Origin of the sequence: Paenibacillus thiaminolyticus (assembly GCF_007066085.1) — a bacterium.
Taxonomy (GTDB): Bacteria; Bacillota; Bacilli; order Paenibacillales; family Paenibacillaceae; genus Paenibacillus_B; species Paenibacillus_B thiaminolyticus.
Window position 1 is genome coordinate 1,614,254 of record NZ_CP041405.1, and the last position, 230,686, is coordinate 1,844,939.

General features: G+C 52.2%; 221 protein-coding genes, 2 tRNA genes, 1 other RNA gene, 6 pseudogenes, 1 CRISPR repeat array and 2 riboswitches (2 of these 233 cut by a window edge). Of the genes and pseudogenes, 75 read left to right on the plus strand and 155 right to left on the minus strand.

Annotated elements, in window-relative coordinates:
* Positions 1–242, minus strand: the 5' end (the start) of a protein-coding gene (locus FLT43_RS07200; protein WP_087442350.1) for a phosphotransferase enzyme family protein. It extends 799 nt beyond the left edge of the window; 242 of the gene's 1,041 nt are visible here — the first part of the coding sequence; it begins with the start codon at positions 240–242; its stop codon lies beyond the left edge, outside the window.
* Position 243: 1 nt separating this feature from the next.
* Positions 244–783 carry a protein kinase family protein gene (locus tag FLT43_RS07205; RefSeq protein WP_115057854.1) on the minus strand — a complete coding sequence of 180 codons (540 nt, stop codon included), beginning with the start codon at positions 781–783 and terminating at the stop codon, positions 244–246.
* A gap of 180 nt (positions 784–963) precedes the next feature.
* Here FLT43_RS07205 and FLT43_RS07210 point away from each other — a divergent pair, with 180 nt between their 5' ends.
* The 3 genes from FLT43_RS07210 to FLT43_RS07220 are packed head-to-tail and all read left to right on the plus strand — an operon-like array spanning position 964 to position 5,091.
* Positions 964–2,256, plus strand: a complete 1,293-nt coding sequence (locus FLT43_RS07210; protein ID WP_087442348.1) for a glycosyltransferase — start codon at positions 964–966, stop codon at positions 2,254–2,256.
* 28 nt (positions 2,257–2,284) lie between these two features.
* The gene (locus tag FLT43_RS07215) at positions 2,285–3,928 is read left to right on the plus strand and encodes a CotS family spore coat protein (protein ID WP_087442347.1); all 1,644 of its coding nucleotides are present in this window, start codon (positions 2,285–2,287) and stop codon (positions 3,926–3,928) included.
* A 20-nt stretch (positions 3,929–3,948) separates the two neighbouring features.
* Positions 3,949–5,091: a glycosyltransferase family 4 protein gene (locus FLT43_RS07220; protein ID WP_087442346.1), complete on the plus strand. Its 1,143-nt coding sequence runs from the start codon at positions 3,949–3,951 to the stop codon at positions 5,089–5,091.
* Positions 5,092–5,129: 38 nt separating this feature from the next.
* Here FLT43_RS07220 and FLT43_RS07225 read toward each other — a convergent pair whose 3' ends face one another.
* The 3 genes from FLT43_RS07225 to FLT43_RS07235 are packed head-to-tail and all read right to left on the minus strand — an operon-like array spanning position 5,130 to position 8,394.
* Complete coding sequence (locus tag FLT43_RS07225; protein WP_087442345.1) at positions 5,130–6,077, minus strand: NAD-dependent epimerase/dehydratase family protein; 948 nt, start codon at positions 6,075–6,077, stop codon at positions 5,130–5,132.
* 44 nt (positions 6,078–6,121) lie between these two features.
* Positions 6,122–7,423: a UDP-glucose dehydrogenase family protein gene (locus FLT43_RS07230; protein WP_087442344.1), complete on the minus strand. Its 1,302-nt coding sequence runs from the start codon at positions 7,421–7,423 to the stop codon at positions 6,122–6,124.
* Positions 7,420–8,394, minus strand: coding sequence for a sugar phosphate nucleotidyltransferase (locus tag FLT43_RS07235; RefSeq protein WP_087442343.1), 975 nt, complete (start codon positions 8,392–8,394; stop codon positions 7,420–7,422). The genes FLT43_RS07230 and FLT43_RS07235 overlap by 4 nt, the downstream gene beginning before the upstream one ends.
* A 238-nt stretch (positions 8,395–8,632) precedes the next feature.
* Between FLT43_RS07235 and FLT43_RS29265 the strand changes: the two genes are divergently transcribed.
* Entirely contained in the window at positions 8,633–9,040 is a 408-nt protein-coding gene (locus tag FLT43_RS29265; protein ID WP_164776585.1) for a hypothetical protein, read from the plus strand.
* A gap of 74 nt (positions 9,041–9,114) precedes the next feature.
* On the opposite strand, the gene FLT43_RS29270 is transcribed toward FLT43_RS29265, so the two are convergent.
* Both FLT43_RS29270 and FLT43_RS30475 read right to left on the minus strand, forming a co-directional pair.
* Entirely contained in the window at positions 9,115–9,306 is a 192-nt protein-coding gene (locus FLT43_RS29270; RefSeq protein WP_174818217.1) for a hypothetical protein, read from the minus strand.
* A 340-nt stretch (positions 9,307–9,646) separates the two neighbouring features.
* Positions 9,647–9,976, minus strand: coding sequence for a DUF3973 domain-containing protein (locus FLT43_RS30475; protein ID WP_240927222.1), 330 nt, complete (start codon positions 9,974–9,976; stop codon positions 9,647–9,649).
* 523 nt (positions 9,977–10,499) lie between these two features.
* Here FLT43_RS30475 and FLT43_RS07255 point away from each other — a divergent pair.
* A complete protein-coding gene (locus FLT43_RS07255; RefSeq protein WP_087442341.1) occupies positions 10,500–13,625 on the plus strand; it encodes a collagenase in 3,126 nt (1,041 codons plus the stop codon).
* Positions 13,626–14,610: 985 nt separating this feature from the next.
* Here the strand turns inward: FLT43_RS07255 and FLT43_RS07260 are convergent.
* The 7 genes from FLT43_RS07260 to FLT43_RS29275 form a co-directional block, all read right to left on the minus strand.
* Positions 14,611–15,483: a carbohydrate ABC transporter permease gene (locus FLT43_RS07260; protein WP_087442340.1), complete on the minus strand. Its 873-nt coding sequence runs from the start codon at positions 15,481–15,483 to the stop codon at positions 14,611–14,613.
* 21 nt (positions 15,484–15,504) lie between these two features.
* Positions 15,505–16,362, minus strand: a complete 858-nt coding sequence (locus FLT43_RS07265; RefSeq protein WP_087442339.1) for a carbohydrate ABC transporter permease — start codon at positions 16,360–16,362, stop codon at positions 15,505–15,507.
* A 116-nt stretch (positions 16,363–16,478) separates the two neighbouring features.
* A complete protein-coding gene (locus tag FLT43_RS07270) occupies positions 16,479–17,816 on the minus strand; it encodes an ABC transporter substrate-binding protein (RefSeq protein ID WP_087442338.1) in 1,338 nt (445 codons plus the stop codon).
* Between the two features lie 321 nt (positions 17,817–18,137).
* The gene (locus FLT43_RS07275; protein ID WP_087442337.1) at positions 18,138–19,433 is read right to left on the minus strand and encodes a sensor histidine kinase; all 1,296 of its coding nucleotides are present in this window, start codon (positions 19,431–19,433) and stop codon (positions 18,138–18,140) included.
* A complete protein-coding gene (locus tag FLT43_RS07280; protein ID WP_244194176.1) occupies positions 19,414–20,109 on the minus strand; it encodes a response regulator transcription factor in 696 nt (231 codons plus the stop codon). The genes FLT43_RS07275 and FLT43_RS07280 overlap by 20 nt, the downstream gene beginning before the upstream one ends.
* A 159-nt stretch (positions 20,110–20,268) precedes the next feature.
* A complete protein-coding gene (locus tag FLT43_RS07285; RefSeq protein WP_087442335.1) occupies positions 20,269–21,132 on the minus strand; it encodes a sialidase family protein in 864 nt (287 codons plus the stop codon).
* Between the two features lie 149 nt (positions 21,133–21,281).
* Positions 21,282–21,530, minus strand: a complete 249-nt coding sequence (locus FLT43_RS29275; protein ID WP_164776613.1) for a hypothetical protein — start codon at positions 21,528–21,530, stop codon at positions 21,282–21,284.
* Between the two features lie 395 nt (positions 21,531–21,925).
* On the opposite strand from FLT43_RS29275, the gene FLT43_RS30025 reads away from it, so the two are divergent.
* A complete protein-coding gene (locus FLT43_RS30025) occupies positions 21,926–22,207 on the plus strand; it encodes a glycosyltransferase family protein (protein WP_244194175.1) in 282 nt (93 codons plus the stop codon).
* A gap of 107 nt (positions 22,208–22,314) precedes the next feature.
* Here the strand turns inward: FLT43_RS30025 and FLT43_RS07300 are convergent, their stop codons facing one another.
* The 4 genes from FLT43_RS07300 to ahpC all read right to left on the minus strand — a co-directional run bounded on the left by FLT43_RS07300 (position 22,315) and on the right by ahpC (position 26,417).
* Positions 22,315–23,046: a 4'-phosphopantetheinyl transferase family protein gene (locus tag FLT43_RS07300; RefSeq protein WP_087442334.1), complete on the minus strand. Its 732-nt coding sequence runs from the start codon at positions 23,044–23,046 to the stop codon at positions 22,315–22,317.
* Positions 23,036–23,644 carry a MarR family winged helix-turn-helix transcriptional regulator gene (locus tag FLT43_RS07305; RefSeq protein WP_087442333.1) on the minus strand — a complete coding sequence of 203 codons (609 nt, stop codon included), beginning with the start codon at positions 23,642–23,644 and terminating at the stop codon, positions 23,036–23,038. The genes FLT43_RS07300 and FLT43_RS07305 overlap by 11 nt, the downstream gene beginning before the upstream one ends.
* A 668-nt stretch (positions 23,645–24,312) precedes the next feature.
* Positions 24,313–25,842 (minus strand): alkyl hydroperoxide reductase subunit F, encoded by a 1,530-nt coding sequence (ahpF, locus tag FLT43_RS07310; protein WP_087442332.1) that lies wholly within the window; start codon positions 25,840–25,842, stop codon positions 24,313–24,315.
* Between the two features lie 11 nt (positions 25,843–25,853).
* Positions 25,854–26,417 carry an alkyl hydroperoxide reductase subunit C gene (ahpC, locus tag FLT43_RS07315; protein WP_006675783.1) on the minus strand — a complete coding sequence of 188 codons (564 nt, stop codon included), beginning with the start codon at positions 26,415–26,417 and terminating at the stop codon, positions 25,854–25,856.
* A gap of 325 nt (positions 26,418–26,742) precedes the next feature.
* On the opposite strand from ahpC, the gene FLT43_RS07320 reads away from it, so the two are divergent.
* From FLT43_RS07320 to FLT43_RS07330, 3 genes are all read left to right on the plus strand, one after another.
* Complete coding sequence (locus FLT43_RS07320; protein WP_087442331.1) at positions 26,743–27,453, plus strand: LytR/AlgR family response regulator transcription factor; 711 nt, start codon at positions 26,743–26,745, stop codon at positions 27,451–27,453.
* Positions 27,450–28,751: a sensor histidine kinase gene (locus FLT43_RS07325; protein ID WP_164776612.1), complete on the plus strand. Its 1,302-nt coding sequence runs from the start codon at positions 27,450–27,452 to the stop codon at positions 28,749–28,751. The genes FLT43_RS07320 and FLT43_RS07325 overlap by 4 nt, the downstream gene beginning before the upstream one ends.
* Before the next feature lie 150 nt (positions 28,752–28,901).
* Complete coding sequence (locus FLT43_RS07330) at positions 28,902–29,558, plus strand: hypothetical protein (RefSeq protein ID WP_087442329.1); 657 nt, start codon at positions 28,902–28,904, stop codon at positions 29,556–29,558.
* 179 nt (positions 29,559–29,737) lie between these two features.
* Here FLT43_RS07330 and FLT43_RS07335 read toward each other — a convergent pair whose 3' ends face one another.
* From FLT43_RS07335 to FLT43_RS07380, 10 genes are all read right to left on the minus strand, one after another.
* Positions 29,738–30,451, minus strand: a complete 714-nt coding sequence (locus tag FLT43_RS07335; RefSeq protein ID WP_087442328.1) for a hypothetical protein — start codon at positions 30,449–30,451, stop codon at positions 29,738–29,740.
* Positions 30,448–31,305: an ATP-binding cassette domain-containing protein gene (locus FLT43_RS07340; protein WP_087442327.1), complete on the minus strand. Its 858-nt coding sequence runs from the start codon at positions 31,303–31,305 to the stop codon at positions 30,448–30,450. The genes FLT43_RS07335 and FLT43_RS07340 overlap by 4 nt, the downstream gene beginning before the upstream one ends.
* Before the next feature lie 287 nt (positions 31,306–31,592).
* Complete coding sequence (locus FLT43_RS07345) at positions 31,593–32,360, minus strand: DUF1266 domain-containing protein (RefSeq protein ID WP_087442326.1); 768 nt, start codon at positions 32,358–32,360, stop codon at positions 31,593–31,595.
* 390 nt (positions 32,361–32,750) lie between these two features.
* Complete coding sequence (locus tag FLT43_RS07350) at positions 32,751–33,266, minus strand: hypothetical protein (RefSeq protein ID WP_244194174.1); 516 nt, start codon at positions 33,264–33,266, stop codon at positions 32,751–32,753.
* 235 nt (positions 33,267–33,501) lie between these two features.
* On the minus strand, positions 33,502–34,254 hold the full coding sequence (locus FLT43_RS07355; RefSeq protein WP_087442324.1) for an iron ABC transporter ATP-binding protein: 753 nt from the start codon (positions 34,252–34,254) through the stop codon (positions 33,502–33,504).
* Positions 34,251–35,315: an iron chelate uptake ABC transporter family permease subunit gene (locus FLT43_RS07360; protein WP_087442323.1), complete on the minus strand. Its 1,065-nt coding sequence runs from the start codon at positions 35,313–35,315 to the stop codon at positions 34,251–34,253. Before FLT43_RS07360 ends, FLT43_RS07355 begins: the two co-directional genes overlap by 4 nt.
* A complete protein-coding gene (locus FLT43_RS07365) occupies positions 35,312–36,322 on the minus strand; it encodes an ABC transporter permease (protein WP_087442653.1) in 1,011 nt (336 codons plus the stop codon). The genes FLT43_RS07360 and FLT43_RS07365 overlap by 4 nt, the downstream gene beginning before the upstream one ends.
* Positions 36,323–36,356: 34 nt before the next feature.
* Positions 36,357–37,370: a siderophore ABC transporter substrate-binding protein gene (locus FLT43_RS07370; protein ID WP_087442322.1), complete on the minus strand. Its 1,014-nt coding sequence runs from the start codon at positions 37,368–37,370 to the stop codon at positions 36,357–36,359.
* 247 nt (positions 37,371–37,617) lie between these two features.
* Entirely contained in the window at positions 37,618–37,779 is a 162-nt protein-coding gene (locus FLT43_RS07375; protein WP_087442321.1) for an IS3 family transposase, read from the minus strand.
* A 303-nt stretch (positions 37,780–38,082) separates the two neighbouring features.
* Positions 38,083–40,671: an adenosylcobalamin-dependent ribonucleoside-diphosphate reductase gene (locus tag FLT43_RS07380; protein ID WP_087442320.1), complete on the minus strand. Its 2,589-nt coding sequence runs from the start codon at positions 40,669–40,671 to the stop codon at positions 38,083–38,085.
* A gap of 357 nt (positions 40,672–41,028) precedes the next feature.
* On the opposite strand from FLT43_RS07380, the gene FLT43_RS07385 reads away from it, so the two are divergent.
* From FLT43_RS07385 to FLT43_RS07395, 3 genes are all read left to right on the plus strand, one after another.
* Entirely contained in the window at positions 41,029–42,909 is a 1,881-nt protein-coding gene (locus FLT43_RS07385) for a DEAD/DEAH box helicase (RefSeq protein ID WP_087442319.1), read from the plus strand.
* A gap of 1 nt (position 42,910) precedes the next feature.
* Positions 42,911–44,014, plus strand: a complete 1,104-nt coding sequence (locus FLT43_RS07390) for a YqhG family protein (protein WP_390621961.1) — start codon at positions 42,911–42,913, stop codon at positions 44,012–44,014.
* Positions 44,015–44,438: 424 nt separating this feature from the next.
* Positions 44,439–45,638 (plus strand): phospholipid phosphatase, encoded by a 1,200-nt coding sequence (locus FLT43_RS07395; protein ID WP_087442318.1) that lies wholly within the window; start codon positions 44,439–44,441, stop codon positions 45,636–45,638.
* 38 nt (positions 45,639–45,676) lie between these two features.
* Here FLT43_RS07395 and FLT43_RS07400 read toward each other — a convergent pair whose 3' ends face one another.
* Positions 45,677–45,958: a YqzE family protein gene (locus FLT43_RS07400; protein WP_087442317.1), complete on the minus strand. Its 282-nt coding sequence runs from the start codon at positions 45,956–45,958 to the stop codon at positions 45,677–45,679.
* A gap of 217 nt (positions 45,959–46,175) precedes the next feature.
* Here FLT43_RS07400 and FLT43_RS07405 point away from each other — a divergent pair, with 217 nt between their 5' ends.
* On the plus strand, positions 46,176–46,877 hold the full coding sequence (locus FLT43_RS07405; protein ID WP_373994941.1) for an N-acetylmuramoyl-L-alanine amidase: 702 nt from the start codon (positions 46,176–46,178) through the stop codon (positions 46,875–46,877).
* 101 nt (positions 46,878–46,978) lie between these two features.
* On the opposite strand, the gene FLT43_RS07410 is transcribed toward FLT43_RS07405, so the two are convergent.
* Both FLT43_RS07410 and FLT43_RS07415 read right to left on the minus strand, forming a co-directional pair.
* Positions 46,979–47,146, minus strand: a complete 168-nt coding sequence (locus FLT43_RS07410) for an ATPase (protein WP_244951373.1) — start codon at positions 47,144–47,146, stop codon at positions 46,979–46,981.
* A gap of 394 nt (positions 47,147–47,540) precedes the next feature.
* Positions 47,541–47,942 carry a DNA-directed RNA polymerase gene (locus tag FLT43_RS07415; protein ID WP_087442314.1) on the minus strand — a complete coding sequence of 134 codons (402 nt, stop codon included), beginning with the start codon at positions 47,940–47,942 and terminating at the stop codon, positions 47,541–47,543.
* A gap of 728 nt (positions 47,943–48,670) precedes the next feature.
* Here FLT43_RS07415 and FLT43_RS07420 point away from each other — a divergent pair.
* The 4 genes from FLT43_RS07420 to FLT43_RS07435 all read left to right on the plus strand — a co-directional run bounded on the left by FLT43_RS07420 (position 48,671) and on the right by FLT43_RS07435 (position 53,143).
* Positions 48,671–49,141 (plus strand): MarR family winged helix-turn-helix transcriptional regulator, encoded by a 471-nt coding sequence (locus FLT43_RS07420; RefSeq protein ID WP_087442313.1) that lies wholly within the window; start codon positions 48,671–48,673, stop codon positions 49,139–49,141.
* A gap of 6 nt (positions 49,142–49,147) precedes the next feature.
* Positions 49,148–52,312 (plus strand): MMPL family transporter, encoded by a 3,165-nt coding sequence (locus tag FLT43_RS07425; protein WP_087442312.1) that lies wholly within the window; start codon positions 49,148–49,150, stop codon positions 52,310–52,312.
* A gap of 110 nt (positions 52,313–52,422) precedes the next feature.
* A complete protein-coding gene (locus tag FLT43_RS07430; protein WP_115057851.1) occupies positions 52,423–52,734 on the plus strand; it encodes a hypothetical protein in 312 nt (103 codons plus the stop codon).
* A 160-nt stretch (positions 52,735–52,894) separates the two neighbouring features.
* Positions 52,895–53,143 carry a PDZ domain-containing protein gene (locus FLT43_RS07435; protein ID WP_255321614.1) on the plus strand — a complete coding sequence of 83 codons (249 nt, stop codon included), beginning with the start codon at positions 52,895–52,897 and terminating at the stop codon, positions 53,141–53,143.
* 79 nt (positions 53,144–53,222) lie between these two features.
* On the opposite strand, the gene FLT43_RS07440 is transcribed toward FLT43_RS07435, so the two are convergent.
* Positions 53,223–53,525, minus strand: coding sequence for a hypothetical protein (locus FLT43_RS07440; RefSeq protein WP_087442309.1), 303 nt, complete (start codon positions 53,523–53,525; stop codon positions 53,223–53,225).
* 142 nt (positions 53,526–53,667) lie between these two features.
* Between FLT43_RS07440 and FLT43_RS07445 the strand changes: the two genes are divergently transcribed.
* From FLT43_RS07445 to FLT43_RS07455, 3 genes are read left to right on the plus strand one after another with little or no spacing between them, the layout of a single operon-like run.
* Complete coding sequence (locus tag FLT43_RS07445) at positions 53,668–55,143, plus strand: spore germination protein (RefSeq protein ID WP_087442308.1); 1,476 nt, start codon at positions 53,668–53,670, stop codon at positions 55,141–55,143.
* The gene (locus FLT43_RS07450; protein ID WP_244194173.1) at positions 55,140–56,234 is read left to right on the plus strand and encodes a GerAB/ArcD/ProY family transporter; all 1,095 of its coding nucleotides are present in this window, start codon (positions 55,140–55,142) and stop codon (positions 56,232–56,234) included. The genes FLT43_RS07445 and FLT43_RS07450 overlap by 4 nt, the downstream gene beginning before the upstream one ends.
* On the plus strand, positions 56,231–57,355 hold the full coding sequence (locus tag FLT43_RS07455; RefSeq protein ID WP_244194172.1) for a Ger(x)C family spore germination protein: 1,125 nt from the start codon (positions 56,231–56,233) through the stop codon (positions 57,353–57,355). Before FLT43_RS07450 ends, FLT43_RS07455 begins: the two co-directional genes overlap by 4 nt.
* Positions 57,356–57,432: 77 nt before the next feature.
* On the opposite strand, the gene FLT43_RS07460 is transcribed toward FLT43_RS07455, so the two are convergent.
* The 5 genes from FLT43_RS07460 to FLT43_RS07480 form a co-directional block, all read right to left on the minus strand.
* Positions 57,433–58,611 (minus strand): cation:proton antiporter, encoded by a 1,179-nt coding sequence (locus FLT43_RS07460; RefSeq protein ID WP_087442307.1) that lies wholly within the window; start codon positions 58,609–58,611, stop codon positions 57,433–57,435.
* A 243-nt stretch (positions 58,612–58,854) separates the two neighbouring features.
* Positions 58,855–59,082: an RNA chaperone Hfq gene (gene hfq / locus FLT43_RS07465; protein ID WP_087442306.1), complete on the minus strand. Its 228-nt coding sequence runs from the start codon at positions 59,080–59,082 to the stop codon at positions 58,855–58,857.
* 573 nt (positions 59,083–59,655) lie between these two features.
* Positions 59,656–59,964 (minus strand): hypothetical protein, encoded by a 309-nt coding sequence (locus tag FLT43_RS07470; protein WP_087442305.1) that lies wholly within the window; start codon positions 59,962–59,964, stop codon positions 59,656–59,658.
* A 309-nt stretch (positions 59,965–60,273) separates the two neighbouring features.
* A complete protein-coding gene (locus FLT43_RS07475; RefSeq protein WP_087442304.1) occupies positions 60,274–60,600 on the minus strand; it encodes an antibiotic biosynthesis monooxygenase in 327 nt (108 codons plus the stop codon).
* A 185-nt stretch (positions 60,601–60,785) separates the two neighbouring features.
* Complete coding sequence (locus tag FLT43_RS07480) at positions 60,786–61,325, minus strand: ferritin family protein (protein WP_244194171.1); 540 nt, start codon at positions 61,323–61,325, stop codon at positions 60,786–60,788.
* A gap of 798 nt (positions 61,326–62,123) precedes the next feature.
* On the opposite strand from FLT43_RS07480, the gene FLT43_RS07485 reads away from it, so the two are divergent.
* Together FLT43_RS07485 and FLT43_RS07490 are read left to right on the plus strand one after the other, a co-directional pair.
* Positions 62,124–62,636 (plus strand): hypothetical protein, encoded by a 513-nt coding sequence (locus tag FLT43_RS07485; RefSeq protein ID WP_087442303.1) that lies wholly within the window; start codon positions 62,124–62,126, stop codon positions 62,634–62,636.
* A 164-nt stretch (positions 62,637–62,800) separates the two neighbouring features.
* Positions 62,801–63,202 carry a YxeA family protein gene (locus FLT43_RS07490; RefSeq protein WP_087442302.1) on the plus strand — a complete coding sequence of 134 codons (402 nt, stop codon included), beginning with the start codon at positions 62,801–62,803 and terminating at the stop codon, positions 63,200–63,202.
* A gap of 121 nt (positions 63,203–63,323) precedes the next feature.
* Here the strand turns inward: FLT43_RS07490 and FLT43_RS07495 are convergent.
* A pseudogene (locus tag FLT43_RS07495) lies at positions 63,324–63,449 on the minus strand (CatA-like O-acetyltransferase); the annotation flags it as partial.
* A 105-nt stretch (positions 63,450–63,554) separates the two neighbouring features.
* Between FLT43_RS07495 and FLT43_RS07500 the strand changes: the two are divergent.
* Both FLT43_RS07500 and FLT43_RS07505 read left to right on the plus strand, forming a co-directional pair.
* Positions 63,555–65,609 (plus strand): hypothetical protein, encoded by a 2,055-nt coding sequence (locus FLT43_RS07500; RefSeq protein ID WP_087442301.1) that lies wholly within the window; start codon positions 63,555–63,557, stop codon positions 65,607–65,609.
* A 240-nt stretch (positions 65,610–65,849) separates the two neighbouring features.
* Positions 65,850–66,446, plus strand: coding sequence for a class I SAM-dependent methyltransferase (locus tag FLT43_RS07505; protein WP_087442300.1), 597 nt, complete (start codon positions 65,850–65,852; stop codon positions 66,444–66,446).
* A gap of 99 nt (positions 66,447–66,545) precedes the next feature.
* On the opposite strand, the gene FLT43_RS07510 is transcribed toward FLT43_RS07505, so the two are convergent.
* The 16 genes from FLT43_RS07510 to FLT43_RS07585 form a co-directional block, all read right to left on the minus strand.
* Positions 66,546–67,334, minus strand: coding sequence for an ATP-binding cassette domain-containing protein (locus FLT43_RS07510; RefSeq protein WP_087442299.1), 789 nt, complete (start codon positions 67,332–67,334; stop codon positions 66,546–66,548).
* A gap of 85 nt (positions 67,335–67,419) precedes the next feature.
* Positions 67,420–68,097, minus strand: a complete 678-nt coding sequence (gene cbiQ, locus FLT43_RS07515; protein ID WP_087442298.1) for a cobalt ECF transporter T component CbiQ — start codon at positions 68,095–68,097, stop codon at positions 67,420–67,422.
* Complete coding sequence (locus tag FLT43_RS07520) at positions 68,084–68,377, minus strand: energy-coupling factor ABC transporter substrate-binding protein (RefSeq protein ID WP_087442297.1); 294 nt, start codon at positions 68,375–68,377, stop codon at positions 68,084–68,086. Before FLT43_RS07520 ends, cbiQ begins: the two co-directional genes overlap by 14 nt.
* On the minus strand, positions 68,374–69,024 hold the full coding sequence (locus FLT43_RS07525) for an energy-coupling factor ABC transporter permease (RefSeq protein WP_087442648.1): 651 nt from the start codon (positions 69,022–69,024) through the stop codon (positions 68,374–68,376). Before FLT43_RS07525 ends, FLT43_RS07520 begins: the two co-directional genes overlap by 4 nt.
* Before the next feature lie 108 nt (positions 69,025–69,132).
* Positions 69,133–69,831: a cobalt-factor II C(20)-methyltransferase gene (locus FLT43_RS07530; RefSeq protein ID WP_087442296.1), complete on the minus strand. Its 699-nt coding sequence runs from the start codon at positions 69,829–69,831 to the stop codon at positions 69,133–69,135.
* On the minus strand, positions 69,824–70,618 hold the full coding sequence (locus FLT43_RS07535; RefSeq protein ID WP_087442295.1) for a sirohydrochlorin cobaltochelatase: 795 nt from the start codon (positions 70,616–70,618) through the stop codon (positions 69,824–69,826). Before FLT43_RS07535 ends, FLT43_RS07530 begins: the two co-directional genes overlap by 8 nt.
* Complete coding sequence (gene cobA / locus FLT43_RS07540) at positions 70,615–72,114, minus strand: uroporphyrinogen-III C-methyltransferase (protein ID WP_087442294.1); 1,500 nt, start codon at positions 72,112–72,114, stop codon at positions 70,615–70,617. Before cobA ends, FLT43_RS07535 begins: the two co-directional genes overlap by 4 nt.
* 13 nt (positions 72,115–72,127) lie before the next feature.
* Positions 72,128–72,874: a precorrin-6A reductase gene (gene cobK, locus FLT43_RS07545; protein WP_087442293.1), complete on the minus strand. Its 747-nt coding sequence runs from the start codon at positions 72,872–72,874 to the stop codon at positions 72,128–72,130.
* Positions 72,871–73,596 carry a precorrin-3B C(17)-methyltransferase gene (cobJ, locus tag FLT43_RS07550; protein ID WP_087442292.1) on the minus strand — a complete coding sequence of 242 codons (726 nt, stop codon included), beginning with the start codon at positions 73,594–73,596 and terminating at the stop codon, positions 72,871–72,873. The genes cobK and cobJ overlap by 4 nt, the downstream gene beginning before the upstream one ends.
* Positions 73,593–74,654 (minus strand): cobalt-precorrin 5A hydrolase, encoded by a 1,062-nt coding sequence (locus FLT43_RS07555; protein WP_087442291.1) that lies wholly within the window; start codon positions 74,652–74,654, stop codon positions 73,593–73,595. The genes cobJ and FLT43_RS07555 overlap by 4 nt, the downstream gene beginning before the upstream one ends.
* Positions 74,641–75,390, minus strand: coding sequence for a cobalt-precorrin-4 methyltransferase (locus FLT43_RS07560; RefSeq protein ID WP_087442290.1), 750 nt, complete (start codon positions 75,388–75,390; stop codon positions 74,641–74,643). Before FLT43_RS07560 ends, FLT43_RS07555 begins: the two co-directional genes overlap by 14 nt.
* Positions 75,387–75,962, minus strand: coding sequence for a decarboxylating cobalt-precorrin-6B (C(15))-methyltransferase (locus tag FLT43_RS07565; RefSeq protein ID WP_087442289.1), 576 nt, complete (start codon positions 75,960–75,962; stop codon positions 75,387–75,389). The genes FLT43_RS07560 and FLT43_RS07565 overlap by 4 nt, the downstream gene beginning before the upstream one ends.
* Positions 75,952–76,557 (minus strand): cobalt-precorrin-7 (C(5))-methyltransferase, encoded by a 606-nt coding sequence (locus FLT43_RS07570; RefSeq protein ID WP_087442288.1) that lies wholly within the window; start codon positions 76,555–76,557, stop codon positions 75,952–75,954. The genes FLT43_RS07565 and FLT43_RS07570 overlap by 11 nt, the downstream gene beginning before the upstream one ends.
* Positions 76,554–77,675, minus strand: a complete 1,122-nt coding sequence (gene cbiD / locus FLT43_RS07575) for a cobalt-precorrin-5B (C(1))-methyltransferase CbiD (RefSeq protein ID WP_087442287.1) — start codon at positions 77,673–77,675, stop codon at positions 76,554–76,556. The genes FLT43_RS07570 and cbiD overlap by 4 nt, the downstream gene beginning before the upstream one ends.
* A gap of 14 nt (positions 77,676–77,689) precedes the next feature.
* Positions 77,690–78,322, minus strand: a complete 633-nt coding sequence (locus tag FLT43_RS07580; RefSeq protein WP_087442286.1) for a cobalt-precorrin-8 methylmutase — start codon at positions 78,320–78,322, stop codon at positions 77,690–77,692.
* 175 nt (positions 78,323–78,497) lie between these two features.
* Positions 78,498–78,669, minus strand: a riboswitch (cobalamin riboswitch).
* A 191-nt stretch (positions 78,670–78,860) separates the two neighbouring features.
* Positions 78,861–79,781 (minus strand): methyl-accepting chemotaxis protein, encoded by a 921-nt coding sequence (locus FLT43_RS07585; protein ID WP_087442285.1) that lies wholly within the window; start codon positions 79,779–79,781, stop codon positions 78,861–78,863.
* 1,302 nt (positions 79,782–81,083) lie between these two features.
* Positions 81,084–82,443: direct repeats of the CRISPR family, unit length 32 nt; unit sequence ATTTCAATCCACGCATCCGCGTAGGATGCGAC.
* A gap of 448 nt (positions 82,444–82,891) precedes the next feature.
* Here FLT43_RS07585 and FLT43_RS07590 point away from each other — a divergent pair.
* The 5 genes from FLT43_RS07590 to FLT43_RS30480 all read left to right on the plus strand — a co-directional run bounded on the left by FLT43_RS07590 (position 82,892) and on the right by FLT43_RS30480 (position 86,926).
* Entirely contained in the window at positions 82,892–83,887 is a 996-nt protein-coding gene (locus FLT43_RS07590) for an Rpn family recombination-promoting nuclease/putative transposase (protein ID WP_087442284.1), read from the plus strand.
* Between the two features lie 95 nt (positions 83,888–83,982).
* On the plus strand, positions 83,983–84,360 hold the full coding sequence (locus tag FLT43_RS07595; RefSeq protein ID WP_174818186.1) for a hypothetical protein: 378 nt from the start codon (positions 83,983–83,985) through the stop codon (positions 84,358–84,360).
* Positions 84,361–84,531: 171 nt separating this feature from the next.
* Positions 84,532–85,650 carry a DUF4261 domain-containing protein gene (locus tag FLT43_RS07600; protein WP_087442282.1) on the plus strand — a complete coding sequence of 373 codons (1,119 nt, stop codon included), beginning with the start codon at positions 84,532–84,534 and terminating at the stop codon, positions 85,648–85,650.
* Between the two features lie 262 nt (positions 85,651–85,912).
* Positions 85,913–86,368 carry a hypothetical protein gene (locus FLT43_RS07605; protein WP_087442281.1) on the plus strand — a complete coding sequence of 152 codons (456 nt, stop codon included), beginning with the start codon at positions 85,913–85,915 and terminating at the stop codon, positions 86,366–86,368.
* 426 nt (positions 86,369–86,794) lie between these two features.
* Complete coding sequence (locus FLT43_RS30480; RefSeq protein WP_255321585.1) at positions 86,795–86,926, plus strand: hypothetical protein; 132 nt, start codon at positions 86,795–86,797, stop codon at positions 86,924–86,926.
* A gap of 585 nt (positions 86,927–87,511) precedes the next feature.
* Here the strand turns inward: FLT43_RS30480 and FLT43_RS07610 are convergent.
* Positions 87,512–89,605, minus strand: coding sequence for a TerD family protein (locus FLT43_RS07610; protein ID WP_174818185.1), 2,094 nt, complete (start codon positions 89,603–89,605; stop codon positions 87,512–87,514).
* A gap of 373 nt (positions 89,606–89,978) precedes the next feature.
* Between FLT43_RS07610 and FLT43_RS07615 the strand changes: the two genes are divergently transcribed.
* From FLT43_RS07615 to FLT43_RS07635, 5 genes are all read left to right on the plus strand, one after another.
* Positions 89,979–90,914 (plus strand): aldo/keto reductase, encoded by a 936-nt coding sequence (locus tag FLT43_RS07615; RefSeq protein ID WP_087442279.1) that lies wholly within the window; start codon positions 89,979–89,981, stop codon positions 90,912–90,914.
* A gap of 241 nt (positions 90,915–91,155) precedes the next feature.
* Positions 91,156–92,427 (plus strand): helix-turn-helix domain-containing protein, encoded by a 1,272-nt coding sequence (locus FLT43_RS07620; RefSeq protein ID WP_087442278.1) that lies wholly within the window; start codon positions 91,156–91,158, stop codon positions 92,425–92,427.
* Positions 92,428–92,692: 265 nt separating this feature from the next.
* Positions 92,693–92,884 carry an aspartyl-phosphate phosphatase Spo0E family protein gene (locus FLT43_RS07625; protein ID WP_244194170.1) on the plus strand — a complete coding sequence of 64 codons (192 nt, stop codon included), beginning with the start codon at positions 92,693–92,695 and terminating at the stop codon, positions 92,882–92,884.
* A gap of 152 nt (positions 92,885–93,036) precedes the next feature.
* Positions 93,037–94,410, plus strand: a complete 1,374-nt coding sequence (locus FLT43_RS07630; RefSeq protein ID WP_087442277.1) for an XRE family transcriptional regulator — start codon at positions 93,037–93,039, stop codon at positions 94,408–94,410.
* A 44-nt stretch (positions 94,411–94,454) separates the two neighbouring features.
* Positions 94,455–95,198 carry a cyclase family protein gene (locus tag FLT43_RS07635; protein ID WP_087442276.1) on the plus strand — a complete coding sequence of 248 codons (744 nt, stop codon included), beginning with the start codon at positions 94,455–94,457 and terminating at the stop codon, positions 95,196–95,198.
* Between the two features lie 165 nt (positions 95,199–95,363).
* Here the strand turns inward: FLT43_RS07635 and FLT43_RS07640 are convergent, their stop codons facing one another.
* From FLT43_RS07640 to FLT43_RS07650, 4 genes are all read right to left on the minus strand, one after another.
* Entirely contained in the window at positions 95,364–95,882 is a 519-nt protein-coding gene (locus FLT43_RS07640; RefSeq protein ID WP_087442275.1) for a VanZ family protein, read from the minus strand.
* A gap of 59 nt (positions 95,883–95,941) precedes the next feature.
* Positions 95,942–96,298 (minus strand): DUF4180 domain-containing protein, encoded by a 357-nt coding sequence (locus FLT43_RS30030; RefSeq protein ID WP_244194169.1) that lies wholly within the window; start codon positions 96,296–96,298, stop codon positions 95,942–95,944.
* Positions 96,299–96,316: 18 nt separating this feature from the next.
* Positions 96,317–96,856 (minus strand): PadR family transcriptional regulator, encoded by a 540-nt coding sequence (locus tag FLT43_RS30035; protein WP_244194168.1) that lies wholly within the window; start codon positions 96,854–96,856, stop codon positions 96,317–96,319.
* A gap of 106 nt (positions 96,857–96,962) precedes the next feature.
* On the minus strand, positions 96,963–97,907 hold the full coding sequence (locus FLT43_RS07650; protein ID WP_087442274.1) for a nucleoside hydrolase: 945 nt from the start codon (positions 97,905–97,907) through the stop codon (positions 96,963–96,965).
* Between the two features lie 145 nt (positions 97,908–98,052).
* Here FLT43_RS07650 and FLT43_RS07655 point away from each other — a divergent pair, with 145 nt between their 5' ends.
* Positions 98,053–98,490: a GNAT family N-acetyltransferase gene (locus FLT43_RS07655; RefSeq protein WP_087442646.1), complete on the plus strand. Its 438-nt coding sequence runs from the start codon at positions 98,053–98,055 to the stop codon at positions 98,488–98,490.
* A 166-nt stretch (positions 98,491–98,656) separates the two neighbouring features.
* Entirely contained in the window at positions 98,657–99,022 is a 366-nt protein-coding gene (locus tag FLT43_RS07660) for a hypothetical protein (RefSeq protein ID WP_087442273.1), read from the plus strand.
* An 80-nt stretch (positions 99,023–99,102) separates the two neighbouring features.
* On the opposite strand, the gene FLT43_RS07665 is transcribed toward FLT43_RS07660, so the two are convergent.
* On the minus strand, positions 99,103–99,771 hold the full coding sequence (locus tag FLT43_RS07665) for a PTS sugar transporter subunit IIC (RefSeq protein ID WP_244194167.1): 669 nt from the start codon (positions 99,769–99,771) through the stop codon (positions 99,103–99,105).
* A gap of 46 nt (positions 99,772–99,817) precedes the next feature.
* On the opposite strand from FLT43_RS07665, the gene FLT43_RS07670 reads away from it, so the two are divergent.
* The 3 genes from FLT43_RS07670 to FLT43_RS07680 all read left to right on the plus strand — a co-directional run bounded on the left by FLT43_RS07670 (position 99,818) and on the right by FLT43_RS07680 (position 101,951).
* Positions 99,818–100,096: a substrate-binding domain-containing protein gene (locus FLT43_RS07670; RefSeq protein ID WP_244194166.1), complete on the plus strand. Its 279-nt coding sequence runs from the start codon at positions 99,818–99,820 to the stop codon at positions 100,094–100,096.
* Positions 100,097–100,472: 376 nt separating this feature from the next.
* Positions 100,473–101,324, plus strand: a complete 852-nt coding sequence (locus FLT43_RS07675; RefSeq protein ID WP_087442271.1) for a CPBP family intramembrane glutamic endopeptidase — start codon at positions 100,473–100,475, stop codon at positions 101,322–101,324.
* Between the two features lie 18 nt (positions 101,325–101,342).
* Positions 101,343–101,951, plus strand: coding sequence for a TetR/AcrR family transcriptional regulator (locus FLT43_RS07680; RefSeq protein ID WP_087442270.1), 609 nt, complete (start codon positions 101,343–101,345; stop codon positions 101,949–101,951).
* A gap of 359 nt (positions 101,952–102,310) precedes the next feature.
* Here the strand turns inward: FLT43_RS07680 and FLT43_RS07685 are convergent.
* The 35 genes and pseudogenes from FLT43_RS07685 to FLT43_RS07865 form a co-directional block, all read right to left on the minus strand.
* Positions 102,311–102,397 (minus strand) — tRNA-Leu (locus FLT43_RS07685).
* 290 nt (positions 102,398–102,687) lie between these two features.
* Positions 102,688–103,338, minus strand: coding sequence for a DUF4310 family protein (locus FLT43_RS07690; protein WP_087442269.1), 651 nt, complete (start codon positions 103,336–103,338; stop codon positions 102,688–102,690).
* A 1-nt stretch (position 103,339) separates the two neighbouring features.
* A complete protein-coding gene (locus FLT43_RS07695) occupies positions 103,340–104,128 on the minus strand; it encodes a DUF4311 domain-containing protein (RefSeq protein ID WP_087442268.1) in 789 nt (262 codons plus the stop codon).
* 47 nt (positions 104,129–104,175) lie between these two features.
* The gene (locus FLT43_RS07700; RefSeq protein WP_087442267.1) at positions 104,176–104,514 is read right to left on the minus strand and encodes a DUF4312 family protein; all 339 of its coding nucleotides are present in this window, start codon (positions 104,512–104,514) and stop codon (positions 104,176–104,178) included.
* Positions 104,515–104,520: 6 nt separating this feature from the next.
* On the minus strand, positions 104,521–104,886 hold the full coding sequence (locus FLT43_RS07705; protein ID WP_087442266.1) for an SFCGS family glycine-rich protein: 366 nt from the start codon (positions 104,884–104,886) through the stop codon (positions 104,521–104,523).
* Positions 104,887–104,901: 15 nt separating this feature from the next.
* Positions 104,902–105,264, minus strand: a complete 363-nt coding sequence (locus FLT43_RS07710; protein ID WP_164776436.1) for a PRD domain-containing protein — start codon at positions 105,262–105,264, stop codon at positions 104,902–104,904.
* The gene (locus FLT43_RS07715; protein WP_164776435.1) at positions 105,257–107,152 is read right to left on the minus strand and encodes a BglG family transcription antiterminator; all 1,896 of its coding nucleotides are present in this window, start codon (positions 107,150–107,152) and stop codon (positions 105,257–105,259) included. Before FLT43_RS07715 ends, FLT43_RS07710 begins: the two co-directional genes overlap by 8 nt.
* An 88-nt stretch (positions 107,153–107,240) precedes the next feature.
* Positions 107,241–107,501, minus strand: coding sequence for an HPr family phosphocarrier protein (locus FLT43_RS07720; RefSeq protein WP_087442263.1), 261 nt, complete (start codon positions 107,499–107,501; stop codon positions 107,241–107,243).
* Positions 107,502–107,817: 316 nt separating this feature from the next.
* Complete coding sequence (locus FLT43_RS07725; RefSeq protein WP_087442262.1) at positions 107,818–108,531, minus strand: GntR family transcriptional regulator; 714 nt, start codon at positions 108,529–108,531, stop codon at positions 107,818–107,820.
* Between the two features lie 39 nt (positions 108,532–108,570).
* Positions 108,571–109,599: a sugar kinase gene (locus tag FLT43_RS07730; protein WP_087442261.1), complete on the minus strand. Its 1,029-nt coding sequence runs from the start codon at positions 109,597–109,599 to the stop codon at positions 108,571–108,573.
* A complete protein-coding gene (dagF, locus tag FLT43_RS07735) occupies positions 109,592–110,347 on the minus strand; it encodes a 2-dehydro-3-deoxy-phosphogluconate aldolase (RefSeq protein ID WP_087442260.1) in 756 nt (251 codons plus the stop codon). Before dagF ends, FLT43_RS07730 begins: the two co-directional genes overlap by 8 nt.
* Positions 110,340–111,452, minus strand: coding sequence for a DgaE family pyridoxal phosphate-dependent ammonia lyase (locus tag FLT43_RS07740; RefSeq protein ID WP_087442259.1), 1,113 nt, complete (start codon positions 111,450–111,452; stop codon positions 110,340–110,342). The genes dagF and FLT43_RS07740 overlap by 8 nt, the downstream gene beginning before the upstream one ends.
* Positions 111,406–112,536, minus strand: coding sequence for an amidohydrolase/deacetylase family metallohydrolase (locus tag FLT43_RS07745; RefSeq protein ID WP_087442258.1), 1,131 nt, complete (start codon positions 112,534–112,536; stop codon positions 111,406–111,408). The genes FLT43_RS07740 and FLT43_RS07745 overlap by 47 nt, the downstream gene beginning before the upstream one ends.
* A gap of 217 nt (positions 112,537–112,753) precedes the next feature.
* A pseudogene (locus FLT43_RS07750) lies at positions 112,754–112,900 on the minus strand (VOC family protein); the annotation flags it as partial.
* A 206-nt stretch (positions 112,901–113,106) separates the two neighbouring features.
* Positions 113,107–113,574 carry a UPF0158 family protein gene (locus FLT43_RS07755; RefSeq protein WP_087442257.1) on the minus strand — a complete coding sequence of 156 codons (468 nt, stop codon included), beginning with the start codon at positions 113,572–113,574 and terminating at the stop codon, positions 113,107–113,109.
* Between the two features lie 131 nt (positions 113,575–113,705).
* A complete protein-coding gene (locus FLT43_RS07760) occupies positions 113,706–114,011 on the minus strand; it encodes a P-loop NTPase family protein (protein WP_244194165.1) in 306 nt (101 codons plus the stop codon).
* Positions 114,012–114,166: 155 nt separating this feature from the next.
* Positions 114,167–114,712, minus strand: coding sequence for a GNAT family N-acetyltransferase (locus FLT43_RS07765; protein WP_087442256.1), 546 nt, complete (start codon positions 114,710–114,712; stop codon positions 114,167–114,169).
* 33 nt (positions 114,713–114,745) lie between these two features.
* On the minus strand, positions 114,746–115,021 hold the full coding sequence (locus FLT43_RS07770; RefSeq protein ID WP_087442255.1) for a hypothetical protein: 276 nt from the start codon (positions 115,019–115,021) through the stop codon (positions 114,746–114,748).
* Positions 115,022–115,056: 35 nt separating this feature from the next.
* Complete coding sequence (locus tag FLT43_RS07775; protein WP_087442254.1) at positions 115,057–115,809, minus strand: Gfo/Idh/MocA family protein; 753 nt, start codon at positions 115,807–115,809, stop codon at positions 115,057–115,059.
* Between the two features lie 57 nt (positions 115,810–115,866).
* Positions 115,867–116,162, minus strand: a pseudogene (locus tag FLT43_RS07780) (Gfo/Idh/MocA family protein); the annotation flags it as partial.
* Between the two features lie 51 nt (positions 116,163–116,213).
* Positions 116,214–116,978 carry a hypothetical protein gene (locus FLT43_RS07785; RefSeq protein ID WP_087442252.1) on the minus strand — a complete coding sequence of 255 codons (765 nt, stop codon included), beginning with the start codon at positions 116,976–116,978 and terminating at the stop codon, positions 116,214–116,216.
* A 163-nt stretch (positions 116,979–117,141) separates the two neighbouring features.
* Positions 117,142–117,771, minus strand: a complete 630-nt coding sequence (locus FLT43_RS07790) for an S-layer homology domain-containing protein (RefSeq protein WP_087442251.1) — start codon at positions 117,769–117,771, stop codon at positions 117,142–117,144.
* Positions 117,772–117,871: 100 nt separating this feature from the next.
* On the minus strand, positions 117,872–118,486 hold the full coding sequence (locus FLT43_RS07795; protein ID WP_087442250.1) for a DJ-1/PfpI family protein: 615 nt from the start codon (positions 118,484–118,486) through the stop codon (positions 117,872–117,874).
* A 783-nt stretch (positions 118,487–119,269) separates the two neighbouring features.
* Positions 119,270–119,758 (minus strand): DUF4358 domain-containing protein, encoded by a 489-nt coding sequence (locus FLT43_RS07805; protein ID WP_087442249.1) that lies wholly within the window; start codon positions 119,756–119,758, stop codon positions 119,270–119,272.
* On the minus strand, positions 119,755–120,906 hold the full coding sequence (locus FLT43_RS07810; RefSeq protein ID WP_087442248.1) for a DHHW family protein: 1,152 nt from the start codon (positions 120,904–120,906) through the stop codon (positions 119,755–119,757). Before FLT43_RS07810 ends, FLT43_RS07805 begins: the two co-directional genes overlap by 4 nt.
* A gap of 14 nt (positions 120,907–120,920) precedes the next feature.
* On the minus strand, positions 120,921–122,327 hold the full coding sequence (locus tag FLT43_RS07815; RefSeq protein WP_087442247.1) for an MBOAT family O-acyltransferase: 1,407 nt from the start codon (positions 122,325–122,327) through the stop codon (positions 120,921–120,923).
* 35 nt (positions 122,328–122,362) lie between these two features.
* The gene (locus tag FLT43_RS07820) at positions 122,363–123,040 is read right to left on the minus strand and encodes a GDSL-type esterase/lipase family protein (protein WP_087442246.1); all 678 of its coding nucleotides are present in this window, start codon (positions 123,038–123,040) and stop codon (positions 122,363–122,365) included.
* A 17-nt stretch (positions 123,041–123,057) separates the two neighbouring features.
* Positions 123,058–123,597: a polysaccharide deacetylase family protein gene (locus FLT43_RS07825; RefSeq protein ID WP_373994962.1), complete on the minus strand. Its 540-nt coding sequence runs from the start codon at positions 123,595–123,597 to the stop codon at positions 123,058–123,060.
* A gap of 196 nt (positions 123,598–123,793) precedes the next feature.
* The gene (locus FLT43_RS07830; RefSeq protein ID WP_087442244.1) at positions 123,794–125,620 is read right to left on the minus strand and encodes a sensor histidine kinase; all 1,827 of its coding nucleotides are present in this window, start codon (positions 125,618–125,620) and stop codon (positions 123,794–123,796) included.
* Positions 125,617–126,294: a response regulator transcription factor gene (locus FLT43_RS07835; RefSeq protein WP_087442243.1), complete on the minus strand. Its 678-nt coding sequence runs from the start codon at positions 126,292–126,294 to the stop codon at positions 125,617–125,619. The genes FLT43_RS07830 and FLT43_RS07835 overlap by 4 nt, the downstream gene beginning before the upstream one ends.
* A gap of 143 nt (positions 126,295–126,437) precedes the next feature.
* The gene (locus FLT43_RS07840; protein WP_244194164.1) at positions 126,438–126,617 is read right to left on the minus strand and encodes a hypothetical protein; all 180 of its coding nucleotides are present in this window, start codon (positions 126,615–126,617) and stop codon (positions 126,438–126,440) included.
* Between the two features lie 131 nt (positions 126,618–126,748).
* A complete protein-coding gene (locus tag FLT43_RS07845) occupies positions 126,749–127,321 on the minus strand; it encodes a TetR/AcrR family transcriptional regulator (protein WP_087442242.1) in 573 nt (190 codons plus the stop codon).
* A 110-nt stretch (positions 127,322–127,431) separates the two neighbouring features.
* Positions 127,432–128,199 (minus strand): aminoglycoside phosphotransferase family protein, encoded by a 768-nt coding sequence (locus FLT43_RS07850; protein WP_244194163.1) that lies wholly within the window; start codon positions 128,197–128,199, stop codon positions 127,432–127,434.
* Between the two features lie 186 nt (positions 128,200–128,385).
* Positions 128,386–128,637, minus strand: a complete 252-nt coding sequence (locus FLT43_RS07855; protein WP_087442240.1) for a DUF7660 family protein — start codon at positions 128,635–128,637, stop codon at positions 128,386–128,388.
* Positions 128,638–128,989: 352 nt separating this feature from the next.
* Entirely contained in the window at positions 128,990–129,349 is a 360-nt protein-coding gene (locus FLT43_RS07865; protein ID WP_087442239.1) for a hypothetical protein, read from the minus strand.
* Positions 129,350–129,687: 338 nt separating this feature from the next.
* Between FLT43_RS07865 and FLT43_RS07870 the strand changes: the two genes are divergently transcribed.
* Positions 129,688–130,050, plus strand: coding sequence for an SH3 domain-containing protein (locus FLT43_RS07870; RefSeq protein ID WP_087442238.1), 363 nt, complete (start codon positions 129,688–129,690; stop codon positions 130,048–130,050).
* Positions 130,051–130,134: 84 nt separating this feature from the next.
* Here the strand turns inward: FLT43_RS07870 and FLT43_RS07875 are convergent, their stop codons facing one another.
* Together FLT43_RS07875 and FLT43_RS07880 are read right to left on the minus strand one after the other, a co-directional pair.
* Entirely contained in the window at positions 130,135–130,701 is a 567-nt protein-coding gene (locus FLT43_RS07875; protein WP_244194162.1) for an RNA polymerase sigma factor, read from the minus strand.
* Between the two features lie 210 nt (positions 130,702–130,911).
* Complete coding sequence (locus FLT43_RS07880) at positions 130,912–131,589, minus strand: helix-turn-helix transcriptional regulator (RefSeq protein WP_087442237.1); 678 nt, start codon at positions 131,587–131,589, stop codon at positions 130,912–130,914.
* 411 nt (positions 131,590–132,000) lie between these two features.
* On the opposite strand from FLT43_RS07880, the gene FLT43_RS07885 reads away from it, so the two are divergent.
* The 3 genes from FLT43_RS07885 (at position 132,001) to sdaAA (ending at position 134,684) form a co-directional block, all read left to right on the plus strand.
* On the plus strand, positions 132,001–133,044 hold the full coding sequence (locus tag FLT43_RS07885) for a PTS sugar transporter subunit IIC (RefSeq protein ID WP_087442236.1): 1,044 nt from the start codon (positions 132,001–132,003) through the stop codon (positions 133,042–133,044).
* A gap of 72 nt (positions 133,045–133,116) precedes the next feature.
* Entirely contained in the window at positions 133,117–133,824 is a 708-nt protein-coding gene (gene sdaAB / locus FLT43_RS07890; protein ID WP_087442235.1) for an L-serine ammonia-lyase, iron-sulfur-dependent subunit beta, read from the plus strand.
* Positions 133,809–134,684, plus strand: coding sequence for an L-serine ammonia-lyase, iron-sulfur-dependent, subunit alpha (gene sdaAA / locus FLT43_RS07895; RefSeq protein ID WP_087442234.1), 876 nt, complete (start codon positions 133,809–133,811; stop codon positions 134,682–134,684). Before sdaAB ends, sdaAA begins: the two co-directional genes overlap by 16 nt.
* Before the next feature lie 89 nt (positions 134,685–134,773).
* Here the strand turns inward: sdaAA and FLT43_RS07900 are convergent, their stop codons facing one another.
* The 7 genes from FLT43_RS07900 to FLT43_RS07930 all read right to left on the minus strand — a co-directional run bounded on the left by FLT43_RS07900 (position 134,774) and on the right by FLT43_RS07930 (position 138,894).
* Positions 134,774–135,124 carry a carboxymuconolactone decarboxylase family protein gene (locus tag FLT43_RS07900; RefSeq protein ID WP_087442643.1) on the minus strand — a complete coding sequence of 117 codons (351 nt, stop codon included), beginning with the start codon at positions 135,122–135,124 and terminating at the stop codon, positions 134,774–134,776.
* Between the two features lie 97 nt (positions 135,125–135,221).
* Positions 135,222–135,557 carry a hypothetical protein gene (locus tag FLT43_RS07905; RefSeq protein ID WP_087442233.1) on the minus strand — a complete coding sequence of 112 codons (336 nt, stop codon included), beginning with the start codon at positions 135,555–135,557 and terminating at the stop codon, positions 135,222–135,224.
* Between the two features lie 188 nt (positions 135,558–135,745).
* On the minus strand, positions 135,746–136,774 hold the full coding sequence (locus FLT43_RS07910; RefSeq protein WP_087442232.1) for an NAD(P)H-dependent amine dehydrogenase family protein: 1,029 nt from the start codon (positions 136,772–136,774) through the stop codon (positions 135,746–135,748).
* Between the two features lie 106 nt (positions 136,775–136,880).
* Positions 136,881–137,006 carry a hypothetical protein gene (locus FLT43_RS30485; protein WP_258558855.1) on the minus strand — a complete coding sequence of 42 codons (126 nt, stop codon included), beginning with the start codon at positions 137,004–137,006 and terminating at the stop codon, positions 136,881–136,883.
* A 374-nt stretch (positions 137,007–137,380) separates the two neighbouring features.
* Positions 137,381–137,824, minus strand: coding sequence for a MerR family transcriptional regulator (locus FLT43_RS07920; RefSeq protein ID WP_244194161.1), 444 nt, complete (start codon positions 137,822–137,824; stop codon positions 137,381–137,383).
* A gap of 36 nt (positions 137,825–137,860) precedes the next feature.
* On the minus strand, positions 137,861–138,151 hold the full coding sequence (locus tag FLT43_RS07925) for a hypothetical protein (RefSeq protein ID WP_087442231.1): 291 nt from the start codon (positions 138,149–138,151) through the stop codon (positions 137,861–137,863).
* 26 nt (positions 138,152–138,177) lie between these two features.
* Complete coding sequence (locus FLT43_RS07930) at positions 138,178–138,894, minus strand: MgtC/SapB family protein (RefSeq protein ID WP_087442230.1); 717 nt, start codon at positions 138,892–138,894, stop codon at positions 138,178–138,180.
* 333 nt (positions 138,895–139,227) lie between these two features.
* A riboswitch (M-box (ykoK) riboswitch) is annotated at positions 139,228–139,404 on the minus strand.
* Between the two features lie 132 nt (positions 139,405–139,536).
* Between FLT43_RS07930 and FLT43_RS30800 the strand changes: the two are divergent.
* Both FLT43_RS30800 and FLT43_RS07940 read left to right on the plus strand, forming a co-directional pair.
* Positions 139,537–139,673, plus strand: a pseudogene (locus FLT43_RS30800) (ISNCY family transposase); the annotation flags it as partial.
* 555 nt (positions 139,674–140,228) lie between these two features.
* Positions 140,229–141,260 carry an alpha-helical endospore appendage domain-containing protein gene (locus FLT43_RS07940; RefSeq protein WP_087442229.1) on the plus strand — a complete coding sequence of 344 codons (1,032 nt, stop codon included), beginning with the start codon at positions 140,229–140,231 and terminating at the stop codon, positions 141,258–141,260.
* Between the two features lie 54 nt (positions 141,261–141,314).
* Here the strand turns inward: FLT43_RS07940 and FLT43_RS07945 are convergent, their stop codons facing one another.
* Entirely contained in the window at positions 141,315–141,614 is a 300-nt protein-coding gene (locus tag FLT43_RS07945; protein ID WP_164776703.1) for a transposase, read from the minus strand.
* 890 nt (positions 141,615–142,504) lie between these two features.
* Between FLT43_RS07945 and FLT43_RS07950 the strand changes: the two genes are divergently transcribed.
* A complete protein-coding gene (locus FLT43_RS07950) occupies positions 142,505–143,710 on the plus strand; it encodes an exosporium glycoprotein BclB-related protein (RefSeq protein ID WP_087442227.1) in 1,206 nt (401 codons plus the stop codon).
* Between the two features lie 82 nt (positions 143,711–143,792).
* Here FLT43_RS07950 and FLT43_RS07955 read toward each other — a convergent pair.
* Positions 143,793–144,026: pseudogene (locus tag FLT43_RS07955) on the minus strand (transposase); the annotation flags it as partial.
* 370 nt (positions 144,027–144,396) lie between these two features.
* On the opposite strand from FLT43_RS07955, the gene FLT43_RS07960 reads away from it, so the two are divergent.
* Positions 144,397–145,005 carry a prolyl hydroxylase family protein gene (locus FLT43_RS07960; protein WP_087442226.1) on the plus strand — a complete coding sequence of 203 codons (609 nt, stop codon included), beginning with the start codon at positions 144,397–144,399 and terminating at the stop codon, positions 145,003–145,005.
* 84 nt (positions 145,006–145,089) lie between these two features.
* Positions 145,090–145,344 (plus strand): ISAzo13-like element transposase-related protein, encoded by a 255-nt coding sequence (locus FLT43_RS30805; protein WP_087442642.1) that lies wholly within the window; start codon positions 145,090–145,092, stop codon positions 145,342–145,344.
* Between the two features lie 70 nt (positions 145,345–145,414).
* Here the strand turns inward: FLT43_RS30805 and FLT43_RS07970 are convergent.
* The 3 genes from FLT43_RS07970 to FLT43_RS07980 all read right to left on the minus strand — a co-directional run bounded on the left by FLT43_RS07970 (position 145,415) and on the right by FLT43_RS07980 (position 146,408).
* Positions 145,415–145,501, minus strand: a tRNA-Leu gene (locus FLT43_RS07970).
* Positions 145,502–145,708: 207 nt separating this feature from the next.
* Positions 145,709–145,966, minus strand: a complete 258-nt coding sequence (locus FLT43_RS07975; protein ID WP_087442225.1) for a hypothetical protein — start codon at positions 145,964–145,966, stop codon at positions 145,709–145,711.
* A 115-nt stretch (positions 145,967–146,081) separates the two neighbouring features.
* Complete coding sequence (locus FLT43_RS07980) at positions 146,082–146,408, minus strand: hypothetical protein (protein ID WP_087442224.1); 327 nt, start codon at positions 146,406–146,408, stop codon at positions 146,082–146,084.
* Positions 146,409–146,641: 233 nt separating this feature from the next.
* Here FLT43_RS07980 and FLT43_RS07985 point away from each other — a divergent pair, with 233 nt between their 5' ends.
* Entirely contained in the window at positions 146,642–147,295 is a 654-nt protein-coding gene (locus FLT43_RS07985; RefSeq protein WP_087442223.1) for a DNA uptake lipoprotein, read from the plus strand.
* A 40-nt stretch (positions 147,296–147,335) separates the two neighbouring features.
* Here the strand turns inward: FLT43_RS07985 and FLT43_RS07990 are convergent, their stop codons facing one another.
* Positions 147,336–147,950, minus strand: coding sequence for a DedA family protein (locus tag FLT43_RS07990; RefSeq protein ID WP_087442222.1), 615 nt, complete (start codon positions 147,948–147,950; stop codon positions 147,336–147,338).
* Between the two features lie 146 nt (positions 147,951–148,096).
* Between FLT43_RS07990 and FLT43_RS07995 the strand changes: the two genes are divergently transcribed.
* The gene (locus FLT43_RS07995; protein WP_087442221.1) at positions 148,097–149,209 is read left to right on the plus strand and encodes a YkvI family membrane protein; all 1,113 of its coding nucleotides are present in this window, start codon (positions 148,097–148,099) and stop codon (positions 149,207–149,209) included.
* A gap of 1,632 nt (positions 149,210–150,841) precedes the next feature.
* On the opposite strand, the gene FLT43_RS08000 is transcribed toward FLT43_RS07995, so the two are convergent.
* The 3 genes from FLT43_RS08000 to FLT43_RS08010 form a co-directional block, all read right to left on the minus strand.
* Entirely contained in the window at positions 150,842–152,605 is a 1,764-nt protein-coding gene (locus FLT43_RS08000; protein WP_143797151.1) for an AAA family ATPase, read from the minus strand.
* Positions 152,602–153,936: a metallophosphoesterase family protein gene (locus tag FLT43_RS08005; RefSeq protein ID WP_087445371.1), complete on the minus strand. Its 1,335-nt coding sequence runs from the start codon at positions 153,934–153,936 to the stop codon at positions 152,602–152,604. Before FLT43_RS08005 ends, FLT43_RS08000 begins: the two co-directional genes overlap by 4 nt.
* Before the next feature lie 92 nt (positions 153,937–154,028).
* Positions 154,029–155,210, minus strand: coding sequence for a glycosyltransferase family 4 protein (locus tag FLT43_RS08010; RefSeq protein ID WP_244194419.1), 1,182 nt, complete (start codon positions 155,208–155,210; stop codon positions 154,029–154,031).
* A 60-nt stretch (positions 155,211–155,270) separates the two neighbouring features.
* On the opposite strand from FLT43_RS08010, the gene FLT43_RS08015 reads away from it, so the two are divergent.
* On the plus strand, positions 155,271–156,452 hold the full coding sequence (locus tag FLT43_RS08015) for a GGDEF domain-containing protein (protein ID WP_244194418.1): 1,182 nt from the start codon (positions 155,271–155,273) through the stop codon (positions 156,450–156,452).
* 50 nt (positions 156,453–156,502) lie between these two features.
* On the opposite strand, the gene FLT43_RS08020 is transcribed toward FLT43_RS08015, so the two are convergent.
* Together FLT43_RS08020 and FLT43_RS08025 are read right to left on the minus strand one after the other, a co-directional pair.
* Positions 156,503–157,261 carry an ABC transporter permease gene (locus tag FLT43_RS08020; RefSeq protein ID WP_087445369.1) on the minus strand — a complete coding sequence of 253 codons (759 nt, stop codon included), beginning with the start codon at positions 157,259–157,261 and terminating at the stop codon, positions 156,503–156,505.
* Positions 157,258–158,199 (minus strand): ABC transporter ATP-binding protein, encoded by a 942-nt coding sequence (locus FLT43_RS08025; protein ID WP_087445368.1) that lies wholly within the window; start codon positions 158,197–158,199, stop codon positions 157,258–157,260. The genes FLT43_RS08020 and FLT43_RS08025 overlap by 4 nt, the downstream gene beginning before the upstream one ends.
* A gap of 731 nt (positions 158,200–158,930) precedes the next feature.
* Here FLT43_RS08025 and FLT43_RS08030 point away from each other — a divergent pair.
* Positions 158,931–160,361, plus strand: a complete 1,431-nt coding sequence (locus FLT43_RS08030) for an RsmB/NOP family class I SAM-dependent RNA methyltransferase (RefSeq protein ID WP_087445365.1) — start codon at positions 158,931–158,933, stop codon at positions 160,359–160,361.
* A 157-nt stretch (positions 160,362–160,518) separates the two neighbouring features.
* Here FLT43_RS08030 and FLT43_RS08035 read toward each other — a convergent pair whose 3' ends face one another.
* Positions 160,519–161,217: a hypothetical protein gene (locus tag FLT43_RS08035; protein ID WP_087445364.1), complete on the minus strand. Its 699-nt coding sequence runs from the start codon at positions 161,215–161,217 to the stop codon at positions 160,519–160,521.
* A gap of 216 nt (positions 161,218–161,433) precedes the next feature.
* Between FLT43_RS08035 and FLT43_RS29670 the strand changes: the two genes are divergently transcribed.
* Positions 161,434–161,526: a YjcZ family sporulation protein gene (locus FLT43_RS29670; protein WP_208620104.1), complete on the plus strand. Its 93-nt coding sequence runs from the start codon at positions 161,434–161,436 to the stop codon at positions 161,524–161,526.
* A 72-nt stretch (positions 161,527–161,598) separates the two neighbouring features.
* Here the strand turns inward: FLT43_RS29670 and FLT43_RS08040 are convergent, their stop codons facing one another.
* Both FLT43_RS08040 and FLT43_RS08045 read right to left on the minus strand, forming a co-directional pair.
* Positions 161,599–162,411 (minus strand): Cof-type HAD-IIB family hydrolase, encoded by an 813-nt coding sequence (locus tag FLT43_RS08040; protein ID WP_087445363.1) that lies wholly within the window; start codon positions 162,409–162,411, stop codon positions 161,599–161,601.
* Positions 162,412–162,439: 28 nt separating this feature from the next.
* A complete protein-coding gene (locus tag FLT43_RS08045; RefSeq protein ID WP_087445362.1) occupies positions 162,440–163,192 on the minus strand; it encodes a pseudouridine synthase in 753 nt (250 codons plus the stop codon).
* A 276-nt stretch (positions 163,193–163,468) separates the two neighbouring features.
* On the opposite strand from FLT43_RS08045, the gene FLT43_RS08050 reads away from it, so the two are divergent.
* The 3 genes from FLT43_RS08050 to FLT43_RS08060 are packed head-to-tail and all read left to right on the plus strand — an operon-like array spanning position 163,469 to position 166,696.
* Positions 163,469–164,194 (plus strand): ABC transporter ATP-binding protein, encoded by a 726-nt coding sequence (locus FLT43_RS08050; RefSeq protein ID WP_087445361.1) that lies wholly within the window; start codon positions 163,469–163,471, stop codon positions 164,192–164,194.
* Entirely contained in the window at positions 164,191–165,567 is a 1,377-nt protein-coding gene (locus FLT43_RS08055) for an ABC transporter permease (protein WP_087445360.1), read from the plus strand. The genes FLT43_RS08050 and FLT43_RS08055 overlap by 4 nt, the downstream gene beginning before the upstream one ends.
* A gap of 46 nt (positions 165,568–165,613) precedes the next feature.
* The gene (locus FLT43_RS08060) at positions 165,614–166,696 is read left to right on the plus strand and encodes an efflux RND transporter periplasmic adaptor subunit (protein ID WP_087445359.1); all 1,083 of its coding nucleotides are present in this window, start codon (positions 165,614–165,616) and stop codon (positions 166,694–166,696) included.
* 77 nt (positions 166,697–166,773) lie between these two features.
* Here the strand turns inward: FLT43_RS08060 and FLT43_RS08065 are convergent, their stop codons facing one another.
* The 4 genes from FLT43_RS08065 to FLT43_RS08080 all read right to left on the minus strand — a co-directional run bounded on the left by FLT43_RS08065 (position 166,774) and on the right by FLT43_RS08080 (position 172,354).
* Positions 166,774–167,382, minus strand: a complete 609-nt coding sequence (locus FLT43_RS08065) for an ArsR/SmtB family transcription factor (RefSeq protein ID WP_087445358.1) — start codon at positions 167,380–167,382, stop codon at positions 166,774–166,776.
* Between the two features lie 19 nt (positions 167,383–167,401).
* The gene (locus FLT43_RS08070) at positions 167,402–168,745 is read right to left on the minus strand and encodes an MFS transporter (protein WP_087445357.1); all 1,344 of its coding nucleotides are present in this window, start codon (positions 168,743–168,745) and stop codon (positions 167,402–167,404) included.
* A gap of 1,637 nt (positions 168,746–170,382) precedes the next feature.
* Positions 170,383–171,192: a GTP diphosphokinase gene (yjbM, locus tag FLT43_RS08075; protein ID WP_087445356.1), complete on the minus strand. Its 810-nt coding sequence runs from the start codon at positions 171,190–171,192 to the stop codon at positions 170,383–170,385.
* A 67-nt stretch (positions 171,193–171,259) separates the two neighbouring features.
* Positions 171,260–172,354, minus strand: coding sequence for a quinone-dependent dihydroorotate dehydrogenase (locus FLT43_RS08080; protein WP_174818242.1), 1,095 nt, complete (start codon positions 172,352–172,354; stop codon positions 171,260–171,262).
* Between the two features lie 249 nt (positions 172,355–172,603).
* Here FLT43_RS08080 and FLT43_RS29285 point away from each other — a divergent pair, with 249 nt between their 5' ends.
* Positions 172,604–172,741 (plus strand): hypothetical protein, encoded by a 138-nt coding sequence (locus tag FLT43_RS29285; RefSeq protein WP_164776678.1) that lies wholly within the window; start codon positions 172,604–172,606, stop codon positions 172,739–172,741.
* Positions 172,742–172,825: 84 nt separating this feature from the next.
* Here FLT43_RS29285 and FLT43_RS08085 read toward each other — a convergent pair whose 3' ends face one another.
* The 6 genes from FLT43_RS08085 to FLT43_RS08110 all read right to left on the minus strand — a co-directional run bounded on the left by FLT43_RS08085 (position 172,826) and on the right by FLT43_RS08110 (position 181,901).
* Positions 172,826–174,235 carry a L,D-transpeptidase gene (locus FLT43_RS08085; protein WP_087445354.1) on the minus strand — a complete coding sequence of 470 codons (1,410 nt, stop codon included), beginning with the start codon at positions 174,233–174,235 and terminating at the stop codon, positions 172,826–172,828.
* Positions 174,236–174,284: 49 nt separating this feature from the next.
* Positions 174,285–176,030: a stalk domain-containing protein gene (locus FLT43_RS08090; RefSeq protein ID WP_244194417.1), complete on the minus strand. Its 1,746-nt coding sequence runs from the start codon at positions 176,028–176,030 to the stop codon at positions 174,285–174,287.
* A gap of 18 nt (positions 176,031–176,048) precedes the next feature.
* A complete protein-coding gene (locus FLT43_RS08095; RefSeq protein WP_087445353.1) occupies positions 176,049–177,992 on the minus strand; it encodes a FecR family protein in 1,944 nt (647 codons plus the stop codon).
* 104 nt (positions 177,993–178,096) lie between these two features.
* On the minus strand, positions 178,097–179,950 hold the full coding sequence (locus tag FLT43_RS08100) for a CHASE2 domain-containing protein (RefSeq protein WP_087445352.1): 1,854 nt from the start codon (positions 179,948–179,950) through the stop codon (positions 178,097–178,099).
* A gap of 261 nt (positions 179,951–180,211) precedes the next feature.
* Positions 180,212–180,445, minus strand: a complete 234-nt coding sequence (locus FLT43_RS08105) for a ferredoxin (RefSeq protein WP_087445351.1) — start codon at positions 180,443–180,445, stop codon at positions 180,212–180,214.
* 136 nt (positions 180,446–180,581) lie between these two features.
* Positions 180,582–181,901, minus strand: coding sequence for a DNA polymerase IV (locus FLT43_RS08110; RefSeq protein WP_087445350.1), 1,320 nt, complete (start codon positions 181,899–181,901; stop codon positions 180,582–180,584).
* Between the two features lie 237 nt (positions 181,902–182,138).
* Here FLT43_RS08110 and cimA point away from each other — a divergent pair, with 237 nt between their 5' ends.
* Positions 182,139–183,752: a citramalate synthase gene (gene cimA, locus FLT43_RS08115; RefSeq protein WP_087445349.1), complete on the plus strand. Its 1,614-nt coding sequence runs from the start codon at positions 182,139–182,141 to the stop codon at positions 183,750–183,752.
* Between the two features lie 713 nt (positions 183,753–184,465).
* On the opposite strand, the gene FLT43_RS08120 is transcribed toward cimA, so the two are convergent.
* A complete protein-coding gene (locus FLT43_RS08120; protein ID WP_087445348.1) occupies positions 184,466–185,029 on the minus strand; it encodes a TlpA family protein disulfide reductase in 564 nt (187 codons plus the stop codon).
* A 248-nt stretch (positions 185,030–185,277) separates the two neighbouring features.
* Here FLT43_RS08120 and FLT43_RS08125 point away from each other — a divergent pair, with 248 nt between their 5' ends.
* The 3 genes from FLT43_RS08125 (at position 185,278) to FLT43_RS08135 (ending at position 188,034) form a co-directional block, all read left to right on the plus strand.
* Positions 185,278–186,486, plus strand: a complete 1,209-nt coding sequence (locus FLT43_RS08125; RefSeq protein ID WP_087445347.1) for an MFS transporter — start codon at positions 185,278–185,280, stop codon at positions 186,484–186,486.
* A 381-nt stretch (positions 186,487–186,867) separates the two neighbouring features.
* Entirely contained in the window at positions 186,868–187,296 is a 429-nt protein-coding gene (locus FLT43_RS08130) for a helix-turn-helix domain-containing protein (RefSeq protein WP_087445346.1), read from the plus strand.
* A 54-nt stretch (positions 187,297–187,350) separates the two neighbouring features.
* Positions 187,351–188,034, plus strand: a complete 684-nt coding sequence (locus FLT43_RS08135) for a zinc metallopeptidase (RefSeq protein ID WP_087445345.1) — start codon at positions 187,351–187,353, stop codon at positions 188,032–188,034.
* Between the two features lie 85 nt (positions 188,035–188,119).
* On the opposite strand, the gene gltC is transcribed toward FLT43_RS08135, so the two are convergent.
* Together gltC and FLT43_RS08145 are read right to left on the minus strand one after the other, a co-directional pair.
* Positions 188,120–189,070, minus strand: a complete 951-nt coding sequence (gene gltC, locus FLT43_RS08140; protein WP_087445344.1) for a glutamate biosynthesis transcriptional regulator GltC — start codon at positions 189,068–189,070, stop codon at positions 188,120–188,122.
* 57 nt (positions 189,071–189,127) lie between these two features.
* Positions 189,128–189,727, minus strand: coding sequence for a rhomboid family intramembrane serine protease (locus tag FLT43_RS08145; protein ID WP_087445343.1), 600 nt, complete (start codon positions 189,725–189,727; stop codon positions 189,128–189,130).
* A 222-nt stretch (positions 189,728–189,949) separates the two neighbouring features.
* On the opposite strand from FLT43_RS08145, the gene tpx reads away from it, so the two are divergent.
* On the plus strand, positions 189,950–190,462 hold the full coding sequence (gene tpx, locus FLT43_RS08150) for a thiol peroxidase (protein ID WP_087445342.1): 513 nt from the start codon (positions 189,950–189,952) through the stop codon (positions 190,460–190,462).
* Between the two features lie 98 nt (positions 190,463–190,560).
* On the opposite strand, the gene FLT43_RS08155 is transcribed toward tpx, so the two are convergent.
* The 3 genes from FLT43_RS08155 to FLT43_RS08165 all read right to left on the minus strand — a co-directional run bounded on the left by FLT43_RS08155 (position 190,561) and on the right by FLT43_RS08165 (position 192,219).
* Positions 190,561–190,953: a DUF1499 domain-containing protein gene (locus FLT43_RS08155; protein ID WP_087445341.1), complete on the minus strand. Its 393-nt coding sequence runs from the start codon at positions 190,951–190,953 to the stop codon at positions 190,561–190,563.
* Positions 190,954–191,104: 151 nt separating this feature from the next.
* Positions 191,105–191,286, minus strand: a non-coding RNA gene (ssrS, locus tag FLT43_RS08160) — 6S RNA.
* Positions 191,287–191,388: 102 nt separating this feature from the next.
* A complete protein-coding gene (locus FLT43_RS08165) occupies positions 191,389–192,219 on the minus strand; it encodes a YesL family protein (protein ID WP_087445340.1) in 831 nt (276 codons plus the stop codon).
* A gap of 175 nt (positions 192,220–192,394) precedes the next feature.
* Here FLT43_RS08165 and FLT43_RS08170 point away from each other — a divergent pair, with 175 nt between their 5' ends.
* Positions 192,395–192,496: a hypothetical protein gene (locus FLT43_RS08170; RefSeq protein ID WP_006678040.1), complete on the plus strand. Its 102-nt coding sequence runs from the start codon at positions 192,395–192,397 to the stop codon at positions 192,494–192,496.
* Positions 192,497–192,591: 95 nt separating this feature from the next.
* Here the strand turns inward: FLT43_RS08170 and cshA are convergent, their stop codons facing one another.
* A complete protein-coding gene (gene cshA, locus FLT43_RS08175) occupies positions 192,592–194,142 on the minus strand; it encodes a degradosome RNA helicase CshA (protein ID WP_087445470.1) in 1,551 nt (516 codons plus the stop codon).
* A 270-nt stretch (positions 194,143–194,412) separates the two neighbouring features.
* On the opposite strand from cshA, the gene FLT43_RS08180 reads away from it, so the two are divergent.
* Positions 194,413–195,240 (plus strand): YitT family protein, encoded by an 828-nt coding sequence (locus FLT43_RS08180; protein WP_087445339.1) that lies wholly within the window; start codon positions 194,413–194,415, stop codon positions 195,238–195,240.
* 105 nt (positions 195,241–195,345) lie between these two features.
* Here FLT43_RS08180 and FLT43_RS08185 read toward each other — a convergent pair whose 3' ends face one another.
* From FLT43_RS08185 to FLT43_RS08225, 9 genes are all read right to left on the minus strand, one after another.
* Positions 195,346–195,882, minus strand: a complete 537-nt coding sequence (locus tag FLT43_RS08185) for an NADPH-dependent FMN reductase (protein WP_087445338.1) — start codon at positions 195,880–195,882, stop codon at positions 195,346–195,348.
* A gap of 102 nt (positions 195,883–195,984) precedes the next feature.
* Positions 195,985–196,185 carry a DUF3906 family protein gene (locus tag FLT43_RS08190; protein WP_087445337.1) on the minus strand — a complete coding sequence of 67 codons (201 nt, stop codon included), beginning with the start codon at positions 196,183–196,185 and terminating at the stop codon, positions 195,985–195,987.
* A 209-nt stretch (positions 196,186–196,394) separates the two neighbouring features.
* Positions 196,395–197,348: an ABC transporter ATP-binding protein gene (locus FLT43_RS08195; protein ID WP_087445336.1), complete on the minus strand. Its 954-nt coding sequence runs from the start codon at positions 197,346–197,348 to the stop codon at positions 196,395–196,397.
* Position 197,349: 1 nt separating this feature from the next.
* Positions 197,350–198,405 (minus strand): ABC transporter ATP-binding protein, encoded by a 1,056-nt coding sequence (locus FLT43_RS08200; RefSeq protein ID WP_174818206.1) that lies wholly within the window; start codon positions 198,403–198,405, stop codon positions 197,350–197,352.
* A gap of 17 nt (positions 198,406–198,422) precedes the next feature.
* Entirely contained in the window at positions 198,423–199,559 is a 1,137-nt protein-coding gene (locus FLT43_RS08205; RefSeq protein ID WP_244194415.1) for an ABC transporter permease, read from the minus strand.
* Complete coding sequence (locus tag FLT43_RS08210) at positions 199,556–200,503, minus strand: ABC transporter permease (protein ID WP_087445335.1); 948 nt, start codon at positions 200,501–200,503, stop codon at positions 199,556–199,558. Before FLT43_RS08210 ends, FLT43_RS08205 begins: the two co-directional genes overlap by 4 nt.
* Before the next feature lie 73 nt (positions 200,504–200,576).
* Entirely contained in the window at positions 200,577–202,361 is a 1,785-nt protein-coding gene (locus tag FLT43_RS08215) for a peptide ABC transporter substrate-binding protein (protein WP_087445334.1), read from the minus strand.
* Positions 202,362–202,897: 536 nt separating this feature from the next.
* Positions 202,898–204,187 (minus strand): MFS transporter, encoded by a 1,290-nt coding sequence (locus FLT43_RS08220; protein ID WP_167386832.1) that lies wholly within the window; start codon positions 204,185–204,187, stop codon positions 202,898–202,900.
* 190 nt (positions 204,188–204,377) lie between these two features.
* Positions 204,378–205,757 (minus strand): radical SAM/SPASM domain-containing protein, encoded by a 1,380-nt coding sequence (locus FLT43_RS08225; RefSeq protein WP_087445467.1) that lies wholly within the window; start codon positions 205,755–205,757, stop codon positions 204,378–204,380.
* A 1,245-nt stretch (positions 205,758–207,002) separates the two neighbouring features.
* Between FLT43_RS08225 and FLT43_RS08230 the strand changes: the two genes are divergently transcribed.
* Entirely contained in the window at positions 207,003–208,013 is a 1,011-nt protein-coding gene (locus tag FLT43_RS08230) for a phosphotransferase (RefSeq protein WP_087445332.1), read from the plus strand.
* Positions 208,014–208,119: 106 nt separating this feature from the next.
* Here the strand turns inward: FLT43_RS08230 and FLT43_RS30040 are convergent.
* Positions 208,120–209,079, minus strand: a pseudogene (locus FLT43_RS30040) (IS256 family transposase); the annotation flags it as partial.
* Here FLT43_RS30040 and FLT43_RS08255 point away from each other — a divergent pair.
* Positions 209,078–209,449 (plus strand): DUF3899 domain-containing protein, encoded by a 372-nt coding sequence (locus FLT43_RS08255; RefSeq protein ID WP_087445329.1) that lies wholly within the window; start codon positions 209,078–209,080, stop codon positions 209,447–209,449. The pseudogene FLT43_RS30040 and the gene FLT43_RS08255 sit on opposite strands and share 2 nt — an antisense overlap.
* Before the next feature lie 89 nt (positions 209,450–209,538).
* On the opposite strand, the gene pfkA is transcribed toward FLT43_RS08255, so the two are convergent.
* The 3 genes from pfkA to FLT43_RS08270 form a co-directional block, all read right to left on the minus strand.
* Positions 209,539–210,510 carry a 6-phosphofructokinase gene (pfkA, locus tag FLT43_RS08260; protein ID WP_087445328.1) on the minus strand — a complete coding sequence of 324 codons (972 nt, stop codon included), beginning with the start codon at positions 210,508–210,510 and terminating at the stop codon, positions 209,539–209,541.
* 11 nt (positions 210,511–210,521) lie between these two features.
* Positions 210,522–211,559: a tetraprenyl-beta-curcumene synthase family protein gene (locus tag FLT43_RS08265; RefSeq protein WP_244194414.1), complete on the minus strand. Its 1,038-nt coding sequence runs from the start codon at positions 211,557–211,559 to the stop codon at positions 210,522–210,524.
* Between the two features lie 161 nt (positions 211,560–211,720).
* Positions 211,721–212,038: a hypothetical protein gene (locus FLT43_RS08270; protein ID WP_087445326.1), complete on the minus strand. Its 318-nt coding sequence runs from the start codon at positions 212,036–212,038 to the stop codon at positions 211,721–211,723.
* A 179-nt stretch (positions 212,039–212,217) separates the two neighbouring features.
* Between FLT43_RS08270 and FLT43_RS08275 the strand changes: the two genes are divergently transcribed.
* Together FLT43_RS08275 and FLT43_RS08280 are read left to right on the plus strand one after the other, a co-directional pair.
* On the plus strand, positions 212,218–213,411 hold the full coding sequence (locus FLT43_RS08275; RefSeq protein WP_087445325.1) for an MFS transporter: 1,194 nt from the start codon (positions 212,218–212,220) through the stop codon (positions 213,409–213,411).
* Positions 213,412–213,832: 421 nt separating this feature from the next.
* Positions 213,833–214,483 carry a nitroreductase family protein gene (locus FLT43_RS08280; RefSeq protein WP_087445324.1) on the plus strand — a complete coding sequence of 217 codons (651 nt, stop codon included), beginning with the start codon at positions 213,833–213,835 and terminating at the stop codon, positions 214,481–214,483.
* Positions 214,484–214,591: 108 nt separating this feature from the next.
* Here the strand turns inward: FLT43_RS08280 and FLT43_RS08285 are convergent, their stop codons facing one another.
* The gene (locus FLT43_RS08285; protein ID WP_087445323.1) at positions 214,592–215,506 is read right to left on the minus strand and encodes a helix-turn-helix transcriptional regulator; all 915 of its coding nucleotides are present in this window, start codon (positions 215,504–215,506) and stop codon (positions 214,592–214,594) included.
* Between the two features lie 164 nt (positions 215,507–215,670).
* On the opposite strand from FLT43_RS08285, the gene FLT43_RS08290 reads away from it, so the two are divergent.
* Entirely contained in the window at positions 215,671–218,826 is a 3,156-nt protein-coding gene (locus tag FLT43_RS08290; protein ID WP_244951374.1) for a glycoside hydrolase family 2 TIM barrel-domain containing protein, read from the plus strand.
* Positions 218,827–219,994: 1,168 nt separating this feature from the next.
* Here FLT43_RS08290 and FLT43_RS08295 read toward each other — a convergent pair.
* Entirely contained in the window at positions 219,995–220,192 is a 198-nt protein-coding gene (locus tag FLT43_RS08295; protein WP_042229382.1) for a cold shock domain-containing protein, read from the minus strand.
* Positions 220,193–220,396: 204 nt separating this feature from the next.
* Here FLT43_RS08295 and FLT43_RS08300 point away from each other — a divergent pair, with 204 nt between their 5' ends.
* The 6 genes from FLT43_RS08300 (at position 220,397) to FLT43_RS08325 (ending at position 225,790) form a co-directional block, all read left to right on the plus strand.
* Positions 220,397–220,630: a hypothetical protein gene (locus FLT43_RS08300; protein WP_087445322.1), complete on the plus strand. Its 234-nt coding sequence runs from the start codon at positions 220,397–220,399 to the stop codon at positions 220,628–220,630.
* Positions 220,631–220,681: 51 nt separating this feature from the next.
* A complete protein-coding gene (locus tag FLT43_RS08305; RefSeq protein ID WP_087445321.1) occupies positions 220,682–220,861 on the plus strand; it encodes a hypothetical protein in 180 nt (59 codons plus the stop codon).
* A 297-nt stretch (positions 220,862–221,158) separates the two neighbouring features.
* Positions 221,159–222,955 carry an oligoendopeptidase F gene (pepF, locus tag FLT43_RS08310; protein ID WP_087445320.1) on the plus strand — a complete coding sequence of 599 codons (1,797 nt, stop codon included), beginning with the start codon at positions 221,159–221,161 and terminating at the stop codon, positions 222,953–222,955.
* A 192-nt stretch (positions 222,956–223,147) separates the two neighbouring features.
* Complete coding sequence (locus FLT43_RS08315; protein WP_087445319.1) at positions 223,148–223,495, plus strand: LapA family protein; 348 nt, start codon at positions 223,148–223,150, stop codon at positions 223,493–223,495.
* 60 nt (positions 223,496–223,555) lie between these two features.
* Positions 223,556–224,635 carry a M42 family metallopeptidase gene (locus tag FLT43_RS08320; RefSeq protein WP_087445318.1) on the plus strand — a complete coding sequence of 360 codons (1,080 nt, stop codon included), beginning with the start codon at positions 223,556–223,558 and terminating at the stop codon, positions 224,633–224,635.
* A gap of 144 nt (positions 224,636–224,779) precedes the next feature.
* On the plus strand, positions 224,780–225,790 hold the full coding sequence (locus FLT43_RS08325) for an acrylyl-CoA reductase family protein (RefSeq protein WP_087445317.1): 1,011 nt from the start codon (positions 224,780–224,782) through the stop codon (positions 225,788–225,790).
* A 138-nt stretch (positions 225,791–225,928) separates the two neighbouring features.
* Here FLT43_RS08325 and FLT43_RS08330 read toward each other — a convergent pair whose 3' ends face one another.
* From FLT43_RS08330 to FLT43_RS08350, 5 genes are all read right to left on the minus strand, one after another.
* Positions 225,929–226,462, minus strand: a complete 534-nt coding sequence (locus tag FLT43_RS08330; protein ID WP_087445316.1) for an STM3941 family protein — start codon at positions 226,460–226,462, stop codon at positions 225,929–225,931.
* Positions 226,463–226,679: 217 nt separating this feature from the next.
* The gene (locus FLT43_RS08335) at positions 226,680–228,608 is read right to left on the minus strand and encodes an ABC-F family ATP-binding cassette domain-containing protein (RefSeq protein ID WP_087445465.1); all 1,929 of its coding nucleotides are present in this window, start codon (positions 228,606–228,608) and stop codon (positions 226,680–226,682) included.
* Between the two features lie 253 nt (positions 228,609–228,861).
* Positions 228,862–229,440, minus strand: coding sequence for a TetR/AcrR family transcriptional regulator (locus FLT43_RS08340; RefSeq protein ID WP_087445315.1), 579 nt, complete (start codon positions 229,438–229,440; stop codon positions 228,862–228,864).
* Positions 229,441–229,550: 110 nt separating this feature from the next.
* The gene (locus FLT43_RS08345; protein WP_087445314.1) at positions 229,551–230,414 is read right to left on the minus strand and encodes a DUF92 domain-containing protein; all 864 of its coding nucleotides are present in this window, start codon (positions 230,412–230,414) and stop codon (positions 229,551–229,553) included.
* Between the two features lie 29 nt (positions 230,415–230,443).
* Positions 230,444–230,686: the 3' portion of a fumarylacetoacetate hydrolase family protein gene (locus FLT43_RS08350; protein ID WP_244194413.1), read on the minus strand. The gene runs 420 nt beyond the window's last position; the window shows 243 of its 663 coding nt (coding positions 421–663); its start codon lies beyond the right edge, outside the window; it ends in the stop codon at positions 230,444–230,446.

Below are 230,686 nucleotides of genomic sequence, written 5' to 3' on the forward strand. Positions count from 1 at the left end.
TCTTCTTCTGGCAAGGCATCCAGCAAGCCGGATACATATTGAAGATGTTCCTCACGAACCGAGGAATTGACAAAGCGAATGACGTAGCTTCCCATCGTCGTCCTGATTTTGACATTGACATTAAAAGAGCCCCGAAGTCTGATCGCTTCCCCCAGCAGATCGCCTAACGAAAAGTGACGGCAAACCCGTTCCACAGTGGTTCGGAAAGCATCGTTCACACCGATATCGAGGGATGCTCCCATTTCAACCACTCCTTCTGATCAATTCATCCCAATCGCGCAGCCGTTCCGAGTCGAGGGCCTTGACATGTTCAAGGAACGAGTCCAGCAGATTCATTCTTCTGAGGCCCCTTGCCAGTACGAAGGGAACGGAGCAAGAACGGGTGTAGGCATGTACCAAGTCAATAATTTTCATCCTGCCGTCCCGATAGAAAAATAGGTGGAACAAGGCAAGGTCGATGCGGGTAAACTTCCTCTTTTTCATCTCGTCAAGGGTATCCAGAATCTGTGCCGCATCATCTCTAGTCAGGCGGCCTGTGCGGCGCAGCCGGGACTGCATCGTCTCCCCGTCCAAGTACTCCATAATGATATAATCCGCTCCGGCCTCATAGAGCTCCGGCAGAATCGGCGAGCCCTTTGCCCGGCAGTATGCTTCACGTTCCAGTTCGGCGTACCGCGCCTTAGAATAGATTTTGACGCATCGATCAGCCGCAATCCGGTACACCGTCCCTTGCCGTCCGCTTCCTATTTTTTCAGCATGGTCGGGCAAACGGTACTCCTTCAATGATGTCACCTCTCTGCATGCAGACTCTGATGCAATATATTCATTGGCTCTCGAAAAAGTAGATAGTCAATGGCGGAAAAGGAATATCATTCGTAAAAATCCACGAGTGTACATGTCACTTTTGTTCCTATGACATATGTATGAAATATACGCTAACCCTTCTATAAAGGGCGTGAATCGATGCAAAAAAGCAAACGGGCGCTGACCGTCAAGAAAAAAACGGGAAGACGTGCACATTCCTCGAGGAGTCGAACCCGCAAACGGACAGGAATGGCCAGCCCCGCTGCCCTTCATCCAGTACCTGCCGATATCTCTCCCGTCCCTTCCCCTACATTATGGCCGCTGCGCATCTTGATGGTCATCGATCAATTCAATATCGGAGGAACAGAGACGTATACGCTCTCGTTGACAAGAGAGCTCATCCGTCAGGGTGCGTTCGTGGCTGTTGCCGGCAAGAGAGGGAAGCTATTGGATTCCTTTGTCGGTCTCGGATGTCCGTACTATGAGATTGATTTCGTACAGGATAATTTCGAGCCTGACGCGGTGAACCGGATCGAGCATTTGAACGTGCTGAAAATGGTTATCCATACGGAACGAATCCACGTTGTGCACGCCCATCAGATTCCTTCTGGCGAACTGGCATGGAAGGCGGCCGAGCACATGAACGTCCCTTTTATCTTTACCGTTCATGGTTGCTATTACGATGGCCTTGTCATGGAGAGGATGCAGGCCGGCACGACCTTCATCAGCGTCAGCCCTGTGGTGCAACGCATGCTGCGCCTTCATGGCGTTGAGTCGCAGACCGTCCCCAACGGAGTCGATGTGGCCGAGTACAACGCCTACAATCCAATGTACCGGCAATACTTGCGCAAGAGGCTCGGGATACCGAATCATGCCTTTGTCGTATTATATGCCGGACGTCTGTCCTGGGAGAAGGCGGATATATGCGAGGAATCGATTCGCACGGTGGCAGCACTGCGCAGATCGGGGAGCTCTCCGTTAATGCTCATGATAGTAGGCGGCGGCCGAGACCAGGAAAAGGTAGCGGAGCTCGCGGAGCGAGAGCGGCAGTTGGCCGGAGAACCGTTTATCATTTTTCCGGGAGAAGTATTGAATATGAGAGCCTGCTACGCCATCAGTGATTGTGTAATCGGAACCGGCCGTATCGGGCTGGAGGCTATGGCCTGCCTGCGCCCTCTTATATCCGCCGGAAGCCGAGGGTTCCTCGGTGTCATCGACGCCAGCAAATATGATCAGGCGTGGGATTGCTGGTTCGGAGATCACCATTCAGAGCAGCCCGTATCGAGAGAACTGCTGATGGCTCATATTCAGCAGATTCGGCAGATGGGAAGCGAAGAGCTAAGCGAGCTGGTGCAGTCCGGAAGGTCCTTCGTAACGGAGCGATTCCATGTCTCCCAAGCGGCAAGCCGGATGCTGGATATTTACCGCCAGCTGGTTCTGCCTGTGATATGACTTACTAACGATGATGGAGGGAAAGCCGTTGGAACAATATCAAATTGGCCCCTGGGAACATCTGGTTCATACCGTTCCGCCCGGAACGATACTGGAACAATATGTGCCCCCTGAAGTGGAGGAAGTAGCACGGCATGTCATGAACCAATATGACATGCAGGTCAGCGGCATGGTGCTGATTACATCGAAGCCGGACAAAGGCGGGGCAATCTGGCGAATCGATACCGACAAAGGTCCCCGAAGTCTCAAGGTGCTGCACCGCGTTCCTGCCCGCAGCCTGTTCAGTATCGGCGCACAGCAGTATCTGGTCGATCAAGGCGCGCGCGTGCCTGCCCTGATTCCAACGACGGCGAATGAGAATTACGTGGAAGCCGGGGGCAAGCTCTGGATTGTAACGGACTGGATCGAACAGATGCAGCCTGTATCCAAAATCGATCTGGAAGGCGCCGCCACACTTTGTTATGGACTTGGCGAATTCCACCGTCTGTCCAAGGGGTATGTTCCTCCCGCACGGGCAGGCAAATCCTCCCGATTGTACACATGGCCGAAATACTATGAAAAAATTATTGCCAAGATCGGGTGGTTCCGCGATATTGCCAACGCCTACGATGAATTCCCGGCGAGCCAGCAACTGCTCGGCGTCGTCGATGAATTCGAGAGACAAGCGCGGGATGCGCTGGAACGGCTGCATGCCTCCAAGTATGTCAGCATGACGGCAATGGGAGAGCCGCATTGGGGTCTCGTTCACCAAGACTATGGATGGTCGAACGGCCAAATGGGACCCGGCGGCATCTGGGTCATTGATTTGGACGGCGTCGCCTATGACTTCCCGTTCCGTGACCTGCGGAAGCTGATCACAAGCACGATGGACGATATGGGCATATGGGATATGGCCTGGATTCGGGGAATGATCGGCGCCTACCACGAGGCGAATCCGATGGATCGGGAGATGTTCGAGCTCCTCTGCCTGGATATGGCTTTCCCGAATGAATTCTACAAGCATGTCAAGGAAGTCGTGTTCGATCCGGTGACCTTCCTCTCCATGGAACTGGAACCGATATTGCAGCGGGTGCTTGCGACCGAGAATACGAAGTGGCAAGCCTTGGCGGAACTGGCCGCCGATGCCGATCAGTATGTGCCTGGCGATTATAGCACGCCGGCTCCGGCAGCTTCGTGGCGCATGGCGCTCCCGAATTCCGTCTTGAATGGAGAGGCGCTGCCGCTCATCGAGGTTCCCGCCTTCCCGCATCCGGAGCCTCCTCCAGCGATGACGGACAGCGGGACTGATGCGGTGGAGGCGCATGCGGAGACACAGGAAGCCGTCTCGGGCGAGCCTTCCATCCCTGTGGCAGTGGCTGCCGAACCGGCACCTGCTGCAGCCGAGTCTGCTGCTCATTCTGCCGCCCCCGAACCCGCAGCTAATAAGCCTGACACGGCTCCGGCCCCGATGTGGCCGCGGGAGACCGGAACGACCCGTCGCCGGAGAAGAAGGGGACGCCGTCGTCGCGCTTCCGCCGGCAGGAAGCGCCCGTCCTGGAGGAGGGGCTCGCTTCGCCGCAAGCGGCGGTTCAGCGCTGCGCGTATCCGCCGTAAGAAGATGATCCGGTTAGCGCGCCGGCATCGGATCGCTCGCTATTCTCGCAGGAAGTCCCGTTTCGGCCAGACTGCCTAAGACAGGAGGAAGCATACAGCATGAATGTATTAATGATCTGTACGGAAAAGCTCCCTGTCCCTAATATTAGAGGCGGGGCTATCCAAACTTATATTGGCGGAGTAGCTCCGCAACTGAGCCAGCATCACCGTCTGACCATTCTTGGAAGGGCAGATCCTGAACTGCCGGATGCCGAAGTCGCAGACGGAATACGATATGTCCGCGTTCCGTCTGACGGCATGTTCGAATTGTATGCGGAAGGAGTTATCGGCTTCCTCTCCCAACAAGGGGAGCATTACGATATCATTCATATTTTCAACCGTCCGCGCCTCGTTCTCCCGGTTCGCAGCGCAGCGCCCGCTTCCCGGATTATTCTCAGCATGCACAATGACATGTTCCACCCAGCCAAGATTCATCCGGAGGAAGGCAGCGCCGTCGTCGAACAGACGGAGCGGATCATTACGATCAGCAATTATATCGGACAGGAAATATGCAGATACCAACCGCATGCCGCGCCGAAGCTGCGCACGGTATACTCCGGCGTAGACCTGTCTCTCTTCGCGCCGTGGATGGAATCCAGCTACGCCCGCAACGAGCGGAACAGCCTGCGCTCCCAGAACCAGCTGGAATCGAAGAAAGTCATCCTGTTCGTCGGCAGGCTGTCGCGCAACAAAGGACCGCATGTGCTGGTCAGGGCCATGTCCCATCTCAAGCATTCAGATGCCGCTCTGGTCGTCGTGGGCGGTGCTTGGTACAGCGACAATAAGGTCAGCGATTATATCGCTTATGTCCGCGCTCTGGCCGCCCGCTCTCCTCTTCCCGTTATTACGACCGGATATGTTCAGTCCGGCGACATCCACCGCTGGTTCTGCGCAGCCGACGTATTCGTGTGCACCTCGATCTGGGATGAACCGCTGGCGAGAGTTCATTACGAAGCGATGGCTGCCGGGCTTCCCTTCTTGACGACGGCCCGCGGCGGCAATCCCGAAGTATTGCTGAATGACAACGGCATGCTCATTACCGATCCGGAAAATCCGATCGAGTACGCCGAGAAGCTGAACCATCTCCTCTCCAATATGGATGCCAGCCGGCAGATGGGGCTGCGGGGCCGGCGGATTGCCGAACAACGGTTCATCTGGCCGCGCGTTGCTCAAGAGATACTGGAGGTATGGAACGGTCAATAACGAACAGACAGGCGCCGAAGGAAGCTCGGCGCCTGTCTTTATGGATATAGTTGCCGGAGCGCCTCTATCTCCGCCGCCAATCCCGCTTGGAGACTAACGCGCGGATGATAGCCCAGCAGAGACTCCGCCTTCGCGATGTCGGCCCAAGTATGGCGGGGTTCCCCGTACGTGTCTCCCGCATACTGTATAGCGGCCTTCTGTTGAAGCAGTTCCTCCAGCAGCATGATGCAGGTCTTCACGGATGCCCGCTCCCTGCCGCCAATGTTCAATATCTCGCCGCGAATTCCATCCGCAGAGACCGCGGCGGCAATCCCCTCGACGCAATCCGATACATACGTGAAATCACGGGTCTGGCTTCCGTCGCCATACAACGTAATCGGATCTCCCTGCAGCAGTTGACGGATGAAGCGGTGAAAGGCCATATCCGGCCGCTGTCTCGGCCCATATACGGTAAAGAAGCGAAGCACCGTGACCGGAATGCCGTCATTGTGCAAATAGACGCGGCACAGCTGCTCTCCCGTTAATTTGCTAACGCCATACGGGGATAACGGCTCCGTCTTGGCGCTCTCGTCGACTCGCCCGCTCTGCTCGCCGTAGACGGAAGAGGTCGACGCATAAATAAACTTGCGCACCGGATGCTGCTTGCAACCTTCCAGCAAGCGCTGCGTCGCCACGATGTTATGTGCGGCATAAGCCGAGAATTCGGGGCCCCAGCTTGATCGTACCCCGGGCATCCCCGCCAGATGGCAGACCACATCAACACCATCCAGCAGCTCCATCATCGGCGCATTCAGCAGGTCGATCTCATGGAAGATGAAGCGCGGATGACCCTGCAAGGCCTGAAGATTAAGCTGCCGATTCCGGCGGGGAGTCGATGATTCGATCAGTCCGTCAACGCCGATGACATGTGTCTGCTCGTCCTGGAGCAGCCTCTCGCAGAGATGAGAGCCGATGAATCCGGCAGCTCCCGTAACTAAAATGTTCACAATACGTCCCCCTCCGTTGTGATGAGACAACCATGAGGAAGTCCCTAGTTGGGCGGTTGGACCCCCACGCCTTGGTATTCGTAGCCCCAAGCCGCCATCTGCGCCGCATCCAGCATATTTCTTCCGTCGAACAGGTACGGCGTACTCATCACGTCCCGAAGCTTATCCCATTCCAAGGCCGAATAGGCGGGCCATTCGGTACAGATAACGGCAGCGTCGGCCCCCTGCAGCGCCTCGTCCGCCTCCAGGCATTGGGTCAGCCTCGCCGTTCGGATGGAGTCGGGGACGCGGGCGACAGGATCATGCACCTTCACCTCGGCCCCATGCTTCAGCAGATAGGAGATGACGGCCAATGAAGGCGCTTCTCGGAGATCGTCGGTTCCCGGCTTGAACGCAAGGCCCAACACGGCTATTGTCCGTCCGTTCAGCGTCTGCAGCTTCCGGCTCAGCCGCGTCATCAGGTATAAGTATTGGGTACGATTGATCTGAACGACCTTCTCCAGGAGCGTTAGGCGCACGCCGTAATGGCGGGCCGTATGCAGCAGCGCTTTGACATCTTTCGGGAAGCAGGAGCCGCCATATCCTATGCCGGCCCGCAGGAAGGAGCGGCCAATGCGCGCATCGAGTCCCATCCCTTCGGCGATGTCGGACACTTGCACGCCGCATTGGTCACACAACCGGGCAAGCTCATTCATGAAGGAGATTTTGGCGGCAAGAAATGCGTTCGAGGCATATTTGATCATTTCTGCGGTAGCCGGTTCCGTCTGGAGGACGGGACAAGACATCGTATGGTACAGTTGACGTACGATGCCAGCGGCTTTATCCGACTCACTGCCGATAATGATGCGGTCGGGGTGAAGCGCATCGTGCAGCGCGCTCCCCTCTCTCAGAAATTCCGGGTTCGAGACGACGTCAAACGGCTGCTCGGAGAGCTGGCTGCCCGCAATCCAACCGGCTAGCTTGCGGTTCGTTCCGACAGGCACGGTGCTTTTGACGACGATCACCTTATACTCTTGCATGTGCTCGCCGATCTGTTCCGCCGCCTGCTGAATGTAACTCAAATTCGCGCTCCCGTCGTTCTCTGACGGGGTCCCGACGCATAAAAACAAGATTTGATGATCTTGAATCGCTTGCTGCGCATCGGTATAGAAGCGTACATTTCCCGATTGAACATGCTTCAGCAGCAGCCCGTCCAATCCTGGTTCATAAAAAGGAAGCTGTCCGTTCTGCATCGACTCCAGCTTCCCCCAATCCGTGTCTATCCCCGATACTGTCCAGCCCAGCTCCGCAAAAGCCAAGGCCGTCGTCGCGCCGACATAACCGAGCCCTATAACCAAGATGTTCATTCAATCCACCTTCCGGATGGTGTCGCGATGAAATGCCGGCTCGCGATCACGCTGTTCAGTTCGGAGTGCTCCAGGTTCACATCTTCCAGCACAATACTGTTCTTCACATGACAATCAATAAGACGGGCACGCGGGCCAATCGTGACATACGGACCGATCGTGCAATCGGTTAATTCACAGCTCGGATCCAATAACACCGGCGGGATAATCCGGCATCCCGGATAATCATGTTCCCGGATCGGTTGCCCCGAACTCTCTAGTCCATCCAATACCCAGCGGTTCGCCTCCAGCCAGCGCTCCGTCGTTCCTACGTCAGAATGATGTCCGTCCGTGATGGAATACGCTACGGAATGATGGTGATCGATGAGCCATTGTATCGCATGGGTAATCTCATACTCTCCCCGGGAAGAGGGAGATATGGAGTGAATCGCGTGGAAGAGAGCAGGAGTGAAGACGTACGCCCCCAGGGACGCCAGGTTGGACTTGGGCCGCTCGGGCTTCTCCTCGAGCCCGATGACAAGATCGCCCTTCACTTCGGCAATGCCATAGTCCTGCGGATACGACACCCTGCCCAGCAGCATCCCGGCATCATGGCCCTTGCGCTCTACCAAGTCACACAGTCCGGACAGAGACTGAGCAATCAGATTATCGCCCAGAAGAAGCATGAACCGGTTCGAAGCGATAAAGCTTTCCGCTTGCTTGACTGCATCTGCAATGCCTAGCGGAATATCCTGATAGAGATATGTCACCGTGATTCCCCATGGTTCACCATGTCCCAGCAGCGCTTCGAATAGCGCTTGGTGGCCGCGTTGGATAACGATTCCAATCTCTTGAATGTTCAACTCCACCAGTTTCTCAATGCAATAGAATAGAAGCGGTTTATTCGCTACGGGCAGAAGCGATTTAGGAGTATCCGAAGAGAATGGCCGAACTCTGGATCCTTTGCCAGCACAGAGGATTAATCCCTTCATGGCACTCGCTCCTTTATTCGTTACAGGCATACACCAGCTTATGCGCTCCTATTCTAGCAAGATAGGGCTTCTGTTCATTCATAGGGAAAATATACTTTTGTGGATCTGGGACCCCGCGGCCAGCAAGCATTTTTCCACGTTCCCCCTCTCTTATTCGTCCATACCTTGTCTGCCGCGTGACATAGAATAGAGGGAAAGCTAATTATCATATTCTTTCTAAAGGAGAGGGTTGAGCGCAATGAGCAAGCTTGAAAATGTAAAAAAACAACTCGAAAATCTGGAAGGGTTGGATAGTATCGAGGTTGAGTACAAGGATGGAGAAGTCGTTGAGTTCGAAGCCGATGGCGGAAGCCTCGACTCTTTCCTGGAAGACATCGATTGGGACAAGGTCACGGATATTGAAGTAGAGCTGGATGGCGGGGACAAGGTTGACTTGGATTGGGATGATGAGGACGACGATGACGACGAGGATGAGAAAGTCAAAGACAGCGGCGAGGAAGACGAAGAGGAAGACGATGAAGATAGCGACGAGGAAGACAAGGATGCAGACGACGAGGAAGAAGACGAAGATAGCGACGAAGAAGACAAAGATGTAGACTACGAAGACGAAGATGACGAGGATGACGATGACGAGGATGAGGACTAATCCTTTCTTATGATTGATACACCAGGAGAAAGCCTTTCTGAAGCGAGACAGCTCCAGAAAGGCTTTTTTCGTGTCTAACTACCAACCGATACTTCCCCTGCGTCCGGGACAATGATGACATCATGCGTGTCGAAGTTGAGGAGCCGGCTTCGGACATCGCTGTTCGAGATGAACACATCCTCCCCGCTGCTGTCGATGCAGTACGCGATCGGAAGCGATACCTCGGAGTCGCGAAAAAAGCCGACCTCATGGCTTGTCCCGATCATCTTGGCATGGTTCGCTCAAGCGATCTGGCGCGCCTTCTCCACCCATTCGTCGAATTGCGCTTGACTGAACATGCCGACACCGATCGGGTGAACGATCAGATCCGGGCGTACGGACTCCATGACGATCCCACCTCTTGGAAATAGAGGACTTATCCTTTTGATGGGAAACCGCCAACCAAGCGGAAAAATAGCGAATGGAACGAGCTTGATGCGCCCATAAGACAGTATGGAAGCGGGGGATTCGTCCGCTTCGACTGCCCCGGTCCGGCGAATGCCGGACCGGGACGTTCCTCTCCCATCGGTCATTGGATGCCATTCCGATGCCGACAGCAGCTTCGGTTCACCACAGCTGGAACCGGTCGATATGCTCGTATACAGGAAAATCGCTGTTCACTTTTTTCCATCCCGCTGTGCCATCCTTTATCATGCGCCGCGAATATTTATATTGGCCGCTGCCTCTGCCGACCTTCTTATTGCACATCCCCAGTTGAATTTTCTCGCCGAGCATCGGCTCGATATAAATCGCGTGTTCAAACACCCAATCTTCAGCACCACATTCTTCGTGTAGCTGGGAACATACGATGCAATAAAACACAGCCACTACCTCCTTATCTCCATAGTTACTCTGAGAGTTCCGTTGCTGCCAAGATACGGGCACCGCGCCGTCCATCGTTACGCTGCTGCGCCGCCAACGGCCCCGTCCCGGGCTTGCGACTGTTTCATGTGTTGCTATATATTACAGCAAACGTTGAGAAAGTGTGCATATTTCCCCCTGCCCATTGCAAATAAATCAACAAAACATTCAATTGAAGCGATTCTGTTGAAGTTTGCTCAACACATTAACCATTTCAACTGGCGATGCTGCCGGGTCCAAAATCTTAAAATGACAAAATTCGACAATTCGTTCTTATCGTCATCGGATTGCCTTCGGATACTTCGAATGCACCTGCTAATCAAGGGATAACAGTGGGAAAAGGAGATCTGGCGATCAGCTTCTCATCCGGAAGGAAACCTTTCCTCTCCTTCCTTTTCATCCCGCTTTCGGGAACATTTTAGAGAGTCGATGGCACTACTCCCCAAGAAAAACAGGAATTTGGCTCCATGTTAATCCTTATTCCGGCTGCCGATATTTAACATTGTCGTTCATAACTGGAGAACATGAACGAACATGCATAAGGGGGATGTTGCACAAAATGAGACAACAAGCATGGTTGAAATGGACTTCGATTTTGCTGGCGGCGGCCATCGCTGCTGGAAGTCCGGCGGGCTTCGCCGCCGCAGCCCAATCGAAGCTACCGATGGAAGGAGCAACGGAGACGCGAGTCGCCAACGCACTGGCGATGGAGGAGCTTGCGCCGTCCGTTGCGCCGTTGGGCGCGGAAGTGGACCTGCCAAGCGCGGCGGCAGAGTCTGCCGATGCCGGCATCTCGGAGCCGCAGCCTCGGTCACTGAAGAGCGAGACGCGTACGGACGGCCAGTACAGCATGGCGGAACTGAATTCGCTCTCTTATGAGGAGCTTACGGATCTGCTCGTCAGCATAGAATGGCGGAAGATTCCCGAGCTGTTCAAATACAATGACGATACCCGGCTTTTTTACACGGACGAGAATCGTGTCCAAGCGATTGTGGACCGCCTGCAGGAAAGCGGATCGCGGTTCACGCCTGAGGATGAGCAAGGCATTTTGACGTTAGTGGAGGTGCTCCGTTCCGGTTATTACCTCGGGTATTACAACAAGGAGTTGTCCCAACTTAATGAGCCGGCATACCGGGAAAAGATGCTGCCTGCTATCAAGGCGATCATGGAGAACCCGGCCTTTGCTTGGGGCACCGACGTGCAGAACAAGGTTATCGGAGCGACGGGCAGAATGATCTCCAACTCCACCGTCGATCCGGACATCGTGAACCGATTGACGGGCCTCGTTCGAAGCTTCGTCGATCGTGTGGACGCCTTGTCCGATGACTACGAGGCTTCCAGTGCGTTCCACGAGGTGCTGAAGGGTGTCGGTTATGTGCTCATGTGGCGCATGGATGAACCGGATCGGGAAGCTGCGTTCAAGGGAACGATCGACGCTTATATGGACCAGTTGTTCCGCATGGCGCAGCATGGCCCTACATCGGAAGACAAGCTGTGGCTGACGAACAACGCCATCTACTATGCGGGTTCGCTCGGTCGTTATTACAGCGAGCCGCAGCAGGCGAACCGGGTGCTGACAGATGTCATGCAGACGGTGCCGGCGCTTGGCGAGCTCTATTTCGTAGCTGCCGATCAGATAGCCCAGCATTATGCAGGGATGGATGCTTACGGCCGCCCGGTCGATATAGACGTCTTGAAGCAGCGCGGGAAGGAACAATATTTGCCGCAGCGGACCGAGTTCGATGACGGCAAGTTCGTATTCCAGACGGGGAGCCAATTGAGCGAGGAGCAGCTTCAGCGCTTATATTGGGCTGCCAAGGAGGTTCAAGCCCAATTCCACCGTGTCATCGGCAGCGACCAGCCGCTGGAGCAGGGAAATCCAGATGATGTGCTGACGGTCGTCATTTACAACAATCCGGATGAATACCGGATGAACAAGTATTTATACGGGTATTCGACGGACAACGGCGGCATTTACATTGAACCCGACGGCACGTTCTTTACGTATGATCGGACGATTGATCAGAGCATTTATAGCCTAGAAGAGCTGTTCCGCCATGAATTTACCCATTATCTGCAAGGCCGGTATGAGGTGCCAGGCATGTGGGGCCAAGGTCCGCTGTATAAGACCGGACTCATGCAGTGGTTTGATGAAGGCGGCGCCGAGTTCTTCGCCGGAGCGACGCGGACGGAAGGAATTCAGCCCCGCAAGTCGGTCGTCGGCAATCTGCGTAATGACGGTCCGGGAGAGCGCTTCTCCGTGGCGGATACAGTGAATTCGCAGTACGGGGCATGGAAATTTTATGATTATTCCTTTGCATTGTACAATTACTTGTACCACCAAGATTTTATGACACTGGATCGCATTCATCATGCCATCCGCTTCAATGACGCGAACGCTTATGAAGGACAGCTTGCGGCGATGAGCGGAGAGGCGCATACGAATGATTCCTACCAACACTCCATAGAGGAGCAGGTCGCCCGCTATGACAGCTTGACGGTTCCGCTTGTGTCTGACGATTATTTGCTAACGCTGGAACCGAAGCCGGTAGGCGATATTTACAGTGAAATAGCGGCAGTAGCCGGATTGCAGGATTCGAGCACGCATGAACGGGAATCCCGCTTCTTCCGCTCCTTCGAGCTTCGCGGCACTTACATCGGCGGCACCGCTGAAGGAAAAGAGCAAGATTGGCACACGATGAACAGCTTGACGGACGGTTTCTTGCAAGCTTTGTCGGAACAGCCATGGAACGGATATAAGACCGTCACCGGATATTTTACCAATTACCGCGTGGACCATGAAGGACGATTCGTCTATGATGTCGTGTTCCATGGCAAGCTTCCCGCAGACGGGGATGCTGGCAAGAACCCGGACGACAACGGCGTACAATTGCCGGATGGAGGCACCGGGAATGAAGGCAACGAGGGAGCCGAGGATGGCGGTCATGACGGCGGACAACCAAATGCGGACCATGAACCGAACGATTCCTGGGAACAGGCCGTTCCGTTGGATGGGACGGGCGCTCCGGTATCCGGCAAGCTGAGCGACACGGATCGGGTTGATGTTTACCGATTTGATGCCGCGAAGGCGGAACAATGGAACATCGAGTTGGAAACGGAGCAGGCGCAAAGCGTCGCCTGGGTCGTTCACCACGAGTCCGACCTGAATAACTATGCTGCCTATCCGACGCAAGTGGAGGGAACGAGCGTAGCTGGCTCCGTAGATGCTGTGCCGGGAACCTATTATGTGTATGTATATACTGTGGGGAACGGAGAGCAGTCCTATCGCTTGGTCGTCCAGCCGGGAACAGGCCAAGTACAGGAGCCGGACCTTCCTCCGTTCGAGGAGACCGAGCCGAACGATACGCCTGAGACGGCCAATGGCCCGGTTCCAGCAGGCCGGCCTGTCATTGGGACCCTCAATGGCTGTGATAAGCAGGATGTGTTCATCATTGACGTGGACCAACCGGCGGAGCTTCAGATTGAGTTGGAGCGGCAGCTTGGATCCGGTGTGAATTGGCTCCTGTACCGGGAGGGCGATACCGCTCGTCCGCTCCTGTACCCGTCCGAGATGGAAGGCAACCGAATGAGCGGCGGATTCGCGGCGGAAGCAGGGCGTTACCATCTGTATGTGTACAAATATACCGATGAGGATATTCATTATACGCTTCAGGTTCAGCATTAATTGAGCTGCCGCCCCTCCTTAACGGGGTGGAAGAATGACGTTAAAAAAGCGTGCCTGCTCCAGGCTGTTGGAAAACCCCTGTTTTTTACGAGGGGGTGGTGATGTCCATGTACACAATCAAAACTTGGCACTCAGAATTTTTTCTACTGTGAGACGAGCTCTACTATATAAAAAATGAAGTAGCAAAAATCCCCATAGGATTCTCAACGGCCTGATTTTACGGGATCCAAGAGACCGCATCGGATCCTGGGGGCATCATCGCCTTCAGGGGGCATTATTGCCTTCTGGAGGCATCTTTGCCTCCTGGGGCTTGAACGTGTGGAGGGAATTGCTGCTATTTTACAGGAATTTCGGCTCAATGAGTCCACAGCCCGAGGAATTGCTGCAAATCTACATCATTTGAGGCCCTTTTGCTTCAAGCCGAAGCGAAACGGGTGAAATTCCTGCAGTTTTGCAGGATTCCCTTTCTGGTAAAGTCGCCCATACCGAATTGCTGTATTTGCACAGGATTTCGCTTACCGGATAGGTGTAGAAATCGTGCAGGTTTGCAGATTTCGCTTAACGAATAAGGCGTGTCTGGAGAAATCGTGCAGGTTTACAGATTTCGCCTACCGGGCAGATGTGTCTAGGGAAATGGTGCAGTTTTCAGGCCGTTGGAAAGCCCGTGTTTTTTACGAAGGGGTGGAGATTGTCCATTATTCTGCTCAAAACTTGGCACCCATAGCGTTTTAAATCGAATTTTTTCTACGGAGAGACGAGATTCACCACACAAAAAATGAAGTGCCACAAAATCCCTCGGACTTTCTCAACAGCCTGCTACTCGCAAGAGTGGTGCGCTTTTTTGCTTGAAATGAAGCTTCGGAACGGGCAACAAGCAAAGACTTCACCCCCGGACATGACTTTCCAGCGCCAAGCCAAGAGAGTGAAGCCGCTATGTTATATTCTCCGAGAATTTTTCTTCCATTACATAGGTCAGGCCTGATCGTTATCCTTTGACAGCGCCTTCGGTCAATCCTTTTTGGATAAACTTCGAGATGAACAGATACACAATCAATACCGGAATGACGGTCAGCGACACGGCTGTCGCCATCAGTCCGAAGTCGGTTCCATATTGCGAGCTGATTTCATTCAACAAGGCCACGATTGGCCGGACATTTTCTTTGTTGACAAAAATCATGGCCGAGAACAAATCATTGTACGACCACATAAAGACGAAAATGCTGGCGGAAGCGAATACAGGCTGCGATATCGGCACGAACACTTTCGTGAACATTTGCCAGCGGTTGCAGCCATCAATAAATGCGGCTTCCTCCAAATCCTTCGGAATTGTGGCCATATATCCCGCGATAACCAGCGTGGCGAACGTCAAGTTCCCTGCGGTCTGGGGCAAAATCAGCCCCCAGTAGGTATTGACCAGGCTTGTTTTGATCAAAATCTCATACACCGGTACAACCGTGGCAAATGCCGGAATAAGCAAGGTCGCGTAAAGAATCGAATAAATGGTTCTCTTGCCGCGGAATTGGAAGCGGGATAAGATATAAGCTGCCAAGCCGCCAAAGAGAAGCACAAAAAATACGGTGCCGAAGGACATGATCAAGCTGTTCACATAGCTCTTTCCGATATTGATCCGATCCAGCGCATTGGTGTAGTTCGTCATCACCGGGTTCCAGGCGATTCCGAACGAGTTGTTCATGACATCCCGCGACATCTTGAACGAGTTGTTCACAATCCAGAATAACGGATAGATTGTCGTCAAGGCCCACGCTGTCAATGCTGCATACATCAAGGCGGCGCTTACGCTAAACCGCTTAGACTTCATTCGCCGAGCATTGCGTTCCACGACTAAGGTTGGCTCCATCACTGTACACCCCTATAATGCTTAGTAAGTAATCTCGTCCCTCTTCAGCAGCCGGTTGGCAATGAGCGCCAGCAGAACGCCGAACACGACCATGTAAATGGCTATCGTGGAACCGTAACCGAAGTTTTGATCCACCATGGCCTTTTTGTACATGTACGTTCCGAGCACTTCCGTCCCGTTCTGCCCCTTCGTAATGACCCAGACGAATTCGAATACTTTCAACGTCCCCGTAATCGCCAATGTAATGACAACCTTGATATCGCTCATAATGAGAGGAATGGTCAGCATCGTTGTCTTGCGGATGCCGGATATCCCTTCGAGCTTGGCCGCTTCATAGTAGTCGGAAGGAATTTTGGACATGGCGGTCAGGAACAGGACAAAATAAAAGCCGATGTAGTGCCAAACCGTTGGAATTGCTACGGCTCTCAACGCATTATTCTCATCGAGCCATAATATTTTTTCAATGCCGAAGTTCGCCAGCAGATTGTTCAACAGACCGAAATTATAGTTGTAGAACAGCACGAACAACAAGGAGATCGCCGTGCCGGAAATGACGACAGGGAAAAAGAAGACGGTCCGGTAAAATCCCTTCAACTTTTGAATATTGTCAACCAGCACCGCCAACACTAGCGCAATGCCTACCTGGAACAAAATGACATAAAGCATCAATTCCAAGGTGTGCAGCGTTGCCGCGCCCAGCAGCTCATCCGTGAATAGCCTCTTGTAGTTATCCCAGCCGACAAATTTCTTGTCGAAAAAACCGGAGGTGCGGTAAAAGCTGAGATAGACGCTCTTGAAGAACGGATAATATAGAAAGACCGACATAAACGCCGCTGCAGGCAGTAAAAACATCACAATATACTTTCGGTCGCCCTTCATATTTATCACCTTTGATGTTTATTTTCTTCCTTCATCGAAATGACTACGCCGCCCGAATCATGATTGAGGGGCGGCGTTCGTCATATATTCAACCGATTCCGATACTGCGATTCATGTTATTTTTTGTTGTCATCCTCGGTTTTCTTCGCATCTTCGATCGCTTGGGTCGGCGTTTTCTTGCCCGTTACCACCTGTTGAACGCTGGCGCGAAGATTGGAGAACGTTTCTTGTGCCACTTTGCTGTCGACCGGAGCACTGATGGAAGCTGCCTTCGCCGCCATAGCGAATCCATCCAGCGCAACCTGCGGCAAGCCGGCTACTTCCACGTCAGCAGCAGGCGTACCGCCGTTCGCCGTCGCGATTTTTTGAATGCTGTCCGGAGAAGTCAGATGCTTCAGCAATGCAATTGCGGCATCTTTTTTCGCTGCATCGTCATAGGTCGATTTAGGCAGGTAGAATCCGGAGCCGAAGCCGCCTACGATGTCGTTGCCGCTGCCGGCGCCGCCAGGGACCTGCGGGAATGGGACAACCGTCGAGTTGTCGCGCGTGTCGTCATTCCACCCATTAATGGCCCAGGAGCCTTCGATAATCATCGCGGCCAGACCTTCGCTGTAATAGTTGCCGGCCATGCCGAGATCAATCGTCGCCGCATCTTTCGGGAATGCGCCGAGATCATATAGTTCCTTCAACGCCGCGTAGCCTTTTTCCCAGTTCGGGTCGATGCCGTCGATCAAGCCTTTATCCTGACCTTCCGGCCCTGCTGCGGACAGAATCGCATGCTCGACCACATAGTGGGACTGGTCGAACGGTGCGGACAACGGAATGATGCCTTTTCCAGACAGAGTACTAACCGCTGTTTTCAGCTTCTCCCAGTCGGTCGGGAGCTCCAGGCCGTTATCTTCGAAGATTTTCTTGTTAACGAACAAGCCTTCGTAGAATCCGGTCAACGGCACCGCGTAAATGTTGCCGTCTTTTTGTCTTGCAAGCTCAAGCGCGTTCGGAAGGAATCCATTTTTCCACTCCGCATCCGCATCAAGGATTTCATTCAGCGGAACGACCTTGCCTGCATTGACGAAGCCTTCGGCGTCAGCGCCGATGAAGTAGAACAGCAGGTCCGGCTCGTTGCCGCTATTCATATCGGTGTTGACTTTCGTCCGGAAGCCGTCGTCGTTCGCGGACATCGGATCATTTTCAATCGTGACGTGAGGATTTTTCGCCGTAAAATCATCCAGAAGCGCCTGGAACGCTTCCCGGGACGGGTCCGTTCCTCCGAATGTCGAGAAGACGCGAAGCTTGACCGGATCGGCTGTGGCTTCCGCCGATCCTGTCTCGGCCGGCGGCGTTGTTCCTTCAGCCGGACCGGCGGCGTTGCTGCCGCCCTTATTGCCGCATGCCGCGAGGAACATGGAGAGCAACAGCATAATGCTCATCAGTACCAATGAAGACCTTTTCATTTTGCAAATCCCCCCAAGTATTTTTGTTCACCCTGCAGGTTGTTCTTGGTGTATACCTAAAGTGTAGTCCACGCGACAGCGCATTCAAAGGATACATTCCTCTGATTGAGGGATAAATACTTCCAAAAGGCTTCTGCCTAGCCGCCGCGGCTGACGGCGAAAAAGAGGGATTGTTACCACAAAAAAACTGGCCGGAAGCTGCTGGCCAGTCTTACAAAGCGGAGAGATCGCCGCTTATTCAGTTCCATCGTATCCACAACTTTTCTGTAGACTCCGGACAATGCAGCACCGTCCGGGTACATCAACGTCAGGTCCGCTTCATCACCCAAGCGTGAACGTAAAGGTTGCACCCTCATTCTCCTTGCTGTCGGCATATATTTTACCGCCGAGCCGGTCGATAATCGCTTTGGCAATCGGAAGTCCAAGGCCATAACCGCCGCTTTCCTGGGTTCTGGCCGGATCAGCCCGGTAGAAACGGTCAAACAGCTTGGACAGATGCTGGGGCGGGATGCCTTTGCCGCTATTTTTTATCGAAAAGGCAATCTGATGCCTTGTTTTTTTCAATGTAATATGAATACGGCCTTGTGTCCCCGTATACTTGATCGCGTTATCCACCAGGATCGTAATCACCTGCTTCACTTTTTCGCAATCGCTTTTGACGATCATGTTCGGCTCCACTTCCTGCAGCAGCGTAATCTCCTTCTCGAACGCCACCGCTTCCATCGCCAAAATCACATCGGTTACCATTTCGCTCATATCAAAAGGGGTAACATCGATTTGGTGATTGGTGTCCTCTGTCTTCGCAAGATATAACAGATCGTTCACCAGCCTGCCCATTCTATCAGTTTGGTTCTTGATGTAATCCAGCCATTTGCGCTGGCTCCGAATCGTCTCTCCCTCATTGGCGAGCAGGGCATCGGAATTGGCATTGATAATGGCAAGCGGCGTCTTCAATTCATGAGAGACATCGGCGAAGAATTGCTTCTGCTTCTCCCAGGTCTCGGCAATCGGCGCGATCGATCGGTTGGCGAAGAACAGACTGATGGCAAAGATGACAAAGAGCATCATGAGACCTACAATAAATAACGTCGTCAGAAGCTCCATCAAGGTGTTATAGGACTCCGTTACATCCAGAAATGTAATCTGAAAATAGTCTCCGTTCGCATTGATCATGAAGCTCTTTCCGTTTTCATGAGATATCAGCGTGCCGCCTAGCGGAGAGAGTTGATATTGCCATCGTTTATCGTCGAGCAAGATCGTGCTGCCCTCTTTTTTCCCGCTCCGGACAAGCTCGGCAGCCTTATAGTAGATTTCCTCCGGCATATCAATATGGGAGATGACTTGCAAGATATCTCCATGTGAATTGACAATCATATTGAAAGAAAGAGAAGATTCGGAAGGAGCGATACCGATGACTATCTTCTCTCTTGCGGCGGCGTCCGGCGAGTTAAGATAGGCGGTGTTAGGTTTGGATGTTAACAAATCCAATTTTTTTTGGTTTTCAGTGTGTATGTTGTTAGAGGTCGTTAAATAGATCACGGCAAAGGCGCCGATCATCACGATAGAAATGATGGACATATTCAGCAGCAGCAGCCGGTTACGGAGTTGATTGAACATAGTTTTTCCCATCTTCTGACGTTTTTAATAGATAGCCTGCGCTTCGCACCGTTTGAATCCGAACCTCGGATTGCAAACGGCTCAATTTTTTGCGCAAAAAAGAGATATAGACCTCCACATGATTATCCTCCGCATCGGTGTCGTACCCCCACAGCTTCTCGATGATAGACTCCTTGGATATAATCATCCCTTGGCGGCTGATTAACAGCTCTAGCAATTGACTTTCTTTTAAAGTGAGCTTGAAGTTCTTGTCCCCGCAGCTAAGGTGTAAAGAGAAAGGATCAAGCTCTATGTCTCCATATTGCAGCACGCTATCCTGAATTGGCACATTTTTGCGGCGTCCCAAGGCGCGCAAACGGGCCAGCAATTCCTCCGCCTGAAAAGGCTTGGCCAAGTAATCATCCGCCCCGCTGTCAAGCCCTTCCACCTTATCTTCGGTTGAGCCCTTGGCCGTGAGCAGGATGACCGGAGTTTGAATGCCGTTGTCCCGCAATTCCTTTAGTACCTGGAGGCCGTCCATTTTAGGAAGCATAATATCGAGAATGATAATATCATAAATGTCGGCTAGACCGCAGTCTAAGCCGTACTCGCCGTCAAACGCCAAATCAATGGTGTAATTTCTTTTCTTTAAGACCTGTTCAATGGCTTCAGCCATATACTTTTCATCTTCGACCATTAAAATCCGCACGTGCATCCCCCATTCTAATTCATAAGCGCCGAATGAATCGGCATCTGCAGTTCTTGGCTTGGGGCCGTTCGTAACTCGACGACAATATCCGCAACCTTGGGGTTTTCACCCCGTCAGTTGCGGATTTGTGCGCTGCTTCAAGCCATGTTATTTTTTGATTTTCACGCCTTCAGGAGCTTGTTCACTCCAAGTCTGGCCGCCATCCGTAGAGAACAACTTCTTGCCGTTCTCCTGCTTGACCATAACGTTGCTTTTCATTCCTTCTTCCGAGGTGACCTTATTTTGGATGATGACGTTCCCTTTTTCGCCCTTGTTCAAGGCCGGCAGTCCTTCTGGCGCCGTCTCGCTCCAGGTCTGACCGTCATCGGTAGAGTACAGCTTCGTGCCGTTTTCCTCCTTGACCATCAACTTGGTTTTGATTCCGTCTTCCGAGCCGCCTTGCATTTTGAATGTAACGTTCCCTTCACCGTCCGGGAGTGCCGGCATTCCTTCCGGTGCCGTCTCACTCCAAGTCTGGCCATCATCCGTAGAGTACAGCTTCGTGCCGTTTTCCTCCTTGACCATCACTTTGATTTTGGCTCCGTCTTCCGAGCCGCCGTTCATTTTGAATATGATGTTTCCTTCGCCGCCCATGTCGAAGGCCGGCAGTCCTTCTGGCGCCGTCTCGCTCCAAGTCTGGCCGTCATCCGTAGAGTACAGTTTCGTGCCGTTTTCCTCCTTGACCATCACCTTGGCTTTGATTCCGCCTTCCGAAGCCAATTTATTTTTGATCATCATGTTCCCTTCGCCCATTTTGACGGCCTGCATGTTGGCAGGAGCTTTCTCGCTCCAAGTCTGCCCGCCATCCGTAGAGTAGGTGATGACTCCATTATCATTTTTGGCCATCAGAGCATCCATCTTCCCCTCGGCTGCAAAGGTTGTTGTTGCTCCTGTTCCTAATGTAAGAGCAAGTGCGCCGCACAGGATGGCTGCGCCTGCTTTCTTTTTGGTTGTGTTCATCACGTTAATCATACTCATACCTCCATGTTTTCTTTTTTGTAGGCAGCTGCCTTACGATTTCTAATTATAAGCACCGTACCTTTAACGAACCTTAAATGAAAAAACTGGCCAGAAACCTCTGGCCAGTTTTATGAAATCTCCCACTCTTCTTCTCTATCTGTCTAATCCATATGCCGGCCAACCGCTGTCCATTTCATATCGGCAGGGACTATCATATCACTGTAGAATAGGGCGAGCAGCGTTGCACGCAAGATGGTGGTGTTGATATGAAGAGAAGCCCGTCTCGTACGAGCCTCCCCTGCCGCGTGACAGGCCCTATAATTGCACGCCACTGTGCTGTCAGCCGTCATGCGGCTCCCTTTTATCGCGCTTGGATAACGCTTCAAGGTGTTCGATTTCACCGCTTCCATCGATGCGCTCTCTTATGTCATATCGACCGATAGCTCGACCCTCGATCAGAAGTTACTGCATTTATCAACCCGCATCGAATAGAACTATAGCGATACGGTCGCCGCAATCGATATACAAGTCGCCCAATACCAAAAAATGAATATGTTGGCGGAGCCTTCTTACACCTTGCATCCCGCTTCCCGATACCGGTTCGATTCTTCCCGTTCGGGGTGGATCCCGATTTGTTTTATTCGGACATCCTTTATGCGATGCGCCGTATCGACGTTTCTTTTGTAGGTTCGCGCGGTCATCAGCTGTATCAAAAACGGGACGAAAGCCAGCGCCTCATTGAAACACGCTTGCAAGGACAGGCGAATCTGTCACTGCGGAAAAATATAGAATTAAGGCCTTCAATATGAGAATCTTCGAAGGAATGGGGTGCGGGGCATTAGTCCTGACGGATAATACTCTCGAACAATCGGAATTGTTCGAGAACGGAGTTCATTATGTTCTCTATGATTCACAAGAAGATATGCTTGAGAAGCTGTGGTACTATTTAGTAGACCATCCGGATGAAGCCGCCAAGATCGCGGCCGAGGGGCAACGGCATGTTGTCCGCAATCATACGTATGAACATCGAGCCCGTCACGTGCTTGATTTGATCGCGCCTTTGCGGGACAAGGCGAACCGGAAATAGGAATAACGCGTGCAGCACACCATTTCTTGCTAAAGCTGAGCAAGCCTGCAGACGGACTTAGATGCCGTTGCAGGCTTATTTTTTGATATCAATACCGGACGTACCAATTACATAAAGAAATGGGTGTCTGCCCTTAGCTGTGACAAAAACGCGGGATAGTCACATCTGACAATGTCTGCGGGAAATGCAGGTTCAACCGCGCAAATGGACAGACAATATTGTTCTGCCACATGATATTGTCGGAAAAAGAAGCGGGACGCTGCATCGGCTGGAGTACGGAGAGAGCACTCCCCTTGGTCTGCTTTGTGAACGGAAAAGGAATCGAGCGGGATGGACAGGCCCTGTCCGCGCAGCTTGACGTAGCTTTCCTTCAGTGTCCACAAATCATAGAACAGCTTCAGCTTGCCTTCCGGCGGCTCATTCTCAAGCTGTTCATATTCTTCTGCCGAGAAAAATCGCCTCGCAACGCTCAAATCGATAGGCTTGATCTGCTCCACATCAATGCCCACCTCTGCATCATGCACGGCACAGGCGATCCACTCGCCGGAGTGCGTAATATTAAAATACAACCGAAGCTCCGAAGCGAGCTCCGGCTTGCCGTAGCTATTATAATGAAACTCGATTCGGGAATTGGCCAGCCCTGTTCTCTCGCCAATGATTCGGCGGGCGAGCACCTCCGCCAGCAAGCTTCGATAGGCATCGGCCTTGTAATGGAAGCGGTTGATCTTGTCCTGCCGGTCCGAAGGGAGCAGCTGAAGCAGCTGCTGCCATGCAGCTTGATCGATAAGATCGGGAACTCTCATCGCAAATATGCCGATTTCCCGGCTCTCACACATCATGTTCAACTCCTTCGCGCTTCGCAATTCCGTTCAGCTTGCCGACGGGCGGCTCCGCATCTGCGGCTCGTTGTCTCGAGAATTGTTCCAACGCCCTCTTTGTCATCTCCTCTTCTTCCCTTCCCATAGCAAGAGACACATTTTCTTCAAAGCCATCTTGATCCTCGCCATCAAAGCGGTACAGCTTTTTCAATAAGATCCACAACTGCTCCATTTCTGCCAAAGTGAAATGTTGGGACAGATCGGCAAAAAAGCTTACTGAGCTTTCCCCGGACTTCAGCATTATCTCTTTTCCGGCGTCTGTAATCGAGATATTCACGGCACGTCGATCCGATTTACTCGGCTTCGCGACAATATAGCCTTTCTGTTCAAGGGAGGATATCATCTGCCTTGCGCTCTGCTTGGTCGTGCCAAGCTTATTGGCAATATTGATGATCGTCGCCTCCCCCTCCGGCAGATGAAGAATCGCAAGCATCACCATAAACTGTCTTGATGTGATGCTGCTTAAGTATGCGTCTCCCTTGGTCTGCAGCTTGTTCGCCAGCGCGAATAGCGTTCCGTAAATTTGCTGAATGACATACAGTTCCTTATGCTTATCCAAATGGAATCGTCACCTCATTAATTCTTCCTTCTAGAATAAAACAATCATTTACATTATACCAGTTGCTGGTATCGATGGGTTGGAATAAATCACGTATCATGAAAACAGAGGCTCCCCGCTGCGGGAAGCCTCTTCACTGTGGCAATATGAGCGTGTTCGCGCCCCTAATGATTACGTTACCGACACTTTGCCTTGAAACAACTGGAGCAGCACCATCGTGGCTGCGCCGATGACATAATTACGCTTGCCCAATTCCCCATAAGTCGTTCTCTCAGCAGTGAGACAGCCCCACGCTGCTTCTTGCTGCGCGGCTTGCCGAAAAAAACTGCAGAACTACAGTATTCCCTTGGGCGGATTACTCTGTCACAGGAATTCCTGCAAAACCGCAGGAATTGAAGCCATGCCAGCGGATAGAAAGCAAAAATCGGCGAAAATGATGCACTTTTGCAGGATTCGCATCAGATAGCAGCTAAACTAGTGAAAATTCCTGCATCTGTGCAGGATTCGCCGCCTGCCCCCTCTTCCGCTAGTCGCCCCGCCGCTGTCTCACCTACCTCAATTGTGTCTATATGCAGAAAGGGGTGTTCACCCGATTCGTGTTCTCCCATAAGAAAAGCCCCCACTTTATGAAAAGTGAGGGCTCTTCGTTCGCCTGTGAACAATATCGATTAATTGCGGATGAGATAATCGAACGCGCCCAATGCTGCCGTAGCGCCGGATCCCATCGAAATAATGATCTGCTTATACGGACTATTCGTGCAATCGCCGGCCGCGAACACGCCAGGCACATTGGTTGCGCCATGGCTGTCTACCACGATTTCACCTGTACGCGTGCGTTCGACCGTGTCCGCTAACCAATCGGTATTCGGAACAAGACCGATTTGTACAAACACACCCTGCAGTTCAATGTGCTTCGTTGCTCCTGTATCCCGCTCGACATAGGAGATTCCGTTCACCTTGTCTGTACCGGTAATTTCTTGTGTCTGCACGTTCTTCAGCACGGTAACATTAGGCAGACTGTACAGGCGATCTTGCAGCACGGCATCCGCTTTGAGCTCTGGCGCGAACTCAAGCACGGTTACATGTCTCACAATACCTGCGAGATCAATCGCCGCTTCAATCCCTGAGTTACCGCCGCCAATAACCGCGACATCTTTGCCTGTGAACAAAGGACCGTCACAATGCGGGCAGTAAGCTACCCCTTTGTTCTTGAACTCCGCTTCCCCAGGCACGCCGACATTCCGCCAACGAGCGCCTGTCGATACGATGACCGTCTTGCTCTTCAGAACAGCACCGTTTTCGAGTTCAATCTCGATAAGATCCTTTTTCTCCAACCGCTTGGCACGCTGCAGCTTCATCACATCGATATCGTACTCTTTCACTTGCTGCTCAATATTCGCTACGAGCTGAGGACCTTCCGTGTATTTTACACTGATAAAGTTCTCGATGCCCAAGGTATCATTGACCTGACCGCCAAAGCGTTCAGCAACAAGACCTGTGCGAATCCCTTTGCGTGCCGCGTAGATAGCCGCACTAGCACCTGACGGGCCGCCGCCGACAACAAGCACGTCATACGGAGCCTTATTGTCGAACTCGGATGCATCAGGAGCACTGCCCAGCTTGGCAAGAATTTCTTCAACGGTCATACGGCCGCTTTCGAAAAATTCACCATTGAGGTAAACGCTCGGCACCGACATAATGTCCTTGCTTTCGACCTCTTCCTTGAAGACGGCACCGTCAATCATCGTATGCGTAACGCCAGGATTGAGGACGCTCATCAAGTTCAGTGCTTGCACCACATCAGGACAATTATGGCAGCTCAGGCTGATATAAGTTTCGAACTTATAGTCGCCGCGAATGCTTTTGATTAGGTCAATGACACTTTGCTCCACCTTTGGAGGTCTGCCGCTAACCTGCAGCAGAGCCAATACGAGGGAAGTAAACTCGTGTCCCAAAGGAGTTCCTGCAAAGGTAATGCCCGTATCTTCGCCCGGACGATTGACGCTGAAGCTCGGTGTTCGGGATAATTGCGTTCTCTCCACCGTTATCTTGGAAGACATGCCGGCAAGTTCATTGACCAAGGCCAGCATCTCTTCCGAAGCAGTGTCCTCGCCGGCGCTGACTTTGAGCACCACATCGCCTTCCAGGAGCTGGAGGTATTGTGCGAGTTGATTTTTAATTTCTTGGTCTAGTGTCATTTTTTCACACCTTAAATCTTGCCTACGAGATCGAGGCTTGGCTTAAGTGTTTGCCCGCCTTCTTGCCATTTGGCCGGGCATACTTCACCTGGATGGTTGCGAACATACTGTGCCGCCTTGATTTTGTTAACAAGGATGCTTGCATCGCGGCCGATGCCTCCTGCATTAATCTCGGCTGCTTGGATAATACCATCCGGATCGATGATGAACGTACCGCGGTCAGCAAGACCATCAGCCTCAATCAATACATCGAAATTGCGGGAGACGACATGGGAAGGATCGCCGATCATAATGTACTCAACCTTGCCAATCGCAGGAGAGCTTTCATGCCATGCTTTATGTGTAAAATGCGTGTCCGTGGATACGGAATATACTTCAACACCAAGTTGCTTCAAGGCTTCGTAGTGGTTCTGCAAATCTTCAAGCTCGGTAGGGCACACGAATGTAAAGTCCGCTGGGTAGAAGCAAACGACACTCCATTTCCCTTTGAAATTTTCTTCGGTAACCTCGATAAATTTGCCATTGTGAAATGCGGATGCTTTGAATGGAAGTACTTCTGTTCCGATAAGTGACATGGTCATATCTCCTTTACCTGTGTTTTAATAATTATCGAGCATATTCGGAACATGCACACAACATATTCCAAACACACTTTGTAATTATTATTATTAACTAATTAATTAAATTCGTCAAGCTATTTTATAATAATTATAAAAAGACTCTTGCTGTAATTTCACACAACTTTCATTATGCTGCGAACTGATCCAGAGTATTCACGCCTTGTCCAGATATTACCCACTAACTCCATCATGTAAACCCTCTGCTTCCCCATTCTAAAATTGTAGGCTTCACATAAATATTATAGAATCAAGTTATCTGGTTATTAATGGAGTGGCTGTAATGAACGTAGCGATATGTGATAACGATATAAATGTTGCAAATTTGATTGAGGATCTACTTTCAAACATATCCGGAATGGAATTTTCCAGCGATGTGTTTTATAGTAGCGCTGACTTGCTAAGATGCTTGCAAGCCGGGTCACATTATAATATCTATCTGCTAGACATTGAAATGCCTGGCCAAAATGGAATTGAAATTGCTTCGGTTATCCGGGAGCAGGATCGAAATGCAGTCATTATCTTTATCACAGACCATAAAGAGTATGTATATGAAGTTTTTGAAGTGTTGCCGTTTCGCTTTTTAAGAAAGCCTGTAACCGCGCCAAAGTTGTCCCGCATCTTGCTGGACGCTGCGGAACACATCCAGGTGTCGAAGCAGCAATTCTTTTTTCAGATCGGACATGACAAATACCAGCTTCGCTGCAGTGACATTCTTTATTTTGAAGGGGCAGGAAGAAAAGTAATTATCCATGCCAATCAGAATACCTATGAGTTTTACGGAAAAATCGCGGACATCCTGCCTCGACTGGATACATATTTGTTTTGCCGGATTCACGCCTCATTCCTGGTGAATATGGAGTACATCCGCTCCATTCAAAAAATGGCTATTCTTTTGCAAAACGAGACAAAATTGCCGATCAGCAAGCGCTATCTGAACGGGGTGAAACAGGCCCATCTGGCCTTCATAGAACGGAGATGCGGCAATCCATGACTTATTTTCAGACAACGACCGATGCGATCTCTTTTGGGCTTGAGGTCATTCTTAGCATGATCGAAATTCTCTTTATCCTGCGTCTCTTTAACAAAGTGTTCGGAGAGACTCGAATCAGTCACATCAAGCTGTATGCAGCAGCCGCTGTTGCGATGCTGACGATAACCTGCGGTTTGCGAGCGGTTCTGAATCCCGTCCGCCCTGCGGCGCTTCCACCCGTTACCGTACTATGCAGTATGTTCTTTGTACTATTCTATCCGCCGAATCGTCAAAAAAAGGTATTATATATCGGTATACTTTTAACGGTATCCAGCTTCTGGGTTCTATTATACGATCTCATCGTCACACCAATAGAAGATAAGAATATTTGGCTAACACTTATTCTATGTCACGTGGTATTTTATCTTTTATTGGAGCTTATCCGAAAAACAGACAAAGGGAAACAGTGGTCCATCCCTTTTCATCTTTGGCTTCTACTTATGGCCATTACCGTAGCAAGTACGGCCGCGCTAGTCGTAATGGAATATTATATTGACAAGAGGGACAACCCTTACTTGCTGACCGTGGAAATTCCATTTAGTCTCGTATTCTTGCTAATTAACCTTTCGCTGTTTGTGGTTTTTGACAAATTTTCTACCCTAATGCATACGGAGCGGGAAAACACCATGCTGGAACAGCAAGTGCAATTACAGCATAGGTATTACAAGGAACTGGAGGCCGCCCATCAGCAGGTCCGGGCACTGCATCATGATATGGGGAATTATATCAGAACAGCCGAGCAGCTGGCGGCGAAGCAGGACAGCAACAACGAACTCATTGGTTTTTTACACGCTGCATCCGGCCAGCTCAAAGAAATTGAAACCGTGATTTCAACCGGGAACCAATATCTGGATTCCATATTGAACATCAAAATCGCCGAAATGCTCCACGAGGGCGTAACCGTCGAGACGGATATTCATGTACCTTCCGGCTTAAAGCTGTCATTTGAACAAGCTGTGATTATCGTAGGGAATCTGATGGATAACGCCAGAGAGGCGTGCAGAAAATTGAGGGATGGGGAAAGGTGGGTGCGGTTACGCCTGTCCTACATCAACCATACGCTATTCATCCGCATAGAGAATTCAGCGACTCCCATTCAGATGTGGGATAACGGATTGCCTGTCTCTACGAAAAAAGAACCGCTTTTTCATGGATTAGGATTAAAGAACGTTAAAAAAGCGGTGGATGAACTTGGCACCATGGATGTGGAAAGCACGGCCCATTCTTTTCTGGTCCGAATTGCTTTGTATGACAGGTAACCCAATTTTGACAATAACCCCGTCGATTTTTTACAAGTGCATCATCTCAAAGGGAGCGAGTGCTACAATCCAAATGGTGTAGCACTCTTTTCTGTGCGAACAATTTTGTTGGTGATTGATTATACTTTGGCAAGAAAGGAACTGGTGAGAATGATGCGTAACAAGAAAAACGTGAAAAATGTACTCCTTATTGGCGGAATGGCGTCAGCATTGCTTTTGAGCGGTTGTTCATCAGCCATAACAACACACCATATTTTCAAAAGCCTGCACGGCCTTGAGGAATCCGTAAGGAACGATATAGATGAGTCCTTACGGGATGAAATCGCTGCAGTGATTGAAGAAGCAATGAAGAATGCCGTCTGGGATGAAATCGCAATAGAGATTGAGGATGATTTGCAAAATATAGAATGGGACGATGTCAAGGATAGTATGACAGAAAGAAAACAGAAAATAGAAGTTCGCTCCATGACGGACGACACCTTGCATACGATCACGGACAATAAGCAAATCTTCGAATTTACAAAAAATCTTCATATTGCGCGTTGGAAATACCTTAGTTCCATCCCGAAAGATGCGGAAGACTTGCTTGTATATGTAACTTGGGGGGAAAAGACGAAAACGGTGTTTGGCAAAAATACGAAGAAACTTTACGAAACGAGCCGAAACACTTTATACAAAAATAAGGATGGATACTATCTGGTGATAGAACCGGAACCTTCCCTTTCCCCCGTCCGCAAAGTCTACACTAAAGTGACCGCGAAGACAGCAGAATATCTGCTCTCTCTGGCAGGGGCAAAAAAGAAATAAAGCAGTTGCCCCTGCATAACTGAGCCAATTGATTAAGGCAGACATATACCACAGCGATTAGGTCACGATCCCCATTGAACCAGAACGGGCAGAAGCGGGCGGCTAACCCCCGCCCTCTCCCGCCACCGTCATGCCGGGTGGCCTGGTGCCGGATCTTCAACAGAACTTTTAGATCTTTTTTATGGAGAATCGAGTTTACGTTTGTTAAGCACAAATAAAAATAACGCACCTGCGATGATCCCATAACATACTGGTGCTCCAATCGCCGACATTTTAAAAAAGGGGGTCGCATCATCATAGTAAGATAGAACATTTATGGTTTTGTCTAAGGGTGGGAGTAATAAAATTGCATATTTCAGCCTTTCAGGTAATACATTTTCGAGCGGTGTTACACAAAAAGCAATGACAATGAGAAGACTTAGCATTAGGAAAGACGTTAAACGCGAACGAATGAATTTTGAACTAAACCAACAGGCTAACGATACCCCCAACCAGGATATAGATAAATGATAGAGAAAAGACATAAATAATTCTTCAAAGCTAGGGTTCCTATCAAATTTATGAAAGATTGCCGGATACACTACGGCATAGAGGGCGAGCGGAATGGTAAAGATCCAGCTGTATAATAATTTAGATATATAAAGAATAAATAAACTGCCGGAATGCAGCATAGTCACTGATTCTTGGTTAGGCGTTTCGATATCAATGATCGCATAACATAATACGCATGACACAATAAATAAAAATGATGTGGAAAACGCATAGCTTTCCATTACGGGATTAGGTACCACACTATAAACAAAAATGATTCCAAGGATAAATACAAAGGTAGGCGGTCCATATCGATATGAACGCATAAAACAGGTATGTAAAAATGATAACAAGGATATCATGAAGCCATCTCCTTTCGTTGCAAGGTGATGATCTCTACTCCCCTATGTACTAATTCAATCATAAAACCATGATAATCCTTTTGCATAATGACAAATTTAATTTGGCCATTGTCATCTATTTTCCAAGTGACTTCTGGAAAAAGACTTGTTAGGCGGTAGAGTTCTTCCTGGGTTAAGACACATTCAAGTTCGAACAGGGTCACGCTTGGACTTTGAGAAGCTTCTATATGTTCTTCCCTCAACCTGCCTTGTCGAATCCAATAGGTACGACTTTCTAATTGACTTGCAAGTAAAGGATCATGAACAGCGGCTAAAATAGATGTACCTTTTTCTTTTATTCTCTTCAGGGAGGCCAGTAAATGCTCGATCGATTCCTTGTCTAACCCAGAGAAGGGTTCATCCAAAACAAGCAGATCCGGTGTTTTGATCGTCGCCTGCATTAAGTTGACTTTTTGCAGCATCCCTTTCGAGAAATGAGTCATCTTTAAACTTTTGCTTTGTTCGAGATGAAAAAACGTGTGCAGCTCCTTAATGCGTTCTTGAAGATCATTTCTAGGCACCTTTGCTATTTTACCCATGTGGGTCAGGTACTCCGTTGATGTCATCCTTAACTTCGATAATCGATCAGGCGTATAACCGATCACAAGTTTTGAATGCTTTAGTGCCCTTTGTCCCGTAGTTAATGGAATTAATCCGGTCACAATTCGAAGCAACGTGCTTTTTCCTGATCCATTACTTCCTCTTAATATAATACTTTCTCCTTGCCCAATACTCAGCGAAATTTCCGATAAGACAACTCGATTACCATATTTCTTCGTAACTTCCTTTAAGGTCAAAAGAGCATCCGCTACCATTTTCCCACCACCATAAAAATGTATATACTTATCATGTTAACACAATTATCCATCTCGAAGACAGATCATCATTTTCAATCATCTCATGTGGCATTCCGCCTAATCGGGCCACTGCATCCTTGAATGCCTGTCTCTCTAACTGATGAAGCGGAACTATTCATACAATAGATAGCAGAACAAGCGATCAACCGAGATAAAGGTGTAAGCACCTTCTCGATGATCGCTTGTCTCCATCACACATATTGTGATATTCCATAACACTCTCTCAGACCTTGTCCAATGCTAAATTATCGGCTCCCTGTTCCGGATCGCTTAATGCTAAATTCATTCCAGATCGAGTCCTCTTCACCCAGTAATTTTTTCCCATCCCAAAGGATATCGTAAATGTCACCCTCGTAAGCAATGGCTCGGCCAAATGCAAATGAAATAAAATATTCCTTCCAGGATTGGAAGATATGGCTGGCGGCATCAGCAGCTCTCTCTATATAGCCCCATGCCTGTTCTTCGGTTATATAACCAAGTATGTAGCTCCATCTTGCAATATTTACAGCGCGGTCAAAATCCCAGGCAGCCATGGTGTTCACCTGGTCAAAATCGGATTTCGCAAAGGAAAGCTTCTTCACCATCGCTTCTTGGGCTGATTCATAGCATTCCTGCGATTTCCCCACTTCCCCCTCTGTAAAAGACTGGCCAGCTTTCAACGCCATAAGAAGCTGATCATACTTCGTACGATGTCCTTCCGCAAGCAGCCATTCCAGGGTTTGTACAGCCTCCTCCGTATTACTAACGTCCCAGGCTGAAGAAAGGCCTTCCTTCAAAGTTTCAGAATCTACCTTCACTTGCAGTATCCGTGGCGACTCAGACCGGTAAAGAGAGAGATTGGCACCGTAGGCAAGCAAATGCTGTTTCTCCTTCGGTAAAGAGTTAGCCGTCTCCATTTCTACTTGCGATTTTTTATTCTTTTTCTCAATTCGCTTGCTCGCTGTAATCAAACCAACGATAAGTAAAATCACAATCGCCGCAATAATTCCCACAATAATTAGAAAAGTCTTCAAACCATCACGTTCCTCTCGATGTTGTTATTTGGCCACCATTAATGATTTAACAAAATCCCCCATGATATTGTAGCATAATAGTTTTTGGTTTCAACTACCAACTGAGAAAATATTTTCTTCGATTTCTTAAGATTATAAAATCAAAAAAAGAAATGAGAGTACAGACATAAGAAAAATCCACTATTATAGATCCCACTTTCTAAGACGAGATGAATTAAATGCTGGGATATTTGATTTTTTCCATTGTCAACTTTGTAGTTGATTACTTCTTTATATACGAAGGAGTAGGCTATACTAAACCTTTCTTTCAACCTTGTACAGTTTATACTTATGACAGACTATGTGGACCCATAGCAGAAAGATGCCCTCTTTTCGGGTATCGATGTTCATTTACAGCCCTCTATAGAACCATTGGGTCGGGATCAAGAACGTCCATGGTGTCGTAACAATCGCGATTGCCAAGCATACTTTCAGTCTCTGTGCAGGATTCGCAATATGCTTTTTAAATGTGAACTTGTAATTCAGGATAAATATGATAGAAGAAGAGATGAACATCGCGATAATGACGAGCATCAAGCCGGATATATTGTGAAAAGGATTATAAGCAACCGCTGAGATCGCTTCCCGAGGCAGCACCTGCATTCCTTCCAGCAGCAGCAAGGAAAATAAGAACAGGGCTCCGATAAAATCGGCAAGAAATCCGAAGCCCCACACTTTCCATATGGTCTTTTTATAAATAAGCCCCAATGTTTGATCCGCTGATACGAGACCGAATGCATACGCGGAAGCGAGGAGGACGAGCGAGTCGATGATGAAGTTGCCTGCCAACGTAACGAGAATGATCGGCGGATAAAACATGATGAACCAAATCGGAAATATTACATTGTACAACTTTATATCTCTCATAGCATCACTTCACCCTCCGTGTATGTTACTTTATTTACTTTATTTGCTTCCTTTGCTCTCCGAATCCGACAAGCGTATCGCCATCGAATGCGCCGACAGCCATCCCACCGTTCCTCAGCTCGGATCCGTATCGTTCTTCTATCTCTCTCAGCAAATTTAGATCCCCACTCGGATATTCCTGATTCGCATGAATTTGCGTCATCTTGCCATCCTGCATTTCAAAATAAGATCAATACTAATAAATCGCTATTGGCCCATAAGGACCATCGATAATTTCTATTTTCGTTTCAAAAATATCTGTTAAAACTTCTGGATCCATAACCTCTTCTACTGTTCCAAAAGTGGCAATTTGTCCATCTTTCATGGCACAAATTCGATCAGAATATTTGGCTGCAAAATTTATATCATGCATAACAGTCAGAATTGTTCTTCCGAATTCATTAGCTGCATGCCTCAAATGCTCCATCATTTGAACAGAACGAGCAATATCAAGATTGTTCAAAGGCTCGTCCAAAAGTACATATTCAGTCTCTTGGCACAAAACCATTGCTACATATGCCCTTTGCCTTTGACCACCAGAAAGCTCATCTAAATATCTATTTTCTAGATCAGTCAAGTCTAAAAAATCGATATATTTTGAAATAATAGCCTCATCTTCTTTAGTTAATCTTCCCTTTGAATAAGGAAATCGTCCAAATCCAACGAGTTGTCTAATAGTAAGCCTAGTTACAAAATGATTTTCTTGTCGTAATATAGTCAAAATTTTTGCTAAGTCTTTGGATTTAGATTCAGAAACATCCATATTTGCTACCCGAATTTGGCCTTCGTCCATATTCAAAAGTCTTCCAATCATCAAAAGTGTCGTAGACTTTCCAGCACCATTTGGTCCAATTAAAGAGGTAAGACCAGCTTTTGGTATTTCAATATTCAAAGGTCCTATTTTCACCTTATCAGTATACCATTTTCTAACATTATCGATCTTTATCATAGAGCCCTCTTCCTTAAAACTGCGATTAAAAATATGATTCCACCAAATAATTCAATAATAACGGAAACTACGCCTTGAGCATTGAATACATGATACATTAAAAAATATGCACCCGTTATTATCAAAAACCCTATAGCAAGAGCCATTGGAAAAATATATCTATGATCATAGGTTGGCGCTGCTTGATAACTCAACGTTGCAACTAAAAATCCATAGAAAGTAAGCGGTCCAATCAAAGCTGTTGAAATTGACATCAAAACAGAAACTAATATAAGCGTATAAATGATACTAGATTGATGTTTAACTCCAAAAGAAGTAGAGACATCCTTTCCAAGTGACAATACATTTAAATTTTTAGAATTAGCAAGAAGTAATAATGCTACAATGATTACCAGTGGAATTACAATAGGAAAATATTCAGAATCCGCATTATTGACAGAACCAAACAATCTTGCCTGTAAAATATCAAACTCAGACGGCGCAAGAAGTCTTCTCATAAAAGTTGACACAGAATTCAGCCCTGCTCCAATAATAATTCCAACCAAAAGCATAAGTTGCAAATTTCCATACTTTCCAGAAAGCAACCATCCATAAAGTATCAAACTCATCAAGACCATAACAATAACTTGAAATACAAATGGTCCAGTACCACTAAAATTTATCAATGCACTAGCGCCAAAGAAAAATATGGTACTCGTATGAATTGATGAGTAAAGTGATTCAAAGCCTAAAAGTGAAGGGGTTATAATCCTATTATTCGTAATCGATTGGAAAGCAACAGTCGACAAACTCTGACAAATCGCAGCAATAATCATGGCAACAAGAGCTACCATCCTTCTTTTAACAACTGGGATAAAAGAAGGGGAATCTACCGGAACTGGATTGTTATAAATTAAAAGTCCATATGAAGAAAGAATGCCCAAAACAATCAATGTGATCAGCAAAATCCAATAACGTTTTTCTTCTTTCTTAGAACGAAAAGCTCTAGCTGATCTATTCTCATTATGAAGGCTAGAATCGATTACGACATTTTCATTATTTCTATATTCCAATGCGTTCATCTTAGCCTCCTTGGTTTTCTTTGTCTCAATAAAATAGCAATAAATACGACTGCCCCCACTGTTCCAAGTATTAAAGAAACAGGTACTTCAAAAGGCATTATAATTGTTCGAGAAATGATGTCACAAACCGTTATAGTACCCATTCCTATCACACATACCCAAGGCAAATTACTTCTAAGATCATCTCCCCTAAACATGGAAACAATATTAGGTACTATTAAACCTAGAAAAGGTAAGTTTCCAATGACAGCTGCAACAATTCCAACTGCAAAAGAAATAAGACCCGTACCCAAAAGAACGATCCTATTGTAATTTACTCCAAGACTTGTGGCAACATCTTCCCCTAGTCCAGCTAAAGTCAGTCTATTAGCATAAATAAAAATAAGAAAAGTAACTACAACAATTATCCATAAATATTCATATCTTCCAACTTGAACTGCCGCAAAAGAACCTACAAACCAAGATTCAATATTTTGCGTCATTTGAAAAAGGAGTCCAATAAAAGTGGACACTGCAGAAATGACTGCTCCAAGCATCAGTCCAATAATTGGGACAATTAAAGACGAACGGAGTTTAACTCTTCTTAAAAAGAAAAAGAAAATCATAGTTCCTATAAAAGAAAAAACAATTGCACCAGTCATTCTTAGAACTAACGTTGGTGCAGGAAATAATAAGTAAACAACAAGAAGTCCCAAACCCGCCCATTCAATAGTTCCTGTTGTGGTAGGTTCAACTAAACGATTCTGTGTAATAAGTTGCATTACGAGTCCTGCCATGGCCATGGCAGCTCCAGTAAGCATTAATGCAGCGGTTCTTGGAACACGAGTTATGAAAAACATATCCATTCCATCCTCTTGTCCGCGTATATCATAAACTCCAGTAAATAGGGATATAATTCCTAAAATAATAACAACTATAATCGCTAATATAAATGGTTTTGTCCATAGCTTATTGTGGTTATAAAGCTGGGGTTGAGAATTTTTCTCAACCCCGGAAATTTTTTGTATTGTCTTTTTCAGCACTATGTTATACTCCTTTAGACTACTTAGCTAAAGTATTTGCAAGGTTCTTAAATAACTCTATATAGGTTTGGATTGATTCATTTGTGTAAGTGTCATTTGGTGCATAAACGATCTGTCCTTTAGATACAGCAGTTACGTTTTGAAGAGCAGGTGAATTATCAATAACATCCTGAGCAGGTACTGAATCAGTTGAAGCAGATATTGCAGCATCACGATCCAGTACAAAAATCCAATCAGGATTACTTTGTGCAATGGCTTCAACAGAAACTTCATCCCCTTGATGATCTGAAGAAGAACCGTCAACTTCTAATGCTGGAGTCCATCCGAAAATTTCATACATTGGTCCCCAAACACGTCCAGAATGAGGAGCTGAAAAACCAATATTTCCACCAGAAACTACAACACTCATAACAGTGCCCGTTCCATCATATGCAGACTTAGCATCTTCGACAGCTTTATCAAAATCAGCTACCAATTGTTTAGCTTCTTCATTTTTATCAAAAATTTGTCCTAAAGTAATTGTAGAATTTTTAAGTCCATTTACTAAGTTTTCCCCAGGTTTATCAGTTTTCTCAGAAACGTCAAAATTAAGATCGATAACAGCTGCATTTGGCACTAATTTTTTCATATCTTCATAATAGTTACCAAATCTTTGACCGATAATTACAAGATCAGGGTCTGCAGCTGCTATAATTTCAAGATTTGGTTCGCGGTGATTTCCAATATTTTGAACCGAATCATCCTTTACATATGATGAATCCGCAGGCATTACATCTTTTGGTACAGCCACTAATTCAATTTTCCAATCAGCTAAAGTTTCAAAAGTTCTACTATCCAAAGCAATTACCTTCTTCGGGTTTACAGGAACAGTAACCGTTCCATGAGCATCAGTGATTTCAACCGTTGAAGCTTCAGTAGAATGATTTTCTTGCCCATTCGTTTCAGTTTTACCATTTTCATTACTTGGATTTGAGCAAGCTGCCAACATCAACACAAAAATTGCTAAAAAAACAGTTAACTTAAATTTCCCCATTTCCCATACTCTCCCCTTATATAAGCTTTATAGGCAAACAGATTATTGAATTGATGAAATTATTACCTATGTATGTTTTTATGCGCGACTTAAATAATAATTATCTCTATTTCACTATAGTGCACAGCGACAATACAAAAACAACAACGATAATGATTATCAATTTCAATATTAAATTTAGTATATCAATTCAAAATATATTGTCAACTACTTTTTGACAGCTTAAATAAATTCATGGAACACTAGGCTATATGAGCCCAGTGTTACGTGAATTGTACCCATTCGCATAATCATTCAACTCCAGTTTCAGATGCTGAAGGCTATGAAAGTTCAACTGGTTAATGAACTCCGTTTTCATGATATTAAATGTGGCTTCAGCAACGACGTTGTCGTAAGGACAACCTTTCATGCTTAGAGAACGACCGATTTGGAACGCATTCAACGTTCATCGATCAACTTGTTCTTAAACTCACAAATCTACCCCAATAATCCCGATCATGAAACCAGCCTGTAGCTGCTTAAATGCTGCCGCTACAGGCTGGTTTTACACTTTGAATGTTCATGCACCCACATACATTAATGCGTAAAAATATAACATGCTGTGCAAATCCATTTTTCTCAATATTTATGACGAATTTATTCTCACTTACTGGGCAAAAATCTTTACCTGTTATGCAAAATCACCCCCCCATCCAGGGGGACTATCGTCTATCTACGAGCAGCGGCTGTAACCGCAGTTCGCGCAGGTCTTGCAGCCCTCGACGTTCAGGAGCGAGGCGGTGCCGCAGGATGGGCACAGGTCGCGCGAGGCGGATGCGCTGCCGCTCTCCTTCAGGCCAATGACCGGAGCCTCGATCGTCGCGGCGATCGGAGCCGGGTCCGTCTCGGCGCCGAGTCCGAGCGCTTCCTGCTGGTGAATCTCCAGCGCCTTGGCTACCGCATCGGCAATCGACTCGACGCGGTTGGCGCCGAAGCCGATCGCGCCGGATCCGCCGATGCCCTTCAGATGCTTGATGAGCAGCTCGACCTTGTTGCCATGATCGCCATAGCGAAGGAACAGCGAGCAGACGCGGCCGAGCGCTTCCGCCATCGCGAATACATCGGAACCGGCCTTGCCCACGTTCAAGAAAATCTCGCCCGGAATGCCGTTCATATCGTTAATCGTAATATAAGCCATGCCGAATGGCGTATTCACCTTATAGGTCGCGCCGCGCAGTACTTGCGGACGGCGCTTGTACACATTGCTGCCCGCCGGGTTGTTTGGCGATGCCGTCTGCATGGCCACCGGAACAGCAGGTGCTTCTGCCGCCTCCTCTTCTGCCGGAGTCCCGGCTTCGGTCTGGTCAGCTTGTCCGTCTTCCTTGTTGTCTCCCTTGTCGGTCGACAGAACCTGAACATCGCGGCTGCCGTCGCGGTAGATCGTGACGCCCTTGCAGCCGAGATCGAAGGCCAGCTCGTACAACCGCTTCGTCTCTTCTACCGTGAAGTCGTTCGGACAGTTCGCCGTCTTCGAGATCGAGCTGTCCACCCAGCGCTGGATCGCCGCCTGTGCGCGGATATGATCCTCGGCGGACAGAGCCATCGCCGTAATGAAGTAATCCGGCAGTTCCTGGCCCGGATGCGCGTCCATCCATTCCTGCGCGATCGGCACGAACTGCTCGTCGAAGCCGAGGCGGCTTTGCCGGAAATATTTGAAGGCGAAGTACGGCTCGATGCCGGTCGAGGTGCCGACCATCGTGCCGGTGCTGCCCGTCGGCGCTTGCGTAATGACGGTCACATTGCGCATGCCCTGCTGGCGAATCGCTTCCCCGACTTCCGGGTACACCTCCAGCATGTTCTTCATGAAGCCGCTCTGTAGATACGGCTCCGTCTCGAATGCCGGGAACGCGCCCTTCTCGCCCGCGATCTCCGCCGACGCGAGATACGATTCGCGCGCGATGAAGCCGAACAGCTTATCGAGGAACTCCAGCGATTCCGGGCTGCCGTAGCGGATGCCCAGCTTGATCATCAGCTCGGCTAAGCCCATCGAGCCAAGGCCGACGCGGCGCTCGTTCTGCTGGTTCTCTTTATTTTCCTCGAAATGATACGGGGTCTTGTCGATTACGTTGTCCAGGAAGCGCACCGCATAGCGCGTCACGGTAGACAGTTCGTCCCACGCGACATCATGCTTCTCCTCGTCATAGAACTTGGACAGATTGAGCGCGGACAGATTGCAGACGCCCCATCCCGGTAAGCCCTGCTCCCCGCACGGATTCGTACAGATGATCGGGTTGAAATACCAGCTGTTCGACATCTGGTTGTAGTATTCCATGAACACGACGCCCGGCTCGGCCGATTTCCACGCCGACTCGATAATCGTATGCCAGACCTCGCGTGCCTTGACGGTGCGGTATGGAATGACCGCCTTGCCGGCCTGCTTCCATTTATCAAGGTCTCCATCCCACAGCTCGTCATATTCCGGATCGGAGGTATCCGGGAAGACCAATTCCCAATCCAGATCCTCCTTGACCGCCTTCATGAAGCCGTTGCTCACGCAGACGGACAGATTGGCGTTCGTCACCTGGCCCATTGTCTGCTTCACCGTGATGAAATCGACCACATCCGGATGCCAGTCGTTCATCATCAGCATGAGCGCGCCGCGACGGCTGCCCCCTTGCTCGATCAATCCGGTCGTATAGCTGAACAATCCGCCCCAGGAGACGGCGCCGCTGGAGGAACCGTTGACCCCGCGCACGATCGCGCGGCGCGGACGAAGCGACGACAGGTTGATCCCGACGCCCCCGCCGCGGGCCATGATCTCGGTCATCTCCGACAAAGTCTCCATAATACCGCCGCGGCTATCCTTAGGCGATGGGATAACGTAGCAGTTGAAGAGGGTCAATTCCTCGCTCGCCCCGGCCCCGGCCGCGATGCGGCCCCCTGGAACGAGCTTCCAGTCATCTAAGATATAACGGAATTTTTCCGTCCATTCGTTTTGTTTTTCAGGGGTTGGTTCTACCGATGCCATCGCAGCCGCCAGCCGATCCCACATTTCTTCCGGTGTCTTCTCTATCGTCAAGGTCAGCTTCTCTACCGTGGATTGAACCACCTCTCCGCTTCTCAGCTTGACAGAGACGAAGCGGCCGTTACGCTCTACCACTTCTCCGACTTCCTTCGCCGGGAACTTCGGATCGTCTTTGGTCAGCACCAGGACGACATCTCCTACTTTGGTGTTGTTCGTGTCTGCATCCTTCCAGGCGTACCGATCCAGAAATATTTTTTCGCTCAAGCCTTCCAAGCGCTGCTTATGCCCCGTATTCAAAGAACACAACCTCCTATATATTACTCGCTACTTGAATGATTACCACCGCACACGATAATTGAAGCATTGTACAATGTATGTATTTTCCACAATATATTGTGTGCGAAAATCATTGTACTATACCACATATAGAATTTCTAATAAGAAAAAAGGAATTATAGCGAATGGATGAGAACCGGGGAACTCCATGCTTCGTTTTTCTCTAGCAAGCTCTCTATTTTGTCTCTTGCATTTTCCTGAAGAAGGCATACCTCCCCCTCCCCCTCCCCTCTTGCAGGCTCCTCGATCTCCGTCCTGCAGCCAGTTATGAAAGCATGCAATAACGTCCATACTACCTTTATAGAGGAGGTCGAGAGGATGAACAGACATCAGCAGCCGAATGATGGCCTTCCCGGTACGCAACCATCAGCCCTGACGGCCGGCCCGGTCACCCCGGTTAGCGGCTCGATCATGCGCTCTGCGGCGAATTCCTGGCCGCTCTCGTCGCGTGCCATGCCTGGATCGCTGTCTGTCGTGACCGATCGCGGCTGGCTGGAGGAACTGTCGGCCCGCATCGACAAGAACGGTCCATGGGATGACTGGACGCTGTTCCAGCTTGCCTATGAGGCGGAGCAGGCCAGGCGCATTCACGCGTTCGACGAGTTGCAATGCCTGACCCATATTACGAACGTAGAACCGCTCCCCCATCAAGTAGAGACCGCCAAAAAGGTGCTTCACGAGATGCGCGGCCGCGCGATTCTCGCGGATGAGGTCGGTCTCGGCAAGACGATCGAAGCGGGGCTCGTGCTGAAGGAATATTTGATTCGCGGGCTTGTCAAGCGCGCGCTTATTCTCGTCCCCGCCTCCCTGGTGCTGCAATGGGTGCGCGAGCTGCATCACAAGTTCGGCATCGCGGCGGTGGCTCAGAAGAAAAAATATCAATGGCAATCCGACATCGTCGTCGCCTCGATGGATACCGCCAAGCGCGATCCGCATAAATCGATTCTGATGGAGCAGGAATACGACATGCTTATCGTCGACGAGGCGCATAAGCTCAAAAATCGCAAGACGACCAACTACCAGTTCATTCAGCATTTACGCAAAAAATATTGCCTGCTGCTGACGGCAACGCCGGTCCAGAACGATATGAACGAGCTGTATAATCTGATCACCCTTCTGAAGCCCGGACAGCTCGGGGCCCAGGGCGAATTCAGCAGCAACTTCGTCGCCGACAAGCGCCTTCCGAAGAACGAGGGCCAGCTTCAAGGCGAGCTGTCCAAGGTGATGGTGCGCAATCGGCGAGGAGAGGGCAGCGTGCAATTCACGCGGCGAATCGTCCGCAACGTTCCCTTGACGCTGTCCTCGGACGAGCAGGCCTTGTACGAGGGAGTCACCCGCTTCATCAAGGAGCAGTACCAGATGAACGGCCGCGATATCGGCAGCATGTTCTCGCTCATTACGCTGCAGCGGGAAGTCTGCTCCAGCCGCGACGCGGTCTTCCTGACTCTCGTCAACCTCGCCAAGAAGCTTCCAGAGGACTCGCCGATCCGCGATCATATCTGGGACCTCGTCGATCTGATCAAAGCGATTACGTCCAACACGAAGGCGGAGGCCGCCATGGACATTATCCGGCAATCGAATGAGAAGGTGATCGTGTTCACCGAATACCGGGCGACACAGGAATATTTGATGCAATATTTCCGTAAGGCCGGCATCGTGGCGGTGCCGTACAGCGGCGGCATGAACCGGGGCAAGAAGGACTGGATGATGGACCTGTTCCGCGGACGGGCCCAGGTGATGATCGCGACCGAAGCCGGCGGGGAGGGCATCAATCTGCAATTTTGCCACCATATGATCAATTTCGACCTGCCCTGGAACCCGATGCGCGTCGAGCAGAGAATCGGGCGGGTGCACCGCCTCGGCCAGACGAACGATGTGCGCATTTACAATTTATCGACCTGCGGCACGATCGAGGAGCATATTTTGAACCTGCTGCATGAAAAAATCAATATGTTCGAAATGGTCATCGGCCGGCTGGATATGATCCTGGAACGGTTCGAGAAGCAGGACTCCCTGGAGAAGAGCCTGACCCGCATTCTGCTCGAAGCGGGCAGCGACGACGAGATCCGCCATCATGTCGAGCATCTCGGAGCGTCGCTGAACGCCATCCGCGCGGAAGTGGAAGCCGAAGCGGATGACGAGAAGAAGGCAGCGATCGGCCAACTGCTGGACCAGATCAGTACGGAAGCGGAGGCTTGACATGATGAACACCGAGCAAGTGCGCGACTATGTCTTGCGCTATTTGGAGGCGACGGACTGCCATATTCTCGAGAAGTCGCCCGCCCATGTGACCGTGAAGCTGTCAGAGCGCGCCGATCGCGTGCTGACGAACCGCCCCTATTATTGGGGCTTCATCGATCGCACGGGAGCGGAGGCGGAGACGATGCGCTTCACGTTCGTGTTCGATCCCGCCGCGATGCCGCCGGAGCCGCCGCGCGCCGTCTCCTATGGGTCGGCGCCTGCGCCCGCAGCCCCCGGGCCGGCCGAGCCGGCTGGCGGGACCGGCCCGCTTGCAGCCGCCGGAGCCGCTCCGCAAGCGGCGCCCGGCGAGTCCGTGCTCGGGCGCTACTTCGGCGTGGCGCCTGCCTTCACCGGCGGCGGGGGCGGCCCCGGGCGCATCCCGCGCGACGACGTCACCTACGGGAGCAAGCGCCTTGAACAGATTATGCAGGCGGCCCATACCGAGGGGCGCTTCATTCAGCTCTTCGTGGAGCCGCCGGCCGCCGGCCCCGTTCGCGGAGGGCGCGGCGTGAAGCAATCCGCCCCGTACGAGTCATGGCTGCTGCTGAACTTCAAGCTGGAGTTCGCCTGCGATCTGAAGCGCGAGGAGATCCATTCCTACGGCATCTCGCTCGTCAGCGGGAAGATGCGCCTCGATTACATGGAGGAGGTGCTGCAGATGGACGTGACGCCGAAGCTGCCTCCCCATGTCCATGTTCTGCCATGGCGTCTAACGCTGCACGCGGCCTTATCCTATGTGGAGGAACATCTCGCGGAGGTCATCTCGCGCCATGACGACGCTTGGGCGCGGGAAGCGCGCGTCCGGCTGGAGGAAGAATTGAGCCGCCTCGCCTCCTACTATGAGCCGCTTATCCGCGAGGCGGGCCAACAGCCGGGCCGCATGCGCCAACAAGAGGCTCCCGCTCCGCCTTCGAACGGGGAGGATGGGGAGGAAGAGGCGCGGTCCATGACCATCGAGGAGCAATATGAGGTGCGCCAGCAGGAACTGCGGTGGCAGTTCGAGCCGCGCATCGAGGTAAGTCTTATTAACGCCGGGCTCGTTCATGTGCCCATGCTCCAATAGGGCGGAGCCGGGCGGTTCTGTTGATCGGCCGACAAGTTGCTAATGAGCTGTCGACGAGGTGCTAATGAGCTGTCGACGAGGTGCTAATGAGCTGTCGACGAGGTCCTGACAAGTTATTGACGGGGCAGCGGCAAGGTTCTGCACCTCCCGCTTCCGCCCGGCCTTGTCAGATTGTCGGATCGCGATGTCCGTGACAGTCGGCTATATTGCGCGGCCAATTGCCATTTTGCGGCAAAAATAGAACCAGCTCTGCACGGCGCTTCCCTCCCTGTTCCGACAGCCTTTTTAGAGCTTGTCCCTTACAATGAAATGGTTGAAACATGGAGCCGGATGGGTAGTAACATATATATTACCGGACCGGTGCACGGCAGCAAGAGAAGAAGGCAAGCATGTTGGAATGTCATAGCCAAGAGAGGTGTTGGAGATGCAAAAAACGCCTTGGTGGACAAGGTTCGCCAGTCTGATAACGACGGCGGCGCTGACCTCGCTCGCCGCGGGAGGGGTCACCTTCGCAGTATTGGCAGCCTCGGATTCGCTGTATCCGCTTCGCGGCGAACAGCCCCCAGTGACCTTGCCGAAGGCCCAGTCCGCTTATGTGGAAGCGGAAGGAGCGCTACAAGGTGTCTATTCGCTGATGCTGGCAGCCGTGCGGAGCGGTTCGGATCGGCATCATCCGGAACGCAGCTTCGCCGGGAGCCTGCAGGCACGATCGGTGCAGGACATCGCGGATCGCTTCAAGCAGCAATTGGCGGAGAACGAACCGTTCACCGACTGGAGCGAGGCCCGGATAGAGACGATCCCCCTCGGTCCCGGCATGCACGGGTGGCTTGTTCGCGTCTTATCTGGGCAGGAACAGATTGGATATATGATTCTCGCATCGACCGAGCAGGGTGATATCCGGCTGGCGGAATACGGCCGCGGCAGCGCCATGCCGTACCAGGAGACCACGCTGCATCAAGCGCTCGCCCATCGGCTTCAGGTTGAAGATGCAGCCTCTTCGGCGAGCCATGACATGTTGGCGGATGTTCAGCCGTATTTCATCGACCCGCTGGTAACGGTGTGGCGTCTGGAATGGAGCAGCGGAGCGGTGGAATGGCTTGATGCGCAGAGCGGAGAATGGCTGCCACCTGCCTTCGAGCCGGATCGGCTGGCAGCGCCATGGAGCATGGATGGTCAGGCCGTCATAGTCTCCGCCGCGGCACAACCGAAGGATGCAGCCGTGGCCTCGATCCTGCTGGAGACCGTTCCCGGGCGCGAAGAGAACCACGTCCTGGCGGGCGGGGAAGGAGAAGATGCCGTTCCTGCACCGAGCTCCTACCGTGATCCGTTCGACCCGTATCACAATATTTTGTGGATGGCCCGGCAGCCGCAGCTTCGCAAGCCGGAAGCCGGTGCCCCTGCCGATTACAAGACGAAGCGATGGGTCTATGTGCAGCAGCGCGCCGGACTCGACATGAAGATGCCGTTCGCTTATCTCGGCATGCAGCGGTGGGAGCCCGCCGGAGAAGCGGACGATCAGGGTGTATCCAAGTACGTCATTATTTCCAGCATCGATATGGAAGCGATGCGCTGGATTCCGGCAGATGACGCGCTCGCTCACGGTTACTTCGTTCCGCAATCTTAATCTGATTCCTTAGCATACACAAAAGGCACCCTCCGCCCTCAGGAGTGTGCCTTTTCATCTTGGGGAGGCCGCGGTCTTTTGCGCCAGCGCATCAGCTTCAGGCGAGTCGCTCGGCGAAGGAGCGGCTGCCCCGCTCGTCTCCACTTCCCTGCCCACATCTGCATGCTGAACGGCACCATGCCGAACCATTTGGTCTGCCACGGCTCCTTCATGCGATTGTGGCGCGCCAATCTGCGTTCACGCCGGGCCTCGACGGGTGTGTCGATATAAGTGACGACCCGCTGCGTAATATATTTGATCAGGTCTTGACCTTTGGCCATGACGGCCACCTCCATCCTGTCCCTGATGGATGTTAGTCTGCCCCATTCCCCCTCCGGTCAAACGCGGCCGCCAGGCTCGGAATGAAGCGTTGTCTTATTGCACACGATAAGAACAATCGATTCCATACAATGAAGGTGGTCACGCGATATGCCTAATCTCCTAAGGTCCCGGCGGACAAGGCGATGGCTCCACGCCATCATAGCGGTGCTCATAGGCGTGTCTTTCCTGCCCCTGACCGTCTGCGCGCAGCAGGAAGCCGCCTGGCACACGCATATCCCCGAACCTGCAGGCGGGAGGCCGGCTCCCGAAAGACCCCCGTTCTACAGGAGCGTATTCCCTTCCAAGCACGTGCTGATTGATGCAGGACATGGCGGAATTGACGGCGGAACGAGCTACGGGGATATTTTGGAGAAAAACATCAATCTCGCCATTGCCCGCAAGCTCTATTTATTGCTCAAGGCCCGCGGGGTACCGGTCATTCTCAACCGTACCGGCGATTATGCCCTAAGCGATGACAACCGCTGGTCAGGCGCACGCTCGCGCCATTCTAAGGACCTGGCTCAGCGAAGGCAGTTGAGCAGAGAAGTGCCGGTGTCGATGTTCATCAGCCTTCATGTCAATTGGTCCAGGAGTCCGAGGGCGACCGGTCCGCTTGTCCTGCATCAGAATGAAGGCCGGAGCCGCTTGCTGGCTTCTCTCCTCCAAGATTCCTTGAATCCGCTCTTCTCCACGCGCACGCTTCCCCAGCATGGGAAGACGTATTACCTGCTGAAGCACGTCGATCAACCGGCTGTCATCGTCGAGCTAGCTTATCTGAGCAACGCCAAGGATCGCCGCATGCTGACGGATCCCCGCTCCCAGACAGCGATTGCGGCCCGGCTCTGTGATGCGATCGTGCATTATCACGCCATATATTGACTGCACAACGCCGGAAGGAACGATTTCCTTCCGGCGCTTTGCACATGATATCAACGGCCGCATCCGACCCTCCTCCATTCCCCATTCGCATGTTGATGAGCTCATCGCTGGTGAATCTCCGCCGCATGCTGCGGCGAGCCGGGAATATGTTCCTTAACGGCATCGGCCGACTGCGAACGCGCTTCTTCCCCCGCCGCCCATCCATGGACGTCTCCAACATATCCGGCGACCGGGATGATCAGCGCGAGGCCGATGGCAAGGCGTCTCATTCCTCTGCCCTGAAGCAATTTTCGCAATATTTCTTTAGCCCGTTTACCTATCCCCTTTTTCATCATCATCATCCCTCCATAGCTTAGGCCAGATTCTGCATATCTTTACTATGCGTCATTTGCGCCAAGGCTATCCTGAAGCGGAGGTGAATGACTGGATGCCCATAAAAATAACCCCTGTAGGATGCGTTATCCTAAGGGGTTATCAGTATTCCTGATTCATGATTAAGTTCACCCAATCGTGTAGAATGAAATGCATGAACGGAGGGCTTACCCATCCGTGAGATGACAGGCTTATATCCAATTCTTCGAATTCCATGTACAGTGAATGACGTAAATCGCATCAATGTCCTTGTTATAAAAGACGGTTGTATCACTCCGAGATCAACCGCGGTTACGCCGTTCGTTGATGAACACGATGCATAATGACGTAGCCTTCGACGATACGGTATTGTATCGCACCCGCTTGCTCCATCCCCTGCAAGACGAGGGCCAAAGCGTCAACCGCATCCGAGATGACATCCAGCTCGATGCCGCGCGTATCCTGCAAGTACCGTTTGTTCAATACTTCCCGGTATGGAACAGGGAGTCGAGCGCAGGCTTCCTGGAAAATCATTTCTTGCTCCTTCGCACGGGAGATCGCATGACGAATGCGTTCTTGCTCCCGGCGCGTGCCTGAACGCTTGGCGTCCTGGATGAAGGACATCCGGTAGGTCAAGCGGCGTTCGTTGATCGCGCGGCTTGCCCGGTATCCGCCCAAATGGTTCAACCAATTGTGCACGAGTTGTGTATTCATTTGTATTACCTCCAAACCTTTCAACCTGCCGGACACTCTGCTGCCAGCAGGAAAGCTCAAAATTATTGTCGTTGTGTACAGTCCCCTTTGCGATAGACTATATTCTTGACTTCATTATAGTAACCGTAATCGAACACGTTGAAACAGACTCGCTGATCGTGAGCTTCAAGCGAGCGCAGCGGCGATGCTTACAACATTCTTGGTGGCATGACAGACGGAATAGGCAGCAGATAAGGGTGATTCCGAAGTGAGATGTGGCAAGTGTGTAAGATTCTAAAATGCGTAGGAGAGTGAAATTTACGATTATAAATTGTAATTATATACGTTCATTCATGAAATGTCAATAAATATAAATGAAAAAGAAAAAAAGGAAATCCGCTTCCTATTGCGGGGATTTCCTTGTTCTCCGATCCTGCTTCAGACACATATAAAGGCATATCCCAGCCACGACAAACAGCGCCGCCGTCATGACTTGTTGCACAATAACCATTGGTTCCACCCCGGTTCATTCTGATTTTACGCAAGCATAATTAGAAATGATAATCATTATCACCATTATACAAAGCGATTTCTCTTTTTTCAAGTGGCTTGCTCCGTTTTGATGTATTTTTCCCAGTAAAGAGTTTGACATTCATCAGGCTCCAACATATAGTTTCATTATCGAACTATTTTATTATGAAACAATATAGACAACTCTGCCGTGCATACACTCATGAGGAGGAAAAACATTGAATACCAATACCAATACCAATACCAATGCCAATGCCAATTCCAAGCAATGGATTGATCGTTATATCGCTGCCTACTTCGATGTAACGAAGCATCTGTTCGCCGATATTCGGGAAGCCATTCAGGAAGAATTGACCCCTGAACAATTCCAGATTCTTCTGTTCATCAGCGAATGCCGCCGCTGCAATCCCACCGAGCTGGCGGATGCTTTTCTCGTCGGCAAAAGCTCGATCACCGCGATTATTACGCGGCTTGCCGATCGCGGGATCATCGACCGGACCCGGGATGAATCCGATCGAAGGCAGGTATATCTGTCCCTCACCCCCCGCGGCGAATCCGTGCTGAAGGAAGCGGAGCAGAAAGTGCAGGATATGGTCTCTTCCTACTTGGTTCACTTCGAAGAGCAGGAGGTGGAAGCCTTTATCAGCACCTTCGAAAAATTAGCCTATCTGATAAGGAGAGAGGAGTAGCGTTTCATGAAATTCATACTGAAGGCAAGATGGGCGATTATCACCGTATGGATTATCGCGGCGGCAGGCCTGATGATCGCCGCCCCGTCCCTGAACGATCTGGTCAAGCAAAAAGGGACGATCACCGTCCCTGACGGCTACCCTTCGACGGAAGCGCAGGCTATTCTGGATGAAGCCGCCGCACGGAACGGCATCAAGGAGCAATCTCAGATTGCGCTCGTCTTCCATAACCCGGACGGGCTGCAAGCCAGTGAGATCGCCGAAGTCAAGGAGACGATTCAGCGCCTGGAGCAGCATAAGGCCGATCTGGGCATCGAGTCGATCCTGAATCCGTTCGCGCAGCCGGAGCTGGAGAAGAAGCTGATCTCCCGCGATGGCAAGACCGTCATGACATCCATCGGAGTGGCAGCCGGAGAGAATTCTACCGACGATATCATCAGCCGCGTGAACAAGGATATGGAGTCCGTCAGCGTCGAGCATTATATTACCGGCAGACACTCCATCGACAAGGATACGATTCAGAGCTCCCAAGACGGTCTGAAGAAGTCGGAATATATTACGGTCGCCTTCATTCTTATTATTCTCATTCTCGTCTTCCGTTCCGTTATTGCCCCGCTCATCCCGCTGGTGGCGGTCGGCGTCAGTTATTTGATATCCCAGTCCATCGTTGCCTTCCTGGTTGATTCGGCGGGCTTCCCCGTGTCTACCTTCACGCAGATCTTCATGGTCGCCGTCATGTTCGGGATCGGAACCGATTATTGCATTCTGCTCCTTAGCCGCTTCAAGGAGGAAGTGCCGCGGCATGAACATATCGGCGATGCGATTGCCGCCACATACCGCACCGCCGGGAAGACGGTATTGTTCTCCGGGCTGGCCGTACTGGTCGGCTTCACCGCCATCGGTCTCTCCACATTCATTCTGTACCGGTCCGCGGTCGCCGTCGCCATCGGCATCGCAGTCATACTGATCGCACTGGTCACGATCGTTCCGTTCTTCATGTTCGTATTGGGCACCCGCATCTTCTGGCCGAGCCGGAACAGCTCGCTCGAGCATAAGGAGAGCCGCATCTGGGGGGCGGTCGGTTCCTTCTCGCTGAAGCGTCCATGGGCGGCCCTGCTCATCGTGGCTGCGGTAACCATTCCGTTCCTGGCCACCTATAACGGGCAGCTCTCCTATAACAGTCTGGAAGAGATTGGCGACAAATACGATTCGGTCAAAGCCTTCAATATTATCGCCGACAGCTTCGAGCCGGGCGAATCGCTGCCGACCCAGATTGTCGTTCAGAATGGGAAGCCGCTCGACATTGCCGAGCATATGGCCTTGGCCGAAAAGATCAGCCGGGAGGTAGAGAAGGTTCCCGGAGTCGCGAGCGTACGGAGCCTGAGCCGGCCTTCCGGGGAGGCTATCCCCGATCTGCAGATTACGGAACAGGCCAAGACGCTGGAAAAAGGACTTGGCGAAGGCAGCCAGGGTCTCACTGATATTAAGAGCGGACTATCCCAAGCGAGCAGCGCTTTGTCCGAGAATGCGCCGAAGCTCAAGAAAGCCGCTGAGAGCGCCGGACAGCTCACCGCAGGCACGAAGGCGCTCAAGGAAGGCATCAGTGAGCTGAATGCCGGTCTGAGCCGAATTCAGCAAGGGATTGCGGACGGCTCGTCCGGCGCCGGACAGCTGAAGACCGGCTTGTCGCAGGCCAAGGCCAGTGCCCTGCAATTAGCGAACGCCAACGAGAAGCTGCTCGCTTCGTACAGATCGATTGGCGACGGCATTCAGCAGGCAGACGACGGTCTGAAGCAGATGCACCAGCAGCTCGACGGCGCCGCGAAGGCGCTGCAGGCACTGGACAGCCGCTTCAGCCGCCTGGAAGAGAACTATCCCGATCTGCTGCGCGATGAAGATTACTTGACCCTTCGCGGCACCGTCGCCGAGACTGGCAAGGGAACCGCCCAGCTGGCGGGGGCTCTTGGCGAACTGAGCGGCCGCTTCGGCCCATTGTCCGCCGGATTGAGCCAGGCCAATGAGGGCTACGCCCAAGCCGTTGCCGGGCAAAAGGCGCTCGCCTCGGGGCTGGATGAGCTCATTGCGGGCCTGAACGATCTGGAGAACGGGCTCACCCAGGCCGCTCATGGCCAAGGCCAGATTATTGGCAAGGTCCCTTCGGTTATCGAAGGCTTGACCCGAATCGAGGACGGCCAGCAGCAGATGGGCGATGGCTTCCAGCAATTGACCAGTCAATTGACGGAGCTGACCGGTGGGCTTCAGCAGGGAATCGACGGCCTGGAGCAAGTCTCCGGCGGCCTGAATTCCGCCTCCCGGTATTTAGGCGAGGTCGGCAGTACGGCAGACAGCGAATTCAGCGGCTGGTTCGTGCCGAAGGAAGTGCTGGAGAATCAAGACTTCCAGCAAGCCGTCGATCTGTATGTATCCCCGGATCGCACTGTCATGACGCTCGACGTCGTATTCTCGGTCAACCCGTACGGCATCGAGGCGATCGAACAAGTGCCGAATGTGCAAGCCGCGGCAGAGCGCGCAGCAGCCGGCACCGCTTGGGAACAGACGGATATCGCCATCGGCGGCGTATCAAGCACCTTCGCCGATCTGAAGCAGATCTCAGGGGAAGACTATACCCGCACCGTCATCTTCATGATGGCCGGCATTCTGATCATTCTCATTCTTCTGCTGCGCTCCATCATTATGCCGCTATATTTGATCGCCTCGCTCATCTTGACGTACTACACGTCTCTGGGCGTAACGGAGCTCATATTCGTCGATATGCTCGGTTACTCGGGCATCAGTTGGCCGACGCCGTTCTTCAGCTTCGTCATGCTTGTCGCGCTCGGTGTCGACTACAGCATCTTCTTGATGGACCGCTTCAACGAGAATAAGCATATGGATGCCAGCGCAGCCATTCTGCATGCGATGAAGAATATGGGTACCGTCATTATATCGGCCGTAATTATTCTCGGAGGAACCTTCGCCTCCTTCTATCCGTCCGGCGTGCTCAGCATGCTGCAGATTGCGACCGTCGTTCTGTCCGGTCTGCTGCTCTATGCCATTCTGCTGCTGCCGTTCTTCGTGCCCGTCATGGTCAAATTATTCGGTTCGGCCAACTGGTGGCCGTTCCGGGCAAGCCAGGCGGACGAGGCCAAGCGGGATCGGATCGCGATGTGACACCTGAATACGTTGTTCCCTTCCCCGTCCGGAATCGATTGTTCCGGACGGTTTTTTCATGCATACCCTCTCTTCCATCAGGCAATCGTAGTTCCTAGGAGGCGATATATGTGAAAATCGTACTGGTCGCTGCGTTCATTGCCGTTCCATTCGTAATGGCGGGGCTCGCCCATCGGTATCGTGTGCTTGGCACGGCATTCCATCTATTGGCGGTGCTGGGCTTCTTCGTCGCCGGCTCTATCTTCGTGTCCGTTATCTATGACGTGATTAAGCAGGGCGCCGAGTTAACGACGCAAGTACATGCCGTTTTTTTATATCCGACATTTCGGATTGCAGGAGCTTATGCAGGACTGTATTTTCCCTACCGGCTGCTGCGGGAACTCTTGCTCCATCTGGACAATAAGGGAAGGCGTCCGATCTAGGGAAGCTTGCCGAACCCGGCACGCTTCCTCCGATTACCTTCCGCCTAAATCCATGTTGACAGTAAAGCATCACGCGCACATACTCCACATATAACCTATCCGTTCCTCGATCTGGCTGAGCTGGATTGGAGCGCAACATCGGACGCATGCGGTTGCCGCCCTGCCCGGCTCGGTTATCGTTGAAGTGGTGGCCGGCACGCCAGCTGACGGGCTTCTCTCCATAGGCGACATCATTACTGACATCAATGGGATGCCCGTACACGGCTACGATGACCTCGAATCGGTGGTCACCCGGATCGGCCCGGGACAGGCGGTGAAGCTGGGACTCTTGCGGGACGGCAAGCGGCAGGAGGTGCAGCTGACTACGGTTCCGTTCGGCGCTAAGCGGAACTCCGCCATCCCTTCGTGATCTGCGTCAGGACTCCCCTCGCTGCCGGCTGGAAGATTCGCAAGCTCATCCCTTGCGGATCTTCCCCGGCGTTATGCCTTTATTTTTCCTCCGTAATGACCGTCGCATTGTAAATGACAATCCGCTTCCCGTCCAAATCGAACAGCACTTTATTGCCATATTCCGTATCCTTAATGTCAATCTTGCCCTCATACTCATGAATCAATGTTCCGTCACTGCTGTATACCTTCACCGTTCTCTCCAATCCCCCGGCATTATTCGACTGAAAATTTTTGAGCGACCGCTGTCCAGCCGCCGTGTTGAAGTACCAGACAATCATCAACGCAATAAAACCTACGATCGCTGCCGCTATGCCCAGTCCGATCTTTGTCCCTTTGCTCATCCGCTTCCCTCCTTTTTTTCCTCTTATCTCATACGTGCTTCCCCTCTCCCGGTTTCTCTCCGCTCTTTCCATGGCGCTCGAATAAAATCATTCCCAATGAGCCAGACTTCTCACATATGAACAATCGTGAGGGTGAGCAAGGATGTCAGCACAACAAGGAAAAGTGAATGAACAGATGTCAGCCAATGTGCAGCAGCTGCAATCCATCTTCTCGCAAGCTCCCGACCTGATCTTCCGGAGCGTCGATACGCCGAACGGGCCTGAAGCCATGCTGGTCTATTTCGACGGCTTGGTCGATTTGAATTCCATCAACAATCATGTTCTGTACCCGCTGATTGAAGGACTGTCCAGTACGGAATATTCCCTGCCTGTCACGGTCGGCAACGTGGAATCGACATCCGACATGAGCCAAGTGGAGAAGATGCTGCTTAATGGTAAAAGCGTGCTCTTCCTGCCAGGCTCGACAGAAGCCTATATCTTCGATACGTGCGGATGGCCGCAGCGGTCGATTACCGATCCGTCGATCGAGACGTCCGTCAAAGGCTCCCATCAAGGCTTTGTCGAGACCGCCACGCAGAATATCTCCCTTATCCGGCGCTATATCCCGAATCGGGAGCTCAAAATCAAGCAATTGAAGGTTGGGGCAAGAGGAGAAAACACCTTGTCCATCATGTACCTTCGCGATGTGGCCGATCCGGAAGTGCTGCAGGAGCTCACTAACCGAATCGAGGGACTGGATATTGATAATGTGATCAATACGGGCGAGCTGTCCGAGCTGATCGAAGACGATGCCTACTCGCCTTTTCCACAGCTGTTGATGACGGAACGGCCCGATTCCGCAGCTTCCCATATTTTGCAGGGGCGTTACGTTGTCGTCGTGGATCGTTCCCCGAGCGTGCTTATCGGGCCGGTGACGTTCGTGTCGTTCTTCCAGAGCGTGGATGATTACAGCATACGATGGATCAATGCTTCCTTCATTCGGCTGCTGCGTTTTTTTGCGTTTTTTATCGCCCTGTTTTTGCCTTCGATGTATATCGCGTTCATTACATTCAATTTCGAGGTCATTCCTATTCAGCTTATTTTATCCGTGGCGGAGTCAAGAGAGCGCGTTCCGTTCCATCCGTTTTTGGAGGCGTTCATTATGGAAGTGACCTTGGAGATGATGCGGGAGGCGGGAATCCGGCTGCCGGCGCCTATCGGCCAGACGGTCGGACTTGTAGGCGGCATTATTATCGGGCAGACCGCCGTTCAGGCGGGCATCGTCAGCAATATCATGGTTATCGTCGTCGCCTCCACCGCGATCGCTTCCTTCATCATCCCGAACTTCGATATGGGGACAGCCATCCGCTTTCTACGCTTTCCGATGATGCTGATTGCCTTCCTGTTCGGCTTTGTCGGCATCGTATGCGGAGCCATGCTTCTTATCTCTCACCTCTGCTCGCTGACATCGCTCGGGGCCGCTTACGGAAGCCCGTTGGCTCCGGTCCGCTTTGCCGATATGAAGGATACGTTCCTTCGCTTCCCGCTGTGGTCGATGAAGACGCGTCCTACCGGTCCTGGGCCGCAGCAGCTCAAGCGGCAAGGGGGGAATACACCCGAAGGAGGCGGGTCGAAGTGAACCAGTACCGCATCACCTTCATGCAGTTCGCCTTGTTGATTCACGGTACTCAGGTTGCGACAAGCGTCCTGTCCCTCCCCCGCCAGCTCGCGGAGATTGCTTCGACGGACGGGTGGATTTCGATTATATTGGCGTGGGTGATCAACCTGTTCTTCAGCGTGCTTATGATTATCATCATGAGGCAATATCCGGAAGATACGCTGCCGGAGTTGCTGGAACGGCTGTTCGGGGGCGTGATCAGCAAGCTCGTGCTGGCGCTGGTAGGCTTGCATCTTGCCTTTATGTTCTGGTCGACATTTGTCGCGACGATGCTGTACATTAAATCGTGGTTCCTGGTGATGACACCGGTGGTATACATTTTGCTCCTGTTCAGTATACCGGCCTATGTGACAGCGCGGAAGCATATTACCCATATCGCCAGATATTGTGAAGTCGTGTTTTATTTGACGATCTGGATGGCCCCGGTGCTTTTGCTTCCTTTGCGAGAAGGGTATCTCATCTATTTCCTGCCGATTCTCAAGGAAGGCTGGGGACCCGTCATTCAGGCGATGCCGACCACGACTACGGCTTTTCTTGGGTTCGAGATCGTATTCTTCGTCTATCCATTCTTAACGCGCAAGGATCTGGCCATCCAAGGCGTCGTGCTCGGGAATGCATTGACCATGCTTGTTTATACATTCAGCACGATTGTCTGCTTCGGTTTTTTTAGCCCGGACGAGATCATTCAATACAATCAACCGATTTTGAACCTGTTGAAAGTAATCGAATTCCGGTTCCTGGAACGGTTCGATATCATTTTCCTGGCCCTCTATTTACTCGTCATTTCGACGTCCCTGGTTCCGTTTTTGTACGGAGCTGCCATCAGCGGCGCGAATCTGTTCGGGACGAAGAACCATGGCCCGTATGCGCTCTTGATTTGCGCATGTACGCTATTGATAGCGACTTGGATTAAGCCTTCGTGGCTGGAGTCCCTTCGCTATAAGGAATGGGCCAGTAATTCCGGCATGGTCATCTCGTATCTGTTGCCGCTTCTCTTATATCTGTCTATCAAAGTTTATCAGAAGCTGACACCGAAGGAGGCGAGCCAATGATGCGGCGTGCCGTTACCATCGTCATCCTGCTGCTGGTTGTGCTCCCGCTTCCCGGCTGCGCAACCTACACGACCATTGAAAATATGACGCTGTCGCTGCTCATCGGCCTCGATATGGACGAAGAAGGCAATCTCGAGTTGGCCATATCGAGTCCCGTCTTCTCGAAGGAGGCCAAGGACAATGAAGAAGATTTCAAGGTCCACTCCACCACGATGCGCCATTCCCGGGAAGAGTTCGACAAGCGGTCGCTTGGGCTCACAACGGCAGGCAAGACACAGGTTATTGTCATCGGCAAGCGGCTTGCCGCGAAGGAAAATTGGGCGGCATTGCTTGATCCGTTCTATCGGGACACAAGGAGCACCGTATCTGCTCGGGTTGTCTACTTCGATGGCGCCATTAGCGAGCTGATTCATTTCTCCGCCAAGGACAAGCCGCGTCTGCCCATATATATATCGAAGCTGGTGGAAACGGGGCTAATGCGAAATGAGACAACCAAGACGACCGTTCAGGAATTCCACCGCCATATACATGAGAAAGGAATAACGCCAAGCATAACCAGCCTCGACAAAGATGAAAGATTAGCCTTGACAGGAACCGCGCTGCTGGATAAGTCGTCCCGGTTCAAAATGCTGGCCAATTCCGACGAGACGAAGCTGATATACATATTAAGAAAAAAAACGAAGGGCGAATTTCCCTTTACGCTCCATCTTCCGGTGTCTCCCGGGACAGGACCCGGTAAAGTCGACATGAAGCAGGTCAGCTTCAATCTCCAGCGAATTAAGCCGAAGATTCATGCACGGTACGCCCAAGGGCGCTTCATATTCGATGTGGATGTTCGCTCTGTCGTCTATGTGACGGAACGTCTATTCCCATATGATGTGATGGAGCCGTACGATGAGCTGGAACAGAAAATTGCCGCTGATCTGGAGCAGAAGTTCAACACTCTGATTCGCAAGCTGCAAAAAGCGCGCATCGATCCGGCGGGGTTCGGCATGTACGCAAGGGCCTACGCTTATCCACACTGGAAAAAGGCTCAAGACCATTGGGTGGATTATTTCGAGGACGCCATTGTGAATGTGAAGGTCAAAGTGAAAATCATCGGTATGGGAGCCACAAAGTAAGCGGCGTTGAAGGGATACAGGGCTGATTCGCCGCACCGTCTAACGTCCGGCGGCGGATCAGCCCTGTCTGATATCAACTACATATTTACACTGTTTTTCTGCTCCGCCGCCATAGCATTATCTTTCTTGTTGAACATCATCTTCAACATAGGCGGCGTTACCAGCGTCGTAATAATGACCATGATGATAATCTCGGTGAAATATTCCGGCTGGAGCAACCCGGACTGCAAGCCAGTGGCCGCAATAATGAGCGCCACCTCGCCGCGTGAGATCATGCCTGCGCCAATCGCAAGCGAAGAGCGGCTGTCGAACCCGGTTACGCGCGCGCCCAGCCAGCCCCCGGCCAGCTTCGTTACGATCGCCATGATTGTAATGACAGCGAGCATACCCAGATTGCTCCCGATGCCGTCGAACGACACGTTCAGCCCGATGCTGACGAAGAACACCGGAACGAAGATCGAATATGCGATCGGCTCGACCTTATGCTCGACATCATGCTTGTATGGGGTCAGCGACACCGCGATACCGGCGGCGAAGGCGCCGATAATGCCGGCCATCTGCATCCATTCGGCGAAATAGGCAAAGGCAAAACATATAATTAACGCCGCGCTGATAACCGCTTCGGTAACTTTGAGCGGGGCCAGCCACTTCATGACACGAGGCACGACAAGCCAGCCGGCCACGAAGGTAATGGCGAAGAACAGAAGCTTTTTGCCTACGAGCAACCCTAGGTTCACGTCTCCGCCTTGACCGACGATGCTCATAATGAACGCCAGCAGGATGACGACCAGCACATCGTCGACGACGGCGGCGCCAAGTATCGTCGTCCCTTCTCTCGAATTGAGCTTGTTCATTTCTTTAAGCACCTGGACGGAGATACTGACGGAAGTCGCGCAAAAGATAACGCCGAAGAACAGCGCATAAGTCGGAGAAAAACCAAACGCGATCGCTGCGCCGTATCCTCCAATGAAAGGCAGAATAATGCCGCCTACGGCAACCGCAAACGCCGATTTCCAATTTTTGCGAAGCTGATCGACGTCCGTCTCCAGCCCGGCAATGAACATCAGCAGCAAGACGCCGATTTCCGATACATGGGTGATAAAGCTGTCCTTCTCAATCCAGCCCAGCACAGCCGGACCGATCAGGATGCCGACGAGTAGCTTCCCCAATACGGCAGGTTGTCCCAAGCGGACCGAGATATCACCGGCTACCTTGGTGGACAGCAAAATCAAAGCAAGATACAGAATGAATTCCATTGTTAATCCCACAACCCTTCCAAAATTTAACATTCATGAAAAAAGACAAAGAGGAGCCCTAAATTGGCAGGCTCCTCCAAAATAAAACTTATTTTTTTAGACGAATTACTTCTATTATACTCTACTTTCTCGTAAGTTGCAAACCATTTCACAGTAAACGGGTTTAAAAAGGCTGTCCTTCGTCTATCGACGACAGGACAGCCCCAAAACGAAAGCGGATAAAATGGATGCAAACGAAACTTGTTACTTGAACAAAGAGAGGCGTTGGGACGGGATGATGGTTGAGACAGCCGATTTGTTAATAAGGCTATACTTGGAATCGATTTTGAGCACAATCGTATATACATCGAATGACGTAATCATGCCCTTCATCTGGATTCCATTTTTCGTAATAAGCGTGACGGGCACTTCCTGCTGTATCGCTTCCGTAAGAAACTGCTCTTGCAAGCTTCGATCGGTCGATTTCTTCAAGTGCGATCATCCCCTTCCTTGTAAAGTCAACCTACTGCTAAGTTTACCAGATTTCAGGCGGATAGAAAAATAGTTCACAAGATGTCTTTCTGTTCTACGCCAAAACGTTACCGTATACTATATCGTCAAGATCGTCGAGATTCTTTTGGCATGAACAACATTTTTCGGATTCCTTTTTCGCAATTCCTCCCATCTCTATAATATAGGACCTTCCTTCGTAAGTGAGTTGGTACTCGTTACGATCCGGAATTCGGTATATTCATCCAATTATTATACGAAAAGGCAATGATCGTCAACCTTAACATGATATTTGCAGAGATGGAGATCTCAATTTCTCCTGTCTTGTCCGCACTTGTTGCCGCATAGAATAAGAACAAAGCTTCAAGTGCGTGGAGGTGATGAATGCTATGCTGTCTGCCGCAAGAGGCTGCCTCTTCTTGATGGCCGTAACCTTGTTCATACTCATGCTGGCCATTCTGGCGAGCAGCGCTCTCTTCCTGTCCTTATTCCTCGTGCTTCCACTCTTATTCCTCGCCATCTGGAAAGCGTCCCGTCGAAGATGATAAGGGGACCTTAATTCAACCGAATCAGATCCTGGATTCTGCCCAGGGCTATAAATTGGTGAAAGGCGCCTATCGCCCGAAACTTGTTCTGCTCGGTCACTTTCGTCTCACACAGGCTGAGCACCACATAATTGGCGCAAGACGACGTGCTTCTGATAAGACGCTCCCCCGCCAGCTCGACTCCCCAGTCCATCAGCACATTGTCGGCTTCCCGCTTGATTCGATTTTTCATCCAAGAAGCGTAATCATCCTGCTGCGGCACCGTAAGCACAGCCAGCACCAATACAAGGACAAGTGCAGTTGCTATGTATTTCTTCATTGGCCTCCCCTTCCTTGAACGAGATTCTCAGGAAATTATACCTAGGTATAGATGGGATTGCTATGGAATGTTTCATCATTGAGGGGTTAGGGCTTCTAGGTAGCCGCATCGACAGCGGAATGTACGTTCTGAAAGGGAATGCAACTCCTTCACTTCACCGGAACAGGAACACGGTCTGATGAATCATGTCATCATTATTACGATGAACATAAATAAGAGGCTGGTGAACTCTCCAGCCCCTCTTCATGTAGAAATATGGAAGTATCCGCATAAACGATTCCGAGTGGGAGGAATGATTTGCTGCGGGGATTAAGCTTGTTGGTATGCGCCTTTCACCGCTTTTACATTGTAGACGGCATGCTCCGATTTAATAATATGTTCCGGCTTTGGCTTCCCCCGACTCTGTCGATGCCCTTCCAAATGCACTTCGCTCGTCTCCCAATTTTTCCACGCTTCTTCGGATTCCCAGCGAATCATGACGATGACTTCCTCGTCGCCTCGTCTCACTTTTTTGACGAGAACGCTCAAGTCGATAAATCCTTCAAATTTCTCGATCTCGCCTTCTCCCGAGAATCGCTGCACAACCAAGTCGGACGTGCCTTCTTTCACGGTAATCGTTTTTGTTTCAATAAACATTTATTTTCCTCTCCTTCTAAATAAATCATATCACGCTGCTTCCATTATAATTGATGATGATTATTATTTTCAATTAAGTTTCCTATGCCGACGCTCTCATGACCGTTGGGGATAGCGCGAGAATACAATAAAAGCCCTTTGCATCTAAGCGCAAAAGGCTTCTCAACGAAGGAATCATCTCCTAATTATTCATGGGCATGCTTGATCATTCTTCGCAAATCCAGGTTCAGGATGTAGTTGTATTTGTCGGCATGCTTCAACTCGTCCGTTAAAATCTCGAATACCATGTCACGGTAATAGCGGTTCGGCAAACCGGCACGGATGTCGCGGTAACGCTCCATCGCGGCGAGTTCACCGAACAGCGCCCGCCGCACTCCATCGATATATGATTTTGGTTTCTCGAAGCTCTCGCCTCCATCGGCCTGAATCGTCTGTCCGGTCAGGTCCTTGTATATTTTACGGAACATCCGGTTATGCTTCCGTTCATCCTCCCGGATGCTAGCAATGATCGTCTTATCTTCAGCAGACGGTGCGATGCTGATCAAGTAGCTGTAAAATAATTCATCCTCCCGTTCCCCCGACACAGCTTGCTTAATGAGCTCAAGCGCCTCCTGGAGCGACTTATAAGATGGAATCTGATCCCTCATCTGCCCATAAGGATACAGATTCGGCATGTGCTCAGGGAAATGAGGCAGCAGCGGCATACCAGGCATGATACGGTACAAATTATCCCCTCCGATTCAGTTATTCTCCTGTATCTTATTTCAGAGGGGGTACATTTGTACCATGTCCATAGGCGGCAGCCGTTCCCGCGCCAGAGTTGAATCCCATTCAATAATAAAATATGGCTGGAGGGCCGGGTTCCAGATCCCGATGCTGCTCACGCCCTTTTCCTTAATCAGCAGCAGAGGCAGCCCGTACTGGTATGCCATCGCCGGTTCAATCTGATGAGGAGTGGAATCCTGCGTGAATGCAGCAATTTAGGTTAGTTACGCTTCGATTTGATGAAATTCCTGCGAAAGCACATTATTTTCATCGTTGTTTGTCTTTTATGTATGGAATAGTCTGATAATTGATGCCGTTTTGCAGGATTCCCTGTAAGGGAGTACACGTCATAAAGGAAAGCTGCATATTTGCAGTATTTCGGCGGTTCAAGCTTTGAGAATCAGGGGGACTGTCACATTGTAGCTATATACTACTTTTGAGCCCCCTTCTGCCTACTCTAAAATCGGGCATCAAACGCAGAATGTCGGCTGAATATCCGCCTCGCTGACCAGCGAGATGCCTAGCTTCGCCGGGCCGTTCGGGGAATAAGAGACGTGTCTCCCCATTCGGCTTCGTGGCGGCAAGGGTCAAGCTCATTGCGGGTGATGTCTTTTTTGCGGCAAGGGTATATGAGCCCGTGTTCGGTGAGGCGCTGGACCTGTTGTCTCCCCTGCCCCGACGCGATATACTTTGGGGTTGAGAAGAGACGGACCCCGGTTGATGCGGAACGTCCAGACTAAGGATAAGGGGACACGACGATGAACTACATGTACCTCAAGATCGATGATCCGGACAATGGGTTCACCTATTATTTTGAAGTGGACGGCGATCGCGTCGCCTACCGACAGATCGAGCTGTCGGAGAACAACGGATGCAGACTGTCGATCGCGCCTGACTTCCATTTGAGCGAAGTGCTTATCGATTACGAAGAACAAGACCTTATCGCCAAGGAAGAATTCGAGCGGGCATGGACGGCGGCCGTGCTGCCCTATCAATCCGCCTGGGAGCAGACGAAGCGGGAATACCGCATTGGGGATGCAGTCACCGGCGGAATTGCGATGTTCTATCCGCAGGGGGTCATCATCCAGATAGGCCCGGGACGGTACGGCGCCGCCCGCAGGGAAGAGCTCGCTCCCGCTCCCCTGCCCGAATACTTGTATCCCGGCCACCGGGCCGACGGCATCGTGCTCGGGTACGATGAAGACAACTTCTGGCTCGTACTGGGGGATGTCCGCGTAACGGAAGAAAACATCGCCATCGAATGGGGTTAATCCGAGGAGGCCTACAGCCACCAGCCACTCAGCTGATGATCAGGCCTCGCTCCAGTACCTTGCAAAAACGTAATGTGCTCGTCACCTAATTGCATTCCGCATGAAAGCGGCATGGCTTATGATGAATGTACCGCATAAGCATACAAAATTGAAGGTGAGGCATTATGAAAAAATTTACAATGATCATCGTCTCCATTGCCGTTATGGCATCGATAGTAGTCGCAGGCTTTCTTATTTTCGGAGTCGATGCAGCCAAAATGAAGGCCGAGTGGGGCACAACCAAAATGTATGTGCATATTACCGAAAACGGCAAGGAAGAAACGATCGGCGCGGACAGCAAAGATCCGTTTTCACGTTACTACTACACACTGACCGCCTATGACGAGCATGGCAATGAAGCGACGGTTTCCTTCAGCGCCAACAAAAATTTGCGGCGCGATTCGTTCCTCCTCGTGTATGTCAAGGATGGCGAAGACGGCAATGGGGTTCGGGACATCGGACGATATGACGAAGTAACGAAGGAGGACATTCCGGCCAAGGCCAGAGAGCAACTGGGTGTAAAATAAAAGGAACCAAGCCCTGCCGAACCCGGCAGGGCTTTCATCTTGGCAGACTCCGCTTAGAGCAGAGAATATTCCGCCTGACTCATGCCGTAAATCGCTTGTTCCTCTCCAAGAAGATAAGTCGTCACTCCATGTTCAGCCATTCCCCGCAATGCTGCGCCAAGCCTTCCAATTCATTCAGAAAAACGCTGGCATGATATCCATCACAAACGGCATGATGCACCTGCAATGAAACGGGCAATCGCGTTTGCCCATCCTGCTCACGTGTGCGGATAGATATGGATAGACAACATTTACCTGCGTGTGAGACAATAATGCAGAAAATTCATCTATCGAGACCGGGAGTGAACCACCAGTGATTGAATGTCAAGATTGCGGCACGCAGGTCAGCGAATCCGTCGGCTACTGTCCCCGATGCGGTTCCCGGCTGCCCGACAAAAATAAACGCCGCTCAAACTTCAAGAGACGTAATCTGATCGCCACCCTGCTCAGTCTCGTCATTGTATGCTCCCTCATCCTGCTTGTCGATTACCAGAACACGCCGGACAAATACAACGAATGGTTCTCCACAGATGCCGCCGAATCGACGGAGGAGACTGCCGCCGGCCTCAAGGAAGAAGCCTGGGATAAGCAGCTCGAGGCCTATTTGGCAGACGGGAAGAAAGACCTCGCGCTTGAGCTTCTGCAGCAGCAGATTGCCGCTCAGGGAGCGAGTGCGCAGCTCTATGGCTGGGCGGCGGAACGATTCAGCCAGCACCGCTATCCTGCGGAAGCCGCCGCGATCTGGCTGGAAGGGATAATGGAGACAGGCGCGCCCGAGTTGGCGGAGCAATTGCGGCAGGCCGTGGCGCCCGCGGATATGATAGAGTCGGGCTCGCTCAAGCGCTTCCTGAAGACGGCCTACGGCAAGCCTGCCGAGCAGATTACATGGGAGGATCTGTATCAGCTCAAGTCTTTGAGCATTAGCGATGAGAGAATTTCCTTCCAGTTGGAGGCGAGGGACATCAATCATACGGGCAATGCCGATGATTCCGGATTGTTATCCGAGCCCTTGCGGACCAAATTTACAGAGCGGCCTTGGACAACGGGAGAGCTTGCTTTATTCTGGGGACTGCGCTCGCTGCAATGGGACGTCTCCGCGAAACTCCTGGATGAGCGGGTGCTTCTGACTCTGCCCGATATGCAGCAGTTGCGCCTGGCGTACGGATTCAGGCAGAATCCGTTGACATGGGCCAGCCTTAGCGGACTGGAGGAGCTGTCCCTGCAAGGCACCGGGCTTGCGAGCCTGGAAGGAATCGGCCAGCTACAGAATCTGAGAAAGCTGGAACTGGAGCGGACCAAGGTGGATAATCTCGAACCGCTGGCTGCCTTAAGCGGGCTAGAATCGCTGACGCTGCGGCGCAACGATCTGATCACATCCGTAGAGCAGGTGTCCCAATTGAGCGGCTTGAGAGAGCTGACGCTGGAGGGAGAGGAACTGTTCATGCTCCAGCCGCTGGCGGAGCTGACACAGCTTGAAGCGCTTGCCCTGCACCGCACCGGAACCAAAGATATCTCCTTCGCCGCGCAATTGCCGGCGCTCACATCGCTCACGCTCGAGGGCAACAGCCAGCTAAGCAATCTGGCTCCGCTTGCCCGCTTGACGGGGCTGACGCATTTGGCGCTCGATGCCGGCCATTCGGATAAGCTGGGGGGACTTGCCAAGCTGACGAATCTGGAGTCGCTGCATCTGAGGGGGATCAACGATTTGAGCCCGCTGGCTCATCTGAAGAAGCTGCGCAGTCTGGAGCTGAGAAGATCGTCCGGGACGCACGATCTGCGCTCGCTCGCTGGACTTACCCGATTGGAGGAGCTGTCCCTCGTCGACAACGTCGGCGGAATTGACGAGGCCGGCTCGATCTTCAAGCTGGGCAAGCTCAAGCGGCTGCGGGTCATGGACAGCAACGTATATGGCGACATGTCCGGCATCAGTTCCCTGCGGGAGCTGGAGGAGCTGTACATCCAGAACTCGGAGGTGCAGCTCAAGCTGGCGTCCCTAACCGGGCTTGGCAAGCTGAAGAAGGTGGCCATCAACAACAGCGAACTGATTGATAACGTCTATATCGAGCGGCAAGGGTTCATGACCAGCTATTATTATGATAACCGGGACTGGGACAAGGAGCTCGGCCAATGGAAAGCCCCGCCGCAGCTTGAGGCGCTGGAGCTGACCGGCAACAAGCTGACGACGCTGTCATTCGCGGCCAGACTGGGCAAGCTGACGCACCTGAATCTGGAGGATAACAGCATTACGAGCATCGAGCCGCTATTGAAGCTGCCGCAGCTGCGGCTGATCAATCTGCGGGAGAATCCCGTCCTGGACTGGTCGCCTGCCGATCAGATGCAGGATACCGTGTTTTTGCGCACCATGTAGCCAAGCGCCGATTCGAAGCGCAATTGTGAATTATGCAGGGCCCCATCGCAAGCCGGGGGCCCTATTTGCATCCGCGCGGCAACCCGTTAATTGACACGGCAAAATCTTAGAAGTTATTATAGAGCTGCGAACTCTTTAATTGGGAATGGATTTTACTCCATCCTCTTCCTAACAGATCGCACCGCGCCTGAACGAACCCCGGAACCTTGATATCAAGTGAATGAGAGGAGGCTAGTATGTATGGCAAACCCATGGCATGAACGTTTTCATGCAGAGGACTATTATTATGGAGAAGAAGCGAATCTATTTATTCAACAACAGGCCTTTCGGTTAGAGGCAGGCAAGAAGATCATCGCATTGGCAGAAGGAGAAGGCAGAAATGCGGTGTTTTTGGCAACGAGAGGGCATGATGTGACCGCCCTTGATTACGCGGAAAGCGGTCTGCTCAAAACGAAAAAGCTGGCCCAGAAGCATGCGGTCCAAGTCCATACCGAACAGGTGGATCTCTTGACAGATCGCGTGCCGCACGAGGAATACGATGCAGCCATCATGGTATTTGGACATTTTCATCAAGAGGACCAGAAATCGGTGCTTGCGAAGCTGAAACAAACGGTAAAACCCGGCGGGATGATCATGCTTGAAGTATACTCCAAGGAGCAATTGCATTATGGAACAGGCGGCCCAAGGGATCCGGGCATGCTGTACGAGCCGCATGATCTGCTTGCCTGGTGCGAAGGTCATAAAGTCATCCATTTCTTCTATGGAGAACAAGAGCGGGTGGAAGGAAAGGGGCATACGGGTCTAGCCCATGTCATTCAGCTTGTAGTAAGAAAATAAGGTGCAAACCTGTACCCTATCCTTCCATACCATCATATTGCAAGGCGCAGAAAGGCGGATGATGCTGCCTTTCTTTTTCTATGCGCGTAAGCCAAGAAATCAACACCGGAACAGCTCGTCTTCCGTCTTGCATAACGGCAGTCCCATCCGGGCGTGCAGCTTGACGAGCCAAGGCTGGGTCAGGCCGGCCGCTTGCACCAGGGCTGCGTCGGCGAATACCTCCGTCTCCGCTCCCTCCTGCAGGACACGCCCTTGCTTCAATATATACACGTAATTGCAAATTTCATAAATCAAATCAATATCATGACTCGAAATCAGTATTTTGTTCCCTGCTTCGGCCAATTCCCGGATCAGCTCCATCATCATCTGTCTGCCTTCCGGATCGAGCCCCGCCGTAGGCTCATCAAGCAGCAGCCATTGCGTATCGAGCACCAGCGCCCCGGCAATCGCTACCCGCTTCTTCTGCCCGTAGCTCAAATACTGCACAGGCTTATCGCGGAAGCCCGCTGCGCCAACCGTCGCCAACGCTTGATTGACCCGTTCCGCGATCTCCTCTTCTCCCCTCCCCAGATTCCGGAGAGCAAAAGCGACATCATCCGCCACGCTCGAATAAAAAATTTGCTGATCCGGGTCCTGAAAAACAATTCCCACTTCGGTCCGCAAAGACAACAGATCCTTCTTGCCGTAGCGGAGCGGCCGCCCATGGAACAGCACTTCCCCGCCTGACGGCTTCAGCAGACCGAGCAGCAGCTTGAACAGCGTCGATTTCCCCGAGCCATTGGCGCCGACGAGCCCGATAATATTGCCTTTCGCCAAATCAATCGAGACATCATCCAGCGCCCGCTGGCCGTCTTCATATTCATAGCAGAGATGATTCGTGGATAACATCCGTCCACCCTCTTTCATAATCGAGGCAACTCCAGTGTCCAAAAGGGCCGGTTGTCAGCGCCAAGAAGCTTGCTTGAACTGCCTCTTACACGTGGAAGTCGCCTTGGAACAGCTTCACATCAAGCACAACCGACATGTCGCGATAGCGTAACATCACGCGCTGGAATAACACATTCACCAGCATGGCCAGCGATTTGTAGCTGTTTTTGAGCCCGTGATAGCCGAACCGAAGCTGCTGCGCATGGCGAATGGCCGCCGCTTCTTCGATAAAAATAAAGATAAAACGGTAAATCAGAACCATTAATTCGATGAGAAGAACGGGAATATGGATCGTTCTCATCACCTTGACCAGCTGCTGCACCGGAACCGTTAAGACAAAAAAGAGGGTGCAGGCCAGACAAGCCGTGCTTCTGAACAATACTTGCGCAGCAGCTTGCAGGGTCGCATCTGAAATGCCCAAATACAAGGAACCGGCCTGCACCTTCCATAACAGTCCATCCGCAGACGGCGACACGGATATGAGAATCGAGATGATGCTGAACAGTAAAAAAGAAAACGGAAGCATAAACCATTTTATATAGTAGCCGCACTTCATTTTGGCGACATACATGGTTAGCGGAACAAGCAGCAGACAGATGGCAGCCTGCAACACCGCCGGACCGCTCAAGGACAGGATTAGCAGCAGCATATACCCGGATGTTTTGATGTAGGGAGATACGCCAATCCAGCGGTTGTGATAGGCATATTTATCAATGGTCAGCATGTTCCTGCTTCCGCTTGCCGCGCTGCACTCCGATGACGTAGGCGATAATCCCGGTTCCGATACAGCCCTGCAGCGTGAACAGCAAGCTCTCGATCTCGCCGCTCTTCGGCTCATATACGGGAGTGAACCACGGTTCATAGTCCGGATGGAGTTCCGAGATCGCCGCTTCCGCCTCCCCGTCCGATCCTTCATACGCGGCATCTCGATTCAGGATAAAAGGACTTACGATTAAAATAACGACCAGCAGCAAGAGAACGAGATTGATATTGATTTTTTTCATTGCCATTGCGCCGCCTTTGCCGGGAGATTTTTCTGAATCAGGTTGTACATCATGGTCGTGAGCAAGCCTTCCGCAATCGCGATCGGCACCTGAGTCGTGCAGAAAATGGCCATGAACTTGAAAATCGAGGCCATCATGCCGGAGGCCGGGTCCGGGAAAACGATCCCAAGCTGCACCGAAGTCACCAAATAAGTGGCAAGATCGGCGATAAATGCACACAGGAAGATGGCCAAGCCTTGACGGCAGCCCATTTTCCGAGCCAGTCGATAGACGAGAAACCCGACGATAGGTCCGACGACAGCCATCGACACCGCATTGGCTCCCAGGGTGGTGATGCCTCCATGGGCAAGCAGCAGCGCCTGGAACAGCAGCACAATCGCGCCAAATACGCTGACGACAAGCGGCCCGAACAGCACGGTTGCCAGGCCTACGCCGGTCGGATGAGAGCAAGAGCCCGTCACGGACGGAATTTTGAGAGCGGACAAGACAAAAATAAAGGCGCCGCATAAGGCAAGCAGCAATTTATTGTGCGGATCGGCGGCCACCAGCTTGCGAATGCGGAACAAGCCGGCAATCAGGAACGGAATAAACGCGAGGCTCCACAGGATGGACCACGTTGGCGGCAGGAAGCCTTCCATAATGTGCATCGCATGCGCCGTCTGCGGATTCGTGATGGCAAAATAAATAACAGCAACGAGAACGAGCGGGATAAATTTGAAATATTTAGCCGATAACCGGGTTCGCATTTCATGTCCCTACCTTTCTTTTTTCACAATAATCGTAGAAAAATAAGAAAGCTTTTCATCGTCATGCAGTTGGCTCAAGCCAAACGTTATCTTTTCCGAAGCCATGGATGCATCGCTGACAAGCACCGCCTGATCCAGCAATTGGTGCTGCTCCAGAAGCCGGAGCACCAGCGGCATATTGCTGGCTGCCTTCATGAGTACAATCGTGTCAAAGCCGGTCAGCGCCTGGTGAAGCGCCTCCTCCCCGGAAGTGACCGGAATGACCGCCAGCGATTCCTCATCCATGACAAGCGGCCAGCCGACACGCGAAGCCATATAGGAGAAGGAGGGAATCCCTGCAATCGTCTCCGTCCCGATCTCCGCCCGCAGCAGCTCCAGCAAGTAGCTGTACGTGCTGTAGACCATCGGATCTCCGAGCGTAATAAAGCCGGCATTTTGGCCCGATAGCACATCCGCTTGAATCTCCGCCGCGATGCGTTCCCAGGCCTGCTCCTTTTCCTCCTTGTTGTAGGTCATGGGAAAATGGCGCTGCTTCACCGTCAGTCTCTCCGGCAAATACGGAGCCACAATCTTCAGCGCGAGGCTGGCTCCGCCCTTCTTCGCTTCGGGCGTATAGAGCACATCCAGCTTCCCAAGCGTATGAACGGCTTTCATCGTCAATAGCTCGCTGTCTCCCGGACCTGTCCCGATGCCATAAAACTTAGCCATGCGCTGCCATCTCCTTCTCCATCGCCATGCGGATATGCTCGATAAACTGCGCCTGAATCAGGGAGTTCTCGCCCAGCCCCTGCAAATAAGCGATTGCTTCGAAGCCTTGCTGCGTCAATTGCGATTTCCAGGAGTCCGCTTCGTCCGATGCCATATCGTTGATCGCATGATCTCCGGCCACCAGCATGAACGGCATCAAATGGACCTTCCGGACCTTCGCCGCCTTGAGTTGTTCGATGACGCGCTCCAGCGGGGGATAACCTTCCACGGTGCCCAAGTAAATGGGCTCGCCGGCCAGCATATGGTCGAGACAAGCGTATGCGCTGAACGCATGATGCTCCGACCCATGCCCCATCAGCACCAGCGCTTCATCCGCGGCCAGGCGCGGCGCTTGCGCCTTGACGGCCTGAATCGCTTTGCCGTAATCTTCATAGCTGTCGAGCAAAGGCTTGCTGATCAGCAATTGTTCAAATTGCTCCCGGTATGGCAGAGCCTGAGAGACGATTTTCTCGAACTCCTCGCCGTTAATGAGATGCAGGGATTGGATAATGACCTTGGCATAACCGGCAGCTTTCAATTTTTCGAGCGCCTGCGCAGGCGCGTCGATATACAGCCCATCGCGCACCGCCAGTTTTTTTCTAATTTTGTTGGATGTAAACGCTCGGAACACATCGTAGTCGGGAAACATGTCCCTGATCTTATTTTCGCAAGCTTCAATCGTTTTGGCGCGCGTCTCCGGATAGCTTGTTCCGAAGCTGACGACCAGTATCGCTTGTGTCTGATTCATGTCGGCATAACCTCCCCGGATTCTTCTAACAGCAACGTAATCAGCGCATCCGGCTGCGCCGCTTCCGCCTCGCGATAGACCTCCAGGCCCTGCTCGCGTATCGTCCGGCTCGTCATCGGGCCGATGGACACCAATTTCATCGAGCGGAGCAAGTCTTGTTCTTCCGCGCTCAATACGGAGAGCAGATGCTCTACCGAAGCGGAACTGGAAAAGCAAACGGCATCAAACTTGCGCAAGTCAAACGGCCGTTCCGTCTCCAACACTTCCCGATACAGCGGCAAAGCAGCGAACTCGGCTGCTCCGCCCAGTTCAGCGGCCAACTGGGCCGTATGCTTCTCGCTTCCGGCGAGCAGCACCTTCGTCCCTGGCCGCCAATTCCCGGCGCAGGCTTGACGGATGAGGTCCGCCGATCGTCTCGACACGAGGATGTCAGCGGCAAATCCGTATTCGCACAGCTTCTCCTTCGTCTGCTTGCCAATCGCCGTCAGCCGGATCCCGCTCAGCGCGCGGATATCCTTCCCGGACTCCAACATCGCCTCGATGAACAAAGGGACGGCTTCCGCCGAAGTAAACAGGATTTCTTCGCACTCTGGCAAGTACGCCGCCACGGCGTTCGGAAGCGCCGGATCAATGAGTTTTTCAATCCGAATACCTGGATAAAGGGTCACCTCTCCGCCCAAGGCCGTAATCTGAGCGGCCAGTTCGCTTCGCCCGGCACGCGCGCGCGGTAGGAGAATATGCTTCCGGAACAGCGGCGCTTTCTCGAAAAAGTTCAATTTATCCCGCAGCTTCACCACATCGCCGACGACGATTAAGCCCGGCGCCCCGATGTTGGCATCCGCCACCTTGGCGCAGATTGTCGTCAGATCTCCCGTAACCGTCCGCTGACGGGAACGGGATGCCCATTCGACCACGGCTGCAGCCGTATCGGGGCGGCGTCCATGCTGGATTAAGTTCGCGCAGATCGACGGAAGCTGGGTTATCCCCATCAGGAAGATCAAGGTGCCGTCCAGCCGGGCCAAGCTTGTCCAATCGAGCGGATCGCTGCCGTCCTTCAAGTGTCCGGTGATCACGTGGAAGCTGGAGGCGCAATCCCGGTGCGTCACCGGGATGCCGGCATAGGCCAGCCCGCCGATCGCCGAGGTGACGCCGGGGACGACTTCGAAGGGAATGCCTGCCGCATGCAGGGTCTCGCCTTCCTCCCCTCCGCGTCCGAACACGTAAGGATCGCCGCTTTTTAGGCGAATGACCAATTTGTTCTGTCTCGCCTCATTCACGAGAATTTGCTCGATTTCCGCTTGCGGAATCGGATGGTGGGAAGGCTCTTTGCCCACGTACATCAACTCGCAGTCCGGCTTGCGCTCCTTCAGCAGCGCCGGATTCACGAGGCGGTCGTAGACGATCACATCCGCCTGCCGTATGAACTCCGTTGCTTTCACGGTTAACAGGCCGGCTTCGCCGGGTCCGGCCCCTACAAGAACCACCTTGCCGCTCATCGGTGTTCCCCCTTTATTTCATATAAATTGTGTATTGTGCAAGCTCGCCGATGTCTGTAATGACATTCTGATATTGCAGCGGCGGCCGCCGAATGACGACGCAAGGAATGCCGAGATCCTGGCAAGCGGCGATTTTCTCGGCAAAGCCGCCCTTCGGCCCGCTTTCCTTCGTAATCATCACTTCCGCGCCGGTCTGACGAAAAAGCTCTGTATTCAATGCTCGGGAGAACGGTCCCTTCATCGCGATAATCTGGTCGGCCAGCAGACCGAGCTGTTCGCAAGCCACGATGACGTCCGCCACAGGCAGCACTCTCGCGATGACATGCTTGCCGGGGAGCTTGGCCACATATTCCGGCAAGTTTTTGCTCCCGGTCGTCAGGAAAATCCGGTCGCCCAACGCCGCTGCGGCGCGGCATGCTTCATCAATGTCGCGGACGAGATGAAGATGGTCGGCCTCACCGGATGACCTCTCATAGCGAACATAAGGTATATTCATGCTGCCAGCGGCGTTCATCGCATTCGCGGATACTTCCACCGCGAACGGATGGGTCGCGTCGATGATCAGGGAGACCGCCTTCTCGCGCATCACCCGGCACATGCCGGCTTCATCCAGCCGCTGGCAGATGACCTGCTCGGCATGCTGCTTCGCCAGTTGTTCCCCATATTCGGTGGCCACGGACACGATATATTCATGCCCGCGGGCATGCAGCCAATCGCAAATATCGAGACTATCCGAGGTTCCGCCGAATATCAGAATCATAGCGTATAACCCCGCGGCGTGATCATGCGGCCATGGGAGACATAGGTTTCCTTGTTGCCGACGATCACCATCGTCGTCATATCCACCTCTTCATAGTCGATGTCCGCCATCGTCGTCAGTATTTGTCGTTCTTCCTTGCGGCCGACGTCCTTCACGATGCCGACCGGAGTGGAAGGCGATTTATAGTCCATCATCAATTCCAGGGCATGCTTGAGATGATTCGCCCGGCCCTTGCTTCTCGGATTGTAGAAGCAGACGACAAAATCGGCTTCCGCCGCCAGCTTCACCCGCTTCTCGATGACCTCCCAAGGCGTCATCAGATCGCTCAAGCTGATATGGCAAAAATCATGCATCAGGGGCGCTCCCAGTCTTGCCGCCGCGCCGATGCTCGCCGTGACGCCAGCCACGATCTCGACTTCTATCGGTGCTTGCTCTTTGTCAACAATCTCGAGAATGAGGCCGGCCATGCCGTAAATCCCGGCATCTCCGCTCGATACGACCGCCACCGTCTTGCCGGTCTTCGCAATATCGACGGCTTCCTGGCAGCGGTCGATTTCCTTCCGCATTCCCGTTTTCACGACTTCTTTCCCCTGGATCAGCTCTTCGATCAGCCGGATATACGTGATGTAGCCCACGATCACATCCGCTTTTTGAATGGCGGCGAGCGCCTCTCCGGTCATCATATCTCTCTCGCCCGGCCCAATTCCTACCACATAAATCATGCCTTCACCCCATCGCTTCGTGTCGTTCTATCTCCCATCGCCATCGTGATCCCATTGACGGCGAATCTTGGCGTCAGCACCCGGCCCCCGCTGGCCAGATCGGCCGCGGATAACGCGACGCTGCCTACTTGCACGGTCTGTCTGACGAACTCGGATACCGGATATTTGCCTTCCACTTCACGCAGTTGATCGGCCGTGAACGTGATGAAGGGGCAGTTCCATTGCTCTGCCAATTGCTTGATCGCCGGTTCATCCTGTTTGACATCGATACTGGCCATGACCGCAAAGGAATGCGGATCGGTATCATACTGATTGCAAAATTCAGTAAACGCCTGCATCATCTGTTCAGGCTCCGTGTGCTTGCGGCACCCGACCCCAAGCACGCGAGTCTGCGGTACCAGCTTCACCGTGTGCACATTCAATTCCGGCAGGCGGTACCGGTGCGTGCCCCACACCAGGGCTTCGGCCTGTTCCGGAAGCTCATGCGGATTCGTGACCGGCGTGAAGCCCCGCCGATCGATCTCAACCGGCACTTCCTCGTACAGGCATACGATTTTCCCGGCGGCCAGCAGCCCGTTGATTCGCTTGCAGTTCTCGCGATAATCCGGGATCCATCCCGGCACGGACGGCACGATCATATCGAGCGCCGCCACCTGCTGAACATCCGTGGCCGTCGTAATTACGGGGGCCGCTCCCGTCAGATCCGCCAGCTTGCGGGCCAATTCATTGGCCCCGCCCACATGTCCGGACAATAGGCTGATGGCGTGAAGTGCTTTCTCATCCATCACGACCACCGCCGGATCATACAGCTTGTCCGAGATGACGGGAGCCAGCGTCCGAACGGCAATCCCTGTCGCCATAATGCAGACCAGCGCATCATACTGCTGGAAAAGGCGGCGCATCCCCGTCGCGAAATCCGGTTGAAGGGCAGCAAACCCTTCAGATTGCAGCTTCGCGGGCACATAGCAATCGGCCGCCAGCACCTTCTTGATGGAGGCGGCAAGCGCTTTACCAATCGCCGTGACTGCAATAATGGCCGTGTTGTTATCTGTACTCATGCGAGAAATCCTTGTCGTACAGCTTGGAGTAATAATAGGTCTCGCCCAGAAAATCCCCGACCATAATCAACGCCGTTTTCGTAATGCCCTGTTCCTTGACTTTGGCCGCAATATTCCGCAGGGTTCCGGTTACTTGCTTTTCATCCGCCCAGGTCGCTTTGTAGATGACGGCCGCCGGCGTATCCTCCGGATATCCGCCTGCCACCAGCTCTGCCGCCACGTCCTCGACCGCTTGCACCGACAGGAAGATAACCATCGAAGTACGGTGCGCGGCGAAGGAGCGCAGCGACTCTCTGTCCGGAACCGGCGTTCTGCCTTCCATGCGCGTAATAATCACGCTTTGGCTCACTTCCGGCACGGTATACTCGACGCCAAGCTGCGAGGCGGCCCCGAGGAATGAACTTACCCCAGGCGTGCAGGTGAACTCGATATCCCGCTTTTTCATTTCCTCGATTTGTTCCCGGATCGACCCGTAGATCGAGAAGTCTCCTGTCTGGAGACGAACAACTTCCTTCCCGGCCTTCACGCTTTGTTCCATGCAATCGATAATCTCCATCAAATCCATCATGGCGCTGTTGTAGATTTCACAGCCTTCCTTGCAGTACTCCAGTAGATCCGGGTTCACGAGCGAACCGGCATAAATGACGACATCCGCCTCTTTCAGGAGGTTGTACCCTCGCAATGTAATCAGTTCTTTATGTCCGGGTCCCGCCCCAACAAAATGCACTTTCGTCATGCTGTCCCGCTCCTTTCTTTTTGGCAGGCGATGATGAAGGTCGGATTTTGAGGCTTAAAATAATGACCTTGTCCAAGCTCCTGCCACTTCGACACCTGCATTTGAATGATCTCGGCTTCCTGCCAGGGTCCTTGTTCGAGATAGGCTGCCGCTTCGAGGGCATTTTCCATCAGGATGAAATTGAGCACAAGCTGGCCGCCTGGCTTCAGCAAGGCATAGCTCCAGTCGATAATCTCCGTTAATTGCCCCCCGCTCCCGCCGACAAAAATAGCGTCGAACACGGTATTGTCCAGCCGGACAGGAGCCTCTGCCGCCACAATCTCCACATTGTCCAGCCCGAACTGCCGCCGGTTCTGTTCGATTAGGGCCAGCGCCTCTTCGTTCCGTTCGATCGCGGTTACCGCCACATGGGGGAACATCTTCGCGACCTGCAGCGCGACGCTGCCCGTTCCGGCTCCAACGTCGAGAACATGGCGGCTTGTCTCGTCCAAGGCCAATTTGTCAATAGATACGGCGCGGACCTCCGCCTTGGTCATCGGTGTCTTGCCGCGAATAAATGCTTCATCCTTCATCCAAAATCACCACCACATTCATCTCATAGTGAGCCTCAACCTGCTCCGGCTTCAACCGGTGTAGCCGTTCCTCGGGATAGCTGAGGTTTTCTCCGATAATGAGCGTTTTACGCAGCTTGCGCCGCATAATTTCCTCTGCGATTTCCGCCGGGCCAATCTTGCTGTCCGTGACCATCGCCACTTTCGAGTGCGCGAGCAGAAAGTCGAAGTCAGGCTGCTTGCCGTGACTGCTCGTAATGTACAGGTCGTTCATGGCAATACCGCAGCGGCTGCATAAATATTGAATCGAGCTGATCCCGGGCACAATCTGAAGCTGTTCCTGTGAAAATCGGTCCAACGCCCATTTTCCGATGCCATACATTAACGGGTCTCCGGAGGCGAGCAGCACGATCTCCTGGCCGATCCTCTCGCGAAAAAAGGCTTCCAGCTCCGCGAGCTGCGAGGGCAGCAGCTTGCGTTCGGCCGGGTTGTCCGGCGGGATATCGCTAAGCTGCCGCTTCGAGCCGACAATCACGTCCGCCTTCTCTATGAGGAAGGCGCCCGCTCCGGTCAGCAGCTCCGGACTGCCCGGGCCAATTCCGACAATATGAATCATGGCCATGCCTCCTTGATGGTTGAGATGTCACAGGTGGAAGCCAGCATTCCGCGATCCGTCGAGAACGTGATGACGTCGATATCCACCGCCGGTTTGCTGTATTTCAAAAACTGTTCTGCCCGTTGTTTCACTTTGTCCGCGATGGTCTGAAAAACCTCGCTATACCCTTCCGCCACCATAATTTCTCCTGCCGCTTCCGTCGTCGCACAGGCCGCAATTTGCTGGAGCAGGGGAAGGGGCGCGCCGGCAAGCGCCAGGTTCGCCACCATGATCTCTGCCCGCGCATCCGCGTCTTTGCTGTATGTGGTGAAAATGCCGGCGGACACTTTAATCAACTTGCCGAAATGGCCCACCATCAGCACATGCTCGAACGCGAGTCGCTGCGTCTCCTTGAGCATGTAGCCGACGAAGTTGCTCATCGAGACCACGTATTTGCCGTCGATGCCAAGCTGCTCCTCGACGAAGCGCTCCCCGTAATTCCCGGGAACGAGAATGATTTTGCGGAAGCCCTGCGCTTTTTTCATCTCCAGCTCGATGGACAGCGACTGCTTCCACCCTTCATCGGACATCGGAGTTACAATTCCGGTCGTTCCCAGAATTGATATTCCGCCGATAATTCCGAGGCGGCTGTTCATGGTGCGCTCGGCGCGCTCTTCGCCTTCCGGCGCGAAAATCACCACGTCCGCACCACGGTTCGGGCCAATCTCTTCCCGTACGGCCGCAGTAATCATTCGGCGCGGCACCGGATTGATGGCCGCTTCCCCGACCGGGACCGCGATGCCCTTCTGCGTCACGCGCCCGATGCCTTGCCCGCCGTCGATGCGGATCTCCTCGCTGGCATTCAAGGTGACCTGCGCAAAAATCCACATGCCATGCGTCGCATCGATATCATCGCCGCCGTCTTTTTGGACGGCGGCGGTGGCCGTATGCCGATCGAACTGCTGCTTGTCCACCGGAAGCTGCAGGGTTGTTCTGTTCGGCGTGATGATCGTCACCCCGGCGATCTTTTCCTGCTTGACGATCATGGCCGCTGCCGCCTTCGCCGCCGCTGCCGCGCAAGTGCCTGTCGTATAGCCCTTGCGCAATTTTTTCCCCTCATAGTACACGTAATCTGCCATCGGGCCACCTCTTCTTACATCGCGTACAGCACAGCATTCATGATGGCTGCCGCCAGATTGCTTCCGCCCTTCCGCCCGCGGGCCACGACCGCCGGAATGTCGCTTTCATAGAGCGCTTCTTTCGATTCGGCCGCCCCGACGAATCCAACCGGCACACCGACGACAGCCTCCACGTCCAACTCACCGGCAGCCGCCATCTCCAGAATTTGATAGACAGCGGTAGGCGCATTGCCGATGACGAACAATTTCTTGCCTTCTTCTGTGGCGGCAAGCTGTATCCCGGCCATCGAGCGGGTGATGCCTTGCTGTTGGGCCACCTCGGCCGTGTGCGGTTCATTGACGTAGCAGCGGTAGCGGCAGCCGTATTGCTCCAGCAGCTTTTTATTCATGCCGCTCAGGGCCATATTCGTATCGGTAAAAATGATGCCGCCCTGCCGGATCGTCTCGCGTATTTTCGTCAAGGCATCATGCGTAAAGACGAGATTATCTAAATAATCAAAATCCGCCGTCGTATGAATCGCCCGCTTCATAACCAGCTCCTCTTCCCGGTTGCGGAACGTATAGTCCGGTCTTGTTGCCGTAATGATGTCCTGTATGATTTCAAAGCTTTTTTCTTCAATCCGCTTGGGGTTTTTGATGTAGTCCATCTTTCCCTCTCCTTTTCGTGGGTTTCAATACAACCTCTAAAAGGGAACAAAAAAACACGAAACCTTAAGGTCCCGTGTCCATACGAAGAAAAAGGCAGTATCCAAGTGTGTTCGGCAATGAACATACTGGTGCCTAGGTTCTCTGCAATAGACAACTGTTCCCTTAGAAGTTGCTGCAAGGCTGAACAGAGGAGGTCTCCTGACTTGACATCATTCTACTTTCCCGCCTTCCCAGAAATAATTCCAGTGACATGAATGGGATTTCGTCCGCTTTACAGTAGCTAGGGCCTGTAGAGGAATCGCACCTCTTTCCCTGATCTCCGCTCAGTTTTCTATTCAATTTTTATCAAGATTATTTTTTTCCACTTGAATTGCGTGAATCTCTTAGGTGAATCATAGCTTGACTTCTATCATGCCGCCTGTGACAGAACTCACTGCATATCGATTTGACGGACAACAAAAAGAGCGCTTCAAGCCTGCTGACTGGCTCGAACGCTCTTTTTGAATTCTTTGCGATAGGAATGTTGTCCAACCTTCGTTATACCATGACGCTCAATGTTTTCGCCTGCGTATCCAGGTTCTCCGCTGCCTGGCCGATTTTGGAAAATTCCTCAGTGGCTAGGTTAATTTGATGCTGACATTCGACGATTGCATTCCGGGAATTCTTCGTCCCCCCGCCAACATGTCCTACCTTGTCGGCGATTCCCTCGATGGCGGCTTGGACTTCCTTGGCCGCCTCTTGGACATGCTCCGCCAGCTTCCGTACCTCGGCGGCAACCACCTGGAACCCTAGGCCATGCTCCCCGGCATGGGCCGCCTCAATCGCGGCGTTCAGGCCCAGCAAGTGGGTTTGCGAAGCAAAATCCCGGATCATCTGAACAATTCCTTTGATGGACTTGTATTCATCTTCCAATTGCCGTAGGAGGGTTAAGTTGTCTTCACTGTCCGTCACCGCACGCTGAATGGCTGCCGCAACCTGCTGGTTGCGCTCCACGCCTTCTTCCGTCCGCTTCAGCAAATCTTCCGCCATCAGCCGCAGCTCGTCCTTCATTCGGGAGGCGGCGTTTTCCCTTGGCGTGATGTCGGTCGCCACCTTCAAGACAGCTACCGTGTGACCGGTATCATCCAGAACCGGCATATACGTCGCTTCAAGCCACACCAGGTTCCCATTTTTCGCTACCCGGGCGATTTTCTGTTGAAACTTGATACCGTTCCTTAGATTTTCCCAAAATGCATCATACTCTGCACTTCCGATAAACTGTTGCGTGCAAAACATCCGGTGATGTTTTCCGGCAAGTTCTGGCGCCGTATACCCCATTGTCTGGGCAAACAGCTGATTCGCCCAAAGTACTTCACCCTCGATGTTAAACTCGATCATGGCGAGCGACTGCTCTAATGCGGCCAGCACCGCTTTCTCCTCCAGCACTTGTGTACTTTTCTGGCTCGTCCCACTTTTCATTCATGCGCATCTCCCTTTTTTCATGCCATTGCAGCAGGCGTGCCATCCCTACCTGCTTGCCCCCCGGTTGATTTCGACCTCTATATCCCTGCCCATGAGATGGCGCAACCGCTGGCTGATGGCCAAGCCCCAGTCAGGCACCTCGTTCTTTGCACATTGATGAATCAGCCTTTGTCGTGTGGACATACCGCGATAAGATCTACCAATTTTTATGTAAATAGCCCTCTTTTTTTATGAATTGGCATTACTTTCGTCCTGTTTTCTAAGCTGATGTTCAATATGCGCTAGGACTTTTTAATTATATAACATAGATCTCTACCATTTTTGAAATAAAAATTGGGGCTGTCCCATCTGCAGTGTTTCGCTGCAACGATGAGACAACCCCTCATTCTCGGATTGCCGAAATAATGCAAAAATACAGGTTTCCATTATGAGGTGTCGCACGTTAGAGGGATTCCTGCAAAACTACAGGAATTTCAGGATTTGTTATAGATAGGAAGCAAAAATCGGCGAAAATAATGTACTTTTACAGTAATTTAATCAAATATGGGCATAAATAGCACAAATTCCTGCATTCATCAGGCTGTTTAGAAAGTCCAAAGGATTATTGGGCACTTCATCAGGACTTGTCTCTCCGTAGAAAAATTTTATCTGATCGAAGTGCCTTAAAACTGTACAATGAAATGTCTATCCGATAGGCGAAGTCCTCAAAACTGGACGGTTTCTCAAGACACGTTGATTCAGTAGGCAAAATCCTGCATAACTATAGCAATTCGGTAGGGACGACTTCACCAGAAAGGGAATCCTGCAAAACTGCAGGAATTTCACCCGTTTCTCTTCGACTTAGCTCAAAAGGCCCTAAAATGATGTAGCTGTGCAGCAATTCCTTGAAATGTCGACTCATTGAGCCGAAATTCCTGTAAAATAGCAGCAATTCCTCCACACGTTAAAACCCCAGGAGATTATGATGTCTCCAGAAGGCGATGACGCTCTGAATGCTAAGTTTCGATTAGGTACTCACCTTCCGAAAAAAACAGGGGTTTTCCAACAGCCTGATTCATGCAGGATTTCATTTCACCAGCTCCGTCTCACAACCTCGTCTAAACCCGTCCCTATTCCGCCGCTTTTCCGTCCGCCGTCTTCCTGCCACTCTATTATCTGTATATCCCGTCTTGCCCCGCATCCTTGCGCACTGCCTATGGGACAGCCTCATCACAACCGGGTTTGTCATAGAAAATTTGCTTTTGTGGCGTATCGGAAACGTTTTTAACTTTTCCGCAAGGCCGAAGGCCGGTTTTGGGAAATTCAACCCAGGCATCCGCGCAGGATGCGACAAATATTGGGCTCACAGCGCTTCTCTAATGTCCAATTTCAATCCACGCATCCGCGTAGGATGCGACATTTAACTTCGAACTGCTCAATAAGGCGTTTGGGATTTCAATCCACGCATCCGCGTAGGATGCGACGGCTGCCCGTCTTCCGTCAGCGGCCCCCAGGTCTTATTTCAATCCACGCATCCGCGTAGGATGCGACGGGACAGCGGGCACCTACGTAATAGCATTCAGGGCATTTCAATCCACGCATCCGCGTAGGATGCGACTTAAGTGACCAGCTAATAAAGTGGCCGCCATAATCAATTTCAATCCACGCATCCGCGTAGGATGCGACGTTCAACATACGCTGGATCGAGAATCAACAATATTTCAATCCACGCATCCGCGTAGGATGCGACTACGAACGCAATCGTACACCTCCCGTCAATACAAATTTCAATCCACGCATCCGCGTAGGATGCGACGTTTGCACGCCGCAAGTCCCGTAATCAAACCGTTATTTCAATCCACGCATCCGCGTAGGATGCGACGAGAATATCGCCGCCGGCCGCGTGCCAGCAGTCATATTTCAATCCACGCGTCCGCGTAGGATGCGACATCGCCGCGCCCAAGACGATCGATATCCATTACAAATTTCAATCCACGCATCCGCGTAGGATGCGACCCGATACAGATACATTGATCCAGCCTCATGATCATCACCCCATTTCAATCCACGCATCCGCGTAGGATGCGACAGGTTAGTGCCTGAGCCAGATCCGCTATTTCATATTTCAATCCACGCATCCGCGTAGGATGCGACGCTAACGCGGAACCGTTACTATTGGGAACCAGCAAATTTCAATCCACGCATCCGCGTAGGATGCGACGCCGGCTGTGCGTGGCTCATGAGTTTATGGTTTATTTCAATCCACGCATCCGCGTAGGATGCGACTTTCTTTGGATGCTTTTTGCTCGAATTTCTTTTGATTTCAATCCACGCATCCGCGTAGGATGCGACCAACGTGCGATCGACGGTGTTATGGGCGTAGCAATTTCAATCCACGCATCCGCGTAGGATGCGACATGAGCAACAAATGAGCACAAACAAGAATGTAAAATTTCAATCCACGCATCCGCGTAGGATGCGACGTTTTTCGATTTTGTGTCTATCATCCCGTACTATTTCAATCCACGCATCCGCGTAGGATGCGACGTATTCTTTCCGGACTTCCTGGACTGCTACCGTCTATTTCAATCCACGCATCCGCGTAGGATGCGACGAGGATGTGAAAAGATGGCCAATAGAGAGAAGAAATTTCAATCCACGCATCCGCGTAGGATGCGACAGCAAAAAAATAACATAAAATATAACAATAAAATCAGTTTTTTGCTAAAATCTCGGAGAAAATGAGAGATTTAGCTCGAAATAGCTTTAAACTAATTAACTTTTCCAAACTGAATTGGACAATATTTCAATAATTTTGGTGCGAATCCCCTAGGGATTTCATGTGCACTTCACATTCGCACCGATTTTTCATTTATTTTCACTCCATTTCAAACGAGTTCTAAACTCCTTTTTTCAGTATACCACAGAGGGATCGAAATAATGGATAATTTCAGACTATTCTGAACAAGCACAGCGTTAGATCTACCGCTCCAAAAAAAGAATCAGAAAAATCGAAAACTCCCGTGGAATCGTTATAACACCATAGACTCGACTAGATTTCCACCCTATTCCCCACCACTTATAATCAGGTATAATAAAGGAAAAGATGGTAGGAAGGAGAGGCATGTATGGGGACGGAAACCGATGAACACCATACGGTACACCAACGCCACGATACGTCATACCGCTTCCTGTTGTCCAGCAAAAAACTCTTTGTCGAGTTGCTTCGCTCCTTTGTTCAAAAAGAGTGGGTAGAACGCATCGATGAAACGAATGTACAGGAAATCCCCCACTCGTTTGTTCTTCAAGACTTCAAGCGCAAGGAAGCCGATTTGGTGTACCGGGTGAAGCTGAATGGGCAAGATGTCGTGTTTTATTTATTGCTGGAAATGCAGTCCAAAGTGGACTTCCTCATGCCATACCGCCTTCTGCTTTATCAGGTTGAGATTTGGCGGTATCTTATGAAAGATCAGGAAAAAGCGAAGGGCAAGCCTAAAACATTCCGGCTGCCTCCCATTGTGCCGATTGTGCTGTACAATGGGAAGAGACGCTGGACCGCCAGTCGCCAATTTCGCCAGTTGTTAACCAATGAAACGATGTTCGGCTCGGAACTCCTGAATTTTGAATATGTCCTTATTGATGTTGCTCGATATACAGAAGAAGAGTTGTTGGGTCTTTCCAATACGATCGGTTCTGTCTTTTTGCTTGATCAGACGGCGGATCAGACGGAGTTACTGAATCGTCTCGGCAAGCTGATGCATACCATACAGCAATTGCCAGAGGACAGCCAGCAGCAATTAATCGCCTGGATGGCTAATATATTAAGTCAGAAATTGCCGGAAAATGAACCGCAGTTGCGCGAGCTTATTCAAAACGTAAAAGGAGGCGTATCGGTTATGGGGCTCGAAAAAACCTTGGATGCTATTAAGCGCGAGGGAAGACGTGAAGGCAGAAGAGAAGGTAAACGAGAAGGTGTATTAGAAGGCAAACAAGAAGGCAAGCGGGAAGCAAAAGAAGAAGTTGTTAAGCAAATGATCGCCGAAAATCTGGATCCTGAATTGATCGCCAGAGTCACGGGCTTTTCACTCGATATTATTGCACAGTTACGGGAAAAATCTAAGTGATTCATACTACCGGCCGTTTCTCTTCGAACGGCTCTTTTTTTGCTACTTATATGTGAGTACACCTTTCGGACTTAAAAATGCCGCTGTGTTATACAATGAGCCAGCAGCAATTGATCGCCTGGATAGCGAATATTTTAACTCAGAACTTACGGAAAAATGAACCGCAGTTGCGCGAGCTTATTCAAAACGTAAAAGGAGGCGTATCGGTTATGGGGCTCGAAAAAACCTTGGATGCCATTAAGCGCGAGGGAAGACGTGAAGGCAGAAGAGAAGGTCTTCGTCAGGGTCTGCAAGAAGGTATACGAGAAGGTAAACGCGAAGGTTTATTAGAAGGCAAGCAAGAAGGCAAGCGGGAAGCAAAAGAAGAAGTTGTCAAGCAAATGATCGCCGAAGGACTGGATCCTAACTTGATCGCCAGAGTCACGGGCTTTTCACTAGAAATTATCACGCAGTTAAGGGAAAAATCCCATTAATTCATAGGTCCGGCCGTTTCGTTTCGAAACGGCTCTTTATTTTGTTCCCTTGGCACTTGAAACCTTCCGGACAAAAAATCAAACTCCTATTGTCGATGTCCGCAAACTGTTTACTTTGAAAGATGGCGCCGACACGTTACAATATTATGGTAAGGGAGAGGAGAGGATGTAATGACAGCCCAACAACAGGCGGCAATGAACTCTATGATAGAATGGCTGGCTGATGAACATGAACTCGGCCGCAATCCGAGCAAGATTGAGATCGCAGGTGAATTCGATCTGCACAACATGCACTATTACATATTCAAGTACAAAAAGACAATGCTCGGAAAATGGCTTCTTGGCGTCTGCGGCGGCTACGAAACTCCACCTGACACGGAGCATTGCGGCCATGTGTTCAGTGAGATGCAGCCCTATGATCCGGATACCGCGAAGCAGAAAGCGATTGCGATGGTCGAAATGATCCGCGAGTATTGGATGCAGCAAGCGGCAGCATTTGAGGCAGAGCAAGCTCAATCTGACCCTGCCGAACCGAAAAAGGAATCATCCGGCCTTTTTAACGGTTTCGTGCTGCTGAATTCTTCGGAATGCGATCTTGAAAAGATCAAGGCGAATCTGCTCCAAGACTGGAACATTTCCTGTCCATCGGGTGAAAACTCCGAGGAAGAAAGGGAGGGAATCCTCGTCTGCGAGGTGGAAGGCTTCACCTTGGCCGTAAGCTTTGTCGATGCTCCTGTGCCGGACGGCGAAGCAGAGCATTACGCGCAAGGCAATTACCTTTGGCCGGAGGCCGCGGAGATCACCAAAACGCATGTGGCCCAGCTCATATTGGCTGTATTTACCCGCTCCGGCTCCCCGCTGGATAGCGGAAGAATGTATACTAAGCTAGCCGCCAGCTGCTTAAAGCTCCCGAATGCAATCGGGCTTTATTCATCCGGCACCGTCTACCAGCCTGAATTCTTTGTGGAGCTGGCCGAGATGATGAAGGCGGATGACGAATTTCCTTTACTAAATCTGGTTTATTTTGGCCTTGTCGGAACGGAAACAGGGGTGAGCGGATATACAATCGGGCTGGAGCATTTCGGCAAGGACGAAATCGAAGTGCTGGACAGTCAGGCAACCCCTGCCGAGCTGCGCAACTTCCTGATTGATATTTCCGCTTATGTCGTAGAACAGGACATCACTTTACGAGATGGCGAAACGATCGGGTTCACGGCTGAACAAAAGCTGCCGATTACCCGTTCTGAAGGCGTATATGTCAACGGAGATAGCCTTAAAATCGAATTTTAAGACAGAAAAAGAGCAGTGAAGCGAGTGGCTTCCTGCTCTTTTTTGTGGTCCGGTTCTCGATGGCAATCTGAAACGTTTCCATTTCAATTTGAAAGATCCCCGCAGAAAGACTCCAATACCTAAAACCTGTCGAGGAAAGAATCAAGAAAATTAAGAATCACTGAAACCTTTAGGTTGTAGAAGACGTCTTAAGACATAAAAGGAAATACAATCCAGTTGAATCCCAGAAAAAGTACGTAATTAAGGAGGTGTTTTCACGAACATGGGAAAAATGAAGTATGTCAAACTTAGTCTGCTAATTCTTTTTTTCACTCTACCCTTCAACGCAAACGCACAAACAACTAAAGGAGATGAAATGTTAAAAACAGCTAAAGAAAAAGTAAATGTGTCCCAAGTGATGGAGCAGAAAATTGAATCCTGCTTCGAGAGAGAGTCCAGAATATTACCCCCTCTGCAAACAATGATTGAGAAAGTAAAGGGTAAAAAGAAAGAAGAAAAAATCGAAGTCAGCATCATGCTTCGATACGATTCAAATGTAACTAAGGAGGCATTCATAAGACAACATGATGACCTTTTTAATGACTCCATTACCGACATTAATGGGTTTGGAGTCTATAGTTTTTTTACAAAACTAACCATTGAACAAATTCATAAGCTAGCTGATTTTGATGAGATATCCTCCATTTCAACAACAGATGATGTAGTTTCTGTGTATTAGTACCCGCTGTAGTGAATGAATAAAAAACCGTTCCTTCGTAAAGGGCAGTCCGCACCCCCAATTTACTCAGAACGGTTTTTTTTATTTTGGAGGAAAGGCTGTTTTTTCAGTGACTTTTAGAATAGTCCACTAATCTCAAGGCGAGATTTGACCGGACCAGTCAATGGCATAAGTTGCATCATTGTAGGCTAGAATTCCGACTTTGTAGGTGCCCTTTAATAATTCCTTAATCATACACGTTATCAACTCTCGCCGGGAAATTTCTGAACTGAACAAAAACAACTCACGGCAAAGCCCTGATCTTCATGGGGTCGGATTGCTAAATATTCAGTAAGTGGTTAAAACATATGGCGGTCATTTAACAACGATAGCGAGAGATAAAAATTTTGAAACAATCATTGTTCTCCCCTTTAAGGAGGCCGATAAATGACGGTAGGATTAGGCAGGACTTCACTTTACGAGATGGCGAAACGATGTTTCACGGATGAACAAAAGCTGCCGATCACCCGTTCTGAAGGCGTATATTTCAACGGAGATAGCCTTAAAATCGAATTCTAGGACAGAAAAAAGAGCAGTGAAGCGAAAGGCTTCCTGCTCTTTGTTGTGGTCCCGATGAGTCTGGGACGTTGGCGATTTCAAACCACGCATCCGCGTAGGATGCGACTTCAGCCCCATCGGCATCGACGAGGGCGAGAAGATTTCAATCCACGCATCCTCGTAGGATGCGACTTTTACGCAGACGATACAGTCAGGGAACTACAGCAATTTCAATCCACGCATCCGCGTAGGATGCGACAGCGAAAAATAACACAAGATATAACAATTCAATCAGTTTTCCACTGAAAATTCATAGGAAGCGAGCAAATTAGATCGGAATAAGCTTCAATCAATCAGTTTCCACTAACTTAATTGGATAATATTTCAATAAAATTGGTGCGAATCCCCCTGGGATTTCATGTGAGCTTCACATTCACACCTGTTTTTTCAGCATTCTTATTCTATTATTAATATATTGATACTTCCTCGTTTGCTCATGCCACGAGTTTTTCTCTTTTTCAGTATATCACAAGCAACTATTTTTAAATATGTGGCCGCACAACATCCAAATCAGGAAGCTGGACTTTCAGAATGAGAGGCCGTCCCCTACGAAGCCAGGAACGATCCCATAATCTCTTCCATATCGAACGGAGTGATTCCGCGCTGGACCGAAAATACGGTCTGCGCCTCCTCTTCCCGCTCGACAAGCTGTCCGCGTGCCAGCGCATGCAGCCGGAACAACTCATACAGATTCGGCTTGGCTGCCGTAGTCATCGCTTTGCCCATGGCGACCATTCCCGTCTGATGTCCTTCCACATTGTTATAGAATTGAGGATTGCGGGTCAACGCCAGATCGCACCAAATGACGGTGCGCTCCGCCAAATCGAGTATAGCCGGAATGGCAATCTGCGTGTTGGCCGTCAAATCAAGGCGATCAACGACGGTCGCCGGCTCGAATACTTCCCCCGAATTCGGATGCTGACGCATCATCCAGCCAGCGAAGCATTCCGGCAGTTCGCTATATGCTTGCCCCGTGAAGGAATGCAGCGAGGCCACAATATATCGACCGCCGTACTTGAGGACAGAGGGGATGTCGATATCGATGAATTCGCAAGCGCCATGCGGGGCCGATACGATATCGCCGCTATGGGCCGCCTTATAGCGCGCGGACCTCACATTCGTATACGAGATATGCTCCTTGTAATTCCAGGCGCCATCATACAAGACGGCAGAGAGATCGATATCGGTGCGGCCTGTCGCCTTTCCGTCGGTCACCCCTTCTTTCCACCACAGGAAAAAGCGAATCGTCTCCCCTGCCGGCATGGCCAGCTTGCTGCCGCGCACGAGCGTACGCAAGGATTTGCTGGCGGAACGCTGGGAGAAAGGCACCATATAGTTCTGCATTTGCGGATCAAGATAGACCTTGCCAAGACCAGGCAGCTTGGCGAAGCGAGCGACCAGCGCCTTCTCGCAAGTCTCCACTACGGCAGCGCATGCGTCCGGCACGACGGGAGGCCGTGTATCCGGTAAGGAGAACGCTTTGGCCACATTGCCTTTCGGGAAGAACAGCCGCAGTTCATTGGCATACTGGCGATACTTGAAATGCGTCATCACCTGCAGCAAGACCGATGTCGCCACCCGATCCGCTACCGATGCAAAAAACGATGCAATCCAGGCGGCCTCCGCTCCTTCCAGACGCAGCAGATGATCCAAGCGCCGGGCAAACTCGCCCGGCCGCTCCAATAGTTGCTCCACGGCCTGATCGGTATCGCAATAGCGCAGCGCCTCCTCTACACGATGGCCAAAAGTCGCATAAGGCCGATTGTTGCGCAGTACATCGAACGCTTCCTGAGTGCGCGGATAACGGCTCTTATATTCCGAAGGATGCAAGATCTCGCCAAGGCGCACCCAGCGGTCGCGGTAGCGAAGCATATCTTCGACCGGGTGCGAGGATTGCTCCAGCAAGCCAAGCAGCAACCGCCGTTCTGCCCGCGTGAACTTGCGGAAGGACGTGCTCGCGGCTAGGCTGACATCGCCATTCGACCAGGCAACCGCCAGACGCAGCACGTCTGTCGCCGTCCGCACATAGCGTTCAATGCGAGTCACGTCCGCCTTGCCGCCGCGCAGCAAAGCAGCGACGATAAAGCCGACCTGCTCCTTATGCGGGATCGCGTCCGGCAATAATGCGTCAATGTCATGATCATGCTCAATGACCCAGGCCAGATCCTGTCGGTCCGTGTCCGAGATGGACGTATTCGCCTGCATCAGCTCACGCATGAGCTGGCGGAAGTGCTCCTCGCTGCCGAGCTCGATCATTTCCAGCTTCGTCTTGCCCCGAAAAAGTTCCCGAGTGATCGACTCCATCTCCGGCACTTCATTGGTCACATAGTGATACCATGCATTCAAATATAACTCGGCATCGCTTGCTTCCATGACTTGCTCCGGGAAATTCGGATACATCGGCCGATAGGCAACATGCGCGCCGACGAGCTTTTTCAAGCTATGGATCAATAATTTGTACCATCTGAAAAACGAAACCTCCGACAGCGTGCGAAGAGCCGCAAGCAGGGCGGGAGAGCAGGTGAAACCGAGTGCCGCTATATTTTTCATTGCCGTCGCCAACTGCGCGTCCGGAAGCTTGGATTGTTCCGGCACCACGATTACTTTTCGGCTTCTGCGCAAATAAATCTCGTTCTGCATCACGTCATACCCCTTTTCGATGGAACTGCATCGCCAGGAAAGCCGCCCCTCTAGTAACACCCAAGTTATTGTAGAAGGAAGAAAGACGATAGCCTGGCGACTGCAGTCTGGTCTCTTCCGGAAAGCTGCTGCCCTAAATCCAGGGTAAAGGCAGTAGAAGGAAGGTTAGCAATAGCCGGAAGATGGGAGCGCCGTTCGGTCTGTTGCCCGCTCGGCCTCTTGGTTATTATCTTCGCGTCATTGGGAGCTCGCGAACAGGGCGCAAGTATGGCGAACCTGGAAAAATGATGCTTGGATAGGTTTTTCCTTCGTTTGCCAGCGGCGATCCGCAACTGCTATACTGAAGGCATCATGAACAAAGGAGTGAAGGGGAATGACGCAGAAGACGCGCATCGGCAAGACGGACTTATGGGTTAATCCGATTGGGCTTGGCGCCAACGCGGTCGGGGGACATAACATTCACCCGAACTTGAACGATGAGACAGGCAAGGAGGTCGTCCGTACTGCCTTCGATCAGGGCATCGACTTTGTGGACACGGCGTTCATCTATGGGCCGGAGCGCTCCGAGCAGCTTATTGGCGAGGTGATGAAGGAGAAGGGCAACCGTTCGGACATCGTGATCGCCACCAAGGGGGCGCATAAGTTCGTGGACGGCAAGGTGGAGATCGACAACTCCCCCGCCTTCCTTACCGCTGCCGTAGAGAACAGCCTGCGGCGTCTTCAGACCGACTACATCGACTTGTTCTACATTCACTTTCCGGACGAACAGACGCCGAAGGACGAGGCCGTTGGCACGCTGAAGAAGCTGAAGGACGAGGGGAAAATTCGGGCGATCGGCGTATCCAACTTCACCATCGACCAATTGCGGGAAGCGAATAAGGACGGCTGCGTCGACGTCATCCAGGACGAATACAACCTGATCAAGCGCGACAAAGAGCGTGATCTTCTTCCTTATGCGGCGGAGAACGGCATTTCATTCATCCCTTATTTCCCTCTGGCGTCAGGCTTGCTGGGCGGCAAGTACACGAAGGATTCACAGTTCATGGACGGACGCGCCAACAGTCCGATGTTCCAGGGCGAGGCGTTCGCCGCGAATCTGGAGAAAGTCGAGCAAATCCGGCAGATAGCGGAGGCGAAGCAGGCCGAAGTGGCCCATGTCGTGCTGGCCTGGTATTTGACGCGGGACGCTATCGACGCACTCATCCCGGGCGCCAAGCGGCCGGATCAGGTGCTGAACAACCTGAAGACCTTATCCGTTCGGCTGACTCCGGAGGAGATCGAGCGGATCGATAAGATTTTCAAAGCATAATTGCATATTGATCCCCGAGGGCTGTCCGACACGTCAGAGAAAAATGACGAAGGGCAGCCCTTTTTGACAGGATTCGCAGCGACTCTGCTCTCATCAGGCGCCTGTCTCCCACAACCGACTGTCATCTCCATAGATATTTCTCTTAAAATGGGTATTTTGTCATATCGTGTTTACAAAACGAGAGAGGGATGGTAAATTATAGGTGATATATCATTGAATATGGGGAGAAGGTGCTTATCGGATGGCACAAATATTGTCCATTGGTGAATTAATACAATGTCACAGATACAATAGAGGCATGACGTTAGCGCAATTGTCAGAGCTGACAGGCATACATAAAGGGACCATCTCCAAAATTGAAAACGGTAACGTGAAAAGACCGGAATATAAGACCATCCGTCCGCTTGCAGACTCATTGCAGATCCCGCTAGAGACTTTAGTCGAACTGCACATCACCGTGGACAAGAGGGCTGACACCCTACTATTTGTGTTGCAGGACGTGATTCAGCATTCGGGCACTGCCGAGCTGGTGACTAAAGTAGGCAGAAAATTTTTAGAATCACCCAGTGACGATAGTCACGCCTTGGTGGAACGGCTTTATGACTTCGCGGGCCACGTAGAAAATAAGGAGATTCAATTCGCCCTATATCAACTCATTGTTGACTATTCTCGCGATCATGGCATCATGCCTTTTCTGGCTAGGGGATTATTCCAAGTGTATCTTATCGAGAGGGATGACTTTACCAGGCTCAGAGCGGTTTATGAGAGCGGCAAGCATATCGTTCAGTACGCCCAATCTTTAACCAGCGAAGACAGAGTCACTTTGTATTACAAATTAGGTGTTCATGCATTAAATTTATGTCTGTACCAGCAAAGTATTGAACTCTGTCTCCATGTTCTTCGTGAAGCAGATGCAAACAATTGGTATTACATAAATGCGCTTGGCATAATTCGTGATTCTTACTTCTATATAGAGAACTACGAAAAGTCTGAATATTACTCTCGACTCTATTCACAATACGACTATCCTCATATTAAGACATATTCAATTCTTATGACAGCATCGCTCAACGCAAAAAAGGGAAACACTGAAGTAGCTATCGAACAGTTTACATCATTTTTGAAAACATGCAATCGGGATGATGCTCTTCTGGCAATGAATCAATTAATGAAAATATATTTGCGGGAAAATCGATTGGAAGAAACGGAACAACTGCTTTCATATCCAGTATGCCCGCTATCTATCAGTACAAATAATCCCAATATTATCTTGCAGCTAGGTACATACTATTATCATCGAGCTGAATATTTTGTTGCCGTAGGCGATCTTCAAAAAGGAATATCTGATTTCTTAGAGAGTGCGTTACATTTTTCGAGAGTCAATAATACCGATAAAGAAAAAGAATGCATTAATAACATCGTCCGTAGCCATTTACAACAAAATGTTGGAATTTCAATATCAACATTAGAAAAGTTGAATAAGTATTACGAACTCAGCGTAGCTAAAGACTGATAAAATGGAGGGATTCATGTGAAGCGTTTCATCGCGAAGCTATATAGTGGTCTCTTTTTCTCTGTAATTGTTGGTATAAATACGATTGCCGTACTTCTAGGAAGCGAAAACGGTCATCATCCTTGGTAAGAGTACCTGATAGGTACTCTTTTTCGTTTCTTCATGTTTCCTATATTTGAATTTATTGTAATTCATTAGACACATTGTATACTCATAGTTAAGAAAGCGCCCCATTATCCAAGCTGATGTGAGGTGACGAACTATTGTGTACAATGATGATATTCTCCATAAAATTAACGGACTTCGACAAAAATTGATCCACATTGCCAATCAAAAAGGCAAATTTACGGATGACGAAGTCGTTCAAGTTAGCCAACAGCTAGATATTTACATACTTGAGTTTCAAAAGTATTATATAAAACAACAAGAAAGAGTCATAGCTAAAAGGAGCAGCTAGGCTCAGGGAATAGCTTGGTAGTAAACAACTTGTGGGGTCGTCAAATGGCAAACGAATTAATCCAAGCGTTGCAACGATGGGTAGCTGGTCCTAAGACTATAAAATCAGTCATGGGTCATATCATTTGAATATGGGGAGAAGGTGCTTATCGGATGGCACGACTACTGTCCATTGGGGAGTTAATACAATGTTACAGACGCAATAGAGGCATGACGTTAGCGAAATTGTCAGAGTTGACAGGCATACATAAGGGGACCATCTCCAAAATTGAAAACGGTGACGTGAAAAGACCGGAATATAAGACCATCCGTCCGCTTGCAGACACCTTGCAAATCCCGCTAGAGACGTTGGTCGAACTGCACATCACCGTGGACAAGAGGGCAAACACCCTCCTCTTCATGTTGCAGGACGTGATTCAGCATTCGGGCACTGCCGAGCTGGTAGCCAAAGTAGGCAGAAAATTTTTAGAATCCCCTAGTGACGATAGTCACGCCTTGGCGGAACGGCTTTATGACTTCACGAGCAACGTAGAAAATAAGGAGATTCAATTCGCCCTGTATCAACTCATTGTGGACTACTCTCGCGATCACGGCATCATGCCCTTTCTAGCCAGGGGATTACTGCAGGTATACCTTATCGAACGGGACGACTTCACCCGGCTCAGATCGGTTTACGAGAGCGGCAAGGATATCATTCAGTACGCCCAATTTTTAACCAGCGAGGACAGAGTAACTTTGTATTACAAATTGGCGATTCACGCATTCAATTTATTTTTGTACCGGCAAAGCATCGAGCTCGGCCTCCACGTCCTTCGGGAAGCAACCCCAGACAACTGGTTTTACATTCATGCGCTAGGTATATTGCGTGATTCTTATTTTCGCATTGGAGATTACGAAAAGTTGGGATATTATTCAAGCCTCTATGCTCAATATGACTGCCCTCAGATTAAAGCCAATTCAGTGCTCATGGAAGCAGCGATTAATTCTAAGAAGGGGAACACCGATGCCGCTGTCACAATACTTACATCCTTTCTGAAAACATGCAGCCAGGATGAAGCTCTTCTTGCAATCAACCAATTAATGAAAATCTATTTGCCGGACAACCGATTAGTTGAAGCGGAACGATTACTTGCTTACCCAATCCAACCGCAATCCATCAGCACAAACAACCCCAATATCATCTCGCAGTTGGCCGAATACTATTTTCATCGAGCGGAGTATTTCGTTGCCGCTGGCGACATTCCAAAAGCAGTATCAGATCTGCTAGAAAGTGCATGGTACTTCTCTAAGGTGAACGATACTGACAATGAAAAAGAATGCATAAACAAATTAGAAAATTTAAATGATGCACTGTTGGCCAAAGTCAAGGAGCTTAAACAAAAATTAATCCACATTGCCAATCAAAAAGGCAAACTTACCGACGACGAAGTCGTTCAAGTTAGCCAACAGCTAGATAATTACATACTTGAGCTGCAAAAGTATTATATAAAACAACAAGAACAAGACATAGCTAGAAGGAGCAGCTAGGTTCAGGAAAAGACTTGGCAAGTATACAACTGTGGGGTGTTCAGATGGCAAACTCAAACGAATTAATCAACGCGTTGCAGCGATTAAAAGAAAAGGAATGGGTCGATCTGACGCATACGTTCGGTCCGGAATCGCCTCATTTTTTCGCTTTTGCCGATGCCCAGTTCACGACCCTATTCAACCATGATGACGGATTTTTTGCACAGAGCTTTACATTTGCCGGACAGTACGGAACGCATTTGGATGCTCCCATTCATTTTGTGCGGAATAGGCGTTATTTGGATGAGCTAGATTTGAAGGAATTGGTCCTGCCTCTGGTCGTGATCGACAAGTCCAAAGAAGCGGAAGCGAACCATGACTATGCGCTCAGCGTAGAAGACATTTTGCAATTTGAAGCGGAGCACGGCACCATCGAGGCAGGCTCCTTCGTGGCGCTGCGAACCGATTGGAGCAAGCGGTGGCCGGAAAAAGACGCCTTCAATAACAAAGATGCCGACGGCCATAACCATGCACCGGGCTGGTCGCTGGCCGCGCTTCAATTTTTATTCCAGGAAAGAAATATCAAGGCGATCGGCCATGAAACGTTCGATACGGACGCGAGCATCGACTATCAAAAGAATGGCGCCCTGTTAGCCGAGTATTACGTGCTGGAGCAAGACGCCTACCAAGTCGAGCTTATGAAGAATCTCGATAAAGTGCCGGCCACAGGCGCCATCATTTTTAACATTGTGCCCAAGCCGGAGAAAGCATCCGGATTTCCGGTGCGCTCCTTCGCCATCTTGCCATAAACGCAAAAAACACGCTGCCGTTACGCAAGCGTGTTTTTCTATTGGCTAAGCCAAGCAGCCGCATCCCCTTATGTCATAACCCGCCCAGCACTTTCATGACTTCGGAGTGCTCTATCCGTTTTTTATTGTCGGGATCAAGGTTCTTTGATAAATAATCTGACATGTTTAGTATTCTTTTAATATTTTTTGGACCGCTGGTCTTAAAACTAAAAAAATAAGATAGCCCAATAAACCACCAATTGTGTTTGTAATCAAATCAGTCACATCAAAAGTTCTTGAATGTAAGCCTCCCCACCACGCACTTAGTAACTGAGAAGATTCAATGATTAAGCTAAAAAGAAAAGTCAATGCTACCGTAATCAGAACACCTTTTTTCTTAGAGATGGGATATAGAAATCCAAATGGCATCATCATAATAACATTTAAAAGAAGTTCTCTAGCCGCCCCACTGTAATTTGCCATTAAATCTCTAAAAGGAATAAAATTCGCTGTTTCCATAAACAAATTATTAGTTCCGCCAAAGGGTAAGGTAAATGGCATTACCGTAACAAATAAAACCATTACAATATAAACGTATATTATTGAATTCAGTATTAAATGCTTTTTTGATTTTTTACTCCATTTCCTATAAAAAAACAAAACATAAATGAATGCTAACAAAATAAAATCAATAAGATAGTCCATTACCGAACTCTCCTCATAACTAGCTTATTAACCCCTCCGATTTTTTGCTAAGAGAGTGATTAAATAAGCCAGCTTTCCGCGTCCTCTCTCGTTGCAAAAACCCCAAAATGGTTGCTCCGATTGGATTCGGTGACCATTTCCTTGAACCTGCCTTTATTCACCGATGGATCGGGAATGACGACGGCCGTTTTTACACCGTAATTGATAAATTTCTGCATCATTCTTCCCGCTACGCCTGTTCTCAGATTGAAAAAGTCCTCCGATAGCGCCTCCCCATGCAGCATCAGAAAATCGATATTATGTTCTCCGCACAGCGCAACCAGATCTACGGCATCCTGCTCTGTATTTAGCGGGGTTTGGCTAGAGATCAATTCGATATACTTTTTCGTTCCGTTCTCCACAATTTTATAGTTCATTGTCGTTCTCTCCTCCATTTATGTTCTGTCATCGAGTTCCTTGCGAATGCCTTGCACCCATTTCAGTTCGTTGTGATAGAGGGATAACTGATTTTCAGCAATTTTATCCCATAAAAAGGTTTCCCGCTCGTTTCGATTGGGCGCCTGAACTCCGCGCTTCATTTTTTCCTGCTGGTAGATAAGCTGCATGTTGATTCTGCTTTCATATCGATCCAGCAGTTCATGTAATTCCTGGTCGCTCAGTTGGTCTGCCCACGCCAATTGAATAAGGAACGTGTTCTTGAGCTCGGGAACTTCCGGTTCTTCAAGAACCCATTCTTTCAATCTGGCCAGCCCTTCCTCCGTAATACTGTAAATTTTCTTGGATGGAGAGCTTTCCTGATGCTTAATCTCGTTCGTCACCAAGCCTTCATTCAAGAGCTGAACAAGAGATTTGTAGATTTGATTGTTGTTGCCGGACCAATACATAGCTGAAGAGTCTTCAAAAATCTTTTTTAGTTCATATCCGGTACCAGGCTTCCAGCTAAGAAGGCCAAGTATGGCATATTTGATCGACATAAAAGCCACCTCATTAGGTTACTTGTAACATAGGTTAATAGTAACCTATGTAGCTCGTCATGTAAACATGGAACATGCAATAGTCATCGTATTCGCGCTTTGCAAGTTATGAGTATCGCTTCAACGTCTCGTAAACGGCATCTTCAAATTTTGCGAAATCCAGCTTCACCGCCACCTCTGCATTGGGTTTTTCTCCTGTAATGCCAAAGTAATCGCACAGTGTTCGCCCATAGCATGCCTCGCTTCTCAGTTCAACCGCCACATGCATAGGCTTGGTTTGAATAATGGATGGGTCCATCAGGTAGATCAATGTCGTTGGATCATGCAGCGGCGGGCCCTCCCAGCCGTATATTTCCTTCTGCCTTACCCCCACCCAAGACATAATTTCAACGAAAAGCTTAGCAGCTTTATTATTCAGACTTGCAATGCGGTCCATCATGCTCTTGACAACCAATGCTTGGCGGGTAAGGTCAAGCCCAATCATAACGATCGGTCTGCCGCATGTAACAACAACATGTGCCGCATCCGGGTCCGCATAAATATTGAACTCTGCCGCCGGGGTTACGTTTCCAAGCTGATATGCGCCGCCCATCAATACGATTTCTTTAATTTGGGGCACGATTCTCGGTTCTCTGCGAATCGCCATTCCGATATTCGTTAACGGACCGGTCGGTACTAATGTTATATCCCCTTCCGAGTTCATAAGCAGCTCAATGATTAGATCTACCGCATGCCGCGTATCCAATTCAAGAGTGGGTTCGCCAAAGCTCGGACCATCCAACCCTGTCTCACCATGAATCGCATTGGCTATTACCTGCTGTCTAATCATCGGCTCAGCCATGCCGGCCGCAATTGGCACATTGCGGATATCAAGATAGGAGCAGATATCTACAGCATTCCTGGCCGTTTTCTCCAGAGTTTGATTTCCCGCCACAACCGTTATGGCCAGCAGGTCAAAAATGGGGTGCTTGGCAGCGAGCATAATGGCAATCGCATCATCGTGTCCCGGATCGCAGTCAAGTATAATCTTCTTTTTCATACCTTCTGCCATCGTTTATTCACTCTCCCATTGTTTATTTTCATAAAACACCTCTTTACGAATTATTATCTTATGAATGATACATCTCACCCTTCATGACGGTATAGTATAATATGCAGGCTTACAGATGGATATCAAGAAAGCGAGAGTGAAAAATGTGAATATTCGAGCAGCCACGGAAAGAGATTACCCTGATCTGAGAATGATATATCTGGAGTCGCGCCGTAGAACTTTTCATTGGGCGGAGACAGAAAAAATGACCATAGACGATTTTGACAGGGATACGGTAGACGAGTATGTCCTGTTAGCCGAGGAGGATAATCATATCCTTGGATTCGCTTCCTTGTACTTGCCCGATAATTTTATTCACAATTTATTTGTTCACCCTGATTTCTTCTGCAAGGGTATCGGCGGTCTGCTGCTGGATGCCTCCATAGCACAAATGAATCCCCCCGTACGATTGAAGTGCGTCTCCGAAAATCACAACGCGATGAAGTTTTATGAGAAGAACGGATGGCAAAAAGTTGTGGAAGAAGAGAAGCTGGGGGAAAAATATTGGGTTCTGGTGTATGAATCGGGGAGCAGCTTGACATAAAAAATACAAAGATGAAATAATTTAATCACTTTCCTTTTTTATCTAATTGGTGCTACAATAATTTACAGATAGTGACAAAATCAAACTACGGAGAGGAGAAAAGGCAGAACTCATATTCTTGTTGCTATCAGTAATGAACGATATATCTATGAAGGAGGATGTTCACATGAAGAAAAGATTTTCTGCCGTATCGTTGTCTCTGATTTTTGCTCTTGCTGTCATTGTATTTCCTTTCTCCGCCTCGAATGTAGAAGCTAAGGGTGTAAGCGGCACGATCAAAATCAATAACGAAACCTATAAATATATCGAAGAATCGTTCGGAAAAAACCGGGGCATTACATTCAATCCAGGTAATCACACGTATACAATATCTCCAAATCCACACAATAATCCTAAATATAATAAAAAACAAGTTCAGTTCTATGCCGAGATTGCAAATGGCGTTAAAGCCCAGGTGGAAAGATCCGGGTGGAAAAACTCCTTTACCGGCATTCAAGCGTTAGGGGAAACCTATACATTAAGCCCGCGTTAAACAAAGCGCCATAAGCGTTCATTTATTATTCACGCTTCTTCACCCGCTTGCAGGGCAACAAAAAACGAGCCGTGGGATGCTTATCTCAACGGCTCTACTGTAACTGAATAAATTGTATCCCTACGCCTTAGCGATTCTTCTCCGAAATCAGCGTCCTCTATCTTCATATCCCAAAAAGACCGTAAGAAGAGCTGCACCGACAAAAGCTGCCGCCACACCAATAACATATAAGCCCTTGGCTCCGTTACACCGGACAATAGGCCTGGCAATAATGTGGATCCGCCTAATGTTTTTAGATTTTTGTCTTTTGCTTTTAAGAATATGCCAAGTGCCACCCCCATTTGTGCAAAAGGAGCCGCAGCGAGCATTCCGGTAAGCGGATCTCCACCGCTGCCTATATTGGAAATCATAATAGGGACAACTCCCCAATGGAGGCCGAACAATGTCAAAAAGGTCCATCCTGCCCCCATCACAGTGCCCGTTAAAATCCCGCTTTTTGAGCTCAAGAAGCCGATTGCCGCACCAATCGCATCTCCGACATATATGCCGAACGGGCCAAATATTAAGACAGTCAAAGGTACAATGATTATTAAAGAAAGCAGCGGCAGCATAAACAGATGCAGGTCCTTATGAATGATCTTCTGAAAATAAAAGACGGCATTTCCAGCAGCAGACAGAATAAAATAGGTGCCGCTCTCTGTAGATAACCATCCAACCATGGTCAGTACCGTTAACAGCGCTTTCAGCATCCCGGCTCCGGCCAAGGCTCCCAACAATGGCGAAAAGCTGCGAGAGATGACTTCAAAAATTCGGTTTCCCAGGGAAGCCTTTGTTTCATCTACCGGCTCAGTAGTTTCATCAGCTCGCCGCCAAAATCTGGACATCCCGGAGCAGTTAGCCATTATTGGCTTTGACGATACCGAGTTGTCCGCCTCTCTGGGGATAACAACCATTCATAATCCGATCAAGGAGCAAGCATGGAATGCTTTCTACCATTTATGGAATCAAATTGGAGGGGAATCCTTGGAACAGTCAAAGTTAAATTTTCAGCTTGTTGAGCGTCAAACAACCTGAACGATATGGGACGACTTGCATCTCCCTTCATGATAGTGTGAACGAATGCAAGACCAAGTCACAAAATAATCGAGCCACCGAACCTTGCCGCTTGTTCCCGTCTTCCTGGAACTGCTGCTGCGGCTTCCGGAAGAGCGAGCGGGTTAAAGGGATGTTCGTATTATTAGGTCAACCAGAGATTTCTGGTTGACCTATTTTTCTGGTCAAAAAAACTGTTCTCCCACGATCACCAATGACCATGTTTGAGCTGGTGTAATACAAATTCCAGGCTTACAGATTATTACGTTGTCATTGTGTTGACAGACATCTATTAGATAAGTATATTGTAGTTACCGACTATGTAGTCGGTAACTACAATAAGAAATGGGTGCACTTCATGGAAAAGAATTATGGGCTCCAACCGCCGATACCATTCAGCTTCAAATCTTTTGCAGGGTTTATCGTCATTTTCATTATTTGGCAAGGAGGCACTTTATTATGGTTAAATCTAATTCATGCTTTAATTCCCGCTACTCACTCAGGATTACCTAGTTTGATCACGCTATATTTGTCCTTTTCTTTCCTGATTCTCGGAGTCTGCATCGTCACCAGATATTTTTTCAAAATTCGTTTTCGAGCATTTTTGTTTGAAGGTAAAAGGCCTAATTACCGAAAATTTGCGATTTATTTTTCACTATACGGATTGGCACTTATCCTGTATTTACTTGTCGATATCGCTCTGCATCCTCAAGCCTTTACGCTTCATTTCAATCCGCTTCCGTGGTTAGGTGTACTCATTGTTACCGCACCTTTGATTTTGATTCAAAGTGCTGCTGAAGAGATTTTGTTCAGAGGGTATATGTACCGTATCTTCAGATCATTAAGAGGCGGTGTATTCTGGTCCATCCTCCTCACTTCCCTTACATTTGCCCTGGTCCATGGACTTAACCCCGAAATGCTAAACTACGGAATTTTTGGACCATTGTATTACCTGCTAGGAGCATTCTTTCTGGGAATCGTTGCTTACCGCACCAATGGACTGGCCGCTCCCATCGGAATTCATTTTGCCACGAACATTTTCAATACATCTATTTGGGGATATGGATCATCGGCTTTGGAAAACATGGGGCTGCAAAGTATTGTTTACCGCCATACGTTAGATATGAGGTTTGCATTCTTTGGGATTTTTGCTATCGTTATCTCATATAGCGCATTTCAATTTTTCAAACATAAAAGGAACCGTTTGTAAGGTTCCCTGGAGGAGCTTATGAGCAGAAGGCGATTGCCGGCAGAAGAAGCAAAAACGATTATTTTAAACCATGCCAAGTTGTTATTTATTGAAAAAGGTTATGATCGAGCTACAATGGACGACTTATGTGCCTTGACACAGATGAGTAAAGGCAATTTGTATCATCATTTTAAAAACAAAGAGGTTCTCTTTCTCCAATTGCTTACCCAGCATTCGGAACAAATGTCACAAAAGTGGCTTCTTTTGGCCGAGCAATCCAAGTCTCCCAGCCAGCAATTGCTTGAAATGGCTGATTTATTCGGAAGAGATTGTGAAAGTCCATTACTCCAAGCGCTCGAAGAGTATGCCAGAACACTTTCCAGCGAATCCGAAGCATTGGCTACATTGAGAGAGATCACAAATGTAGCCTATCGTGCAATAAAACAGGTGCTGCAAAAAGGGATCGCCCAGGGCGTTTTCATTAATGAAGATATCGAAACGTTGAGTTTCGGTGTAATGTCCACATTGGCTGGCGCAACGCAGCTCTGCCTAACGATGCCAAAATTAAGCGGGGAAGAATATGCAGCCCTGCATGTCAAGGCGATCAGACTGCTTTTGAAGGGAATATCGATTCATGATCCCAGCTGAAAAAATGAGAACATACTTAACTTTAATACAACGTATCGGATGACAAGTACATGATCCCATTCCCGGATGGTTGATTAACGGTTTCTATTGCCGGCATCTACAAGATTACACGTTCAACAATAGGTTCCTCTCCATCGGGAAACATTACAGAAGCAGATCGAAAAGTTCTTGGGCAAGATCGGATTCTACCACTCGTTCCGGTCTTTCAGGAGCTCCTGCAACGAGTACAAAGATTACGTTTATTTAGATTCCAAGCTTTCTTCTGCCCAGGCAATGAGCCCCAGCTTAAAGATATTGAATAATAAAAAGGCTCCTGCTCTGCCAGAAACAGCAGATCAGAAACCTGTCATTGTTAAGTATGGTGCGGTCAAGAGGACTCGAACCTCCACGGTATTGCTACCACTGGCACCTGAAGCCAGCGCGTCTGCCAATTCCGCCATGACCGCATATGCATGTTATGTAATGTAACTGTCAAAGCCGTTATCATCGCCTCAACAATCATTAGTATATCCTATCTAACATCTGATGTCAAGCATTTGAACACGTAAAAATTATTTTCCTGTGAAAATGTCACCCTGTGGACAGCAGGGAAGAACCACGCCTGAAGAACGTGGTTCTTCATCATTGAGCGGAAGCTCTTCATACGCTCATCCTGCCCGCTTCTCCCCCGGCGAATTGCTGTCCGTTCATTGGAGAGACAGCCGGTTCAATGATACACTGCCTTCATTCGCAAACGTTACGAACCGGCAGCAATGGGGAATAGCGCGCCCAGAACCATGGCGCCAATAATCGCGCCGCCGGCAATCGGCTTTTTGAAGTAATAAAAAATGCCTGCGCCGATCGTCGCGCCGATCCCGACCGGAATCGAGGCCATGACGGCCGATATGACGATGAGCGGCCCCAAGTAACGGCCTGCGGCGTTGCCTGCTCCCATCATCACGTCCGCGCCGAATGTTGAATTGGCCGCGTTGATCGTAAATTTGCGGATCATAATAATGACCGAACCGACGAGGGCGCCCAGCCCGGCTCCCGTTAATAGGGCGAGCGGAAACGAAGTAAGCGGAGCGGTAATTCCAGCCCCGAGCATCAATGCCGGGACGCCGATGCCGATTCCCGTCTGCAAGGCGCCGCCGATATCCAAAATGCCAACGAGCGGGCCTTCAAGAATGCGGGCGAACAAGAAGCTGGCGCCGAAGGCTGCGGCCGCGCCATAACTGCCGCCCTTCATGCCTGCCTCCAGCAGCGCCACAATCGCAATATCGTTAAATGCGCCCACATGATAGACATAATATAAATGCGTCCCCGCAAAAATACCGGAAGACAAGCAGGCGACAAACCAGACGAACGCCCATTCCGAATACCAAAAGCCTTGTTTTGCCGTCTCCATGCTAACGAACCTCCGATCCGAAAAATGCGTGCAGATCAATGAGCCATTGCGGAATGTTCTCCACATGCAAGCTGCGGAGGAGTTGAACATCGAAGCCGCGGAAGAAAGCGCTCAATGTGAATAATAGCACAATCGCCGCAACAAGCGTCTTCGTAATGCGGTTCCAGCCGCTGTCGTCCAAGCCTTTGCCGACCAGTATCCCCAGTACAAGCCCTGGCACGGCATTGCCCATAATCATATGTGCGAATCCGCCAAGCACAGTTGCCCATAAGCCCGGGCGCTTGCCGGCGTCCATTGCCGCGGTCCAGAACACGATCGGCATGATCGGATTAATAAGCCAATTCGCCGCCGGCACCAGCACCTGCGTCGCGACGGCTTGCAGAGATGCCGGAATGGCTGCGGCCGTGGAATTCAACAGAGGCACGAGGATAGCGCCGACCAGCGCTCCGGCATACGCCATTTTTTTCGGATTGTGCAGCGTATCCTCCACATTTTTATTGCGAATCATCAGGAGCGCGGCTGACCAGTTCGGAATGATGCGGTGATCCACATCCTGGGTCAGTCCGCCGGCACCGACAACGGATGCCCATGCGTTGAACAGAAAGCCGAGTCCGAAGGAGAAATGTGCCACAGGATCTCCTTCGCATGCATTCAACTCGCCGAAAGTGCGGAACGCTCCCATGCCTTGCACCTTCGGGGCGTGGAACATGCGCGCCGCCCCAGCCCCAACGCCATACCCGACCAACAGACCGATAATGATAGATTCCACAATAATCGTAACGGTTTCCATCGGAATCCTCCCCACTCGGATGTAATGCTTGCAAGCTGCTTACCGTACTACCGCAAATGAAGAATGCGCTGGGGCGGGGACAAAGATTCCGTCTGCTGCTCGAACGCGATTTCGTCCAGCTTTACGGCGCGGATTTTGATATGGATGCGAACTCGAATCTCGTAACGTGTCCTTACTCTCGCAAAAAATAGCCCGAGAAACCGTTCCGTATAGCGGGCCTCCTTCGCCGACAACACTTCGACATTCTGCGGCTCAATCTGCAGCAGCACATCGGGAATCTCCTGCGCGAGCTTCTTCTTCATGGCGGAGAGCGCCTGCTGGAAGGCTGCGGCCTTCGAATCCCCCTTCCCTTCGATCTCGATCTTCTGCTCCCATACGTGGAACATGACGTCTCACCCCCTATATTGCTGAATATAGGCTTCCGTCAGCCTTCTGCCCAGTTCCTCCACATCCATGAAGCCGAAGCCAATCACCTTCTTGCCATCCCGAATGGCCGTGACGCCCGCATCAATGGAACGCAGGCCGAACTCCATCGGATACTTATATTTCGTATTGGCCGTAACCGCTCCGGCTCCCCCGCTGCCGCAGAACGAAATGCCGAAATCCGCCTGCTCCGCGTGCATCACGTCGCCGACCTTCATGTCCGCCCCTACGCCCGGGATGAGGATCGCTTCCCCGCCGGCCGCCTCTACTCCCTTCGCGACTTGCTGTCCTTTACCCAGACGATCTCCAATCACGACTTTCACTTTGTTCTCCATCGTATTCACCTCTTCTTATTGATTCCTGGCAGCTTCGAAATGAACCGTCAAATAAAACACTTCCGCATCATCAATCGCTTGCTCCGCGAACTCCCCGTAACTTCGCAGCGTCCGGTGACTCAGCTGTACCAGTTGCGGACTGACCTCGTCCAACATCGATTCCTCCAGCTCGGGCAACGGCTCTCCTTGCTTCAGCCTGCGGGCGAACCCGAGCAAATGGATGGCAATGACGAGCAGACGGTCATCCGTCAGCGGCAAGCCAATCCGTTCACTATCTGCCAGCAGGCCGTACAGCATGGGCCGCAGCTCTCCCAGTTCGTCTGGGTCTGCCTTCGTCTTGGCGGGAATGTCATGAAGTATTCGTTCGACTCTATCCATCTGCTGATCGCTCTCCATCATTCAAGTTGTCGTTGTACGCTTCCAAATATCTGAGAATGGCAAAAACCTCTTCCTCTGAAGCGCTTACATTTCGTTCTCTAAGCATCTGTTCAATCTCAACCTTCATCGTCCGCTGCGCTTCATCCAATATCGGAAGCTCCCTGCTAACCGCAAAGGATCGCCCGCATGCGGCGCGGTTCACCATTAACATAAGGTGAAGCCGCAGTCCTTCCTCCCGCTCCGGCGACAGATAGCGCTTGAAGCGCGCGATGACAGCTCTTGACAATTCATAGCCCGTATAGATCACATCGCGAATGCGGCTTTCCAGGCTCCCATCACACGAAGGATGCGTCTTCGCATCGCCGAAGATATGCCCGCTGCGTTCCGTGTGTGCCGTGCCGCGATTCAATCGGCCAAGCTGCATTCGAATCGCCTCGACATCCCTGGTTCCCGGAATCGAATGTACGACGACGACCGGAACTTCGGCCGCTACGGGCAAGTTGCTAATGATCAAATCGACTTCGATGTTCTGAAGCACCTTCCTGACATCCATCACCGAGCAAGTGGCGACGAACCGGATATGCTTCAACTCGCTCTCGATAACGGTGGTGAGCAGTTGGGCCGTTCCCCTTCCTGTACCGCACACTGCCAGCGCTCTCCACCTGTGCTGATCGATCCGGCGCTCATACGCCGTCTGGAAATGCAGCACGATGAACGCAATATCCCCATCGGTAAGAAAGATCTGATGCTCGCGAAGCACGTTCGTGCACGCCGCCTTGACATGCCGGAACATCGTCTTGTACTTCAACATCACATCCTTCGTCAACGGATTCGGATCGGCAACCCCCAGGCTGTGCTTCGAGATGCGGCTCGACATATGTGCGAACAGACTGTTCAACAAATCCGGATTGTCTTGGAGCGGGAATTGCATCTCTCGCTCCACATGCCGAATCAACTCCATCGTGAGCACATACACATCGGGAAGCGGCTTTTGTTGTCCGCCTTGGGCTTGCGGAGCGGCAAGCCCTTCCGCTTGCAAGCCGATGAACCACAGATCGCCGTCCGTGAAGGATATCGGATACCGTTCCGACAATGGCTTCAGTCCCATTCGAATAATAGAATGGATCATCAGTCTGTTCTGCGGGGCGCCGGCGCAATCCGCCGGCAGCGGGTACCCTGAACCGCTTGCCGATCGGCATCTCTGAATGGCAATGCACAGCCGGATAAAAACCCCGATCATGACGCGATCAGACAACGTTGCCCCAAGCTCCCGCTCGATATCCCGCACGATGTTCGCTACTAGCACGAACAGCATATTCACGTCGACAACGGACTCAAGCAAGCGCTCCAACACATTGACGGCGAACGTGTCTGGCTTTCTCCGCAGCGCAACGCCCTGAACGATCTGCAGCATATCGGCTTGATCCAGTTGCTCATAAATAACGTTTTCCAATACGGCACGACGCTCCTGCTCGCCAGCCTTCAGCTTGATGCCGCGCCGCGTACGCTCAATCGCAAGCCGATGTTCCGCGAGAAGGTCCTCAGCCAGCGCCACATCCGACACAATTGTATTGCGGGTGACATCATACCGTGTGCAGAACCGCCCGATAGGGATGGGTTCATCGCCGAGCAGCAAATCAAGCATGAGACAGGCCATCCGCTCCTGTTGGCTAATGAAGACGCCTTCACCCGCTTCATCCAGCCTGTGAAGCAGCGCCGTCTGCGCCGCATGGCCGCATTCCAGCCATATCCCTTTGCTTGGGCTTGAATGCAGCGGCATCCCCTGCTCCTTCAGCCACATGCGAATCGCTTCCAGATCGTACTTGATCGAGCGCTCGCTCACCTCGTACATGGCGGCCAATTCTTTAATGTGGAGCGGCGTATTCACGAACATCAACTTCTTAAGCAAGCTTCGAGAACGCGTTGACAGTGCGATACCGCATCACTCCTTATCGCCTGCTGGCGGCACGAATCCATCATGCCTCCAGTACCGACTCCAGCACGGCCGCGAGCGCCTCTACCGCTTCCGCTTCTTGCTCGCCATTCGCTTCGACAATGACCTGATCGCCCTGCTGGAGCGATAGTGACAAAATGCCGACAATGCTCTTGGCGTTGGCCGCCTTCTCGCCTTTAAGGAGGCGAATATCGCATGGAAACGCTTTTGCTTGTTTCATTAACGCTCCGGCTGGCCTGGAATGAATCCCAAGCGGATTCACGATCGTGACCTGCTTATCCATTATGTGTCCCTCCTGTACGCAGTCTTGATCTGTCAATGAGTTCGCAACCGCCACGATATGTTCTTCTTCCCTGCTTTAACGGTATCGCACATCCAAGCCGCTGCCAAGATTCAACCTTTTGCACTGTTCATCGGGAGGCAAATTGAACATCTCCGGAGAGGCGCGGACGGAGCACTGGAGCGTGAAGAGGAAGACCCCGGGACGGACAACAACAAAAAGACAGAAGCCGCCTCGTCCGCGCTGCCCGATGCCAGCACGTTGAGCGGCTTCTGCCTGGCCCCATCATTCACCTCAAGTCGTGCACCGCCACGCCCTATTAGCCGTCGTAATTCACGACATAAGAATGAAGAGCCGTATGATAATACCCTACGCTATATTCGATTAGCATGCCGTTCACGTCATAAGAATACCGGGAGCGCCGCAAGAGCGGCACGTCCGCTCCTACGCCAAGCACCGCCCTGGCCGCGGGCGGCGCCGTCGTCACGGCGAACTCGTCCTTGTACTGGCCGAGTTCGATATCCTGCTCCTCCAGCCATTCATACAGCGATTGCCCGTCCAGTTCCGACAGATCGAGCGCTCCGGCCTGATGCGACAAATAGTGAGTAAAGTGGATGTACGGCGAACCGTCAAGATCATAGACCCGCTCGATGCATAGGCAGTTCGCCCCGAACAAGCGGCAAGGAGCGGTTCCCTCCTCGGCGTGGATGACTTCCGCCCTCACGACCCGTTTATGAATCCGGTGGCCCTCCTCGACCAAAATTTCCGTAAACCGCTTCCATTTGGACAGCTTTGAGGCAGACGTATTGCGAATGACCTTGGTGCCTTTCCCGCTGCTTTTCTCTACATACCCTTCCTGCACCAGTTCAATGATGGCGTTGCGTACCGTTATTTTGCTGACCTGGAATTCTTCTTCCAGCTGAGGCTCTGACGGAATATTCGTGCCGAGCGGATAGACGCCGTGCAAAATGCGCTCGCGCAAAACATTTCTTACCTGTACATACAAAGGACGTTTGTTCCGTGACAGTTTCAAGACTACGGCCTGCCTTTCCTTTACTTGCTGTGCTTCCCCTTATCTCTCGACGTCGATCCCGGACTCTTCCATCGCCCGCATCACTTCCTGCTCGGCCGCCATCGGCGTGTCGCCTTCGATCGTATGCGCCAGCATGCTGGAGGCGGCGGCGAACCTTACCGTCCGCTCCGGCGGGAAGCCGCGGAATTCGCCATGCAGGATGCCGCATGTATAGGCATCCCCCGCGCCAATCCGATCATGTACCGCGAAGGTTAACGGTTCGGCATAATACAATGAGTCCCGCTTATACAAAAAGCCCTGCAGCGAATGCGTCTGACTGTCCACAATCGTGCGATGGGTGCCTGCGATGACGGAAATATTATACTGCTTGGCCACCTGGGGAATCAATTCCTCCGCCTGTTCCCGCCGTCCGGTCTTCCCGCTCTTCATGTTCAGCGTCAGCATCGCATCCTTTTCGTTCATCATGACGATATCTGCCAGCTGCAGCATCTCCTCATAATGGGGCTTGGCCTTCACATGCCCGCCTTCCCCCCAATGCGCCGGGCGGTAGTTGCAATCGAAGATGACGAGCCCTCCCGCAGCCTTGACGGCGGCTGCCAATGCCTTCATATGGCGGCGGACGCCATCGTTCATCGCCAGGGCAATGCCGCAGACATGAACGGCGTCGATCCCGTTCGCGATACCGGCATACGGATACGCATCTTCCGGAGCGGTATTGAAGCTGCTTCCCAGCCGATCCGTATACGTGACGCGCCCGGGGCGCGCCCCGAACCCCTTTTCGTAGAAGTACATTCCTATATATTTCCCGCCGCGGGCAAGATAAGACGTGCCGATGCCGAGCTTGCGCAGTTGCGACTCTGCCGCTTCGCCCAGCGGATTATCCGGCAGCCTCGATACCAGATAGGCCTTATGCCCGAAGCGGGCAAGCTGCGAACTGACATTGACGCCCGTGCCCGAGAACGAATAATCGAGCCGGCTGGCTTGGCTTAACCGCTCCACTCCAGGCACGCTTAACCGCATCATCACCTCTCCGAAGGCCGCGATCTTTGTGGGAGTCCAATCAGGCATAATAATCGACCCATTTCTTCATAGTCGTATACAAGACGCGCATATCCTCAACCTTCGTCTTGCCGGTTGCCTTATCGATGATGGAAGAGTAGACATGCGGAATGACGACCGGCACATTCGCTTCGAGCGCAATGCGGAGAATCGCTTCGAAGTTGTCCAGATCGATTCCGCCGGTCGGCTCCAGCGCAAAGCATTCTTCGCCGCATGCCTTCGCCACGGCGCGCAGTTCGTCCTCGCAAGCAAGGCCATTCATCGGAAAATATTTAAGCGCATTGCCGCCCATATCGCGCACCAGAGCAATAGCGCTCTTGATCGGAACGACCGCTTGATCTGCTTGTTCGGCGCTTACAGGACCCGTTGAAATATTGACGTAACCGACTTGCCCGGCAGGCGACACCAAGCTGTTGATCCAGGAGTCCTTGCCATCGAGATTGGCGCGGGTTGCGCCTACCGAAGGGAATACCTGGTTAATGTGCGTCCCCCCGTAATGCTTCGCGATCTCCGCGACTACTGCCGCTTGGCGATTGTCGCCGGCTCCGAGCCCAATCGATACGGCCTCGTCAATCGCTGCACCGTACTCCTTCATCGCCTCGACGGCGGCCTCGACAGTCGAATAGTTTTTGGACAGGACGCCGACCAGCACATGTCCTTCCGCCGCATCGAACACTTCCTTCGCATTCTCTACGCTGTTGGCGAGCACATTCAGCGCCGCGCGTCCTTTGTACAACCGTTTATCCATCTTAGACATGAGCAGTTCCTCCCGCTAATTTACGAATTTGTGACGTGATGACGTCGATGTCGTCCCCCATGAGCGGGCGCGGATCGATATCGAAATAGCCTTGTCTTGCCCCGTAGTCGCGCGTATAGATCGCGATCTCTCCCGATTTCAAGCCTTCTACGACGTCTGTGGCCATCGTGCCGGCAAGCGCGGAATCGATCTGAATGCGCGCACGGTATATGGCCCGGCCCGCTTCGTCTTGAACGATCGTACACGTGACGCCTTCGAGTTCATTCAGTGGCATCAGTTGGGCAAGCGTCTCTTTCTCCTGCTCGCTCTTGTCTTCCTTCACCATATATTCGTCTAATGCCTGCAGCAATCCGAATACCGACTCTTTGCCGACCTTCATGCTCCGACCGATGCCATGCAGTTGGGTCTTCACCCATTCCACAGCCTGCCGCTTGCCCGCCACGATGCCCGTCGTCGGTCCCTCGATTGCCTTCGAACCGCTGTAGATCGCCAGATCGGATACCTTCACATATTTCTGCAAATCTTCCTCTGCAGCCGCATCGACGATGAGCGGCACCCGGTTGCGCTGCGCCACTTCCCATGCTTCTTCGACCGAAATCATATTTTTTTGTACAGCATGATGGGATTTCACATAGAGAATAGCCGCCGTCTTCTCATGAATCGCGTCCTCGATATGTTCGGCCCTGCCTTCATTCGCATAACCGGCTTCCACTAGCTTGCCGCCACCCAGATAGACCATGGTCTCTATGGGAGCGCCGTATTGCACATTGTGGCCTTTCAGAATAAGAATCTCGTTCTTCTCGATCGGATCCTGATGCAGGCGAAGGCTGCGGCGGCGCTCCCCTTGCGTCACGATGCCCGCAACCGACAGCGCGATTCCGCTCGATGCCGAATTCACAATGACGGCCGCTTCGGAACCGATGAGCCTAGCGGCATAGCTGCCTGCCTTATCGACGAGATCGGCAATTTCCACATAGCTCTGCGCGCCGATCTTCATCGCCTCCATCACCGTGTCCGTCGCCGCGGATACGCCTAGGATACTCATGCGGCCGCTGGCATTAATGACCCGCTTCAGTCCGTACTTCACATGCAACGTACTTGCCATTTGCATACACTCCCTTAGCTACAAGATGTTGATGCCCGATGCGGACATCGCCTTCCGAATCCGTCAGCTCTATCGGTTCATTCCGCACTTCGAATAGCGTCAGATGGGCCCGATCCCCTATTTGTATCCGGCCCAGCTCCGGTTTCCTGAGCCAATCCGCCGCATTAACCGTCACAGACGCGATGACCTCTGCCAGCGAATAACCCAGATACAGGAACTTCGACATGACGCGGGCCAAGCTGTATACTGGACCATTCAGCCGGTTGCCGCGGTAAATGTCCGAGCTGATCGTATGGAGCGGAATACGATGCCGCTTGGCGGATTCTGCTGCCTTGAACGAGAAACTCGCTGTCCCATGCCCAACGTCAAGGTGTACGCCGCGCGATATCGCGTCGGTCAGCACGCGAAGCGGCTCTCCATTTTCCCGGAACAAATTATTCGCTTTGCCGTTCAAGTAATGGGTAATCACGTCATCCCGCCGCAAATAAGGAATAATCTCTTCAATGCCGGGAGGGGCCGAGCCGATATGCACCATGACGGGAAGTCCTGTATCGTCCGACAAGGCGCGCGCTTGCTTGAGCGGTTCTATGCCGCAGTCACGCACGACGCTCCGGCTTATTCGCGCTTTGAGCCCAACAATAAAATCACGATGTTCCGCTACAGCTTCCCGCACCGCAACCGGATCGATCCAGGCAAGGTCAGACAGCTCATCCGTTCGTTTCAGCCCGATTTTGGAAATATTCAGCAGCGCCAACACATTCGTAACAGCCTGTTCCGCATTCGCCCTCAGATCTCCAATCCGATCCGCCCCCATGCTTCCGGCATCGACGACAGTCGTAACGCCTTGCTCCACGCCAATCTTGTCAATCGCATCGCCATAAGGATCGAACTCTTCAAAGGCATGAACATGCAGATCGATCCAGCCGCTGGATACGTAAGTTCCCGTATTCGTGTAATCAATAATATCGCCGCCGTGACTGGCGCCCGCTTCCGTAATGCCGGCAATGATCCCGTCCTCGACGACCAGATCCATATCCGTCCCATCCACGCGTTTGAGGCCGCGCAGGACGATCCGCTCTGCCAAGTTGCTCACCTCATTTCGAATAATGAAGGAAATCCTTTATCGTCGATAAGCCAAACATTATAATGTTTGGTCTCATCGTAGCACTGCACTTCGTCTGCGTCAATATAACGTTATAATGTTTGAATTTCCGTCAACATGCCGCCCTGTAACTGCTCCAAGCCACAATATCGTCAAAAAAACCCTTGCGCGGCGCACAAGGGCTAAGGGGCGAAACGGCTTATGAAGCGAGCACCTCGACGGTGAACCCGCCCGGGGCCTTCACATAAAATGTCCAGCCATGCAATCTTTTCGGCGGTGCGACATTGAAGCCGTCTTCCTTCAGCCGCCGGTTAATCTCATTCACCTTCTCTACGCTCTCCTGGATGCTTTTCTGGATATTTGTTCCTTGTTTATCGTAACACATTCATGCAAGTGATAACCTTTGCTCTACGAATTCGTTGCTCTGGCCATCCCTGACCCGTCACGTGGATTGAAACCCCGATGCGCAACCCTGCAGTGCGGGGCCGGCCATCTTGCTGGCTCCATGATATGTTTCACACTGCATTCATAATGAATATATGGCCTTAGCCATTATTCTTCATATTCCACATCATTGTCATTACACCATTCGATAGCTTTCTTTTTGTAGCACTGATCACGATATTGATACCAATCCTCTGCAATCCCCAAATCGATTACTTTATCCTTGAATCTTCTGAAGGCGCCTCTGCCTTGTATAGCGTCCAATAAAATATTCTGTTTTCTGTTATCACGAATGGAGTAACTAAAATCCTCCAGCATCTCGTATTCATTGATATCAAATTGTGTTGGCAACTCCTCATAATCCTCATCATTTTCTAAGATATCAATCGCCAGTCTTATATTTTCTTGCTCCCAATCCATTAACTTTTCGATCTCGTCATCCTCTATTTCTTCTGCGGTTCTAATATCATTTTCTGATACCGAAACTACCTCTCCAGTTTTTCGGCATAAATAAGTATAGGTTCCTTCAAATTGCATTGCCATGCCGTCAATGATTTCTTGCAGTTTAATTTTCATCGTTCTCACCCGATTTTTTGATTTTACAACCTATTTATCAGAATATCCTTGCTATCGGTACCGTAAAACATTTTTGTATAGCAACTTAGGATTCGATATAGCCAGATTGCAGCATGTAGAGAACACCTGCACTAAGGTCCCCAAGCTTCGCTTTCTTCAAAATAGCTTAGTCCCAAACGCCGTATTTCCTCTAACATCAAGCTTGCTTCCTTCGGTTTCCTGATGATTATAATCTTCGTAGTTGGCGAATAGCTTTCCAGCTTTGCCATAATTCCAGGTCGCTTATCCCTTCGAAAATTCCAGCCGTACTTGATAAATTCCCAGTCAATGGATTCCGGGCAGCCTTCATTCAAGTCAGGTCTTGTTTGGCCATGATACTGAATTCTTCGCTTAAGCACCCTATAGGTGGTGATGATATTGAAGTTCACCCATTTCATGGGGAGTATGAACCCATCCCGGCTTCCAAAAGTAAGCATCCAAATGATACACAGGCAGCTTCAAAATCTCGCCGAGTTCACGGGAAAATGTGGACTTTCCTGAGCCGCTTGAACCAATGATTTCATGCTCAAATCATCTCCCCTGAAAGCTGCATTTATTCATAAAGCGATTTCATGTTTCTCCATTCATCTTCTAATATACTCATCTCTATCAAACTCCAATATGAATCTTGATACCGTCTTGCATCCCTTGTTACGCCTTCTTGAACGAAGCCCAGTTTTTCATAGCATCTTCGGGCTGATTCGTTAAAATCAAAAACACCAAGACTTATCCGGTGCAACTGCAGTTCTTCAAATCCTATTCTTAACGCCTGCTGCATGATTTGTGTACCGTACCCCTTGCCCCGGCTGCTCTTATTTCCGATGAGTACCTTGCCTATTCTTGCTGAGCGGTTATGTCTTTCTATTCGGCCGATGGAAATATGACCGACTGTCTGATTGGTTTCCGTTTCGATTGCTTTATATATAAGTCTGTGTGAACGCTCTACATCATTAGCTCCCTTGATATATTCGAGCAGTTGATCTTCAGTCAGTGGATATTTGAATTCCGGCCCGGCCCATTGGAGCAAAAATGCTTCATCCCCGCTCCATGATATCAGTTCTTGAAAATCGGAAGGCACGAAATATTGAAGCGTGATCATACGTATTCACCCCTCCTTGTCATGTGGCGTCCATCAAGCATAATATCCGCCTCGCTTGACATATTGCCCTTCGGCAGCGTAATGCTTATAGATTTTGGAGAACACGCGATATGCCATAAATTCGCTTTTCTTTTCACTCGTAAAAACAATGATATTATTCAATGGTGTGTCTTTTGCTATTTCCCCGCTCATTAATTTGGAAAGATCGACTTCCATTTCATATTCCAAGGTTTGCATGCAATGGCCATATCGGTAGCGCGCGACGGTTCCTCTCTCTTCGATTAATTCGAACTCAATACAAATCGCCATCTTCCCACTCTCCTTGACCTTGAGACCACAGTACCTTATACATACTCGCTTCGAGTATCGAACAGAAGCGGATCCAGCTTGGCCCATGGCGTAAAGGTTGTCGTTAAAGAGTACCGTTCGCCCGATTCCGCTGATCGATAGGCTCCGAACATAATTTCGTGCACGTGGAGCTGCTGCTTGCCTGACTGTATCGGCTGCTTGCCGGTTCGAAGACAATGAACGAAATGGGCGATCACACTTTCGTTGGTCTGCTTGGCGATCTCCCCGCGTGGGATATAGCAATCCTCCTGCCCGCGCCAATGGACTTGTTCCGCATTTGGCATGGGCTCCGCCGTTTGAACAATTAAGGGATAGCCGCTGTCATTGATCGCGATCGTTCCTTTTCGTCCATAAATAATCGTATTATTCTGCTTGAACGCCATGCCCCACAAGGAGCGAATCACGGCATGCTGCCCTCCGGCAAATTGGAGGATGATCGTCACATTGTCATCCACATCGCTGCGTACCTTCTTCCCGTCTCCGACGATGCGGTTCGGAATCAGCGTATTCACTTCGGCCATCACGCTGACGGCCGGTCCTAACAAACCGACGAGCCGGCTGATCGGATATGCCGCGCAATCAAGCACCGCCCCTCCATGGGCGATGGATTTAGTATAATACCAGTTGTCACGCCATGGGCCGGGAAGGGACAACTGCGCTTCGGCTCCCGTAATCTTGCCGATGTAGCGCTCATTCACAAACTCGGAGGCGGCTAAGAAGACAGGATGCAAATCAAACGGCAAACTCATGAAGATAGCGCCTTTCGCCTCGGCCAGGGAGACCATGCGTTCGCAGTCCTCGAAGGAAGTAGCGATCGGCTTCTCATTAAGTACATGCAGGCCCCGTTCCAGCGCGGCAATGAGTGGGGAGTTGTCACAACGACCCCGTCGAGCTCCTCTTGATCCATCATGACCCGGTAATCATCATACCATCTGGGGACTCCATGCTCTGCCGCTTTCCTCTCGGCATGCTCCATATGCTTGGCGCAAGTAGCCAGAACACGAACTCCTTCCAATTGAGCCGCCTGTTCAAAATATCGATTGCTGACATGTCCGCTTCCAATCATGCCTAAATGAATTGTTTTCATGGATATCTCCTTCATGTGGACTAATATGCACTCCGTAAAGCGATGAAGTAAGCAAGATAACAACGCTTATTGCCGATGAATCTCTCGCACTTTCGGTTCTGATATCGTTACAACATTGACAATATGATCCACAATCCCGTAATGTAGATAAGGCCCCGGGTATTCCTGACTTGCAAACGCAGCATTCGATATGTAGTCTAAAAACCTGGATGTAGAATAGATTCTAAATGTCTTTTTACCCTCGAACCTTTCATAATCATCCCATGAAGTAAATGACTCATTGATTACTGAATACCCAATATTTTGATTCAAAATCGAGCTGAATGATTGGGGCATTCGTACTTTGAAAAAATCTTTCGAAAGATTATCAATCTCTCGTTTATATAAGTTAATTAGTCTCTCCATTTCACGTTTCTCTTCTTCAATCAGATGATTATAGCGATGATTAATATCTTCAACAACACTATCATACCCTACAAATAAGATCGGTATATATTCATAGCGTTTATCAAAAGACCGTAATTGTGATAATTCAGCACATCCTAATATCAGATCATAAGACCCGTCAACCATACCGCTAACAATCCAATTTATTCTTTCCCGCTGTACATCAATAGATTTTTCTTCGTACAAACTTAGAATATACTGGGTTAAATCCTTTTCAGTGCAAAGAGAATGAAAATCTAGCGATATAAAAAATTCATACGTATTATTGCCTAACTCGGATAAAAAGTTTTTGTCATAAATCCACTGTTCCAACTCCTCTACATGAATGCCTCCACTTAAGAACTTCATAAAATAATCGGTTATTTCTTTTGAAAAATGAAACATTTCATTTCGCACCTCTTTGCAAGATCGGATTATTAATCCGTTAAACATAGAATCGAATTTCCCCGAAGTTGATGCCAGGCACACAGTAAAAAAGGAAAAAGCCTGATTTCAAGCCCTTTCCCCTTATCGGACAATATTGTTGAACCCATTATGCCGGAATGATTTATTGGCGTTTTTTAAGTTCGCCCGCCACTTTATACTCATGGACAGCGCCGTCTTTGAGAAAATAATACGTAATGTCCAATAATTCTTCTTGTTCATTCCAGGTGATAAATAGTTGTCCCGAAACCTTTTTATTTTTCAGGCCTTCCATATCAATGGAGTCATTGTCCGCTTCAAATTTATAATCGTCTTTTGCCCCGATGTCATAACGCCATAGAATCAAATCGCCAGCCGCAGCATCTCTTACTTCAGCGTACTTGCCTCCCCAAATTTTTTTGACCTGATCTTTGGAAAGAGGCAAATTCATGGGCTGCTTGTGATAAAAATCAGTTCCGAACTGAGGTTCCGTCTTCTTGTCAGACGCTGTGCCCAATAACCCGCGATCCGATAAATTTCGGAGAATGGTTGCCATTTCTCCGCGGGTCAGAGGCTCGTCGCCGCCGAACCGGTTGTCGGAAATGCCGCTCATCAACCCGCTATCCTTGGCCCATTCCGCATGTTCAGACCACCAGCCGCGGTCTTTAAAATAACCTTTTAATACCTGCCCGCTTGCTTCAACCATGCCTGACGCATGAATGAGGACGGCTGCACAGACACCAATTCCTACGCCTTTAAGCATGTTTTTATTCATTTTCACGACTCCTTCCTTGGAAACATGACATCTGTAGAATTCCACGGCATTCGTGCATAACGTCTATCCAATTTACGAACCGAGGAACCCGATTTCCCGTTTAGGCCGACCCGCCAGCCCCGCTTCGTAGAGTAACGGTATCAGGCAGGCTCAGCCCCTTACCAACAGGCTGCACGCTCTCCATGACCTTCGCTGTCATGTCTGCCCCGATTAACGAATCGATGAGCCATGCAGCTAACTCCTGCCCGGCCAGGCATCCGGCGGCCGTGCTTATATTCCCGACATTGACGAAGCTCTTATTGACAATCTCCACTCCCAATTCGGCAAGTTGATGAACAGCCGTAGGATACGTAGTTGCCTGCTTTCCCGTCAACAATCCCATAGCTCCCAAAAGCAGCGCACCTGAGCACATAGAGCCTATCAATTGCTTCTCCGGATTGAGTTGAAAACGTTTTAAATAATGAGAATTCTGATACAGCTTCTGAACACCTTTCCCACTGGAAAAAAGAACGGCATCCGATGAATTCGCCTCTTCGATCCTTCCATGCGTAGGAATACGAAGTCCTGCCATAGACACATGCGAATCCTCCGTTCCCAGTATCCTGACGTCCCAATCGTCCAGTCCGCCTACTAACCTCACCCTGTTCAATACATCCCACGGCAGGAACAAGTCAAGATCCGTAAAATCATCAAAACACACAAGAGCGATTTTCATTTTTTCACCTCTCATCATTGATTTAAACCATCATATGTTAGGGAGCAATCCAATAATTCGTTCAGCTCGCTCTCAGGGAGTACCTTGTTCGCGCAGTAGACCAGGCTGGAGTGAAAGCCCCATTCTCCATATGCAACCAAACTGCTCTTCTTGCTGTGCTGTCTCACTAAAGCCCAAATTCCTAAATCTCCTTGGGCGCCTCGTCAAACAGAATCCAATCTTTGTACTTCATCACATAAGACTCTCCAAACATTTTGAACCCGTCCAAATATCCGGCGCCCTCTTTTTCAGGCAGCTTATCGCATATTTCGGCTAACAACAACACTTCTTCAATGCCGAGAGTTATCCACGCTTTTTCTTCATTTTTGGATAGAATGCTTTCAAAACGGCATTTCACCAATGCGGAGGAATCGAGCTCATGGCGTTTTCAAAGTCCTTTGCCAAATTTGCTCGTCCAAGCCGGGCACAGATCGGGAAAAATCGGACCAATCCATCATATCTTCATACGCAACGATCTCGAACCCTCTGCTATCGAGTTCGTTTCTTTCCGCGACTTGCTTGCATGCTCTACATTTGAAAGCCAGCTGTTCCTTTTCCATCATGCACCTGCTTAATTATGTAAAATATTGAGTCCTCATATAATGATATTATAGTTCATCTATCTTCCTCTTTACCTCCTAAAAATTTGAATAAGGATCCCGGCATGCGAAAGCGGAAGCTCTGCCGATCTTCCGCTTTTTTGGACTCGCCACTATATAGAACGAACTGAGGCTTCACGCCGAGCTACCACGCGCTGTCAAACGCCGCTTCCATTTGTGCCGCCTCCTTAGAGACCGCGAAAAAGACAAAGCGGCCTTTCGTTTTTAGAACATGCTTTTCGATGAGAAAATATTCTTCCGGGCGATAGTCTTTAAACTTTACCGTCTGGGCTTCGATTCGCTGCAATATGTTTTGTTTGACGCTTTCTGCCTGATCCGCATCTTTTACTTTGATAACTGCCAATTCGTCCGCCTTTACATTGGATGCAGCCGTATACAGAATAAAATCCTCCACTTCATCGGCATCGAGATGATAGAGCTTATGCAGCTTCTTCCGATCCCCCTGATTCATCTCATCCAGGTTCACCGCCCGTTGAATTCGCTCCGCCACCGCGGCGGCCGACAGCTCCTCCCCGTCTTGCTTACCGGAACATCCGGCCAATGCGCCGATGACAACGGCTAACATGAATAAAAAGGCGAGGCATTTCCAAGCCCCTTGTCTATATTGTTTCATTCGACCAACTCCGATAGATTCTGAATAGATGGCTCTTCAAAGAATGTATTGACATTATAGAGCAGCAGCATGTCACGGATACCGTGCTGCCGCACGAGTGCCTTCAAGTCTTCCCCGTAATACCGGAGATCGACGACATAAATTTCGCTAAAATGCTCCGTTAAGAAGGGCAGCAAACTATTGGCGTACGAATCTTTGACCACCAACAGCTTCCTCTTTCCCTCCGGGTGGACCGTCGTGATTTTAATAAGCGCATGATTGCCGTTAAAAAACACGGTATACTTATCCTTCTGTGCGAGATTGCCCATCTCGTACAAAGAATCCGCCGTTCGCTGTTCATCGACGTACTCCACTTTATAGCTCGCTTCCTTCTTCGGCAGATAGAGCTCGATCCCGTCCGGCCGGATATGCCGGAATCCGCTCTTCGAATAGAGCGAGCCGTAAAATTGATCCGTTATGCGCTGAATGCGGAAATCTTCCTTGTCCAGCGGGATGATCCCCATGTGCTTGCACAGCTCCCGATAGGCGTAATAGGCGCCGGTCGTGGTCCAATGATGATCGGTTCGGTAAAAAATAGGCTGTTCCCGTTCTGCAGACAGCGCGGGATGCACATCGACGAAGCGAATCGTGCCAGGAAGCTTCTGCCGTACCTTGTCCATATACGCCGGTTCATCGCCGGATGCGGCATACGCCGGGAGCTTATCCTGGTGCAGCGCGGCCGCGGTAGGCACAAGCATCATATATTTGCGAACGCCGGGCGTGGCATGGTCGAACGCGCGAATGGCCTCTATCTTATCCTCCACATCCCTGTCTTCCGGCGGGTTGAAGCGTTGAATAAGGAAGCCGTCCTTACCCAAGTACACCCCGTTGCTCTCCTTTTTTCCCATCGCCCGATCCGCATCGGTCTTCACTCCGATCCAGGCATCCCGGAAGACGAATTGATCGGACACATACTGCTCGTAATTGGAAGTAAATTTTCCCGCCGCCAGCGACTGCAGCGTAAAGTCAGGCCACTTCTCCAACACCCGATTTTCCGCTTCCGAAAATTCACGTTCCGCCGTCAGAAGATTCAGCACGGCGAGCGCGCCTATAAAGAGGAGCAGCAGTACGGCCATTACATATTTATAGATTTTGTCGTATCTGTTCATCGGCGCCGCCTCCTTCAAAAGCGAAAATATAGGAATGGGTTGTACGTTTCCGTGACCAGATAAGCCGTCGACAGCAACAGGAACAGCAAATACATCGCCGGAACGAGGATAGCTCCTGCCATGTTCCCTTTTTCCCTGAAGAACGATAATGCCTTCCGGGGAAGCGGCGTCGCGCACAACGTCACCACGATCAACAAGACAACATTCGCAGACAGATCATAAAGTGCTTGACGGTCGACCAATCCATGCGTGCCGTACCCGAACATCGCCCCGGCGAATTCCGCGGCGGAACCCAGATTTTCGTATTCGAACAAGACCCAGCCGAAGATCACGATCAGAAGCGTATAGACATGTCCAACGATGCGAGGACTGCGCTGCAGCCATTGCAACAGGAACAGCTTCTCGGCCATAACGAAAATACCGAAATACAAGCCCCACAGCATAAAATTCCAGTTCGCTCCGTGCCACAAGCCGGTTGCGAGCCAGACGGCGAACAGATTGCGGAACTGGATCAGCAGGCCCGACCGGTTGCCGCCGAGCGGAATATAGATATATTCGCGGAACCAGGCTCCCAATGAAATATGCCACCTGCGCCAGAACTCCGTAACGCTTTTGGATATATAGGGATAATTGAAGTTTTCCACAAAATCGAACCCGAACATCTTCCCAAGTCCGCGCGCCATATCCGAATATCCGCTAAAATCGAAATAGATCTGGAACGTAAAGGCGATAATGCCAAGCCAGGCCGACAATACGCTTAGCTCTTCTGCCGGCGCCGCCTTCACGCTCGTCCACAGCAAGCCGATATTATTGGCCAGCAGCACTTTTTTGGCAAGTCCTCTGATGAATAATTCCGCCCCTTCGCCGAACCGGTCCAGCGTCATCGTTCGGGAGGCCAATTGTCTCGCGATATCGCCGTACTTGACGATCGGACCCGCGACAAGCTGCGGGAACATGGTGACATAAGCGCCGAAGGAGATGATATTCGTCTGTACGGGCACTTTGTCCCGGTATACGTCCACGATGTAAGACATCGTCTGGAACGTATAGAAGGATATGCCCACCGGCAGGGGCAGATCCGCCGCCTGGATATGCAAATGGAATAACTGGTTAATCGTGTCGACGACAAATCCGGCATATTTGAAGAAGCAGAGAATGCCCAAGCTGCCGGCGATGGAGCCGATAAAGACCGCTCTGGCGATCGGCTTGCGGTGCCGGTACTTCTCGATCAACAGTCCGTTAACATAATCGAAGACGGTCGAGAAAATCATGATAAAAATATAGACAGGCTCGCCCCAGGCATAGAAAATCAGGCTTGCGGCGAGCAGTACCGCATTTCTAAGCCTCTTCGGCGATACATAGTAGATCAGAATCGTTGCCGGCAAAAAGAGGAACAGAAACAGGAGACTGCTAAAGACCACTTTCTGTCACCTCGCATAATCGAACGATAAGCATGTTATTTCACTGCGTCCTTCAGCGCATCCAGCATGAACGGATAGAACCCGGCTTGAAAATGGATGCCGTCCTCATCATACAGATCAGGATGGTCGGCAACGATCGGAGATACATCGACAAATCCGGCCTGCTCCTTCTCCGCCAGCTCTTTCAAGCCTTGATTATAATCGCTTATATTTTTGTAACGGGGCTCTTCCTTCTCCCGCTCAGCCGTAACCGGGGTTACCGATAAGATCGTGATTTTGGCCTGCGGAAGCTTTTCCTTGATCGAGCCGATCAAGGTGGCGTAATGCGCCAACGAGTAGGCCTTCGGATCGTCCGTAGGCCAGAGGATGTCGTCCGACCCCAATTGAATAAAAATATGTTTCGGGCTTCGCTTCGTCAACTCGCCGATATCCTCCAGCGCGAATTCCGCCGTTTTGCCCGCGCCGGCCAACACATTCGCCTCATCGAGCACATCATGGAAGGACAGCCCCTCGGTAATCGAATCCCCCAGAAATACGCTGTCTTGAAAAATCGATGGGTACGAAGCTTCGGTTGACTTGGCAGATCCGCCTTCCTGTTGTTGCGCTTGAGGCGGCGGATTTTGCGGTTGTTGGCTGCCGGACTCCTGTCCGCATGCGGCCAAGGTGAATACGATGCTCCCGATCAACAGTGTAAAGATTAATTTTTTTGCCATGTTCCTCTCCCTTCCCGTTACAAACGATGATCCTTCTGGAAATTCAGGTGAAAATGCTTGGCATCATCGTATACGCCGAAGCTGTACCCCTCTTGTTGATAGAAGGCGATGATCTCCGGGAGAACCTGGGCCGAGCCGTAAGGAGGACGCACCAAATGCGGATTCTCGCCCGTAATATCACGGATGAGCGACAACGTTTCACTCATCTCCGGGACGAATTGTCCCTCTTCGTACAGTTTTTTATATTGATGAGTCATGCTATGCCCGCCAACATAATGTCCTTCACGCACCGCGCGCTTCACATTGCTTTGCCAGCTGCGGCGTTCCAGATTGGTACCCTGCATAAAAAAAGTGGCCTTGACGCCGTGCCCCTGCAAAACGTCCAGAAACTTCCCGGTCCATTCGCTCGGACCGTCGTCGAAGGTTAAATAAACGATTTTCCCTTGCGGCCGGGCGCCGCTGCTATTCGCCGCCGCTTGATGGCTCTGTCCGTGTTGCTTCGCCGTCGCCGTCTCCAGCAATGATGTAAATTTCATGAAGCAAAAGACGAGCAGCATAACGGCCGCCAGTCCTGCGATGAATCGGCCTCGTTTCTTCTTTATCGACCTTCCTTCCCTCGTGCTTCGTTCAAGGTTGGTTCGTGCTGTCATGTTCCATCCATCCCCTCTCACACTAGACAGAATAATAGAGAGAGATAAAGATAAAATGCAGATGAAATAAAGAAAAAAGCGCAGAACCGAAGTTCTGCACTCTCTACCTTTTTTTATGCAAATGGAAATAGAACATTACGCCTTCCCCTGTATTGATCACGCCATACGGCACCCCGTGCAGCTCCAAGATCTTCTTGGAGATCGCCAGTCCAAGTCCGGTTCCGCCGGAAGCGCGTTGACGGGAAGGCTCGCCGCGATAGAAACGGTCCCATATCTTCTCCAACTGTTCGTCGGGAATATGGGCTCCTTTATTTTCGATGGAAACTTGTACGGTATCCTCCTCATCAAGAGCCAACACGATAATGGCCTGTCGTTCCGGCGTGTAACGAATCGCATTCGTAAGGAAATTGACGATCACCTGCTCGATCCGGCGTTGATTGGCTACGACTTCGAACGGCTGCTGATGAATATGCAACTGCAATTGCTTGCTCGCGATATCGGAAGCGAGCTTCCCGCACATCCGCTCCAGGACAGCAGCGATATCGAACGATTCCATCTCCAGCTTGTACGTCCCAGATTCATATTTGGCCAGCTCCAGCATATCCGCGATCAGCAGATCCATCCGCCTCACTTCATCTTCCATCGCCGCAAAATAATAATCCCGCTTATGGCTGGCCACCCCGTCCTTCAGAATGGACAGACAGCTTTGAATAACGCTCAGCGGCGTTTTCAATTCATGCGACACCCCGGATATAAATTCCTTGCGCGTATTCTCGAGCTGCTTTTCTTGCTCGATATCCTCCTCCAGCCGGGCGATATGGGAATGCAGCCGCGCAGACAGCTCGTTAATGTTGCGGGACAGCTCGCCAATCTCATCCTTGGCCGTGACCGGAATTTTCTCGGAAAAGTCCAGGCCAGCCATTTTTTGCGTCGTCTCGTTCATGCGCAGCAGCGGACGGGCGATGCGGCGCGAGAAATAGAACGAGGCCAGCAGCACAAGCAGCAGCGTGGCAATGATGATATACACATAGTAGTCCTGCATCATCCCCGCGGCTTCGTTCACGGGCTGCAGCGATGTCATCGCGAACAGGTAGGCAGCCTTCCCGTTGCGCTCATCGATGCGGTCCACGAAGATTTTGTAATTCACATGGTTTTCTTCAAAATCGATGATCTGACTCGGATTCGCGCCGCTGTCGTAGTCGCCGTACAGCAGATCCGCCTGAAACGCTTTGATCCGGTCCAGAAATAAATGGTTCGTGTAGCGTGACACGCCCGCCCCTACCGGTGTCCGGATAGCCGTAATCGTGCCCTTTTCAAGGAAAGAGTGATACTTTTCAAAATATTCCGTTGGATTCTTGAACCGGGGGACGACTTCGTATTCCTTGTTCACCATCTGGTGGTTTTCCAGACGGTTCTCCTCCCTCAGATTGGAGACCGTCCTTCCCATCCGCTGCACGACGAGCTGATTCTTCATGATTAGGCCTTCCAACGCAATCGGTTCCCCCTCTTCAATCCAGGGAGCCAAAAACGGATTGTCGCTGCTGAAGTCCTCGACCTTCATGACAGTGTACAGCGGAACGGTAAGCGTGCTGCCTCCTAAGCCGGAGTTGCCGCCGACCCGATCCAATAAGATCTCCATTTGAAAATCATCGGTATACAGCAGGTTGCCCCTATCGTCCAAGGCCGCGATCCAGGTGCCATGCTTTTGATAAAAATCTTGTTCAAGCCTGACCATCGACTGTGCGCCCTTCCCGGCATGCTTCAGGTATTCCTGTTCATAGGCTTCAAGGGCAGACTTTACACTGGTTACCTTTTGATGCACATACATTTGTTTGAAAAATAAGGTTTGTCCAACAAAAACGATCGCAAGGATGAACAGGCACAAGGCGGTCGTTAATAGAAACAGCTTGAATACGATACCCTTTTTCATGGCTGATCCTCGAATTTATAGCCCGAACGAACGACGGTGACAATGGACTTGGCCTGTTCCCCCAGCTTGGAGCGCAGATTGCGAATATGACTGTTGACCGTGCGATCGTCGCCGACGAAGTCATAGCCCCATACTTTTGTAATCAACTGTTCTCTCGTGATGATGAGCCCTTTGTTTTTCATCAGATACGCTAAGATTTCAAATTCCGTATGCGTCAAGCTGCAGCTCGCCCCGTCTATCGTCACGGATCGGGAGGGGAGATGAACCGTAATGCCGCCGCCGGATAAGGTACCGGCCTCCTGATCGCGGATATGCCGGCTGTCCAGCAGCCGCTTCGCTCTAGCCAGCAATATGGGAGGACTGTAAGGCTTCGTTACATAGTCATCCGCGCCTAGATCGAACCCGAGCAGCGTATCGTCTTCATCCGCACGCGCCGTCAGCATAATAATCGGAACGTTCGACGCCTTGCGAATACGCTTGCACACCGACCATCCGTCCAACTCCGGCAGCATAATATCCAGAATAATCAAGTCCACTTCCTGCTCATGAAATAGCGACAGCGCCTGCTTCCCGTCGCTCGCCTCCAGCACCTCATAGCCTTCATTCAGCAAATAATCCTTCATAATTTCCCGCAAAATAGGCTCGTCTTCTACAATCAATATCGTTCTTGGCATAGGATGACCTCACATCTTTTTGGAGCAGAGCCCCCCATATGGCTTGCCTGAGGAGCCTTGCTTGAGAACATAACATTACTGGATATCCTAACATGTTGGCCGAATGGAGACAAATGTGTTCGGGAGAAAATAATTTATGCCCCTTACCGAATTCCTTGTTTCTTTCTTACAATTGGTTTTCTTACCAATGCCATAATTCCTGCTGTAACATAGAACATGGCAGGAATGAATCCGAATACCGAAATAATACAAACGCCCACCGATACAATAATAAGCGTCCATCCTGCGAGCTTCGGGCTGCCGTTACCTTTCAACCAAATCATCGTAATCATACCTAACACACAGCCGATAATCCCGGGTAGAACCCACTTGCAGTGAAATAACAATGCAAATATGAATGAATATTTTTAAATTCATTCACTCCCGAAGAAAAAAAAGACTGCCTGAATTCATCCTATTTTTGGCAGTCCGTTAACCCTTTCATGATAAACTCCGCCAAATACTGTATCACTTGTGGAAAATGGCGAACCCCAATCTCTTCCTTATGTGAATCGATATACGCTAACGAGTCAAAGAATGCGGGCAAAAGTTCATCATCAATATCCTCTCTTATTTTTCCTTCCGCTTTCCATTTTTTAAATAAGTCATTATATAGACTGCGAATGGAATCATCATTTCCTTTGACCTCTTCATAGTAGTGTTCCAGTTCCCGGAAGAGATCCCGGTTATACCATTCCTTCAGTATGATATTCGAGTTCATAGCACTGATGTTCTGCTCCACTAATGTGCTCACAAGTGTTACGGGATCTTGATTCATGTCTAGGGATTCAACAATCCGCTTTTTCAATATCTCATTTTCTTTCATATAGATTTCAAAGAACAATTTCTCTTTCGAGGAATAGTAGTTATAAAAAGTCCCCACTGCTATTCCCGCCATTTTTGCAATGTCTGCGATATTCGTATCTTTGAATCCTTTGGAGTGGAATAATTCCCAACCACAATTAAAGATAAGCTGTTTTTTATCCATCAGTTACCTAACCTCTTATGAATGAATTTTATTTTATTCGTTCACATTAAAGCACAGTTGCATTTTTTTGTCAACGCAAACAGAAGCACATTAGAATTTCTTAACGCCTTTCAAAGTAACTCTTCATTCAAGTGCCCATTATTTTTCAATATGCTCCTTACTCTTGAAATCGTGCCTTTTCGGAGAGGCAGAAAAGCCATTCTGTGAAACAAAATCCACCTCAAACAAGCAATTGCCTCGAACAGTTCCAGTTCCTCGCTTGTATATGAAGTTTCTTTTACAATCGCAGAAAGTAAATGGGTACTTAGCCTCATGCCGCCATATATCTTCATCAACACCATTGACCAGGCCATATCGTATCTGGGGTCACCAAGCTGCCCGTTGGTCCAATCGATTATGGTATGCGTCCCTTCCGCTTCCAACACATTCCCTATATGAAAATCCCCATGAATCAGGCAATCTTGCTTCATATCCGCACATTCAACGAGTTGAACAAGCAAATCTCGTAGATCAATATGTTCTTCAATCCCCGGATAAAAATAAGAAATAAAATCATGCTTGGGAAGCGCGAATTCATCTATATCTTGGAGAGGAATTCTATGTACGCGAGTTAGCATCTCTATAAGCGCTTTAAACAAACGCTGATTTGCTTTCTCGATAGGACTTCCGTCGAAGCTCGTTAATAAGACAGAATTCTCGTCTCGATCAAGCCCCCAGCCATACGGTTTAGAAACCGGCAACCCCCGATTATAAAAAGCTTCTAACAGCTTATACTGATTACGAACATCGGGCTTGGAATCGCGATTCCAGACTTTGAGCACAAACTGAAGCTCGCCTACACTGATTTTCGTTACCTCTGCTTCCAGACCGGACTTCATGGGAAAAATGCACGACTCCTCTGGCCGAAGCAGTGAATATGCCTCGCTTCGTATTTCCATCCAATCTATATCTCGAATAAGATTACTCAACGTCTCTCTTCCTTTCTAGGGGTCTTATCATCGTTATGTGATTTTATGGCTAACGATGATTTTGCTGTCGAGCAACCAAGTCATGATAATCCGATGTTACTCATAAATCTTCCCCATATACAGGATCTGAGCACACCTCTTCCATGGGTTATCGGGTTTGTTGTAATACGGCAGACCGTCAATTGACGTCAATCCCCATTCATTGGCGGCTTCCAGAAAGGCTTCTATCGATTCATTCTCCCACTCTTCTTTATGGTTAATCCTGTCCTTTCTAAGTTCATTCATAAAGTGTAGAAAAGATTTTTCATCTGTCACTTCATCTACCAGTTCGAAAAGTATCTTCTTCATCTTTTAAATTTTCAATCCTTTGCCATTTTCCTTCAGGAATTGCACATCACGTAATGGAAATGCAGATTCCTTCATGTTCTATTCATTGCCTAGTCCAAAAGCTTTTATAATCCTCCAACTCGACATCCTCATCTTTCATGCAATAGTAGCATGGAAGATTTCGTCTATGATTTGATTATTTTGATCATAAAGCATATATGGATGTAAAAACAACTTATCGCACTCTTTATGCTCCTCCCCGATATTTCTTTTTTTCGGAACCAATGAGATTTCCGTTGTTCAAGAGGTAAGTATCTCCGGATGAAATAGTGAAAAACATCAAAATAAGAGGAAGAGTCGGTCCTGATCTTACTCATTCTTCTTGGGATACAAACACTTTTGTTATTGGTGCAATCGCCTCCGCCCACTCTTTAAATGCGTCAGGAGTAATCATAATGTTAGGAGTATGTGTCTGCCAAACTGCATATCCTGCCATATTCTGTAATGCGTCTTCAGGGATTGTCTCATTCCAAATGTCTTCTCGACTTGGATCCCCTATGTAGACACCATTGACATCATACGTGTGGGTATCAGTCGCATGAAGGATGTTACCAGAAGCATCTGTAAGAAGAACTACAACAGACCCAGTAAATCCTTCCCAATGATCGGAAGTCCAGGTTTTTGTAGTAGCATCAATTTGTGCGTTACCTGAGATTGTAAATCTTGTCTCCATTGCTCTATGTTCTCCTAATACATCGTGCTTAGAACCATGAACGGGAAAAGAAAGCATGTTCAACAACCTTTCTTATGGATTTTTTCGATATTAATGTTACCAAATAAAATAATAAAATTCTGTATTATTAATCCAAATTTGACACATTTGGACCTAACCTCGCCATGATTAATCCCTTATTTTGAAAATTGTTCACAAATTTTATGTAATCTAGGAATTCATAAACAATGATATAGATGAAGGGGATAACTCATACTTATCCTGCTTCCACGAATAAGCTAGAGTTCACCCCTCGCCGAAAATAAAAGCCATTATCGTAAAAAGGAGCTGTTATTCAAATGTTCAAAAAAGTTGCAATCTTGTCGTTGGCGATCGCTAGTACGTCCGTCCTGGCCCAAGGAGCATATGCCGCGGAGAATAAGGTTCAAGCTAATGTGAATAATCAGCATCAAGCCGTGACCGCCGATAGCGGACTGGTCCTTCTAAGTGCAACGTATGAAATAAAGGAAAATGGAGTTCGATTCCGAAGCAATCCTTCCTTATCCGGGACAGTGATTGGCTTGCTTAATAAGGGCGATATGGTGAACGGAGGACGTCAAGATCCTGTATACGCAGACGGCTATAACTGGATCAATGTATATAGCTACAAACATAATGCTTGGGGTTGGGTAGCAGTCAATTATGTGACGGAGATCGGATGATTCTATTTTTTTCAATCGCAATGGGGCAGCCCCATTGCGATTGAACATTTCCCGAACAGCCGCGGCTGAATGATTTGCAGGGCCTTATCCAATATCGAGACTCACGACAAGCGTCTGAACTATGCTCCTGATTTTTTTATTAATCCGGTAGATTCTTGTCGTAATTGCATTACCCGATACCTCATATTTGCGAGTCAGATCCGCAATTGACATGTTCTGAATGTAATAATCCGTATACAGTTCATATTCGCTTGTACTCAAGTTCATTAACACTTGATCATATAATTCATCCACATCGACAGCGTTTTCGATAAGCTGATCGATTTCATTATTCCGCGATTCCAATTGGTTATTAATATCATCCGTCATGAGTACTTCATACCTATTTTTGAGATACATCGCTCGAAACGATAGATTCACGAAATTCCTGGCCGTAGTGAATAGCCATCCTTCCACATTCGGGTGATTTTTCAGCTTAGAGATTTGCTTTCTCGCTTCCAAAAAGGTATTTTGCGTACATTCATCGGCAAAGTCCATAAGCTCCAACTGCGATTTTGCCAATTTCCTGCAATATTTATAGATCGGCTTGAAATAGGTATCACATAATTCATGAAAAAAAAGCTCATCACGTTCGCATCTTTCCCTCAACACAGTGCCACAACTCCTCAACTAATTTTGTTATTTATTTATATAAAACCCAGTTAAATCTAATTATGGCTATAATAAATAATATGTATTATTAACGAGAAAGTAAAGGGAATATTTTACAGATTATATTGAGGCCATAACAGAAACAAAAAAGAGCCTCAGCATAACGCGCTGAAGCTCCGGAGAATGGCAGGAGAATCCTCCCCTTCCACCTTAATGGCTAACCTTCTTTTCACTTTTCGATGTATGATTGCGCAGATGCAAATACACCGTATGCTTCGTAATCTTGAGCGCGCTCGCTACAATCGTTACGGCGTCCCTCATATTGAATACGCCCCGCTCATATAAGAGGCCGATAATATGCTTATTCCGGTTCGCATACGAGATATCGGGAGAAGCGTCAACCCCCTCAATCGTTCGTTCAATCGTTTCCTGAATCATATCCTCGACAGATGAGGCAAAATGCTCCGTCTGCCCCCTTGATTCCAGATCCGGATGCGGCACAAAGGCTTGGAGTACCTGAGAAAACGGCTCATCCAGATTTATGTTAATGCACAGCAATCCGATAATTTTCCCAGCCTCGCCCCGGATCGCGATCGTGCTCGACTTCATCAGACGATTGTTCTTGCTCCTCGTAAAATAACTGATTGCCTGCTTCGAGTTGGACTGTTCAATCTCTTGCAGCATTTGCAGAGCCAGATTGGTGATCGGCGCTCCCAATTCCCTTCCCGTATGATGCCCGTTCGCAATCTTGATAACGGAATGCTGGTAATCTTCCAGACTATGCAGCACGATCTCGGAGGCATCCCCCAAGTAATCAGCCAAGCCTTCCACCACCGAATCATACGACTCCAATATAGAACGATCCTGTTCCGTAAATCTTGTGTTCATGGAATCAAATCCTTCCTTGGGCAACCTGTAGTTGAGCATTGCGGTCAATTAAAAAAATTTGATTATATCAACATAAGTTAATTCTATTAACGATTAGTAACATCATAACGCGAACGATGGCCACAATCAATCCCCCGCTTCGCCAATTTCCCCGATACATCGTCCAAATCGGCCACAATATTGACGGCTTCGCATAACTTGCGGCAAATTTTCAAACTCTATCAAAAGCGATATTGTATGTTCGAAACAAACTTGATATAATCAATTCTAGTTAATCGACTCAATTTTTTTTGATTAGATTAATAAATCCAAGATTAACTCAAACTTAATTGATTCCCTGAAGCAATGCATTAATTTTTAAATTTTGAAAGCGGTTACTAATTAACCTGCACACAAGGAGGAACTTCGAGTATGGACATCGCAATCGGCACCTTATTGCTTCTACTGGTATTGTCCCTGTTCTCCCTCTTCAGCTTCAAAGCGCCGAACGGCATGAAGGCGATGGGGGCATTGGCCAATGCGGCGGTTGCCAGCTTTTTGGTGGAAGCGTTCCAAAGCTATGTAGGCGGAGACTTGTTCGGCTTCGAGCTCGCGAAGGAAGTCGGGCTTGCTTCCGGCAGCATGGGCGGCGTAGCCGCTGCCGCGCTGGTCGCGCTCGCTATGGGGGTCTCCCCCGTCTATGCGCTGCTGCTTGGCGCAGCCTGTGCCGGCACCGGCTTGCTCCCTGGCTTTATCGCCGGTTACCTCGTCTCGTTCATCGTCAAGTTTATTGAGAAGAAGGTTCCGGACGGACTCGATCTCATCGTCTGCATTATCGTCGCCGCACCGCTCGTCCGCTTCGCAGCCAATATCGCGACGCCGATCGTCGACGCCACGCTGCTCAATATCGGCGGCATCATTACGACAGCAGCGAACAATAATCCGATTATTATGGGCATCGTCCTGGGCGGAGTCATTACCGTCGTCGCGACCGCGCCGCTCAGCTCCATGGCGCTTACCGCGATGCTAGGTCTGACCGGGCTGCCGATGGCGATTGGGGCCTTGTCTGTCATGGGTTCATCCTTCATGAACTTCGTGTTCTTCCACCGCATGAAGTTCGGCGACCGCAGCTCCACGATTGCCGTGGCTATCGAGCCGTTAACCCAGGCGGACGTCATCTCCGCCAACCCGATACCGGTCTATGTGACCAATTTCCTGGGCGGGGCCATGGCCGGAATCGTCGTCGCCCTGTTCAACCTGACCAACAATGCGACCGGCACCGCGACCCCGATTGCCGGACTGATGGTCATGTATGGCTTCAACGATGCCAAGACCGTGACAATCGCGGCCGTATTATGTGCGCTGTGCGGCATCGTGGCGGGCTTCATCGGCTCAATCATCTTCAAGAACTTCAAAATCCGCACCGTCGCCGAAATCCGCGGAACCGCGCCCGCGACCGGCACCGAAGCGGCTTGAGCGAGTTGATATATGTAGTCTTGTACGGGTATTCACGCAGCATCAACAATCTATGCAGAGGAGAATCGAACCATGCCGTTTCACTCCGTTTTTGACATTATCGGCCCCATTATGATCGGTCCGTCCAGTTCGCATACGGCCGGAGCCAACCGCATCGGCCGCGTGGCGCGCAAGCTGTTCGGGCGCTTACCCGAATCCGTGACGGTAACCCTGTATGGATCATTCGCCAAAACTTACCGGGGCCATGGAACCGATGTGGCCATCATAAGCGGAATTCTTGACTTCGACACGGCGGACGAGCGGATTCCGGACGCCCTCGATATCGCCGCGGAGCAAGGGCTGGACGTACAGTTCGTGCTGTCGGATGACATCGTGGAGCATCCCAATACCGCGCGTCTTACCCTGAGAGACAAGCGTGGCGCGCTGGAGGTCGTCGGGGTATCGATTGGCGGCGGCAGCATGGAAATCCGTGAAGTCATTCAATTAGACGACAACCCGTACGGCAGCCATCCAATGATGCTCGTCCTGCACGAGGACAAGCACGGCGCCGTAGCCCATGTGACGTCGCTGCTCGCCGAGCATCATATCAACATCGGATATATGGAAGTATCCCGTTCGGGCAAAGGACAGAGCGCCTTGATGGCGATCGAGCTCGACGAATCGATCGACGACGCGGTCATCCATCATATGCACAAGCTCCCTCATATTAAGGAGATATGGCAAGTGAAGACATATCAGCGCACGAACTCCGAAGGAGGCAGACCATGTTCCATAGCGTAGCCGAGCTGCTCCAGCTTGCCGAGGAGAGACAGATTAACATATCGCGTGTCATGCTGGAAAGAGAAATGAAGATTCGACAGCAATCGGAAGAAGAAATTATGCACATGATGGAGGCCAACCTGACTGTCATGGAGCAGGCGATCGAGAAAGGCCTGAAGGGGGTCGTCTCCCATTCCGGTCTGACCGGAGGAGATGCCGTCCTGCTTCAGCGCTACATTGCCGGCGGCCATTCCTTGGCCGGTCCCCTCATTCTCGATGCGGTCAGCAAGGCGGTGGCAACCAATGAAGTGAACGCGGCCATGGGCATCATCTGCGCCAACCCTACCGCTGGAGCGGCAGGCGTCGTGCCGGGGACGCTATTCGCGGTCAAGGAGAAGCTGAAGCCTACACGGAAGCAAATGGTGGAGTTCCTGTTCACGGCGGGAGCATTCGGGTTCGTCATCGCCAATAATGCCTTCATCTCGGGCGCGGCGGGAGGCTGCCAAGCCGAGGTCGGCTCCGCCACGGGAATGGCCGCGGCGGCGATTGTCGAGATGGCGGGCGGAACGCCGCGCCAGTCAGCCGAAGCGATGGCGATCGCGCTGAAAAACATGCTCGGCTTAGTATGCGATCCGGTGGCTGGCCTGGTGGAGGTTCCTTGCGTGAAGCGCAACGGAGTCGGCGCCTCCGCAGCGGTTGTAGCCGCGGATATGGCATTGGCCGGGATCAAGAGCCGAATACCGCCCGACGAGGTCATCATGGCGATGTATGAAGTCGGCCTCTCCATGCCAAGCTCCCTCCGCGAGACGGCGGAAGGAGGACTGGCCAACACCCCTGCCGGCCGCAAGCTGGAAGCGATGGTGCTTGGCGGCAGTCAATAGCGGAAAACGCCAAAGTCCCCGGGCAGTAACGACGACGCCGGGGACTTTCAACGTTTACTTTCCGAGCTTAGACGGGACACGCCCAAGGCCTAAGACAAGTGAGCGCCGTTGCCGTTCAGCGCCTTCTGAACCCGCATCACGCCCTGGGACAGCGCATGACCGCCTCCGATAGCGGCCGCGACCGCCACGGCCTCCATAATTTCCGCGTCGCCCGCTCCTTTATGTCTCGCCTCGTTCACATGGTATAACGTGCATACCTCATTGTTCGCGAACAAGCCGATCCCAAGGGCGATCAGCTGCTTCGTCTTCGCATCCAGCGCCCCGTCGGCGAAGCAAGCGCCCGTAAACGCATGATAAGCTTGCGTGACGTCCGGCAAGGTCGATTCCAGCTCGGCAATCTCATTCTTATAAGCCTGCACTTTGTTATCCATTTCGGATATGATCGCTCCTTCTCTGCCGCCCCCGATGCAGCACATCTCTTCTCAGGGGCAGTGGCCAATCTGCTTCGTTCCCTAGGATAACCAGGTCAAGCCGGCTTCATCCCTCCGGCTGGTCGGAGGGATGATTCTTCATCACTCGGGATTCCCGCTTCAGCTTCTTATACGCGTTGATGAACGATGCGGGATTATCGCGGACGAAATAAGTCTCCACCCCGCGATGCGTATGCAAATAGAGAAAGCCGATCGCATCCGATCCGCCATGCTTGCGATGGCAAGACATATCATAGATCTGCGACATGGCGATCCGCTTGTCCCGGATTCGCACCTCATGTGCGTGCAGCTCGATATGGTACGAGGTCTCCGTAATCCGTGCCTCGTTGCAATCTATGGTCCTCGTAATCTCCACGCATGCCTGTACCGCCAATACGCTCATCGCTGTACCCCCTTAATCCGTAAAAGAGCTTTCCCTTTCCGACCATTATAAAGGAAAAGCAGGGGCGTTCGCCAATTCTCCCCCATCCCTCAGGCTGTGCGCCTAGCCGAGAGCATGGCCCGAACCATCTTATCACGCGAACAGGCGAACAGGCGGCAGCGGAAGCTGTCGCCTGTTCTATCATCAACTTATTTGACGTAATAATGAAGCGGATAAGTCCGGTATTGAGCCGGAGCCATTTTCTCGGTGGTGTAGAAGCCGGCCGGCGCCTGCAGCAGATCCGGAATCCGGTTGACGACCGTCGCGCATGTCAGCTCGACCGTTGCCGGGCAGGAGATATTGACCTCAGTCATTGGCTCGCCCTTAATGACCCAATCGTTATGGTCGACTTCATCCTCGGCATACACTTTGCCGATGCATTCCGTCACGATAACCGGACCTTGATGGGTCACCGTCGTGACGACGGCGGACATGCCGGTGGCATCGCCTGCCGGGATGGTGCGGCCGAGCGTCGTGGAATGCAGATCTTGATCATGCGTCATTGGCACGAGCTGCTGATCCATTGATTTGATCGTCCACCCGAACTGCGAGCAGAGCCATTCGTTCGCATTTCTCATGAAGGACGGGAGGTCGTTGTTGCTGGCGATCTTCTCCTCGAATTCCTGCAGGGTCAATCCGGCCCCGTGCACCTCGGCAAGCGCAATGCCATACTCCTCGACGTTGTAGCTCGACTTGCCCTCGATTCTCGTAATCTGATGCGTCGCTCCGGCCAATACTGTGATTAGATTGCCCCAAAATACGTCCTGATACCCGGATCCCGCCAAGGTGCAGCCGTTGTCCTTCGCGAGCCGGTCAAGACGGCTCGTCAAAGCCGGGGAGGTTGTCCATGGATAGAAGGCTTCTTCACAGGTGCTGATCGCGTTCACCCCGTGACGGGCCGCCAGCTCGAATGCTGCGTACGTATCCGACAGCAGGCTTGTCGTCGCGATAATGCAGACTTGCGCATCACATTCCTTGAAGACTTGCTCGGCATCCGCACGGACAGGCACATTCAGCTTGAGGCCCAGGCCTGCCACCTCGCCTGCGTCCTTGCCGACGATATTCGGATTCACATCGATGGCCCCGACGATTTCCGCGCCCTTCTCATGCAGATATCTTAGAAAATATAAACCCATTTTTCCGCAGCCGTACTGAATGACTCTAATTTTCTCTTTCATGACGGACAACCTCCCAAAGATATTGTTACTTTTTTCACAATCTATTATGCCATCGTCTTGCAGGAGCTCCTCTGTCCTTATCATAAACTCTATAGTAACTATAGAGTCAACCCTGTGTTATCGGAACCTGCAGCTTCATGAACATATTCCGTTCATCGGTATGGAATACCGGCAGCTCCACCACGACTTCGCAGATATAATCGCCGGCCACTTCGCAGCCCTTTGCCTTCACATGGTCAAGCAGACGCCCGGCATATTCCCGCTCCTGAAAAAACTGCTGCAGTAAATCAGGCTGTTGGAAAACCCCTGTTTTTTTGGGAGGGGTGAGTACCTAATCGAAACTTGGCATTCAGAGCGTTATCGCCTTCCGGAGACATCATAATCTCCTTGGGTTTTAACGTGTGGAGGGAATTGCTGCTATTTTACAGGAATTTCGGCTCAATGAGTCCACATTTCAGGGAATTGCTGCACAGCTACATCATTTTAGGCCCTTTTGAGCGAAGTCGAAGAGAAACGGGTGAAATTGCTGCCGTTTTACAGGATTCCCTTTCTGGTGAAGCCGTCCCTATCGAGTTGCTGTATTTTTGCAGGATTTTGCCTACCGAATCAACGTGTCTTGAGACACCGTGCAGTTTTAGGGACTTCGCCTATCGGATAGCACGCGGGAATACGCTGCAGCACAAGCTGTCCGTCCTGCGGCGCGTTCATATACGTGTCGTAATTTTTGATGCTGACCTGGATCGCCTTATCCATCTGCTCCAGTTCCTTGCGCTTGCGATCAACAAGCGCGGCCTGCTCCCGCAGCATCGCAGGAATCGAGGCGATATCCTCGCTGTCGAACCAGGCCATAATATTGTCCAGCGACATGCCCAGATACTTCATATAATTGATTAAATCAAGTCTGGCGCACTGCTTGATCGAATAATAGCGGTAACCGGTAGTCTCATCGACGAACTCCGGCTTCAACAGTCCCAGCTTGTAATAATAGCGGAGCGTCTGCACCGAGGTATGGTTCAGCTCCGCCATGCGGCCGATCGATAGCTTGTCCATGAAGCCTCCTGCTCCTTTTATCAACCTGTGTTCATCTCATCCAGACTTATTCAGCATATGAACGGCTTGGGGACGGTTCAACTCGTGCATGCACCGTTTCTGCATTCCCGAGAGTTCAGCATACATCTCCCCGAACTCGCCCGGAGACAGAACCGAGTATACCCGGCAGCGTCCGCTCTCGCTCAGCTCCAGGAAAAAACGGGCCCGATCGGACGGATGAAGCTCCTGGAAATCTTTGCGGAAAGCTTCGGCCTCCCCATACTTCAGCGCTTGAAGCAAATGGTAAGTGTACTCCTCTTTATACCGGTATTCATTCAGACGGATCATCACATTCGCTCCTTTCCCCTTCCCGTTTATAACTGCTCCACTTCTACACTGAGCACATGATCAATTTTTTTGATGTAATAATAGATCTCGGTCAAATAATGATGCTCCGGCACAGACAGCACCAGATCCATCCGCTGCCGTCCACTGTCGAGATCTTTGAGCTTAAAGTGCCGGATCTTGAATTCGGCCTTATCTGTGGATGCCATCTCCTCCGGGGCAGGCATATGATTCTTCTGAATCCGCCGGATGAGCTCGGTCATGCGAGGATTCGATTCCACCACGACCTTCAGCGACACATCACAGCGGTTCAATCTCGCTGACCCAAGCGACTTCAAAAGAATGGGAACCAGATTGACGGCAGCAATCAGCAGCAGGACGCCGCAGATCGCCTCGGCATAAAACCCGGCCCCGATAGCGACCCCAAGGGCAGATGCCGACCAGATAAGCGCCGCGGAAGTGAGCCCGGAGATCACCTCATTGCTTCTGCGCAAAATAACACCGGCCCCAATAAAGCCGACGCCGCTAACAATCTGGGCGGCCAGCCGCATTGGATCCATATTCGGATGATCTGCGCCCCCGAATTTGCCGAAGGCTTCGATCGACACAATCGTCAGCAGACAACTGGCAATGCAAATCACCATGCTGGGCCGCATCCCCAGCTGCTTCTGCTTCATTTGCCGGTCAAGTCCGATCAACAGCCCGAACAACAGGGCCAGTGCCAGCTTCATCATCATCACTATCATTGCGATCACCTCTCGGATACAAGCTCATGTTGGAACACCAAAAAGCTCTCCCGCAAAGAGAGAGCCAGCCGTTATCCGATGACTGAAAGCAGATCAAATCAACCTGCCGCGGCACCCTGTCTGCGCATCGCGAATCCATCCGCAGGGATCAGGGGTGAAGGCTAGGCGAAGATCGGAGAGCACACCGAACAACACACTTTCTCTTTGCAGGACACACACGAAATAAAAACGCCATTGCTCCGACTCGGACTGCCATCCATATCTGCTCTCCCCTTTCCATACAAAATAAAAACCCTCTGAACATGCCAGAGGGTTAGAACGCGCACAAAGAGGCCTGCTCCCCCTGGTCGAGTTTTGGCACTATACAACGTAAAGCAAACGAGATTCGTTTCCTTAGCCACCTTATGAAAAGCCTTAATCCGGCAATCCCTGTTCTACCCATGGGCATCTTTCGATATTTCTGGGCAGTGGCCTATGTTTGCATAGGAGCCTCACCTAACGAGGAATATATGGTACCCACGAAGTATACCCCGATACGGTTGATGCTGTCAATGGGACGCTGTCACGGTGTTGTTCTTCTGTGACAATGTCACCCTATAACTGTTCTGAGATAATGTCACTATGGGACAGGAGATAATGACATTGACAAAAGCAGAAATGAAGAAGGTGCTCGTTGTGGAGAAAATATAGATGGGCGGATGACCAATAGGGAGGGAGCGGCAGCGCTTAGTTTATCAGAACGCCAAGTCATTCGGCTAAAGAACAAATACCAATCGGAGCCCAGGATTCTGCCCGTGTCAAATTGCGAAGTGTCTATTATCATCCCTGCTGGCGACGAATCCTCATCGATTATATAGACGATCCATTGCTATAAATATTAATATTATGCAATCGGGCAGCTATTTTCCAATTGCTTCTGAAAATCGTGTATAACACGAACGATGGTTAAAAGTCCACACCTTTAATGAAAAAAAATCATATCCTGCATTATACGACCAAAAGGAGCCATTCCTGTAATGAATGATTTCGAGGTTTGAATAAGCTGCTTGAATCAAAGCGATTTCGCGTCCCTACCAGAACATGAAATAAACCAACGACACTTGAAGCACGGAGCAGCCGTAGAGTTTATTCCATAAGCGCAACGACCCAGTGCGACATGGGAGGGTAAGCTGTCGAGGGAATGGTATCCCAACCTCTTTTCCCGTCACCGGCTCCTCCAGAAAATTATGACATAGATACATGACTTCTCCTTCTCTCGGGATGTTCGATGGTTGAAAATCTAAGAATGAGTGAGAACACGCGAGAAAACAATAATTCATAGTGGGAGGAAGACAATGTCGCAAGCGAATATTCCTAATATAACCCCTAACATCACGATTACTAGAGATGACGCCTTGAACCTCTTGTTATCTTCTATAGCGATTGAAGAGTTAGGGCTAGGACACATTATTAATGCCGAAGCAGAAAAAATCCAATACGCTATCGGTACGCTGCCAGGACTTTCGGTTCCGGCGACCATCAGTGAGTTGCTGGAGGTAAATTCAAGTGTTCAAACTACGCTGCAAGGATTAATTAAGAAAGAGCTGCTCCTTCAATCTAAACTGGAAAACATCTTGGCTGCCCCTTCTTTAGTAGGTCCAACCGGCCCAACCGGGGCTACAGGGCCATCTGGTGGACCTCCAGGAGCAACTGGCGCTACTGGTGTGACAGGAGCAACTGGAGCTACCGGGGCTACCGGGGCTACCGGAGCAACTGCGGCAACCGGAGCAACTGGGGCAACCGGAGCTACCGGGGCAACCGGGGCAACTGGTGCGACAGGAGCAACAGGCGCTACTGGACCTACTGGTGTGACAGGGGTAACAGGCGCTACTGGACCTACTGGTGTGACAGGGGTAACAGGAACTACCGGAGCAACCGGTCCATCAATTAGTACACTTGCTGCTTTTGGATCTTTTTCCCTTAACACATCAATTACTGGTACATTAACTATACCAGTTGGTGGGAATATACCGTTTAATCAAAACCCTGTGCCACCTGTTGGAATTATTCATCCATCAGGATCTGACACATTTACTATCACGGTTGCTGGCACCTATTTAATCATTTACGGGATACACTATACCGTTGCATCAGCTGCGCAGTTACCAGTTAACACCATTATATTTTCAGGTGGATTCGGTCGTAGTGATACGACCCTTAAAAGTGGAACTACTTCCAGTCTTGATGCTTGGATGACTAATAGTTCTATGCTGCCTTTAGCAGTAGGGGATACAGTGGTAATTAAAAACGATGGTACCAATAGCTTTAATTTAACGGCGGTTCCAGGTGCTGCAGCATATATTACTTTTACCAGAGTGGGGCCATAAGATTTACAGTTCTGATGTTCTATTGATTTAAAACGGAAATATAATAAAAAGAAATTATAATTCCAATAAGCCCCAGAAATCAAAAGTTGCGCGGAGAAACATAATGTTTTCCGCCCAACTTTTTTTGTGCGTTTGCTTTTGCAGGAAAGTAGCGAGGCGGATGCTCCCCACTTTCCGTAAATTGTTGGCCATGGTCACAATCCCGAAATCGACGTTAACCTTGTCCAGCCCCCGCAAGGAGAACCGTCGGAACGACCGATTGCCCTTGATGTGACCGAACACGCTCTCCACCTCCACCTTACGCCGGGCGTAGATCACGGATTTCTCGTCATCCTCAAGAGCTCTTTTGGCCATTACTTTTAATCCCATTTGGGCAATCGCACATTCCTCACATTCATAGATCTTGTTAGAGGGCAACCATCAACGGTGAGTACAGTAAGGGTTATATTCATGAGGAAACTCCTTTTGAATTAAATAGACTCTCGCATTCGCCGGGGCAGATACAGAAAAGATTTCCTCGTACCATCAAAACTGCTTTCCTCCTACTTGTGTAGGGGGATTTTTATTTCAACAGTAACCCGAACTGGAAAAAACATTTGGGTTACGGCTGTTTTTGTGGGAGGGAGGGGGAGAGAGGAGATGAACAGCTTAGACAAGAATCTTCTGGAAGTGTCTGTCATCATCCCTGCTGGCGACGAATCCTCATCGATTATACAGACGATCCATTGCTGTAAATATTAATATTATGCAATCGGGCAGCTATTTTCCAATTGCTTCTGAAAATCGTGTATAACACGAACAATGGTTAAAAGCCCACACCTTTAATGAAAAAAAATCATATCCTGCATTATACGACCAAAAGGAGCCATTCCTGTAATGAATGATTTCGAGGTTTGAATAAGCTGCTTGAATCGAAGCGATCTCGCGTCCTTACCAGAACATGAAATAAACCAACGAGAATTGAAGCACGGAGCAGCCGTAAAGTTTATTTCCATAAGGGCAACGACCCAGTGCGACATGGGAGGGTAAGCTGTCGAGGGAAGGGAGTGGATATCCAAAGTGCGGTCATACAAGTCACCCAAAGACTGGGAATGGTGTCCCAACCTCTATTTCCGTCACCGGCTCCTCCAGAAATTATGTCATAGCTACATGACTTCTCCATCTCTCGGGATGTTCGATGGTTGAAAATCTAAGAATGAGTGAGAACACACGAGAAAACAATAATTCATAGTGGGAGGAAGACAATGTCGCAAGCGAATATTCCTAATATAACCCCTAGCATCACGATTACTAGAGATGACGCCTTGAACCTCTTGTTATCTTCTATAGCGATAGAAGAGTTAGGGTTAGGACACATTATTAATGCCGAAGCAGAAAAAATCCAATACGCTATCGGTACGCTGCCAGGACTTTCGGTTCCGGCGACCATCAGTGAGTTGCTGGAGGTAAATTCAAGTGTTCAAACTACGCTGCAAGGATTAATTAAGAAAGAGCTGCTCCTTCAATCTAAACTGGAAAACATCTTGGCTGCTCCTTCTTTAGTAGGTCCAACCGGCCCAACTGGGGCTACAGGGCCATCTGGTGGACCTCCAGGAGCAACTGGCGCTACTGGTGTGACAGGGGCAACCGGAGCAACGGGAGCCGGAGCTACTGGAGCCACGGGAGCTACTGGAGCCACGGGAGCTACCGGAGCAACGGGAGCTACCGGAGCTACTGGAGCCACGGGAGCCACCGGAGCCACCGGCGCAGGAGTAACCGGAGCTACTGGAGCCACTGGAGCTACCGGTGCCACGGGAGCTACCGGAGCCACTGGTGCAGGAGTAACCGGCCCGACTGGTCCTACCGGAGCTGCAGGTTCTATTGGTCCTCCTGGAATTCCTGGAGCCCCTGGAGCCCGTGGAGCCACCGGAGCCACCGGAGCAACCGGAGCCGGGGGAAGAGATGTTATTATCCCATTTGCATCAGGTATACCCGTTCTGTTAGTATCAGCTTTGTTAGGGACAAATGGAACTCAAGGACTTATTGGATTTGGTACTAATGGTACTGTTGTTGCTATCTTAGGAGGTCAAATTGACATCGAAGGTGGAATAGGTGAACTTGTAAACGAAGCATTCTCCATGCCACGAGATGGTAATCTGACTTCAATATCGGCATATTTTAGTACAACAGAAGCTCTTACGTTATCAGGTGTTATTACTATTACTGCTCGGGTGTACACGTCCCCAGTACCAAATAATATCTTTAACCAAGTTGCTTCTGTTGATTTAGCTCCAACCTTAGGACCTGGAATAGTTGATGTAGGTACTATTTCTAGTGTAACTACAGCATTACCAAATATCCCTGTAACAGCAGGAACCCGTATATTAATCGTATTTACTGCTGAGGCAGAAGGTTTGGATATTGGATTAGCAGTCGCTGGTTATGCGAGTGCAGGGTTAGGTATTAGCTAGATAATTGATAGATTAAGAGCTTATCAAGTAAATTGATTGGTTCAGATTATTGACAAACCCCAATTTTACGGGGGTTTGTTTTTTATATCAGCCAACGTACAAGAAAAATAAGAAGACAGCCTGAACCGGCCCTCCCGTGGTAGGTTGTGGCAATCTTCATCACGTTCTGGCATATGGCGGTCATCAATGCTTGCTGCAATTTTTTCTTTCCGCGGAACCGGCAGTAGCGAAGCCAATGGAGTCTCTTGGCATCCGCAAAGCTTCGCTCAATGGTTTGGTACCGTAATCAGTACAGATATTTACCGGATGCACTCATGATGATTTGCTTAATCCAATGAATCAATTCATGAAAAAGCACCGAGTAATAATGATTCATGACTTCAAATTGCTTCATTAATGGCATGGTTACACGAACAAAAAATTTATTATAGTCGACCTTTGCTAGGCTTATATGGATAATATCCGGACCTCTTATATACCCCATAACAATCTTTTTAGCTGCCTCTAAAGTTGTATGGTCCCATGTTTTAATTGACTCTTACTAATCTTCAAAACACGCTAGTGATAAGTGATATAAGTGTTGAAAATAATGTATGTGTGGAGGAGCGATAATATCACAAAAAAAAGTCCTATACATATACATAAATTTAACTTAACTGAATTTACTTGTTAGGAGATGAAATTCTATGCAAGAACCTGCACAGCTACTGAATCAACAACCGTTTATCGGTTGCTATCCCTCGTTGATCTCTCCAGAAGCTTGTCAATCCTTAATTAATTTAGCACGTGGCCAGTTAACACCAGCAACCGTGGTTGGTCAATCCGGGGGGTTAGAAGTTTCTCATTTAAGGATTTCAGACTTGACTTGGTTTGACCATAATCACAATGAAGTTGTACAAAGTATATGTAAGCAAATGGCAGAAATTGTTGAGCAACCCATTCATTACGCTCAAAATTTACAAGTTGCTCATTATAAACCGGGCGGGAAATTTGACGCTCATTTGGATTGTTATGATTCGCAAGAAGCACACAAAGCATTTCTCGAGCAATCAGGTCAACGGTTATATACTGCGCTTCTTTATTTGAATGATGTTGTCACTGGAGGAGAAACATATTTTCCGAATTTAAATATCGAAGTTTCTCCTACAACTGGAACTTTATTAGTTTTTGAAAACTGCCAACCAGGTACATCCATTCCTGATCAGCGATCGGTACATGGATCAAAAATTCTAATGAGTGGGGAAAAGTGGATTGGTACACTTTGGTTTTGTGAGCGACCACAATATCAAGTATGAACCTCACCTACATTAGGCACATGCAAGAAAATAATAGACTAAAACTGTCTCAGGAAACGAAAAAAATCTTAGCAAACGGACGCCATATTCAACAAGCTGAAGAAAACGCATGAAGAGACGAAAGATCAGAATAACGTCTTTCGCATCTCAATCGATACGAAAGACCGCGTAAAGATTGGCGATTTTTCCAGAGGTGGATCCAGTCGAATCGCGGTAAAAGCGGATAAGCACGATTTTTCCAAGGCATTTGTCACGCCATTTGGACTCCTGGAGATCAAGGCAGATCAAGTAGCGCTGTCTTTTACGAAATCCAAAGTCACCCCTTGTGTACCAGCTTAAAGATTTTGAATAACAAAAAGGTTCCTTCTCTGCCAGAAAAAGCAGATCAGAAACCTGTCATTGTATAAAGTGGTGCGGTCAAGAGGACTCGAACCTCCACGGGTGTTACCCCACTAGAACCTGAATCTAGCGCGTCTGCCAATTCCGCCATGACCGCATATTTAGTATCTTACATTTCGTAATTTAATTTTCTTAGCGACAAGAAATATAATATCATGGATTCGGATATGCGTCAACACTTTTTCGCAAAATAATTTGAACCCATTTCGTAACGGCACCTCATGCCCCTATGGCCGCGATCAACGACAACAAACAGGACGGACTGTCCCGGCAAGACGACAGTCCTTCCATATCGTCATTCGATTCAGGCCTCGCCTTCGACTATTTCGATTATCGGGCCCGAGTTCCATTCCTCAAGCTCCGGCCGCGGGTCGCTGAAGGGCTGGATCAAATAGCTCCGGCTCAGCTTCACGATGCGCCGATTACGCTTGCGAATCATCACCTCGTCCCCGCTCCAGGCGACGACGGTGCCTGTCACATCATTCGCTTCGATCATATCCCGTACGACACGCACCTTCGTACCCTCCTGGCGGAACCGGTCAAGCATCGTCTCGTCCATCATGGCCGCACCTCCTTTCTCATCTCGACTGCACCCAGCGAGTCTGGCTCATACTGCAATAGGGAACAAGGCCTGCCGGCTAACGCTGACAGGCCTTGCTTCCTCCGTCACGTGAAGGTTATCCGCCGACATGCTCTCTGGAATCGTTCGTCTCGAACCAATAGTCCAGTACTTTCGCCGACATGACGCGTTTTTGTATATATTCGACTTGCTGCGGGGTGAATTGGTCGTGCCAAGCCACCTGCAGCTGTTCGCACAGTTTGACGATAGTCAGTAATTCGGACCAGGCCACGTAACGTTTGTACCAGAAAAATTGAGGGTGTTCAATCATATAGGGGTACAAATCATCGAACTCCGTATGCTTACAATCGAGAGCCCGTTCAAAATGCACCTTCGCTTCCGACACCTTCTCCTGCAAAAAACGAGCTGTTGGTTGATCAATCATCTTCGTCGCCCCCTCTCACCAACTTATCTTTTATTATATGCCAAACAGGTGAATGGAGAAAGCAGGCAATTTCATACATTGACTGCAACTTCTTGGAGTGAGTGCCGTCTATATTAATGAGAGTGTCCTAAGTCCCGCTCTCCTTAGTTACAAATAACCTGTTACGGTTCAGATCAAAACCGATCCTATATCTATCGTCATACCCGCGAGACGGCGAAGGAGGAACCGCACCGATGACCCGTGCCCCGATTACCCGAATGATACATATGGTTGCAGTTGCTGCCGCCCTTGGCGCTTTACTGTCTGGCTGTTCGGCGCAGGCCGGCAGCGTGCCCCCGGCCAACTCGAAGACGACGTCTGAAGCCAAGACAGGCCCGGCGGAAGAGACTCCGGCCGCAGGCAAGGATAAGACACAAGAACGTACCGAGATCGCTTCGAACAAGGATAGTTCCCGCCCTTCCTCGGCCACGGGCGAGGAAGCCGAATTCAACCGGAAGCAGCCGAAGCTGAAGGGGATTGGGCTAACCGATACCGAGGAGAAGGTGCGGCAGCTCTGGGGGGCGCCCGTCTCCCAATTCGTGATGGACGATGATGAGCCGATTCATGTGCTGGAATATGACGGCTTTTCGTTCGGCTGTCACGATAACGACGAGGTCGTATTCGTCGAAGTGTCGGGCGATAGCCTGTCCACCGGCATCAAGGGCCTGCACATCGGAGGCAAAAGCGATACTGCCGTGAAGTCTCTCGGCACTCCGGATCAAGATACCGGCTATGCTTGGAGCTACCAAGCGGCCAACGCCCTGCTCCGGCTTGATCTCGATCCGAAGACAGGCAAGATTCAGTCCGTCAAGCTCTTCCCGATGGAGGAGAGCGCGTTGAAGGCTTAACTTTCTTGCTGATCATAGAACGCCTTGACTCCGCTGCGGATCAAGGCGTTTGTTTTGGGCGCACGCGGCGCCGGACAAGGACGAACACGAGTGAACCGATGAACAAGAGCATCGCTGCCATGCCCACCATATATAGCGTTCCTTTTGTATGAATCCAATGAACCGCCGCCTCCCAATGAACTCCGACGAAATGCCCTATCGTTAAAAAAGTGGCGACCCAGATCAACGCTCCCGTTCCGGCTACAAATAAATAAAGAGACCAGTTCATCCGTGTCATTCCGGCCAGGTAAAAGGTCAAGTGGCGCAAGCCAGGAACAAAGTACCCGAAGACGATGGCCCATGGACCGAACCGCTGGAACCAGCGCTCGGTGCGTTCCACCCGGGCAGGCGTCAGCTTCACCCGCTTGCCGTACCGATCCAGCAGCGGCTTGCCGACCCTCCGTCCCACGATGTAGCTGACCGTCATGCCGGTCATGCTCCCGGCAAGGCATACGGCGAAGGCGGCCGCATATCCGAACGGCCCTTCCACTGTCAAGCTGCCGACGAATACCATGATCGTCTCATCCGGTATCGGCAGTCCGACGATGCCAAGCGCAAGCAGAAAAAATAAAGCTATGTACCCGAAATGGGTCAAGGCCCATGTAATCTCTAGCAAACAAGGCTCCTCCTCTCACTCCCTTACTATCTTACCACATTGAGGGAGTCATGTCCGGCCCAAGCTTGTCATACGTATAGTAATGCGAACAAGCTATTGCTCAATCCTTCGCACCAAGCTTCGTCGGACAAGGAGGCGCCTAATCGTTGAGACAGACGCTGCGGATATTACAAATTGCTTTCACTTACGTCGGAACCGTCGTCGGAGCCGGGTTCGCGACGGGTCAGGAGATTTTGCAATTTTTCACCAAATACGGATGGATTGCTTCCCTCACGATCGGAGTGTCCACCATCATCTTTCTCTCCCTCGGAACGAAGCTGATGCTGATTGCCCATCAGATCCAGGCCCGTTCCTATGAGGATGTGAACCATTATTTGTTCGGATCCCGGATCGGCGGCTGGGTCAGCATTTTCGCGATGATCGTCATTGTGTGCGTGAACGGGGTCATGCTCGCCGGCGCAGGCTCCGTCTTCGTCCAGCAATTGAATTTTCACTACCAGACCGGACTGCTGCTGACGGTCGTATCCTCCTATTTCATCATCAATCGAGGAATGAGCGCGATATTGAGCCTGAACTCGCTCGTCGTGCCGACGATGCTCGTCTTCACCGTCATTATCGTGACCGACACGCTGCATATGCCGAACGCAGGAAGGGTTTTCACCATGACGACGGATACATCGTGGTATGCCGCTTGGACCGCTCCGCTGCTGTACAGCGCGTTCAATCTGGCTATGGCCCAAGCGGTGCTCGTCCCGCTGGGCGCCTCAATGCCGAACCAGAAAATCATACGCATCGGAGGAGCGATCGGGGGCGTTCTCATCGGCGTGCTGCTGCTGTCAGCCCATCTGGCTCTGTCTGTGCATATGCCTGGCATACAGCAGTTCGACATTCCGATGGGGGAGATCGCCCATACGCTCGGCGTTACCATCCAGCTCATTTATGTCCTGCTCATCTTTTCGGAAATATTCACGACCTTCATCGCCGATCTGTACGGCATTACGCTCCAGCTCCACCAACGGACCGGAATGCCGAAGAAGCTGATATCAGCGCTCATTATGATGGTATGCTATGCGATTAGCCAGTTCGGCTTCCGCAATCTGCTCTCGTTCCTGTACCCGTTGTTCGGCATGTTCAGCCTGATATGGCTCTATTTGCTGCTGCGGGCTGCCCAACCGGCGAAGTCTGGGCCGCCACCGCCCATCGCCTCTTCTCCTGCGGCAGCGAAGATCAAGCTGAAGCCGCTGCCGCGCAAAAAATGACGAGCACGCCATATGCCTAGGCAGATTGCCAAGTCAAGGCTGCTTCGGAACTTGCTAGCATCCTCCGCTGCGCTTCGCGCTTGCGGCGGATGCTTTTGTTTTGTCTGCCGAAGTGCCCGGCCTCGATTCCATCTTCCCGCAGCTTATCCGATCGGCCCCAGCTCCACAATGCGCACATCCGCCGCCTCATCCCGGAACGCCTTCGCCAGATGCGGATGGCAGGTCGTCATCACGATCTGATGAGACGATGAGAGCCGATGCAGCTCTTGTACGGCTAGCCCCAGCCTCCTGCGGTCATAATTGACGAGGATGTCATCCAGAATCAGAGGAAGAGTCGCCTTAGGGGACAATTCTTCCGCCAGGGCGAAGCGCATCGCCAGATATAGCTGCTCCGCCGTTCCGCGGCTCAGCAGGGAACTGTCGATCATGCGCCCGTCCGCCCGTTCCACCTCCAGCCGCTTCGTGCCGTACGGCGCCGTCACCCGCACATACCTTCCTTCGGTCATCGCCCGCAGATGAGCCGCCGCCCGCTTCAGCACCTCCGGTTGCTTCTCTTGCTCGTAGAGCCGCCTCGTCCGCTGGATCAGCGTTCGGGCCAGCGCCAGCACCGCATAGCGGGACGCCTGCTCGTCGAGCTTCGCTTCGTTCATCGCCGCCTCGTGATGATGCGCCGCTCCCTCGACCTCGGCAGTCAGCCGCTCATGCTCTTCCCTCAACCGCCCGCGCTGCTCCTCGCCTTCGCTGATGCGCGCATCCCACCGCTCCAGCTCCGCTTGCAATTCAGCGGCGCGCCGCTCCAGTTCGGCTCCATCATAGCCGGTCAGCAGTTCCTCCAGCGGAGCCCACTGCTCCGGACTTCCGCCGCGGTACACGATCGCCTCGCTCTCCTGCAGCGTCCGCTCCCACTCCTGCCGGCGGGCTTCGGCATTCATCCGCAGGATGAACTCCGCGTCCTCCTTCGCGCCCGCTTCCGCCAGCAGCCGTTCCTTCCGCTTGCGGGCGTCCTCCGCTTCCCGGGCCGCAGCTTGACATGACTCGGCGGCCGCTTCATGCTGCTCTAAGCCGCGCTCATATTCCTGCTGCCGCTTCTCTTCGGCCTCCAGCCGTTCCAGCAGCCGATACAGCTCCCCGATGGAAGAGAAGCCCTGGCGTCCCGCCGCTTCGTCCGGGAGGCCACCCGCCGAATCCGTCCCCTCCGCTTCCCGGCGCTCGGCCGCCGCGGCCGCTTCGCCGTCTCCTTCGGCAGCTCCCCAGGCCGCCTTCAGCAGCCGGGCGCACTCCTGCTCGACCTCCTCGATCTGCCGCCGCAGACGGGAGGCTCGCTCCAGCAGCCGTTCCCGGTGGCTCTCCATATCGAGCGCCTGCTCCACACGGCGGAGATGCTCCAGCGCGCCGGCAGGGCTGAGCGACTCTGGCAGTTCACGCGCCCTCAGCCAGCCGCGCCAGCGCCCGGCAGCCTCCCTCTCCGCCGCCATGGCCGTCTCGGCTTCATCCGCCAACGCATCGGCCCGCCGCCCGGCGGCAGCGGCGCCCTCGGCCGCATGCCGGGCGCGATCGGCCAGCTGGGCCTGGTCGCGCGCCCACTCGGCCGTATCGGCCAGCACCTGCGCCAGCGCCTGCTGCTCCGCATCGTCAGGCAACGCCGCGCCGCAGCTGCCGGGCCAGAGCGGGCCAAGCAGCCCCCGCAGCGCTTCGGCTTGCAGCACGGCCATGCGTTCGGCCGCGCTGCCCTCGTCCGCGGGGCCTCCAGCCCCAGCCTGGCCCGCGTGCCCGCTGCGGCCGGCATACGCCCACGCAAGCGTCCTGGCGAGGCCGACGGCCGCCACCGCCCCGGCGGCCAGCCATTGGCCCGCCGCGAAGCCGAGCAGCGCGGCCAGCAGCAGCGCGCCGCCGCCGAAGGCGTACGCGCCGGCCGCGGCCGGGCTGCGGCGCTCCCCGGCGGCCCGAGCCGCCCGGCCCTCCCGGCCGGTTGGCCGCGCCGGAGCCAGAGCCTGCCGCGACGCGAGCGCATCCTGCAGCGCCTGGCCGCGGCGCACGGCCTCCTCGGCCTGGGCCGGCGTCGGCGCGAAGCCGGTGCCGCGCACGCCGGCCGCCATATGCCGCGCGAGCGCGCTCCGCTTCGCGGCGTTCGGCCTCAGCCGCGTCCGCCTCGCGGTCCGCCCGCTGGGCCGCGTCGGCGGCCTGGGCCCGCGCCCGGCTCAAGGCATCGGCCTCCGTCTGCGCGGCCCGGACCTGCTCGGCCTGCGTGAAGCTCGCGTCGCAGGCAAGCAGCCGCTCCGGCGTCCAGCCGGAATCCGTCTGGCGGGCCAGGCGGCGCAGCTCCGCCGCAAGCCGCGCGGTTTCCGTCTCGGTCTCGGCCGCCGTCTCCTGCCAGTGGCGGATCGCATCCGCCTGCCGGGCCAAGCGGCGAGCCTCGGGCGCGAGCGCCAGCAGCGCCCCCTGCGGGCGCAGCGCGGCGAGCCGCCGTTCCCACGCGGACCGCTGCTCCTCCGCGCGGGCGAGCGCCGCCTCCGCCTCTCCCAGCCGGCGCTCGTTCGCCTCCCAGCGCGCGGCGGCGTCGGGCGGCCAATCCGCGAGCGGCGGCAGTCCCGCCAGCGCTTCGCGGGCCGCGACGAGGCGCACCCACGTCTCGCTGACATGGGCGGCGCGCTCCGTCATGGCCAGCGCCTCGCGGACGGAGCGGCGCGCGGCGGCAGCCGCATCAAGCCCGGCGTCCGCTTCCGCCAGCCGCGCTTCCACGTCAGCGAGCCGCCCCGCCTGCGCCTGGCCTTCCCGCCGCGCCCGGTTCGCCCGTTCCAGCGCCTGCAGCGTATGCGCCAGGTCCTGCGCGCGGCCGCGCGGCTTATACAGCTTGTCCGCCTCTTGCTGCAGCCACCGTTCCGCCTCGGCGACCTGACGGCCGCCCCCGAGGCCGGTGTCGTACAGGAAGGCGCCGACCTCGTCCCCCTGGAGCGCCTGCAGCTCATGGAGCTCGTCCAGCGTAATCGCGAACAGACGCCGGAACAGCTCCCCGTTCAGTCCGCCCAGCAGCTCCGTCTCCAGCGCGGACTGGGTCATCCGGTCCAGGCGCCCGTCAGCCCCCCGGCGGTGGATGACTGTCTGCACGCTGCCGTTCCGCTCCAGGCGCTCGATCCGCCATTCCTGTCCCTGATCGTCCTCCACGGCGAGCCGCCCGCCGTAGACGCCGCCTTCCGCAGGCTCGTAGCGGCCGGCCGCGCCGCCGCGCTTCGGGAAGCCGTACAGCATTCCCCGCAGGAAGGCGGCAATCGTGCTTTTCCCCGCCTCATTCGGGCCGAGCAGCAGCGTAATGCCGCCGGGCTTCCCCGGCTCGCCCAGATCGAGCTCCAGATCGCGCAGCTCGCCGAAGCCGTTCACATACAGATGCAGCAGCCTCATGATGCGCTCCCTCCTTCATGCAGCGCTTCGAGCGACAGCAGCATCGCTTCCTGCAGCCAGTCCGCGGCCGCCTCTTCCGGCTGATCGGCCAGCCATTGGCGAAGCCGGGGCTGCGCCTCGAAGGCCCGAAGCGCTTCAGCCAGCAGTTCATCCCGCAGGGCGCTGTCCTGTCTGCCCCGGTCCGCCAGCCGGACCAGATCGCCGAGGAAGCTGTCCGACTCCATCCAGACGCCAGGATCCAGATCAGGGCGGCACCGCATGCGAACCTCGGCGATCCATATCCCGTCACTCGAACCGGAACGCTCCATCCGTTCCAGCTCCTGCTCGTTGGCCGGAGCCGCCCATTGCTGCTCCAGCGATTGGCGCTGCAGCTCGCGGTAGAGCGCCGTGCGCCCGACGAGCGTAAGGCGCGCGAAGACGAGGCGGCTGCCGCTCTGCTGGCGCAGTCCGGCCAGCGCCGCGTCCAGCCGTTCCATCACCTGCTGCATATCGGCCAGATCCGCGATATCGACGGCCTCATCGCACCAGCGGACTTGATCGAGCGGCTCGAAGCGCAGCGACACATGACGGCGCTCGTCCACCTCGACGACGTAAGCGCCCTTCGCACCCGTCTCCTTGACATGCCGTCCCTGCGTATTGCCGGGATAGACGATGTATGGAGAGGCATGAAGCACTTCCCGCAGATGAATATGGCCGAGCGCCCAATAATCGTACCCGGCGGCAATAAGCTCCCGCTTGGAGCAGGGCGCATACGGATCATGGCCCGGCCGCCCGTCGACCGTCCCATGGAGCATGCCGATGCGGAACAAGCGCGCCCGCTCCGGCAAGCTGTCCGCCTCTGCAGCGGCCAGCGCCTTCTCCGGCTCGGACGGATAACGCGCGGCCAGATTATCCCTTACTGCGGACTCGCCGTAGGACATCCCGGCGATCACCGCCAGCGGCGTCCCGTCGGCGCCTCTGGCCAAGGCCGTGCCGGGCGCGCCTGTGCCGAAGACGGTCACATTGTCCGGCCATGACCACTGCACCCCTTCATGCAGCGGATCGTGATTGCCGTGAATCAGATAGACCCCAATCCGGTGCGCCGCCAGCTGTTCCATTCCCCGCTGGAGACGCCACTGAGCCTTGAGCGACCGATCCTTGCCGTCATACAGGTCGCCGCTGACGACGACGAATGCGGCCTGCTCCCGCACCGCCAGTTCCACGAGCGCGTCCCACGCGGCGAAAGTCGATTCGACGGCGCGCGAGCGCAGCGAAGCCGGCAGCTCCTTCAAGCCCCGGAACGGGCTATCCACATGCAGGTCTGCCGCATGTATGAACCGAAACGCATTCAACTTCCTCTCTCCTCTCCTGTTCGTGCGCGAACGCCCGACAGATGGCCGCCGGGCGTTCGCATAGCTGGCTGGGCATTCTCCGGACGGCGAAGTCAATCCGCCTTGACGCGGAAGCGTAGATAGATCCGCTTCAGATCGTTCACGACGCCGCTCAGCGAGTAATCCTGCTTCGCCTTCGTCCAGGCCGTACGGGACAGTTCATAGCGGAACGCCGGGTCCGACATGACCCGTTCCAGCGCCGCGGCGAGCGCGTCCGGATCGTCGACAGGCACGAGCAGCCCGTTCACGCCGTCGATGATCTGCTCGGCGATGCCGCCGACATTCGTTCCCACCAGGGCGAGTCCGCATAGCGCCGCCTCCGCGAACACCGAGCCGAACGCCTCCGCCCGGGACGGCAGCACGAAGATGTCCGAGAAGGGCATGAACTCCTCCGGATGGAGCATATAGCCATAAAATATCGTCTCTTCATAAATGCCCAGCTCCTGAGCCAATTGCTCCAACTCCTCGCGGATCGGACCGTCGCCGATGATGTGGAGCACATAAGGACGGCCGCGCCGCTTCAGCTCGGCGCAAGCCCGGAGCAGCACGTCAAGCCCCTTCGCCGGGACGAGGCGGCATACGACAATGAGCTGGGGCACTTCATTCTCATGGGCAATTGGCCGGAACCTCTTCTCGTCGAAGCCGTTCGGCAGCACCTCGATCCGCTCCGGTCGAGCGACGTAAGGCGCCAGGTCATGCCGGAACGAATTCGATACCGTCATCATCAGATCGACATGCGCTTCCAGTTCCCCGTACAGGGAGGTCAAGAAGCGGAATTCCGGTCCGTCCGGCTCGATTTTTCCGTTCAGAAGCAGCTCCCGCTCATAGCTGGAGTGAACCGTCAGAACGACCGGCGTCTCGGGGAAGAGCCGCTTCATCACCCAGCCGGCAATCGGATGATGGGCATGGATGAGATCATAGGAAGCGGTGATTCGCCGTCTCGTCCACCATATGTAATCGCGGATCGTCTGCATATATTTGACGACGAGACGATCGGAGAATCGCCGTATGCGGTCCAGTCGAAGGTCGCAAACGCGATCTCCTCCTGCCCTTTGCCCCGCAGCCGCTTGGGCAGCGAGAACAGCTCCATCTCCCAGCGGGGGAGCTGGAACCGGTCTTGTATATAGGGAACCATGGAGGACACGCCTCCCGGCTGTTCCGGCGGGAAGAACAACGCCTGCAATATTTTCATGCCAGCCTCCTTCATGTTGCTTTCGCTTTTCGATGTCTACCATTTATGATATATTAGAACATATGTTTCAGTAAAGACTACGCAAATGGAGCTATCGATTGCGATGAATCGGCTTTTTACCCCAGAGTTCTCCGGCAGCACCGCCGTCGCGGTGACGTCGGCGTGTATGATGTATATTGTGTTCATTATGCTCTTGATGACCGTGCGCCTCTATTCCAGGCAGCGTTCCGGAGCCTATATTCTATTCATCGCCGCCTTGCTTCTCATCGCGTTCGAGCGGACATTGGATCTTACCGATTATGATTGGTTTCCCGGATGGTTCGACCAGTATGGCATAGGAAGAACCGCTCTGCAAGCGTTTTCTTTTTTGCTGATGAATCTGGCGGTGCTGCGGCTGTACAAGCGCAGCAACCGGAGAATGCGTGTGTACGTGCTGGCCGCTCTGCTGCTGCTGGCGGGCGCCGCCGCCCTGTCCCTCATCCTGGCGGAGCAGTATGGAATGTCCGCCAAGCCGACATGGCCGCTGATAGTCTATCATATGACGTTCACCGTATTCTGTTATTTCTGGATTGGCCCGCGGGCGGGACAGCGGGTGAAGTACGCGTTCACCCTGCTCGTCCATTTTTTGATGAACCTGTCGTCCGCCGTTAACTCGATTTATTTCGGCGGAATGAACACGCTCCTGTTCTACTTGGAACACGGGCTTCCGCTCGTTTATTTCACGCTCATGTTCTTCATTTTGTTCGAGCGCGTGGTCGAGCATCTTCAGCGGACGTACCGCTCCTCGATTACCGACGGGCTGACCCAACTGTACAATCGCCGCTACCTCTTCAAGGCGATGCAGAGCTATGTGCAGAAGGAGGCCGCCGTTTCGCTTATTTTTTGCGACATCGACAATTTCAAGCGCTTGAACGATACGCAGGGGCATGACAAGGCGGATGATGAGCTGAAGCTGGTCTCCGCGATCATTCGGGAGGAAGTCGAAGAAGCCGGCATCCCGGGACGCTTCGGCGGCGAGGAGCTGGTGGCGTTGATCGTCAATCCCCATGCCCGCGTGGAGCAGTTCGCCGAGAATATCCGCCGGAGAGTGGAGGCAGAGACAAGCGTTACCGTCAGCGTCGGCCACAGCACGCTGCGCAGCGGGATGACTCCCGAGGAGCTAGTAAGAGAAGCCGATCAGGCGATGTACCACTCGAAGACGACAGGCAAGAATCGAGTTACCGATTATGAGACGATTGGCAGCCCCCGACAGCGCAAGCGCGCTTCCGCGGGCGGCGGCCGTTGAACAGAAGCGCCCCTGCCGGAACGGATTCCGGCAGGGGCGCTGTTCATCACTTACTGCACATCGCGCTTCTGGAAGACGAAGAACGAGATGGCGAGCAGCACGGCAAAATAGATCGCGTACATCATAAGGCTGAAGCCTAACGTCGCCCCCTCATATGGTAATTGGCCTTCTCCGAAATAAGGCCCCCAGTTCAAATGCGGGAATACCAGCCATTTGTACCATACCTTCTGATGGAGCATCATTGTGACGGTTCCGGCAAGCATCTGGAAAATGATCGGCAGCGCGATGGACAAGCCCAGACTTCGGGTCAGCACCGCAATCATGAATGCCAGCGTCAGCTGAAAAGCAGCATCCGAGTAACCAAGAAAGAGCGCCACGACCGAATCCATCAAAGAAGCGTCCTCGGCGGACAGATTGAACAGCGCCGCGCCGATACCCAATCCAAGCAGCAAAATAATCATATAGGCCGCAAACAGCACGAGGAGTGCATTCACCCATTTCGAAGCCAGGACAAGCGCGCGGCTCGCCGGCCGGATTAACAATTGCTTGATCGTGCCGTCCTTGAATTCGTCCGTAATGGTCTGCGCCGCGACGATGATGATGAAGATCGTGGTCAGCGGCCGGGCGATGAACACAAATGTATCGGCAAATCCCAAATAAGGCATGGCTCCGTCCTTGAACACGAAAAACCGGGTGACAACGCCGAGCAGCACCGCCATCAACGCAAGAAAAATATAATAATACGGGGCTTGCCGCTTGCTGTTCGTCTTCATCCATTCATTCTGGACGAGCGAGAAAAAGTAACTCATTCGATCCGGCCTCCTTTCGTCATCGTCAGGAAGGTATCTTCCAGCGTCGGCGCCGAGGTCCGGACCTCATAGATCGCGATGCCCGCGTGGACCAGCTTCTCGACGACCTTCGGAATCTCGTTCCGCATCAGATTCACCGTGATGCCGGAACGCGCTTCGTCCCGGGCTGCTTGCCAATCGGCCGCAGCGAGCGTCTGCAGCGCTTCATCGGCCCGGTCCACCTCCAGATAGATCGTCGCCGACTGCGCTTCCGCCACGTCTGCGGACGGATTCAGCTCCCGCTCCCCGACGAATTTGCCGTTCTGGATGATGACGACCCGATCGCACATCAATTCGATTTCCGAGAGCAGATGGCTCGACACGAGAATCGAGATTTTCTCCTCGCGCGCCAAGCGCCGCAAATAGTCGCGCAGCTGCCGGATGCCGGCCGGATCGAGTCCGTTCGTCGGCTCGTCCAATATCAGAATCGAAGGATCGTGAAGCAGGGCCTGTGCGATGCCGAGCCGCTGCCGCATCCCTAGCGAGTAGTTCTTCACCTTTTTGTCTATCGCATTTTCGAGCTCAACGAGCCGCACGATTTCCTCGATCCGCTCCTCGCTGATCGACTTGCCGCTCAAACGGGCGAAATGAAGCAGATTTTTGCGTCCGCTCATAAATTTGTACAACTCCGGATTTTCGACGACCGCCCCGACATGAGTCATCGCTTTGGCCCGGTCGGTCCGAATGTCATGACCCTCAATCCGGATTCGTCCCGACGTCATGGACATCAGCCCGACGATCATGCGGATCGTCGTCGTCTTCCCTGCCCCGTTTGGGCCGAGGAAGCCATAGACTTCCCCGCGCCGCACGCGGAACGACAAATTATCGATAATCGTTTTCCCCCGAATTTTCTTCGTCACGCCTTCCAATTCTACAACGGTATCATCGGTGGCTTGCATCGAATCTCACTCCTTCCAGAATACAGCTGCTCATGTTGCTGTATCTCTCTGACTTACTTTACCGGATTCTTCCCTTCATTCCAACTGCGGGGATCCACATTGCCGCGGCTGGCGATCGGACCCGACATCTATTTGGTACGCAACATCGGCCAACTCGTTTCGCTTGTGTCCAAATTCCTTCGGTTTGCTGGCCTCCTTTTTTACCCGGCGGCCCGTTTGGATCCAATCGTTACGCGGATGCTTTCCTATGCTGCGGGGCTCATCTTCAGCGGCCAAAAGATGCCTGTCTAACATTGAATCACACGCTTCGGTTATAGTAAAATTATAACGGCTTAGACGATCATGAATCTGCACCGAGTATACCACGCAAAGGTGGAAGCATGGATATGTTCGGATGGATGTATGCCTTTTTGGCTGGCTTGCTATTTTTAACGGCGGGGATCATTGCTTCCTTCCCTCCTCCCAAATTGCCCTGGTTTTTCAGAATCATGATTTTATGTATTGGAATCGCCTTTGTTTTTTATTCCATAATGAGCATCCTTGACCTTATTTTCATTTTTTAAGGTTCTGCACCATGTTATGACCGTACGCCGGATTCCGGCTCGCCGTTCAGGGCAAGCTACATGAGAAAGCGCAGATTACCGCTCGTTCTCTTACCGGGAATCAGCGGCTTTTTTCTTGCCTGGGATGACGGTGGCATGGCCCATTTTATCACACAAGGAGTTAATGCGATGTCAATATCACTGCCTGATGAATTGCCTCTGGCTTATCAAGAACAGATGAAGCGCCAATTCGAAGCGGACCACGAGCCGTTCGAGCCCTTCCTCGACAGCTACAAGGCGCGCCGGACCTACGGCCTGCGCGTTCAGCCCGGGAAGTGGAGCCGGCATGACACGGCCCGCCGGAACGCGGCCGCCCTCTTCGGTCTGGAGCCCGTCCCATGGTGCCCGGAAGGATTTTACTATGAAGAATCGTCCCGGCCCGGGAAGCATCCCTACCATTATGCCGGATTGTATTACATCCAGGAGCCTTCCGCCATGTCGGCCGCCGAGCTGCTCGATCCGCAGCCAGGCGAGTTCGTGCTGGATCTGGCCGCAGCTCCGGGAGGGAAGGCGACGCAGATTGCCGGGCGAATGAAGGGCGAAGGACTGCTTGTCGCCAACGAGATCCACCCGCAGCGGGCCAAAATACTGGCCGAAAATATGGAACGGATGGGCATCGTCAACTGCATCGTCACTCAAGCGGATCCGCATGCATTGGCCGAACGGTTCCCGTACAGCTTCGACCGCATTATGCTGGATGCGCCCTGCTCCGGCGAAGGGATGTTCCGCAAAGATCCGGACGCGGTCAAGGAATGGTCGCCCGAGCATGTGGAGGCATGCGCGCTCCGCCAGAGAGATATTATCCGGGCGGCTGTCCGCATGCTTCGGCCGGGAGGACGCCTCGTCTATTCCACCTGCACCTTCAATCGCCAGGAAAATGAGGACATCATCGCACATTGGCTGGAGACCTATCCCGAATTCGAGCTGGTGCGCATGGAACGGCTGTGGCCGCACCGTCATCGAGGCGAAGGGCATTTCGTAGCGTTGTTGAAGAAATCCCCCTCCGCGCCAGGCGCGGCGGACGGAACGGCCAGTGCCCCATCCGGCCGGCGCGGCGGACGCAAGGCCAGAGGCTCTGCCGGGGCGAATCCGGCGGCGGCCGCGTTCCGGCAGTACGCCGCATGGGCCCGCGAGCATCTGCCCGGCCTGGAGCTTCCGCCAGGGAGGCCGCTGCTGTTCGGGGACGAGCTGTACTACGTCCCTGATGCCCATCCTGCGGCACGGGCGCTGCTGGACGACGCTTCCGTATTCGCCGGGTTGCGCCTGCCTCGTCCCGGGCTTCATATCGCCCATATGCGCAAGAACCGCATTGAACCGGCTCATGCGCTGGCAATGGCCTGCACCGCCGCGGACCAGGCCGCGCTCTGCTGCGACATGGCGGCGGACGATCCGCGCATTGCCGCTTATCTGCACGGCGAACCGATCGCGCTGAACCCGGAGCAAGGCGCCGCCAAGGGCTGGACCCTCGTCGCCGTCGACGGCCTGCCGATCGGCTGGGGCAAGGCGTCCGACAGCATGATTAAGAACCATCTTCCTAAAGGTCTCCGCGCCCTCCGTTAAGCACGAGCTCCTGACCCAAAGGGAGAACGTCGATAAGGCGATGCAACACCTATGCATGATATGTATGGAATCTTTGCTCCCGCCCAACACACCAAAAAACCGCTAACCTTGCAGCTTCAAATGCCCCTCGGGAGCTTTGCCTCTGCAAGGTTAACGGTTACCCCTGCCCGTCGGACGCAAAGTCCACAAGCAATTCGTCAATCATCTCATTATGGAACATCATCGTCAGATGGAGTGACTGCACCTGCTTATCCTTCGCCAATTGACAGGCGAGCTCCTGACCGATGCAGGCCCGATCGGCCCCCGTTCCGGGTACCCGAAAATCAATATACCCTGACATTTCCGGACCGTCAGTGCTGATGGTCGCCTCTCCGACTGGCAGAGAGCCGTTCTGATCGCGGTAAATATCATAGAGCAGCGCGCTGCCGTCATCCCGCGCCAAAATCACGTGAATCCGATCGTCCGCCCCTTCGGTCATGTCCTCCCCGTCCGGAGCGAGCTCCAGCCCGTCTTCCGGGCCGATGCCGAGCGGCCCCGCTTGCTGCCCCGGCGCCTCCGCCCGATATTCCGCAGCATCATCATTGGTGACGATGCGCTGCACTTGTCCCGTCACGAACACGACCTCCAGATCGGCGACGCCCAGCGCATCCGCCGTATGACGGACATAGCGCTCGACCTGTTCCTCGATCGCTCTCCGGTGCCGCTCCTGCACATCGGTTCCGTCCATGATGAAGATCCCTTGAAGCCGTTCCCGCTCCCGGTACAGCCAGATGAACTCCCCCGCATAGGCTCCGTTGAAAAGCACGTCCTGCGATTCCCCGCTTGCCGTCCGGAAGTCAGGGCGAAATTGAATCATCTGCGTGTCCTCCCTTACCATTTCCGGTATATCCGGTATTACTATAAGCTTGCCCGTTCCTTGCCGTTACATTCCTCCCAGACGGCTACGGATATCCGTCCAATCGAAGGCGAAGTTCCCTGCATACGCTGTGGATGTCGGAACAAGGGGGACACCGTCCCGGCGGCACATCCATCCCGCAGTTCCGCTTCATCTCGAACAAGGAGGAATGTTTCCATGGGTGCAGGATTTGGGCATTTCACATCGACAGGCGTTATTCTCGTATTGTTCATTTTGCTGGTCATCGTATCCCGGTCGTTCATCTACTAGAAGACCAGCAGGAACAAGCAAAGGCGGGGATGCCCCCGCCTTACTCCGCGTTATCCCGTCCATCGCGGAAGCCTAACGCGCTCCCGCTTCCAGACAGTGCTTGACTAGCGCATCATGCACGCCTTCTTCATTGTTCGACTTCGTGACTTCCTGTGCGGCCGCCTTCACCTCAAGCGGCGCATTATCCATTGCGATGCCCATACCCGCAAATTGAATCATCGACAGATCGTTATAGTAATTGCCGATGGCGAGCACCTGCCCCGGGGCGATGCCGCGAAGCTCCGCCAGCTTCGACAGCGCGCTGCCTTTGGTCGCATCCTGATGCATAATATCAATGAAATAATCCCCGGATCGGATATAATGCAGTTGATGATCCCACAGGCCCAATTCCGCCTCCACCCGATCCATGTCTTCTTTCTGCCCGCTTATCGTCATTTTGACCGGCGCGTCCTCCAGCGCGTCCCAGCTTGGAAGCTGCTTCGGCTCGATAAGGAACTGCGCGTAGAGATCCAGCATCTCCGGCATCATCCCCGCCAGGTCATCCACATACAGGTCGAACACCGTATTAATATTGAAATGAACGCCTTGCTCGCGGCAATATTGAATATACGGCTCCAGCTCTTGCGGCGGAATATCGAACCGGTGCAGAATGCGCCGGCCTTTCGATGCGATTGTCGCCGCTCCGTTATGCGTAAGGACAACCCCTTCCAGCCCCAGCTCGTCCAGATAAGGCAGCGTGCTCTGCGGGGCGCGTCCGGTGCAGAGCACAATCTCCGCTCCTTGCTCGGCTACGCTGCGAATCGTAGCGGCCGTTCGACCCGTAATCGCGTGATCGTCATTCAACAGCGTCCCGTCCATATCCAAGGCAATCATTCGGTAATTCATAGGTCTTCTCTCTCCCCTTCTGTCGGTTCTATCCCTCATTGTGTCCCGAGCGAAGCCGTTCTATCTCTTCCGCACTGCATTCGCGCCATTGTCCGGTCTTCAGCTCCGGGTCCAGCTCCAGCGTTCCCATCGAGAGTCGCTTCAAATAGACGACCTTCTTGCCGACCGCGGCGAACATCCGCTTCACCTGATGGAATTTGCCCTCCGTTATCGTCAGCTCGATATCCGATAGAACGTTCCCTTCCTCCTCCGTTCGGTGGCCGAGAATATTCAACTGCGCCGGAGCCGTTACATAACCGTCATCCAGCGTTACGCCCACAGCGAAGCTGGCGCCGTCTTCGGCGGTCACTTGGCCCGCCACATGAGCGAAGTAGGTCTTCGGGACATGCTTCTTCGGAGACAGCAGCTGGTGGGCCAGCTGCCCGTCGTTACTGATCAGAAGCAATCCTTCCGTATCTTTATCCAGCCTCCCCACCGGGAAAGGCTCGAAATGCCGCAGCGCTGCCGGGAGCAGATCGAGCACTGTCCTCTCGCGCGTATCCTCCGTCGCCGAGATGACGCCCTGCGGCTTGTTCATCATCACGTAAATATATTCTCGGTACAGCACGATCTCATCGTCCAGCCGGACGACATCCTGCTCCGGATCGACCTGATGGCCGCTATCCTTCACGCTCTTGCCGTTGACGGATATCCGCCCCGCCTTGGCCCATTTTCTGATATCCGACCGGGAACCTCGTCCCATATGGGCCAGCAGCTTGTCGATCCGCATCATTTTGCCCATGACGACAGGGTCACCTCCTCTGCCTGTAACCGTTCTTGTCCCTTCGGATCGCATGGCCCTAATGCAGAACATGTCCTTATCAGCATACCATGTTGTTGTCCGTTTGGAAAAGAAACCGATGAAGGGTTGCTTCCCGCTCTTATCGTATATCGGCAAGCAGCTTACATTATTGTCATGTATGCCCGCAACGATGAAACTTTATTGTACAATATCCGTATGAAAGCATTGTTTTCACAATCATCCGGACAACAGACAATGAGAGATAGGAGGAGACGGATGTTACGTGTTGAAAATCTGTCGCACGCCTTCAAGAACGGGCCGGAGACGACCCAGGTGCTGCACTCGGTATCGTTCAGTGTGCAGCGCGGAGAGATGGTCGCCCTGCTCGGGAGCTCTGGCTCCGGCAAGTCAACCCTGCTGAATCTGATGGCAGGACTGATGAAGCCGACGGAAGGCAGCATATATATCGCCGATAAAAATATCGTCACGATGAATGAGAACCAACTGGCTGAATTCCGGCGCGGGCATATCGGGTTTATTTTCCAAGCCTATGAGCTGATCGCCAATCTCACCGTGCGGGAGAATGTCGAGCTGCCGCTCATATTTCAAGGCGTCGCCCCTTCGGAGCGGAAGGCCAAGGCGATGCGCCTGTTGGAACAGGTCGGCATTCCCGACAAGTCAGAGCTGTTCACGTCCCAGCTCTCGGGCGGACAGCAGCAGCGGGTCAGTATCGCCCGTTCGCTGATCACCGATCCGTCCGTTATTTTTGCCGACGAGCCGACGGGGAATCTCGATACGCGCACCGAGGAGGAGATTATCGCGATTTTGAAGCAGTTGAACAAGACAATGGATACGACATTCATTATCGTTACTCACGAGCATGAAGTGGCTGAACATACGAAGCGCATTCTTACGCTGAGAGACGGCCATCTGCACGATGACAGCCCCGCTCCGAACCAAGCCCGGGAAGAAGCGGTCCTGTCCGGAGGTGAGACCCATTGAGAATCGCTGACTATATCCGGCTGTCCTGGGATCAGTTGAAGCGGCGCAAAGTGGTCACCGGCTTGTGCGCCATCGGCATCTCGATCGGCTGCGCTTCTATCGTCGTCGCGATGAGCGTCGGGGAATCGGCCCAGGTGTTCGCGGAGAAGCAATTGAATTCTTTTCTGAAAATGGACGAGATTACCGTCACTCCGAACAAGGGCGTCTCGGACCCGAGTGCACAAAACGCAAGCAGAAGCGATAACAGCGAAGCCGAGGAACGCGGGCAGATTACCGAGCAGAAGCTGGAGGTCATCCGCAACATTCCGCACGTCAAGGCGGTAGCCGCTTTTCAGCAGCTCGGCTATATGCAGATGGAGACCGCCGACGAGCGCAAGTCCGGCCTGGAGATTATCGGCACCGACCTGAATGCGCTGACCGACTTCGGCCATGAATTCATGCAGGGCTCGGCTTCCGATTTGACGGGGACCGTCATTCTGAATTACGGGGCTACCCTCGGACTCGTCGACGAGGAGACAATGGACAAACTGATAAAGCAGTTGAACGAGAACCCGTACGACGATGCATTAATGCAGCAATACCGCAATCTGAGCCGTACGCCGAGCTCGCTCTATCAGCGGCAGATCCGGCTGATTCCGTTCAGTGGGGAGGACGGCAAGCGGCCGCAGGCCAGTTCCCCGCTTCGCGTGTCCGCGGTGCTCAAGAAGCCGGCCGGCAGCACGGATGATATGGTCATGTACGACAAGAAGGCGTATGTCTCGCTGGAGACCGCCGAATTACTGCAGCAAGAGCTGAAGATAGAAGGGGACTCCGTTCCCAAGCCAGGTACATACAATTCGCTAGTCGTCAAGATCGATGATCAGAAGCATGTGGAGCAGGTCGAAAAGCAAATCAAAAAGCTCGTCCTGAGCACGAACACCAACCTTCACCAGATAGATCGTCTGAAGGAGCAGTTCGCGATCGTGCGCACGATCGCCCTCGGCATCGGCTTGTTCGTCCTGTTCATCGCTTCCATCTCCATCGTCGTCGCGATGACGATGTCAACGTATCAGCGCCGCCGGCAAATCGGAATTATGAAGGTGCTGGGCGCCAACTTGAAGCAGATCCGCAATATGTTCATCATCGAAGCGGCGCTGCTTGGGCTGGTAGGCGGTCTGGTCGGCATTATGCTGTCCTATTGGATCGTCTGGGCGATCAACGGGGCGGCCGCAGGAGCCATGTCAGACGGGAGCGGGGATCCGATCATTTTCATTTCATCCAACTTTATTCCGATCGGCATCGCCTTCGCGATTATGACCGGGGTCATATCGGGCCTCTATCCTGCGATAAGCGCGTCGCGCACCGATGCGCTGACGGCCATCAAGCGCGACTGATCGCAGTCGCGCCACAACTATAGACTAAGGAGGTCCGCTCACCGGAATGAAGAAAAAAATAAAATGGGCTATCATTATCCTGGTACTCGCCGGAATCAGTTACGGACTCTATTCATTCGGCAATCCTCCCGCCCCGGAGACGGGCATGGAGAACAATGACGCCATCACCTTCTCCGTGACGAGAGAAACGCTGGTGAATAGCATTGAAGTCAAAGGGAAGTCAGGCTATGAGCAGGAGACGTTCGTACACGCTCCGTTCGGCGCTGAAGTAAGACAGTGGAACGTGAAGGACGGCCAGCAAATCAAAAAAGGAGATGTGCTGTTCCAGCTCGACTCGACCGCTCTGGAGAATGAAATCGCACAGACGCAAGCGACCATCAAGAAGCAGCGCCTCGAAATAAGACTGACAGAAGTCCAGAGCGCGCTCGGCCAGGAGGATCAGGCGCTAGGCGTAACGGAGGCGGACCGCAAAAAAGTATTCGTGCAGCGGGAAGCTCAGAAGCTTCAAGAGGAATTAAGCGAAGTCACCCTGGATATTCAGGAACGTGACATTGCGGACAAGCAAAAGAAGCTGAATGAAGCGAACTACCGCGCCCAAGCGTCCGGCATTTTCCTGTTCGAGGATCCGAAGAAGATTCCTTCTCAAGTGAACAGCAATGACCGCCTCGGCAAGATCGTCGATCTGAACAAGCTCCAGCTCGTCTCGCTTGTCGGAGAGCAGGATGTATTCCGCATCGCGGAAGGAATGCCGGTCGAAGTGAAAATCAACGCCCTGAAGCAGGTGAAGCTGACCGGCAAGGTTATCAAAGTATCCAAATTCGCCAAGGCAGGTACCGACGAGAAGAATACGAATCAGCCCGCTCAATTCGAGGTCATCATCTCGCTGGAGCCGAATAAGCAGCTCATCGCCGGATTGAGCCTGACCGGCCAGATCGAGACCGAGCGCAAGGATGACGCTATCGTCGTTCCAACCGTGGCCGTGCTGCGCGAGAAGGACCAGTATTATGTCTTCCTCGACAAAGGCAACGGACAAGTAGAACGGAAAGACATCAAGATTGGAATGGAGACTCCGGAAAAAACGGAAGTCCTGGAGGGCTTGAAGGAAGGCGATCAGGTCGTCCTGCAATAGCAGTCAGCCAGAGCAAGAGCCCCCGGCATGAAGGAACCATCATGCCGGGGGCTCTTCCGCTTCCTGCGGCTGGCCCGTCACGGCTTCGGCGTCCGCACATCCTTCAGCCGATAAGACAGCGTGACGAACACATAGTCGTCCTCCTCCGTCTGATCGGCGTAGGGTCCCATATCTTCTTGTTCATGGGGCTCGACTGTATCGGAGCCGTTCTCTGCGGTTACCGCCCCCTGGATCAACGCCATTTTGTGCCCCCATTCAACCGGAGTCATCCTGCGGTAAGCGATATTCGCCTCGGCCAGCATTTTCTCGCCGTGACGCTCCATCTGAATCTGCTCTTCGATGATGCCGATCCCTTCCTGGAACAGCCGAGACAGCTCCTGTACAATAAAGGCGGAATTCTCCGCCGCCAATTCGCGATCGAACGTATAACTGCGCTGCATCGGGTTCGTCTGATAATACTTCTCAATCAGATTGCCATGCTGCTTCGTCTCCACCAATTGCAGCAGATCCAGCTCCTCCAGCTTTTTGACGTGATAGTATAAGCGGGAAGGCTTCTCGTCCAGGCGTTCCGCTAACTGCTTCACCGTTACCGGCTCTTCCCGCGCCAATCGCAGTATTTGGGTTCTTCTCGAGTCAAGCAGGGCCTTCGCCAGTTCGAGATCTGAAATAACACGGTGATTCTTCAATCCATGGCCTCCTTAACCGCTAAGAAGGCATAGCCGCTTGCGCGTCTCCTTCCGGCGGGTTCATCGTGCCTGATGCTTTATATTTCAAGGCTCGACTATATTTTAACAGAGGGAAAACGATAGAGACAATAACAAGCAGCCCCCCTGCCACCGCCGTGGCCTCCAGCACCCCGAACCAGACCGCGAACAACCCGCCCAGGCCAATCCCGATCACCGTGCCCGTCTCGGCGACGGTTCCGAATACGGCAGCCCCCCTGCCCCTAATCTCATCCGGCATCAGAGTCAGGAACAAGCTGCTGAGCGGTACATTCGTGCAAGAGATTGTGAATCCGGTCAAGAGTGACCAGATGTAAATGCTGATGATACTCGTATTGGCGTATATCGGCGCCAGCGGCACAATGAAGATACAAGAGGCTCCTATGCCCGCTATCCCGCTCAGCAGCAGCGTGCTCGGTTGAATCCGGCGCAGCAGGTGAGGCGCCGCGATCGCGCCGACGATGCTTCCGGCGCCAATGACGCTGGAGACGAAGCCGAAATGCTCCGCCGGAATGCGGAACGTCTGGAGCAGGGCCGCATTCAGATTCGAATTGATGACGCCGACGACCAGCATCACCGGTACAACCAGCATGAGCAGCGCGAACAGGCCTTCATGCCGGTACATTTGGGTGAGCCCCTCTTTGAACGACGCCATATACGATATCTTCGCTTCTTTCTCTTGTTGAGCTTCCCTTCCTTCATGCTCTTCATTTTCTTCCGTTACCGCCTTACCGCCCCCCGCTTGTGCGCTGCTCAACTTCAATGGCTCCACTCCCCGCAGCGAGAAGACGAAGACAGCGGACAGCAGAAAAGTAATCGCGTTGAAGGTGAACAACCAGCCGAAGTGGCCGAGCGGAATGAGCAAGCCGGCTAGTGCGGGGCCTACCAGCCTCATGGCCATATATGTGGCCTGCGACAGAGAGACGGCGGAGCTAATCTGCTCCTTGCCGACGAGGCGCGGGATAAGGGCGGAGCGCGCTGGCTCGAAAAAGACGGTGCCGATGCCCTGCAGCCAGATCAGCACATAGATGAACGGCAGGCTGTCTTGGGCCAGGATGAACGCCAGCACGATGCCCGCGCGGTAGATATCAGATGCGGCCATCAGCAGCGGACGGTTGATCCGATCGACGAGCGGTCCGACGAAGGCCCCGAACAGCATCTGAGGCAGCACCTGGGACAACACGACCATGCTCAGCGCCAGCGGACTGGCCGACAGGTGAGCCACCAGGAAAATAACGACCAGGCGGGTTATTCCGTCCCCAAGCTCGGAGATGATCTGGGCCCACCATAACCGGCGGTAGGAAGAATTGCTGAAGAGCAGTTTCATAAGGGACGACCTCCAAAATAAATTTTATCGTTAAAATATATTTTATTGATAAAAAATCATTTGTAAATAGTCTTCTGTATATTCATTAAAAATATTTTTAACGATAAAAACCGCATTCCTTTCCGACTATTCGCTTTGCTCTAGCTCCCTCCCCCTTCCTTTTGCCTGCCTTCCAGTGGCAACCATTTGCGGCAACGCCAAAAAGGCTGTCTCCCGTAGAGACAACCTTTACTCGAGAAAATTCGATTGTCAGTCAAGTAAGCTTCCCAATTGTAAACACAAACCCTAAAAATACGAAAAAGAGAATACTTAAAAAGATCGTAAAGAGACCTCGAAAAATATCTTTTTTCCGTTTTCCTCATCAAGCTAACAACAAAGAATGTAGAGGCCGAAAAGACGGCGGCGAGACGAGCAGCGAAAAGATGGTTGATGCAGTGAATCCTGCATTTGTGCAGGATTCCACGCCATTCAGCCGCTATCTGATGAAATTCCTGCAGAAGTCAGGCTGGTGGTAAACCCCTGTTTTTTACGAAGGAGTGGAGATGTCCATTTTCTTACTCAAAACTTGGCACCCATAGCGTTTTAACTCGATTTTTTCTACGGAGAGACGAGCTCCGCTATATAAAATATGAAATGGCGAAAATTCCCATATACTTCTCAATGGCCTGATTTTACGGGATCCAAGAAGACCGCGTCGGATCCTGGGGGCATCATCGCCTTCAGGATGTATCATTGCTTTCTAGAGGCATCGTTGCCTCCTGGGGCTTGAACGTGTGGTGTGAATTGCTGCTATTTTACAGGAATTTCGGCTCAATGAGTCCACATCCCGAGGAATTGCTGCAAATATACATCATTTTAGGCCCTTTTGCTTCAAGCCGAAGCAAAACGGGTTAAATTCCTGCAGTTTTGCAGGATTCCCTTTCTGGTAAAGTCGTCCATATCGAATTGCTGTATTTGCGCAGGATTTCGCTTACCGGATAGGCGTGTCTGGAGAAATCGTGCAGTTTTGCGGAACTCGCTTACCGAATAGGCGTGTCAAGGGAAATGGTGCAGTTTTCAGGCCGTTGGAAAACCCCTGTTTTTTGATTAAGGGGTGGAGATTGTCCATTTTCCTGCTCAAAACTTGGCACCCATAGCGTTTTAACTCGATTATTTCTACGGAGAGACGAGATCCACCACATAAAAAATGAAGTGCCACAGAATCTCTTGGACTTTTCTCAACAGCCTGAAAAGTACATCCTTTTCCTCGATTTTTGCTTCCAACCCATTGGCATGGCAACAAATCCTACAGTTTTGCAGGAATGTCGGTCACGGAGTAGACGTCAAAAATGGAAAACTGTAGACGTCATGGGGGGTTTCGCAGCTTTTCGGCAAGTCGAGCGGTGAGAAGCAGGGGGGACTATCTCAATGGAGGTAAAAACTGCTTATGGAGCAGTACCTTGGTAGAATCTCCATAGCGCGCTGTTGTGCTAATTCAATGTGCTGCTTCTCTTCAGCGCCCGGCCACGATACACGCTGATGCATGAGATTCATGTCATAAAAGAACGGCCCCTTCCGGATGCCGTCCCTCTGCTATCATCTCTTCTGTTCTTTAGCCGCCACGGTTTCATTCACGGCTCCAGCATCGCTCAGCCCGCTCATTCGCCGTCTGAGCCCGATTTCTTCGCCTGCCGCAGCATATCGATAATATCTTCCTCCAGCTGCTTGATTCCCACGCGGTCTTCCCGCTCCCACAGCGTGTTGAACCGCTGCTGGAATTGGACGGCTTCCGTTACTTTGTGATAGAAGTACAGCTCCTGAATCAGCGCCAGGCATTGATGCACCAAGCGCGACTGATCCTCGAAATCGCGCTGCGCCTCCAATATTTCCTGCCGGATGCTAGACATTTCATTATCGAGAATGAACGCGGCTTCCGCCGCCTTTTTCAAGCGCAGCCGCACATCCTCCGGAAGGCTGTCCCGGTATTTGTAATTGAGCGAGTGCTCAATGGTAGCCCAGAAGTTCATGGCCAGCGTCCGAATCTGGATCTCCGCCAAGACCATCTTCTGGCCGAGCGCGGTCTGCACAGGGTATTCCACGATCATGTGGAAGCTGCGGTAGCCGCTCTCTTTATAGTTCGTAATATAATCCTTCTCGTACAACAGATTCATATCTTTGCGATGGCGGATGAACTCAGCGACTCTGCGGATATCATCCACGAATTGGCACATGATGCGGATGCCGGCAATATCTTCGATTCCGCGCTCCAACTGGTCCATCGGCACGTCCAGCCGCTTCGCCTTGTCCAGAATACTGGAGATGCGCTTCACCCGTCCCGTAACGAACTCAATCGGCGAATACTCTTCCCGCTTCTTCAGTTCCGTGCGCATCGTCTTGAATTTGACCTTCAACTCTTCGACGGCCTGCTCATATGGCAGCAAAAACTTTCCCCAATCTCTTCCGTCCATTCAAGCGCCTCCTGTCATTCCCACCGTCCGTAATCTATGATCGTCCAAGCGGATATCTTTATCGTTGCTACCGATGATCCGCGCCAACGGCTTCGGATATATGCCGGAATCCGTCACGCGCCAGCAAGCGGGACAGACCCGCCGCCAAGTCCCGGTTAACGCCCGGGCCCCGGTAGATGAAGCCGGTATAGATCTCAACCAGACTGGCACCGGCCCGAATCTTGCGATAGGCGTCCTCTGCGCTGAACACGCCGCCCGACCCGATAATCGGGATCGAGCCATTCGTCAAGCGATACAGCTGGGACACGACCTGGGTCGATCGCTCCTCCAGCGGCCGCCCGCTCAAGCCGCCGGCCTCCAGCCGGTTGCTGTGCTCGGCTCCCATGCGGGACAGTGTCGTATTCGTCGCGATAATCCCGGATACGCCGCTCGCCATAATCGTATTCGTCATTTGCTCCAGCTCGGCGTCGGACACGTCGGGAGCGATTTTGACCAGCACGGCCTTGTTCCGGCCATGCTCCGCATTCAGCTGCTTCATGTCCGAGACGGCCGCCTGCAGCAGCGACTTCAATTCGTCGCCATGCTGAAGATTGCGAAGATCCGGCGTATTAGGCGAGCTGATATTGATGACGAACAAGTCTGCTACCGGATAGAGTGTCCGGAGACAGGACAAATAATCATCCTGCGCCTGCTCGTTCGGCGTCACTTTATTCTTGCCGATATTGACCCATACCGGAATCGGCCGCTTCCGCAGTGCTTCCAGCGAATGCAGCATACTGCCCGCTCCCTTGTTATTGAAGCCCATCCGGTTAATAAGCGCCTCGTCCGGAGGCAGGCGGAACATGCGCGGCTTCTCGTTCCCAGGCTGTCCCTTGGGCGTAACGGTTCCCACTTCCATGAACCCGAAGCCGACCGAGGAGAGCCCGCTTACCGCCTCCGCGTTCTTGTCCAGGCCGGCAGCCAGCCCGATCGGCGTATGGAAGGACAAGCCGAATAGCTCGGTCTTCAAGGCCGGATCCTCTCCAACCCCGTATATCCCTCTCAGCAGCGCTGGCACGCCCGGAATGCGGCCCGCTTTGGACATCCCCCCGATGACGAGATGATGCGCCCGCTCCGGGTCCATTTTAAATAGCAGAGGTTTTACAATATATTGATACAACAACGTGTTCACTCCGTTCATCCATGCCAGACAATAAGCCTGCTTCGGTACGATTGTGGCTCGTCGCCTCCCCTTCTCCGGCACGGCAGCCGTCCCTGGAGAGAGCAGGCGCTTTTGGCCCTAACAAATAGTTTAAATCTTTCTTCGGCAAAAGAAAAGTCTGGATTCACTTTCAATTCGTCTGGCCTTTTGCCCAGAAAACGATTACAATAAAGGCAGTGAACAAGCGATTACTAAGAAAGGTGATGAACTATGGCAACGAAACGGAAACCTCCCGTTATCGCGACCAAGCCGCAGGATGCCGTGAACAAGAAAGCCATTTATTGGGCGGGAGGCATCGCGCTGGTTCTTGTCATTATCGTTTCCATCTTACTAGTGATGAACGGATAACATGCCTGACCGTTCAAGGAATAAGAGAGCCGTGCCCCTGAGCTTCCGAGGGAACACGGCTCTCTCTTTGTTCCGCCGTGCCGGTTAATCCAGCCAGCGGTAGACCTTGCCCGGGTTGTCCTGCTTCGGCGTCAGATCGAGCCGGTAACGATCTTCCGGATCGGGAACCTGCAGATCGCCGGGCAGCACATCCGATTCAATGCTGACTTCTGTCCCGATCGGCACCATGTCGAACAGCTCCTCGACATCGTCCGGGAGCATGCGGATGCATCCCAGCGACTCGTCCCGGCCAATACTGTCCGGCTCATTCGTGCCGTGAATCGCATACAGCGTATCCGACAGCGTCATCCCCCGGCTTCCGAAGACGCCGGTCGAGGATCCGTTCGGATTCACCACCTTCTCCGAGATGACGAATTTCCCCTTCGGCGTGCGGCTGCCTCCCAGCCCGACCTCATAGTTGCGAAGCAGGATCCCTCCGCTAACGACCCCTAGGCGATGCCGTTTTTTATCGACCACGATTCGAATCGGCTCGCGGAACGGATCGGCCTCATCGGCCCACATGCGGGAGAGCGCCTGCTCGGTCCGCTTCCGCTTCGCTCCACGGGCCATCCCGTTCCGGTATACCTGCAGCACCTCCGCGTAAGCCTGCTCAATTCCCGCCGAGGTGCCGGATACGGAATTGGCCGGATAGGCCTTCGCCATAGCGGGCCATTGATCCGGAGCCGTCTTGCCCTGCTTCACGTAGGCCGTCAGAGCGGACTTCGCAATCAGCCGCCGCTCGCTCGCTTCCGCCCACAACGCCGCGCCTTGGTTTGCTGCCTGCCTCTCCTCCTCGCAGCGGCAATCCGGTTCCGCCAGCGGCAGCATCTCGATCGGTCCGCCTTCGGATGGCGTACTGGCCAACAGAACTGGCTCGGGAGTCCGCGACCAGATGAGCCAAGCTTCATCGGACTGCATCCGAACGACGACATCCTCGCCGGCCCGCTTCCGATCCTTCTCCAGAATCCGCCTCAAGACATGCGCATAGCCCTCGTCATCTCCTGCGGCTACCAGCCGGTAGAAGGTGCCGCCAGCGATCTCCTCTTGCGGCCCCGGCGCATGGCCCTTGTCCTGCTGAACATTGAGCCGCATCCCATCGGGAGCCGCCGCCTCTCCGCCGGGCAAGAGGACGAGCAGCAGAAGGAACAGAATGGCCAATAACCCGGCCCGCAGCTGGGCCGCCTTCGTCCGGCGCCGCTTCTCGCGCTCGGTCCGCTCCTTCATCTGCTCCTCTACGGTCTCCTGCGGCAGAGGCTCATTTTCGAACGCTTTATAGATATCACCCGCCTGGTTGAAGCAGTAGTTGGCTTTCCCTTGCTCACCGGAACGCTCATATTGCTTGCCGAGCAAATACCAGGCCATCCGGTTGTCCGGATGGGATTCCAGGTACTCCTTCATATAGGCTTGGTCTTTTGGGGACCATTGAGGGGCCGGTTGACCGGATTGAGGGGGCATTCTGATTCCTCCTTTCCACATTAGTCATCTTCTGTCCCGGGGTCTTGCTCTATCGTCCAGCCGCTTCTTCTGACACGTCTTGCCGTTCAAATACGGTATCCCGAAGAATGAGCGTCCGGAGCTCCGGAACCCAACTCACATGAAGCCCGAATTGATCGAGCAAGCGCGCCGGGATCAGCCATTGCCCGTCTTGCCGGAAGGGCGCTTCCTCCGCGCTCAGCGTCTGCGTCCGCTTCGTTCCATTAACCGCTATCTGTACTTGCGGCACATCCCGCTCCAGAATAAGAACGGACGAGCCGAATGTTACCCTTACCCGGTCTGACTCCAGCTCTTCCACTCCGTATCCGAGCATCTCTTTCCATGACTCAAGAGGAAGGAAGGCACGATTGTTCCGAATGACCGCGGGAACAGGCGTCTCGACCCGCCGGTCGTTATGCACCGTATTGACCGCGTCCTGTGCCGACGGGCTTGCGGCCGCCGGGGAACGAACCTCCTCCGGCAGTGTATAACGGCGGATAAGGCGTATCGAATTATTGAAGCCGTCCGCCACCGCGATCGTTCCGTTGCTGAGCACGGCCACATCCATCGGCTCGCGGAATGTCGCCTGTTCCGCCCAACCGTTCTGATGACCTGTCCGCCCGCCGCCGCTTAACGTATATACCTTGCCATCATATAGATAGCGGATGGCATGATTCCACCGATCGGCGACGACGATGCCGCCCTCGGCCGTAACCGCAATGCCTGCCGGGCCGTTGAACAGCGCCTCGCTCGCCTTGCCGTCGCGGTATCCTCCCGCGGCATACAGATGTGTATCCGGGAACTTGCCGCTGTAGCTGGCGACCGATCCGGCGCCGGCAAGCGTCGTCACGCGCTTTTGCTTCAGATTCACCAAGCGAAGCCGCTGATTCCCAGAATCGCTCACGACCAGCTCACCGGACGGGGTCAAGGCCAGGCTGCTCGGCTCGTTGAACTTGCTCTCCGCAAGCTTGCCGTCCGCATAATCGCCTCCTGCCGCGACCGCGCCAGGGGCGTATTCGACGATCCGCTTCGATCGGGCATTCAGCGTCGTCACCCGTCCGTTCGCATCAATGCGCCGAATGACATGATTCAACGCATCTGCGACGTAGAGGGAACCGTCCTCCGCCACGGCCACATCCCGCGGCTCGTTGAAGCGCGCCTCCGATCCAGTGCCGTCCTTCCAGCCGGCCAGACCGCTGCCGGCCACCGTCGTGACCCGGCCCGACTTGTCCAGCTTGCGGATGACGTGGTTCGCCGCATCTGCAATATAGAGATTGCCATATCGATCCTCCGCCATCCCCATCGGCTCATTGAAGCGGGCCTCCGTGCCCTTGCCGTCTGCCCAGCTCCCGTTCGGCTCCCGCGTCTCCGCAGCGAAGCGAACCTGTCCGGCCAGCGTGCTCACCTGTCCCCCAGCGTCAGCCTGGCGGATCAGATGGTTATAGGTATCCGCGATGAGGAGCACGCCGTTCTTCCCTGCCAGCAGCCCGGCAGGATAGCGGAACTGCGCCTGTGCAGCGCGGCCGTCAACCGAACCGGACACGCCCGTTCCCGCCCAATCGATCGTCTCGTACCAGATCGGGGATCGGCTCCAGGCGGCGAAGTCGAACGCAGGGGTGGCTAAGCTGTCGAAGCGGCTCATTTCCTGCACCGGCGGCGTCAAAGGAGCTGGCGCAGACAACGCGGAAGCCGTACCTTCCGCACTGACCGCACCGATGCACAGCATAAGAAGGAGCCCCTTGCTTGCCCAACGGAATTGCTTTACTTTTCGATTCATGCTGTTCTCCTTTTTGCCTTATGGATTCACTTTAATTTCCAGCGGCTTCTCCATCGGGGCGATGGAGTGAGCCGTTCCTGCCGCGTCATAGAACTGGATATCGGATATCGTGAAGGTCATTGTTCCTCCCGAGCCGGCAAGATAGGGCAGCGTCAGCATCATGTCGTCGCTGTCCAGCCGGATGGCTTCGGGCGTTGTGACGAGAATCCGGTACAATACCCGGCTGCCGGTGACCGATACCGCGTCCACACTGTTCTTCTCATTATAATTATCCGGGCTCAGCGCAATATTGAATTTGCCGCCGCCATGACGGTATTGCCCGGCATTCTGATCAAGCTTCTTCCGATCGAGCGTCCCGCCGGTCGCATGGACTGCGAACTGGATGCCGGCGACGTCAACCGCTTGCGTCAATCGCTTCAAGACCGCCGTAATCTCGATTGCGGCTCCTGCCTGTACTTCCGTCGCGCTTGCGGTCAGCTCCAGCACATCCTGCTGCAGTTCCGGATCGGGATCCGGGTCGGGGTCTGGATCCGGGTCTGGATCCGGGTCTGGATCCGGATCGGGATCGGGCTTCGGATTAGGCCCAGGGTTCGGGTCCGGTTTCTCGCCATTCCCCGAAGAGTTCCCTGAAGTCCCCTCCGTTGCGCTGCCCGGCTTCGAAGCCTCGGCGCACATTGCCGCTGCCTCCCCGTTCTCGCATACTTCAAGGCGGGCCTTCTTCAAGTCTTCGGCGAAGCGCTTACGTTCCTCTTTGTCCAGCGATGCGGCATAGTCTCGCTCCAGCTGGAGCTGCCGCTCCCGATCGAGCTTCGCCTGCTGCTGCCGGCGCGCTTCCTCTTCCTTGGATAGAGCCAAGTCGGCAGCGGAGACGGATTCCTCCAGGCGGCTTCGCTGTTCCTTGATCTGGGTGATACGCTCCCGTTCGCCCTCCGTGAGCTGCAGGGCGGCGTCGCGCCAAGCCATCCCGGAAGCCGCCGCTTCGGCTGCCGTCAGTCTCCCGGCCTCCAGAGCCGCTCTGACGATGACGCCGTGGAATGCAGCCAGATTGCGTTGAATCCGGAGTTCCGCCTTGCTCCGCGCCTCTTCCGAAATTCCGCTGTCCGACTTATCCGTCCCGAGCTCCAGGAAGCTGTCAAGCAGGGGACAAGACGCTCCGGCCGTCGTGACCGGTCCCGTCGAGCAGGACGATTCCTGCCATTTGCGTAGCAAGCGGCTGTTCTCCCCGGCCGCATCGCGGAAGCCGCTCACCATCGCCCGCAGCACGGCGGGGTCAAGCTCTGCCGCCAGCGACTCGGTATCCGCATACGCGAACAAGGCTTGCACTCCTCCCGATGCCGATGGAACGAAGCTGGCGGCCTGCGCCGGATACACATTCCGTTCAAGCAGCGGCTTGATTGGAGTTCCCCGCATAGCGGAATTCGTGTCGACGCCGCTGTACTGCGTGCGGACCACGCCAGCGGTAACATGCAGATCCGTCCATCCGGCGCCAGGATCGACGCGTACGGCGAATTGAGTCCCGCGGACAGCCATCACGGTCGTCGGCGTTTCCAATTCGAAGCGATCGTCCGCTCCCAGAATCGACTTCACTTTGGCAAAGACGGAACCGGCCCATACTCCGATTTTCGTCTTGGCCCCATTTTCCCCATCCAATTCGGTAAAGGCAACATCGGCCTCTTCTCCGATCGTCAGCTCATCCTCCTCATCTCCGCCGACCAGTTGAAGCACGACGCGGGATTTCGCTCCGGTGACGATCCGGTCACCTTGGTTGATGCTCATATTTTTGAATAATTGCAGCGGCTTCCCGCCGCCAGATTTCGTAACTGAGGCCGTTCCTTTCCATTCCTTCACGAGAGCTACGCGCACCGCCTTATCGGCAGCCGCAGCCGGCACAGGCCGGATGAGTCCGGCCACCAATAAGCAGCATGCGATGATGAACATCAGATTCCATCTCCGTCGTTGCACGTTATCCCTCCTCTCTTTTTCTATCGGATGAAAAAGGCCAAATTGCGAGCATTTTTTTACTTTTCCATCCTTTTTACGTATGAAATCCGTCCTCCGGTCCTAATTCATGCCTCTTCTTGTTCCGCCAGCAACTCGTAGACGACAACCGGCTCCGCTTTGCCCTTCAGCTTGAGAGGCCCCACCTCGGACATGTTGAACCGGCTGCCAAGGCGGCTCACCGTTTCTTCCCCGACAAGCAGCTGTCCCGGCTTCGCTTGGGATTCCAAGCGGGCGGCGGTGTTGACCGTGTCGCCAATCGCCGTGTAATCGAGCCTGAGCGCTTCCGAGCCGATGTTCCCGACGACCGCTTCGCCGCTCTGAATCCCGATGCCGAACTGAACGGCGATATCCTTCGCTCCCAACGTCTGCTTCAACAGCTCCGCCCGCCTCACCAAGCTCAACGCGGCTTGAAGCGCATGTTCTTCATGCCGTTCCAGCGGATAGGGAGCGCCGAAGATCGCCATGACGCCATCGCCGATGAACTTGTCCAGCGTTCCCTGGTGGCGGAAGATGACGTCGGCACAGGCATGCAAATATTGATTGAGCACCTGGATCGTCTCCTCAGGGGCCAGCCGTTCCGAGAGCGGAGTGAACCCTCGAATATCGATGAACATGACGGTAATATCGCAGCGCGTTCCGCCGACCCGAATCGGCTCCCTGGATCGCAGCAGCTCCGTTACGACGGCAGGCGACACGTACCGCCCGAACAGCTCTTCCACCTGCTGGCGCGCCCGCCGTTCCTCCCGGCTGCGATAGGCGAGAAGCAGCGTATAGGAGGCGGTCATCCCGCATATTTCCGTGAAATACGGAATGAATACCGAACCGGTCTCATAGACCGCGATCCAGATCACCGTATAGAGGGCGGCAAGCAGCACCGCGCATCCTGCTCCCAGCACGCCTCGGACACGGTTCCCGCACCATGCGGCAGCGGCGATGCCCACGGCGAGCGCGAGCACGCTCCAGCCGAAGGGAGCTTCCTTATAGAAGCGCCCCTCCAGGAGCGATTGAACCATATTCGCATGGATCTCCACACCGTGAAGCGTCATCGTCCGGCTGAGCGGCGTCATATGCTTGTCGCTGAGCGAGGTCGCATATGGGCCGATGAGGACCGTCGTATCTTTGTAATACCCGGCATCGACGACGCCGGTCAGCACATCGATGAACGACTGGCGATCATAGCCGTTCAGTTCGCTTTCTCCATAGCCGTAAGCGGAAGTGAAGAAATCGGTCGCTACCTGATGCCGGGCATCCGTCGGAATCGGCTTGTCCCCCCGCAGCCAAATCTGCTTCTCCTCTTCCCAACGGATTCGTTCCCCTTCGGGCAGCATCCGGTTCGCGAGCAGTACGTCAAGCGATGGAATCAGCTCGCCGTTCTCGTCGCGCAGCCCGAGCGTCATATGCCGGATGACCCCGTCCGGATCGGGAAGCACATTCACATGGCCCAGCTGCTCTTCCTGCACATGGAGAGACGCGGCCGGCCGATCGACGCGCTCGACGAGCAGCGATTCCGCATCAGGCTGACGGGATTGCAGGGTGACCTGAACCGGCAGGTAGACTTGCGGATAGCGCTCCAACTGTTCCGACAGCAGCGCATCATCCCGCTTATCCGCAGCCGGATCGATGAGAAGCAAGTCCAGCGCCACCGACTTGGCTCCCGCTTCCATAAGATTGTTGATCATATCTGCATATACGCTGCGCGGCCAAGGAAATGGCCCCAACTGATTCAGGGACTCTTCGTCAATCGCAATAATTTTGATCCGATCGTCGGGAGCCTGCTCCGCCACGCTCTTGGTGCGCAGCGCATCGCGAAGGGCGTGCTCCGCCATCTGGAACGTGCCCCCGGTTCCGAAGCCGTACACATACACCGCAATGATGGTGACGAGGGCCGCGATCCCGAGCGGAATTCCGTAATTCTTCATCCCAGCCCTCCCCTTGGCTGTCAAAATAAAAATATGCCCATATATTCAATTATCGTGGCGTTAACCTATAACATTGTAGAACGAGGAATGCAATCTTGGCAATGACACGAACCCCACTCGAGCTTGCTTATACCGCCGTCCCTTTATGAAAAGAAAAAGGTTGAGGTTTACATGAATTTTGCGCAAATGTATTTTTCCATAAAATAAAAAAAATCCCTGCTCTAGGCAGGGACAAGCTTACTCTATGTTGATGCAACGCAGTTAGTTAAAAGGCGTATCCGCGATCTTGATCGAATCCGTAGGGCAGCCGTCAGCCGCATCCTGCAGATCGTCGAACAAATCTTCCGGAATCTCGGTGATTCCTTGGTTGTTGTCGCCTTCGTATATCACTTCTGCGATGCCTTCATCGTCGTAGTCGTATATATCCGGAGCGGTTGCGCCGCACGCTCCACAAGCGATGCATGTGTCTTTATCTACCCAAGTATATTTTGCCATTGATTCGTTCCCTCCTGTAATCAGAACAGTTCGTCATGGTTCCTCCGTAATCAATATAATACAAACAGGGTGGAAATTCAAACGAAATCCTCGTTTTTGTCGCGCCCCCACGCGGATTTCCGATGCCGGGGCAGCCTTAATCGGAACCGTTGCCCCCATCTTCCTGGCGTAGAAAATCCGTCTGCAGGGAAGTCCCTCTTACTTTGTGATTCCGCAGCAGCGCCGAAGGATCATCTCCCAGCATGCCCAGGGTGACGAGCGCGTTCTCCCCGTACTTGTCCCGGATCCGGTCCATCGCCTGGATTAGCTGCTCCCGCTTCGGCTGCTGCTCGAAGTCGAACAGATCGAGCTGAACCGCCGCCTCCTCCTTGGCCACCATGTTCTGACCCGTAATTCCGAGCAGCCGTATCGGCCGCTCCTCCGGCCAATGCTGCTCATACAGGCGCCAGGCTTCTTCCAGCAGGCGGGCCGCATCGTCCGTAGGCGATTCCAGCGTCGCCGATCGCGTAATCGTCTTCATCTCCGGCGTGCGGATCGTGATCTGAACCGTCTGGGCCATCAGCTGCTGCCTGCGCATGCGGCGGGCCACCTGATCGGCCAGATTCAGCAGCACTCGGCGGACATCCTCCTTCGCGGTCACGTCCTGCGGCAATGTCGTCGTATGTCCGACAGACTTGTTCGGCTCCCGTTCCGGGCGAACGGGCCCTTCATCCAGCCCATTCGCCGCCCGCTTCATCCAATGGCCCTGCACGCCGAACAGCGAGACGAGACGTGCTTCATCCGCCTGCGCCAGCTCGCCGATCGTGCGGATGCCCGATCGCGACAACTTCATGGCCGTCTTCTGGCCGATGCCGAACAGTTCGCCGCACGGCCTGCTCCAGAGCAGCTTCGGCACATCCCGGATGCGGAGCACCGTAATGCCGTTCGGCTTCTTCATATCCGAAGCCATCTTCGCCAGCAGCTTATTCGGCGCGATGCCGATCGAGCATGGCAGCGACAGCTCGCCGCGGATGCGCTGCTGCAGCTCATTCGCAATCTCAAGCGGCGTGCCGAATAACTTCGAGCCGCTAATATCCATATAGCATTCGTCAATGGAGACGACTTCAACCAATGGGGTATAATCGCGCGCAATAGCAATAAATGCCTGCGAATAACGCCGGTACAGATAGAAATCCGGGCGGATCAAGACAAGCTGGGGACATAGACGCAGGGCCTGCTTCACGAGCATGCCTGTGCGAATGCCTCTCTTCCGCGCCGCGTAGGAGCAGGTTACGATAATTCCTTTGCGCAGCTCGATGCTGCCCGCGACGGCCGTCGGCTTGCCCCGGTACGTCTCCGGGTCCTCGGCTTCATGAACGGAACAATAGAACGCGTTCATATCCACATGGAGGATGACACGGCCCTTCGGCGGATAATGCCGCTCGACCCGGTCACGCGCCTCTTCCTTACCGCCCATTCCTCTCACCTTTCTTCCCTCATGGAAGTGTTCAACTACTCATGCAGGAATAGCTGCACTCCGATCCAGAACAACTGTTCTAGGTACATTTTACCGCTTTCTCCATGCCAATACAACCGGATCAATTGCCGGCGCCGCCGAAATTACGGACTATACATCCTCTTTTCGGATGCTATAATAGGAAAATATAGTTTCGGTACTGTATCGTCCGTGTACTAAAATAAGGGGGTTTCGAGTATGTCGACATTCGTTTCCATTTTTGATACTACGCTGCGCGATGGCACCCAGGGCGAAGGAATCAGCCTGTCCGCGGATGATAAAATTAAAATTGCGCGAAAGCTGGACGCCTTCGGGGTGTCTTATATTGAAGGCGGCATTCCGGGCAGCAACGGCAAGGACATCGAGTTCTTCAAGCGGGTCAAGTCGTATTCCTGGCAAGCGAAGTTGACAGCCTTCGGCAGCACCCGCCGCAAAATGTCGCTGGCCGAGCAAGACGTGAGCCTGAACCGCATCATTGAAGCGGGCGTTCCCGCAGCGACGCTTGTGGGCAAATCCTGGGATTTCCACGTTCATACGGCGCTGGAGACGACGCTGGAAGAGAATCTGTCCATGATCTCGGACTCTATCGCCTACTTGAAGCGGGCCCAACTGGAAGTGATGCTCGATGCGGAGCATTTCTTCGACGGCTACAAACATAATCCCGACTACGCGCTGGCCGTGCTTCGTACCGCCGAGGAGGCAGGAGCCGACTGGGTCGTCATGTGCGATACGAACGGCGGAACGCTGCCGCACGAGATCGCCAGCATCGTCCGGGACGTCAAGAGCCATGTCAACATTAAGCTGGGCATCCATACGCATAACGATTGCGAATTGGCTGTCGCCAATACGCTGGCTGCCGTGGAAGCCGGGGCGACCCAGGTTCAAGGTACGATGAACGGCTACGGCGAGCGGTGCGGCAATGCCAATCTGTGCTCCATCATCCCGAATCTTCAATTGAAGATGGGATACTCGTGCGTCTCCGCAGATCAGCTTAGCCAATTGACGTCGGTCTCACGGTACGTCAGCGAGATCGCCAATGTCAACATGCCGGTTAACCAGCCTTACGTCGGCAACGCCGCCTTTGCTCATAAGGGAGGCATCCACGTATCGGCGATTTTGAAGGATTCGCGCACGTACGAGCATATAGAACCGGAACGGGTCGGCAACAAGCAGCGGGTGCTCGTCTCGGAGCTGGCTGGCCAGAGCAACGTATTGTCCAAGGCGCAGCAGCTCGGCTATGAGCTGGATGCCAGCAATCCGAATACGCGCGCCATTATCGAGCGCATCAAGGAGCTGGAGCATCAGGGATACCAATTCGAAGGCGCAGACGCCTCACTCGAATTGCTGCTCCGTCAGGCGACCGGGACACATGAGGAGCCGTTCACCTTTGCCTCCTTCAAAATGCTCGTCGAGAAATCGGCCGATCGCTCCGTCAATTCTGAAGCGATCGTGAAGCTGAATGTCGGCAATGAGACCGTGTACATGGCAGCCGAGGGCAACGGTCCGGTGAATGCGCTTGACAACGCGCTTCGCAAAGCGCTCGTCCGCCACTACCCTTTTATTGAAGATATGCATCTTACAGACTATAAAGTACGCGTACTGGACGAGAATGATACGACAGCCGCCAAGGTGCGGGTGCTCATCGAGTCGACCGATTCCCATAATACATGGAGCACGGTCGGCGTATCGAGCAACGTCATTGAAGCGAGCTGGGAGGCTCTCGTGGACAGCATCCGCTATGCGCTCATCGGAAAAGAGAAGCTCGAGCTCGCGCCCGAGCGCAGAGAGCCGCTGGGGCTCGTTAATCATTAATCCTTATCACGGACAAGACGAAGAGGGGGCTATCCCATACGTAGTTTTTAGCTACATTGAGATCGCCCCCGGCTTTCTTAGAGCTCGACATTCCGAAAACTGCACGGTTTCTCAAGATACGTTGATTCGGTAGGCAAAATCCTGTACAAATACAGCAATTCGATAGGGACAACTTCACCTGAAAGGGAATCCTGTAAAACTGCAGCAATTTCACCCGTTTCTCTTCGACTTAGCTCAAAAGGGCCTAAAATGATGTAGCTGTGCAGCAATTCCTCGAAATGTGGACTCATTGAGCCGAAATTCCTGTAAAATAGCAGCAATTCCCTCCACACGTTTAAGCCCCACGAGGCAACGATGCTTCCTGAAGGCAATGATGTCTCCAGAAGGCGATGACGCTCTGAATGCCAAGTTTCGGTTAGGTAATCACCCCTCCGAAAAAAACAGGGGTTTTCCAACAGCCTGACTACAGCATGAATTTGAGCCCATGCAATCAATAGAAGGCAAAAATCGATGTTAATGGTGTGATTTTGCAACAATTCGATAAATTATCACCACAAAGACCGTAAATTGCTTCATTAGTACAGGGTTTGACAGCCTATCCAACTTATCCATCTTTCAACTCTTTTCCCGCCTCTTTATTCTCTGTTGTCCCGTCTTGCTGCTCATCCTTATGACAGCCAATGGAACAGCCTCTTTTCGATAACCGCCAGGTATTAGTCAATCACCTTTTCGATGGCCTTTTCCAATTCCTTCGGCGGACGCAGCCCGATGAACAACTCCCGGATGACACCGTTTTTGTCAATCAAAATATTGGTCGGAAAAGCGATGCCGTTATACAGCTTATAGGCCTCCCCCTTCTCATCCCATAGCACCGGGTTGACCATCCCGTACTGTTTCACGAACTCCTTCGCTTTCTCCTTCGTATCATAATTCGTCACATTGACCGCCAGAAGATCGAGCTTATCCTTATATTGGGCATGCAATTTGACAAGATCGGGCGCTTCTGCCTGACATGGCGTGCACCAGGAGGCCCAGAAATTCAAAAATATCGGTTTATCCTGCTTGCCGCCCACCTTATATTTCGTTCCATCGGCCGTCTCTAGCGTGAACGAAGGCGCCAGCTTCCCTACTTGCGGCCCCGTCTCCGTTGGCAGGGCAACTTCGCCCGAGCCTTGCCTCATGTCGCTCGAAGAGACGGAGGACTGGCTTAGATTCTGCCACACCCCGAAGAGAATGAACAGTACGCCAACAATAAGCACGCCTGCACTTTTTTTCATTTACGGATTCTCTCCTTTAAATGTTCAACTAAATGTTCAACGTTATTGATCAATTTCGTTGCCGGGCTTCGCATGCCGGCCAGGCAAGTCTGAACATGTGCTTTTATATGTATTGTACCCTTTTTCTACATAAAATACGATCCTTGCGGCCCTCCGCCCGCTGGTATGACTCCATCCTTCCCTGGGAATAGTAACGACGTGCTTGCAATAATTGCTCTCTAGAAATTACGCAGGAAAGGAACCTGATCATGGCCAAACAACGCAGCTCCTCCCTATGGCTCGAATATACGGCGATTGCCACCGTACCGCTTGTGCTCGTACTGGGCAACTCGATGCTTGTTCCCATTTTGCCGGAGGTCAAGCGTCATCTGCATCTGACTCAGCTGCAGACCAGTCTCATCATTACGTTGTTCTCCGTATCGGCGGGCTTGATTATTCCGATCGCAGGCTACTTGTCGGATCGCTTCGGACGCAAAGCGATCATCATCCCTTCCCTCATCGTATATGGGGCGGCAGGTATCGTCACCGGCCTCGGGGCGTTATGGGAATCCTACGGCATCCTGATCGGGTTCCGCGCGGTCCAGGGCCTGGGCGCGGCCGGTACAGCCTCGATCGCGATGGCGCTCGTCGGCGATTTGTACAAGGACGCTCAGGAGAGCCAGGCTTTGGGCCTGATCGAAGCCTCCAACGGCACTGGCAAGGTCATCAGTCCGATACTCGGTTCGGCGCTTGCCCTCTGGACCTGGACAGCGCCCTTTTTTGCGTTTCCCGTATTTTGCGCCCTGTCGCTGGTCGCGGTCATCTTCCTGATTAAGGAACCCGAACGGAAGCAGAAGCCGCAACCGCTCAAAACGTATATCCGCAACATCGGACAAATCTTCAAGGAGCAGGGCCGCTGGCTCATTCCCGCTTTTTTTGCCGGGGCGCTGTCCCTGTTCATCCTGTTCGGCATCCTCTTCTATTTATCTGACATTTTGGAGGAAAAGCCATACCATTTGAAAGGGATTGTCAAAGGTCTTGTGCTGGCCATTCCGCTGCTCGGCATGGTGACGACCGCCTATATTACCGGATCGATCATCAAGAAAAACGGCTTGCTGATGCGGTGGCTGATGAACATCGGGCTGCTGCTTATGGCGGTCTCGCTTGGATGCACGATTTTCTTCTATAAAAACGTGTACGGCTTTATCGGGCTCATTACGGTGAGCAGCATCGGGACGGGTTTGCTGCTGCCATGTCTGAACACGATGATCACCGGCACGGTGGAGAAGGCGCAGCGCGGCATGATTACATCGCTCTACAGCAGCCTTCGCTTTCTCGGAGTCGCCTTCGGACCGCCGCTGTTCAGCTGGATGATGGACAAATCGCACCGTCTCATTTTTATCGTCGTCACGGTCCTGTCCGTCATTGCGCTCATCCTCGTGTTCTTGTTCATCAAGCCGGACAAAAAGGTGCGCTAACCGGCCTTCTCCTATATTTTCCGGGGAAGAACGATCTCGGCCTAGCCTGCAAATCGTTCAAAAAATGTACCTATTTCGCCAAACCATAACGTTTGACTGTATGGTTTGGTTTTTAGTATCATAATAAATAAGAGTTCAAAGAGGACGGTTTTCAGCACCGAGAAGGTTGCGGGAACTTGAAGAAGAAGCAGCGCAATGTAGGCAAGACTACATGAGCTAAAATGTTTCCGCAGGAAACATACTTCGGAAGCATACGCTCTTCGAAAGTGAGTCCAAGATTCGATGTCGAGTAGCTTCCTGTGTAACTTCGTGATCAAAAGCGTACGCTTTGAACAACCTCTTAGAGAAAAGTGAGGTGAGGACGATGGGACTAAGTCGCTAATACGGATCGGAGAGCTTGCCCGGGCGGCGAAGGTCAGCCAGCGGACAATTGATTATTATACGACGATCGGGCTAATCGAGCCGGCAGGACGGACAGAGACGAACTATCGTCTGTACAGCCTTGAAACGATCGAGCGGCTCAAACGTATACATCAAATGAAGAGAGAAAAATACTCGCTGGAGGAAATCAAGCAGTATTTCGCCCAGCTGAGGCACGCGTCGGCGGAACAAGAGCTTGCCGACCGGCTGACGGAGCTGCAGCTGCACATGCAGAAGCTGGAACGCGAGGCGAAGGAATTGAAGCCGATGCTTGACAAGCTGAAGCCGACGCAAGCCCGCAGACTGTTCAACCGTCTCGGCACCCAGAGCGCGGCCTGCATCGAAGTGCTGCTCACCTTTATTGACAAGAACAATCATTTCATGATGTGACGTCTTCGGTCCTGAATAAGCTCGCATCATCTGTACTGGATAGGAGGCAACAATATGATTTTATTTCATCCTATGGACTTTTTGATTTTCATTGCGCTCGGCATCTCGATCTGGGCCCAATTCCGCGTCAAGGGAACGTTCAACCGTTACACACAGGTGCAAGCCATCAGCGGCATGACCGGCTACGAAGCGGCGCGGCGCATGCTGGACTCGAATGGACTGCATGACGTTCCCATCGAGCCTGTGCAGGGGGCATTGACCGACCACTATGATCCGATTCACCGGGTCGTCCGGCTATCCGAGCCCGTCTATTACGAGAGCTCGATCTCGGCCATCTCGGTGGCCTGCCATGAAGTTGGCCATGCCATTCAGCATCAGCAATCGTATCCAATGCTCGTGCTGCGGCACCGCATGTTCCCGCTCGTCAATCTGACGTCGGGCGCAGCTCCGTTCCTCATCATTGCGGGCCTGCTGTTCCAATGGTCGAACATGCTGCTCGTCGGGATTCTGTTCTTCTCGGCCGCCGTGCTGTTCCAACTGGTCACGCTGCCGGTCGAGTTCAACGCCAGCAACCGGGCAAGAGAGCTGATGGTGTCCGAAGGCTTCATTACGAACGAAGAGGAGCGCGGCGTCGCCAAAGTATTGAACGCTGCCGCCCTGACGTACGTTGCGGCTGCCCTCATCTCGCTTCTTGAACTGCTCAAGTTCATTATGATCTTCGCGAACAATCGGGATTAATCCCGAACAGGGATACACTGACAAGAGCCCCTTCCTCCTGCAGTCGCAGGGGGAAGGGGCTCTTGTGTGTGGATAGATAACGCGGCTACAGCAGCTCAAGCTCATCCTGTGCCGAGTCCGGCTTCCCCTGCTTGGGGGCGCCGCCTTCATGCTCTCTGAAATATTGCAGCAAAAAGGTGTGAAAGGTCTGCGCGACCAACGGCAGCTTCTCGTCGATGCGGCGAATCAGCCCGATGGAGCGTGTGACCACCGGATCGATCACCCTGACGCGAGCCGGCTGAAGCTCTGATGTGTGCTGGAGCGCCATATCCGGCAGCAGGCTGACTCCCATGCCGGCGGCCACGAGGCCTCGAATCGTCTCTGTCTCTTCCCCCTCGAAGCCGATATGCGGCGTGAAGCCTGCCTTCATGCAGGCATCCCATACGATCGGCCGCAGTGAATATCCGGGACTGAACATGACGAACATCTCTTCCTTCAGCTGCTTCAGCGATATCGTCTCCTCCCGGGCCAGCGGATGATTCGGCGGAAGGATGGCGAGCAATTCCTCGTTCAGCACAATCTCCCCGGTTACCATGTCGCTGTCCTTCGGATACGGGGAGATGAAGGCAAGATCCACTTCGCCGGAAACGATATCCCGAATGAGGGACGGGTACATGCCCTGCTTGAACCGGAACTTCACGTTCGGGTGCCGCTTCCGGAACTCGGCCACCAGCTTCGGAATCAGATGGATCCCCAAGCTGTGCGGAAACCCGATTCGCACCTCTCCCAGCTCCGGATGCATGAATTCCTGCACCTCCTGAACCGCGCGCTCCAGATCCTTCAGCACCGCTTCCGCCCGGCTGCAGAACAGCTGCCCTACCGGCGTCAGCTGGAGGTTGCGCCCCTTCTGCAGGAACAGCTTGACGCCTAGCTCCTCCTCCAGTTGATGGATCTGCCGGCTTACGGCAGACTGGGCGACATGAAGCTCCTCCGCTGCCTGCGTCACATGCTCCTTCTGGGCCACCTTCACGAAGTACAACAATTGCCTAAGTTCCACGAATCTCTCGCTCCGTTCTACTCAATAATACGGTTCTTGCGATGCGTTGCCAGCCCGTTACGACCGAATGCGCTGCAATATGGCGTACAATACGAATCCGGCCGCCAAGCCGCCCAAATGAGCGCTCCAGCTGATGCCGGTGATGACAAACGACTGCACAATCCCAATACCAAGAATAATCATAATTGTCTTCCGCGATGCCTGATCGAGCGCCCATCGTTGGAAAATAGCGATAAACAGATAGGCTCCATACACGCCATAAATCGCGCCTGAGGCTCCCACGGCCAGTGTCCCCCATTCGGACAGGTACAAGGCCGCCGCATTGCCCAGCAGGCCGCTGAGCAGATACAGCACGGCATATTTGAAGGAGCCGAGGATGCGTTCCATCGGGGGCGCGAACACGAAGAGCGCAAACATATTGAATAAGAGATGCTGGAAGCCGGAATGGAGGAACATTGCCGTTGCCAGCCGCCAAGTCTCGCTGGCATACGGCTCCTGCTTCCAGACGGCACCGAACTTCAACAGCGTCATGCCGTCCTGGCTTCCCCCATTCAATACGAGCACGATGAACATCGCTACATTCGCGATAATGAGGAGCGTCGTTACCGGGAACTGCTTGATGTAACTGCGCCAATTTTCATATCGGATAAATATCACGAGTTTTCTCTTCCTCTCTCTCCGCCGGCCTGAACTCTCCAATCGTTCTCATCGATGCGGGGAACCTATCACGAACGGACATTGGACAATCGTACAAGCAAAGCTTTATAATGAAAAATAAGGTAAATGACTGTTCAAAAGGTGCATCTCTTCGTAATCCAAAGCGTACTTTTTGAACTACCGCAATAAGTTACCGTCACTTTATTGAAGGAGGCTAACTGTATGTCTAATGAACGTCAAGCTACGCTCAAGGGCAATCCCATCACGCTGGTGGGACCGGAATTAAAAGCAGGAGACAAAGCTCCTGAGTTCCAATTGAACAAATCGTTGACAGAGGTAGCAGGCCTGAACGATTTTGCAGGCAAGATTAAGCTCATCAGTGTCGTTCCTTCGATCGATACGGGCGTATGTGATGCGCAGACCCGCCGCTTCAATGAAGAAGCAGGCAAGCTTGGCGGCAATGTCGTCGTGCTGACGGTCAGCGCCGACCTTCCGTTCGCGCAAGCCCGCTGGTGCGGAGCGGCAGGCGTCGATAATGTCGTCATGCTCTCCGACTACAAGGGCAATACATTCGGTGAAGCCTATGGCGTCCTGATTAAGGAGCTTCAGCTCGATATGCGCTCCATCTTCGTCGTCGACACAGACAACACGATTCGTTACGTCGAAGTGCTTGGCGAGATGACGGAGCATCCGAATTACGAGAAAGCGGTCGAAGCCGTCAAAAGCTTGCTGTAATTCCGCTTCCAGGGAGAACAAAAGCGAGAGAAGAGTTTCGGCTCTCCTCTCGCTTTATCGTCAGGCAGTGCCCATTGCCTCTATCAGCGGCCGCTTGCTTAACTATTTACCTTATATGTCGCCAGCTTCTTGTCCAAGACAGCGAACAAATCGAGTATTACGCGATAATTGGCGCCCAAATCACCTAATCCCCCGCGTGAAGCCGAGTAAATATCAACCGCTGTTCTCATTGGTCCCACGTTGATGACAGAGACAGTAATATCCATCGTCCGTCCGGTCATCGTCCGTTTCTCCATAGTGATTTCACCGACAGAAGGAACCTCATGAAGTATTTTGTACCCCTGAATCTTCTTCAATGTCGATGCGATTTCTTCCCATGCTTTATCCCGGGACATTTGATAGTAATGCGTTTTCAATTTGGGGTCTTTGGCACGATCGCCGCTGGATTCAAAACTGCGAATAATGCCGACCAATACTCGTTTGAGTGACAAGAGCGTGTTCCTCCTTTTCATGACAGCCGTTGCTCACTTATCTATAGTGTATCACTGTTCCGAAGTTAACGGAAGGAAAAATGTGTCCAATAAAGAGAAACACCTTCCATGCGAATGGCCATTCACATGAAAGGTGGCTGAAATGTCAATAGGAAAACCCGCCTATGCCGTTTGGCTCTTATGTTTCTGAACCTGCTCTAGCAGGTGGGTGTCCGCAAAAATGCTTTTGACTTCCCTTCGAGAGGGCTTGCCAGCCGCAATTCGATCTAGGACTCCCAAGAAACAAACATTGGTTCAAAACAACGAAAGCCGACACGTACATCGCAGGAAGTATTCTTATTATATAGCGGCGAACCGCAAATGTAAACCGGTACTTTATTCCCAATCATGCCAAGCGTGCGCAGCAGCTTCCCGCCACCCGGCAAGCCCTACGAACTATGGACGGGAATAACGGTTCCCGTCTTCATGCTCCTTGACCGGAGCGTGATCGACTTCATCGAAAGGCACTTCCGTATCGGCGTCCTTATCCGGCTCTTCTCCCGCTTCCTCCTTCTCCTGCATGCGCTGATGCTGATCCTGCATCTTCTGATAGACCGCATAGAAGTTGAAGAAAGCATAGTAGGCAATGACAGAGCCTGCGAAGAAGATGAGCAGGAACGGCCATTTGAACAAGCTGAAATATAAGATGGCGCCGCTGACGACGGTCGTCATGATGATGCGGAACGGGCGCAGCAGCGTCAGCAGGATGCTGTTCTTGACCAACTGAACCGTTTTCATATGATAGTGTGCCACCATCGAGAAAAAATTAAACAGCGACACGAACAAGACGATGAGCAGTCCGAGCATGACGAATCCGACGAGCTGCATAGACTTGAGCTGCGTCATGTATACGGTATAATCCACATACATGATAACGAACAGCAGCGTATAGAAGATGCCGCCGACCATGGCTTGCTTGTAGTTCTCCTTGTAGGACTTGAAAAAGGTTTTGAGCAATTTGGCATCTGTATCGCCCATGACCCACTTGCGGCCTACCGAGAACATGGCGGCTGTCGCCGGGAAGAGCGTGAACGGGGCGCTGATCCCCATCATCCAGTTCATCGTGATCGATTCATTCAGCATGTTTTGCTGCATAACGAGCAATTTGACCAGCACAAAAAAGAAAAACGGCGCCGAACAGAGGAGCCAAAGCACGTTCGTGACCGAGAATCGCATTATCCATTCTGAAATGCGGTAAAAGCCGCCCATTATCCCTCGAAATTCCAAAGGTCATTCCCCCTCGAATACATCATCCTGTCCTATCTACTATAATACAAAGCTCCCCTGCTATGCCAGTGCCTATTTTCCAACGCTCTAGGTACTTGCTCAGGCGCAAATGCCCCCCCGGCATATGATACTACTGTAGTTCAAAACCTTTGCATGTTCTAAAGGAGGTTGTAACATGGGCCACGTAGGAGGATACGGCGGTTTCTGGACGTCAACAGGTACAATTCTCGTGTTGTTCATTCTGTTAGTTATCGTTAGCCGCGCCCTTATCATCTGATTCGGCGGCGCCGTAAACGCAAAGAGACCGCTCTAATGCGGTCTCTTTGTATTGCTGTATCGTGAAGACGGCATTAGCCGTCGCCTATTCACATTTTATTCGTCGCGTTGGCGGCGCCCTTCATCGTTGAAGCGGCGCGGTCTGCGATCCCCGTTGCGGTCCCGGGAATCTCCGCGGCTGCCGCCCCGGTTGTCGCGGCCATAACCGCCACGATTATCCCGGCCGTACCCTCCGCGGCGATCGCCGCCTCCTTGGCGTCCTCCGCGGTTATACGGCGCGGACAGCTTGCGGCCGCTGGAGCGCAGGTCCGGCTTGCGGCGCTTCACGCGAATCGGATCTTCCGGAGTCAGCGAAATCTGGACATCCTTCTTCTCGCCCGTCAGCAACTTGAATGCCGCGGACAGCAGATGCACCGAGTCGTATTGCTCGAGCAGTTGAATCGCAATGCCCTTGTATTCGTTCAAATCGGTATCCTTCAGCACTTCCATCATACGTTCGGCGGCAATGCGCTGCTTGCCCTCGATCGCATCCGCCAGTGTCGGAATCGGCTTGCGCGGGATGCGGTGGCGGGTAACCCGTTCGATGAAGTTCAAATGGTCAATCTCGCGCGGCGTCACGAACGACCAGGCGCTGCCTTCCTTGCCGGCGCGGCCGGTACGGCCGATGCGGTGCACGTAAGATTCCGGATCCTGCGGCAGGTCGAAGTTGATGACATGAGTAACCCCGGATACGTCCAAGCCCCGGGCTGCCACGTCGGTAGCGACCAGCACATCGATACTGCCGTCGCGGAATTTGCGCATGACGTTGTCGCGCTGATTCTGGGACAGATCCCCGTGCAAGCCGTCAGCGGAATAGCCGCGCTTCTGCAGCGCTTCGGACAGTTCGTCAACACGGCGCTTCGTGCGGCCGAATACAATCGCCAGCTCCGGCGATTCCATGTCGAGCAAGCGGCTCAATGCGTCGAACTTCACCCGTTCAGGTACTTCGATATAAGCTTGTTCGATCAGCGGAGCGCTCACCTGCTTCGGCATGACGGAGACATGCTCCGGATCGCGCAGGAATTGATTCGCCAGCTTCTGGATGTTCGGAGGCATCGTGGCCGAGAACAGCATCGTCTGGCGCTCTTCCGGCACGAGGCTCAGAATCGACGTGATGTCTTCCATGAAGCCCATGTCGAGCATCTCGTCCGCCTCGTCCAATACGACCGTCTGCACATCGTTCAGACGAATCGTCTTACGGTTAATGTGGTCCAGCAAGCGGCCCGGCGTTCCGATAATAATCTGCGGGTGCTTCTTCAGTGCGCGAATCTGCCGGCCAATATCCTGTCCGCCATAAATCGGCAGGGAACGAACTCCTTTGAATCGGGTCAGCTTGCCGATCTCTTCGGCTACCTGAATGGCTAACTCGCGGGTAGGGGTCATAACGAGAGCGACGACTCGCTCTTCCGACGGGTCAATCTTGGAGATAAGCGGAATTCCAAATGCGGCAGTCTTGCCTGTTCCTGTCTGAGCCTGTCCAATCAAGTCACGTCCCGTCATTGCTACCGGAATCGCTTTTTCTTGAATCGGAGTGGCTTCTTCAAACCCTAATTCCGTAATCGCTTGAAGCAATTTCGGCTCTAGGCCGAATTCTACAAATGTCTTCAATATATTCATACTCCTTCATTGTGGACAATCCACAGCCTTGTCTGTATTCTTAAGTAGCGCGACAATGGTGACGAAAGGCACTTCCAGCCGCTCGTCTTCTCATATACAATGCGGAGGGGTCCTGCACGGCGGACTTCCACCATGTAATCATATTATGGACATCGTGGGTATCATAAGCCTACTCAAGAATATCCAACATATTATAACACAAACGATTGAAAGAATACCAGTTCCGAACTAACCAATACTACCTCATGAGGTGACATCACGTTGAAGCGAATTTTCCACTGCATCATTATCATCTTCGGCGCCGCCTGTATCGCCGCCTCCTTCAATCTGTTCCTGCTGCCGCACCATTTGCTTAGCGGCGGGTTATCGGGCGTGTCGCTGGTGACGAATTACTTGACTGGCTGGAATCCAAGCATATTGTATTTCACCTTTAATCTTCCGATCTTGATCTGGGGCTGGTTCGTGCTGGGCAAGCGGTTCATCGGGTACAGCATTCTCAGCGTCGCCACTACGACCTGGCTGCTGACTGTCATCCCCGTCCATTCGGTGACCAATGAGCCGCTGCTTGCCGCCATCTTCGGCGGGACGCTCGTCGGGATCGGCAGCGGAGTCTCGCTGCGCGTCGGCGGTTCGTCCGGCGGCTTCGACATCATCGGATCGATCGTGACCCGCTATCGCGATTTCTCGATTCAGAGCATCCTGATCGTCTTGAACGGTGCCGTTATTTTCTCGCACGGATACATATCCCAAGAATGGGAGCTTGTCCTCTATTCCATGGTGTCTATCTTCACGACGAGCAAAATTATCGGCACGATCTACATCAACCACTACAAGGTGACCGTGTTTATCATTACCCGGGAGAAGGAAGCGCTAATCAACAAGCTGCTCTGTCTTCCGCACGGCGTAACCGTCATCAAAACGCGAGGCGCGTTCACCGACATCGAGAAGGACATGCTCATGACCGTGACGACCCGCTACGAGCTGCCCGATCTGAAGCGCAGCATCATGGAGATCGATCCGAAGGCATTCGTCAATATCGTGGAGACGGTCGGCGTCATTGGCAATTTCCGCCGGCCGATGTCGAAGTAAGGATTCTGCGGGGACATGCTCCCTCCCGCCAAAAACCAAGCCCACCCTAAGCAAGGGCGGGCTTGTTCGCTGATCTTATGAGTTCATCCGGACAACCTGCGATTTTTAGAGCGCGCGCGTATTTTGCGCCAGCGCCAGGAAATAGTCCAGCGTCTTGTTCACGCGCTGCACGACATGATCATGCGCCGGCACGCCGTCAGCCGCGAATTCCCGCTGATCTCCTCCGATCGAAATCCACTCCGGGCAGTTGATTCCATGCAGATTCCGCACGATTGTCTGGAGGTGGGTCAAGGAGCTGACGCCGACCGCCCCGCCGGCCGAGCTGACCGACAGCACCACCTTGTTGTTGAAATATTCGAAATTCAAGTAGTCAAGCGCATTTTTCAGCACGCCCGACAAGGTGCCATGGTATTCCGGCGTCGCCAGCACAATCGCGTCGCTCTCCTTAACCGCCTTCTTCAGACGAAGCACGTTCGCGTTCTCTTCGTTCACGTCCGGGTTGTACCAAGGAAGCGGCAGAAGATGAAGCTCCACGACCTCCACCTCATGATCCTCCCCTTGCAGCCGTGCCGCGATATAGCGCACCAGCTTGGAGCTGGTCGCATCCGCGTGATTGCTCCCGGCAATACATACTATACGCACAATCTTCTCTCCTTCCATCATGTTGCGGTTAGCAAGCGAACATCGCCTTCCGCTTCGTGTCCACAAAGGACGGAAGCGGACGCTTTGAACGAATAACCTTACTTAACGGGAGGGGATGACATACCCGCTGCCCGAACGGCAGCGCTTCTTTTCCAGCAACGCCAGGTCTGTCCATTCTGCGCCCGGGGCTTCGCGCGTCACATACGCTTCCGCATGCGCGAATGCTTCTGCTTCCGACTCTGCCACTACGACGCAGACAAACGGTCCCTGCGCCGATGATGCTTCCAACCGGTATATGTACATGCCTTGTCCCTCCCCTTTCGCAAATCATACATAAACAGGAAGTAACCGTCAAGAACAGGATCCGTCTGCAGCATGACGAGGTTGTCGCCCTAGGAAGGAGGCAGGGTTGATCTTCTTGCTTCCGTGAGTGTTAGTCTAATTGCTTCCGTGAATGCAAGACACCGCGCCTCAGATCCGCCTTCTGAAAGCCGCGGTGTATTATGGTTCGCCTACAACGATATTTTTTTCCTGTATGCCTCGGCTTCCGACGGAGACGCATAGACAAAATGACCCGGCCGAATCTCAATCAACTCCGGACGTTCCGACTTATAATCATGGATGTCCGGATTGTAGTATATCCGCTTGCGGTTCCGCTCGTGATGCGGATCCGGCAGCGGTATCGCTGACAGCAGCGACTGCGTATACGGGTGCAGCGGCCGTGTATACAATTCATCGGCATTGGCCAGCTCCACGAGCTTGCCGTTGTACATGACGCCGATCCGATCGGAGAAATATTTGACGACCGACAAATCATGCGCGATGAACAATATCGTCAGCCCCAGCTTCTTCCGCAGCCGGTTCAGCAGATTCAGCACCTGGGCTTGGATCGATACGTCCAGCGCCGATATCGGCTCGTCCGCGATAATCAGATCAGGATTCGTAATCAGCGCCCGCGCGATGCCGATCCGCTGCCGCTGGCCTCCGGAAAATTCGTGAGGGTACCGGCTCGCATGCTCTTTGGTCAAGCCGACCGTCTCCAAAATGTCATAGACCATGGCAAGCATCTCTTTTTCGTTCTTGCACAGCTTGTTTATTTTCAGGCCTTCCCCGATAATTTCCTTCACCGTCATGCGCGGGTTCAGCGAAGCGATCGGATCCTGGAAAATCATCTGCATGCCGCGCGTCACTTCTTGTCTCGCTTCCTTGCTCAACCGACCCGAAATCAGCTTCCCATTGAAGTAAATTTCCCCGCCCGTAGGCTGGTACAGACGGATAATCGTCCTGCCGGTCGTCGTCTTGCCGCAGCCGGATTCGCCGACGAGACCGAACGTCTCCCCCTTGTGAATCGTGAAGCTGACATCGTCGACCGCCTTCAGCACCGTTTTCCTCCGTCCGAAGCCGCTCGTGAAGTATTGCTTCAGATTTTTCACTTCCAGCACCGGCTGTACCGTCGAATTCGTCATCTTATCGCACCAGCCTTTCGGTTTGCTGCGCTATCCGCCGCTTCAGGACATCGGGAAGCTGCACGGGCGGAGCATTCGGGTGAAGGAGCCATGTGGCGGCGAAGTGCGTATCGCTCACTTGGTACATCGGCGGCTCTTCTTCGAAGTCGATGCGCATCGCATAGCGGTTGCGCGGCGCGAACGCGTCTCCCTGCGGCGGGTACAGCATGTTCGGCGGCGTGCCCGGAATCACGAGCAGCTCATCCGATGCGCTCGTATCCAGATCGGGCATTGAGACGAGCAGGCTCCATGTATACGGATGCTTCGGATTATAGAAAATCTCATCGACCGTGCCGTATTCCACAACTTTGCCAGCATACATGACCGCTACCCGATCCGCCATATTCGCCACAACGCCCAAATCATGAGTAATAAAAATGACCGATAGCTGGCGCTCTTTTTGAATTTGCTTGATCAGATCAAGAATTTGCGCCTGAATCGTCACATCCAGCGCCGTCGTCGGTTCATCGCAGATCAGGATTTCTGGATCACTCGCCAGCGCGATGGCGATGACGATCCGCTGTCTCATCCCTCCCGAAAATTGGAACGGATACTGCTCGAACCGCTTCTCCGGATCGGGAATGCCGACCGCTATCATCAGCTCCAGCGCTCTTTCCCGCGCCTTCGCCCTGCTGATGTTGTGCGCCCGGAGCGCTTCCATAATCTGCTTCCCAACCTTCATGATCGGATTCAACGAAGACATCGGATCCTGAAAGATCATCGCGATTTTAGAGCCGCGGATTCGCGTAAATTGCCGCTCCGAATATTGGGTCAGATCATCCCCTTGATACAGAATGCTTCCGTTCTCGATATTGGCGTTTTTCGACAAAATGCCCATAATCGCTTTATTGGTCACCGATTTGCCCGAGCCCGATTCGCCGACAATCGCCAGCGTCTCTCCGCGATGCAGCTCGAAGCCTACGCCGCGCACGGCATGAATCTTGCCCGCAAAGGTGTTGAACGTAATGCGCAAGTCCTTGACCTGCAATACCGTTTCCTTGTTCGTTGTCACAGTCATCTGTCTTCACCCCGCTCCTATTCTTGTCCTCTTAGCGTCGGATCAAAAGCATCTCGCAATCCGTTCCCGAACAAGTTGAACGAGAGCATCAGAATCGAGATGACGATGGCCGGGAACAGCGTCAAATGTGGATGATCGAGCAGCAATTTCTGACCATCCGACAGGAGAACGCCAATCGAAGGATCGGGCGCCGCGATCCCCAATCCGAGATAAGACAGGAACGCCTCGGTGAATATAGCTCCCGGAACGGCAAGCGTCGCTTGCGTAATGATCGGACCGATAGCGTTCGGCAGGATGTGCCGGAAGATAAGCGCCCGATCTTTGGCCCCCATCGTTCGCGATGCCAATACATATTCCTGCCCCTTGTATTTATAGAACTGGGCCCGAATCATCCGGCTCATCCCGATCCAGCCGGTGATGACCATCGCCAAAATGATCGGCATAATCCCCGCTCCCAAATACATGACAAATAGAATAACGAGCACAAGCGACGGGACACCGTTCAATATTTCGATAATCCGCTGCATAATCATGTCTATCCTGCCGCCGTAATACCCGCATATCGATCCGTAGGTGATGCCAATGAGCACGTTAATCGTAACGGCCACAAATCCGATCAGAAGCGAAATGCGCGTCCCTTTCCACAGTCGCGTCCACTGATCACGCCCCAGCGAATCGGTGCCCATCCAAAAATACTGATCCTTTGCTTCTTTCAATTGGTACATGTCAACTTTCGCCTTCACCATCGGAATTTTACGGCCGCGATAATCCATTTCGAATTCATCGATGATTTTGACGACGCTGTCTTTATATTTCCCATCCAGATTGGCCTTTTGAATATCCAACGTCCTCGTACCGTCGAAGATGCCCAGCTTCTCAATCCCCGGCACACGCGGCGGCAGCAAGGTCCATTCAATATTCTGCTCGCGGTATGTAAAAGAGCTGATCAGCGGCGCGATGATCGCCATCATGATGATCAAGCCGATAAAAAAAGCGGCGACGGTGGACGCTTTATTTTTGCGGAAACGCAGTATTGCGTCCTTGAAGAAGCCGATCGCCTGGCCTTCGAACTTCTGATCGGCAAGCTGCTTCTCGCGCTGCACCAGCTCGAACGGGTTCTGCCCCTTGCGTTTCTCCGTTTCGATGTTCATCATTTCTTCCCTCCCATCCGGATCCGCGGATCAATGATGCCGTATGATAAGTCCACGACCAAAATACTGATCAAGCCGATCAAGGAATAAAAGAACATGATGGCAATCGTTAACGGATGATCGAGAGCGGTAATCGAGTTGATCATCAGGGAGCCAAGCCCCGGCACGCCAAAAATATTCTCGATGACGATCGCTCCCGACAAGATCGAGAAAAACAGCGGAATAATAATATTCGCCAGCGGAACGAACGAGTTGCGAATCGCATGACGCAGGGTCGCCTGCCTAAGGGTAAGCCCCTTCGTCCGGGCCAGCAGCATATAATCCGAGTTGAGCGCTTCGCATAATTCCGCCCGTAAATAGCGGGTAATGATCGCGATTTCACCGAAGGATAGCGCCAGAACCGGCAAAATCATCGATTGCAGCTTCGTCCAGCTCAGCGACTGCTCCGCCGAGAGCAGGATCGGCACCAGCTCCCATTTGAATGCGACGATATACTGCAGCAGGGCCGCGAAGACGAACGACGGCACCGAGATGAACAACACGACCATAATATTAAGCGTATGATCCGTGGCAGTATTCTTCTTGAGAGCTGCCCAAATACCGAGCATGATGCCGATCGGCAGTGTAAAGACAAGCGCGAAAATATTGAGCTGAATCGTGATCGGAAGCTTGTCCTTAATGATATTGAAGACCGGAACATTCGGCTGCATCTTAATGGAGTCGCCGAAATTGAAGGTCAGGAAATCTTGCAAAAAATAAACGTATTGGACAACAAGCGGCTTGTCCAAATGATATTTCGCTTCAATGCGCTCTTTCACGTCCAGCGGGAGCATCGGGTCGCTTACGATGCTCCCGGGCATCGAATGGATCAAGAAGAATAACAGGCTGATGATCAAAAACAAAGTGATTGCCATTGCAACCAGTCTTTGCGATATGTAACGCAGCATAGGCCTGAAGCTCCTTTTCGCAAATTCGGAGACCTCGCGCAGCGAAGGCCGTGCAAGGTCTCCAATCTTTTACTTAGTCATGAATAATGGATTGCAGTGGAGCAAACTCGACCGACGGGAAATACGTCCCTTTAGCCTTTAATTCAATCCGGTCCTGATATAGCACCGCATTATTATTTTGGAATACCGGAACTTGCGGAACAAAATCCAACAGCATTTTTTCCATTTCCGCCAAGGCTTCGAGTCTTTCCTGCGGCTTCAGCAGCAAATCCCCAATCGTCGTGCGCTTTTGCAGTTCATCGAATTCAGGACTGCTGAAGCGATGCGAACGGTTCGGGAAATCGGTTCTCCATGCCTTCATGCTGGACCATGGGTTGAACGCATTTTGGGTGATAGAGCCGATGCCGAGATCGAAATCTCCATCCCGATATGTGTCGTAAGCGGCGCTAGGCGGCATGGCGCGCAGCTTGATGTCGATCCGGTCTTGGCCGAACAGATTCTCGTACAGCTCTTCCGTCATTTCGGCCGTTCTCTTCATATTTTCCTGACCGTCGAAGTAAGTGATCTCGATCGTAATCTTTTTGTTGCCGTTCGCCGCATAAGCTTTGTCGAAGTATTCCTTCGCCAGCTCCGGATCATAGCCGGCTCCTTCAGGCACTATCGCTTTGGCCTCATCCGTTTCGCGATATCTTTGACCCTCTTTATAGTCTCCTACCATGTTCAAGGTGGAGATATAATACGGTGCAGCCTTGTAGGTTTTAAATATCCCTTTTACTATTTTTTCGCGATCGATTCCATAGAACAATGCTTTACGCAGGTCGTTGTTGGCCAGAATCGGGTTTTTCTTCGACTCCGAGTTGATATAATATCCCCATACGCCTCTGGCTTCGGTATACACAACCCTCGGATCGTCGCCATATTTATCGAATTGCTCTCCGCTGATCGTGACATATTCAATTTCGCCCTTCTCCCACAATTGCATGCGGGTAGACTGCTCCGAGACGACCCGGCTCTCGATGCGATCCGGCGTATATACGTCTTTCAGCGGCGCATCCGGATTCTTCTCAAATATGCGGTACTGGTCACGCACCCAATCCGTCAGACGGTAGGTCCCGCTAGAAGGGACTTGCTCCCGCGTCGTGCCATAGGTTGTTGCGGTTCTATCCGCATTCATTCCGGCTTCATACAACTGCTTGTGAATAGGCGATGTCGATCCTCCGCCTGCGAAGACAAGGAAGACGTCGATTTCCGGCATTGCCGTCTCCAGGACGATTTCCAGAGTCAGATCATCCTTTGCTTTAATGCCGACCTCTTCCCATTTGGCCTCGCCCTTAAAATAACTGTTAGCGCTTACAACAGGGATGTTATCGAACAACATGAATGCATTGCGGTTGACCAGCTTCGGATCCAGCAGCATTTGGTGTGAATATTCGTAATCATGAGCCGTTATCGGTGTCCCGTCCGCCCATTTCAGTCCTTCCTTCAGCTTGAAGGTCCATGTTTTGTTGTCGCTTGTCTCGGGCAAATCAACGGCGTGGTTAGGAACAAATTTTACATTGTCTGTAGCTTCGTCATAGATCAATTCAAGCAAATTTCCATATATATACTCCATTAGTAACGACGTCTCCGCACTCTCACTCGTGTGCTGGTTGAATGTCTCTGCCGACAAGCCTGAGAAACGAACTACGGTTGGCTTCGCGGAAGCTTCCTTATCCCCGGTATTTTCCTTGCTTTCCCCCTCTGTGCTCTCTTGCTTCGTTTGGCTGGCGTCATTCCCTCCTCCGCTGGTGCAACCAGCAAAGGTCAGCGCCATCAACATGGCCAAAATCACCAAGAACGGTTTTTTTGGCTGTGTCATAAGATCCCCTCCTCAAGTTAAATGTTGTTCATGTATGTTAATTTGTGCGGGTAACAATGAAAACGGACATGCAGAAAACCTATTCCATCGACAAAATTCCTCATGGAATCAATTAAATGTTAATTAATGCAATTACGATCCATTTTTTTACCAGATCAAATCTTTGGATAAAGGATATGCATTACATTAGTGACAAAGAAGTATACGCTCGAGGAAAATAGTGGAATGCATTATTAAAAGCCTATCAAAGTGACAAATCGTAGTCAAGATATAAATATGTGATCCGGAAGGGGGATATTGCTAAACTTTATATAGAAGAGAAAGCAATTCCATAAAACGGTGTATGTTCCAGCACCAAACTTCTTCCTTCTCAATTTTCTTACTTAACCGAAAAAACAGAAAAAAACTTCAAATCGGAAACACATATGAACTTGAACTGCAGAGGCCTGCTATGTCTGCTCCGGTAAAATTCTATGTAAAAAGGGTCTGCACTGCCTGCAAACCCGAATGTGTTTCCGCTTATGTTGGCAACTGGTTTATGTAGATACTCCGTCTTCATGGACTGTATTTGCCTGTTGTACCGTAGATGTCTTATCAGTCAACGTTCGTAGCGGAGTAATACAGAAAGCACCCGCTGTGATCAGAATCAAACAAATTCCATACACACGAACGACAGATTGAAGTTCGACACCTAGATGCAACAGATACGACATCAGCGCCAAAGATAACGGAGTCAAAGCAGTCGATACAGATGTCATAATAGCTGTCACTTTACCCAGCATACGAGCCTCTGTCGTCTTCTGAATGTATGTAAAAATGGGAATATTGGATAGTTGAATCGAGTAGCCGATTGCAAAAAGCGCGCATACCGCCAGCGCAAACTGGTGTATGAAGCCGAGTGCGCTATAGCCGAGCACGACGACGGCCAGGAAGCACAGCATCATAAGCCCGGGACGAACAAACGTTTTGCACAATGAGGTCGTAAGCGCTCCCAGTATAAATCCGATGCCGAGCGAGATCTGCAGACAAGCAAGCACGAAGGCGCTGCCCTGCAAAATATCCCGGGCCATAATCGGAATCATGACTCCCATCGGCCCAGCGATAAAAAAATTCATTAGGAAACCAATTCCGGTGGTAATTGGCAAAATGCGATGTCCCCGAACATAGGCAAGCGAAGCGCGAAAGTCCTCCCATGGGGTTGTTGAGCGTGTGGATTCAACCTGCTGCGGCGGGGTTCGAACGCAAGCGATAAGCAATGAAGAAATGAGAAGCATTGCCATACAGAACAAAAAAACGCCAGTAAATCCGATAGAAATAATTAATGTACTGCCTATGAGCGGCCCGATAATAAGGCTGTATTGCCCGGCCATCCGTAACAATCCATTCGCCCGCTGCAGCGAATCTTTATCGGTAATGGAGACGATCATGGAAGAATGCGCGGGACCGGAAAATGCGTCCATAATGCCAAACAGAAAGGAAACGATGATCAGGAAAATCGGAGTAAGCGTATCGGTCAGATAACAAGTCAAAATGGACGCGATAAGAAGGAATTCCGACCACTGCGAGATAAGAACGACCAATTTCCGGTTTAACCGATCGGCAATAATTCCGCCATAGATCGTAAACAACAGGCGGGCGAACGTAGAGGCGAACAACATCATGCCCAAATAACTGCGCGACTCGTAGATCGTGAGCATCAGCCATTCCACGGCGATGATATAAATAAAATAACCGGGACTGGAAATAAGGGCCGCCGTCAAAAAAAAGCGGTAATTGCGATTGCCCCAAATACCGGATTGGGGCGTGGCTTTCAAATGCTCGTCCATCGAACTACGTCCTTTCATAAAGCATTTCCATTTTCATCCCTCATTTTTGAATCAATATATTCTATTCAATAATAAAAGTCAATATAATGGTCAAAGTATCATACTCAACTACAAAGGAAATGAACGAGATAGTCTCTGTTCGTTCCGCTGTTCACTACTTCGCTGAATCTCGTTGGTCTTATTAGGGAGGTCAGGCTTTGACCTTACTTTCGCATGTTGATGCATGGACTGAGTAATCTCCGTTAACGAGTTTCATATATTTCTTCACATTCTTTTTTATTGGAGGGCATGGAGTTATTCCGGATTCGATACGTTTCAGCGGACAGGCGTTTCCTTGGCAAGACGGTCTAAAGAAGCATTTGGTGCATGCAGGGTCTTCATTAACGCCTCCTGTAGTCCATAGACTCCATTTCTCCTGATCGATTACTACATCACCGTTTTCTAAAATGTCGCCAACATGGTTATAAGGATTATTAAAAGCAACGGTACATTTATAGATCATTCCATCAGAGCCGATAACTAGAGAAGAAGGATTGGAAGCGTAGCATTCAGAGCCACCCGGTTGTAAATATTGCTTGTAATAATCGAAATTGAATCCTTCTTCTTTCGCTTTATCATAAAAAGTATATAATTCTTTCTTATCGCATAAATGGATATCGGAGGTCTGTTCTCTTTTTAAATTTTCAATCGATGAGAAATGCAAAGTAAAACGTGAATCCTCTACAAATAACTCTCCAATCATTGAAATATATTGATTCATCGTCGTGGCTACTTCGTCATTAATATTTGAGCGTATAGTGACGTGAAATTTTTCGGGACTGTGTTTCATTTGAATAAGATTAGATAATATCGTGTCGAATGTTTTTTCTCCTAATGTCCCCACCCGGTAACGGTCATGCGTTTCTGCTGTTCCGTCAAGCGTTATTTGGAATGATCTCACTTCATATTCCATTAGCTGCTCAAATTTATCTTTATCAAGTAAATAACCATTCGTCGTCATACCCGCTCGATAATGAACATTGTTTTTCTTGCAAATCTCTATGATTTGTGGCGACATTTTTTTGATTATATTAAATGATTTCAGTGGTTCTCCGCCAAACCAGTTAATTACCAGGCTATTATATCTCGGCAATGTTTTCTCCAAATACTTGAGAACGCCCTTTTGAACCGATTCCTTCATTTCCGATTTAACAAAATCCTCATAACAATAGACACAACGAAAATTGCAATCTTCATTCGGCATCAAGATAAGTTCAAGGGTCCGGTTAAAGGACAACAAATTATATTTTTGCGCGGTAGCCATTTGAAACTCATCTACACTCTCACGTACAAGAAAACCTTTTTGAAATAAAAAAGTTATAATCTCAGAGTTCCTGTCATTATGTAATAATTCCACTGATTTTGATCTCAGTACACTCTTTACGCGCTCTGCTTGATCACCGTCAAAAACAGCGATTTTCCCGCGATAAGAATTATATAATCGGAGTCTGTCCCCATCTTGACTCATTACATTAAAACGTGACGGCTTAAGTATATTTTGTGCAACAGCAATTTCATCAGTTATAACCAAAATCAACACCTCCACCATTATGAAGTTACAGGAAGGAAGGATAGACATCCTCCCTTCCTGTAACCGCTTTCTACAAAAGACAAAAAAATTACCCGCCACACTGCACATTAATGATAATATCTCCATCTCTATTGCTCATTGCAAACATCTCTTCCACCTCTTCACACCTCCTTTCACTATACTTATTTTGAAATATATCCCATGCATCAATTTATGTCAATATCACTATTAATATAGCAATTATTTAAAAATATTCCATGAAAGTTGAACCATTGAACTTTCATAATAGAAGGGAAGGATCGCCGCATGTACGAGCAAACTTCAAACTGTGCATTTGCGATTAATAGGTATGTCTGTACGCAAGATTGCCACGATCATCTGTCGTTCGGAGAAAACCATTCGCCTCTACATCTTCGCCTATGAAAAATAAGGTTTGTCGGGCCTGATCATGCGTTTCTCCCCCGGGCGCTCCCCACGACTAACGAAAGAACAGCGGGAATTCGTCATCTTTTGTTGGAAGATGAATGCATGATCCGCGATTATCAGGCCCTCCAACGAACGTGGGACGAACCGTCTCTGTGTGCGAATGGAGTCTGATAGCCAGCCTATTGCAGAAGCACAATCACAAATTTGCCATAGAGCCTAAAATGACCGATTCAGCTTGACTGTCTGCTTGACTTCACCGATAATATAGCTAGCCCACTTGGGAAATTTTTGTTCCTAAAGGAGATGTTTTCTATGACTATCTATATGATATTGGTGGTTATTCCTTAAAGTTCAATATCAGGCATATGCCAAAAAACGGGATGGTTACCCGTCTTTTTGCTGTGCCGCCAATCAGTAACCTTTCGTGAATACTGCTGAGAGCGGGATACGGTGGAGGTCGTATCTCTTTTTGTTTTTAATGCCACGGTCAGCAGCTTCTTTAGAGGCTGCTTGTCCGTGGCATTTTTACGCCCAAAAACAACTATTCTAAGGAGCGAAATATGTTAGATTTGAAGCAATATGGCTATGTAGAAGCTGACACGCCGAGAAGTGACTTAATACCCGGACGGGTAATATTACACGAGAAAAAGAGCGGTGCTTCCGCATAGCAGCCATTCTCGAACAGGTTGTAGCAGCGAATTTCGACGTCAACCGTATCACGCGTTATTTGACCAGGCGCGGCAAAGCGGTGGCCAGCAGTCATCGCTGCTCAATGCGCTGATGGAGCAAACAAAAAAAGAAAATCGGAGGGTTCAAGAGATGAGCGATTCCAAAATCAAAGTTGAAACACTAATAAGTGTTTTAAGCAAAATGCTCGGCGCAAACGTGATTCATGCCGACTACGAAGCCAAGCAGTTACACGGCGGTACAGTAGGGGATGTACGACTTGTCACAGGCATAGCCGCAACCGATACCGGCGGGAAACTGACGTATAATGTGGTTTTGAAGGTACAGAAGAGATGGGAGCGCCGTGGCGACCCCGATTCATGGCGCAGGGAGTATGACCTTTACGCATCGGATTTAAGTGCGGCTTTCTCCCCTTCCTTTCGCTGGCCTGTGTGTTACCATGCGGAGTTGAACAATGATGAAACGCAATTATGGCTGGAATATATTGACGGTATATCAGGATTATACCTAACCGTAGAAATGTACGAACGTGCAGCCGAGGAATTAGGGCGATTCCAAGGCAAACTGTATGCCGAACAGCCAACCCTGTTGCAAAACCTAACCAACCTAAGCAAAGTTGCGTTCATGAAAAACTACTATCTGCATTACAAGTCATGGAGTGAAGTCTATGATTACATTCGTGGTCATGACTGCGAAATCCCAAGGCACTTGTGCAAAATGCTCATCGACGTTGATGAGAACACAGACGAAATATTCAATCGCATAGAAAAGCTGCCCATCGTGCTGTGCCACAGAGATTTTTGGGTGACGAATATATTTTATTCAAACGATAAAATCGTACTAATCGACTGGGATACCACCGGATGGGGTTATATGGGCGAGGACATCGCAAGTCTTATAGCGGATGAACCAGACGTTAACCACATGGTTGAATACTACCAAAAATGCGTTCCGGCGTATTACAAAGGTTTCTCGGAATATGCGGACATATCCCATATCTCGGATCATTGCGTTAGCGAGCTAATCCTTGTTATGTTCGGATACAGGCTTATAGAGTGGTACAAATTCGCTAAGTCCCCCGACGAAAAAGCGCTGCATCTCAATACCCTACAAAAAATCTATGAAATGAGGGATATTCCATGAAAAATTACCCTAAAATGGAAAAAGGAGATTCCGAATGGATGATAGAGCAAGCAACTGACGTGGCATGATGAAGCCAGTTGGCTTTCGTTATTACGGTAAAAAAGGCTGGCAGATTGTCCATCGCTGTCGCATCGTCAAAGCCCTCTTCCAAGACCCTCATGGCCTTTAGAGCTTTTCTTCAAATGTTTCTTGTGTCCGCTTTAGCAGTGTACGGGCACGGGTCTCGTCCACAGCTTCGTAGAAGGCCCTTACATGGGCCTTCTATTCGTCACGGCAAGATGTAGGAGCAGCATCCATTACGCATAAATTAGGTTTGGCACTGTTGCCAGGTTATTCCTTGGAAATATTGCCGAATCGCTTTTACCAAACCACCGTGATGGTCGCTTGTAATGACATCAACACCATGCGACCCGCTTTTGAGGTGCGTATAGAAAGCTCCTCACGTTGCTGCTGACTCGGTATCATCTATGGTAAGTCCCAAGCCGTTCCCGGTACCCATCCGCATTAATCCCATTTGCATCATCACGCCACGTGAGCGCACACGACCGTCTTCCCGAACTTTGACGTACAGAGCGTCAGCAATAAGAAAGGGGTAGGCCTTGTCCAGTTTTCGGTTATTTCAACCTATACGAGGGGATCCAGTTGCTTGTAGAGCTCACTAACAGTCGATTTGGGAAGCTCCGTCCCGCACAGTTCTTCCGTGATATTGCTTACTTTTCGCGTTGAGCACCATTGAGTACCATCTCCATCATGGATAAGACAAGGGCTTGCTCACTGCGCTGGTACCGAGAAAAAAGTTCCGCAGAGAACCGACCGTTGTGGAAACGCGGCACTTGCAGGGTTAATTGCCCCACCCTTGTTGTCAGCCGATGAGGATATGATCCATTACGGTAACCTGCACTTTCTTCTGAGCGCTCATAGTGCCTCGCCTTTAGTTGTTCCGTTGCTTTTGCCTGCAAACTTGATTTAAGATGGACTCTAATAGGGCCGCTATTCCCGCATCTCTTGATTCGGATAAAAACAGTTGATGAAATAGATTTGTAAATCTAGAAAGGAGTCTTACCATGTTACGATTAATCATTTTTACTTCACTGCTTCTCAGTATTTTTACTATTTCTAACAGACATGTCCCGACTCTCGTCAATCTCTCGAATTCCTTTTTCATCATCGGGCTCGTCTATTTATGTATCGCTTTGTTTTGCCATGTCCGAAATATCGGATTTTTCAAATCTTTGAGTTACCATCTCCAGCGTAAAAGACAAGCCGAAGACGCGGCCAATCGCATCGATGCTGCAGGCGGAGAGTCAATGTCCAAGCCGAAGCTGCATGAACATGCCGCCCGGATCGGCAGCGGCCCCTGGCCGAACCGGATGTTTTATCTGTTCGCGATTCCGCTGCTGCTCTGTTCATTCGCGCTTGCATACGCTTCCATGTAGCGCAATAACAAAATCCGGCCGACCGCATCGGTTGCAGTCAGCCGGATTCTTATCCGAGAGCTTGAACGGCGGATATCCAATCCGTTCCCTTATTGGGACAGGCGGGTTGCCAGCTCGTACAGCTCCATATTGAATTCTTTTTTCGTGTTGACGACCTTGTCAATATCGGTTGCGACCAACTCGCCACGGATCATGCCGCATCCCTTGCCGGACTCGCCCTCCATCAGCTTGCGGACCGCGAAGTCGCCAAGGCGGCTCGCCAGAATCCGGTCGAAGGCGGTCGGCGTTCCGCCGCGCTGGATATGTCCCAGCACCGTAACGCGAGGCTCGACGGTCGGGCAGCGCTCGATGATGCCTTGAGCCACGTCTTCGCCGCGTCCTACCCCTTCGGCGACGATGACGATGCTGTGGCGCTTGCCTGCTTCGAAGTTATGCTTCATACGCTGGGCTACTTCATCGATATCGAACGGCACTTCCGGCACCAGAATGGATTCCGCGCCGCTGGCCACACCGGCATACAACGCGATGTCGCCGCAGTGGCGGCCCATAACTTCGACGACAGAGGAGCGCTCATGGGAGCTCATCGTGTCGCGCAGCTTGTTCACCGCATCGACCACGATGCTGACGGCCGTATCGAAGCCGATCGTATAATCGGTATACGAGATGTCATTATCAATCGTTCCCGGAAGGCCCATCGTCTTGATTCCCAGCTTACTGAGCTTGTTCGCGCCTTGATAGGAGCCGTCGCCGCCGATGACGATCAAGCCGTCGATGCCGTGAGCGCGCAGAATGTCCGCGCCCTTGCGCTGGCCTTCCTCCGTACGGAACTCCTGACAGCGTGCCGATTGCAGAATCGTGCCGCCGCGCTGGATAATGTCTCCGACGCTGCGCAGATCCATCGGACGGATATCCTCATTCAGGAGGCCTTGATAGCCGCGCTGAATGCCGAAGACCTCGATTCCATTGAATAAGGCTGCCCGCACCACTGCGCGAATCGCCGCGTTCATACCTTGGGAGTCTCCCCCGCTCGTCAGGATAGCAATTTTTTTGACATCAGACATGTTGTTTCCTCCTAGTTCTCCTTATGCGTATGTTTACGTATCCAACGACTGTTGACCCAGAAGAACAACCGCATCAACGGACTATTCCGCATCAATCGCCGGCATACGTCCTGCACCTCAGCTTGGTCTCGTACTTTGGGATCGGACAGATACAGCGCCAGAAGCCCTTCGATAATCATTCGGTGGAACCGTTCCTCCGGCAGCTTCTTCACCTGCTCCTTCGCCGCTTCCGCAATATGGCCAATCCGGTTCACGACCGTAGATTGGTCCGGGTAGTAATGGCAGAAATTCAAGTCTCCGCCCACCCGGTCTTCCTCCTGATCAATCAAATAATCGAGCAGAATGTGAAGTCCGCATACATATGGAAAATAAGCTTCCCGGATAAGCCCGGCATCCTCCCTCGTTAGCCCGCCGTCTATAGATGCGGCGAACAATTGGAACACGCCGAGAGTAGATCCCGTCGCTGCGGCGAACTCATTCCACGTCAATTCCGGGAACTTGGCCTCATAGTCCCGCCACCAAGCCAGCAGCGCTTCTTCCCGCTTCGCCGGATCGATATGCTTGTACACCTGAAGATCGGTATACAACCCGACGAGCCAGACGATATCCGTGCGGGCGGCTTCGTAGCCGGGAAGCTGCGCGATACAGGTCCGGCACTTCTCGACCAGTCCCCGCAAATACCCGCCGTCATCCTTGTCTTCCCTCAGGGCGTAATAGTCTGCAAACGGGCGCTCGGGCTGGACTGCATCCAGCATCGATTGGTGCAGAAGCCGGAAATCATCCGGATCCAGCGAGGTGCTTCGGTCGCACAGATTATCCAAATAATCGCTTATCGTCTGAAAAGCTACAATCAACGGAATGATGATACCACGCGTCTCCGGCCGGATGGCGGCGTATACCGCACCGCCCTGACAGTGAAACTGCTTCGTGGCGATGCTGGCCAAGGCCTGTCTGCGCAGTTCTTCGTTCGGAATATTCTCTGCCCGCGCCCGCCAGGTATCCAGTTCGGAACGTACCCCCGGCAGGATGTATTTATATACGCGGTGCATGAGCCGCAACGGCCCCCTTGGAGCCACTGAACGACTAAGCTTGTGATGGTCCAAGAATAACCTCCCGTTCTCCAGTCCTCCACCAGTGGATGCACTCATTTTAGCCAAAACTATTATATTACGAAGTGACTCTTTGCACAAACATTCCTGCGCCTATTTGCCTAGAGATGGCTTTTGGCGACAGTATCCTGCTGCACGCGGAACCATAGATGAAGATCGTTGATGATGCTGGCCAGCTCCGCGATATTCCAATTCAGACGGCAGGATGCCTCGAACCGTTCTTCCTCGTTCAGTTCGTGCTGAAGGGCGACAATGCGGCCCTCGAGCTGCTTCACCCGCTCCGGTATGCAGCTTCGGATGTCTTCCCAACGCGCGATGACCTCCGCCTGTTCAGTGAAGCTTAACGAATCCCAGGGCACGACCAGCACCGGGAGTTCAATGCCAAGCCGTTCATCCCGCTCGAAGCGATACCGATTCATACCTGCGACCTCTCTCCTCCCGCTTTCTGTGCAGAAGCGACTTTTGCAGTTACTGTACCATTACGGGCCTGGAAAGTAAATGTCATCTGTCGCGAATCTCGCCCCGCATCCCGTAAAAGCATGATATACTATAGCATGCTTTTAATGATGCAATGCTTGACTTCGTGGGGGGAACCATCATGTCGCAACCGATTGTGAAGAGCCGTGACGCCCATTGGCTCCGTGCCTTTACCTTTTCCATCTTTATGGCGTCATCCGTCGTCGTATCCTATCTTCCGCTTTATTATCAGGCGCTCGGATTTACAAGCGTTCAGATTGGATTGCTCTATTCCATCGGACCGCTTATCTCCATCGTATCCAATCTGTTCTGGGGCTTAATCAGCGATCGGCTCGGCACATTGAAAAAAGTTCTGATTCTGCTGCTGTGCGCCCAAATCATCCTGTCGCTTATTCTTAGTCAATTCGCTTCGTTCGGATCGGTTGTCCCGATTCTTATCCTGTTCTATTTCTTTTATTTCCCGATATTCCCGCTGAACGACAGCTTCTCTATCGTGACGGCACAAGCTCAGGGCAAGAGCTTCATCGGCATCCGGGTGTTCGGCTCGATCGGATTCGCTGTCGCTGCCCTGCTGTTCGGTATGGTGCTGCGCACAGCAGGCGCCATCTATACCGTATGGGTGCTCGTATTCATCGGGGTCTTGTCGCTTGGCATCGCCTTCTTCCTGACGGACAAGCGGGCATCGCTGAAAAAAATGGAGTTCTCCGGGCTGTGGGCGGTGCTCAGACAACGCGAGGTGCTGTTGTTCTTCCTGTTCGTGCTGCTGCTCGCCATCGCGCACCGGTTGAACGAGGCCTTCCTTGGAGTGACGCTGACCGGACTCGGCGCGGACGAATCGCTCGTCGGCTGGGCCTGGATGCTGTCGGCCGTGAGCGAGATTCCAATCTTCTTCCTGCTCAACGCCTTCGGCGATCGCTTCAAGGAGCTCCCGCTGCTCGCTTTGTCCGGATTAACCTATGCGATCCGGCTGCTGCTCGTTGCCAATCTGCAGACCCCGGGCGCCATCGTGGCGACGCAGCTGATGCACAGCGTGTCCTTCGGTATTTTCTATTTTGTCGCCGTCCGTTATATTAGCCGGGTTATTCCCGAAGAATACCGTTCCACGGGACTCGCGCTCTATACGATCGTATGGTCGAGCATCGCCGGTCTGCTGAGCGGCACGTTCGGAGGCATGCTGCTCGAAGCAAATGGCAAGGACATGGTCTTCCATGTCGGAGCAGCATTCGCCGTCGCCGCCTGCGCCGGCTTCCTCGCAATGGCCGTTCATTCCCGCTATGCTGAGACCGGGACGCGATGGCCGAGGCGACGCCGATAATCTGTGGCAAGATGGCGGAAATTACGCCGTTCAAACCATCAACGCCAGGAAGCAGCAAGCCATTTGGAGATGTCGGCTGCCAGGCCGCAGCTGGCATTGGGAGGCGTCGCTGCCCAGGCCGCAGCTAGCATCGAGAGGTCCTGCTGCCGAGGCCGCATTTCGCACAGAGAGGCTCTGCTGCCATGTCGCGGCAACTCTTTGAGCGCTGTCAGATCGCTCTACGCCGAGGGGAAGCGTCGTGGTCACTCCGACTGTAAAGCGGAAATCGTTGCAATCCGGCAGAGCGGCCCGTATAATATGATCAGGTCTTAGTACGTGGTACTAAATGATGCGCAACGCAATACTTGCAAAGAGCAGTGCAGGTCAAACCAGAGACGGACTTTTTGAACAACCTCTTATACAGCGAAGGAGAAATGATACGATGACGTTATATGATACCGTGAAGGAAGTCATTCACAGCCGCCGAAGCGTCCGCCGCTTTACGGAGCAACCCGTCGCCGTCGAAGACCTGAAGGAACTGATCGACTGCGCGCGGTATGCGCCAAGCGATACGAATTCGCAGACGTGGGAATTCATTGCAGTCATGAACCGGGAGCAGATTCGCCGGATCGAGCAGATGACTTGGGACGCGCTGCACGCCAAGGCGGCCGAAGCGGAAGAGCGGGGCCTCGCCAAGGAAGCCCGCCTGCTCGTCAAGTCGTTCGGCCCTTATGCGACCGCCTTCTCCGAAGCGCCCGTCCTGATCATCGGACTGGCGACGCCTTATACGTCCAAGTTCCGCGAACGGATCTTCGATCCGATTCAATTCGTGCCGGAGTCCGTATGGGAGGAAGAAGGCATTAAGAGCAGTTGTCTCGCGCTGCAAAATCTGATGCTCGCCGCCCATGCGCGCGGATTGGCGACCTGCCCGATGACCGGGCCCGTGCTGCTCGCCGCCAATCCGATCAAATCACTGCTTGACATTCCGCCGGACCGGCAGGTCAATATGGTGCTTTCGCTTGGCTATGCCGCAGATACGCCAGCCAAGCTTCCACGCAAGCCCGTCGAAGAGATTCTCCGCATTATCGAATAATCGCTTGCGATGATTCCTTCTTTTATACAGACAAGCTCCTCGGCCTCCTTTCAGACGAATAGGCTGAGGGGCTTGTCTTTATGTTTTCCTCCCCAATTGGATTGCGCATCAGCTCTTCTTAGCGGCCCAGCCCATAACGTTCATCGCATCCGGCAGCAGCATCCGTTCTTGCTCGTCCGGCTTGTAAGGCAGGCGCCCGTACATCTGGCGGAACTGGACCGGTGTCATATGCTCCTGCTGCTTAAAGCGCTGGATGAAATAGCTTGCATGCCGGAACCCTGCCTCCTTGCCCACATGAGCGACAGCCATGTCCGGGCAGCTGATCAGGAGCTGCTTCGACTTCCGGATGCGAAGCCGGTTCACATATTGCAGCGGCCGCAGGCCGAAGGTGCGGCGGAACAGCGTGCAGACGTACTGCGGCGATACTTGCAGCCGATCTGCCATCTGCTGCAAGGAGACATCCTCCTGATAATGCTCGTGAATCCACTCGAGCAGCGGGGCCAGCGGCTGGACGCCTGACTTGCGATGCAAGCCCCTGTCATGCCGGCCGCATTCGGACCATGCCATCATCAACTCATAAGCCAATGCGGACAAGCGGGGTCCATGGCCGCCGCTCGCCCGGTCCAACCAGGAGATCGCGCCCCGAATGAGCGCCAGCGTCTGCTCCGGGTCACCGACCGTCATGGCGGCCGAATGGTGAACATGCACCATCGAGGTCAGTTCCTGAGCCAGCGCTCCGTGATAACCGAGCCAATAGATGCCCCACGGCTCCTCCAGCGGCCGATAGACATGCGGCACATCCGGGTACAGCAGCACCCCTTGTCCCGGACCGATCTCCACTGCCGGACCGCCGCCTTTCCATTGGAACATGCCTCTTCCTGTCGTGCATTGCAGCCACTGATAATCCGGGTAACCGTGCGGGCGGATCGTCTCCAGTTGGTTCGTCCAGCTCCCCACCGTCGTTACGACCAGAGGAAGCAGACGCTCTTCGTCTGTCAGAATGGGGAAATGAATGCTGTCCAATCGTCCCCCTCCTTGTCATGGAAATATCGAATTCTTTCATATTATTATATCCATTATAAAATCGTTAGATTGAAATGCAATGGATCACGGTCCTATCATAGATAGAGAACAGCTTCATATTGTGTCATTATTTTCATTCATGTTTCCCGATAACGAACGAGAGGATGATTTCCTTGACACTGCCCATCTGGCAAGATCCGACCAAGCTTCATCTGAACCGGCTGGATTCGAGAGCCTACTTCATTCCGCATGCCCACGCAGACGATGCGCTGACCTATGAAAGAGGGCTCTCGCCCTTCTTCCAGTTGCTGAACGGAGAGTGGAAGTTCCATTACGCGCCTTGGCCGGAGCAAGCACCGAAGGAGTTCGAGCAACCGGACTATGATGACGCGGCGTGGGAGCGCATTCCCGTACCATCGAATTGGCAAATGGAAGGGTATGGAGCTCCCGCCTACACCAATATACTCTATCCGTTCCCCGTCGATCCGCCGCATGTTCCCGACGAAAATCCAACCGGATCGTACCGCCGCACCTTCTGGATCGACGAGTCCTGGTCCGGCCGGAAAATCGTGCTCCGCTTCGAAGGGGTAGACAGCGCCTATCACGTCTGGGTGAACGGCGTCCTTATCGGCTACAGCCAAGTAAGCCGCATGCCCGCCGAGTTCGATATTACCGGCCATGTTCGCAGCGGAGCGAACCTGATCGCCGTGCAGGTGTATCAGTGGAGCGACGGCACCTATCTTGAGGATCAGGACATGTGGTGGCTGAGCGGGATTTTTCGTGACGTCTATTTGCTGGCCTTCCCGGAAATGCATCTGTGGGACATGACCGTGCGGACAACCCTGTTCGACTCCGGCAAGCACGCCCGGGTGGATGTGAAGACGCTCCTTCACAACGCAGGCGGTTCTTCTTCGGGCGGCACCCTGTCCATCACCCTGCTGGATCGCTCCTTGCGGCCGGCGTCCGAGACGGTTGCCGTCGACATCGACATGCTGACCGCGGGAGAATCACAATCGCTCAGCGCCGCCCTTGACGTTGCGGACCCGAAGCTGTGGAGCGCCGAGACGCCTCACTTGTACCATCTTCTGCTGGAGCTGAAAAACGCCCGGGGCGAAGTGACTCAGACCGTCGCCCACCGGGTCGGTATCCGAGAAGTGAAGCTGGAGGGCGGCAATCTGCGCGTGAACGGCCGGGCGGTCATGTTCAAGGGCGTCAACCGCCACGAATTCCATCCTGACTTGGGACGGGCTGTGCCGCTTGCCACCATGATCGAAGATATCAAGCTGATGAAGCGCTTCAATGTAAATGCGGTACGCACGTCGCATTACCCGAACGATCCCCGATTCTACGAGCTGTGCGATGAGTATGGGCTGTACGTCATTGATGAGGCCGATCTGGAGACGCACGGATTCCAGCCAGCGGGGGATTGGTCCCGCCTCAGCAAGGATCCAGTCTGGACCGCTGCTTATGTTGATCGGATGGAGCGAATGGTCATGCGGGACAAAAACTTCGCGAGCATCGTCATGTGGTCGCTCGGCAATGAATCGGGCTATGGACCGAATCATGGCGCGATGGCGGAGTGGGCGCGCAGCTATGACCCTACCCGTCCGCTTCATTACGAGGGCGATTGGGACGATACGCTCGGCATGGATATTCATTCCCATATGTACACCTCCGTTCAGGAAGTGGAGGAGATTGCCGGCAATGATGATCCGCGCCCGTTCATTCTGTGTGAATTCGCCCATGCAATGGGCAACGGTCCGGGCGCGTTCGAGGACTATATCGAGCTGTTCTACCGCTATCCGAAGCTGCAGGGAGCCTTCGTCTGGGATTGGGTCGATCAGGGCATCCGCCGGATCAGAGTGGACGGTCAGCAGGAGATGGCTTATGGCGGAGAGTTCGGGGAGCGGCTTCACGACGGCAACTTCTGCCTGAACGGGCTCATCGACGGCGACCGGCAGCCATGGCCCGCGCTGCATGAATACAAAAAGGCAATCGAACCCGTCAAAGTTACCGCCATCGATCCCGCTTCCGGACAATTCGAAGTGGAGAACCGTTTTGACTTCCTGCCATTGAATACCCTTCAAGGGTTCTACACCGTCGTGGCTGGCGGACGCATTGCCGCAAGCGGAAGCTTCCCCGTTCCGGACATCGCTCCTCGCTGCAAAGCGGCTTGGATCTGGCACATCGGCCTGGCGCTGCGCGAGATCGCCCCTTCCCTGATAGGTCAGGAGGTATGGCTGAAGCTGTCCTTCCAGATGCCGATCAGCACGTCCTGGGCCGAAGCGGGCCATGAATTGGCCTGGGCCCAGTTCCCGCTTGATCCGGCCGTCTTCCTGCCGCCAGCTTCGGCGGAGATGGCCCGACACTGCCTCTCGGATCGCACCGTAGCGCCAATTGGCGTGCGGGAAGAAGAAGGGGCCTATATCTTGACCGGGCGCAGCTTCCGCTTCGACATCGATCGTCACAGCGGCGCTCTTCTCGCCTGGCAGGCCGAAGGCGCGGATCTGCTCACATCGGGCCCCCGGCTGCAATTATGGCGGGCCGCCATTGACAACGATATGTACAACGTGCCGGAGTGGCGTTCCTTCGGTCTCCATCAGTTGGATGAGCGGGTGGACGAGGTTCAGCTCGACGCGTCCCGAGCCAGCGATGGTGTGGTTCGCGTTATCCGCCGCACTCGCCTGGGCCCGCCAGCCTTGTCTTGGGGACTCCGCTGCCGGCATGAATGGACGATTCGGCAGGACGGAACCATCACCTTGCATGTTCACAGCACGCCAGAAGGGAATCATCCGCAGGTGATGCCGCGATTCGGTTACGAGCTCACGCTTCCGGGCGCCTTCGATCGCTGCGTCTGGTACGGCCGCGGGCCGGGCGAGAGTTACGCAGACAGCAAACAAGCGGCAGGCTGCGACTGGTACGAAGCGAGCGTAAGCGATCTGATGACCGCCTATGAGAAGCCGCAGGAGAACGGCAACCGGACCGACACGCGTTGGGCCACTTGGACGAACCGCCGTGGATTCGGCCTGCTGGCGCTAAGCAACGGCACATTCGACTTCAGCGCCCATCGCTACACAATTGCCGACCTGGAGCGCGCGCCGCATCACGCAGATCTGACGCCGCGGGAAGATATCATCGTCCATCTGGACAAAGCCCAGCATGGCTTAGGAAGCAACAGCTGCGGACCGAAGGCGCTGCCCCAGCATGAGCTCCGCGTGGACGACATCACCTTCACCGTCACGCTCGTCCCATTCAGCCGGGACGCAATCACACCGGATGCGCTAGCCCGCCGGGTCGCTTCCCTTCAGGACGCGGAATAACTGATACAGGAACGGGGCCGATAACCGCGGCTCCGTTCCTTATGCGTCCGCCGGACCCATAGCTCAGTTGCAACAATCGGCTAGCGCCGGCTTAGACGATAAATGCCTGCGTTCTGTTCCTCCCTTCCCCTGGCTCGTCGTTCCCGGAACACACGCTTTACGTGCTCCGGCACATAGAAAAACCTTGAATGATGCGTGATTTTGAAGAACTGATAGCTCCGAGTCCTTAATACCAGTTCCCCGTCGCGCAGAAAGTTTCAGTGAGTCCTGGTGCTCCCCTGTCTCCTATAAGCGCTATCCCTGTAACGCAGGAGGTCGAAAAATTTACAGAGTAATGGGCTTACATTCCGTATCCCTTCAACGCAGGAGTCCAACTGTTAGCCTTACTTCCGCGCTGCTTATGAATGATATCCCCGTCGCGCAGGAGGTCGAATAATCCGCTCAGCTACGGGCTTATTAAGTGTATCCCTGTAACGCAGGAGAGCAACTTATAACCTTACTTCCACGCTCCTTATGCACGGTATCGCAGTGATTCAGAATACTGCAAGAAACTGTTTATGCTTGGTCTTGAAAATTCATGTTTCTTACATACAAGGGTATAAATTGACTTCTTCAATTAAGTTAGGTGTTATTGCAAGTTGAGAAGTGAGGTAAGGACGAAGAGGCAATCATGACTGCTGGGGATATTGAGCGTAAGGCATTACGGAGGCAGCATGAACGGCAGGGATATCGAATATAAGGAATCGCGGACGCTTCCCTGATCGACAGGGATAATCAACATAAGGACCTACGAAGACTTCCATGAACGACGGGAATAGTGAACATAAGGAACCGCAGAGGTTTCCCCGATCGACCGGATACTGAACAGCTTCATGAGCCACAGGGATATCATGCGTAAGGCGTTGCGGAAGCTTCATGACGGGGATAGTGAACATGTGGAATTGCGAAGGCATCATGCAGCCGCAGAAGCGTCTGACCAGCTGGATAAAAATATATGGCACTGCGCTCTAACTAGAAAGTAAGGTATCGCTTCGGACAGGCCGAACCCCAACCGCCTTCCCTGCTCATCAACCCGTTCAAAAAAACAGCCCTGACCAGAGAGGTCAGGACTGTTGGGTCGTGCTATTGTACACTATTTATAAATGAAGGGCCCGTCGTGGGCATTTCATTATAATTTAATGACATTAGCAGCTTGTGGACCACGGTTTCCTTCGGAAATTTCGAATTCTACCGCTTGGCCTTCATCCAAGCTCTTGAATCCATCGCCTTGGATTGCGGAGTAGTGCACGAATACATCGTCACCGTCTTCCACTTGAATGAATCCGTAGCCTTTTTCTGCGTTGAACCATTTTACAGTACCTTTCAAATTCAAAACCTCCTCACATAATCCACCCTTACAGGTGAATAATGTAATTATACTGGAGGCGTATGTGGAACGCAACTTTTTTTTGCCAATTCAATTTGATTTTCGCTCACGGCCTGGGTTATCATGATCGTTACAAGGATGCGACACGAAGGCAGGCGCTGAATGCAAGCCCTGTCCCGGCAACGCAGAAATGAGGTTTTCACAATGATGAAAAAGCATGTCATCTACAAGCATGACAAATGGAACATGTTGACGGTCGAAGTGCAGGGCCGTCATATCGTATTGCGCGAGATATCCGATCAATGGGGAGAAGAGTGCCACAACTTCCTTAGCCGTCCTGCACTGATGCAGTGGGCAGAGCAGCGTTTCCCGAAGGAAAACTACGCAGGCAAGGAAGAAGATTGGCAGAGCATTATGGATGCGTTCAAGCAAGTCTAAGCTTGCTTCGCGTCCACGGTATTATATCAGTTCGAAGAAGGCAGGTCGCTTATGAATTCGTCTACCAATATTATTTTCATCATTTTGGCATTCTCGCTCGGAGCGATACTTGTATGGAAAAAGGATAGTGTGCCGCCTGCCCTTCGCCGCCCGATGGCTATTGCGGCGCTCCTGTTCCTTGTCTTTGCCTTTTTCCTGGTTGTCTATTCCTTCTGGACCGCCGGCACATAGACCCAGCGGCATCCGGAAGAACGTGTTAGACTCTCCCTCTGCCGGCCATACTATGGAAGTATGTTCATCAAGTCAGGTTAGACATTGTGAACAGTAACGACAAGTATGAATCCGGAATAATTCAGGGGGGTTCAGATGAATCGGCAACGCTTCCTTATTATGCTCACCGTCATCTCAGTATTGGGTTCGACGTTGGTTCCGGCTTCCGCCATTTCCCGTCAGGAGACGATGGCCCGTACAGCTGCGAACTCAGCGAATCCGTCCAAAACGCAACAACCATTTAAGAGGAGGATACATATGCAGCAATTAATGAAACGCTCGGAAGTTCCGCAGGAACACCGCTGGAAGCTGCAAGACCTGTTCGGCTCCCGGGCTGAATGGGATAAAGAATATGAACTTGTGCTTCAATTGGTCGAGAAAATGAAGCAGTACCACGGCAAGCTGAATGAAGCCGCCGCGCTCAAGGCATGCTTTGAGCTGGAAGACGATATTTCCCTACATACAGAACGTTTATATGTGTACGCCAACATGAGCCATCACGAGGATACCGCCGATCCGGTCTATCAGGCGCTGTCCGAAAAAGCGAAGCAGCTGTCCGTGAAGGTCAGTGAAGCGCTCTCCTTCATTACGCCGGAGGTTCTGTCCTTGTCCGACGAGGAGTTGGATCGCTTGATTGCCGATCCTTCCCTGTCCGCATATCGCTTCACGCTCGTCGAGATGAAGCGCCAGAAGGCCCACGTGCTGAGTAAAGGCGAAGAAGCGCTGCTCGCACAGGTCGGCAATATGTCGAAGGCGCCGGAGACGATTTACAGCATGCTGAACAATGCGGACATGAAATTTCCGAAAATCAAAAACGAAAAGGGCGAGGAAGTGGAGTTGACGCATGGCCGTTACGTCCAATTCCTGGAGAGCCGCAACAGTGACGTGCGCCGGGCTGCTTTTGAAGGCGTCTACTCTACATACCGCAAGCAGCGTAACACGATTGCAGCGACGCTAAGCGCCAACGTAACCAAAAACTTGTTCTACGCACGGGCGCGCAAATATCCGTCCGCCCTGGAAATGTACCTGTTCGGTGACAATATTCCGAAAGAGGTATACACCAATCTGATCAATACGATTCATAAGCATTTACCGCTCATGCACCGTTACATGAAGCTGCGCAAGCAGCTGCTTCAGGTCGACGAGCTTCATATGTACGATCTGTTCGCGCCGGTGGTCGAAGAGTTCGACATGGACATTACGTTCGACGAAGCAAAGAAGATTGTCAAGGAGAGCTTGAAGCCGCTCGGCGAGAATTATCTGGCCGCGCTTCAGGAAGGCTTCGACAGCAGCTGGATCGACGTGTACGAGAACGAGGGCAAGCGTACCGGCGCATACAGCTGGGGCGCTTACGGCACCCACCCGTACGTGCTTTTGAATCATAAAGACAATCTGAACAGCATGTTCACGCTGACCCATGAGATGGGCCACGCGCTGCATTCGTATTACTCGGACAACAATCTGCCTTACCGCGACGCGCAGTACACGATCTTCCTTGCGGAAGTGGCATCGACGCTGAACGAGGCGCTGCTAATGGACTACATGCTGAAGAAGACGAACGACAAGAAAGAAAAAATGTATCTGCTCGCCTACTATATCGATCAATTCCGCACGACGGTGTTCCGTCAGACGATGTTCGCCGAGTTCGAATTGCTTATCCACGAGCATGCCGAGAAGGGCGAGGCGCTGACCCCGCAGCTCCTGTGCGAAATCTACTATGATCTTAACAAAAAGTATTATGGTGACGATATGGTTGTCGATCAAGACATCGAGATGGAATGGGCTCGCATTCCGCATTTCTATACGAGCTTCTATGTGTACAAATACGCAACCGGCTTCTCGGCGGCGCAAAGCTTCGCGAAGCAGATTCTCGATGAAGGCCAGCCGGCGGTTGACCGCTACCTCGGCTTCCTGAAGAGCGGCGGAAGCGATTATTCGATCAACATTCTCCAAAAAGCCGGTGTCGACATGTCCGCGCCTACGCCAATCGAGGAAGGCATGAGCCTGCTGGAATCGCTGATTGAAGAAATGGAAAAGATGGCTGCGGAAAAATGAACAGGATGAATGGCGGGTTCCCTTTGGCGAATCCGCCATTTCTTTGCGCCTGCCAGCTCGACTACCTTGCCGAAGATGGCGGAAGCCGTTCGATCCAAGGAGCCGGGAGCAAGTGAGAAATCAGCTTGTGACGGAAGGAGTCGAATATTATACTGGAAGGTAGATACATAGAAATCATGAGGAGGATGCCTGATGCGCATTCAATGGTCCTTGATAGCAGGGCTTATCTTCGCTTTGATTACCGCCATCTTCGCCGTAATCAACGTGAATCCGGTACAAGTCAATCTGTTGTTCGGCACCTTCGAAGTGCCGCTCATCTTATTGATTCTCGGTTGCACGCTGCTGGGCGCCATCATTGTCGGCTCCTATAGCATCTATTTGCAGTACCGATCGCAGAAGAAAATTCAACAGTTGGAGCAGCAGCTTGCCCAACTGGCGCCGGAGGCTGAAGCAGCGGAAGAGGAAATGCCGCTCCCGCCGGCCAACGAGGAGGTTCAAGGACTTACCGCCGAGAGGCGAAATCAAGAAGATTTGGCATAGCGGCTTGCCTTCGGCAAGCCGTTCCGGCTTATTTTCCAATATTGAGGAGGAATTCGTACGATGAATCAACCACACTCCCTGTCATCCCAGCCGCTGCGCGCTGACATTGATGAGAACTATGTCGCCTCTGTGCTAATGGAGCTGCTGAATACTCCGTCTCCGACGGGCTACACCCATCATGTCATGAAGCGAATTGAAGTGGAAGCCACGCAGCTCGGGTACTCCTTCGAACTGACGCGCAAAGGCTGCGGCGTGATTCGCGTTCCCGGCTCGAACCGAGACAGCGGCAAGGTCATCGGCTTGTCTGCTCACGTCGATACGCTGGGCGCTATGGTCCGTTCGGTTCATAGCGACGGCACGCTCCGCCTCACTTCCGTAGGCGGATTCATGATGCAGTCGATGGAGAATGAATACTGCCAAATTCATACCCGCAGCGGCAAAGTCTATACGGGCACGATCATGAGCAATCATCCGTCTGTGCACGTATACTCGGATGCCCGCGACTACCGCCGCGAGGAAGCGAACATGATCGTTCGCATCGACGAGCCGGTTCACTCGAAGCAGGATACGGAGCAGCTCGGCATCCGAACCGGGGATTACGTATCGTTCGACGCCCGCCCGTTACGGCTTCCGAACGGCTATATCAAATCCCGCCATCTGGATGACAAAGCGAGCGTCTCCGCCCTGTTCGGCATGCTGGAGAGCATGAAGCGCACAGGCTGGCAGCCTCACCATGACACCGTCATCTTTATTACCAATTATGAAGAAATTGGCCATGGCGCTTCATATATTCCCCAGGAAATAACCGAAATGATCGCCATCGACATGGGGTGCATCGGCGATGATCTGGCTTGCAAGGAAACCGACGTCTCGATCTGCGCCAAAGATTCGTCCGGCCCTTACGATTACATGATGACGGGCCGGCTGATTGCATTGGCTGAACGGGAAGGCATCGATTACGCCGTTGACGTCTATCCGCACTACGGTTCGGACGCATCCGCGGCGCTGCGCGGCGGCAATAATATTCGCGCCGCGCTCATCGGTCCGGGCGTCCATGCGTCCCATGCGATGGAGCGCACGCATTTGAAGGCCGTGTTGAACACGGCCCGGCTCGCTGCCGCGTATATTACCGAAGCATAAGGAGAAGACAGGGGACGGACGCTGCCGGGAGGCGGGCGCTCTCCCCTGTCTTTAGTCAGCAGTGCCCGCCTGTTCGCGAGCGCTGCCGACCGTCGTGAGTACCCCAGTTGGGACAAAAGTAAGCTTCATGAAGGAGGAATTGGGATGAAAGAACAATTCTCTGCCCTGGTCGTCGACCAGACCGCGGACGGCAATGTCTACACCGCCGTGCGCGAGCGGACGCTTGCCGATCTGCCGGAGGGCGCCGTAACGATACGCGTCGCCTATTCGGGCGTCAACTTCAAGGATGCCCTCGCCTGCTCGGCGGACGGGCATATCGTCAAGACCTACCCGTTCGTACCGGGCATCGATCTGTCCGGCATCGTCGCCGCCAGCGATGATCCGCGCTTCACGCCGGGACAACGCGTCCTCGTCACCGGATATGAGCTCGGCGTGTCGCATTTCGGCGGATTGAGCGAATATGCGCGCGTTCCCGGCGATTGGATCGTGCCGGTGCCGGAAGCGCTCAGCCTGCGCGATGCGATGGCCTTCGGCACGGCCGGGCTGACGGCGGCAATGGCCGTCGAGCGCCTGGAGCGGCACGGCCTGCGCCCTGGCGACGGACCGGTGCTCGTCACCGGCGCCAGCGGCGGCGTTGGCTCGCTGGCGATCGCCATGCTGGCGCAGCTTGGCTGCGAGGTCGTCGCAGCCAGCGGCAAGCCGGGGCTAAGCGATGCGCTCCGGCAGCTCGGAGCCGCCAGCGTCGTATCTCGCGACGACTGGCGGCCGGAACGCCCGCGCGCGCTGGACAAGCAGCGCTGGGCCGGCGTCGTGGACGTCTGCGGAGGCGGCATCCTGGCCGCCGCAGTCGCTTCCACGAAGTATGGCGGCGCGGTGGCCGCCACGGGCATGACGGCGGGCGGAGATTGGCCCGCGAGCGTCTTCCCATTCATCCTGCGGGGCATCACGCTGTACGGCATCGACTCCGTCTATGCGCCGCATGAGCTGCGATTGAAGCTGTGGAGCCGCATGGCCTCCGATTGGCGCGATGCCGTTCACTTCGCTGGCTGGGTGCAGGAGCTCGGCCTGGAAGACGTGCCGGCTTATGTGCGGACCATGAGAGAAGGCGGCATTTCCGGCCGGGCCGTCGTCCGGCTGAGCGGAGACGGAGAATAGAAAAGGAACCCCAGTCCAATCGTCCGCAATTCTTTTGCCAACAGCAACAGACCGAGCGCATCACCCGCTCGGTCTGTTTTCTAATATGCGTGCCATGATTCGGCCCCCTGTATCCGCACAGGGGACTTCGGCTGCCTTCTATGCCCGACCCTGGGCCCGCTTGTACTGCTCCCACCGTTCGAGCAGCTTCCGGGCCACGTCGTCCAGCGGGTCCGAGAACGCCGCGACGGGAAGATTCACCGTCGACTCGACCATGCCGCGATTAGCGCGAAGAAGCGCACGCTTCCAGGATGGAAGATGGGCCAGCACTCGCTCAGGCTTCTCGACCTTGATGCCGATGAAGCGTTGACTCATGAATGGATAGACGATAATATCAGTCACTTCCTCCCATCTCACCTCGCCTGCGCTGCTGAGCGAGGCATTATCCACGAACCCCTGCTCATGCAGGATAAGGGAAGGGCGCGGTGCGAGAATGCGCCACAGGGAATAGGCGAGCGTTACGGCGAAGAAGCAGACGCAGATGGCCCCTACCGCGACCGCAAAGCCTTCCTCGGCATTCATGAGGAATATCCCTGCCGCGACGAACAGCGCCGAGCCGAGCAGGATAGGAATCATTTTGCGCTTGCTCGGATACAACTCTTCGGATCCGGGATACGAATGCGTCGATTCCAATACACAGGACCTCCCGCTTAACGAATCTATAAGTATATACACACCGGGTGGTGCTTTGTAACAGCCTGTTCCGTGAGCAAGGTCCTCACCTTGGAAGCATCCGGACACATCCCGATTCATCCCGACACAACCCTGGTCAAGCTTCCGGGCATAAGCCGCTGCCGGCCGTCCCTAGGGCGTTTTGTTCGGAAACAAAGGGGAAAAGGTCTGCCTCCCCTTATTTCTGCTTCTCCGCCTCGATCTGTTCCGCCAGCTCGCTCAAATAAGTCCACCGCTCCATCAGCGCTTCAAGCCGCTGCTGGGCCTCGCTCTCTTCCTTCATCAATTCCTGCAGCCGCGCAGAATCGCTGAAGGCCAGCTCCATATCCCGCTGGATCTGCTCAATGCGCTCCTCCGCCTCCATGATGTCGTCTTCAATCCGCTCATATTCGCGTTCTTCCTTGTAAGACATTTTTAATCTCGGCTTCCGGTCCGGCCGTTCCGATCTGCCAGACGAGGCCCCTTCCGCCGGCGTCTGCGCCTTCGGCTTCGGCTCGTCGGCCTCCTTCCCGTGCCGTGATGTCCATTCCATATACTCGCTATAGTTCCCGACATGCTGACGGATAGCGCCCTCTTCGAACGACCAGATCCGTTCAGCCACCCGATCCAGGAAATAGCGATCATGAGAAACCGCGATGACGACGCCCGGGAATTCGTCCAAATAATCTTCCAGCACGGCAAGCGTCTGCACATCCAGATCGTTCGTCGGCTCATCGAGCAGCAGCACATTCGGCGCTTCCATCAGCATACGAAGCAGCTGTAAGCGACGCTTCTCGCCCCCGGACAGCTTACCGATTACGGCCCACTGCATCGCAGGCTCGAACAGGAACCGTTCCAGCATTTGCGCCGCCGTAATCGAATTGCCGTCTGCGGTGCGAACCGTCTCGGCCGCTTCGCGGATATATTCGATTACCCGCATCGACTCGTCCATCTCCGCATGCTCCTGGGTGAAGAAGCCGATGCGAACGGTTGGCCCGAGCACGATCGAACCGCCGTCAGGCTCGCGCTCGCCGGCTATGATGCGCAGCAGCGTCGACTTCCCGCTTCCGTTCGGGCCGATAATGCCGATGCGGTCCTCCGGCACGGCGATATAGCTCAGTCCCTGGAACAGCGGCCGATCCGCCAGCCGGGCCTCGACTTCGTCCAGCTCCATAATTTTTTTCCCGAGGCGGGCGGAGGCTGCCGAGATATCCACTTGCCCGTTCTGTCCCGGCCCTTCCTGCCTCTGCAGCGCCTCGAAGCGCTCGATCCGGGCCTTCTGCTTCGTCGTCCGCGCTCTTGCGCCGCGCCGGATCCAGGCTAGCTCCTGGCGGAGCAGGTTCTGACGCTTGTCCTCCGACGCCGCATCCCGCGCTTCACGGTCTGCCTTGAGCTCCAGGAAACGCGAATAATTGGCTTCATAGAAGAACGCCCGTCCCCGATCCAGCTCCACGATCCGGTTCGCTACCCGATCCAGGAAATAGCGGTCATGCGTAATCATCAGCAGCGCGCCGCTTCGCTTCTGCAGCATCGTCTCCAGCCAAGTGACCGTGTCGTTGTCGATATGGTTCGTCGGCTCGTCAAGCAGAAGCAGATCCGACGGATGGATGAGCGCCGCCGCAAGGGCGACGCGCTTGCGCTGGCCGCCGGACAGCTCCCCCATCTTGGCACCGAATTGATCCAGCCCAAGCCGTGATAGAATTGACTTCGCCTCGCTCTCCAGCTGCCAGGCCTGCAGCCGATCCATATCATCGGTCGCCCGGATGAAGGCCGCCTGCGCCGCTTCATCGTCCGGCCGTTGGGCGGCCCGTTCCAGCGCTTCCGTATATACGCGCACCGCCGTCATGTCGGGAGCATCTCCGCCCAACACCTGATCCAGAATGGTCGCCTCCGGATCGAATTCCGGCTCCTGCGGCACGAAGCGGATTGTAATCTGGCTGCCGGCCAGCACTTTTCCCTGCTCAGGCTGCTCCCAGCCCGCTATTGTCCGCAGGAAGGTCGATTTCCCCGTCCCGTTGACGCCGATAATGCCGAACCGATCCCCTTCCTCAATGCCGAAGGATACGTCCCGGAACAGTATTTTATCGCCATAGCTTTTGCCCAGCTCTTCAATCGTCATGATGTGCATCTTGCGTTCCCCCATTCACGTCCTATCTGCTTGCCCTGCGATTCGGCATGCCCCGCATACCACAGCCAAAGGGGAGAACCGCCGGTTCTCCCCCATAATCTCGCTGTAATCTCCTTGCCGCTGTCCCGCTTTCCGCTTTAATCTCAATCCAGTGAGAAGATAGGCACCGCGGCAGCTTCCACCGCTTCCACTACTTCTACCGATTCGGCGCACTCTCTTCCCTCGCGGATCCTTCCCCTTCCTTCACACCCGGTCAAGCGGTTCCCGCTGCCGGGCAGCCGTGAATGAACAAATCAGCGACGAAGCGGATGCGCTGCTCCATATCTTGCTCGGTGAACTCAGAGGAGAACAGCATGTCCATCTTCATCATGTCCAGCATCCCCGTATACGACTTCGCATGAAGCACCGGCTCGGGCAGCTCGAAGCGCCGCATCAGGCCTGCCATCGCCTCGATGTAGCGTTGCATGAACTTGCACAGCGCCTGCATCATATCGGGATCTTTGTTCGGCGACTTGAAGAACAGATTCGTATACTGTCTCCGTCTGAAATAATAGCGCAGATGATGATCCGCAGCGAAGCGCAGCCCGTCCTCCAGCGAACCGGCCTGGCTCAAGCCGTAATCGAGCTCGCGCAAATATTGTTCAAAATCACGGACCGACATGGCCGTGAACAATTCTTCTTTGCTTTTGAAATAAATATAAATCGTTCCTTTGGCAATGCCGGCTTTCTCGGCAATATCCGACATCTTCGTCTCATAGAAGCCATTGGCACCGAAAAGCTCATAGGCCGCATCCAAGATCAGATGCAGTTTGTCGCTTTGCCCGTAACTCATCGGCACACCTCCTTCCAATCTGACGCAAGCCCTGCAATCCCGGCTGCTGATACGAATATATCACGAGATCGGCAAGTTGTCGATTTGACTCCCGTGTGCCATGTGACGGCTTAGCCTCCGGCCAGCAACCAGATGAGACAGGAGACGGCCGCGCCGGCGCAGGAACAGAGCAGATTCACCCGATCGTTAGTGAGCCAGCGGTAGCCGCGCACGAGCTTCGTCGCATTTCCGCAATGCGAGGTCCGTTCCGTGTCCGCATCGCACTGCGGGCAGCAGTAGCCTGCCTGCAGGGTCGCGCCCAGCAGGGAGTCGAGCAGCGCCCCGGCCAAGCCCCCCAGCGTCCCGGCGAGCAGCAGAACGAACAGGGCGCGGAAGGACGTCTCCGGCCCGGTCTGCAGCGGATCGAGCAGCAGGAAGACGGCTGCGGCCACTCCGATAACGAAGGCTCCCGCCGCCGACGCCGTCGTGCCAAGCAGGGATACACCGCCGGACGTTCCCGGGGGAACGACTCGGCCGGTCACGATCGATCGCGGCGGGCGGCGGCTCAGACTGCCGATCTCGGTCGCCCATGTATCGGCGTTCACCGAGGCCATCGCCCCGACGAAGAGGGCGACCCAAGCGGGATGGGGCGCGATAATATAGGCAAGACAGAGGATCAGGCCCAAGCCTCCATTGGCGAAGACCTGGCCTGCATCCCGGGTCCCTGTCTTTTCATAATTATCCTCGAAGCGCCCCTTCGCTCTCTTCTTCCACTTGGACCATAGCGTCGACGTCACAAAAAAAGTAAGCAGCAATCCGAACCAGATCAGCCCGCCGCTGCCGCAATAGATCGTCCCCATCACAATGGCCGCCGCGGCGCCGGATCCGGTTAACGACTTCTTCCACCATGCGGCCCCGGCCACCAGCAGACTTCCCAGCAGCCCGATAATCCAGGGACCCCAGCTCGTATGCCATCCGATAGCTTCCTGTATCAATCGAATTCCTCCTACTCCTAGCCCGCCGGTCAAATCTGCGCCGCGATGACGCAGGAGCCCAGGAGTTCTCCGTCCCAGCTTAATTCCAAGCGATCCCCCGCCTGTACCGGGCCTACCCCTGCCGGCGTTCCCGTGAAGAGGAGATCCCCTTCTCCGAGCCCATAATGGCGGGCCGTATATTCGATCAGCGTATCGAGGGAGAACAGCATCTCCTCCGCACGCCCCTCCTGCACGAGGCGGCCGTTGTTATGCATCGCGAAGATCGTCCGTTC

Excerpts from the sequence above, each read along its gene's own strand:
- tpx (WP_087445342.1), top strand. The coding sequence starts at position 189,950 with ATGTCTAATGAACGTCAAGCTACGCTCAAGGGCAATCCCATCACGCTG.
- FLT43_RS07235 (WP_087442343.1), bottom strand. The coding sequence starts at position 8,394 with ATGAAGGGATTAATCCTCTGTGCTGGCAAAGGATCCAGAGTTCGGCCA.
- FLT43_RS07905 (WP_087442233.1), bottom strand. The coding sequence starts at position 135,557 with ATGAGCGTATTGGCGGTACAGGCATGCGTGGAGATTACGAGGACCATA.
- FLT43_RS08335 (WP_087445465.1), bottom strand. The coding sequence starts at position 228,608 with ATGCACATCATGACGATTGAAGAGCTGGGCAAAAGCTATGGCGATAAA.
- FLT43_RS07660 (WP_087442273.1), top strand. The coding sequence starts at position 98,657 with ATGAAGAAAAGATTTTCTGCCGTATCGTTGTCTCTGATTTTTGCTCTT.
- FLT43_RS07620 (WP_087442278.1), top strand. The coding sequence starts at position 91,156 with ATGGCACAAATATTGTCCATTGGTGAATTAATACAATGTCACAGATAC.
- FLT43_RS07680 (WP_087442270.1), top strand. The coding sequence starts at position 101,343 with ATGAGCAGAAGGCGATTGCCGGCAGAAGAAGCAAAAACGATTATTTTA.
- FLT43_RS07595 (WP_174818186.1), top strand. The coding sequence starts at position 83,983 with ATGAGCCAGCAGCAATTGATCGCCTGGATAGCGAATATTTTAACTCAG.
- cbiQ (WP_087442298.1), bottom strand. The coding sequence starts at position 68,097 with ATGCTGACCATTGATAAATATGCCTATCACAACCGCTGGATTGGCGTA.
- FLT43_RS07255 (WP_087442341.1), top strand. The coding sequence starts at position 10,500 with ATGAGACAACAAGCATGGTTGAAATGGACTTCGATTTTGCTGGCGGCG.
- FLT43_RS08340 (WP_087445315.1), bottom strand. The coding sequence starts at position 229,440 with ATGAGTTACGGGCAAAGCGACAAACTGCATCTGATCTTGGATGCGGCC.
- FLT43_RS07425 (WP_087442312.1), top strand. The coding sequence starts at position 49,148 with ATGAAATTCATACTGAAGGCAAGATGGGCGATTATCACCGTATGGATT.
- FLT43_RS07775 (WP_087442254.1), bottom strand. The coding sequence starts at position 115,809 with ATGAGTTTGCCGTTTGATTTGCATCCTGTCTTCTTAGCCGCCTCCGAG.
- FLT43_RS07710 (WP_164776436.1), bottom strand. The coding sequence starts at position 105,264 with ATGGATAGAGTCGAACGAATACTTCATGACATTCCCGCCAAGACGAAG.
- FLT43_RS07600 (WP_087442282.1), top strand. The coding sequence starts at position 84,532 with ATGACAGCCCAACAACAGGCGGCAATGAACTCTATGATAGAATGGCTG.
- FLT43_RS07940 (WP_087442229.1), top strand. The coding sequence starts at position 140,229 with ATGTCGCAAGCGAATATTCCTAATATAACCCCTAACATCACGATTACT.
- FLT43_RS30480 (WP_255321585.1), top strand. The coding sequence starts at position 86,795 with ATGACGGTAGGATTAGGCAGGACTTCACTTTACGAGATGGCGAAACGA.
- FLT43_RS08000 (WP_143797151.1), bottom strand. The coding sequence starts at position 152,605 with ATGAGGCTGCTGCATCTGTATGTGAACGGCTTCGGCGAGCTGCGCGAT.
- FLT43_RS08085 (WP_087445354.1), bottom strand. The coding sequence starts at position 174,235 with ATGCCCCCTCAATCCGGTCAACCGGCCCCTCAATGGTCCCCAAAAGAC.
- FLT43_RS07770 (WP_087442255.1), bottom strand. The coding sequence starts at position 115,021 with ATGGCGATTTGTATTGAGTTCGAATTAATCGAAGAGAGAGGAACCGTC.
- FLT43_RS07485 (WP_087442303.1), top strand. The coding sequence starts at position 62,124 with ATGAACTACATGTACCTCAAGATCGATGATCCGGACAATGGGTTCACC.
- FLT43_RS07700 (WP_087442267.1), bottom strand. The coding sequence starts at position 104,514 with ATGTTCCACGTATGGGAGCAGAAGATCGAGATCGAAGGGAAGGGGGAT.
- FLT43_RS08300 (WP_087445322.1), top strand. The coding sequence starts at position 220,397 with ATGATGAAAAAGCATGTCATCTACAAGCATGACAAATGGAACATGTTG.
- FLT43_RS07470 (WP_087442305.1), bottom strand. The coding sequence starts at position 59,964 with ATGAAGAAATACATAGCAACTGCACTTGTCCTTGTATTGGTGCTGGCT.
- FLT43_RS08265 (WP_244194414.1), bottom strand. The coding sequence starts at position 211,559 with ATGCACCGCGTATATAAATACATCCTGCCGGGGGTACGTTCCGAACTG.
- FLT43_RS07440 (WP_087442309.1), bottom strand. The coding sequence starts at position 53,525 with ATGAGCAAAGGGACAAAGATCGGACTGGGCATAGCGGCAGCGATCGTA.
- FLT43_RS30035 (WP_244194168.1), bottom strand. The coding sequence starts at position 96,856 with ATGTCGATCAAATATGCCATACTTGGCCTTCTTAGCTGGAAGCCTGGT.
- FLT43_RS08215 (WP_087445334.1), bottom strand. The coding sequence starts at position 202,361 with ATGACACAGCCAAAAAAACCGTTCTTGGTGATTTTGGCCATGTTGATG.
- FLT43_RS07925 (WP_087442231.1), bottom strand. The coding sequence starts at position 138,151 with ATGATCCGTCTGAATGAATACCGGTATAAAGAGGAGTACACTTACCAT.
- cimA (WP_087445349.1), top strand. The coding sequence starts at position 182,139 with ATGTCGACATTCGTTTCCATTTTTGATACTACGCTGCGCGATGGCACC.
- cobA (WP_087442294.1), bottom strand. The coding sequence starts at position 72,114 with ATGAGCGGCAAGGTGGTTCTTGTAGGGGCCGGACCCGGCGAAGCCGGC.
- FLT43_RS08100 (WP_087445352.1), bottom strand. The coding sequence starts at position 179,950 with ATGAAGAATTACGGAATTCCGCTCGGGATCGCGGCCCTCGTCACCATC.
- FLT43_RS07820 (WP_087442246.1), bottom strand. The coding sequence starts at position 123,040 with ATGGCAAAAAAATTAATCTTTACACTGTTGATCGGGAGCATCGTATTC.
- FLT43_RS07885 (WP_087442236.1), top strand. The coding sequence starts at position 132,001 with ATGGACATCGCAATCGGCACCTTATTGCTTCTACTGGTATTGTCCCTG.
- FLT43_RS07635 (WP_087442276.1), top strand. The coding sequence starts at position 94,455 with ATGGCAAACTCAAACGAATTAATCAACGCGTTGCAGCGATTAAAAGAA.
- FLT43_RS07880 (WP_087442237.1), bottom strand. The coding sequence starts at position 131,589 with ATGAACACAAGATTTACGGAACAGGATCGTTCTATATTGGAGTCGTAT.
- FLT43_RS08070 (WP_087445357.1), bottom strand. The coding sequence starts at position 168,745 with ATGAAACTGCTCTTCAGCAATTCTTCCTACCGCCGGTTATGGTGGGCC.
- FLT43_RS07825 (WP_373994962.1), bottom strand. The coding sequence starts at position 123,597 with ATGCTGCTCGTCTTTTGCTTCATGAAATTTACATCATTGCTGGAGACG.
- FLT43_RS08105 (WP_087445351.1), bottom strand. The coding sequence starts at position 180,445 with ATGGCAAAATATACTTGGGTAGATAAAGACACATGCATCGCTTGTGGA.
- FLT43_RS07520 (WP_087442297.1), bottom strand. The coding sequence starts at position 68,377 with ATGAAAAAAATCAATATCAATCTCGTTCTCTTGCTGCTGGTCGTTATT.
- FLT43_RS08030 (WP_087445365.1), top strand. The coding sequence starts at position 158,931 with ATGTCAATATCACTGCCTGATGAATTGCCTCTGGCTTATCAAGAACAG.
- FLT43_RS07855 (WP_087442240.1), bottom strand. The coding sequence starts at position 128,637 with ATGAAGAAGATACTTTTCGAACTGGTAGATGAAGTGACAGATGAAAAA.
- FLT43_RS29265 (WP_164776585.1), top strand. The coding sequence starts at position 8,633 with ATGAGCAAGCTTGAAAATGTAAAAAAACAACTCGAAAATCTGGAAGGG.
- FLT43_RS07870 (WP_087442238.1), top strand. The coding sequence starts at position 129,688 with ATGTTCAAAAAAGTTGCAATCTTGTCGTTGGCGATCGCTAGTACGTCC.
- FLT43_RS07755 (WP_087442257.1), bottom strand. The coding sequence starts at position 113,574 with ATGAAAATTAAACTGCAAGAAATCATTGACGGCATGGCAATGCAATTT.
- FLT43_RS07785 (WP_087442252.1), bottom strand. The coding sequence starts at position 116,978 with ATGTTTCATTTTTCAAAAGAAATAACCGATTATTTTATGAAGTTCTTA.
- FLT43_RS08025 (WP_087445368.1), bottom strand. The coding sequence starts at position 158,199 with ATGCAAGCCACCGATGATACCGTTGTAGAATTGGAAGGCGTGACGAAG.
- FLT43_RS07850 (WP_244194163.1), bottom strand. The coding sequence starts at position 128,199 with ATGAAGTCCGGTCTGGAAGCAGAGGTAACGAAAATCAGTGTAGGCGAG.
- FLT43_RS07370 (WP_087442322.1), bottom strand. The coding sequence starts at position 37,370 with ATGGGGAAATTTAAGTTAACTGTTTTTTTAGCAATTTTTGTGTTGATG.
- FLT43_RS07415 (WP_087442314.1), bottom strand. The coding sequence starts at position 47,942 with ATGAATACACAACTCGTGCACAATTGGTTGAACCATTTGGGCGGATAC.
- FLT43_RS07490 (WP_087442302.1), top strand. The coding sequence starts at position 62,801 with ATGAAAAAATTTACAATGATCATCGTCTCCATTGCCGTTATGGCATCG.
- ahpF (WP_087442332.1), bottom strand. The coding sequence starts at position 25,842 with ATGACACTAGACCAAGAAATTAAAAATCAACTCGCACAATACCTCCAG.
- FLT43_RS07325 (WP_164776612.1), top strand. The coding sequence starts at position 27,450 with ATGACTTATTTTCAGACAACGACCGATGCGATCTCTTTTGGGCTTGAG.
- FLT43_RS08205 (WP_244194415.1), bottom strand. The coding sequence starts at position 199,559 with ATGATGAACATCGAAACGGAGAAACGCAAGGGGCAGAACCCGTTCGAG.
- FLT43_RS07505 (WP_087442300.1), top strand. The coding sequence starts at position 65,850 with ATGGCAAACCCATGGCATGAACGTTTTCATGCAGAGGACTATTATTAT.
- FLT43_RS07670 (WP_244194166.1), top strand. The coding sequence starts at position 99,818 with ATGACTTCAAAAATTCGGTTTCCCAGGGAAGCCTTTGTTTCATCTACC.
- FLT43_RS07590 (WP_087442284.1), top strand. The coding sequence starts at position 82,892 with ATGGGGACGGAAACCGATGAACACCATACGGTACACCAACGCCACGAT.
- FLT43_RS08230 (WP_087445332.1), top strand. The coding sequence starts at position 207,003 with ATGAGCGATTCCAAAATCAAAGTTGAAACACTAATAAGTGTTTTAAGC.
- FLT43_RS08020 (WP_087445369.1), bottom strand. The coding sequence starts at position 157,261 with ATGAGTTACTTTTTCTCGCTCGTCCAGAATGAATGGATGAAGACGAAC.
- FLT43_RS07960 (WP_087442226.1), top strand. The coding sequence starts at position 144,397 with ATGCAAGAACCTGCACAGCTACTGAATCAACAACCGTTTATCGGTTGC.
- ahpC (WP_006675783.1), bottom strand. The coding sequence starts at position 26,417 with ATGTCACTTATCGGAACAGAAGTACTTCCATTCAAAGCATCCGCATTT.
- FLT43_RS29285 (WP_164776678.1), top strand. The coding sequence starts at position 172,604 with ATGGCAACGAAACGGAAACCTCCCGTTATCGCGACCAAGCCGCAGGAT.
- FLT43_RS07640 (WP_087442275.1), bottom strand. The coding sequence starts at position 95,882 with ATGGACTATCTTATTGATTTTATTTTGTTAGCATTCATTTATGTTTTG.
- FLT43_RS07510 (WP_087442299.1), bottom strand. The coding sequence starts at position 67,334 with ATGTTATCCACGAATCATCTCTGCTATGAATATGAAGACGGCCAGCGG.
- FLT43_RS07555 (WP_087442291.1), bottom strand. The coding sequence starts at position 74,654 with ATGAGTACAGATAACAACACGGCCATTATTGCAGTCACGGCGATTGGT.
- FLT43_RS08045 (WP_087445362.1), bottom strand. The coding sequence starts at position 163,192 with ATGGGCAAAATGATGCGGATCGACAAGCTGCTGGCCCATATGGGACGA.
- FLT43_RS07765 (WP_087442256.1), bottom strand. The coding sequence starts at position 114,712 with ATGATCACGCTTCAATATTTCGTGCCTTCCGATTTTCAAGAACTGATA.
- FLT43_RS07695 (WP_087442268.1), bottom strand. The coding sequence starts at position 104,128 with ATGGAAACCGTTACGATTATTGTGGAATCTATCATTATCGGTCTGTTG.
- FLT43_RS07945 (WP_164776703.1), bottom strand. The coding sequence starts at position 141,614 with ATGGCCAAAAGAGCTCTTGAGGATGACGAGAAATCCGTGATCTACGCC.
- FLT43_RS07565 (WP_087442289.1), bottom strand. The coding sequence starts at position 75,962 with ATGAAGGATGAAGCATTTATTCGCGGCAAGACACCGATGACCAAGGCG.
- FLT43_RS07210 (WP_087442348.1), top strand. The coding sequence starts at position 964 with ATGCAAAAAAGCAAACGGGCGCTGACCGTCAAGAAAAAAACGGGAAGA.
- FLT43_RS08190 (WP_087445337.1), bottom strand. The coding sequence starts at position 196,185 with ATGTACATATACCGGTTGGAAGCATCATCGGCGCAGGGACCGTTTGTC.
- FLT43_RS08275 (WP_087445325.1), top strand. The coding sequence starts at position 212,218 with ATGTCGCAACCGATTGTGAAGAGCCGTGACGCCCATTGGCTCCGTGCC.
- sdaAA (WP_087442234.1), top strand. The coding sequence starts at position 133,809 with ATGTTCCATAGCGTAGCCGAGCTGCTCCAGCTTGCCGAGGAGAGACAG.
- FLT43_RS07865 (WP_087442239.1), bottom strand. The coding sequence starts at position 129,349 with ATGGAGACAAGATTTACAATCTCAGGTAACGCACAAATTGATGCTACT.
- FLT43_RS07605 (WP_087442281.1), top strand. The coding sequence starts at position 85,913 with ATGGGAAAAATGAAGTATGTCAAACTTAGTCTGCTAATTCTTTTTTTC.
- FLT43_RS08125 (WP_087445347.1), top strand. The coding sequence starts at position 185,278 with ATGGCCAAACAACGCAGCTCCTCCCTATGGCTCGAATATACGGCGATT.
- FLT43_RS08315 (WP_087445319.1), top strand. The coding sequence starts at position 223,148 with ATGCGCATTCAATGGTCCTTGATAGCAGGGCTTATCTTCGCTTTGATT.
- cobJ (WP_087442292.1), bottom strand. The coding sequence starts at position 73,596 with ATGATTTATGTGGTAGGAATTGGGCCGGGCGAGAGAGATATGATGACC.
- FLT43_RS07530 (WP_087442296.1), bottom strand. The coding sequence starts at position 69,831 with ATGGCTAAGTTTTATGGCATCGGGACAGGTCCGGGAGACAGCGAGCTA.
- FLT43_RS07730 (WP_087442261.1), bottom strand. The coding sequence starts at position 109,599 with ATGCCTGATTGGACTCCCACAAAGATCGCGGCCTTCGGAGAGGTGATG.
- FLT43_RS07585 (WP_087442285.1), bottom strand. The coding sequence starts at position 79,781 with ATGAAAAGTGGGACGAGCCAGAAAAGTACACAAGTGCTGGAGGAGAAA.
- FLT43_RS08325 (WP_087445317.1), top strand. The coding sequence starts at position 224,780 with ATGAAAGAACAATTCTCTGCCCTGGTCGTCGACCAGACCGCGGACGGC.
- FLT43_RS07340 (WP_087442327.1), bottom strand. The coding sequence starts at position 31,305 with ATGGTAGCGGATGCTCTTTTGACCTTAAAGGAAGTTACGAAGAAATAT.
- FLT43_RS07630 (WP_087442277.1), top strand. The coding sequence starts at position 93,037 with ATGGCACGACTACTGTCCATTGGGGAGTTAATACAATGTTACAGACGC.
- FLT43_RS29670 (WP_208620104.1), top strand. The coding sequence starts at position 161,434 with ATGGGTGCAGGATTTGGGCATTTCACATCGACAGGCGTTATTCTCGTA.
- FLT43_RS07580 (WP_087442286.1), bottom strand. The coding sequence starts at position 78,322 with ATGGACTACATCAAAAACCCCAAGCGGATTGAAGAAAAAAGCTTTGAA.
- dagF (WP_087442260.1), bottom strand. The coding sequence starts at position 110,347 with ATGTCTAAGATGGATAAACGGTTGTACAAAGGACGCGCGGCGCTGAAT.
- FLT43_RS08305 (WP_087445321.1), top strand. The coding sequence starts at position 220,682 with ATGAATTCGTCTACCAATATTATTTTCATCATTTTGGCATTCTCGCTC.
- yjbM (WP_087445356.1), bottom strand. The coding sequence starts at position 171,192 with ATGGACGGAAGAGATTGGGGAAAGTTTTTGCTGCCATATGAGCAGGCC.
- FLT43_RS07525 (WP_087442648.1), bottom strand. The coding sequence starts at position 69,024 with ATGCACATTATGGAAGGCTTCCTGCCGCCAACGTGGTCCATCCTGTGG.
- FLT43_RS08040 (WP_087445363.1), bottom strand. The coding sequence starts at position 162,411 with ATGAATTACCGAATGATTGCCTTGGATATGGACGGGACGCTGTTGAAT.
- FLT43_RS07400 (WP_087442317.1), bottom strand. The coding sequence starts at position 45,958 with ATGGCCAAAGGTCAAGACCTGATCAAATATATTACGCAGCGGGTCGTC.
- FLT43_RS07360 (WP_087442323.1), bottom strand. The coding sequence starts at position 35,315 with ATGAACGCATTGGAATATAGAAATAATGAAAATGTCGTAATCGATTCT.
- FLT43_RS07475 (WP_087442304.1), bottom strand. The coding sequence starts at position 60,600 with ATGTTTATTGAAACAAAAACGATTACCGTGAAAGAAGGCACGTCCGAC.
- FLT43_RS07265 (WP_087442339.1), bottom strand. The coding sequence starts at position 16,362 with ATGAAGGGCGACCGAAAGTATATTGTGATGTTTTTACTGCCTGCAGCG.
- FLT43_RS07810 (WP_087442248.1), bottom strand. The coding sequence starts at position 120,906 with ATGAACAGATACGACAAAATCTATAAATATGTAATGGCCGTACTGCTG.
- FLT43_RS08050 (WP_087445361.1), top strand. The coding sequence starts at position 163,469 with ATGTTACGTGTTGAAAATCTGTCGCACGCCTTCAAGAACGGGCCGGAG.
- FLT43_RS07675 (WP_087442271.1), top strand. The coding sequence starts at position 100,473 with ATGGAAAAGAATTATGGGCTCCAACCGCCGATACCATTCAGCTTCAAA.
- FLT43_RS07975 (WP_087442225.1), bottom strand. The coding sequence starts at position 145,966 with ATGATGGACGAGACGATGCTTGACCGGTTCCGCCAGGAGGGTACGAAG.
- FLT43_RS08135 (WP_087445345.1), top strand. The coding sequence starts at position 187,351 with ATGATTTTATTTCATCCTATGGACTTTTTGATTTTCATTGCGCTCGGC.
- FLT43_RS07980 (WP_087442224.1), bottom strand. The coding sequence starts at position 146,408 with ATGATTGATCAACCAACAGCTCGTTTTTTGCAGGAGAAGGTGTCGGAA.
- FLT43_RS08170 (WP_006678040.1), top strand. The coding sequence starts at position 192,395 with ATGGGCCACGTAGGAGGATACGGCGGTTTCTGGACGTCAACAGGTACA.
- FLT43_RS07220 (WP_087442346.1), top strand. The coding sequence starts at position 3,949 with ATGAATGTATTAATGATCTGTACGGAAAAGCTCCCTGTCCCTAATATT.
- FLT43_RS07760 (WP_244194165.1), bottom strand. The coding sequence starts at position 114,011 with ATGAAATGGGTGAACTTCAATATCATCACCACCTATAGGGTGCTTAAG.
- FLT43_RS07790 (WP_087442251.1), bottom strand. The coding sequence starts at position 117,771 with ATGAATAAAAACATGCTTAAAGGCGTAGGAATTGGTGTCTGTGCAGCC.
- FLT43_RS08320 (WP_087445318.1), top strand. The coding sequence starts at position 223,556 with ATGAATCAACCACACTCCCTGTCATCCCAGCCGCTGCGCGCTGACATT.
- FLT43_RS07920 (WP_244194161.1), bottom strand. The coding sequence starts at position 137,824 with ATGGACAAGCTATCGATCGGCCGCATGGCGGAGCTGAACCATACCTCG.
- FLT43_RS07535 (WP_087442295.1), bottom strand. The coding sequence starts at position 70,618 with ATGAATCAGACACAAGCGATACTGGTCGTCAGCTTCGGAACAAGCTAT.
- FLT43_RS08210 (WP_087445335.1), bottom strand. The coding sequence starts at position 200,503 with ATGCTGCGTTACATATCGCAAAGACTGGTTGCAATGGCAATCACTTTG.
- FLT43_RS07410 (WP_244951373.1), bottom strand. The coding sequence starts at position 47,146 with ATGAGACGCCTTGCCATCGGCCTCGCGCTGATCATCCCGGTCGCCGGA.
- FLT43_RS08270 (WP_087445326.1), bottom strand. The coding sequence starts at position 212,038 with ATGAATCGGTATCGCTTCGAGCGGGATGAACGGCTTGGCATTGAACTC.
- FLT43_RS07385 (WP_087442319.1), top strand. The coding sequence starts at position 41,029 with ATGAACAGACATCAGCAGCCGAATGATGGCCTTCCCGGTACGCAACCA.
- FLT43_RS07395 (WP_087442318.1), top strand. The coding sequence starts at position 44,439 with ATGCAAAAAACGCCTTGGTGGACAAGGTTCGCCAGTCTGATAACGACG.
- FLT43_RS07805 (WP_087442249.1), bottom strand. The coding sequence starts at position 119,758 with ATGAAACAATATAGACAAGGGGCTTGGAAATGCCTCGCCTTTTTATTC.
- FLT43_RS07330 (WP_087442329.1), top strand. The coding sequence starts at position 28,902 with ATGATGCGTAACAAGAAAAACGTGAAAAATGTACTCCTTATTGGCGGA.
- FLT43_RS30475 (WP_240927222.1), bottom strand. The coding sequence starts at position 9,976 with ATGGACGGCGCGGTGCCCGTATCTTGGCAGCAACGGAACTCTCAGAGT.
- FLT43_RS07335 (WP_087442328.1), bottom strand. The coding sequence starts at position 30,451 with ATGATATCCTTGTTATCATTTTTACATACCTGTTTTATGCGTTCATAT.
- FLT43_RS07690 (WP_087442269.1), bottom strand. The coding sequence starts at position 103,338 with ATGGAGACGGCAAAACAAGGCTTTTGGTATTCGGAATGGGCGTTCGTC.
- FLT43_RS07285 (WP_087442335.1), bottom strand. The coding sequence starts at position 21,132 with ATGATTAACGTGATGAACACAACCAAAAAGAAAGCAGGCGCAGCCATC.
- FLT43_RS07560 (WP_087442290.1), bottom strand. The coding sequence starts at position 75,390 with ATGACGAAAGTGCATTTTGTTGGGGCGGGACCCGGACATAAAGAACTG.
- FLT43_RS07840 (WP_244194164.1), bottom strand. The coding sequence starts at position 126,617 with ATGATTTGGTTGAAAGGTAACGGCAGCCCGAAGCTCGCAGGATGGACG.
- FLT43_RS29275 (WP_164776613.1), bottom strand. The coding sequence starts at position 21,530 with ATGGAAGCGGTGAAATCGAACACCTTGAAGCGTTATCCAAGCGCGATA.
- FLT43_RS07260 (WP_087442340.1), bottom strand. The coding sequence starts at position 15,483 with ATGGAGCCAACCTTAGTCGTGGAACGCAATGCTCGGCGAATGAAGTCT.
- cbiD (WP_087442287.1), bottom strand. The coding sequence starts at position 77,675 with ATGGCAGATTACGTGTACTATGAGGGGAAAAAATTGCGCAAGGGCTAT.
- FLT43_RS08220 (WP_167386832.1), bottom strand. The coding sequence starts at position 204,187 with ATGGACGAGCATTTGAAAGCCACGCCCCAATCCGGTATTTGGGGCAAT.
- FLT43_RS08120 (WP_087445348.1), bottom strand. The coding sequence starts at position 185,029 with ATGAAAAAAAGTGCAGGCGTGCTTATTGTTGGCGTACTGTTCATTCTC.
- FLT43_RS07740 (WP_087442259.1), bottom strand. The coding sequence starts at position 111,452 with ATGGCAAGTACGTTGCATGTGAAGTACGGACTGAAGCGGGTCATTAAT.
- FLT43_RS07455 (WP_244194172.1), top strand. The coding sequence starts at position 56,231 with ATGATGCGGCGTGCCGTTACCATCGTCATCCTGCTGCTGGTTGTGCTC.
- FLT43_RS08255 (WP_087445329.1), top strand. The coding sequence starts at position 209,078 with ATGTTACGATTAATCATTTTTACTTCACTGCTTCTCAGTATTTTTACT.
- FLT43_RS08010 (WP_244194419.1), bottom strand. The coding sequence starts at position 155,210 with ATGGTAGACATCGAAAAGCGAAAGCAACATGAAGGAGGCTGGCATGAA.
- FLT43_RS07280 (WP_244194176.1), bottom strand. The coding sequence starts at position 20,109 with ATGGTCGAAGATGAAAAGTATATGGCTGAAGCCATTGAACAGGTCTTA.
- FLT43_RS07355 (WP_087442324.1), bottom strand. The coding sequence starts at position 34,254 with ATGATAAAGATCGATAATGTTAGAAAATGGTATACTGATAAGGTGAAA.
- FLT43_RS08110 (WP_087445350.1), bottom strand. The coding sequence starts at position 181,901 with ATGGGCGGTAAGGAAGAGGCGCGTGACCGGGTCGAGCGGCATTATCCG.
- FLT43_RS07610 (WP_174818185.1), bottom strand. The coding sequence starts at position 89,605 with ATGCAGAACGAGATTTATTTGCGCAGAAGCCGAAAAGTAATCGTGGTG.
- FLT43_RS07985 (WP_087442223.1), top strand. The coding sequence starts at position 146,642 with ATGACCCGTGCCCCGATTACCCGAATGATACATATGGTTGCAGTTGCT.
- FLT43_RS07950 (WP_087442227.1), top strand. The coding sequence starts at position 142,505 with ATGTCGCAAGCGAATATTCCTAATATAACCCCTAGCATCACGATTACT.
- FLT43_RS08060 (WP_087445359.1), top strand. The coding sequence starts at position 165,614 with ATGAAGAAAAAAATAAAATGGGCTATCATTATCCTGGTACTCGCCGGA.
- FLT43_RS07615 (WP_087442279.1), top strand. The coding sequence starts at position 89,979 with ATGACGCAGAAGACGCGCATCGGCAAGACGGACTTATGGGTTAATCCG.
- FLT43_RS07830 (WP_087442244.1), bottom strand. The coding sequence starts at position 125,620 with ATGAAAAAGGGTATCGTATTCAAGCTGTTTCTATTAACGACCGCCTTG.
- FLT43_RS07445 (WP_087442308.1), top strand. The coding sequence starts at position 53,668 with ATGTCAGCACAACAAGGAAAAGTGAATGAACAGATGTCAGCCAATGTG.
- FLT43_RS08015 (WP_244194418.1), top strand. The coding sequence starts at position 155,271 with ATGAATCGGCTTTTTACCCCAGAGTTCTCCGGCAGCACCGCCGTCGCG.
- FLT43_RS07390 (WP_390621961.1), top strand. The coding sequence starts at position 42,911 with ATGATGAACACCGAGCAAGTGCGCGACTATGTCTTGCGCTATTTGGAG.
- FLT43_RS29270 (WP_174818217.1), bottom strand. The coding sequence starts at position 9,306 with ATGATCGGGACAAGCCATGAGGTCGGCTTTTTTCGCGACTCCGAGGTA.
- FLT43_RS07570 (WP_087442288.1), bottom strand. The coding sequence starts at position 76,557 with ATGATTCATATTGTCGGAATTGGCCCGGGCAGTCCGGAGCTGCTGACC.
- FLT43_RS07720 (WP_087442263.1), bottom strand. The coding sequence starts at position 107,501 with ATGGATAAGCAGGTCACGATCGTGAATCCGCTTGGGATTCATTCCAGG.
- FLT43_RS07845 (WP_087442242.1), bottom strand. The coding sequence starts at position 127,321 with ATGGATAAAAAACAGCTTATCTTTAATTGTGGTTGGGAATTATTCCAC.
- FLT43_RS30030 (WP_244194169.1), bottom strand. The coding sequence starts at position 96,298 with ATGAACTATAAAATTGTGGAGAACGGAACGAAAAAGTATATCGAATTG.
- FLT43_RS07460 (WP_087442307.1), bottom strand. The coding sequence starts at position 58,611 with ATGGAATTCATTCTGTATCTTGCTTTGATTTTGCTGTCCACCAAGGTA.
- FLT43_RS07650 (WP_087442274.1), bottom strand. The coding sequence starts at position 97,907 with ATGGCAGAAGGTATGAAAAAGAAGATTATACTTGACTGCGATCCGGGA.
- cobK (WP_087442293.1), bottom strand. The coding sequence starts at position 72,874 with ATGATTCTGATATTCGGCGGAACCTCGGATAGTCTCGATATTTGCGAT.
- FLT43_RS07930 (WP_087442230.1), bottom strand. The coding sequence starts at position 138,894 with ATGATAGTGATGATGATGAAGCTGGCACTGGCCCTGTTGTTCGGGCTG.
- FLT43_RS07795 (WP_087442250.1), bottom strand. The coding sequence starts at position 118,486 with ATGAAAATCGCTCTTGTGTGTTTTGATGATTTTACGGATCTTGACTTG.
- sdaAB (WP_087442235.1), top strand. The coding sequence starts at position 133,117 with ATGCCGTTTCACTCCGTTTTTGACATTATCGGCCCCATTATGATCGGT.
- FLT43_RS07300 (WP_087442334.1), bottom strand. The coding sequence starts at position 23,046 with ATGATGTGTGAGAGCCGGGAAATCGGCATATTTGCGATGAGAGTTCCC.
- FLT43_RS07375 (WP_087442321.1), bottom strand. The coding sequence starts at position 37,779 with ATGAAAGGTTGTCCTTACGACAACGTCGTTGCTGAAGCCACATTTAAT.
- FLT43_RS07270 (WP_087442338.1), bottom strand. The coding sequence starts at position 17,816 with ATGAAAAGGTCTTCATTGGTACTGATGAGCATTATGCTGTTGCTCTCC.
- FLT43_RS07835 (WP_087442243.1), bottom strand. The coding sequence starts at position 126,294 with ATGCCAAGAACGATATTGATTGTAGAAGACGAGCCTATTTTGCGGGAA.
- FLT43_RS07705 (WP_087442266.1), bottom strand. The coding sequence starts at position 104,886 with ATGGAGAACAAAGTGAAAGTCGTGATTGGAGATCGTCTGGGTAAAGGA.
- FLT43_RS07230 (WP_087442344.1), bottom strand. The coding sequence starts at position 7,423 with ATGAACATCTTGGTTATAGGGCTCGGTTATGTCGGCGCGACGACGGCC.
- FLT43_RS07275 (WP_087442337.1), bottom strand. The coding sequence starts at position 19,433 with ATGTTCAATCAACTCCGTAACCGGCTGCTGCTGCTGAATATGTCCATC.
- pfkA (WP_087445328.1), bottom strand. The coding sequence starts at position 210,510 with ATGTCTGATGTCAAAAAAATTGCTATCCTGACGAGCGGGGGAGACTCC.
- FLT43_RS08290 (WP_244951374.1), top strand. The coding sequence starts at position 215,671 with ATGATTTCCTTGACACTGCCCATCTGGCAAGATCCGACCAAGCTTCAT.
- pepF (WP_087445320.1), top strand. The coding sequence starts at position 221,159 with ATGCAGCAATTAATGAAACGCTCGGAAGTTCCGCAGGAACACCGCTGG.
- FLT43_RS08195 (WP_087445336.1), bottom strand. The coding sequence starts at position 197,348 with ATGACGAATTCGACGGTACAGCCGGTGCTGGAAGTGAAAAATCTGAAG.
- FLT43_RS30025 (WP_244194175.1), top strand. The coding sequence starts at position 21,926 with ATGAGAATCTTCGAAGGAATGGGGTGCGGGGCATTAGTCCTGACGGAT.
- FLT43_RS07350 (WP_244194174.1), bottom strand. The coding sequence starts at position 33,266 with ATGAGAGATATAAAGTTGTACAATGTAATATTTCCGATTTGGTTCATC.
- FLT43_RS08200 (WP_174818206.1), bottom strand. The coding sequence starts at position 198,405 with ATGACTGTGACAACGAACAAGGAAACGGTATTGCAGGTCAAGGACTTG.
- FLT43_RS08280 (WP_087445324.1), top strand. The coding sequence starts at position 213,833 with ATGACGTTATATGATACCGTGAAGGAAGTCATTCACAGCCGCCGAAGC.
- FLT43_RS07665 (WP_244194167.1), bottom strand. The coding sequence starts at position 99,771 with ATGCTGAAAGCGCTGTTAACGGTACTGACCATGGTTGGATGGTTATCT.
- FLT43_RS07320 (WP_087442331.1), top strand. The coding sequence starts at position 26,743 with ATGAACGTAGCGATATGTGATAACGATATAAATGTTGCAAATTTGATT.
- FLT43_RS08090 (WP_244194417.1), bottom strand. The coding sequence starts at position 176,030 with ATGAATCGAAAAGTAAAGCAATTCCGTTGGGCAAGCAAGGGGCTCCTT.
- FLT43_RS08035 (WP_087445364.1), bottom strand. The coding sequence starts at position 161,217 with ATGATTCAATTTCGCCCTGACTTCCGGACGGCAAGCGGGGAATCGCAG.
- FLT43_RS07910 (WP_087442232.1), bottom strand. The coding sequence starts at position 136,774 with ATGAAAGAGAAAATTAGAGTCATTCAGTACGGCTGCGGAAAAATGGGT.